The organism is Rhizobium ecuadorense (assembly GCF_001187535.1).
Taxonomy (GTDB): domain Bacteria; phylum Pseudomonadota; class Alphaproteobacteria; order Rhizobiales; family Rhizobiaceae; genus Rhizobium; species Rhizobium ecuadorense.
On sequence record NZ_LFIO01001065.1, the window covers coordinates 56,712 to 283,611 of the forward strand.

Here is a 226,900-nt window from a genome sequence, read left to right on the forward strand (position 1 = left end):
CGCGAGGAACCGCCAGCTTTTTTGTGTGCCATTGGAGTTCTCCTTCAAACCTTGTCCCGTTGATCTTACTTGGCAGCCACGATGTCCGTGATACGGACGACCGTGTGATGCTGACGATGGCCGCGCGAACGCTTCGAATTCTGACGGCGGCGCTTCTTGAAGGCGATGACCTTCTTGCCGCGGTTCTGTTCGACGACTTCTGCCTTGACAGAGGCGCCGGTAACGAAGGGCGCACCGATCGCAGCGTCGGCGCCTTCGCCGATCACGAGCACTTCGGTGAATTCAATGGAGTCGCCAGCGGTGGCTTCCAGCTTTTCGATGGTCAGCACGTCGTTGGCTGCCACACGGTACTGTTTACCGCCGGTCTTGATGACTGCGAACATTTTTTATCCTTTCATGTTCGTTCCAGCTCTCCCCGCTGATCAGCAGGGTGGCCGTCTTTTTATCAGTCTAGGTTAAGCAGGGATTTCAGAGGGCTGGCCTCGAGTTCTTCCTGCCGGTGAAGCCCCGCGCAAGCGCGAGACGGCTAAGGCACGGATTACTCCATACCTAGTGCGCAGCCGAAATACGCGAGTGACAAAAAAGTGTCAAGGCAAAAGGATGGAATGCTTCGACTTTTCGGCTTGCCAACCCGTCACAGGCTCGTTATGAGAACGCCCGCGCCGAACAAGCGCCGACCAGACCGCGGAGAGGTGGCAGAGTGGTCGAATGCACCGCACTCGAAATGCGGCATACCTGCAAGGGTATCGTGGGTTCAAATCCCACCCTCTCCGCCATAATGCTTCAAGCGCGCCAACGCTTGTGATTTCAGGAGTTGGTATAGCTAGGCGTCAGTGACCTAGCACCTTCTTCACCCAGGCCGCAATCTCGTCGCCGCTGCTCATATCCGCCTGCACCAGCCCATCGATCATGAAGGTCGGCGAGACGTGGATGCCGTTTTGGCGGGCATATTTGCAGTGCCATTTGATCTCCCGGTCGAGGTCCGGGATTGCGAAGGCGTCCTTCAGCTTGATGCCGCTAAAGCCCTCCAGGCGCTCGATGATCTGGTTCGGCGTCACGTCCATGTTCGGGCCGCCGGCATGGTGGTCGAACTCGAATTCTTCTCGATGCGTAGCGATGGCGGCCATGACCTTCTTTGCCGTCTCCTTGCCGCCTTCCAGCGTCGAGGCTGCGATGATGCAGCGGACGATCACGCCGGAATACATATGCCAGGGTTGCGACTGCAGGCGGATCTTCACTGTGATCCTATCCTCGCCGGCTTGATCGAGAAGGGCGTCCAGCTTGTTGAATGCTTTGGCCGAGTAGGGATCCGTCGGCTCGAGGAAGGCTTCGAATATGCGTGGGCCATTGCCCCAGCTCAAGGGATCTGCGTGCCACGAAGTATCGGTCATAGCGATGTCCTTTCCGTTCGTGAATCGGGTATGCGGCTTAATGTATTAGGCCCCAGAAGCCATGCTTGTTTCCATGTTGACGCTTCAGCTCGTCGACATAGGCGTCGTGAGGCCGGGCGTCGCCGAAATCGTCGATATGAGGCGCGAGCGCGGCGCATTCCGCCAGATGGCGCGCGGCATGCCGGTAACGACTGGATCGGCCGTTATCGAGGGCGAAGCCGATCATCGACCGCAACAGCATGGTTGCCGCGAGTGGGTGTTTCTCCCGCAGCATTTCGGCGCCCGACGTCATCAGTTCGTAGAGGTCGCCGTCCAGTTCCGCCTGGCGCCTGGAGAGGAGTTTCGCGGCCTCGGCCGCTGCCGGCCAGGCGAGGAAAAAGGCAAGGGCTCGATGAACATCAGGAAAGCCGTGCGCGAAGGCGAATGCCTTCTCTTCGGCCTCAATGTCGTCGAAGTCGGCGAGCTTTCGCAGGAAGGCGCGAAGATGCTCACCGTTCAGCGACTGCTCGAAGCATTGCCATCGATAGGCCTGGGCTTCCTCCCCCCGTCCGAGCGCTTCGAGCGTTTCGGCGCGGGCTTCCTGCCATTCAAAGGGCGTTTCGAACCGGTTGTCGACGCCGTCCAAAATCCTCAATGCTTCCTCGGCGCGTCCAGCCAGGAGCAAGCGGTCGGAAATCGCGATCGCGACCATCGGCATCCTTAAGGTCTCTTCCGGCTGCTGGGCGATGAAGGCATCGGCATCATTCTCAGCATCGGCAATGTCCTGCAGAGCGATACGCGCCGCCTGTTGCCGATGCCTGGCATAGATCTCGTTCAGGTAGCTCGCTTCGCTGCCGCCCCAGCCGAGAATTTTTCGGTCGGCGCCGGCAGGCTCCTCCTCCGCTTCGTTCAACCATTGCACCAGGAGGCTCTTCAAACGGTCGAGGCCGGCCTTGCCCAGCGCCGGAACCATCTCGGCGATCAGCGGGTCATATTGGCCGTGGTCGTTATCCTGCAACGCAGCGAAAACCTTGTCGGCAAGGACATCGATACCGATTCCCGCGGAGCTGGCGATGACGCCGGCATCGGCGCATGCCTGATGGAAGGTCTCGGTGAAGGCGATGTCGTTGCTGTTGGATCGGTGGAAGATCGAATCGGCAACGGCAAGGAATTGCCAGATGAGATCGAACGCTTCCTTCGGATCGTCGGCGGCCACGACGGTGACGATCGCGGACCGCTGCGTTTCGAGGTCCGCGTTGACGGCTTTTACTTTGTGCCATTCGATGACGCTCTGCGCTCGTGCGATGCTGCCGAGGCGCTTGCGGATCTCACGCGCGACCTCGATGCTGCCCTGATTGCCGGCCAGTTCCATGCGCAGCCGCCGTTTATGGGCGGCGCTGCCGGTGCTGATTTCGATCAGCAGTTCGGCGAGACGCTGCGCACCGAGCGCTTCCAGATTTTTTGCGTTGAGAGTGGTCTTTGCTGCCATGGATCACCGCTGTCGTTTCAGGCGGACAGTATCTCAGCGTTGAAGTCGGTCCAAGGTGCCGCGTGAGGCGGCGCCGGATAATTCCGGGTGCAGCCATGCCGCGAATTCGTATGTTTTTATCGGCGTTTAGTCTCGCCGAATCATGACCGTTAGCTAAAAAATAACGCTGCCTCGTAACGACTCCTAAAGCCGGTTTTGGCACCTTGTTACCTGTTTAACATTGCTTCCAAATTTTCCGCTGGGGTTTGTCATGAGTCATAATAAAGACGCCTGGGTCAGCCAGCGCGCTTATTCACTGTGGGAATCGGAAGGCAGGCCGGATGGGCGCGGGGAAAGCCATTGGGCTCAGGCGCTGAGGGAGTTCGAGCAGCTGGAGCTGACCAAAGCCTCGCCCGATGGAAACGATCTCATCGAGAAGCTGAAGGCAGCCGGGCGGCTGATGCGGGTCTATGACGAGGCGGTCCCTGCCGTCGAGACCGACCTGCAGCTGAAAGCGGCTCGTTAGGCCTTATTGCCACCTCTCGAATATTCAGCGGCATTCCAGGCGGACGATCGGTCTTGCCGGCAGGCGTCGCCACCTCAATGACATCAGCATCGGGGAATATCGAAAGCGTTCTCGGATAGAGTTCAGCCGCCCTCGAACGGTGCCCGATACAGCCAATCTACTGGCGGGCGGCCCAGCTCAGGCCGCGGCGCAGGATCAGCGGCATGTAGGGATGGTCGAATTCGGCGGCGACATGGCCGAGCGCCGAATAGAAGATGCGGCCGCCGCCGAAATGGCGCTTGAAGACAACAGGCATCACGACATTGCGGGCGGCAGGATCGTAGGCGCCGGTGAAGGTGGTGGTCGCCAGGATTTCGACGCTCGGGTCATAGTGCAGATAATATTGCTCCGACCGGTAGTCGAAGTCGGGAATGCCTTCCATGACCGGATCGTCCTGGCGGGTGACGGCGACGCGGAAGTCGATGATGTTGCCGGGATGGGCGACCCAGGTGACGCCGGAGACATAGCGGAAAGGGGCGCTTTCCTTGAAGGAGGTGGCGAGCGCGCCGTGATGGCCGGCAAGCCCCAGCCCGCCGCGCACGGCTTCGACCAGGGCGCTGGCGTGAGGCTTTTCCAGCTTTTCGCCGGTGATGATCGGCACCAGCAGATCGGCTTTGGCGAGCGTCGGCGATCCGAATATGCCGAGATCGGCGGTGACCTCCACCGCAAAATCGTCCTCGCGCAGCAGGTCGGCGACGATATGAGCGCATTGCTCCGGCTCATGGCCCTGCCAGCCGCCCCAAACGACCAATGCCTTCCTCATTCGCGCGCTCCCTGGCTGATTGCTGCGGTCCATGTTGTGAATGCCCCTTAAAACGGGCGGTTATGCAAATCACGCGAATAATTCCGACTGCCGCAGGGGCGGTTCGGCATTTGACCTATTGTCCGTTCACGCCTATCGCAATTCCTTCTTTTTATTGACGTGTATCTCGTCTAGGTTTCTTTTATCTCTCGCTAATAATAAGGGTGGTGCATGGCAGGTGAAACGGTTCTTGTCGTCGGCGGCGCCGGTTATATCGGCTCGCATACGTGTCTCGACCTGGCGAACAAGGGCTACAAGCCTGTCGTCTTCGATAATTTTTCCAACGGCCATCGCGAGTTCGTCAAATGGGGGCCGGCCGAGGAAGGCGATATTCGCGATCGCACCCGGCTGGACGAGGTGCTGGCCAAGCACAAACCGGCGGCGATCCTGCATTTTGCCGCGCTGATCGAGGTCGGCGAATCGGTCAAGGATCCGGTTTCCTTCTATGAGAACAATGTCATCGGCACTCTGACGCTGCTTTCGGCGGCGCAGGCGGCCGGCATCAATGCCTTCGTCTTCTCCTCTACCTGCGCCACCTACGGTTTGCCGCAGAGCGTGCCGCTCGACGAGACGCACCGGCAGGTGCCGATCAATCCCTACGGGCGGACGAAATATATCGTCGAACAGGCGCTTGCCGATTACGACCAGTACCGAAGCCTGCGCTCGGTGGTGCTGCGTTATTTCAATGCGGCGGGCGCCGATTTCGAAGGCCGGATCGGCGAATGGCACCAGCCGGAAACGCATGCGATACCGCTGGCGATCGACGCGGCACTCGGCCGCCGCCAGGGCTTCAAGGTATTCGGCAGCGATTACGAGACGCGCGACGGCACCTGCGTGCGCGACTATATCCATGTGCTGGATCTGGCCGATGCGCATGTGCGCGCCGTCGAATATCTCTTGAAGGGCGGGCAATCCGTCGCGCTCAACCTCGGCACCGGCACCGGCACCACGGTCAGGGAATTGCTCGGCGCGATCGAAGATGTGTCGAACCGGCCTTTCCCGGTGGAATATATCGGCCGGCGCGAAGGCGATTCGCATACGCTGGTCGCCAATAACGACAAGGCGCGCGACGTGCTCGGCTGGGTGCCGCAGTATGATCTCAGTCAGATCATCCGTTCCGCCTGGAACTGGCATGCAAAATCCAACCAGCACTGAGCCCGGAATTGAGCCAGCCGGAATTGAGAGCGACCGTCGGCCGAATATCCTGCTGATCACGGCGGACCAGTGGCGTGGCGATTGTCTGTCTTCTGCCGGTCATCCTTGCGTGAAAACGCCCAATGTCGATGCGCTGGCGCGCCGGGGAACGCTGTTCCGGCGGCACTATGCCGGGGCTGCACCCTGCTCACCGGCGCGGGCGACACTCTATACCGGCCTCTACCAGATGAACCACCGGGTCTGCCGCAATGGTTCGCCGCTCGATGCCCGCTTCGACAATCTGGCGCTGGCCGCCCGGCGGGCGGGTTATGACCCGACGCTGTTCGGCTATACCGACACGGCGCCCGATCCGCGCGGCATGGATGCCAATGACCCGCATCTGACCACTTATGAAGGCGTGCTGCCGGGCTTTACCGCACGCCAGCTGCTGCCGGAGCATGAAAGGCAGTGGCTCTCCTGGCTCCGGTCCCGCGGCCATCGGGACGCCGTCAGCCGCGACATTCATATTCCCGTCGGCGCGCGCGCCGGCGACATTTCTGATGCGGCGCCGGCCTATTCCAGCGACGAGACCCAGACGGCCTTCCTCGCCGGCGAGTTCATTCGCTGGCTGGGCGAACAGGACAGGCCGTGGTTTGCGCATGTGTCTTTCCTACGGCCGCATCCGCCGTTTTCCGTGCCGGCGCCGTTCAACCGGATGTTCAAGCCCGGTGAGGGGCCGGCTTTTGCGCGCGCGGCAAACGCCCAAACGGAACAGGCAAGTCATCCCTATCTCGCCTTTGCCATGCCGCGCACCGGCAAGGGCAGTTTCATCCACGGCGCGACGGGACCGCTCAGCGACTGGGATGGCGAGGATTTCGCGGCGATCCGAGCGATCTATTACGGCATGATCGCAGAGGTCGATGCGCAGCTCGGCCGGATCTGGCAGGCCCTGAAGGATGCGGGCGCCTGGGACGATACGCTTATTGTCTTCACCTCGGATCACGCCGAGATGGCAGGCGATCACTGGACGCTGGGGAAGGGCGGTTTCTTCGACGGCAGCTACCACATTCCGCTTGTCATTCGCGATCCCGCAAGCGGGGCGGCGGGCGGGGTCGTCGACGATTTCACCAGTGCCGCGGACATTTTTCCCACACTTTGCCAAAGGCTCGGCATCGAGGCGAAAAACGGGCTCGACGGCCGATCGCTGATGCCCTTTGTCGAGGGCGGGAGCGGAGCGGGCTGGCGGGACGCGGCATTCTGGGAATTCGATTTCCGCGATATTGCCGGGGGCGAGTCGGAGCGGCATTTCGGGCTCAGGTCGAATGAGTGCAATCTTGCGGTGATCCGCGACGCGCGGTTCAAATATGTGCATTTTACCGCACTGCCGCCGCTGCTCTTCAATCTCCGCGACGATCCGATGGAGCTCGACAATATTGCCGGCGATCCGGCCTATGCGGCAATCCGGCTCGGCTATGCCGAAAAGCTGCTGTCGCTGCGGGCGCGGCATCTCGATCAGACGCTTGCCTATACCGAGCTGACGGAAAAAGGGCCGGTGACGCACCGGCCCTGATGCCTTTTACCCGAGATAATCGCGCTTGCCGATCGGCGTACCCTGATTGCGCAGGATGGCGTGGGCCGTGGCAACGTGGAAATAGAAGTTCGGCAGGGCGAAAACGGTGACATACTCGTTTCCAGGAAGCACGATGCCGCTTTTGCCCGGCAAAGTGATGTCCCGGGCTTCCGTGCCCTCCAGCGCGTCCTCCGAGAAGCCGGCCAGATAGGCTTCGGTCTTGGCCAGCCGTTCGCGCAGTTCGTCGAACGTCTTCTCATTGTCCTCGAACTTCGGGGCGTCGGTGGCGGTCAGCCTGGAGAGGGTGAATTTGGCGCTGTCGCTGGCGCGCTGATATTGGCCGGAGAGCGGCAGCATGTCGGGCGCGAGACGCGCGGCGACCAAGACGGCGGGATCGATGTTCTTTTCCTTCGCATAGGCTTCCGCCTTGTCGAGATAGGTTTTCAGGCTGGCGAGGCCGCGCTGGAACATCGGAACGGTGAGGCGATAGATCGAAATGGACATTTGCCCTGTCTCCAAAATCCTTAAATGACCGGCCGCGTCGAGAGATCGAAGACGCCTGCGGCCGCGGCCTTGTCTTCGAGCCTCCCATAGATGGAGGCGGCTTTCGCCTTTCACAACAGAGGCAATGCAGGCGCCGATCGTAAAGTGCGCGGCCTTGCGCCTTCTTCCCGATCTCGTTGCCGCTAAAGAGGCTTGACGCCGTTCCCAGAAAATGGAATGAATATTCCGAAGAGCAAATTTTACGGTTTGTTTGTTCCGTTTTATGCGGAGCGCCGCAGGAGAGGCGGCGGGAAAATTCCGGCTCCAGGGCAAATGCCTGGAGCTCCGGCGTGAGGAGGGTGCAGCCGGGCACCGTTTGTGGAGGAAGTGAAAATGAAAAAGTTTATCCTGGGCACTGCGATGGCGCTCGTCATGTCGACGGCCGCTCACGCAGAAACCGTCGGCGTTTCGATGGCGAAATTCGACGACAACTTTCTGACCGTTCTGCGCAACGGCATGACCGATTATGCCAAGACGCTGAGCGGCGTGACGCTGCAGGTCGAAGACGCGCAGAATGACGTCTCCAAGCAGCAGAGCCAGATCCAGAATTTCATCGCCTCCAAGGTTGATGCCATCATCGTCAACCCTGTCGATACCGATGCGACCACGGCAATGTCGAAGCTTGCTGCCGATGCCGGCATTCCGCTTGTTTACGTCAACCGCCAGCCGGTCAATGTCGACACGCTGCCGGAGAAGCAGGCTTTCGTCGCATCCAACGAGCAGGAATCCGGCACGCTGGAGACCAAGGAAGTTTGCCGCATTCTCGGCGGCAAGGGCAAGGTCGTCGTCATCATGGGCGAGCTTTCCAACCAGGCTGCGCGCATGCGCACCCAGGACGTCCATGACGTCATCAAGACCGATGAATGCAAGGGTCTTGAGATCGTCGAAGAGCAGACGGCCAACTGGGATCGCACCCAGGGCGCCGACCTGATGACCAACTGGCTCTCCAGCGGCATCGAATTCGACGCGGTGATCTCCAACAACGACGAAATGGCGATCGGCGCCATCCAGGCGCTGAAGGCGGCCGGCAAGGATATGACCAAGGTCGTCGTCGGCGGTGTCGACGCCACGCAGGACGCGCTTGCCGCCATGCAGGCAGGCGATCTCGACGTCACGGTGTTCCAGGATGCCGCCGGCCAGGGCAAGGGCTCGCTCGACACGGCGCTCAAGCTCGCCAAGGGCGAAAAGACCGAGAAGAAGGTCTATATTCCCTTCCAGCTCGTGACGCCTGAAAACGTCAAGGACTTCGTCACCAAGAACTGAGGCGAACGCCAAACGGGATGCGGGCTTTGCCCGCATCCTTTTCGCCTGTCCGTATCCGGAGGAGATGATATGGCCGTCAGCCCGACAACCATGGCCGCCGTGCGTGCGAGCGGTGCAGTCCCGAATGCGGAATATCTGCTGAGCGCCGAGGGCGTTCGCAAGGAATTTCCCGGTGTCGTCGCCCTCGACGACGTGCAGTTCCGACTGAAGCGCGCCTCCGTGCATGCGCTGATGGGCGAAAACGGCGCCGGCAAATCGACGCTGATGAAGATCCTCGCCGGCATCTACATACCTGACAAAGGCGATATCCGCCTGAAGGGCATCGAGATCCAGCTGAAATCTCCGCTCGACGCGCTGGAGAACGGCATTGCCATGATCCATCAGGAACTGAACCTGATGCCGTTCATGACGGTCGCCGAAAATATCTGGATCCGCCGCGAGCCGAAGAACCGCTTCGGCTTCGTCGATCACGGCGTCATGCATCGCATGACCGAAGAGCTGTTTGCCCGACTGAATATCGACATCGATCCCGATATCGAGGTCCGGTACCTGTCGGTCGCCAACCGGCAGATGGTCGAGATCGCCAAGGCGGTTTCCTATAATTCCGACGTGCTGATCATGGACGAGCCGACTTCGGCGCTGACCGAGCGCGAGGTCGAGCATCTCTTTCGCATTATCCGCGACCTGAGGGCGCAGGGCATCGGCATCGTCTACATCACCCACAAGATGAACGAGTTGTTCGAGATCGCCGACGAGTTCTCGGTCTTCCGCGACGGCCGCTATATCGGCACGCATGCCTCGACCGAGGTGACCCGCGACGACATCATCCGCATGATGGTCGGGCGCGAGATCACCCAGATGTTCCCCAAGGAAGAGGTGCCGATCGGCGAGGTGATGCTCTCCGTCAAGGATCTTTGCCTCAACGGTGTCTTCAAGGACGTCTCCTTCGAGGTAAGGGCAGGCGAGATCCTTGGGGTGGCCGGCCTTGTCGGTTCGGGGCGATCGAATGTCGCCGAAACATTGTTCGGCGTGACGCCGGCAAGCTCCGGTTCGATCGAGCTCTACGGCAAGCCGGTGACGATTTCTTCGCCGACCGAGGCTATCCGTCACCAGATGGCGTTCCTGACCGAGGACCGCAAGGATACCGGCTGTCTGCTCATCCTCGATATTCTCGAGAACATGCAGATCGCCGTGCTCCAGGACAGATATGTCAAGGGCGGCTTCGTGCAGCAGGGCGCCATCGAGGCGACCTGCGAAGACATGGCAAAGAAGCTGCGGGTGAAGACGCCCAATCTTTACGAGCGGGTGGAAAATCTGTCGGGCGGCAATCAGCAGAAGGTGCTGATCGGGCGCTGGCTGCTCACCAATCCGCGCATCCTCATTCTCGACGAGCCGACGCGCGGCATCGATGTCGGCGCCAAGGCGGAAATCCACCGGCTGGTCACCGAAATGGCGCGAAACGGCGTCGCGGTCATCATGATCTCGTCCGAGATGCCCGAGGTTCTCGGGATGAGCGACCGCATCATGGTCATGCATGAGGGACGCGTGACCGGTTTCCTCAATCGCGATGAAGCAACGCAGATCAAGGTGATGGAGCTGGCTGCGCAGTGATGCGCCGTCCGTGATCGCCAAAGGGAGGTTTGACATGAGTACCAAGGCAGCAGAGGGCGCGGCTCCGCTCGCAACCCGGCAAAGGCGGCGGCGCTTGCCGACTGAGCTCAGCATTTTCCTCGTGCTCGTCGGCATCGCGCTCATCTATGAAGCGCTCGGCTGGATGTTCATCGGCCAAAGCTTCCTGATGAATTCGCAGCGTCTGACGATCATGATCCTGCAGGTCTCCGTCATCGGCATCATCGCCGTCGGCGTCACGCAGGTCATCATCACCGGCGGCATCGATCTTTCCTCGGGCTCGGTCGTCGGCATGACGGCGATGATCGCCACAAGCTTCGCCCAGTCGTCGACCTGGGGACGGGCGGTCTTCCCGTCGCTGACCGACCTTCCGGCTTTCGTGCCGATCATGATCGGGCTGCTGATCGGGGCCGCCGCCGGTCTCGCGAACGGCGCGCTCATCGCCTACACGAAAATCCCGCCGTTCATTGCAACGCTCGGCATGTTCGTTTCGGCTCGCGGTGTCGCGAAGTGGTATACGAAGGGACAGCCGGTTTCCGGGATCACCGAGCAGTTTCACTTCATCGGCACCAAAGCCTGGCCGGTCGTCGTCTTCCTGGTCGTTGCGCTGATCTTTCACATTGCGCTGCGCTACACCCGTTACGGCAAGTTCACCTATGCCATCGGCGCCAACCCGCAGGCGGCACGCGTTTCCGGCATCAACATCGAGGCGCACCTCGTCAAGGTCTATGTGATCGCCGGATTGCTGGCGGGTCTCGCCGGTATCGTCACGGCGGCACGCGCCGAAACCGCGCAGGCCAGCATGGGCGTCGGATATGAACTCGACGCGATCGCCGCGACCGTCATCGGCGGCACTTCGCTCACCGGCGGCGTCGGGCGCATTACCGGCACCGTCATCGGCACCATCATCCTCGGGGTCATGACTTCGGGCTTCACCTTCCTCAGGATCGACGCCTATTACCAGGAGATCGTCAAAGGTCTGATCATCGTCGCGGCTGTGGTCATCGACGTCTACCGGCAGAAGAAGCGCCGCAAGCACTGATCTCAGATGGTGCGATCCGATGGTTTTTGCGGGGGCTTCGGCCCCCGTTCCGTTTTTAGAGCGCCAGGGCGGAATTTATAAAAAAGAGGTGGCGAATTCCGCCAGCTTTTCTATTCTGGTCTTCCCGCTCGGGCAGCGCAGGAAGACAGATGCAATTCGTATTTGACGGTCACAACGACGTTCTCCTTCGACTCTGGACACATTCAAAAGACGGCAGCGACCCGATCGCGGAATTCGCAAACGGCACGACGCTCGGCCATATCGATGCGCGCCGGGCGAGAGAGGGCGGGCTTTCGGGCGGTCTCTGCGCGATCTACATTCCCTCGGGCGATCTGGTCTTTGCCGATCCGGATGCCGACGGCCGTTATGTCACGCCGATGGCGGCCCCTCTCGATCCACTGCCTTCCCTTGCCATTGCCACTGAAATGGCGGCGATCGCGCTGCGGCTCGACCAGGCCGGCGCCTGGCGGCTCTGCCGGACGGTGAAAGATATCCGCGGCGCCATGGCCGACAATATTTTCGCCGCCGTCCTGCATATGGAAGGCTGCGAGGCGATCGGCGCCGATCTTGCGGCGCTCGAGGTATTCTATGCAGCCGGGCTGCGGTCGCTCGGGCCGGTCTGGAGCCGGCACAATGTCTTCGGTTACGGCGTGCCCTTCGCCTTCCCGATGTCGCCGGACACGGCACCGGGCCTCACGGATGCCGGTTTCGAGCTGGTCAAGGAATGCAATCGTCTCGGCGTCGTGGTCGACCTTGCCCATATCACCGAAAAGGGCTTCTGGGACGTGGCGAAGACGACCGACCAGCCGCTGGTCTCCAGCCATTCCAATGCCCACGCATTGACGCCGGTCGCGCGCAATTTGACGGACAGGCAGCTCGATGCGATCCGCGAAAGCCGCGGGCTCGTCGGCATCAATTATGCCACCGCCATGCTGCGCCCCGACGGCCGCTCGGACAGCGACACCCCGCTTGCCGACATGATCCGCCATATCGACTATCTGGTGAACCGAATCGGCATCGACTGCGTGGGCCTCGGATCGGACTTCGACGGGGCAACCATTCCTGAAGAAATCGGCGATGCCAGCGGCAATCAGAAGCTGATTGCCGCTCTCAGGGAGGTTGGTTATGGTGAGGCCGATCTCACGAAACTTGCCCGTGAAAATTGGATTCGCATTCTGGCGCAAGCCTGGCGGGAGGACCGCGCCTAAAGCGCTGCGCGCCTCTGGACGCGGCAGGAGTGGACAATAGTTTTAATGAGGCATGACCGACAAAACGCTTCGTAATCAATCAAGAACAGGGGAACAGACAATGATGATCACCAAGCTCAGCCGCAATTTCCGCCTGCTTTCCGCAGGGGCCGCTCTTTCGCTGCTGATGATGGCGGCACCTTCCGCCTTCGCCGAGACACCCAAGGATACGCTGGTCGAAGGGTTCGCCATCGACGACATCATCACGATGGATCCGGGCGAGGCATTCGAGCTTTCGACGGCCGAAATCACCAGCAACAGCTACAGCCTGCTCGTCCGTCTCGACATGGACGATACCTCCAAGGTGAAGGGTGATATGGCGGAGAGCTGGAGCGTTTCCGATGACGGTCTCACCTATACGTTCAAGCTGAAATCGGGCTTGAAATTCGCCTCCGGCAATCCGGTCACCGCCGAAGACGTCGCCTGGTCATTCGAGCGCGCCGTCAAGCTCGACAAGAGCCCGGCCTTCATCCTCACCCAGTTTGGCCTGACCGGCGACAACGTCACGGAAAAAGCCAAGGCGGCCGATGCCGGCACCTTCGTCTTCACCGTCGACAAGGCCTATGCGCCGAGCTTCGTGCTGAACTGCCTGACGGCAACGGTCGCCTCTATCGTCGACAAGAAGCTGGTGATGGAGCATGTGAAGGCGGTGACGCCGGATGCCGAGCACAAATACGACAATGATTTCGGCAATGAATGGCTGAAAACCGGCTATGCCGGCTCCGGCGCCTACAAGCTGCGCGAATGGCGGGCCAATGAAGTCGTCGTTCTCGAGCGCAACGACAATTATTACGGCGACAAGGCGAAACTCAACCGCGTCATTTACCGCTATATGAAGGAAAGCGCTGCCCAGCGGCTGGCGCTCGAAGCCGGCGATATCGATATCGCCCGCAACCTCGAGCCTGGTGATATCGACGCCGTTTCCAAGAATGCCGATCTGGCGACGACGAGTGCGCCGAAGGGCACGATCTATTATGTCAGCCTCAACAACAAGAACGAGAACCTGAAGAAGCCCGAGGTGCAGGAAGCCTTCAAATATCTGGTCGACTACGATGCGATCGGCGCGACCTTGATCAAGGGGATCGGCGAAATCCACCAGACCTTCCTGCCGAAGGGCCAGCTCGGCGCGCTTGACGAAAATCCCTACAAGCTCGATGTCGCCAAGGCCAAGGAACTGCTCGCCAAGGCCGGCGTGCCCGATGGCTTCTCGATCACCATGGATGTGCGCAACAACCAGCCGGTGACCGGCATCGCCGAATCCATGCAGCAGACGCTGGCGCAGGCCGGCGTGAAGATGGAAATCATCCCGGGTGACGGCAAGCAGACGCTGACCAAGTACCGCGCCCGCACCCATGACATGTATATCGGCCAGTGGGGTTCGGACTATTTCGACCCGAATTCCAATGCCGATACCTTTACCGGCAATCCCGACAATTCCGATGCCGGCACGGTCAAGACGCTCGCCTGGCGCAACACCTGGGAAGCGCCGGAGCTCGACAAGCAGGCCAAGGCCGCGCTTCTCGAACGCGACGCCGCCAAGCGTGCCGCCATCTATCAGGATATCCAGAAGAAGTATCTGGCAAACAGCCCCTTCGTCTTCATCTTCCAGCAGACCGAAGTGGCCGGTTACCGCAAGAACCTGAAGGACTTCAAGCTGGGTCCGAGCTTCGACACCAATTTCGTCGGTCCGATCGCCAAGGAATAGTCCGGCAGGATCGATCGCTTGAGCACCGTCGAAACAACACAGCAGGCGCGGCCCCGAAAGGGCCGTGCCAGGGCCTTTGCAAAGGCGCTGGGGCGGTTCCTGTTTGCCGCCGTCACCACCTATCTCGGCCTGCTGGCCGTCACCTTCTTCATCGGCCGCGTCGTGCCGATCGATCCTGTGCTCGCCATTCTCGGCGACCGCGCGCCCAACCATGTCGTCGAGCGGGTGCGCCAGGAGATGGGCTTCAACCTGCCGCTCTATCAGCAGTTCTTCATCTATATCAAAGGCATACTGTCCGGTGATTTCGGCAATTCGGTGCTGACGACCAATCCCGTCATGGTCGATATCCGCCGTGTCCTGCCGGCAACCATCGAGCTTGCGACGCTCGGAACGCTGATCGGCGCTTTCGTCGGCGTGCCGCTCGGCGTACTCGCAGCCGTGCGCCGTGGCAGCATCGCCGACCAGGTCGTGCGCGTCGTCGGCCTCGTCGGTTATTCGGTGCCGATCTTCTGGCTGGCGCTGATTTCGCTGGTCATTTTCTATGCGCAGCTGCGCTGGGTGGCGTTTCCCGGCCGCATCGACATCGTCTTCGAATATACGTTCACGCCGATTACCGGCTTGTATCTGCTGGACAGTGCCTGGCAGGGGCAATGGGATGTCTTCTACGACGTCTTCCGCCACATCATCCTGCCTGCATCGCTGCTCGGCTATTTCTCTCTCGCCTATATCAGCCGCATGACGCGCAGCTTCATGCTGAACGAGCTTTCGCAGGAATATATCGTTGCCGCGCGCGCCAAGGGGCTTTCGGAAACGCGGGTGATCTGGGGTCATGCGCTGCGCAATGCCGCAGTGCCGCTGGTCACCGTCATCGCGCTTTCCTATGCCGGCCTGCTCGAAGGCTCGGTGCTGACCGAGACCGTCTTTTCCTGGCCGGGCATCGGGCTCTACATCACCAATTCGCTGCAGAACGCCGACATGAACGCCGTGCTCGGCGGCACCATCGTCATCGGCACTGTTTTCATCGGCATCAACCTTCTGTCCGACCTTCTCTACCGGACGCTCGACCCGAGGACGCGAAACCGATGACCGCTCCCGCCAGCCCATTTCCTGCGATGAGCCGCCGCGAATGGCTGCTGTCCGACCGGCCGCAATCGCGCCTGCAGGCCCGCCTCGGCCGCGCCTATGTCACCTGGCGGCAGTTCACCGCCAACCGGCTCGCCGTCGTCGGCCTGCTGATCATCGTGGCGCTACTTTTCATCGCCGCCTTCGCCAATCTCATCGCCACCCATGATCCCGTCGTCGGCGATCTGCGCAATGCCCGGCTGCTGCCACCGGGAACGGCTGAATACCTGCTCGGCACCGACGACCAGGGCCGCGATATCTATTCGCGGCTGATCTACGGATCGCGATTGACGCTGTTCGTCATCGTGCTGGTCGCCGTCATCTCGGCGCCGATCGGGCTGATCGTCGGCACGGTCTCCGGATATGCCGGTGGCTGGGTCGATGCGACGCTGATGCGTATCACCGATATCTTCCTCGCCTTTCCGAAGCTGGTGCTGGCGCTCGCCTTCGTCGCAGCCCTCGGTCCCGGCATCCAGAACGCGATCATCGCCATCGCCATCACCTCATGGCCGCCCTATGCCCGCATCGCCCGCGCCGAGACGCTGACAGTCCGGCGGTCCGATTATATCTCGGCGGTGAAGCTGATGGGCGCCTCGCCGTTCCGCATCATCCTGCGCCATGTGATGCCGCTCTGCATCTCCTCGCTGATCGTGCGCGTGACGCTCGACATGGCGGGCATCATCCTGACGGCGGCCGGTCTCGGCTTCCTCGGTCTCGGGGCACAGCCGCCGCTGCCGGAATGGGGGGCGATGATCGCCTCGGGACGGCGCTTCATCCTCGATCAATGGTGGGTCGCGGCGATGCCCGGCATCGCCATCCTCATCGTCAGCCTCGGTTTCAATCTGCTCGGCGACGGCCTGCGCGACGCGCTCGATCCGAAGGAGGCCGGCCAGTGACGACACTTCTGACGGTCGATAAGCTCAAGGTCAGCTATCCCACGCGCACCGGGGTGATCGAGGCCGTGCGCGGCGTCTCCTTCACGCTCGGCAAGGAACGGCTCGGCATCGTCGGCGAATCCGGCTCCGGCAAGTCGCAGACCGGCCGGGCGATCATGGGCCTGACGCCGAAACACGGCATCGTCACCGCCGACAGGCTTGAATTCAACGGCATCGACCTTCTCAAGGCGTCCGCCGGCGAAAGGCGCAGGCTGCGCGGGAAACGCATCGCCATGATCCTGCAGGATCCGAAATATTCGCTCGATCCTGTGATGACGATCGGCCGGCAGATCTGCGAAACCCTGCGCACGCACGAGAAGGTCGGCAAGGCGGAAGCGCGCGAGCGGGCGCTCGCCATGCTGGAGGCGGTGCAGATCCGCGATCCGAAACGTGTCTTCGACCTGCATCCGCATGAGGTTTCGGGCGGCATGGGGCAGCGCGCAATGATCGCCATGATGCTGATTGCCGGGCCTGAACTGCTGATCGCCGACGAGCCGACCTCGGCGCTCGACGTGACGGTGCAGCTCGATGTGCTCAGAATCATGGACAGGCTGGTGGCGGAGCGCGGCATGGGGCTGATCTTCGTCTCTCATGATCTGAGGCTGGTCTCCTCCTTCTGCGACCGGGTCATCGTCATGTATGCCGGAAAGATCGTCGAGGAGCTCGCGGCCGCCGATCTCAGACATGCGCAGCATCCCTATACGCAAGGCTTGCTGAACTGCATGCCCGAGATCGGCCAGAACCGTCATCCGCTGCCGGTGCTCGATCGCAGGCCGGAGTGGGCGGCATGAGCGCAGCTTTAGAGGCCGACGACCTCAGCGTCGTCTATGATCAATTTCATGCGCTGAAAGACGTCAGCATCACGGTCGAAGGCGGCGAATCCTTCGGCCTCGTCGGTGAGTCCGGCTCGGGAAAATCGACCTTGCTCAGGGCCGTGGCCGGGCTGGCGCCGATCAGCGGCGGGGCGATACGCATCGATGGCGAAGCGCTGAAGGGTTCGAAGCGCAGCAAAACCTTCTATCGGCGCGTGCAAATGGTCTTTCAGGACCCCTATGGTTCGCTGCATCCGCGCCAGACGATAGACCGGCTCCTGCTCGAACCGCTGGCGATTCACGGCATTGGCGACAGCGAGATGCGCATCGCCCGCGCGCTTGACGAGGTCGGCCTCGGCAACGGCTTCCGTTTCCGCTATCCGCACCAGCTCTCCGGCGGCCAGCGGCAGCGGGTGGCGATCGCCCGGGCGCTGATCGTCGAGCCGTCGATCCTGCTGCTCGACGAGCCGACATCGGCGCTCGACGCCTCGGTGCAGGCCGAGGTGCTGAACCTCTTGGAGCAGATCCGGCGCGACCGCAAGCTCACCTTCGTGATGGTGAGCCATGATCTCGGCGTCATCACCCATATGTGCGAAAGGCTGGCGGTCATGCGCAACGGCGCCGTTGTCGAACGCTTGAGTTCGAAAGATCTGGCAAGCGGTGCGGTTCATGAGGACTACACGAGAAATTTGATGATCGCGAGCAAGGGCTTCGTCAAAGCCTGAAGGGTAATCTTTTCAATTCCTTGAAAAGAAAAGACCGGCGGTGGCGTTAAGGATAAGACTTCCTTAAAAGACGACCATTCAACTAGACTATTGACAGCCGCCCCGCTTCTGTCATGATCCTGTTAACGATTGTTAGCTTTCGTGATCAATGGAGGTTGAGGCATGTTCTTTCTCGGTGGGATGACCATGGGCTACCTCGATCCTCCCGTGAAAGCCGATCGCCGGGACCAGGCTTCGGTCTCCATTCCTGCGGAAAAGGATCGTCGGCTGATCGAGATCCCCGCCAACCCGTCTCAGACCGAAGACGCCGTCGAGCGCTCGTGGATCTGGGCATGGCGCACAGTCTGCTAAAAAGCGGGCTGCTAAAAAGACGAACTGCTAAAAGGGCTGGTTGAATTTTCTCTTTCGTTCGCTCTGGACGGAAATTTATCTCTACCTACTTGATAGAGAAAATAAGAATATGACCGCGAGCCGCACAACCGGCCGCTTAAAAACAACGGAGGCGACATATGGCAGATCTGGGTATTTCGCATGCTCACGTGAACCAGTACGGTTCCGCAGCGACCAAGAAGCCGATCACCACGCGCCATAGGCTTCAGATGGCGGTCCATGGAGCAATCTTCACGGCGGCATTCCTGTTCGTCGTGGCCATGGTTTGCGGGATCGTCGGGTAATCGGCGAGTGATAGACGCGGCAGATGCCGGCGTTGCGGCGGTTATCGCCTTTTCTGGTTGATCGGAATCCGATCTTCCTCTTCGTTCTTCTGTACTTTTTCATGTCATCATGGGCGGCCGCATCGAACTTCTCGTGCGACGCATTTCGATCCCGTGTCTGCATGTCGCCGTTTTGAATCGGTGGTGCCACCCGTCCGGGATCGCATGTTTTTTCCTGAAATCGAAGAGTTCTTGCATTGCCGGAACCAGGATCCGGCATTGTGTCGTTCGCGCGGTCCCCAGCCCGCCAGCCGCGGCGCGCATGCCTCTTGACTTGAATTATCCCGATGATGTCCAATTTTCGACATGGCTTTCGCCGAGAGGGTATCGAGGGTCTTGATCACCCGTCGGGCCGCGCCCTGGATCGGGGTCTAGCCCGTTCGCATCGCTCGGCCCAAGCGTCATTTATCCCGGCTTCATCGATCTTCGAAGAATCGGGCTCCGTTCATGTAGCAGTCATGATAAGCAGTGCAAAAGGCTGGGCAAAACAGCCATAACTTCGTTTGGATCCAGAACCGAACCCATGTCTATTTCTAATCTTTCTCCGAGCCTTCCGCGCGAACCCGAGACCAAGCAGATCGATCACAACGATTCGATCCGCTCGACCTATCTTGCCATCGAGGACATCAAGGCGATGGGCGATGCGGTCGCCCGTGGCGGCGTCGACCGGCTGCCGGCTTTTGCCGCCTTCGATTTCTTCGCGCGCCACAAGGAAAACGAGAAGGAAATTCTGCGCGTCTACCGGACCACGGCGACCGACGTCGAAGCCGGCGAGACGATTACGCCGGCGGCGGAATGGCTGCTGGACAATCACTATATCGTCGAAGAGGCGATCCAGGAGGTGCGGCGCGACTTCCCCCGCCGCTTCTATCGCGAATTGCCGACCATGACTGTCGGCGGTGTCGAGGTGCCGCGCACCCTCGTGCTGGCCTGGCTCTATGTCGCCCACACCCACAGCACGATCTCGCAGGAAAGCCTGACGGCGCTGGTCGACGGCTTTCAGGCCAGCGAGACGCTGAGGATCGGCGAGCTCTGGGCCTTGCCTTCGCTTGTGCGTTACGTGCTCGTCGAAAACCTTCGCCGCATTTCCAGCCGTGTCGAAGCCAGCCGCCGGCTGCGCCGCCGCGCCAACGAGGCGGCCGACGAACTGGTGCGCCTGACCGATCCGGCCGCGGCCGCCAGCTATCTGAAGACGCTGGAACCGCTGGCCGAGGACAATACTTTCTCGACGCAGTTCCTCTATCGCATGCGTGACGGCTCGCAGACGTCGAGCCTGGCGATCACCTGGCTCGTGACGATGGGCAACATCATCCGCAGCCTTCGCGAGATCGACGATGCCGAATGGTCGGTCTGGGTCGAGCAGGTCAGCCATGTCGACAAGCTGCTTTGGGATCATTCGGACTACGGCATCCTCGATTCCGGCTCGCGCAACAAATATCGCAAACAGATCGAAAAGCTGGCCAAACGCTCGCCGCTGACGGAAATGGAAATCGCCCAGCTGGCGCTCGACATGACGGATGCCGCCAAGGCCTCCGACGAACCGCAGACGCATGAACCGAATGTCGGCGGCTTCCTGTCCGGCGCGCAGCGGCCGAAGCTCGAGGCGCGGGCGAATTATCGCCCGACGGTCACCCAGCATTTCGTGCGGGCGGTACGCCAGTTCAACTGGCTGGCCATTGCCGTGCCCGTCATGCTGCTGACGGTCATCGCCATGGCGATCGTCGGCCGGTTCATGGCCAATGCCGGCATGGGGGCGATCGAAATCGCCCTGCTGCTGATCATGTTCTCACTGCCGGCGTCGGAGGGGGCGACAGGGCTCTTCAACACGGTGCTATCCTTCTTCGTGACGCCGGCGCGCCTCGTCGGCTACGAGTTCAAGGAAGGCATTCCGGAGGATGCGCGCACCCTGCTCGTGGTGCCCTGCCTCATCTCGAACCGCGACAGTGTCGACGACCACGTGCGCAATCTCGAGGTTCATTACCTCGCCAATCCGCGCGGCGAACTCTATTTCGCGCTGCTCAGCGATTGGCCGGACAGCGAGGCCGAGGAAACGCCCGCCGATCTCGAGGTTCTCGACTATGCCAGGCGCGAGATCGCCAATCTTTCCGCCCGCTATGCCTATGACGGCAAGACGCGTTTCTATCTGCTGCATCGCCGCCGCCTCTACAATCCCTCCGAAGGCGTGTGGATGGGCTGGGAACGCAAGCGCGGCAAGCTGCACGAGCTGAACATGCTCTTGCGCGGCGACCGCGACACGACCTATCTGCCGGGCGCCAATACCGTGCCGGCCAACGTGCAATATGTCATGACGCTCGATGCCGATACGCGCCTGATGCGCGATGCCGTCACCAAGCTCGTCGGCAAGCTCTATCATCCGATCAACCGGCCGGTCATCAATCCGAAAACCGGCCGTGTCGAAAGCGGCTACGGCGTGCTGCAGCCGCGTGTCACCCCGTCGCTGACGACGGGCAAGGACGCCTCGGTCTTCCAGCGCGTCTTTTCGATCAACCGCGGCCTCGATCCTTACGTCTTCACCGTTTCCGACGTCTATCAGGATCTCGCCGGCGAAGGCACCTTCACCGGCAAGGGCCTCTATCATGTCGATGCCTTCGAAGCGTCGCTGAAGGGCCGGATCGACGAGAACTCGGTGCTCAGCCATGATCTTCTCGAAGGCTCGATGGCGCGCTGCGCCCTCGTCACCGATCTCGAACTGGTGGAGGATTTTCCGATCCGCTACGAGGTTGAGACCTCGCGCCAGCATCGCTGGGCGCGCGGCGACTGGCAGCTGCTGCCCTATATGTTCAATCCGAAATACGGCGTCACGGCACTCGGCCGCTGGAAGATGTTCGACAATCTGCGCCGCTCGCTGACGCCGATCGCCTGGTTCTTCGCCTCCGTACTCGGCTGGTATTTCATGGGTCCGCTCGGCGCGCTGATCTGGCAGATTCTGCTGATCTTCTGCCTGTTCGTCGCGCCGACGCTGTCGCTGATCAACGGCATCATTCCGCGCACCAGCGATATCATCGCCCGCGCCCATCTCTATACGGTCTGGTCCGATATTACCGCCGCCAATGCGCAGGTCGCACTGCGGATCGTCTTCATCGCCGATTCCGCGGCCATGATGGCCGATGCGATCGGCCGTTCGCTCTACCGCCTGTTCGTCAGCCGCAAGCTGATGCTGCAGTGGCGGACTGCCGCCAGCGTTCAGGCCGGCGGCCAGGGGACGCTGATCTCCTATTACAAAGGGATGTGGCATGCGCCGGTTCTGGCGCTGCTGGCACTCGGTTTTGCAGCCCTGCCCGGCGGCAGCGCCTTCGTCGTCGGCATTCCCTTCGCGCTGTTGTGGATCCTGTCGCCTGTCGTCGCCTGGTATGTCAGCCAGTCGGCCGAGACCGAGGACCGGCTCGAGGTCGCCGATTCAGTGTCGAGCGAGCTGCGCAAGATCGCCCGGCGCACCTGGCGTTATTTCGAGACCTTCACCACCGCCGAACAGAACTATCTGCCGCCTGATAATATCCAGGAAACGCCGCATGTGATCGTCGCGGCGCGCACCTCGCCGACCAATATCGGCGTCTATCTGCTCTCCGTCGTCTCCGGCCGGCAATTCGGCTGGTTCTCCTTCGAGGAGACGCTCGAGCGGCTGGAGCAGACGATTTCGACGATCGACCGCATGGAGAAATTCCGCGGCCATCTGTTCAACTGGTATCACACCGATACGCTGCAGACGCTGGGGCCGCGCTATGTCTCGGCCGTCGACAGCGGCAATCTCGCCGGCCATCTGATCGCCATTTCGTCGGCCTGCCGCAACTGGGCCGAGGCGCCGTCCGCCCATATGCAGGGCAATCTCGACGGTGTCGGCGACACGGCCGGCATTCTCGGCGAAGTGCTGGCGGATCTGCCCGATGACCGCAAGACCGTGCGGCCGCTGCGCCGGCGCCTGGAAGAGCGCATCGTCGGCTTCCAGAACGCGCTTGCCGCCGTCAAGCGCGAGCATGAATTCGCCTCGATCCGCATCATCAACCTTGCCGTTCTCGCCCGCGACATCGAAAAGCTCGCCGCCAATCTCGACCATGAGGTCAAGTCGAAGCAGAGCGAAGAGGTCACCCAATGGGCGGCATCCCTGGTGAAGGTCTGCGAGGCGCATATATCGGACAGCACCTTCGACCTGTCCAAGGTCGATGCGCTGAGGCCGCGCCTGGTGGCGCTGCGCGACAAGGCCCGCGATCTGGCCTTCTCGATGGATTTCGGCTTCCTGTTCCGGCCGGAGCGGCGCCTGCTGTCGATCGGCTACCGCGTCGAAAGCGGTGAACTCGACCAGGCCTGCTACGACCTTCTTGCCTCGGAATGCCGCCTGACCAGCCTGTTCGGCATTGCCAAGGGCGATCTGCCGACGGAGCACTGGTACCGCCTCGGCCGCCAGGTCGTGCCCGTGGGTTCGCGTGGCGCGCTGGTCTCCTGGTCCGGCTCGATGTTCGAATATCTGATGCCGCCGCTCGTCATGCAGGAGCGCGGCGGGGGCATTCTCAACCAGACCAACAATCTTGTTGTCGTCGAACAGATGAATTACGCCCGCAAGCTCGGCATTCCGTGGGGCATTTCGGAAGCGGCCTTCAATGCCCGCGACCATAACCTCAACTATCAGTACACGAATTTCGGCGTGCCGACGCTCGGTCTGAAGCGCGGCCTCGGCCACAATGCGGTCATTGCGCCTTATGCCTCGCTGCTCGCCAGCCAGTACGACCCGCCGGGGGCGCTCGAAAATCTGCAGCGGCTGCGCAAGGTCGGTGCACTCGGCAAGTTCGGCTTCCACGATGCCGTTGACTTCACGCCGACGCGCGTGCCGGAAGGCAAGAAATGCGCCGTGGTCTACAATTATTATGCCCACCATCACGGCATGTCGATCGCAGCCGTCGCCAATGTCGCCTTCAACGGCCATCTGCGCGAGCTCTTCCACTCCGATCCGGTCATCGAGGCAGCGGAGCTTCTGTTGCAGGAAAAGGCGCCGCGCGACATTCCGGTCATGAGCGGCAAGCATGAATCCGATACGCCGGCCAGCATCCAGGACGATCTGCTGCGGCCTGAGATCAGGAAGATCAGCGATCCGGCGTCGCGCGACCGCGAACTCGTGCTCCTGTCGAACGGCCATTATTCGCTGATGCTGACGGCGACAGGCGCCGGTTATTCCCGCTGGAACGGCCTTTCCGTTTCCCGCTGGAAAGCCGATCCGACCGAAGACCGCTGGGGCAGCTTCATCTTCCTGCGCGATACCGCCACGAATGAATGGTGGTCGACGACTTCCGAGCCGAAGGGTGTCGAGGGCGAAACGATCAAGGTCGAATTCGCCGACGAGAAGGCGCAGTTCACCAAGACGGTCGGCGACCTCACCAGCGAAGTGGAGTGCATCATCGCGACCGAGCATGATGCCGAGGCCCGCCGCGTCACCCTGCTCAACATGGGCACGGAAGACCGTTTCATCGAAGTCACCTCCTATCTCGAACCGGTGATCACCTCCGACGATACCGACAATGCGCATCCGGCATTCGCTCGGATGTTCGTCAAGACCGAGATCGGCAAGCGCGGCGACGTCATCCGCGCCGAACGTAACAAGCGCGATCCGAACGAGCCGAACATCAGCATCGCCCATCTGATCGTCGACAATGCCGGCGATACCCGTCATACGGAATTCGAGACCGACCGGCGCAAGTTCATCGGCCGTGGCCGCAGCCTTGCCGATGCGGCGGCCTTCGATCCGGGGGCGACGCTTTCCGGCAGCGACGGCTTCATGCTCGATGCGGTGATGTCGCTGCGCCGCACCGTCCGCGTGCCGGCCGGCAAGAAAGTCAGCGTGATCTTCTGGACGATCGCAGCACCGAGCCGCGACGAAGTCGACAAGGCGGTCAACCGCTACCGTCATCCCGACGCCTTCACCCACGAGCTGGTCCAGGCCTGGACGCGCACGCAGGTGCAGATGCGCCATGTCGGCGTCACCTCGCAGCAGGCGGCGGCCTTCCAGCATCTCGGCCGCTACCTCGTCTATCCCGACATGCAGCTGCGCAAGGACGAGGCGACCGTCGAGGCCGGCCTACAGTCGCAATCGGCGCTGTGGCCGCTGGCGATCTCCGGCGACTTCCCGATCTTCACGCTGCGCATCAACGACGACATGGATCTCGACATCGCCCGCGAGGCGCTGCTGGCGCAGGAATATCTGCGCTCGCGCGGCGTCACCGCCGATCTCGTCATCATGAACGAACGCGCCTCATCCTATGCGCAGGACATGCAGCACGCGCTCGACGCCATGTGCGAAAACGTCCGCCGCATGGGCCAGGCCGACGGGTTGCGCCAGCATATCTTCGCGGTTCGCAAGGACCTGATGGAGGAGAGCACCTATCATGCGCTGATCGCGGCTTCCCGCGTTACGCTGCATACGAAGAACGGCAAGGTGGTCGACCAGATCAACCGCGCCGTGGCGCGGTTTGCACCCTCCAAGGAGGAGCTGCAGGAGATGGAACGGGCCGAGCGCAACAAGGTCCCGGTCAAGCGTGTCGCGCCGGTGCTGCCGCCGGTCGTGCCCGCCGTCGTCATCGAGGAAGAAGGTGATCTCGACTTCTGGAACGGCATCGGCGGCTTTGCCCGCGACGGACGCGAATATGTCGTCCGCCTGCCTGGAGGTCACGCGACGCCGCAGCCCTGGATCAATGTCATCTCCAATGACAGGTTCGGCTTCCACGTGTCGGCCGAGGGTGCGGGCTTTACCTGGAGCGCCAATTCGCGCGACTATCAGCTGACCTCCTGGTCGAACGATGCGGTGATCAACCGTTCGGGTGAGGCCTTCTATCTCGCCGATCTCGACAGCGGTGCCGTCATGACGCCGTTTGCAGCGCTTTCGCGCCGGCCGGATATCCGTTTCGAAGCCCGCCACGGGCTCGGCTATTCGGTCTTTTCCAGCGTTCAGCACGATATCGCGCTGGAACTGACGCAAACGATCGACCGCGAACGGCCGGTGAAACTGCAGCGCCTGCGCCTGCGCAACACCGGTTCGACCAGCCGCAGGCTGCGTCTCTACGGTTATGTCGAGTGGATCCTCGGCAGCAATGCGGCACGCACCGCGCCCTTCATCCTGTCGAAACACGACGAGGAGACGGGGGCTTTGTTTGCCACCAATCCTTACAGCATCGATTATTCCAACCGCACCGCCTTCTTCGCGGCGAGCGAGGTGCTTTCGAGCTTCTCGGCAAGCCGGCGCGAATTCGTCGGCAAGGCGGGAACGATCCAGGCGCCGCAGGCCGTCATCTCCGCTGCCTCGCTTTCCGGCACCGCCGACCTCGACGGTGATCCGGCCGCAGCGCTTGCGATCGACGTCGAGCTTGGCGCCGGCGAAGAGCGCGACTTCACCTTCTTCCTCGGCGATACGCCGACGGAGGAAGAAGCGCGCAGCGTCATCGCCGATATCCGCAAGGCTTCGTTCGACGATGCCGTCGAGGCGAACCGGGCCTTCTGGCGGGATTTTACCGGCAGGCTGCAGATATCGACGCCGGATCGCGGGATGAACAATCTCGTCAACACATGGCTGCCCTATCAGAGCCTCGGCTGCCGCATCATGGCCCGCACCGCCTTCTACCAGGCAAGCGGCGCCTTCGGCTTCCGCGATCAGCTGCAGGACACGCTGGCCTTCGTGCTGCACGAACCCTCGCTTGCCCGCCGGCAGATCCTCAATGCCGCTTCGCGCCAATTCCGCGAAGGCGACGTGCAGCATTGGTGGCTGCCCGGAACGGGTGCCGGCGTGCGCACATTGATCTCGGACGACGTCGTCTGGCTCAGCCACGCGATTCATCATTATTGCAGCGTCACCGGCGATAAGAGCGTGCTCGACGAGGAGATCGCCTTCCTGGAAGGGCCGGCTCTGCTCGAAGGCCAGCACGACTCCTTCTACAGGCCGGAGATTTCCGAGGACAAGGCGAGCGTCTACGAGCACGCGGCGCTGGCGCTCGATCTCGCTATCGCCCGCAAGGGGGCAAACGGCCTGCCGCTGTTCCTCGGCGGCGACTGGAACGACGGCATGAACCGCGTCGGCATCGGCGGGCGCGGCACCAGCGTCTGGCTCGGCTGGTTCCTGGCGGGCGCCTTGCGCTCCTTCATTCCCTATGCCGAAGAGCGCGGCGACACGGCCCGCACAGAGCGCTGGTCGGCGCATCTGACCGAGCTGAAGAAGGCGCTCGAAACCACGGCCTGGGATGGCGGCTACTATCGCCGCGGCACGTTCGACGACGGTGCGCTGCTCGGCTCGAGGGAAAGCCCGGAATGCCGGATCGATTCGATTGCGCAGTCATGGAGCGTGCTGTCGGGCGAGGGGGATCCGGCCCGCGCCGTCACGGCGATGAATGCCGTGCTCGACCAACTGGTCGACGAGGATGCCCGCATCATCCGGCTGTTCACGCCGCCTTTCGTCAATTCCGCCAGGGATCCCGGCTATATCAAGGCCTATCCGCCGGGTGTGCGCGAAAATGGCGGGCAATATACCCATGCCGCGACCTGGGTGGTGATGGCGCTGGCGGAGCTGAAGCGGGGCGACGACGCGTTGCGCTGCTTCCAGATCCTCAACCCGATCACCCATGCGCTCGACAAGGCTTCGGCGGAGCAATACCGCGTCGAACCCTATGTCGTGGCGGCCGACGTCTACGGCCACGATCCCTACACGGCGCGGGGCGGCTGGACCTGGTACACCGGCTCAGCCGGCTGGCTCTACCGCGCCGCCGTCGAGGGGATCCTCGGCATCCGGCTGAAGGGCGACCGGCTCTACGTGCGGCCGTCGCTCCCTTCGGAATGGGACGGTTTTGCGGCAGAGGTGGAACAGGGCGGCGGCAAATACCGCATTTCTGTCTCAAAAGCGTCCAATGACAGCGGCTACACTCTCTCCATCAACGGCTGCGAAGTCACCGATCCCGAAGAGGGATATCCGCTCGGATAACAGCGTTCTCCACGCTGAAAAAACACGGCGATTCGCGACGGCCAAAAGGGAACCCTTTTGGCCGTCGTCGCGTTTGCAAATCGGATAATAAGGAGACAACCATGGCTAGCACGCCGACCGAAGCCGTCGTCACCGGGCGCAGTCCCCTATCCGCAGCTGCGCCGATGCGTGATACCAGGCTCGACGTCCTGCGCGGCGTGGCGCTGATCATGATCTTCATCAATCATGTTCCCGGACAGATCTTCGAATATGTGACGACGAAGAATTTCGGTTTCTCCGATGCCGCCGAGGCCTTCGTGCTGATCTCGGGCATCGCCGTCGGCCTCGCCTACGGTTCCGGCTTCCGGCCGGGTAATCGGCTGAAGATGGCGATCAAGGCGGCAAAACGCGCCTTCACGCTTTATCTCGCTCACATGATCACCACCTTCATGACGCTGGCGCTGTTCATCACAGGCGCGTGGCTGTTTCACCGGCCGGGCTTGCTTGTCGAAATCAATATCCTGGCGGTGCTGATGAACCTGAAGGAGGGTATTCCGGCGCTGCTGCTGCTCGGCCATCAGATCGGCTACAACAATATTCTGCCGATGTACGGCGCGTTGATGCTGATGGTGCCGATCATCCTGCTTTTGAATGCGCGCAGCCCGTTGCTGGCGCTCGGCGTCTCCGGCACGGTCTGGCTGCTGGCGGGCATCTACGAGGTGGCGCCGCACAATATGCTGATCGAGAGCTACTGGTTCCTCAATCCGCTTTCCTGGCAGTTCCTGTTTACGATCGGCATCGTTTCGATGCTGCATATCAAGCGCGGCGGCGCGATCCCGCGGCATCCGCTGCTGTTTGCGGCCGCGGCCGGCTACGTCGCGCTGTCCTTCGTCTGGGTGACCGGCCATCTCTGGGCCTTCGGCAATTCGCTGGCAGCGCTTGGCCTTCCGACGGTCATCACCGGTTTCGACAAGACCTTCCTGTCGCTGCCGCGGCTGCTGCATGTGCTTGCGCTGACCTATCTCGTCATCAGCATTCCGGCGTTCTCGCGCATCCTGCGCCGTCCGGCGGATCATCCGCTGACCATTCTCGGCCGCCATTCGCTGAACATCTTCGTCGCCGGCACGATCCTCGCCATGATCGGCCAGGTGGTGCTCTATATCACCAACAAGGACCCGCTGGTCGGCCCGCTCTTCGTGATCGCCGGCATCTCGACGCAATTCGCCTATGCCTATTATCTCGAACGCAAGCGCCAGCAGGGCAAGGTCAACGGCAAACTCGTCACCGAGCCCGCCACCGTCCCGGTGCCCGTCCGCATCGGCGGAACGGCCAACGCCTATCGCCGCAGCGATCGAAAATAAGCCTCGGATGCGCCTGTGAGATGACTGAGCCGGTGGCCGATGGCCGCCGGCTCAATTTTTGTGGACGAGGATGTTCACCAGCTTGCCGAGGGGATCGCGCACATAAAAGCGCCTGACACCCCAGGGCTCGTCGGCCGGCCCGTACTCGATCGGAAAACCGGCAGCCGACATCGCCTCGAAAGCCGTATCGAGATCATCGACCTCGATCGAAAAATCGGGCACCGGCGTTCCGGAACCGCCTTCCCTGGCGATGCTCAGCTGGACGTTCATCGGCCTCTCCGTGCCGAAGGTCGTGATCCAGCCATGATCCATGATAACGTCGAGACCGAGGATATCCTGATAAAACCGCCGGGCCGGCGTGATGTCAGGTGCCTCGATATTGGCGACGATGCGCATGACCTTCATGGTTTCTCTCTCCGGTAGTCGGTAACAAACCGAAAATTAGGAAGATCGGCAGGGTGGTCAATCGGTATTGGAATCGAGACGGTGCGGCGTGTGAGCCCCCCTCTGCCCTGCCGGGCTCGGGGCGAGCCGCGGGTCTCGCCCGTCCTTCGAAGCCCCCACAGGTGGGGAGATCGGCCAGTGGTTGGCCCTCAATCGCTCTCTACTGTCGTGCGGAACATCAGCTGGTCATTATTTGGGGAAGCCTCGCCGCCCAGCCAATCTCCCTCCTTATTGTGGGGGAGATGCCCGGCAGGGCAGAGGGGGTATCCACACGGCAGAGGGCCGATGCATATCGTCCACAGCTGTATTGGGGAAAGCAAAGTCTCAAAGCATGGCATATGAATGCAGTTCGACGCAGCCGCTTAAACCGGCCAAACAAAAAAGGCCGGAAGGGAGCTCCCCTTCCGGCCTTTGTCTTGAAACCCGAAGCGATCAGGCGGCTTCGGTGGCGTGGGCCTTGCGGACTTCTTCGTCCGTCAGGATGCCGCTGGCGCGCAGCAGGGCGGCGAAGCGGCCGTTGCTGTGGCTGAGGTCGTCGAAGCTGCCTTGTTCCACGACGCGGCCGTCATCCAGGAAGAGCACCATATCGGCTTCGCGGACCGTCGACAGGCGGTGGGCGATGATGAAGGTGGTGCGATTCTCACGCAGATTGTCGATCGCGGCCTTGACGCGGTTTTCTGTCTCGACGTCGAGTGCCGAGGTCGCCTCGTCGAGCACCAGGATCGGCGCGTCCTTGAGGATAGCGCGGGCAATGGCGATGCGCTGGCGTTCGCCGCCGGAGAGCTTGTTGCCGCGTTCGCCGACATGCGTATCGTAGCGATCCTCACGGGTCTCGATGAAGTCGGCGGCGGCGGCGGCCTCGGCCGCACGGCGCATGTCCTCTTCACTCGCACCTTCACGGCCCAGGCGGATATTGTCGCTGATCGAACGGTTCAGCAGGCCCGCATCCTGGAAGACGGTGGCGATGTGGCGACGCAGCGATTTGCGGGTCACCTTGGTGATATCGGTGCCGTCGACGAGGATCTGGCCGCCCTGGGGGTCGTAGACGCGCTGCAGCAGGTTGACGAGCGTCGTCTTGCCGGCACCGGTCGGGCCGACGATCGCGACCGTCTGGCCTGCCTTCACCGAGAAGGAGACATTGTGCAGGCCCTGCGAGCTGTTGCCGAAGCCGAAGGAGACATCGCGGAATTCGATCGCACCCTTGACGTCCTTGATCTCGCCGTTGCCGGCCGGTTCTTCGCGTTCACGCACCGAGTCTTCGAGCGCATAGAATTCCTCGAGCTTGGAACGGGCTTCGAAAATCTGCGTAGCGAACTGGCGCATCAGGTCGAGGCGGCCGATCAGCAGGTTGGCAAAGCCGATGAAGGCGATGACGTCGCCGACGCGCAGCTGGCCAGCCTGGACGAGCACGGTGCCGATGATCAGGACCACCATCATTGCAATGGTCGACGCCATGCGGTTCAGCGCGCTGGCGATCGCCCACCAGTCGAGCACCGGATACTGGGCCTCGAGCAGGCGGTCGGCAAAGGATTTCAGCGCCTTGGTTTCAGCCTCGATGCGGTTGTAGCTGTGCAGCACCGAAACGTTGCTGATCGAGTCGCTGACATGCGAAAAGACGGTGTGATAATGGTTTTCGACCGAAGCCTGGCCGTCTTTGGTGCGGCTCATGACGACGCGGCCGATCAGCCAGTAGGCGACGGCGAGCACCATGAGCACGGCGGAAAGGCGCAGGTCCATCGCCATTGCGGTCGGGATCAGAAGGGCAAGCGCGATGACCGTCGACAAATGGTTGCGCATGAATTCCAGCCAGAGGCCGAACAGCGTTTCGCAGGCGCGCAGCAATGTATGTAGCGCGTTGGAGGTGCCGCGCTGATGGTGCCAGCCAAGCGGCATGGAAATGATCCGGCCGAAGGCTTCCGTCAGCAGCGTCGCCCGCCGGCCATGGGCCAGCCGGTCGGCCTCGCGGGCGACCAGGACGAAGGCAATGGTGTTGAAAACGGCGAAAGTCGCCCACATGAAAAGGATAGGCTTGACCTCACCCTTGCCGGAAATCGCATCGATAATGCGACCGAACAGGATCGGCTCCGCGATGGTAATCGTCGCCAGAACGATGTTGGCCACCACGACCAGGGATACGCGCAGCTTGTAGGCGCCAAGATAGCGCAGAGCTCTTGCATAGACCTTGAATAGCGTCACGTCGAACCTCTTATGCATCTGCGAAAACGGGATGATGCGATGCTACAAAAGGCTACCTGAACCGGCGATTAACGGAGCATTCAGGGTTCAATCCAGGCGACGATTAACCCGATCGTACTATCGCAGGATGCGACGAGATTGGGTATAGCGTTGAAATTGCTGGTCGGCTATACCCGCAACAATTTGCGCTTGCATTTTAATAAATGTTTAGCGCAGCATTAAATTAGAGACTGCATTTTTTGAAGAAGACCGTTTCGCGACCAATTTGAAAGCCGCCGACGGCCTCGATGCGGGTATCACGTCCGGGCAAGGGGCATTTTGTGAATATTAATTTGTTAATTCAATTGCTTATAATTCTCGAAGAATCTCCAAACCCTCGGGCCGTGGTCACCGAGCTCGAACAGGTGATCAAAGATTGCGGCTTCGAATATTATGGCCTGCTGCGCCATTTGCCGCAAAATCCAGTGCAGCAGAATCCGGAACCCCGGGCCGCGGCGCTTGCCGGCCGCTGGCCCGAACAATGGCCGCAAATCTATACCGCGAAAAAATATGTCCTGGTCGATCCGATGGTGCGCTATCTCGTCCACGCGCAGCGGCCTTTCCGCTGGCGGGAGAGTTTGGCAGCCTTCGGCAAGGATGCGCAGCAGCGCCGTATGGAGCAGATGATGGTCGATGCCTTCGGTCATGGACTGGAAGACGGTTACATCTTTCCCGTTCACGGACGGAACGGCATTCTCGGCAGCCTCAGTCTCGCCGGCAAACCTGTCGAGCTGTCGCCGGTGGAGATCGCCCTGTTCGAGGCGGTGGCGCGCAAGAGCTTCTGGCGATTGCTCGAGCTGAAAGACGAGGCGCAGGCGCTGGAAACCGTGCTGCCGGCCGACACGCCGCTGACGCGACGCGAAATGGAGATCCTGCATTATCTCGCGGAAGGCATGACCTCGATGGAAATCAGCAAGATGCTGAAGATCTCAAACCACACCGTCGACTGGTATATGAACGGCTTGCAGAACAAGTTGAAGGCGAAAAACCGGCAGCAGGCGGTGGCGCTTGCCTTCCGTCACCGCCTGATAAGTTAAAACACGATACCGAAAGTGTAAGCGGCGTTCATGCTATCTCTCTGATTTCGATAGGGATTCGGATCTAGGCCGATCTGGCTTGACACCATCTGTCTCAAGAATGGCGAGAAATTGCATTTCGCAGTCGCAAGAGAAATTGAACTTCCTGTGACAAGAAGTTAAGAATTTCCTTCGCGGGTGCAGCATGCCCGCGTCTGAACGTCTGAGGAGACCGTTTTGCCCATTTCCAAGATTCTCGTTGCCAACCGCTCCGAAATTGCCATTCGCGTCTTCCGCGCGGCCAACGAGCTTGGAATAAAAACCGTGGCGATCTGGGCAGAAGAGGACAAGCTGGCTCTGCATCGCTTCAAGGCGGACGAAAGCTATCAGGTCGGCCGCGGGCCGCATCTTGCGCGTGATCTCGGGCCGATCGAGAGCTATCTGTCGATCGACGAGGTGATCCGCGTCGCCAAGCTTTCGGGCGCCGACGCGATCCATCCTGGTTATGGCCTCTTGTCGGAAAGCCCCGAATTCGTCGATGCCTGCGACAAGGCCGGCATCATCTTCATCGGTCCGAAGGCCGATACGATGCGCCAGCTCGGCAACAAGGTGGCGGCGCGCAATCTGGCGATCTCCGTCGGTGTGCCGGTCGTGCCGGCCACCGAACCGCTGCCGGACGATATGGCCGAAGTGGCGAAGATGGCGAAAGAAATCGGTTATCCCGTCATGCTGAAGGCTTCCTGGGGCGGCGGCGGGCGCGGCATGCGCGCCATCCGCGATCCGAAGGATCTCGCCCGCGAGGTGACCGAGGCCAAGCGCGAGGCGATGGCCGCCTTCGGCAAGGACGAGGTCTATCTGGAGAAGCTCGTCGAGCGCGCCCGCCATGTCGAAAGCCAGGTTCTCGGCGATACGCACGGCAATGTCGTGCATCTGTTCGAGCGTGACTGCTCCATCCAGCGCCGCAACCAGAAGGTCGTCGAGCGGGCGCCGGCGCCCTATCTTTCCGAGGCGCAGCGCCAGGAACTCGCCGCCTATTCGCTGAAGATTGCTGCGGCCACCAACTATATCGGCGCCGGCACCGTCGAATATCTGATGGATGCCGATACCGGCAAATTCTACTTCATCGAGGTCAATCCGCGCATCCAGGTCGAACATACGGTGACCGAAGTCGTCACCGGCATCGACATCGTCAAGGCGCAGATCCACATCCTCGACGGCGCTGCGATCGGCACGCCGGAATCCGGCGTTCCCGCGCAGGCCGATATCCGCCTCAACGGCCATGCGCTGCAGTGCCGTATCACCACCGAAGATCCCGAGCACAACTTCATTCCGGATTATGGCCGCATCACCGCCTATCGCTCGGCCTCGGGCTTCGGCATCCGGCTTGACGGCGGCACCTCCTATTCCGGCGCCATCATCACCCGCTTTTATGATCCGCTGCTCGTCAAGGTCACGGCCTGGGCGCCGAACCCGTCCGAGGCCATCAGCCGCATGGACCGGGCGCTGCGCGAGTTCCGTATTCGCGGCGTGGCCACCAACCTGACCTTTCTCGAAGCGATCATCGGTCATCCGAAATTCCGCGACAACAGCTACACCACACGCTTCATCGACACGACGCCGGAGCTCTTCCAGCAGGTCAAGCGCCAGGACCGGGCGACGAAGCTGCTGACCTATCTCGCCGACGTCACCGTCAACGGCCATCCCGAAGCCAAGGACCGGCCGCGGCCGCTGGAAAATGCCGCCCAGCCGGTGGTGCCCTACTCCAATGGCAACGGGGTGAAAGACGGCACCAAGCAGCTTCTCGACACGCTCGGCCCGAAAAAGTTCGGCGAGTGGATGCGCAATGAAAAGCGCGTGCTTCTGACCGATACGACGATGCGCGACGGCCACCAGTCGCTGCTCGCCACCCGCATGCGCACCTATGACATCGCCCGCATCGCCGGCACCTATGCGCATGCGCTGCCGAACCTGCTGTCGCTCGAATGCTGGGGCGGCGCGACCTTCGACGTCTCGATGCGCTTCCTGACCGAAGATCCATGGGAGCGGCTGGCGCTGATCCGCGAGGGCGCGCCGAACCTGCTGCTGCAGATGCTGCTGCGCGGCGCCAACGGCGTCGGCTACACCAATTATCCCGACAATGTCGTCAAATACTTCGTCCGCCAGGCGGCCCGCGGCGGCATCGATCTCTTCCGCGTCTTCGACTGCCTGAACTGGGTCGAGAACATGCGGGTGTCGATGGACGCCATCGCCGAGGAGAACAAGCTCTGCGAGGCGGCGATCTGCTATACAGGCGATATCCTCAATTCGGCCCGCCCGAAATACGACCTGAAATATTATACCGACCTTGCCGTCGAGCTGGAAAAGGCCGGTGCACACATCATCGCGCTCAAGGATATGGCGGGCCTGCTGAAGCCCGCGGCGGCGAAGGTGCTGTTCAAGGCGCTGCGCGAGGCGACCAGCCTGCCGATCCATTTCCACACGCATGATACGTCGGGCATTGCAGCGGCAACCGTGCTTGCCGCCGTCGAAGCCGGCGTCGATGCCGTCGATGCGGCGATGGATGCGCTCTCCGGCAATACCTCGCAGCCCTGTCTCGGCTCGATCGTCGAGGCGCTGCGCGGCTCGGAACGCGATCCGGGCCTCGATCCGGAATGGATCCGCCGCATCTCCTTCTACTGGGAAGCGGTGCGCAACCAGTATGCCGCCTTCGAAAGCGATCTGAAGGGGCCGGCATCGGAAGTCTATCTCCACGAAATGCCGGGCGGCCAGTTCACCAACCTCAAGGAACAGGCCCGTTCGCTGGGTCTGGAGACCCGCTGGCATCGGGTGGCGCAGGCCTATGCCGACGCCAACCAGATGTTCGGCGATATCGTCAAGGTGACGCCGTCTTCCAAGGTGGTCGGCGACATGGCGCTGATGATGGTCAGCCAGGACCTGACGGTTGCCGACGTCGTCAGCCCCGAGCGCGAAGTCTCCTTCCCGGAATCGGTGGTCTCGATGTTGAAGGGCGATCTCGGCCAGCCGCCGTCGGGGTGGCCGGAGGCGCTGCAGAAGAAGGCGCTGAAGGGCGACAAGCCCTATACCGTGCGTCCCGGCTCGCTGCTGAAGGAAGCCGATCTCGATGCCGAGCGTAAGGTGATCGAGACGAAGCTGGAGCGCGAGGTCAGCGACTTCGAATTCGCTTCCTACCTGATGTATCCGAAGGTCTTCACCGATTTCGCGCTCGCTTCCGATACCTACGGCCCGGTCTCGGTGCTGCCGACGCCCGCCTATTTCTATGGCCTCGGGGATGGCGAAGAGCTGTTTGCCGATATCGAACGCGGTAAGACACTCGTCATCGTCAACCAGGCGATGAGCGCCACCGACAGCCAGGGCATGGTCACCATCTTCTTCGAGCTCAACGGCCAGCCGCGCCGCATCAAGGTGCCGGACCGCGCCCATGGGGCGACGGGGGCAGCTGTGCGCCGCAAGGCCGAACCCGGCAATGCCGTCCATGTCGGTGCGCCGATGCCTGGTGTCATCTCACGCGTCTTCGTCTCTGCAGGCCAGGCGGTCAGCGCCGGCGACGTACTCGTCTCGATCGAAGCGATGAAGATGGAAACGGCGCTGCATGCGGAGAAGGACGGCACCATCGCCGAAGTACTGGTCAAGGCGGGCGATCAGATCGATGCCAAGGACCTGCTCGTCGTCTATGGCGGTTGAGCGAGGGGCGTTCTACTACCAGTGATCTGCAGCCAATCACCCGATTGTGTATTGATCGGGCTGCCAGAAAGCTGATTTTTTCGCAGCGTTAGCCGCCTCCTCGCCTTGCCCGGCGAGGAGGCTTTCTCATAGACTTGCGCTCCCACCATCCGTCCCCAAGACCAATCAGGAAATCATCCCCCATGAGCAAGCTGAAGATTGCCGTCATTGTCGGCAGCACGCGTATTGGCCGTTTTGCCGAACATCCGGCCAAGTGGATCGCCGAACTGGTCGGCGAGCGCTCCGACCTGGAAGTCGAGCTTCTCGATCTTCTCGACTACCCCATGCATTTCTTCGGCGAAGCGCGCGCCACGACGGCGGAAAGCGATGCCGCAGAGCGCTGGAAGAAGAAGCTGCGCGAATTCGACGGCTTCATATTCACCGTTGCCGAATACAACCATGCGCCGACGGCCGTGCTGAAGAACGCGATTGATCTCGGCGAATTCATCCAGAAGCCGGTCGGTTTCGTCGGTTACGGCGGCGTCGGCGGTGCCCGTGCGGTCGAGCAGCTGCGGCTGATCTTCGTGGAAATGAGCGCTGCTTCAGTCAAAACAGGCGTCCATATCGCATTCAGCGAATATCTTGCCGTTCTCAAGGAGGGCAAGAGACTTGGCGATTACGCCCATCTCAACGAAGCTGCCAAGAACCTGCTCGATCAGATCACATGGTGGGGCAATGCGCTGAAGGCAGCGCGCGCCGTCGCCACGGCCTCCTGATTGGCACTCCGGCAATGCCGGGATGGCCGCATCCCGGTATTGCCTCAGATATCGTAGGTATGGGCGGCGTTGATCGTCGAGATGAAGCGCTTGGTGCGTTCGCGTTCCGGCGCGGTGAAGATCGCCCTGGCGCTGCCGGTCTCGACCACGCTGCCGGCTTCCAGAAAGACGACGTCGTTGGCGATCTTCGAGGCAAGCCGGAGATCATGGGTCGCCATCACCATGGTCGTGCCTTCGCGGGCAAGCTGGCCGAGAACGTCGACCACTTCGGCCGAAAGTTCCGGATCGAGCGCAGAGGTCGGCTCGTCGCAGAGAAGCACGCGCGGCGACGGCGCCAAGGCGCGCGCGATCGCCACACGCTGCTGCTGACCGCCTGAGAGCGTCGACGGCCAGGCGTCGGCCTTGTGGGTCATGCCGACCTTGGTCAATAGCTCCATGGCGCGTTCGCGCGCCTTTTCCCTCGGCCATTTCAGCACCGTCACCAGGCCCTCCATGACATTCTCGATCGCGGTCTGATGCGGGAAAAGCTGAAAATTCTGGAAGACCATGCCGGTCTGGCGGCGGATTTTCTGGATCGCCTGCCAACTCGTTCGTTTGCCCGGTGCAAAGGACAGCGTTTCTTCGCTGAGGCGGATCGCGCCTGCTGTCGGGATTTCGAGCAGATTGATGCAGCGCAGCAGCGTGCTCTTGCCGCCGCCCGAGGGGCCGACCAGCGCGGTGACGCTGCCTTCGGGAATACGGATGCTGATATCCCTAAGGATGACGGCGTCGCCGAAGCGTTTTTCGATGTTGGAAAGCTCGATCATGCATTGGCCTCCAGCATGCCGCCGTACCGCGCGAAGCGGCGTTCCAGCCGTACCTGCAGCTGCGAGAGGACGGAGCTCAGCGCAAGATAGAGCAGCGCCGCCTCGATATAGAGGATCAGCGGCTCATAGGTGGTGGCAACGATGCGCTGCGCCGCCTGGAAAAGTTCCGGCACGGTGATGGCGGCGGCCAGCGATGTATCCTTGACCAGCGAGATGAAGGTGTTCGACAGCGGCGGCACGGCGACGCGGGCGGCCTGCGGCAGGATGGTGCGGCTCATTGCCTGCCGCCAGCTCATGCCGATCGAATAGGCGGCTTCCCACTGGCCCTTGGGCACCGAGGAGATGACGGCGCGGATGATCTCGGAGCTGTAGGCGCCGATATTCAGGGTAAAGCCGATGAGGGCGGCGGGAAAGGCATCGAGCAGGATGCCGATGCTCGGCAGGCCGTAGAAGATCACGAAGAGCTGGACAAGAAGCGGCGTGCCGCGGATGACCCAGACATAGAAACGGGCGATGGCCGCGACAGGCCCCGGACCGAAAAGCCGGGCAATCGCGGTGATCAGGCCGAGGATCAGGCCGAAGACGAAGGACAGAAGCGTGAGGGGGATGGTGAAGATCAATCCCGCCCAGAGGAGCGAGGGGAGCGATTCCGCCATCAATTGGAGCCAGTGCGGCAAGGGATGTTCCCTCTCGTGGGTTGGTGCGTTCGAGGTGTACCCCTCCCCAACCCCTCCCCACAAGGGGGAGGGGCTTGAATGCCGCTCCCGACGCTTTTCACTTCATCGTTTCATCCGCAGAGAGGCTGATATTTCTGCAGGCGGATGGGGACTTTTTCCGGAGCTTACTTCGAAACGTCCTGGCCGAAATACTTGTCGGCGATCTTCTTGTAGGTGCCGTCGGCCTTGATGTCGGCGAGCGCCTTGTTGATTTCGGCAAGAAGCTCCGGCTCGTTCTTGCGGATGATGACGCCGGAATAGTCGGCATTTTCCTGCTCGGCGGCGATCTTCACCGGCGCGTCCGGCTTGTGCTTCTTGAAATCGAGGAAGGACAGGCTGTCGTTGATCGTGGCGTCGGCGCGCTTGGTCAGTACCAGCTGGATCGACTGGTCGAAACCATCGGTGCCGACGAGTTCGGCGCCGGCTTCGGTTGCGATCTTGCCGAAATTGCTGGTCAGCGACTGGGCGGATTTCTTGCCCTTCAGGTCGGCGAAGGTCTTGATGCTGTCGTCGCCGTCGCGGACGATCAGCACGGCCTTGGAGGCGATATAGGGTTCGGAGAAATCATATTTCTGCTTGCGGGCTTCGGTGATGCCGACCTGGTTGATGACGGTGTCGTAGCGCTTGGCGTCGAGACCGGCGATCAGGCCATCCCACTTGCCTTCGACGAATTCGGCCTTGACGCCGAGCTTGGCGGCGATCGCTTCGCCGATCTCGACGTCGAAGCCGACGAGCTTGCCGCTTTCGTCATGATAGGTGAAGGGCGCATAGGTGCCCTCGGTGCCGATCTTGAAGACCCCGGCCGATTTGATCGCGGCAAGGTTTTCGCCGGCATGGGCAGGCAGGAGGGCAGCAGCCTGAATGAGGGCGGCGGCGGCAACGGTTTTCAACCAGTTCATTGTTTTATCCATCCTTGGGAGGTTGTCATCGGATGAGGGATAGTTCGCAGAAATTTAGGGCGCCGGAAGCGTAAAAAACTGCGAATAAAAGCAGCAACTGCAAATATTTTTCTCAAGCGGCCGGTTGAGCGGTGAATCTAGAAAGAAACAGGCATCACGCCGTGATGCGGCGGCGCAGTCTCTCGCTGACGATGATAATCAGTCCGGCAGCGAGGATCATGGCCGCGCCGAATACGACATTGGGCGTGGGGATATCGGCCCATTTCAGATAACCCAGGAGGAAAGCCCAGACGAGGGATGTATATTCGAATGGTGCAAGCACGGAGACCGGCGCCTGCCGCATGCCCTCGAAGAGAGCGAACTGCGCGCAGCCGGCGACGACGCCGGTGGCGATGAGAAGCGCCAGCTGCGTCGTATCGGGGGTCTTCCAGGTGTAGAGAACGGCAAGGCCGGTCATGACAAGGAAAAAGACGTTGGAGACAACAAGCTGGACGATGGTCTTCTCGTGCAGCGAGGTCTTGCGCAGCAGCACCATGGCGCTGGCCCAGAGGACGGCCGCCTGCAGGGCCAGATAGACCGGCCAGGAGATGGTGAGGCCGATAGGGTTGCAGGCAATGAGCACGCCGACGAAGCCGACGCCGACGGCAAGCCAGCGCGCCGGGGTGACGTCTTCCTTCAGGATGAACCATGCAAGCACGGTGCCGACGACGGGTGCCGCGTAATAGAGCGTGGTCACCTCGGCAAGCTGCAGCCGGCTTGCGGCGGAATAATAGGAAAGCCAGGCACAGAGAAGAAGGATGCTGCGGGCGATCATCGGCTTGATGATCGGCGATGTCATCGTCTGGCGGACAAGCTCGCCGCGGCCAAAGGCGAGACAGCCGACGAAGATGGTGAGACTGCGGAAAAACAGGATCTGCCAGACCGGAATGCTCGAGGTCAGGATCTTGATGATCGCGTCATGGAAGGTGAACGCCATATAGGCGGCGCTCGTGAGCAGGATGCCCAGGCTGACGGAGTTTTTCACGGGAACACCAGGTGGCGGAATGCCGACGGGAAGCGGGGAATGGTCGATCGATATTCCCGGCCTCTTGACCGGTCAATAGGTGATCTTTCGCTCTGGTGGTGGAGCTTTGTTTCAAAACGTCAGGAAACGTGTGTTTGTGCATATTGCGCGCCTGATCATAAGTGTTTATGCACGTTTCAGGTTTTGAGAGAGATGATCCGGTAGAAACATGCAGGATTTTTTGTTGCGCGAGCGCCAGGGCGTGATTTCCGAGAGGCTGCGGTTGAACGGCCGGGTGCTGGCGACGGAACTTGCACTCGAATTCGGCGTCTCCGAAGATACGGTGCGGCGCGATCTGCGCGAGATGGCCGCGGCAGGGCTCTGCGAGCGGGTCTATGGCGGCGCATTGCCGATCTCACCGGCGCATGGAAGCCTGACGCAGCGGATCGGTTTCGCCGTCGACCGGAAACAGGCGCTGGCGCGCGCTGCGACACAGCAGATTGCCGCCGGTTCGACGGTATTCTTCGATGCCGGCAGCACCAATCTGGCGATTGCCAACGCATTGCCGGCCGTACTTGCGCTGACGGCTGCAACGAATGCGCCGGCGATCGCCGCGGCGCTGATCGACAAGCCTGCCGTCAACGTCATCCTGATCGGCGGAATGGTGGACCGGCAGACGGGCGGTTCGCTCGGTGCCAAAGCCTTGCGGGATATGGAGCAGCTTTCGCCCGATCTCTGCATTCTCGGCGCCTGCGGCGTCGATCTTGAGGCCGGCATCACCGGATTCGGTTTCGAAGATGCCGAGTTCAAGCGGTATGCGGCGTCGAGAAGCAGAAAAGTCCTGGTGGCGGCAACTTCGGAGAAATTCGGCACCGCTGCCCCGCACAGCATTCTGCCGATTGCCCATTGCGAGTGTCTTGTCGTCGAGCACGATGCCGATCCGGCTGTTCTTGCCGATTACCGCGCGCGCGGATGCAGAACCGTTGTCGCCGAGAAAACGAACTAGGCAGTTGCCATCGAGTTTAGGGAAACCGGGCGCGTGCACCCGGCAATGAGGAAAGACCGAGAAATGGATAGTCATGTGAATGCGCCGCCGGCAGCGCGGAGCGGCTTCATTACCAGAAGCAGGGCGGCGGTTTCCCTGCTCTTTCTCATGAACGGCTTCGTCGTCGGCTGCTGGGCGCCGAAGATCCCCGATTTTGCCGAGCGGCTGGCGCTCTCCAAGTTCGAGCTTGGGCTGATGATCCTCGTCTTCGGCGTCGGCTCGCTGGTCATGATGCCGATCGCCGGGGCGCAGATCGCCAAACACGGCTCGCGTATCGTCGTTCAGGTGCTGGCTGTCTGCGTGCTGCCGCTGCTCCTGGCATTGACGCTTGCGCCGAACGTGATCACCGGGGCAATCTCGCTCTTCCTGTTCGGCGGGTTCATCGGCGCCATGGATGTGGCGATGAACGCCAATGCGGTGTCGGTCGAAAAATCCATGCGCCGCTCCATCATGTCGTCCTGCCACGCTTTCTGGAGCCTTGGCGGGCTGATCGGCTCGGGTCTCGGGGGTATCGTGATCTCCAAGCTCGGTATTCTCGGCCATGCCGAACTGGCGACGGTGCTGGCGGCGATCTTCCTCGCCGTTGCCTGGCCGATGATCCTGGCGGATCCGCCGCATCCCGATACCAAGAAGGAAAAGACCAGGCTGCCGATGGTGCCGCTGCCGTGGCTGCTCGGATTGATGGCCTTGTTCTCCATGGTGCCTGAGGGTGCGGTTCTGGATTGGGGGGCGCTTTATCTCCGCCAAGAAATGGATGCCTCCGTGGCGCTTTCCGGTCTGGGTTTCGCAGCCTTTTCGGCGACGATGGCGATTATGCGCTTTGCCGGCGACCTGGTGCGCGATCGCCTCGGTGGGGTCAAAACGCTGCGGATCTGCACCTTGTTTGCCATCGTCGGCATGCTGCTTGCAGGTCTGGCGCCCAATGCCGAGATCGCCATCCTGGGCTTTGCCTTTTGCGGCATCGGCATTTCCAACATGGTGCCGATCGCCTTCTCGGCGGCGGGCAACATTCCCGGCCTCAAGCCCGGCATCGGCATCTCGGTCGTCACGACCATGGGTTATTCCGGCATGCTGGTCGCGCCGTCCCTGATCGGCTTCGTCGCCGAGCATGTCGGCTTTGCGGCGGTCTTCATGGCGCTGCCGGTGCTGCTGCTGGTGGTTTTGCTGTTCTCCAAGCTCGCCCACTATGCCGATGGCGTGTCCGGTCACTGAGCCGCCTCCCAACAAAAGTGATATCAGGGGCGGTTGACAAGAAAGCGGTCATGATCCACCTGAAAGGCACTGTTTCTAAAGCGCGGGGCGATCTTTCGGGTTTGCTCCTCGCGCTTCCGGTCTTATTTTTACGCATGTCGTGATCGCAAAACCGCTGCAGATTTTTGCGCGACATGCTTTAGGGGTGCAAGAACTCTCCATGCCATCAGCCGCCGATTTTGATCCGAAACCGCGCCGCGCTTCCGTTGCCGTCGATGTCGGCGGCGTCATCGTCGGCGGCGGGGCGCCGGTGGTCGTGCAATCGATGACGAACACCGATACGGCCGATATCGATTCGACCGTCGCTCAGGTCGCCGCTCTCCACCGGGCGGGCTCGGAGCTGGTGCGCATCACCGTCGACCGTGACGAGAGCGCGGCTGCCGTGCCGAAGATCCGCGAGCGGCTGTTGCGGCTCGGCATGGACGTGCCATTGATCGGCGACTTCCATTATATCGGCCACAAACTGCTTGCCGATCATCCCGATTGTGCCGCAGCGCTGGCGAAATACCGCATCAATCCCGGCAATGTCGGCTTCAAGGACAAGAAGGACAAGCAGTTCGCCGAGATCATCGAGATGGCGATCCGCTACGACAAGCCGGTGCGCATCGGCGTCAACTGGGGCTCGCTCGATCAGGATCTCCTGACGGCGCTGATGGACCAGAATGCGGCAGCCGGTTCGCCGCTTTCGGCCCGGCAGGTGACGCGCGAGGCGATCGTGCAGTCGGCGCTGCTTTCGGCAGCCCTTGCCGAAGAGATCGGCCTGCCCCGCAACCGCATCATCCTCTCGGCCAAGGTCAGCCAGGTCCAGGACCTGATCGCCGTCAATTCCATGCTCGCCGAACGTTCCAATCACGCGCTTCATCTCGGCCTGACCGAAGCCGGGATGGGCACCAAGGGCATCGTCGCGTCGTCGGCGGCGATGGGTTTCGTGCTGCAGCAGGGCATCGGCGATACGATCCGCGTGTCGCTGACGCCCGAGCCGAACGGCGACCGTACACGGGAAGTCCAGGTGGCGCAGGAAATCCTTCAGGTCATGGGCTTCCGCCAGTTCATCCCCGTCGTTGCCGCCTGTCCCGGCTGCGGACGCACGACGTCGACGGTGTTCCAGGAACTGGCGCAGAACATCCAGAACGATATCCGTAAGAACATGCCGGTCTGGCGCGAGAAATATCCCGGCGTCGAGGCGCTGAACGTCGCCGTCATGGGCTGCATCGTTAACGGGCCCGGCGAGAGCAAACATGCCGATATCGGCATTTCGCTTCCCGGCACCGGCGAGACGCCGGCCGCCCCCGTTTTCATCGACGGCAAGAAGGCGCTGACGCTGCGTGGTCCCAATATCGCTGCCGACTTCGAGGCACTCGTCGTCGATTATATCGAGAAACGCTTCGGCCAGCGCACGGCGGCAGAATGAACGCCTGGAAACTTGCATGAGCCGGTACTGGTCGCCCATCGTCAGCAAGCTCCGGCCCTATGTGGCCGGGGAGCAGCCCCGCATCCCCGGTCTGGTCAAGCTTAACACCAACGAGAATCCCTATGGGCCGTCTCCCGCGGCGCTTGAGGCGATAGGCCAAGCGGCGGACGATCGTCTGCGGCTCTATCCCGATCCGGCGGCGACGGAACTGCGCGAGACGATTGCGGCCCGTCACGGGTTGACGGCGGATGAAATCTTCGTCGGCAACGGCTCGGATGAGGTCCTCGCCCATGCGTTTCAGGCGCTGCTGAAACACGAGTTGCCGCTTCTCTATCCCGATGTGAGCTATAGCTTCTATCCGACCTATAGCCTGCTATACGACATCGACGCGATCGAGATTCCCGCCGATGATCAGTTCCAGATCCGGCTGGCGGATTACGACCGGCCGTGCGGCGCGATCATCATCCCCAATCCGAATGCGCCGACCGGCATCGGCCTGCCGCTTGCCGACATAGAGGCGCTTGTCGCCGCCCATCCGGATGCGGTCGTGGTGATCGACGAGGCCTATGTCGATTTCGGCGGTGACAGCGCCATCCCGCTCATTTCCAAATATCCCAACCTGCTTGTCGTTCAGACTCTGTCGAAATCCCGCTCGTTTGCCGGCCTGCGCGTCGGCTTCGCGCTGGGGCAGCGGGAGCTGATCGAGGCGCTGGTGCGCGTCAAGGACAGCTTCAATTCCTATCCGCTCGATCGCCTGGCGCAGGTCGCCGCGACGGCGGCGCTCAAGGACGAGGCATGGTTCGAGACATGCCGGAAGAGACTCATCGCCAGCCGGGACGGTCTCGTCAGGGAACTCGAAGCGCTGGATTTCGAAGTGCTGCCGTCCCAGGCGAATTTCGTTTTCGCTAGAAATAAAGGCCGGTCGGGCGCCGCGCTGCAAGCGGCTCTGCGGGAGCGTGGTATTCTCGTCCGGCATTTCGCCAAGCCGCGTATTTCGGATTTCCTGCGCATCAGCATCGGCACCGACGAGGAATGTGCCCGTTTGGTTTCCGCTCTCAAGGAAATACTGGCAGCCTGAGTTGCCGTTCAGCTCTTCCGGTCGGCGATGAAATGCGCCGCGGCGATGAGGGTCGAGGCCCGGGCGCCGTAGGGGGCAAGCAATGCCTCGGCATCGCGGACGTGCCGGCGGAGCTCGGCCTCGGCCCATTCCATGCCATGCAGCGCCACGAGCGTTCCCTTGCCGCGGGCGGCATCCTTGCCGGTCGCCTTGCCCATGGTCGCGGCATCCGAGGTCAGGTCGAGAATGTCGTCGGCGAGCTGAAAGGCAAGGCCGATCTTTTCGCCGAAGGCGCGCAAGCGGCGGCGATCTTCCGGTGGGCTTGCCGAGATGAGGGCGCCGGCTTCGCAGGCGAAGCGGATCAGCGCGCCGGTTTTCATCGCCTGCAGGCGGATGATCCCCGCCTCATCGGGAGCCTGCTTCTCCGCCGCGAGATCGAGCGCCTGGCCACCGGCCATGCCGCCGAGACCGGCGGCGCGGGCAAGCGACAGCACCAGCGATGCCTTGTTCGTATCGGCAAGCGCCGTTTCCGGCGCGGCAATGATGTCGAAAGCGTAGGTCAGCAGGCTGTCGCCGGCAAGGATCGCGGTGGCTTCATCGAACTTGATATGAACCGTCGGTTTGCCGCGGCGGAGATCATCATCGTCCATCGCCGGCAGATCGTCATGCACGAGCGAATAGCAGTGGACGCATTCAAGGGCGGCACCGACGCGGAGTGCCGCCTGCCCGTCGCCGCCGAGAAGGGCGGCACTTTCGACCACCAGGAACGGGCGCAGCCGCTTGCCGCCGTTCAGCACGGCATAATGCATGGCGCTGCGCAGCGTCTCGGGCCTGGCGATCTCATCGGAGAGGGCGTTCGGCAAAAGCAATGCGTCGAGCAGCGCCTCGATCTCGCCGGCGTTGTTCTTCAGCCTCGTCTCGAAAGTGTCCCGGTTCGCGTCCATGGGCGCTGTTTGGCATGAGCGCCCCCGGGCTTGCAACGGAATTGTCGATGGTGCAGCAAGATTCGCCGCGCACTCTGGCATAAGCGGCCTACAGGCGTTATGAGAACGACAGGAGCGAAATCGGGCTGGGGACATTGGATATAGCGCCGGAGAGAGAGGACATCGCCGACATGCCGGTCCATCGGCAATGGTTCGGAGACCGGCATGTGCTGAAACGCATCGTACTTGCGGTGCTGGCGCTGGTGATCCTTCCCTATGCGCTGATCTTTTTTTATCTGCTGCCGTTCATTCACCCGGTCTCGACGCTGATGCTGCGCGATCTCGTGCTGTTGCGCGGTTATGACCGCAGATGGGTGTCGATTGACGAGATCGCCCCGGTTCTGGTGCAGTCGGTGATGATGTCCGAAGACGGGCAATATTGTTTTCACGGCGGCGTCGACTGGGCGGAAATGCGCATGCTGGTCGAAGATACGCTGAAAGGCCAGGCAACGCGCGGCGGCAGCACCATCCCGATGCAGACGGCGAAGAACCTCTTTCTCTGGAACAGCCGCTCCTTCGTGCGCAAGGCGATGGAGCTTCCGCTCGCCGTCTCCACCGATTTCGTCCTGTCGAAACGGCGGCTGATGGAAATCTATCTCAACATCGCCGAATGGGGTCCGGGCATTTACGGAATCGAGGCAGCGGCCCAGCATCATTTCAAGGTGCCGGCCTCGAAGCTGACACGGCGCCAGGCATCGCTGCTTGCGGTCTCGCTGCCGAACCCGATCGACCGCAACGCCGGCAAACCCGGCCGCGGCCTTCGCCGGCTTGCCGGCGTGATCGAGAGACGCGCCCAGGGTTCCGGCGATTACATCAAGTGCATCTATGATTGAGATCAGAACTTGTCGTTGGTAGCCTCAAGCGTCATCTGACATTCTTGGTTCTGCCATATGGGCGGTGCAGTCCAATCAGAACCCTTGAGTCGCCCATGACCGTTACGATGTTTTCTCCCGAGCTTCTCCTCTATTCGAAGACGCACAATCCGAACCCGCCCACCCATCTCGGCAGCCGCTATCGCAAGGTCGGCGGCTTTCTGCCGGAGGCCGGCAACACCATAGTCTGTCATACCGAAAAAGGCTCGCGGACGCAGAGGGTGCTGATCGAGGCGCGGGAAAAATATCTGGCGATGCCGGAGGCCCGGCAGTTCCTCTTCACGCCGATATCAAGCCTCCACATGACGCTTTTCGAAGGGACCATCGAGACCAGACGCCGGCAGGATTGCTGGCCGGTCGATCTTCCGCTCGAGACGCCGATCGCCGACATGACCGAACTGATGGCGGCGCGGCTCGAAGGTTTCTCGATGGCGGCCCCCTTCAAGGTCGCCGTCGTCGAAGCTCGCCCGTCGGGCCTGCTCGTCGACGGAGCGACGGAGAACGACCGCAAGGTCATGCGCGCCTGGCGCGACGCCTTTGCCGATCTCCTCGGTTATCGCCAGCCGAACCATGAAGACTACAAGTTCCATGTGACCTTCGCCTATCCGATCGAGCGGCTGGAGGACGAAGCCTTGCCGCGCTGGCAGGCGATGCTCGACGAGGTGGCCGAGGATATCCGTCGCAAGGCCCCTGTTTTCGAGCTGACGCCGCCGGCATTCTGCGTGTTCGAGGACATGAACCATTTCCACGAATTGCTGATCTTCGATTTCGAAGCCTGAACGGGAGATGCCCATGGACAGACCGACGCTCTATATCGCCAACAAGAACTATTCCTCCTGGTCGTTCCGGCCGTGGATGGCGTTGACGGGCGCCGGCATCGATTTCGAGGAGGTCCTGATCCCCTTCGACGACGCGGGCGGCAATCCCAATATCAAGGCCGTGTCGCCGACCGGGCGCGTGCCGCTTCTGCAACATGGCGCATTGAAGATCTGGGAATCGCTGGCGATCATCGAATATGCCGCCGAGCTTTATCCGGACGCCGGCCTTCTGCCTGCGGATCGCGCCCAGCGGGCGCTCGCCCGTTCGGTTTCGATGGAAATGCTCTCGAGCTTCCGGGCTATGCGGAGCGCCTGCCCGATGAATATCCGCCGGCCGAAAGCCAGGATCGCATTGCCGGATGGGGTCGATGCCGATATCCGCCGCATCGAGACGATCTGGCGGGATCTCCTGCAGCAATCCGGCGGGCCGTTTCTTTTCGGCGCGTTCGGGGCCGCGGATGCGATGTTTGCGCCGGTCGTCAACCGGTTCGAGATCTATGACCTCGTCAACCGAAGCGATACGCTCGCCTATATGCAGACCATCAAGGCGCATCCGGCCTGGCGGACATGGGAAGAGGCGGCGCGCGCCGAGCCTTGGATCGTGCCGGAAGACGAAGTCTGAACGGCGAATCGTCGGCGTGTCAAAAAATCTGCATGGGGACTGGTCAAGGCCGCCCCTTGCATGTATAAGCGCGCAAAATTTCCGAAATCGCGACATGTCCGTTTCGGCCGCCAGTCTGGCCGTGGGAATGTTTTGCCCGCAAGTGGAGTAAGAGAAATGGCTGTACCGAAGAGAAAAACAAGCCCGTCCAAGCGCGGTATGCGCCGTTCGGCTGACGCGCTGAAGGCTCCGACCTATGTCGAAGACAAGAACTCCGGCGAACTGCGCCGCCCGCATCATATCGACCTGAAGACCGGCATGTATCGCGGCCGCCAGGTTCTGACGCCGAAGGAAAGCGCATAATTTCCGATTCGGCTTGTCCGATCGACAAGTTTCAAGGCCGGCGTCACGCCGGCCTTTTTATATTCGGCGATATAATATTTGCGGTCACTTGCAGTGGGGCAAGGGTTTGCGGCAGTATTCCTCCAGCCGCCAAGGAGATTGCCGATGATAGCCGCAATGCCGCTGATGATTATCCCGTTTATTCTCTACAATCTGGCGATGCTCGGCCTGATGGGCGATGGCGGTATTCCGGCGCTGCAGCATGACATCATCGTATTGTCGATGATATCAGGCGCAATCTGGAGCATGGCGCTCGGCGATCTTTTCATCGTCATAGCGCTGGTCGTGCTGTTCTTCGAAATCCTCAAGGCAACCAGAACCGGCCCGGGCAACCTCCTCAACCACATCTTGTCGATGCTGGTGTTCATCGCCTTCCTGGTCGAGTTTCTGCTCGTCCGGGATGCTGCGACGCAGGTCTTCTTCATTTTGATGACGATCGCTCTGATCGATGTTATCGGCGGGTTTGCCGTGTCGATCCGGAGCGCCGGGCGGGATGTCTCGATCGGATTATAGATTGTCGAGTTTGTTCTGAAGGGCGCGGAGCTGTTCCTTCAGCTCGTCGATATCCTTGGCCTCGGCTTTGCGGCTTTCCTTGGCAGGCGGCGTCATGAAGGGCGAGAACATCTGCATCGCCTGCTGAAACAGCTCGGTGTTGCGGCGAACCTGGTCCTCGACCATCTGCATCGGCAGTTGCAGGTTCTTGCCGAGCGGTGTTTCGCCGAAGGCGCGGTTCACCTGCTCGCGCATCTGCGACTGCTGTTCGGTGAAGGCGCGCATCGAATGTTCGAGAAAGCTCGGCACGACCATCTGCATCTGGTCGCCGTAATAGGTGATAAGCTGGCGCAGGAAGGAGATCGGGAGAAGCGTGTTGCCGGTCTTCGATTCCTGTTCGAAGATGATCTGGGTCAGCACCGAATGGGTGATGTCATCTCCGCTTTTTGCATCCTGGACGGTAAATTCTTCGCCCTTCTTCACCATCTCCGCCAGGTCTTCCAGCGTGACGTAGGTGCTGGTGCCCGTATTGTATAGCCGGCGATTGGCGTATTTCTTGATGACTATCTGACCCTCATGCTTCGCCATATCAGTCTCCTGGACCCCCGTCTGAATTATGGATATTCCTCCACTTCAGACTGTAAACGCAAAAGAAGGCCGGTGACAATCTCTTTGTGCGATGCGGCAAACCTTTCACAGAGCAGATGAATCGGGCTTTCCAGGGCTACCGCCGAAAAATGACGGCGACCGGTCTTCGCGTTTGACTTGCGCTCCAAGCTTTGCCAGTTTCGTCTTATGTAAGTGAGACGAAAAACGAGGAGCGTCCCCATGAGCAATTCATCCATCGTCATCGCCAGCGCAGGCCGAACGGCAGTCGGCTCGTTCAACGGCGCTTTCGCAGCGGTTCCCGCGCATGAGCTCGGCGCGGTCGTCATCAAGGGTGCGCTCGCTCGCGCCGGCGTCGATGCCGGCGAGGTCGATGAGGTGATCCTCGGCCAGGTGCTCTCCGCCGGCGAGGGGCAGAACCCGGCCCGCCAGGCGGCGATAAAGGCCGGCGTTCCGAAAGAAGCGACGGCCTGGGGCGTCAACCAGCTCTGCGGTTCGGGGCTGCGCGCCGTCGCGCTCGGCATGCAGCAGATCGCCACCGGCGACGCCAAGATCATCGTTGCCGGCGGCCAGGAATCCATGTCGATGGCGCCGCATGCCATGCACCTGCGCGGCGGCGTCAAGATGGGCGACGCGAAGATGGTCGACACGATGATCAAGGACGGCCTGACGGACGCCTTCCACGGTTACCACATGGGTATCACCGCCGAGAATATCGCGCGTCAGTGGCAGCTTTCGCGCGACGAGCAGGATCAGTTCGCCGTCGCCTCGCAGAACAAGGCGGAAGCGGCGCAGAAGGCCGGCCGCTTTGCCGACGAGATCATCCCCTATGTCATCCAGACGCGTAAGGGCGACGTGACCGTCGATGCCGACGAATATATCCGCCACGGCGCCACGCTGGAGGCGATGGGCAAGCTGCGCCCGGCCTTCGACAAGGAGGGCACGGTGACGGCCGCGAATGCCTCCGGCCTCAACGACGGTGCCGCCGCAGCGGTGCTGATGAGCGAAGCGGAAGCGGTCCGGCGCGGCATCCAGCCGCTCGCCCGCATCGTTTCCTGGGCAACGGCGGGCGTCGATCCTTCCATCATGGGCACCGGCCCGATCCCGGCTTCCCGCAAGGCGCTCGAAAGAGCCGGCTGGTCGGTCGGCGATCTCGATCTCGTCGAAGCCAACGAGGCTTTTGCGGCGCAGGCCTGCGCCGTCACCAAGGATCTCGGATGGGATCCTGCGATCGTCAACGTCAACGGCGGGGCGATCGCCATCGGCCATCCGATCGGCGCTTCCGGCGCGCGTGTTCTCAACACGCTGTTGTTCGAAATGAAGCGCCGCGGCGCCAAGAAGGGCCTGGCCACGCTTTGCATCGGCGGCGGCATGGGTGTCGCCATGTGCTTCGAAGCACTTTAAACAGCATACGATCCGTCGTTGATTGAAAATCCCGCCACGGCGGGGCGAAAACAAAAAGGGAGCGGAACATGAGCAGAGTGGCTTTGGTCACCGGGGGGACACGCGGCATCGGCGCGGCCATATCCGTAGCGCTGAAAAACGCCGGATACAGGGTTGCCGCCAATTATGCCGGCAACGACGAGAAAGCCAGAGCCTTTCACGAGGCCACCGGCGTTCCGGTGTTCAAATGGGATGTTTCGGATTACGCCGCTTGCGGCGAAGGGATCGCCAGGATCGAAAGCGAGATCGGGCCGGTCGAAGTGCTTGTCAACAATGCCGGCATCACCCGCGACGCGATGTTCCATAAAATGACGCCGCAGCAGTGGCACGAGGTGATCAATACCAACCTCACCGGCCTGTTCAACATGACGCATCAGGTCTGGACCGGCATGCGCGACCGCAGCTTCGGCCGCATCGTCAATATCTCGTCGATCAATGGCCAGAAGGGCCAGATGGGTCAGGCGAATTATTCGGCGGCCAAGGCCGGCGATCTCGGCTTCACCAAGGCGCTGGCCCAGGAAGGGGCGGCCAAGAACATCACCGTCAACGCCATCTGCCCCGGTTACATCGGAACCGAGATGGTGCTCGCCGTGCCGGAGAAGGTGCTGAACGAACGCATCATTCCGCAGATCCCGGTCGGCCGTCTCGGCGAGCCTGAGGAGATCGCGCGCTGCGTCACCTTCCTCGCTTCCGACGATGCCGGCTTCATCACCGGTTCGACGCTGACGGCCAATGGTGGGCAGTTCTTCGTCTAAGCAAGCCTGAAAATCGGAATCGATTTGAAAGCGATAGCGTGTCCTGCCGGATGCGCTATCGCTTTTTGTATGGATGCGCCCCCTGAGGAGGTTCAGGAGCGGTCGCCGGCGTTCGGGTGACGCCGTGGCGGAATCTTGACCGGCACGCGCTGCGGCGAGCGATCCTGGCCGCGAAGAGCTGAGATTGCGGTTGTCAGGAAAGCCAAGGCGATGAGAATGGCGACGGTGGAATTCAGGAAAATCTGACCCATGGAAACGTTCCTTGCGGATGCGCCCGGCGGCTTCGCCTGCCCACTGCGCTCATGAAGGAAATATGCGCCTGCCTGACGGAGGTCGGTAGGTTTGGCTTTCGCGACCGATCGTCAACACCGTGTTGACAGGCGGGCAAAAAAGAACGGGCGCCGAAGCGCCCGTTGGGAAGTCCGATATGCTCTTGCCGGTCAGTAGCGGCAACGAGCCTCGTAGCGGCGGCCGTAGCGGTCGCGATAGACGCAGTAGCCGCGGCGTTCGACCGACTGGCCGATGAGGGCGCCGGTCAAACCGCCGGCAACGGCGCCGACGGCTGCACCACCCCAGCTGTTGGTGACGACACCACCGATGACCGCGCCCGTGCCGGCGCCGATCGCAGTGCCCTGCTCGGTCGCTGTGCAGGATGCCAGAGCGCCGACGAGCGCACCAATAAGAACAATCTTCTTCATCATGTCGTAACTCCCCAGGTTTGTTTGGCCTTTAGATGCGGCCCATGAGTACAAGGATAATGATAATCACGAGAACTAGCCCCAAACCGCCAGAAGGTCCATAGCCCCAGCCACGGCTATAACCCCAATTCGGTAAGGCTCCGATCAAGAGCAGAATGAGGATCACAAGAAGTATCGTGCCAAGCATGGTGTGTTTCCTTCATTTCATCCGCAATTTGAATGGACGAGAAACACACATTGGCGATTTTTGTTCCCGGTTGAGCCAGGAAATGTGACGCGCCTTGACCTGCGCCGCATCGAAATTTGCTTGTATGGTAAAAAAATTATTTGAATACAATATGTTGCGGTGAACAAAGCGGGAAGGTCCCGATGTCGCCGATTCGTCAGCGATTCGTTCCGTTTTTGATCGGGACGCCCTCGTCGACCATTCGATCTTAACGGAATCTGAATCCGCCTTCCTGGAGATTAATGCCGATGGATAAGGCGGACCGGGGAAAGCCATCGGCGATCCGCATCTAGCGCACGGACTGAATTTCGCCACCAGATGTGGCCGTGAACGAAAGGCGAAAACGGCAGGGTCAGCGATTCGTCGCCGATTCGTTCCGGCTTTGGTCGGGAGGTTAATTTCGGGCACAATTTTCGATTGTCCGCCGGCGGACGGAATCATTGTTCGCGACGACGAAAATGCGAAGAGGAGGGAGTCCGGCGATTCAGCATCTAGTGGGAAAAAGTGATTCAAAATCAATACTTAGCCGTGAACAAAAGCTGAATCAGCAGGAGTCAGCGATTCGTCGCTGATTCGTTCTCACGCTGTTCCGAATCGCAGATCCGGGCGCTCGGCGTGACTCGCAAAGGTCGTATTCCCCGATGCATTTTGAAATCTGCCCTTGCGTTTGTGGCGGCGGCTGTCCATGTGTTCTCTGGCTTCCCTCGCGGAAGCACTCTATTCCTGGGGGCTGCCTGCCTCATTTGCATGGACCATGACTCTGACTTCGCAGCCGATGATTTTGAGCGGACGCGGTGTAACCGCGGTGCTTGGGCCGACCAATACCGGTAAGACCCATTATGCCATCGAGCGCATGGTTGCGCACGGGACCGGCGTGATCGGCCTGCCGCTGAGGCTGCTGGCGCGCGAGGTCTATACGCGAGTGGTGGAGAAGGTCGGCGCGCAGAATGTGGCGCTGGTCACCGGTGAGGAAAAGATTTCGCCGCCCAATGCGCGTTTTTCGGTCTGCACCGTCGAGGCGATGCCGCGCGAAACCAAGGCCGCCTTCGTCGCGATCGACGAGGTGCAGCTCGCCGGCGATCTCGAGCGCGGCCATATCTTCACCGACCGCATCCTGCATCTTCGCGGCCGCGAGGAAACGCTGCTGCTTGGTGCTGCGACGATGCAGCCGATCCTGCAGCAGCTCCTGCCCGGCATCACGATCGTCGAGCGGCCGCGGCTTTCGCATCTCTTTTATGCCGGGCAGAAGAAGATCACCCGGCTGCCGCAGCGCTCGGCCATCGTCGCCTTCTCGGCCGACGAGGTCTATGCCATCGCCGAGCTCATCCGCCGGCAGCGCGGCGGCGCGGCCGTCGTGCTCGGCGCACTCAGCCCGCGCACCCGCAATGCGCAGGTGGCGCTTTATCAGGCCGGCGATGTCGAATATCTGGTGGCGACCGATGCGATCGGCATGGGCCTCAACCTCGATGTCGATCACGTCGCCTTCGCCCAGGACCGGAAATTCGACGGCTACCAGTTCCGCAATCTCAATCCGGGCGAACTCGGCCAGATCGCCGGGCGTGCCGGGCGGCACGTGCGCGACGGTACTTTCGGCGTCACCGGGCAGGTTTCGCCCTTCGACGAGGAACTGGTGCAGCGCATCGAGGGGCACGAATTCGACAACGTCAAGGTTTTGCAGTGGCGCACGACCGAGATGGACTTCTCCTCGATTCAATCCTTGCGGACAAGCCTTGAGGCGGGGCCGCGCGTGCCAGGGCTGACGCGGGCGCTGCCTGCGGTCGACCAGCAGGCGCTCGAACAGCTTTCGCGTTATCCCGAGGTCATCGACCTTGCCGACAGGCCGGCCCGCGTCGAAAAACTCTGGGAGGCTTGCGCGCTTCCCGACTATCGGCGTATCACCCCGGCACAACATGCCGATCTTATCTCGACCCTCTTTTCCGATCTCGTCCGCTATGGCACGGTGAATGAGCAATTTCTTGCGGAGCAGGTTCATCGTTCCGATCGGACAGATGGGGAAATTGACACGCTTTCGGCGCGAATCGCGCAGATAAGAACCTGGACTTATGTTTCGAATCGGCCTGGTTGGCTTGCCGATCCGACACACTGGCAGGAAAAGACGCGGGAAATCGAAGATCGATTGTCCGACGCGTTACATGAAAGGTTGACGAAACGCTTTGTTGATCGCAGGACATCTGTGCTCATGAAGCGCCTGAGAGAGAATGCGATGCTGGAAGCTGAAATCAGTGTGAATGGCGATGTCTTCGTTGAAGGACATCATGTAGGGCAATTGAGCGGATTCCGTTTCACGCCGGTGGCGGGAACGGACGGACCGGATGCCAAGGCGGTTCAGGCTGCGTCGCAGAAAGCGCTTGCGCTCGAATTCGAGGCCCGCGCGGCGCGAATCCATGCGGCCGGCAACAGCGACCTGGCGATCGGCTCGGATGGGTTGATCCGTTGGATCGGCGACCCGGTGGCGCGGCTTTCGGGTAGCGATCACGTCATGCGTCCACGCGTGATTCTGCTGGCCGACGAACAGTTGACGGGCAATGCCCGCGATCATGTCTCCGCCCGTGTCGAACGCTTCGTCAATCATCATATCAGCACGGTGCTGAAGCCGCTCGACGATCTGTCGCGCGCCGAGGACCTGCAGGGCCTGGCCAAGGGGCTGGCCTTCCAGCTCGTCGAGAATCTCGGCGTGCTGTTCCGCCGCGACGTGACCGAGGAAGTCAAGTCCCTCGACCAGGAGGCGCGCGCCTCGATGCGCCGCTACGGCGTGCGTTTCGGCGCTTATCATATTTTCGTGCCGGCGCTTCTGAAGCCGGCGCCGGCCGAGCTCATCACGCTGCTCTGGGCGCTGAAGAACGACGGTCTGGACAAGCCGGGCTACGGCGATCTCATTCCGGTGCTTGCGGCCGGGCGGACCTCCGTCGTCACCGATCCGAGCTTCGAGCGGATGTTCTACAAGCTCGCCGGCTTCCGCTTCCTCGGCAAGCGCGCCGTGCGCATCGACATCCTCGAACGGCTTGCCGATATCATCCGGCCGCTGCTGCAGTGGAAGCCAGGTCAGGCAAATCGCCCGGAGGGCGCCTATGACGGCCGCCGCTTCACGACGACGACGGCGATGCTGTCGATCCTCGGTGCGACGCTTGAGGACATGGAAGAAATCCTCAAGGGTCTCGGCTATCGCGCCGATGCCGTGAAGGCGGAAGAGGCATCGGCACATCTTGCGACGCAGGATGCGGCCTCAGTGCCGGCCGCCACCGCGGAAACGCCTGCCGACGAGACAGCCGAAAAGGCCGATCACGACGATGCCGACGGCGAGACTGCTGCCGAGCCATCCGCAACCGAGGCGGCTTCGGCTGATGTCGACACGCCCGTGGTGGACGCGGCCGAAACCACCGCTGCTGACGATGCGATCGAGACATCCGCTCCCGCGGAAACGGCATCCGCCCCTGAGGAAGCGGCATCCGCTTCCGGGGAAGCCGGCGAGCCGGTGGAACCGAAGCCGGTTCTTCTGTGGCGTCTCGGCGGCCGCAACGACAATCAGCGCCAGGCGCGCGGCGGGCATGGCGAACGCCGTGGCGGCCAGGGCCAGGAGCGCGGTCAGAACCAGGAACGCGGCGACCGCAATCGCCGGCCGGGCGGCGGTGAAGGCGGCGAGGGCAATCGCGGCGGCGAAGGCCGCGACAATAATCGTCACAACCGCGGCAAGGACGGCGGCGGCCGCGATAGCGGCCGGCCGCAGCAGGCAAGAGGCGACCGCAACAACCAGCCACGGGGCGACCAGCCGCGCGGCGACCGGCAGGACCGCAAGGATCGCGGCGAGCGCAATGACCGCAACGATCGCAACAACAACCGCGGCGGTTCGCAGCCGCTGCGCTTCGAGGCCAAGCCGCCGCGCAAGGAGAAACCGATCGATCCGGATTCACCTTTCGCCAAGCTCGCGGCTCTCAAGGAGCAGATGAAGAAGTAATCATGAGCGCGGAGACACAGCCGACAAGCGGTTCGCGCCAGCGCATCGACAAATGGCTGTTCTTCGCGCGCATGGTGAAGTCGCGCTCACTGGCGCAGAGCCATATCCAATCGGGGCATCTGCGCATCAACGGCGAGCGCTGCAATCATCCGAGCCAGATGGTCAAGCCGGGCGACCGGATCGAGCTGACGCTGGAGCGGCGCGATGTGGTTCTCGTCATGCGCCTTGCCGGCGAGCGGCGCGGCCCCTATGAGGAAGCCCGCCTGCTCTACGACGACCTGTCGCCGCCGCCCGATGAGGCAAAACGCCTCACCCCCTATGAGCAGGCGATCCGGGCGACCGGCACGGGGCGTCCGACCAAAAAGGAACGACGCGCAATCGACAGGCTGATGTCGGAGGAGGATTAGAAAACTCTGCCCGCGGTGGCGGCGTTTGCAGATCGTTTATCCTTGAAATCCGGCGTTAAAGCCGATAGGTGACTGACAACCTGCCGGAAGCGTGCTTGCCTCCCAAGCCAGCCCACGTTTTTCCTCCGGCACGGGGATAGGCGCGACGTTCCAGGTTGCCCGGCCCCCATCTGCATGGAATCCTGGAGTTCTTCATGACCTATGTCGTGACCGACAATTGCATCAAGTGCAAATACACCGATTGCGTGGAAGTCTGCCCCGTCGACTGCTTCTATGAGGGCGAGAATTTCCTCGTCATTCATCCCGACGAATGCATCGATTGCGGCGTCTGCGAACCCGAATGTCCCGCCGAGGCGATCAAGCCCGATACCGAGCCGGGCCTCGACAAATGGCTGAAGATCAACACCGAATACGCCTCCATCTGGCCGAATATCACGGTCAAGAAGGATCCGTTGCCGGAGGCCAAGGAGATGGATGGCGAGACCGGAAAGTTCGAGAAATATTTCTCCGAGAAACCCGGTTCCGGCGATTGAGACGGCGCCTGAATTCGGTTGCCGGATTTGGGCGGCTGCGGGGCAAAACGGTTTAAAAGCTGCATGAGGCATATGGGTGACATGTGTTGCCCGCATGACTCAAGTGAAGCAAATTATTGATTTCCTCATATTTTTATGATAGGTTTTGCATACTGTTCCATTTGTGGCATGACGCATGCCCAAAACCATCACGAAAGCAAAACAAATCCGTACGCGGTTTCCGTGACATATCAACGCTTTGAGCGCCGGGTCCCAAGATCGTGCGCAAGAAGTTCTTTGCTTTTGCCCGATGGGACCAGAGTGAAGTCACCCGACGGATACTACCGTCTCACCCGGGCCTGACTGACCCGGCTCCGGCCGCCGCCGGAAGCGTAACAGGGAGTTTTTGAATAGAATGACGACTCAGCAGAAAAAGCCTTCCACAGCTCGCCATGGCTTCAAGACCGGTGAATCGATCGTCTACCCCGCTCACGGCGTCGGTACCATCACCGCTATCGAAGAGCAAGAAGTTGCCGGCATGAAGCTCGAACTTTTCGTTATCGATTTCGAAAAGGACAAGATGCGCCTGAAGGTTCCGGTCGCCAAAGCGATGAGCATCGGCATGCGCAAGCTTTCGGAAACGGATTTCGTCGAGCGTGCATTGAAGGTCGTGCAGGGCAAGGCGCGCGTCAAGCGCACCATGTGGTCCCGCCGCGCCCAGGAATATGATGCCAAGATCAATTCCGGCGATCTGATTTCCATCGCTGAAGTCGTGCGCGATCTCTATCGTGCCGAGAACCAGCCCGAACAGTCCTATTCCGAGCGCCAGCTTTATGAGGCTGCACTCGACCGCATGGCGCGCGAAATCGCCGCCGTCAACAAGATGTCGGAAACCGAAGCCGTCCGCCTCGTCGAGACCAATCTCAACAAGGGTCCGAAGCGCGGCAAGGCGATCGAAGAAGACGATTCGCAGGACGAAGCCGCCTAAGACGCTTCAGTTTTCCCCATCAAAAAACCCGGCGCAAGCCGGGTTTTTTATTGGAACTTTTTCCCGACTGCCGCGTTTAACACACGTAATTGCGGACTGCTCGTGGGGCAAGGCCTCGACGGGCGAACTGCTATTCCGTCAATGTTCGATGAGGAGCGGATCATGCCTTTTCAATATTGCCCATCCGGCAAGGTGAAGAAACAGGTCCAGCCCGGCCGTCTTACCGGCACATGATGAAGAACTAGGGCCTCCCCCTGAAAAGTCCAGGGGCGAGGTCTTTATGCATTCAGAACCCCATTCAGTCCGGACAGCGATGTGCCGGAAGGTGCGTTTTATTGTTCATTTAGGGCGAGAGGCCTGTTTCAGGAGATCGAAATGAAGAACATGTCTGCAGACCGGCGCATGATCAAGATCGCGATGGCCGCCCCCTATCTCGCCCGTCAGGAAGAACACGATCTCGCCATCCGCTGGAAAGATCACGACGACCGCGGCGCGCGCAATCAGATTGCCATGGCCCATATGCGGCTCGTCATATCCATGGCGGGCAAGTTCCGCAATTTCGGCCTGCCAATGAGCGATCTCGTGCAGGAGGGTTATGTCGGCCTTCTGGAGGCTGCCGCCCGCTTCGAACCGGAACGCGACGTGCGCTTTTCCACCTATGCGAGCTGGTGGATCAGGGCGTCGATCCAGGATTATATCCTGCGCAACTGGTCGATCGTGCGCGGCGGCACGAGTTCGGCGCAGAAGGCACTGTTCTTCAATCTGCGCCGCCTGCGCGCCAAGCTCGCCAAGGGCGACACGCAGCTGACGCTGCAGTCCATTCACCAGGAGATTGCCGCGGCGCTCGGCGTCAGCCTCGCCGATGTGCAGACCATGGATGCCAGGCTTTCCGGCAACGACGCCTCGCTGCAGGCGCCTTCGGTCTCCGGCGATGCCGAGAGCGCGGAGAAGATGGACTTTCTCGTCAGCGATGATCCTCTGCCGGACGAGCAGGTTTCCAACATGATCGACGGCGAGCGCCGCCGCATCTGGCTCGCCTCGGCCCTGAAACATCTCAACGAACGCGAGATGAAGATCATCAGCGCCCGGCGTCTGGCCGAAGACGGCGCCACGCTCGAAGAACTCGGCGCCGATCTTGGTATTTCCAAGGAACGTGTGCGACAGATCGAAAGCCGGGCGATGGAGAAGCTCCGCAGCGCACTGGTCAGCGCTGATCCGCACATGGCGGCCTACGCTTAGACAAGCGCTACAGCGCCCGTAACGCCTCGAAAGACGCAGGGCGCGGTAAACCTCATTCTCCTCCAGCAGCACTGACTGGCCCGGCGCAAGCCGGGCTCAGACCGCTGACAAACCCGTCGATTTTTCGGCGGGTTTTGTTTTTTGCGGATTGCGGTTTTTGGGCGGGGTTATATTTGCGGGTCGAAGAAGGGCTTGTGCGCTCACGCCAGGCTCGGTTTGGGAGCCTTTGTGAGCGCCATTGCGATCTTCTTGATGTTTTGGGCGGCGGCGGCCAGCAGGCACTGGCATGCGACGCGGGTGAGACTTCGGAAGCGGGCATAGCGATGCCCGTGAAGCTGCTTGGCATCGGCAAATGATCGCTCGACCGTCTCCTTTCGCCGCTTGTAGATGGCCTTGCCCCAAGGCGTGAGGCGGTGGGCGTCGGTGCGCTGACGGGCCTCGGCCCAGACATGGCGGGTGATGGTGCGTTCCGCCTTGGCGTTATTGGTGCAGGAGGCCAGCAACGGGCAGGTGCGGCAGATGGCCGGATCCGAGCGGTAGTGGCGATAACCGTTGCGGTCAGTGGTGGCATAGGCGAGCAGTTGGCCTTCGGGGCAGCGGTAGCCGTCTGTCTCGGGCTCATAGTCGAACTTCGACTTGCGCATCATGCCGTCCTTGGGCGGTGTCGGATTGCGGTAGCCGGTGACACCGAGAATCGTGCGATCTTCAAGACCCTTGGCGATGCCGGATGTGGCATAGCCGGCATCCAGCCCGACAGCACCGACCTCGAAGCTGAAGCGCTGACGCTGGCGGTCCAGCCGGTCGAGATAGACGATGCTGTCATGCACATTGGCGGGCGTCACATGGGTGTCGGTGATGATCGCAAGCTTGCCATCCACCGTGCGGTGATCGAGGTAGAAGAAGCCCTTCGGCTTGCCGTCACGCACCATGTAGCCGCTGTCGGGATCGGTGCGCGACACCTTGGTTTCCTTCACCTCCGGCTCGCGCTCCTTTTGCTTCAAGGGCTTTTGGCCATGCAGTGTTCGCTCGGCCTCAATCGCCCGGTCGAGATCGGCCCAGTAGTCGGAGCGTGACTTGGCAATCATCGCCAGGTCGTATTTGCCCTTGTTGGCATTGGCCTTCAGGTGGGTCGAGTCCGTATAGAGCACCGTACCGTCGACCAGCCCATGGCCGATGGCCTGCTCGACGATATGGTCAAAAATGTCCTGGGCGACCGAGGTGTCGTTGAAACGCCGGCGGCGGTTTTGGGACAGCGTCGAGGCGTCAAACACACCATCCGTCAGCTTCATCTGCAAGAACCAGCGATAGGCGACGTTCACCTCGATCTCGCGCACCAACTGTCGCTCTGAGCGCACCCCGAACAGGTAGCCGATGAACAGAGCCTTGAACATCAAGGTCGGATCGAGCGGCGGCCGGCCGTTGTCGGCGCAATAAAGGCCGGCAACGCGGTCATGGATGAAGGACAAGTCGATCGCCGCGTCGATCTTGCGCAGCAGGTGATCCTTCGGAACCAGGCTGTCGAGCGTCACCATCTCAAGAGCCGTCTGGGAAGGGGAAGGTTTCTTCAACATGTCCCACAGAATCACAAAACCCCCAGCTATGCCAGGGGTTTGTCAGCAGTCTGGGCCCGGCGCAAGCCGGGCTATTTTTTATTCGGCGATGATCTTGACGCGATCGCCTGGCGAAACGGCTGCACCGGTGGGCAGGGCATTGATGAGTTTGAAGAGATCGAGCTTGCGGTCGGTGCCCATCATGCGGGCAGCGAGCGTCGAGATGTTTTCACCCGGCCGGACGGTGACAACGCGGATGCGCAGCGGCTTCAGCGAGGCTGCCTCTGCCGGCGTCATGCGCCGGAAACTCGCGCGCAGGACATTGGCCGTCGGCTCAAGGGCGTCGCTGCCCTTCGGCACGGCGGTCAGGAAACGGAAGATCTGCGAATTGTTGCGGATGACGGTGACATCGAAATCCCAGCGATCGGCGCTTGCGCGCGCGGTGGCCGCTTCCATGCCGTTGATGGTGACCGGCTGGATGGTCGACGGGTCGAGACCGGTCACCCAGCCGCTGGAGATATAGTTGGTGAGGCTCTGGTTCTGATTGTCGGCGACGCCGTCGAAGCGGACGGCGATGTCGTTCGGGCCGGTGGCCATCACCGCTTCGACCTTGTTGTCGATGTGGAAATCAGGCGGCACGTCGAAACGGATGCCGAGGCCGCCATGCAGGAAGGTCTGGCCGCGCACATAGCCTTCCTCGGGGCTGTCGCCGTAGAGCAGGCCGTCTATGCCGTCGAGATAATAGTCGCGACCCTTGTCGCCGACCGAACCTTCCTGGCCGAAGGCGCGCGCATGGGTGCGGGCAAGCTCGATGCGCTGCGCCGAATTCGGATGGCTGGACAGGAAGTCCAGGCTCTGGTCGGCTTCCGGATCGACCGACATGAAGCGGCTGTACGCGGCCATGGAATCGAGGAAGCGGGCGGCGGCATAGGGGTCGTAGCCGGCTTCGCCGAGCATGCGCACGCCGATGACATCGGCCTGCAGCTCCTGCTGGCGGGAGAAGGCGGCGAGCCGCAGCTTGCCGCGGGCCAGCGCCTGCTTGCCGGCGATATCGCTGGAGAGGACCTCGGCGACGACGCGGCTGGCGATGACCTCGGCCTCTTCGCGCTTCTGCCGCTCGATGCCGTGGTTCGCCGTCACGTGGCCCATCTCGTGCGACAGCACGGCGGCGACCTCGGAGGCGTCGTTGGCCAGCGCGAGCAGGCCGCGGGTGACGTAGAGATAACCGCCCGGCAGCGCAAAGGCGTTGATCGCCGGCGAATTCAGGATGGTGATGCGGTAGGACTGGCTCGGATTTTCCGACACCGCCGTCAGCGCGCCGGCGATACGGGCGACGAGGCGTTCGGTCTTGGCATCCTTGTATTCGCCGCCGTAGCTTGCCACGATGCGCGGATGTTCGCGGGCGCCCATCGCCGCGCGCGGGTCGTTCTTCTGCACCTCGTCGACGATCTGCGGATTGGAAGAAGGCGAGACGCTCGGTTGATAGGATTGCTCGATCAGCGTTTGACAGCCATTCAGCGCCATTGCGACGGCCGAAAGCAGCATCAGGCGACGCGCGATGCGCCGCGGCGCGGAGACGGCATCACTGGAAAGCGCGGGCGATTTCCACGTCGTCAAGCTGTCCAGTCTGGTTCTCCGCATCATGTCGCTATTTTGCCGGTTTGCCGCAGATTGGCACCGACCGTGGCAAGGGGATTCAACGGGTACGCACCCCTGATCTCGCACTGCACAATCGGCCGATACAAGTCCTTGCTGTAGCTGATTTACGCATCGGTTGCATAGCGAGACTCTGCTTAAATGTGGCGGCGTTGCATTTTGGCAAGCCTCGTGCGTCGAGGCCTTCCTTCGCTCGGATGAAATTATGGCGAAAGTTCCGTCACAAAGCCGAGATTCGTTGGCGGCGCAGAAAAAGAACGGGGTGATTGAAGCAACCGAGCCGACAGCGGCGGCAATGCGAGAAAATTGCAATCCTTGATAGCTGCTCTGTGGAAGCCAACGCCTTGGGATAAGGATCCGCGGCTCCGATTCGGTTATTCCGCGGCTTCCGCCGTCGTCGGTTGCGGCATCTTCACTTCACCGGCGCGAGGCAGCTGCACAGGTTTCAGCATGATGGCGGCGGTAAGGCCGATCAGCGCAATGGCGCAGGCGGTCATGAAGAGCGGCGAGAAGGCGGCGGCATAGATATCGGCGACGGCCTGGCGGCTCGCTTCGGGAAGGGAAGCCATCATCTTCGGCGTCAGCTGCTCGATATCGGCGACACCGGGGATTGAGACGCCGACCTTGCCGAGCCCGGAAGCGACGATGGCGCCATAGATGGAGATGGCGATCGACGCGCCTCCCATGCGCGACAGCGTCACCGAGCCGGTGGCGGCGCCGACGTCGCGGGCAGGCGCTGCATTCTGCACGCCGATGACCGGAACTTGCTGGGCAAGGCCGATGCCGATGCCATGCAGCATCATGATCGCGCCGATGAAAACGATCGGCGTTCCCGCATGGATCTGCGACATCAGTGCGAAGGCGATGGCGCTGCAGCTCAGGCTTGCAATGGCGAAGGGCTTGTAGCGCCCCGTCTTCGAGATGATCCGGCCCGCCGACAGCGATCCGCAGACCAGGCCGCCAGTAAGAAGGATGAAGAGAAGGCCGGCGGCAGAGGGCGAAAGGCCGGTGGTGGTCTGCAGAAAGAGCGCGAGATAGTTGACCATTCCGATGGCGATAGCGCCGCCCATGATCGAGATCAACAAGAGCAGGCTGAAGGTCGAATTGCGAAAGAGTTCCAGCGGCACGATCGGCTCCGGCGCGCGGCGCTCGACGAATACCCAGGTGACGGCGCAGACGACGCCGAAGGCGACGATGGCGATACTCTGCGGCGAGACCAATGCGCCGAACAATTCGCTGCTGTCGGTGGCGAGCACGATGCTGGTCGTCGTCAGGGCGAGCAGCAGCGCACCGGCATAATCGATCCTGGGGCGGCGATGCGGCTTGCGATAGGGCAGCATGAAGGCGAGACCGGTAAGGACGAGGACGCCGATCGGCACGTTGACGAGGAAGATCGAGCGCCAGCCGAAAAGATCGCTCATCGTGCCGCCGAGCACCGGACCGATCGCGCCCGACGCCATCAGCACCAGACTGGAATAACTCTGGTAACGCGCCCGCTCGCGCGGCTCGAACAGATCGGCGTTGACGGCGAAGATCGACACCATGATGCCGCCGCCGCCAAGACCCTGCAGCACGCGGGCGGCGATCAGCGTGTTCATCGAGACCGCGAGGCCGCAGACCGCCGAGCCGACGGTGAAGATCATGATCGCCGTCATCATCACATATTTGCGGCCGAAGAGATCGCCGAGCTTGCCATAAAGCGGCATGACGGCGCTCAGCGACAGGAGATAGGCCGAGCCGATCCAGCCGAAACGCTCGAGATGGCCGAATTCGCCGACGATCGTCGGCAGCGCCGTGGAAACGATCTGATTATCCAGCGTCGCCATGAACATGGCCGTCATCAGGAAGAAAAAGAGGATAAGCCGGCGACGGGGATCCGTCACGAGCGGCGCAGGCGCGAGTTGCATGTCCATGGGAGCATCATTCCGATCTGATGGATAATTTATGTGCTATCAGCATATAGTTGTCAATGGCACATTAATGACATCGGCATATTCAATTTCTGCTTCCGCTCTGTTATGCTGTCGTCATGAATGAAGCCCTGACCAGGATCCTGTCCAACAGCCCGGCCGAGCCGGACGACGAAAACGTGTCTCTCATCGGCCGGAGCATGGCGCGTATGCGGCTGATGACCGGGCGGCGGCTGATCGGCCGGCTGGCCATCCAGAGCGCCGCACCGGGTCTCGAGCTTTCGCATCTCGATGTGCTCGATGCCGTGCGCAGGGCGCAGCCTGCCGGCGAGGTGACGGTCGGCCTGATCGCGGAGATGCTGCGCATCGATCCGTCGCGGGCAAGCCGGGTGGTGGCCGAGATGGTGACCCGCAACGTGCTGCGCCGCGAGGCCTCGCAGGCCGATGCGCGGCGGATCGTCGTCGTCATGACGGCGACGGGCGAGGCGTTGCTTGCAGAAATCCGCGCACAGAAAATTGCGATCATCTCCGAGATCGTTTCCGATTGGCCCGAAGAGGATGTCGATCGCTTCGCGACCCTGTTCGATCGTTTCATCGGCGGTTACGAGGCGATCTTCCTGTCGCGCGATAAGGATACGCCGGGCTGAGGTGAACGCGGCGGATCGGTCGTCGCCCCTTCCCCTCCACCCCCCGTTTGCGCTAAGGGCAATGCCCATGAGCCAATCCACCTTCACCATTCTGCTCGGCGGCGAACTCAGCCTGACGGAACGCCTGCACCGTGCTGTCGGCGGCAGCCGCTTCATCGCGGCCGATGGCGGCATGCGGCATGCGGCGGCACTCGGTGTCACGCCGGAGCTCTGGGTCGGCGATTTCGATTCGACGCCTGATGATCTCGAGGGTGCCTTTCCCGATGTACCGAAACAGCCCTATCCCAAGGCAAAGGCGGCGACGGACGGCGAAATCGCCGTGTCGGAAGCAATCGCGCGGGGTGCGCGGCGGCTGATCCTGGCCGGAGCACTTGGCGGCGAACGCTCGGACCACGCGCTTCAGCATCTGCTGTCGGCGGTCAGCCTGGCGGAAGAGGGTTTCGATGTGCTGCTGACCTCGGGCAAGGAGGAGGCTGTGCCGCTGCTCGTCGGTGCAATCGAACTGGACCTGCCCAAGGACAGCCTGGTTTCCGTGCTCGGGTTCAGCGAGCTGACCGGGCTTTGCATCGACAATGCGCGTTATCCGCTGGCGGATTTCCATCTGCCTTTCGGCTCGTCGCGCACCATTTCCAATGTCGCGGAAGGCAAGGTTCGCTTTTCGCTCCGCAGCGGCCGGGCGATCGTGCTCGCCAGGCCCTATGATTTTTCCGGAGTCTGATTTTTGGCCCCTCCCATTCTGAAACTCGACGATATCTTCCTGAGCTTCGGCGGCGCACCGCTGCTGGCGGGTGCCAGCCTGCAGATCGAGCCGGGTGACAAAATCTGTCTCGTCGGCCGCAATGGCTCGGGAAAATCGACGCTTCTGAAGATCGCCGCCGGCCTGGTCGAGGCGCAGTCCGGAGAGGTCTTCCGCCATCCGTCCTCGACGGTGCGTTATCTCGAACAGGCGCCGGATTTTGCCGGCTTCAACACCGTTCAGGCCTATGCCGAGGCCGGCCTCGGGCCGGGCGACGACCCCTATCGCGTCACCTATCTGCTCTCCCATCTCGGGCTGACCGGCGAGGAAGATCCGAGAACCCTTTCCGGCGGCGAATCGCGCCGCGCCGCGCTCGCCCGCGTGCTGGCGCCCGAGCCCGATATTCTCCTGCTCGACGAGCCGACCAACCATCTCGACCTTCCCACCATCGAATGGCTGGAAGGCGAGCTGCAGAAGACGCGCAGCGCTTTGGTGCTGATCTCGCACGACCGGCGTTTCCTCGAAAAAGTCTCGACGGCAACCGTCTGGCTCGACCGCGGCACCTCGCGCCGGCTCGACAGGGGATTTTCGCATTTCGAGGCCTGGCGCGATCAAGTGCTGGAGGCCGAGGAGCTCGAGCAGCACAAGCTCGGCAAGGCGATCGAGCGCGAGGAGCACTGGCTGCGTTATGGCGTCACGGCGCGGCGCAAGCGCAACATGCGCCGCCTCGGCGAGTTGCAGACGATGCGCTCGCAATATCGCGGCCACAAGGGGCCGCAGGGCACGGTGCAGGCGACGGCTTCGGACGCGCAGGAATCCGGCAAGCTGGTGATCGAGGCCGACAAGATCACCAAGAGCTTCGGCGACCGGCCGATCGTCACGCCCTTTTCGATCCGGGTGCATCGCGGCGATTGCATCGGTCTGGTCGGCCCGAACGGCGCCGGCAAGACGACGCTGTTGAAGATGCTGACCGGGCAGCTTTCGCCGGATGGCGGCACGATAAAGCTCGGCACCAATCTGGAGATCGCGACCCTCGACCAGAAGCGCGAGGACCTCGATCCCGAGGACACGCTTGCCAATTATCTGACGGACGGGCGCGGCGAAAACCTGCTTGTCAACGGCGAACAGCGCCATGTCACCGGCTATATGAAGGAGTTCCTGTTCCAGCCGGAACAGGCGCGAACGCCAATCAGAAGCCTCTCCGGCGGCGAGCGCGCCCGGCTGATGCTGGCGCGTATTCTGTCGCGCCCTGCGAACCTGTTGATCCTCGACGAACCCACAAACGATCTCGACATCGAAACGCTCGACCTGCTGCAGGAGATCGTCGCCGGTTTTCCCGGCACCGTCATTCTCGTCAGCCATGACCGCGATTTCCTCGACCGCACCGTGACCTCGACGATCGCACCCGCCGTGCCGGACGCACCTGACGGCCGCTGGATCGAATATGCCGGCGGCTACTCCGACATGCTTGCCCAGCGCAAGGGCGCGCTGGAGGAGCGCAAGCGAGCCGAGAAGGCGGCGGAGAAGCCGAAGACGCAAGGTGCAGCGCCTTCCGGAGGAGGCTCGAAGAGCAAGCTCTCCTTCAAGCAGAAATTCGCGCTGGACAATTTGCCGAAGGAGATGGCGAAAGCCGAAGCCGAGATCGCCAAACGTGAACAGGTGATGGGCGACCCCAATCTCTTTACCCGTGATGCCGCTGCCTTCAACCGGCTTGCCGGCGAGATGGAGAAGCTGCGCGCCAGCCTTACCAAGATGGAAGAGGAGTGGCTGGAACTCGAAATGCTGCGGGAAGAGCTGGAAGGCTGAGCTTTTCCTCGCGGCTCACTTTTCATTGATTCGTCAGCCCGTCGCCAGGCGGCATAAGGTGCCGTCCGGCAGCCGGGGATATTGCCGATCGCAATGGCGACAAGGAAAAGTCAGATGTCTCGCACGCCTCGTTCCCGTTTTTTCACAGCACTTGCCGCCGGTGGCTTTGCCGCGCTCATCTTATCGCAGGCCGTGCAGGCGCAGGATGGCGACCGCGTTCGCGTCCGCGGCGCGATCGAAAGTCTGAACGGCGACACGCTCGTCGTCAAGACGCGCGAAGGCAGCGATGCGACGATCACGCTGAAAGCCGGCTGGAAGGTCGGCGGCATCAAAAAAGCCTCGGTCGAGGATATCAAGCCCGGCGATTTCGTCGGGGTTGCCTCGCTGCCGAAAGGCAGTGGCCCGGATGGGGCGATCGAGGTGCTGATCTTTCCGGCGTCGATGAAGGGCACCGGCGAGGGCAACCGTCCCTGGGATGCGCAGCCGAACAGCCAGATGACCAACGCGACGGTCAGCAATGCCGTCAAATCCGTCGACGGCCATACGATCACACTGACCTATCAGGGCAAGGAAAAGACCATCACCATATCAGACGGCACGCCGATCGTGACCTTGGCGCCGGCGACCAAGGACGATCTGAAGGCCGGCGCCGGTGTCATCGTCACCGGCGAGAAAGCGGCGGACGGCAGCATTTCGGCCAGCCAGGTCGCCGTCGGCCTCAATGGTATCACGCCGCCGATGTGACCATTCGTGAAATCAAAGGGATGTAGCGTCTGTCGGCGCGGCGCTCTATAGCGCCGGCGCAGGCATGGCGGCGGCACCCGTACCGGCGCTGGTGCCGGTCTGGGCGACCTGCTGTTGCGGCGGTTCCTCGGATTTTGACGGCAGCGCCTGCAGATGCAGCACGCGCGGCTTCAAGACCTCGAGATAGGCCTCGGAGCGGCCGATATAGATCATGCCGCTTTCGGGCATGGAGGTGAGCAGCCCGGCCATGGTTTCCTGCCATTCCGGCTCCATGCCCTCAAGCACTTCGTCGAAAATGATCCAGCGCGGGCGCACGAGAAGCAGGCGGGCGAAGCCGATTGCCTTCTGTTCGTCGCTGTCGAGCAGTTTGTCCCAGCGGGCGCGGGTATCGAGCCTTGAGATCAGCGAATGCAGGCCGGCCTTCTCGAGGGCTGCCTCGACGGCTGATTTCTCGTAGGCATCGGGGCTTTCGGGGAAGGCCAGCGCCTCACGCAGCGTGCCGCCGGGAATATAGGCGATCTGCGGGACGAACAGCATGTCGTCGACCGGCGGCAGGCCCATTGTGCCGCTGCCGCACGGCCAGAGGCCGGCCATCGCCTGGAAGAGCAGCTTGCGGTTGACGCTGTGATCGCCGTTGATCATGATCTTTTCGCCTGATTTGATCACCACATCGGTTTCGCGCAGGCGGAAGCCGCCGCATTCCTCGATGTCTTCGCCGATCTTGGCGACGATCACCACGTCTTTCAGCGTCAGCGTGTCGGCCGCGGTATTTTCATAGGTGATGCCGTCCTTCAGCTCGAAGTCCTCGTCGGTCTCGAGCAGCGCCTGGCGGAAATCGGTGACGCGCATCAGCGTGGCGCGCCATTCGGCGATCGGGCCGAAATTGGCGACATACCAGCGCAGCGCCGTATTGACCTGGTTGAAGGCGCCGACCGACATCATCAGCTGACCAAGCGTGAGGCCGCCGGAGAAATAGGCGGGCGCGGCGACGATGATCGGAATGACGATCACCAGCCAGCCGTAGCCGGCCGACACCCAGGTGAGGTTGGTATTGGCCATGGCGAGCCGCTTGACGACCCTCAGCACTGAACTGATGTCGGTGTTGATGCGTCGGCGCTCATTCTCCTCGCCGCGGGCGACGGTGATCGCCGGCATGTTCTCGTTGGCATGCATCAAGGTGAAGCGAAGCTCGGCCTCCTTCGAGAAGCGGTCGGCATTGAGCTTCACCAGCTTGCGGCCGACGACCTGGCTCAGCACCGAGGCGGAGGCGGCGTAGAAAATCGCCGCCCAGACCATGTAGCCGGGAATGGAGAAGCTGTGGCCGCTGATGTGGAAGATGAAGCCGCTGGAAAGCTCCCAGAGCACGCCGATGAAACTGACGAGAAGAATGGTCGCCTGCAGCAGGCCGAGAACGAGCCCCGTCGTGCTTTCGGCGAGGTTGCGGGAATCCTCATGCAGGCGCTGGTCCGGATTGACGCCGATCAAGCCGCTGGAGGCGAGCCGCAGAGCCCGCTTGCGCTTCAGCCACTGATCGACGAGATCGCGTGACAGGCCTTCGCGCATATAGAGCGCCGTCATCTGGTTCAGCCAGGCCTGCAGCACGTTGAGCAGCAGCAGCGTACCGGCGATCATCGCGAAGATTTCGAGCTGATGGAAGAATTCGCCGAGGTCGCGGCGCTCCAGCGAATCGTAGAAGGGGGCGTTCCACTCGTTGAGGATGACCTGGCCATAGGCCGTCGCCAGGATGACGAGGATCAGCACGGTCGCCAGGAACAGCACCTTGCCACGCACTTCAGAATTCCAGAATGCGGAGAACATCACTCCGAGGCGGTAAGTCAGGCTGAGATCATACCCTACCCTATCCTGCCTTCGGATGCCCGGCCTCCCCTCGGTCTTATCTGCCATTACGCTTTTCCAACATCGCCCATGCTTACCATTATTAACATGGTGGCGTTACCGGTCTATCAACAGATTCTATCAGTCATTAAACTGTGATGATGCTTGCATGGGTCGCTGCCGCATGCATTCGGCAGTTGATTCGCGGCTCGACTGGGTCTAATGAAGCATTCCGTGGTGATTTGGCCGGCCGGCTTGCAGCCACGTTAAAAAACTTGCTAAAGGGCCGCGTGCGGACCGGTAGCGATTTTTTTCGCCGCCGGTTTTTTGCTTTTTGATCGAGTGACCGCAATGCCCATCAAGATCCCCGATACGCTGCCCGCCTTTGAAACTCTCGTGCTAGAGGGTGTGCGGGTGATGACCGAGACGCTGGCGATCCGTCAGGATATAAGACCGCTGCAGATCGGGCTGCTCAACTTGATGCCGAACAAGATCAAGACTGAATTGCAGATGGCCCGCCTCGTCGGCGCCTCGCCGCTGCAGGTCGAGCTGTCGCTGATCCGCATCGGCGGTCACAAGGCGAAGAACACCTCCGAAGACCACCTGCTTGCCTTTTACCAGACCTGGGAGGAGGTGAAGCACCGCAAATTCGACGGCTTCATCATCACCGGGGCGCCGATCGAGCTTCTGCCCTATGAGGACGTTACCTATTGGGCGGAGATGCAGGAGATTCTCGACTGGACGGAAACGAATGTGCATTCGACGATGAACGTCTGCTGGGGCGCGATGGCGGCGATCTATCATTTCCACGGCGTTCCGAAATACGAGCTGAAGGAGAAGGCCTTCGGCGTCTACCGCCACCGCAATCTGAAGCCCTCGTCGATCTATCTCAACGGTTTTTCCGACAATTTCGAAGTGCCGGTGTCGCGCTGGACGGAGGTGCGCCGCGAGGATATCGAGAAATCCGACAAGCTGGAAATCCTGATGGAATCCAGCGAGATGGGCGTCTGCCTCGTACATGAGAAGCGGGGTCGGCGGCTCTACATGTTCAACCATGTCGAATATGATTCCACCTCGCTCTCGGACGAGTATTTCCGCGACGTCAATGCCGGCGTGCCGATCAAGATGCCGCACAATTATTTCCCGCATAATGATCCGGCGCTTGCGCCGCAGAACCGCTGGCGCAGCCATGCGCATCTTTTGTTCGGCAACTGGATCAACGAGATCTACCAGACGACGCCCTTTGATGTGGAGGAGATCGGCACGGATCTGTGAGCGATACCCCTTTCTGATCGCGGCTGGTTGCGGTTTGGAACAAATGCGGGCAGGTTCCGGTCGGATTGCTAGATATCAAATGGACGGTCGATCATGTCGGATAAGTTGGAGCGGGAAGTTTTCGGGCAGACGAAGGCGGGCGAGACCGTCTATCGCGTCGTCATCAAGGGCGGCGGGCTGACGGCCAAGGTCATCACCTGGGGCGCCGTCATCCAGGATCTGCGCCTGGAGGGGCATGACGCGCCGCTGCAGCTCGGCTTTGAGGATTTCGACAGCTACCCGCTTTATTCGGCCTATTTCGGCGCGACACCCGGCCGCTGCGCCAATCGTGTCGGCGGCGGCGCCTTCACGCTCGACGGCAAGGACCACCAGCTCGAGCTGAACGAAAACGGCGTGACGCATCTGCATGGCGGGAGCGACAATATCGCCAAACGCAGCTGGACGATCGTCGAGCATGACGTCGACCGGGTAGTGCTGAAGATCGTCGATCCCGACGGCCGCGCCGGTTATCCCGGCAATTGCACCATTCAGGCAACGTATTGGGTGCATGGCAACGGCGAATTGTCGGTGACCTATGAATCGACCAGCGACCAGCCGACGCTCGCCAATGTCTGCCAGCACGCCTATTTCAACCTCGACGGCCGTGAGGACGCGCTTGGCCACGACATCATGATCGCTGCCGACCATTATCTGCCGACCGACGAGAAACAGGTGCCGACCGGCGAGGTCCGTTCCGTCGCAGGCACGGAATTCGATTTCCGCGAGATGGCGCCGATGAAGCGTTTCGTCGGCAGCGAACAGGTGATGTACGACCATAATTTCTGCCTGTCCGGCGAGCGCACCGCCAAGCGCAGCGTCGCGCTCGCTCGTAGCCTCTATTCCGGTGTGTCGCTTGAGGTGCGCAGCACGGAGCCCGGTGTGCAGTTCTATGCCGGCTTCAAGCTCAATACCGGCGCTCCCGGCCTCGGCGGACGGAAATACGGCCCGTTCGCCGGCTTCTGCCTGGAGACGCAGGTCTGGCCTGATGCCATCAATCACCAGGGTTTCCCGAATGCGGTGCTGCGCCCCGGCGAAGTGCTGCGCCAGGAGACGGATTATATCTTCACCAAGAGCTGATCGTCTTTTTCAGACGCGGCGCTGCGGACGCAGGGCTGTCAAATTTTGTCGCTATGAAAACCTCTCCGGTACCCGGGGAGGTTTTTTCTTGCCTGCACGCGCGATTTCAGGCTTGCTGATTGGTTCTAAATAGGTTCTATTGTTTACCAATGGATAGAACCAGTCTGATAGCGGAACTGAACAGCCGCGGCCTGCGTGACCAGGCGCTGACCGGGCCGCTCTACAAGCGGCTGGCGCAGACGCTGATCGGCCTTATTCAGGAAGGCCTGCTCAAGCCCGGCACGGCGCTGCCGGGGGAGCGCGATCTTGCCGAGGCCTTGAAGCTTGGCCGCGTCACCGTGCGCACCGCCTATCGCGATCTGATGGCGTCGGGCGCACTGGAATCGCGCCACGGGAGCGGTACTTTCGTATCGAGCAGGGTGGAGCGCATGGAGCAGTCGCTCTGGCGGCTTTCCTCCTTCTCCGCCGACATGCGCTCGCGCGGGCGCCAACCGGCTGCAAAGATATTGTCGCGGGCCGTCAATACGCCGTCACCGGAGGAATCTTTCCTGCTCGGTCTCGGCGGCGACGAGCCGGTGCTGCGGCTCGACCGGCTGCGTCTCGCCGACGGCCTGCCGCTGGCGATCGAACGCGCCGTGGTGCCGATCAAGTTCCTGGGCGACCATGCCGGCGGCGAGGGGTCGCTTTACGATGCGCTGACGGCCAGCGGCCACAGGCCCGTGCGGGCGCTGCAGCGGCTGACCGCGGTCACGCTCGACCCGTCCTCTGCCGCGATCCTGAACGTCAAACCAGGCGCGCCGGCACTGCTGATCGAACGTGTTTCGCGGCTGGAAGACCAGCGCGTCGTTGAATACACCCGCTCGCACTACCGCGGCGATGCCTATGATTTCGTTGCCGAATTGAGAATCGGAGATGACCTATGAGTGAGAACCAGTCGCTGATGCTGCAGGAAGCCGGCCAATCGCCGGAGGTGGTGGCCACGCTGCTCGAAAAGGAGAAGCCGGTTTTTGCCGAGATCGCCCGGCTGTTTTCGTCCGCCCGCCCGAGCGTGGTGACGACGGCGGCGCGCGGCTCTTCGGACCACGCCGCCACCTTCTTCAAATATCTCTTCGAGATCACCTGCGGCGTTCCGGTCGCCTCGGTCGGTCCGTCGATCGCTTCCGTCTACGGTGCCGCGTTGCATCTCAAGGGCGGCGTGCATTTCACCGTTTCCCAGTCGGGCGCCAGCCCCGATATCGTGGCGCTGCAGGAGGCGGCGAAGAAGGGCGGAGCGACGACGATCGCCGTCGTCAACGTCACCGACAGTCCGCTTGCCAAACAGGCCGATATCGTTCTCGGTCTCAATGCCGGCGCTGAAAAGAGTGTTGCTGCGACGAAATCCTTCATCGCCTCGGTTGCCGCGCTTTCTGGGGTAACGGCTGCGATCGGCGGCGCGTCCGAGCTGCAGGCCGCCTTGGCCAAGCTCCCGGAGGCGCTTTCGGCCACCGCCGGGATCGATACGGCGGCAGCCGAGGAGGTGCTTTTCAATGCGACCTCGCTCTATACGGCCGGCCGCGGCCCGGCCTTCGCGATCGCGCTCGAAGCGGCGCTGAAGGCCAAGGAAACCTCCGGCCTGCATGCCGAGGCCTTCTCGCTGGCGGAACTGATGCACGGTCCGATGCGGCTGGTGCAGCCGGGCTTTCCGATTGTCGCCTTTGCGCCCGACGATGCGGCCTTCGCCAACAACGGCCAGGCGCTGGAGCGCCTGCAGAAGCTCGGCGCCACCACCGTCGGGTTCTCCACGCAGCCGCTTTCCGGCGTCAATCTGAGGGTGCCGACGACGGGCAACGGTCTCGTCGATCCGCTGGTATCGCTGCTCGTCTATTACCGGCTGATCGAGTCGGTGACGCGGCGCAAGGGCTTCGATCCCGACAGGCCGGCAAACCTGCTCAAGGTGACGGAGACGGTCTGATGGCCCGCAAGATCTTCACCGGCGCCCGCATCTTCGATGGCGAGCGCTTCCATGACGACAAGGCGCTCATCGTTGCCGACGGCCGGGTCGAAGCGATCGCTGCTGCAAACGATCTGCCGGATGTCGAGACGGTGACGCTTGCCGGCGGCGTGCTGTCGGCCGGCTTCATCGATGCGCAGGTGAATGGCGGCGGCGGACGCATGCTGAACGACGAACCCTCGGTCGCCTCGATGGAGATCATCGCCGGCGGCCACCGGCCCTATGGCACGACATCGCTGTTGCCGACCCTGATCACCGATACATCAGAGGCATCGGCTGCCGCCATCGAGGCCGCGATAGAAGCCGTGAAGGCGAACCGCGGCGTAGCCGGGCTGCATCTCGAAGGCCCGCATCTGGCGCCTGCGCGCAAGGGCGCGCATCTGGCCGAACTGATGCGGCCGGTCGAGGACCGCCACGTCAAGGCCTTCATCCTGGCGCGCGAGGCGATCGGCACGCTGCTCGTCACCATGGCCGCCGAGCAGGTGACGGTTGCCCAGGTGCGCGAGCTTGCGGAAGGCGGCGTCACCGTCAGCATCGGCCATTCCGATTGTTCGAGCGAGGCGGCGGAGGAACGTTTCGATGCCGGCGCGCGCGGCGTCACGCATCTCTTCAACGCCATGAGCCAGATGGGGCATCGCGCGCCGGGCCTCGTCGGCGCGGCGATCGATCATCCCTCGACCTGGTGCGGCATCATCGCCGACGGCCATCACGTCGATCCGAAGGCCTTGCGCACGGCGCTGCGTGCCAAACGCGGCGAAGGCAAGCTGTTCTTCGTCACCGATGCGATGTCGCTCGTCGGCTCCGAGAAGGATTCCTTCACGCTGAACGGCCGCACCGTCCGGCGCGAAAGGGGCGGCTTCTGCTCGAAGCTGGTACTGTCCGACGGGACGCTCGCCGGTTCCGACGTCGATATGATCTCGACGATCCGTTACGGCGTCACCTATCTCGACCTGACGCTCGCCGAAGCCTTGCGCATGGCGACCCTTTATCCGGCCCGCTTCCTCAGGCTTGCCGACCGCGGCCACCTTTCGCCGGGCGCGCGCGCCGATCTCGTCCATCTCACCGATGCACTCACGGTTACCGCCACCTGGCTTGCCGGCGAAGCGGCCTGACACCAAGAGCGGTTCAGCTTTCAACGAAGCGCAGAACCGCTCTAACCTTTTGCTTTTACGCAATTCCGGACGGAAAACCGCTTCGCACTTTTCCTGGAATTGCTTTAGGAGACGTGGCATGACTGATATCACCGATGCCTATTTTTCCAATCTGATCGGTCGGCTGGAGACGTTGAAGCAGGCACTTGCCGAGCCGATGGCGCAGGCAGCGTCGGTGATCCTCGATGCGGCCCGTGGCGACAAGCGCGTCTATGTCTTCGGCACCGGCCATTCGCACATGCTGGCGGAAGAGGCGCACTATCGCGCCGGCGGGCTGGCCTTCACCGTGCCGGTGCTCGTCGGCTCGGCGATGCTGCACGAGGGAGCGGTCATCAGCTCGGTCTATGAACGGACCCAGGGCCTGGTGCGGCCGATGCTGGAGCGCTACGGCATGCAGCCGGGTGATGTCATCATTATCGCCTCCAATTCTGGCGTGAACGCCGCGCCGATCGAGGCCGCCGACTTTGCGCATGAAATCGGCGCGAAAGTGATCGCCATCACCTCGATCGCCTATTCCTCGGCGATCGCCAATGGCCGCCGGCGGCTTTCCGAGGTCGCCGATATCGTGCTCGACAATGGGCTACCGCCGGGCGACGCTGTTGTCGAGCTTGAAGGCACCGGGCTTCGGGTTGGGCCGGTCTCGACGGCGGTCGGGGTGACGGTCATCAATGCGATCTTCGCCGAAGTCGCCTCGGAGCTGTCGAAATCCGGCGATGCGCCGGTCTATCTCAGCGCCAACATGCCGGGTGCCGCCGAGATCAACCAGAAGCTCGTCAAGAAATACCGGCCGCGCAACCCGCATCTCTGAGAGAGCGGATAAAAGGCCTGCCGCTGTCGCAAGCACGGTTCATGACGCGATCAAGCGGCGAGAATGGAGCTGACCATGCGGGCAGTCCGCGGTGCCAGCGTCAAACCGATATGCCCGTGTCCAAAAGCAAACACGACGTCCCTTCCTCCTTTTGAAGGCCGGATAACGGGAACGGAATCGGGCATGGAAGGGCGGAAGCCCATCCAGCTCCGACTTGGTTCACCAAGCGTTGGGAAAATCCTGCGCGCATTTGCGAGCAACAGTTCAAGGCGCCTTGGGTTCGACGGAGCGGTAATGCCTCCGAGCTCCACAGTACCGGCGACGCGCAAGCGGCCACGCATCGGGCAGAAGTAAAATCCATGATGCGTCGGGCATACCGGTCGTTCCACCGGCAGTGTTTCCATATCGAACTCGAGATGATAACCCCGCTCGGTGTCCAACAGTACCCGCTCACCCAGCTGCAGGGCCAGCCCGCGGGAATGTGCCCCGGCGGCGATCACCGCTGCTCGGGCATGAATGCTGTGGACCGAAGCCAGCATCCTCACTCCATTCCGCTCACGCGAAATAGTCGTCACGGAGTCTCGGACGAACTCGACCCCCGCTTGTCTGGCAGCGGCTTCCATCACGCTCATGAGCTCGCCGGGATCGGTGAAGTTTATCGCCTTCGGAAAGAAAAGCCCTCCGCCATGGACCTGCGGCAGCCGGGGCTCGAGGCTTTGCACCTCGTCAGGGGTGAGAAGCTGCTGCGCTATCCCGTAGTTTCGGCGAAGCTCGACATCCGAAGCGGCCGTCTTGAAGGCCTCAGGTGTTTGGTAGAGGTAGAGGCATCCCTTCGCACTTAAAAGATCGGATGCGCCGATCTCTGCTGCGAATTCGAGCCACTGTGATGAAGCGTCGGACAGAAGGTTGGCTATGCGGCTCGCATTGTCTCTGTATCTGTGCGGGAGGGATTCGTAGGCAAAACGCACCAGCCATGGAAACAACGTCGGCAAAGCGGCCTTGCGGATGGATAAGGGGCTGTCGGAATTGAGAAGCAGCGCGGCCAGGTTTTTAAGGACAGCGGGCGTGCCGACGGGAATGATCGCATAATCGGCGATCGTTCCGGCATTGCCGTAAGATGCGCCCGAACCGGGTTTGTTCGGTTCGATCAGCACGACATCTCGACCGTCGGCACGCAGCCGCAGAGCGGTCGCCACGCCGATCACACCGCCGCCGATGACGGCGATATCTGTTGTGAGCTTGTTCATCAGATATATGTTTACCTTAGAGAAGGAGGCCTGATGCCGACCGGACCCTGCCGCGGCGCCATGCGCTGCCGGAGCGGTTCTGGCCAATCAAGGCTAGCCTGGGGAAGCGTAGCGCGCGACATAGGCAGCCGTGCGTGCTTCCGTTGGACGGTCAAGCACATCTGCGGCAGTTCCCTGCTCGATGATAAGACCGCCATCGATGAACACGACCCAGTCCGACACCTCTTTCGCAAAGGGCAGCTCGTGGGTGACCAGGATCATCGTCATGCCGTCGGCAGCCAATTCCCGCATGACGCGGAGAACTTCACCGGTCGATTCAGGATCGAGCGCCGATGTCGGCTCGTCGAATAGCAACACCGTTGGTTCCAGCGCCAGAGCGCGTGCGATCGCCACACGCTGCTGCTCGCCGCCCGACATCTGTTCCGGATAAGCCATCGCCCGTTTGGCAAGCCCCACTCTGGTCAGAAGTTTCACGGCCCGTTCCACAGCCTGTCTCTCAGCAATCCCGGCCGCTTGCATCTGAGCGAGAATGACGTTTTCCACAGCAGTCAGGTGCGGGAACAGATTGAAACGCTGAAACACCATGCCGACGCGTTGCCGAAGCTTTGCAAGGTTGCAGCAGGTTACTTTGCCGTCAGTGAAGATCGTCTCATCGCCGACGGTGATCGTTCCCTGATCGGGACGCTCAAGCAAATTGACGCAGCGCATGAGGGTGGTCTTTCCTCCACCGCTCTGACCAATGATGCTGACGATTTTCCCGGCCGGAACATCGAGGTCGACGCGGTCAAGCACCAGGCGCCCATCAAAAGACTTGCGCAATCCGCTAATTTTAACGGCAGGGCGACCGACCGGCTGCTCTGACATGAAGGCAGTTTTGGCAGGAGTGGTGGTCATGGGTCAGACTTTCCCCTGGGCGAGATAGGTCCTGGCCAATTTGAGCCGACGCCGTCTGGCCAATGACAGTGGCACACCCGCGTGGATCTTGCGCTCGAGCAGAAGCAGACATTGTGACACCGGGTAGCAGATAACGAAATAAACGGCCGAGATCACGAGATACACTTCCAGCGCTCGGAACGTTTCCGAGGCTATCAGCTGTGCCTGCGTCATCAGCTCGGCAGCCGAGATTGTCACAAGCAGCGAGGTCGACTTGATCAGGTCGACGAACATGGTGTTCGTACCGGGAAGCGCCAGCCGCACCGCCTGCGGCAGAATGACATGGGTGAAAGTTTTGCCGCGCCCTAACCCGAGAGCTTGAGACGCCTCCTGCTGTCCCCGGTGTACGCCGGCGATGGCTGCCCGAAAGATCTCGGACAGGTAAGCCGCGTAGAAGAGTACCAAGCTCAACACGCCAGCCTCGAAAACCTCCAGCCTGATGCCTACGGAAGGCAGGCCGAAGTAGGTGAGGAAAATGATCGCAAGGAGCGGTACGTTTTTAAAAAGCTCCGTATAGAGCGCCGCGGGGACGCTAACCAGCCGGAGCCGGTTGAGCCGCATCAATGCAAGTACAAGACCAAGGATCGTCGCGCCGACGAAGCTCGCCATAGTGTAGCCGAGGGTCTTGAGCAGACCCCCGGCAATGTTTCCGATGTAGTCGGTCCAGGGAACCTGGAACATATCGGTGAAGGATGACAACGCCGTCATGCTTCGATCTCACTTCGCGATGGAAGGCGGGTTCCAGTCGGCGGGACGGTCAACGCCGCGCCGCTGTGCCGCCATCTCGGGCGATGGGACCAAGAACTGCTGGGGATCGCCGCCCCATTTCGTGATCAAAGCCGCAAGGGACCCATCCTTGTACATGCCGTCAATCTGATCGGAAACAGCCTTGGTCAGCTTCGGCGACTGTTTTGGAAGGTAGAATCCGGTCATATAGGCTTGAAAATATTTGTAATCGGGGTGCGCGGCGACCTGCTCGTCTGTCGGCGGCTGCAGATATTCGATGCGGACCTTCATGTCGGGGCGCTGCTGCTGTTGATAGGTGATCAGCAGCGGATCGAGAAAACCGACGTCGAGGCGCCCGGCAGAAATATCCTGGAACACACTGTCGGCGCTCGGGAATGTATGGGGTGATGCGTTCGGGACCTGCGCGATGGATTTCGCCCAGACATAGCCGGTGACGGTACCGAGGTTCTTGCCTTCCAGGCTCGCAACATCGGGAAAGCTCGCCGTGCCGCTTACGGCCATGGCCGGCGGCGAATAATATGGCGGGTCCGTGAACAGGCCGACTTTCTGGCGAGCGTCGGACCATGCGATTCCGCCGATGGTTATATCAGCCCGCTGTGTCTGGACGGAAGCCAGCATGCCTGGAAAATCGGTGACGTTGATTTCGATCTTGAGGCCGAGCTTATCGGCGATGGCTGTCAGGATGTCGCTGTCGAGGCCGACGAGCTTCCCATCCTTGACCGCCGTATAGGGCATGTAGGGCTGGACCGTAACGACGAGCGCGCCTGGTTTCATCAGCTCCAGATCGTCGGCATTGGCCGCGGACGGCACGGCCGTCGCGAACAGTCCCAAACCCAGGATCGCCAAGGCAACGATCCCATTCGCCTGCGATTTTTTCGTCAATTCAGCACGTTTCATTTGAACCCCTCTTTGTGGTTATATATTGCTGATATATTGAAGATATGCCGACACTATATGAAGTCAAGCAGATTCGTTGAGCGTTTTTTTAGGCGGAGCAGTGTTTGGCTATGCGGAAATGGACAGAGAGAGGAATGCGCTGAATATGTCGGTATTCGAGGCGGAGTACGAAGCGGCTGAATCAACGCTGGCGGAGCGGACATACATTCGGCTGCGCGACGACATCATTACGACACTGCTTCCTCCGGGCACGCTTCTGCGGGAGGCCGAGCTTATGAAACGCATGGAAGTCGGACGCACGCCGGTCCGGGAGGCGCTTCAGCGTCTGCAATATGACGGTTTCGTCGTCGTCAGCGCGCGGCGCGGCACATTTGTCAGCAAGATCGATATCAATGATCTTACTGCCGTTTATGAGGCACGAGCACGGATCGAATCCTGGGCGACGCGACTGGCTGCGGAAAGGCTGCGCGAGTTCGAGCGGCAAGAAGCGCGGCAACTGATCGATGAGCTCAAGCAGACAACCGGTCCGATGACGCTGGAAGACATCCTTGCCCTAGATCGCCGGGTTCACCGCTTCATCTACAAAGTGGCCAAGAACCCTTTCCTGTTCGATACGCTGGATCACTACCACAATCTGTCGCTGAGGATCCTTTACGTCGCCATGAAACGGTTTCCGACGCTGGTACCGCGTCTTGAGGACGTCTTGCATGATCAGGTCCTCATGCTTGAGGCCGTATGCAGAGGTGACGCAGATGAGGCTGAAAGGGTCGCAATGGCTCATGTCATGAGCTTCGAGAGCGAGGTCCGAAAGGTGATCTGAATTCGGATCTAAAGCGCGTCGCGATCTTTCAGATTCGCTTGTCGCGCTTTAGGTCTTTATTTTCTCGCATGTCGTTATCGCAAAACCGCTGCGCACTTTTGCGCGACATGCTCCAGGAATTGGGTGCAGCTTTAGCTGTACGAAGATATTTCCGGCAAAATGAGACGTCCGAAACAATCGCAGGGCCCGAGTTGATGCGACATCGACCGCTGCCCGAATTCTACATCTTGGTGAGGGGCCGGCGTGGGCCGGCCTCCCGAATGGAATGAACCCGGGATCAATCCTTGGCGCGCTCGACGTAAGAATTGTCTTCCGTTGCGATGACGACGCGGGTGCCGGCATTGATGTGCGGCGGCACCGATGTACGGATGCCGTTGGAGAGCATGGCCGGCTTGTAGGAAGAGGATGCCGTCTGGCCTTTGACGACCGGTTCTGTCTCGGTGATTTCGAGCGTGACGTGGCGCGGCAGTTCGAGCGCCAGCGGAATGCCTTCATGAATCGACAGGATGCAGGACATGCCTTCCTGCAGATAGGCCTTCTGATCGCCCATGGTTTCGACATCGACCACGACCTGATCGTAGTTACCCGGGTTCATGAAGTGGAAGCCTTCGCCGTCTTCATAGAGATACTGGAAGGAGACGTCCTCGACGAAGGCGCGTTCGACCTGTTCGGTGGTGCGCCAGCGTTCGGAGACCTTCACGCCGTCGACGATGCGGCGCATGTCGACCTGGGTGACCGGCGTGCCTTTGCCAGGGTGAAAGTTCTGGGCGGTGAGAACGACGTAGAGCTTGCCGTCGACATCGAGAACGTTGCCCTTGCGGACCGAAGAGGCGATGACCTTGACCATAAGACTTCCTTGTAACTCGGCTTTCGGCGTCGTAGATGACTGTCGAGACGCCTCTGAGACGCAAATATTTTTCTTTGGGGCGCAACTAACCTAAAATCCGGGAAATAGCCATCCCCATACCGGCTTCTCCGGCGAAGAAAGCTTGGAATGAACTCTTCGGCGAAAGCGTCCCCCTGGTGGACCCCGTCCGTGCATGCCGATCGCCGCCCGTTCCTGATCGGGCGCAATGCGATCCAGGCGGCATTGCGCGGGTTTTTCGCGCGCGAGGATTTCATCGAGGTGGATACGGCGGTGCTGCAGATCTCCCCCGGCAACGAGGCGCATCTGCATGCCTTCGCCACGGAAGCGCTGACGACGGATGGGCAAAAGGCGCCCTTCTATCTGCACACTTCGCCGGAATTCGCCTGCAAGAAGCTGCTTGCGGCGGGCGAAGAACGCATCTCGTGTTTCGCCCATGTCTATCGCAACCGCGAGCGCGGGCCGCTGCACCATCCCGAATTCACCATGCTCGAATGGTATCGGGCCGGCGAAAGCTACGAGAGCCTGATGATGGACTGCGTGCGGATCCTGGCGCTCGCGGCCGAGACGGCAAAGACCGAAAAGCTTGCCTATCGCGGCGGCGAGACCGATCCTTTCGCCGGCCCGGAGCGGGTCAGCGTTGCCGAAGCGTTCGAGCGCCATGCCGGCATCGATCTTCTCGCCTCGGTCGCCGCCAACGGTTCGACCGATCGCGATCATCTGGCCGCCGAGATGAAGCACGTCGGCATGCGTGTTGCCGATGACGATGGCTGGGCCGATCTGTTCAGCCGGGTGCTGGTCGAGAAGATCGAGCCGCATCTCGGCTTCGGCCGCATCACCATCCTTTACGAATACCCGGTCTCGGAGGCAGCGCTTGCGCGCCCCTCGATGCGCGACCCCAGGGTTGCCGAGCGTTTCGAACTCTATGCCTGCGGCGTCGAACTCGCCAACGGCTTCGGCGAACTCACCAATGCGGCCGAACAGCGCCGGCGGTTTGAGATCGAGATGGCCGAGAAGGCGCGTGTCTACGGCGAGACCTATCCGCTCGACGAGGATTTCCTGGCCGCACTGTCGCTGATGCCCGAGGCAAGCGGCATCGCGCTCGGTTTCGACCGGCTGGTGATGCTGGCGACGGGGGCCTCGCGCATCGATCAGGTGCTCTGGGCGCCGGTTGCGGAGTATGGACGATGAATGCCGTCAAACCGATCAAGAGCGTCGATGATCTGGTGATGGCAGGGCTGATTGCGCCGGCCGATCGCCTGGCGCTGGAGGAGGTTGCCGCGCGCTACGCGATCGCCCTGACGCCCGCGATGATCAAGCTGATCGATCGCGCCGATCCGGATGATCCGATCGCGCGGCAGTTCGTGCCCGATGCCGCCGAACTCACGGTCTTCAGCGAAGAACGCGCCGATCCGATCGGCGATCATGCCCACAGCCCGGTCGAAGGCATCGTTCACCGCTATCCCGATCGGGTTCTGCTGAAGGCCGTGCATGTCTGCCCGGTCTATTGCCGCTTCTGCTTCCGCCGCGAAATGGTCGGGCCGCAGGGTCTCGGCACGCTCGATGCCGCCGCGATGCAGGCGGCTTTCGACTATATCAGAGGTCACGAGGAAATCTGGGAGGTCATCCTCACCGGCGGCGATCCGCTGGTGCTGTCTCCGCGCCGTCTCCATGAGATCATGGAGGCGCTGGCGGACATCGCGCATGTGAAGATCGTGCGATTCCACACACGTGTACCCGTCGTCGATCCTGGGAAGATCGACGCGGCATTGATCGCCGCGCTGAAGGCGAGCGGCAAGACGGTCTATGTGGCGCTGCATGCCAATCATGTCAAAGAGTTGGGGCCGGAAGCGCGTGCCGCCTGCGCCCGTCTTGTCGATGCCGGCATTGCGATGGTCAGCCAGTCCGTATTGCTGAAGGGCGTCAACGACGATCCGGACGTGCTTGCGGCGCTGATGAAGGCTTTCGTCGAAATCCGCGTCAAGCCCTATTACCTGCATCATCCCGATCTGGCGCCCGGCACCGGCCATTTCCGATTGACGATCGAGGAGGGGCAGAGGATCGTCGCGGCGCTGCGCGGGCGGATTTCCGGGCTCTGCCAGCCGACCTACATTCTCGATATCCCGGGCGGTTACGGCAAGGCGGTCGTCAGCGGCAGCGCCGTCCGGTCCAAGGGGGAAGGATGTTATTCCGTCTCGGACTATCGCGGCGACGAGCATTCCTATCCGCCGGCCGGCTGAGGCAAAACGGTGCTTTCCCGTGTCATTTCTGTACTCGCTGTGCCGGAAAAGGCAACGAGCGTGGCGGTTAATTCAGCGGTAAGTAGCTGATATCAAATATATATTATTGTCTGCACTGGAATTGTCGATAAAATTCTAACTGTGAGCCTTAATCATCTTTAACGCTATAAATTAGCGGAATTTTCTGTTTTCCGCACTAAAAGAACGCTCATGACAAGGCGATGAACGCCGGTTCGGGATCATGAGAATCTTGGAGTGATGGGATGAATAAGACAATCCGCGACCTCGTAGCCAAATTCGGCAAGCTTCCTGCGTCGATCGACCAGGTCGCCGACGATGCCGATCTTTATGCGGCGGGTCTGACGTCCTTTGCCTCAGTGCAGCTGATGCTCGGCATCGAAGAGGCGTTCGACATCGAGTTTCCCGACAATCTCCTGAACCGCAAATCCTTCGCGAGCATCTCGGCCATCGCCAGGACGGTCGATCTCATCCGGGACAGCCGGAAGGTCGCCTGATGAATTTCCCCGTCAAGATCATGCAGGACGGTCTTGTCGCAAGGGTCGCCCGCGTCGCTGAAATCGCCGCCAAACACGCCGATGCCGTCGATGTCGAAGGCCGTTTCCCCCGGGAAGCCGTGGATGCGATGAAGGCCGAGAGGCTGCTCGGCATCCAGGTGCAGCGCCATCTCGGCGGCGAGTCCGCCTCGATCACCGAGATCGCCGAATTGTGCTCGATGCTCGGCCAGGCCTGCGCCGCAAGCGCCATGGTCTTCGCCATGCATCACATCAAGCTGTCGAGCCTCGTCGAACACGGCGCCGACAGCGAATGGCATCGCGACTTCATGCGCCGCATCGCCGCCGAACAGCTGCTGATCGCCTCCGCCACCACCGAGGGCGGCATCGGCGGAAACCTGCGCAACAGCATTTGCGCGGTCGACGTCGATGGCGATATCTGCCGGCTCGAAAAGGATGCGACCGTCATTTCCTACGGCTCGCATGCCGATGCCATTCTCATCACCTCGCGAGCCCACGCGCAGGCGGCTTCCTCCGATCAGGTGCTGACGGCCTTCCTCAAGGATCAGTACACGCTCGAGAAGACGCATGCCTGGAATACGCTCGGCATGCGCGGCACCTGTTCCGACGGCTTCCTCTTCAAAGCGCAGGCGCCGGCGCATCAGATCCTGCCGAAGCCTTTCGCCGAGATCGCGGCGCAATCCATGCTCGCCTCCTCGCACCTGTTGTGGAGCGGCGTCTGGTACGGCATCGCGGTCGACGCCGTGGCGCGCGCCCAGGCCTTCGTGCGCGCCGCCGCCCGCAAGGCGCCGGATGCCCCGCCGCCGGGCGCGCTGCGGCTGGCCGAAGTTTCGAACCTGCTGCAGATGGTCAAATCCAACGTGGTTGCCGGCCTGAAGGCCTATGAGGATGCCAAGATCGACGTCGACAGGCTGTCCTCGATGGGCTTTGCCGTGGCGATGAACAACGTCAAGATCGCCTCGTCCGAGACGATCCTGGAGATCGTCAACCATGCCATGCTGATCTGCGGCATCATGGGCTACAAGAACGGCACGCCCTTCAGCCTCGGACGCCATCTGCGCGACGCGCATTCCGCGCAGCTGATGATCTCGAACGACCGCATCCTCGGCAATACGTCGAGCATGCTTCTCGTCCACAAGCAGGACACTAGCCTACTGGGGTAAAGCCATGGATATGCAGACCTCGTTTCTCGACCGGCTCTTCGAGTCCGGCCTGCTGATCGATACCGGCGTTGACGGTCTTTACGGCCGCAGCGGCCAGTTCGAAGATGTCATTACTGCTTTCGAACGGCTGATCGACACGTTCGGCGGCGCCGACGGCGCCGAGGCGATGCGTTTCCCGCCCGGCATGAACGTCGCGCTCTTCGAAAAGAGCGGTTACATGAAGAGCTTCCCGCAGCTCGCCGGCACGGTGCATAGTTTCTGCGGCAGCGAGCTCGACCATATGAGCCTGCTGCAGTGCATGGAAGTCGGCGACGACTGGACCAAGGACCAGAAGGCGACCGATATCGTGCTGACGCCGGCCGCCTGCTACCCGCTCTATCCGACGGTCGCCAAGCGCGGCAACCTGCCGAAGACGGGCGGCCTCTTCGATCTGCAGTCCTATTGCTTCCGCCACGAGCCTTCGAAGGATCCCGCCCGCCAGCAGCTGTTCCGCATGCGTGAATATGTCTGCATGGGCACGGAGCAGCACGTCACCGATTTCCGTCAGACATGGATGGATCGCGGTGTCGAAATGATGAAGCAGCTCGGCCTCGATGTGACCATTGACGTTGCCAACGACCCGTTCTTCGGCCGTGCCGGCAAGATGATGGTCAACAATCAGCGCGACCAGAACCTGAAGTTCGAGCTGCTGATCCCGATCACCTCGACGGCCAATCCGACCGCCTGCATGAGCTTCAACTACCATCAGGATTCATTCGGCCTGAAGTGGGGTCTGAACCTCGAAGACGGCAGCGTGGCGCACACCGCCTGCGTCGGCTTCGGGCTAGAGCGCATCGCGCTTGCCCTCTTCCACCATCACGGCCTCGATGTGAAGCAGTGGCCAGCCAGCGTGCGGAAAACGCTGTGGGGGTGAGCCGGTCGATGACATCGGTATTTTCGGGAATCGACCCGGAAACGTATCGTCAGCATGCGCTGCATTCCGGCGAGCGCGCCTGGCCGGAAACCAATTGCTATGTCGATCTCTGGATCGAGGTGCTGGCGACCTCAGGCGTTGCGCCCGAGGCGATGCTCGGTTTCACCCTGAGCCAGGATTTCGAAGGCGACCAGTTCACCTTCTTCAAGGTGCCGCTCGAAGATCTCGAAGCCCTTTACGGTATTCGCGCCACCGAACTTGCGATCTATGACCGTGTCGAACGCCATGTCGGCGTGCAGATCGCGCGGGGCCGTCTCTGCCTGATCGAGATGGATTCCTTCTATATGCCGGATACGCGCGGCACGGCCTACCGGCAGGAGCACGGCAAGACGACGGTTGCGATCAACCGGCTGGACGTTGCGGCTAGGCGCGTCGATTATTTCCACAATGCCGGCTATTTCCGCCTCGAAGGCGAGGATTTCGACGGGCTGTTCCAGTCGCAGCTGACGGAGAACGAGCCGCCGTTCCTTCCCTATACGGAATTTGCGCGGTTTCCGGAAAAGCCCGCTGATGAAGCGCATCTGCGCGCGACCGCACGGCGGCTTGCCGGCTTTCATTTCACCAGGCGTCCCCGCGAAAATCCGATCCGCGCTTTCGCGGCGGTCTTTCCCCAGCAGGTGGAAGCGGTGGCGGAACGGCCGTTCGGCTTCTTCCACAAATATGCCTTCAACACGCTTCGCCAGGTGGGCGCCAATTTCGAGCTGGCGGCGGATTACCTTGTCTGGCTTTCGCCAGGTGAATTCGCCGCCGCCGCCGAGCATGCCAGGCGCATTTCGGACGCGGCGAAATCGGTGCAGTTCCAGCTTGCCCGCGCCATCGCCCGCAAGAAGTTCGAGCCGCTGCAGGCAGCCCTTGATCCGGCCGCCGATGCATGGGATTCCATGATGACATCGCTTGCGGAGCGAATCTGAGGCCGGAGATCTGACCATGCGGGGGCGTTTGGCAAGCATCGGTGCCGAGGAAAGCCTGCTTTCCGAAGGCTGGAACCTGATCCTGACGGAGCCGGGCGCCTGCGCCCTGCCGCATGATATTCATCTTTCCGCGCAATTCATTCCCGCACCCGTTCCCGGCACCGTTGCCGCCGCGCTCGAAAAAGCCGGGCTGTTCGATCGGGAAAACCCAGAGCCGCTGAACACCAGGGATGCCTGGTACCTCTGCCGGCTGTTCGATGCCGAGCCCGGTGAGGCGATCCTGCGTTTTTCAGGGCTGGCCACACTTTGCCATGTCTTCCTCAACGGCCAGGAAATCCTGTTTTCCGAGAGCATGTTCACGGCGCATGAAATCCCGGTGACGCTTACGGGCGGCGACGAGCTGGCGCTCTGCTTCCGGGCGCTCGGCCCCCGCCTGTCGGAGCCCGGCCCGCGTGCACGCTGGCGGCCGCAGATGATAACGCCGGCGGGGCTGAAGAATTTCCGCACGACGCTGCTCGGCCATATGCCGGGCTGGTGCCCTGATATCCATGCGGTCGGGCCATGGCGGCCGATTTCGCTGGTGCGGCGCAATCCCGTCTCCATCGACAGTGTCGCCATCCGCGCCGTGTTGGACGAGAATGGCGCCGGCCGTCTCAGCGTCTCCCTGCACAGCAATGCCGAGCATCCCGAGATGCTGCTGCGCTGCGGCGGCATGGAGCAGCCTTTCGAGAAGATCGGCGACAATCATTACTCTTCTATTCTCAAGCTTTCCGACATCGAACCCTGGTGGCCGCACACGCACGGCGCTCCGCGTCTCTATGAGCTGACGCTCGTTTCTGACGGCGTGGAGTATCCGCTCGGCACGACCGGCTTCCGGCGGATCGAGGTCGAGCGCGGCGCCGATGGCGACGATTTCGCGCTCACCGTCAACGGCGAACGCGTCTTCTGCCGCGGCGCGGTGTGGACGACGGCCGATATTGCGCGTCTGCCGGGCGGGCGGGCGGATTATGAGCCTTTCCTGCGGCTTGCCGCTCAAGCCGGCATGAACATGATCCGCATCGGCGGCACCATGGCCTATGAGACGCCTGATTTCTTTGCGCTCTGCGACGAACTCGGCCTGCTCGTGTGGCAGGATTTCATGTTCGCCAATTTCGATTATCCGCGCAACGACAAGGCGTTTCTCGGCCACGTGCATGCGGAGGTCGAGGAATTCCTGCACGGCGTCCAGGCCTCGCCATCGCTGGCGGTGCTCTGCGGCGGCAGCGAAATCCATCAGCAGGCGGCGATGCTGGGTCTGCCCGTGGAATTCTGGAGCGGGCCGGTCACCGACGAGATCATCCCGGCCATCGCTACGCGCATGCGTCCCGACGTGCCCTATGTCCCGAATTCGCCTCATGGCGGGGCGATGCCGTTTTCACCGAATGCCGGTATCGCCCATTATTACGGTGTTGGCGCCTATATGCGGCCGATTGCCGATGCGCGCCGCGCCGATGTGCGGTTTGCTTCCGAAAGCCTCGCCTTCGCGCATGTGCCGCAACAAAGGACATTGCACCGTCATCTCGACGTGCCGGCCGTCCACAGCCCGCTCTGGAAGGCCCGCGTGCCGCGCGACCGCAGCGCCTCGTGGGATTTCGAGGACGTCCGCGACTTCTACCTGCAGCTTCTCTACGACCTCGATCCGGCTCAGCTGCGCCGCGAAGATCCGGACCGCTATCTCGATCTCTCCCGCGCCGTCACCGGCGAGGTGATCGAAGAGACCTTTGCCGAATGGCGGCGCAAGGGCTCCGCCTGCAACGGTGCGCTCGTCTGGACATTGCAGGACCTGTTGCCCGGCCCCGGCTGGGGGGTGATCGATTCCACCGGCGAGCCGAAGCCGGTCTGGTATGCGATGCGCCGCGCTTTCCGGCCGGTGCAGACGGTGTTCACCGACGAGGGCACCAATGGTCTCGACGTGCATGTCGTCAACGAGACTGATGCAGCGCTCGACGTGGAGCTGGAGGTTGCCTGCCTGCGCGACGGAAAGCAGCAGGTCGTCAGCGGCAGCAGGGCCTTCAAGCTGGCGGCAAGGGATACCGAGCGTCTTGCCGCTACCGCGCTGTTCGGCGCCTTTTTCGATACCACCTATGCCTTCCGTTTCGGGCCGCCGGCGCATGATGTCAGCGTGGCACGCTTACGATCGCTCGCCGACGGCGCCATTTTGGCGGAAAGCTTCCACTTTCCCTGCGGACGGGGGAAGGCGTTGCATGATGCCGGCATCGAGGCATCGCTCGGCAGAGACGGCGACGACTGGTTCGTCGATCTCAGGACCGACCGGCTGGCGCAATCGGTGCATATCGATGTCGACGGCTATCGGCCCGCCGACGACTGGTTCCATCTCGCCCCCGGCGCGATGCGGCGCGTGAAACTCCAAGCGCTCCCAGGCACCGAGGGTGATCTTCCGCCCGCAGGCGAAATCAGAAGCCTGGGCAGTTCGCATCGTGTCGTGCTCTCGGGTTGACGTCCTCTCCCGGCGAAAAATGATGCCCATCCATTGAGAAAGACCGTGATTTGAGAACGACATACCGCTTTTTGCGTGCCCATGTCCTGCAGCGGCTGATTCCGCGGTCGCGTCTTGCCTTCAATCCGCGCAAACCGGTGGAAATCGCCGGCTATCTCTCGATGGCTGTCGGCGTCGGCGAATCGGCAAGGCTCTGCGCCGGTGCTTTGTCGGAGGCGGGCAGGGCGATTTCCCTCTCCGACGTCAGCACGCATCCGGACGAGAAGTCCTTTGCCGGATGGACGTCGTCGCGTCTCTCCACCGAGCTGCCGGGGAGCCGGATCTGGCACCTCAATCCACCGATGCTGCCGCGCGCCATCCTGAAGAAGGGTGTCGCGAATTTTACCCGCGCCTTCAATATCGGCTATTTCGCCTGGGAACTCGAAGTCGTGCCGGCGGAATGGCGCAATGCCATGCGCTATATGAACGCCATCTTCGTGCCATCGGAATTCACCCGGCGGACGATTGCGCCACTCACCAAGGCGCCGGTCATCGTCGTTCCGCATCCGGTGACCGAGGCCCCGGCGACGGACGGCATGCGGGAGAGGTTCGGCATCGAGAAGGATGCCTTTCTCGTCAGCTTCATCTTCAGCGCCGGCTCGTCGATCAACCGGAAGAATCCGCAGGCCGCGATCGAGGCTTTCAGGCTATTTGCCGCCGAAGCCCCAAGCGCCTTCCTGCTGATGAAGGCCAGCGGCGATGTGAACAAGGATGAAGCCCTCAGCGCGCTGGTCGCTTCGGTCGCAGGTGATGCCAGGATCCGGATCGTCACCGACAGGCTGTCGAATGCCGATATCAACGGCATCATCCGTTCTTCCGACGCCTATCTTTCGCTGCATCGTTCCGAGGGTTTCGGGCTGACGGTTGCCGAGGCGATCATGCAGGGCACGCCGGTTATCTCCACCGCCTGGTCAGGCACGGCGGATTTCTGCGACCCTGATAATACATGTCAGGTCGCCTCTTCCCTCATTCCGGTCGTCGATAACCATCCCGAATTTGCCGGGCTTGAGGGCGCGGTCTGGGCGGATCCTTCTCCGCAAGCTGCGGCGGCGCATCTGAGCGACATCTTCCGCGCGCCCGAGCTCGCGCAGGAGAAGGCGGAGAGGGCGCGCGCCTTCCTGCTGCGCTACCTCGCTGAGAACAGCTATGAGAAAGCGCTTCAGGCGCTGGCGGCGATGCAGGCGAGCTAAGGTGAGGTCGCCACTCCGCTTTATTTTAATATTTTTGCATTAGAGATGACGGGTATTTCGGCCTGACGGCCGATCTTGGCGGATGGACGGATGTCGAAGGGTATTATCGCAAATTCGGTGATGAATGCGGCGGCCGGCATGCTGCTGCTGCTGACGGGTTTCGTGTCATCGATCATAACCGCGCGGCTGCTCGGGCCGGAGGCCAACGGCATCGTCGCCTTCTCGCTCTGGCTGGTGGTCACGGGCGCCTCGATCGCCGAACTTGGCTCGAGCATCACGCTGTTGAAGACCTTGCCGCAGCTTTCGGCGGAAGGTTACGATATGCGCCGCCGGCGGGGCTTTGCCGCCATCCTCGTTAGCTTCATGATGTTTTCAACCGTCGTGCTGCTGGCGCTCTACGCCCTGTTCTTCCTGACGTCGGAGGAGATGCACTGGGCCGATACCGCGCCGTCCGTCGCTCTGGTCACCGGCGTGCTGTTCTTCGTCCAGGCGATCGGATCCTTCGTCAAATTCTACCTGATCGGCGAAAAGAAGCTCGGCGCCTTCTTCCGGCTGACGGTGGCCGTCTCGATTTTGCAGCTTGCCGGTGTTGCCGCCGGCGCCGTTTTCTACGGCGTCGAAGGCGTTCTCGTCGGTTATGCGCTCGGCCAGCTCGTGCTGTTCTTCGCCACGCTGCCGATCCTGCTTGCGCGGCGCGACTGGTGCGGGGTCTCGCTGAAAGCCCTCGCCTCCTCATCCGTCATCCTGTCGATCCAGTTCATCATCGATTCCATCTTCCTCAATCGGCTCGAGTTGCTCTTCCTGCAGCAGTTCTGGTCGGTGGAGATGGTCGGTTACTACGCCGTCGGCCTGTCGATCGCCAATATCGCATTGCAGCTTCCGATCCAGATGACCGGCAGCCTGCTGCCCTATTATTCCGAGCGGCGGCATAACAGCGATGATTCGACCTTGCCGGTCGAGGTCTTCGCCGCCGTCACCCGCAGCATGGCCTATATCGTCTTGCCGATGAGCCTCGGGCTTGCGGCGATCTCCAGCGAACTGGTGCTCGTGGTGTTCGGCGAAGCGTTTCGCCGCAGCGGCACGGTGGTGGCGCTGCTGGCGCTGGTGGCGCCAGCCTATACCTTCATGCAGATCCTCAGCCTCTACCTCCTGTCAATGGACAGGGCGCGCTCCCGCCTGAACATCAGTGTGATAGGTGGCCTTCTGATGGTAGTCGGTTGTTTACTGATCATACCTAGGCTTGCCGCCGAGGGTGCCGCACTCGTGCGCATCCTCGTCTTCGTTGCGATGTCGGTGATGATGATCAGGCAGACAGGATTCGGATCCCAGCTTTCGGGCCTCTATACGAGCCTGACGAAGGTGACGCTCGCCGCCGTGCTCTGTGCCTGCGGGGCGATTTCGGCGCTGGAATTCATCCGGGGTCCGGTCGGCCTCGTCGTTGCAATCCTTGCCGGCACATTCTGCTATTTCGCGGCACTTCGCGTGCTGCGCGTCATGCCGGCCGAAGATGTCGAGGTCATGCGTTCCATTCTCGATAAGATGCCGCGCGTGCTGCAGCGCCCAATGGGGTACGCGATCAATTTCATTGCGCCGCGGCTTCCTGGAGACCCCGACCGCGCCAAGGTCGCGCCCGGTGAATTCTCGCTCGAACCGGCCGAGGGTGCCGGCCGCAGCGCTGCCCTGCCTGTCGTCTTCGACGGCACGATCGGCCTGTTCATGCCTGAAAATCCCGCGGTCCGGAAACGTTCGGCCGCCGTGCTCTTCGTCAGCCCCTGGGGCTTCGAGGAGATGTGCAGCCGCAAATTCTTCCGCGTCGCCGCCGAGCATTTTTCGGATATCGGCGTGGCGAGCCTGCGCTTCGATTATCGCGGTACCGGCGATGCGCTTGATTTCGGCCCGCTGCCGGCAAGGCTGGAAACCTGGGAAAATTCGATCCGAGCGGCCGCCGACAAGCTGAAGTCGCTCTCCGGCTGCGACCGCATCATCCTCATCGGACAGGGCCTTGGCGCAACGCTTGCCCATCGCATCGGCGCCTCGATCGACGGCGTCGATAGCCTCGTCATGCTGGCGCCGGTGCTGAGCGGCCGGGCCTATCTGCGCGAACTCAACATGTGGTCCAAGATCATCGATGCCGATCTTGGCCTCGGCAAGGAACATCTCCAGACCGCGAAGGTGCAGATCGCCGGGCTCGTCATGCCCGAAGAGATCGCCGCCGAACTCGGCAAGCTCAACATCGCCGCGCCGCAGGGGCTTGCATCACCGCGTTATCTGATCCTCGAACGTCCCGCCAAGGCCGACGATACCGGCTTTGCCGATGCGCTGACGGCGCTCGGTGCCGACGTCGAGCAGACGGTTTTCGAAGGTTATGACGAGCTCGCCACCAATCCGCTGTTTGCCAAGACGCCAACTGGTGTCGTCGAGTTGCTGAAGACGTGGTTGGAGCGGGCGACGACGGAGACATCCGGCGCGCATTCGCCGACAACGGTCGAAAACGCGCTGCTTGCCGGCGAGGGTTTTGCGGAAACGCCGGTGCGTTTCGGCAGCCACGACCATCTGGTCGGCGTCGTCAGCCGGCCGCTCGGCGCGATCGAGGGCAATGCCGTGCTCTTCCTGTCGACCGCCTATGACCGGCATGCCGGCTGGGGACGCACGACGGTCGATATGGCGCGCGAGCTCGCTCGCCAGGGTGTCGTTTCGCTGCGCTTCGATTCCGCCAATGTCGGCGACAGCCCGCCGCGGCCGGATGCGCCGGAACAGGTGCTCTATTCCAGCACGCAGACCGAGGATGCGGTCGCCGCCCTCGATCTGCTCGAAAGCGTCGTCGCGGGCCCGATCATGGTGGCCGGCCGCTGCAGCGGCGGTTATGTCGCCTTCCGCGCCGGCGTTGCCGACGAGCGGTTGAAGGCCGTCGTTTCGATCAATCCCTTCGTCTATTACTGGGATCCGGAGATACCGGTGCGCCGAGAGCATGTCGTCTCCGTCCCCCGCAGCCTCGATGATTACGGTCAGCGTCTGGCACGGGTGGATACGCTGAAGCGGCTCATCAGCGGTCAGGTGGATGTGGTGGCGGCGCTGCAGAATATCGTCATCGCCGGCGGCCGGCGGCTGTCGCCGTGGATCGCGCCGCTACTCGAGCTGCTGCCCGACCGGCGCCATATCGCTCGCGAAGTCCGGCATTCCTTCGCGCTGTTCGGCAAGCGCAAGGTGCCGCTGACGCTGATCTACAGCGAGGGCGATGTCGGGCTCGACCACGTCTATTTCCATTTCGGGCCGCGCGGGGCCAAGCTTTCGCGCTATCCGAACGTGCGGCTGCTGATGCTGCCGGATGCCGACCACAATCTCACACCGCCGCAATCGCGCAAATTCGTACTCGACGAGATCATCCGGCTGGCGAGAGCGTGAGGGGGGCAGGCCGGCGGGATCAGGTCCTGTCGGCAGTGACGATATCAAGCGAACGATAGAGATCGATATAGCGCCCGGCGACGATATCCCAGGAATAACCGCGCGCGGCATCGAGAAGCTCGGCGCGAACGGCGTCCGGTTGGCGTGCGAGCGTTTCATAGGCCGCTTCGATCGCGGTCGCGGCAGTCTCGGGATTGGTGAAATCGGCAAGCGTGATGACGGGGTGTCGGTCGGCAAGCGTGGTAAAGGCATCATTGGCGTTCAGCACCGGCAGCAGGCCGGCGCTCATCGCCTCCAGCGCCACCAGGCCAAAACCTTCATATTCCGAGGCGGAGGAAAAGAGCGAAGCGTCAGTGATGATGCGCCGGATGGCGCCGTTGTCGGGCGAGACGTGCAGGGTGACGCGGCCGGAAAGGTTGCGGCCTTCGATCGCGGCTTCGACATCGGCCCGGTTCAGGTCGGATTCGGCCCCGATGACGTCGAGATGCCATTCCGCGTCACGGGTCTTCAGCACGGCCATCGCATCGAGCAGATGGTCCAGCCGCTTGTTCACCGAGAAGCGACCGATGGTGACGATGCGGCGCCTTGCCCGGCGCGAAGCGGTGTCGGCGAACTTGCCGATATCGGCGCCGTTTTCGATCAGTCGGCTGTCGGGTGCGATTTCGGAAAACTGCTTGAGGTCGGAGGCGCTGCAGCAGACGACGCGCCGATAAGCGAGTGCCGAAGCGCGGGTCAGCGTCCGGAACCAGATCTTCTTGATCGCGGCGTATTTCCTGGTGTGGAAGAAGCCGCCATGGGTGGTGACGATCATCGGCTTGCGATGCAGCAGCCGGCCCCAGGCGAGCGCGTCGAAGAAGAAGTCGATGGCGTGGACATGGACGAGATCGGCATCGGCAAGATGGCGGAAAACCTCGGGCGCCAGCGGATAGCGGCTGCTGCCGGACCAGGGAATGCGCACCACCTCGATGCCATCGATGTTTTCGCGCGGCGGCAGCTTGTCCTCAGGCGCGGTGAAGAGCGAATTGAGCGTGACCACACGAACGCGATAACCGCGCCGCAGGGTCTGGCGGCTGAGATTGGCGACCACGTCTTCCAGGCCGCCGCGGTTGGGCAGGAACTGGCGCACGACATGGACGACCAGCGGCGCCGTTTCCGGCTGCGACTTCCAGCGCACCCTGTCTGCCTCGACGATCGCCATTTTCCACCTATCGCTGCACGCGCCTCATGCCGAGGCGGGACTGTTATAGCAACGACCAGTTATCTCAGGCGTTAAGCCGCGGTTTCAGCGGCATCCCGAGACCCGATTCTTCGATAAAAGGGTTAATCGTATCTGACGGGTTCAGAACGCCTTGAAAGTGAGCGTCGTCAGCGAGCGGACGATACCGGGTATATTGGCGATGTTGTCGTTGATGAATTTGCCGATATCCTGGCCTTCCTCGATATAGACCTTCAGCAGCAGGTCGTAGTCGCCGCTGGTGGAATAGAGCTCCGAGACCAGTTCGGACTGATAGATGGCGTCGGCGACCTCATAGGTCTGGCCGGGGGCGCATTGGAGCTGGACGAAGATCGGCTTCATGGGATTTCCTGCGAAGGTTGTTTGGCTGATATAATGGTCGAAAGCGCCATGCCGATGCAAGCCGTTCGTCACGCGGCCGGGTCGGCGGCGGCCTCCGCGACGATCCAGTCGCGAAAGGCGGCAAGCGGCGCATAGTCGGCGCGCTCGGGCGGAAAAGCGAGATAATAGCGCTCGCGGCTTTCCATTTCGCGGTCGACGGCGGCGACGAGATCGCCGCGCCTGAGCTCTTCCTGCATGAGGAATGTCGGCAGGAGGGCGATGCCAAGGCCGGCGATGGCAGCCTGTGCGGCGGTGGCGAACTGGTCGAAGAGCATGCCATGCACGTTTTCGAAGGAAACGCCGTTGCTGGCGAACCATTGCTCCCAGGCGTCGGGCCGGGTGGTCAGATGCAGAAGCGGAACGGACAGCAGATCCTGCGGCTTGGCGATCGCGTATCGCTTGAGAAAATCGGAGCTGCAGGCCGGCACCGTGCGCTCCGACATCAGAAAGGTCAGTTCGGCGCCCGGCCAGTGCGGATGGCCGAAATGGATGGCGGCGTCGATCGAATCGAGGCGGAAATCGAAAGGTGAAAGCCGGGTCACCAGATTGATCGTCACGCCGGGATTGGCGGCGAGGAAGCGCCCGAGGCGCGGCGCCAGCCAGCGCGTGCCGAAGGTCGGCAGGATGGCGAGATTGAGCGTGCCGCCATGCGGATTGGCGCGCAGGTTGAGCGAAGCGCTCGATATGCGCCGCAGCGCCTCGCGGATCTCGCGGGCATAACTGTCGCCGGCAAGCGTCAGCCGCATGGTCTGGCGTTCGCGCAAGAAGAGCTCGACACCGAGCTGCTCCTCCAGTGCGCTCACCTGGCGGCTGACGGCGCTCTGCGTCAGATCGAGTTCACGCGCGGCCGCCGTGACGCTGCCGGTGCGGGCAACCGCCTCGAAAGCGGCGAGATGCGAAATTGACGGCAGAAAACGCCTTGAAGCGAACATGTTCATTCCATTTCAGAATGAGCTATTTCCAAAATGTCGATATTTCCGCCTTTATGGTAGTTGTAAAGAGCCTCATCCTGCAAAAACGGAATGAGCCGGAGTTCTGAGATGCCGCAAGCCTTCGTTTCCACAGACCGCATTCGCTCGCTTTTCACCGAAGCGATGTCGCAGATGTACCGGACGGAGGTGCCCCAATACGGCACGCTGATCGAACTCGTGGCGGAGGTTAATGCCGGCTGCCTGGAAAACGACCCCGAACTGCGTGAGCGGCTTGCCCGTGCCGGCGAGCTGGAGCGGATCGATGTTGAGCGCCACGGCGCCATCCGGCTCGGCACGGCGGATGAGCTTTTCACCATCCGGCGGCTGTTTGCCGTCATGGGCATGCAGGCGGTCGGCTATTACGATCTCTCGGTCGCCGGCGTGCCGGTTCATTCGACCTGCTTCCGGCCGATCGACGAGGCCGCACTCAACGTCAATCCGTTCCGTGTCTTCACCTCGCTGCTGCGATTGGAGCTGATCGAGGACGAAGGGCTGCGCGGCGAAGCCGAGGCCATCCTGGCAAAGCGGCGCATCTATACGCCGCGCGCCATCGCGCTGATTGAGCGTCACGAACAGAACGGCGGCCTGACGGAAGCGGAAGTGACGGAATTCGTCGCCGAGGCGCTCGAAACCTTCCGCTGGCACGGCGAGGCGACGGTCAGCGCCGAGACCTATAAGCGGCTGCATGATGCGCACCGGCTGATCGCCGACGTCGTCAGCTTCAAAGGGCCGCATATCAACCATCTGACGCCGCGCACGCTCGATATCGACGCGGTCCAGGCCCGCATGCCGGAGCGCGGCATCACGCCGAAGGCGGTCATCGAAGGGCCGCCGCGCCGTCATTGCGACATCCTGCTGCGGCAGACGAGTTTCAAGGCGCTTGAAGAAACGATCATCTTTGCCGGTGATGCGGCCGCGGTTCAGGGAACGCACACCGCCCGCTTCGGCGAGATCGAGCAGCGCGGCGTGGCGCTGACGGCCAAGGGCCGGGCGCTCTATGACCGGCTGCTCGCCTCGGTTCGCGGCGAAGTGCAGGTTGGCGCCGGCGGCGCCAAGGCCGGCGCCTACGACAACGAACTCGTCGAGCGCTTCAAGGCGCTGCCGGACAGCTGGGACGAGCTGCGCAGGCAGGATCTGGCCTTCTTCCGCTATTCCGCCACATCAGCTGGCATTGCCGCCGCGGTCAACACGCTGCCCGACGATCCGGAGGCGCTGATCGCCAAGGGTTACCTGGCCTTCTCACCGATCGTCTACGAAGACTTCCTGCCCGTCAGCGCGGCCGGCATCTTCCAGTCGAACCTCGGCACCGATCAGCAGCAGAATTATGCGACGCATTCGAACCGCGATGCCTTCGAGGTGGCGCTCGGCGCCAGCGTTCAGGATGAGCTGGCGCTTTATGCCGAGCGCCAGGCCGCCTCGCTCGATGCGGCGATGGAAGCGCTCGGCCTTGCGGGCCTGCAGTTGAAGACCGTTGCGTGAAATGGCCGCTTCAACACGTCATCATATGCGTTAGAGTAGCGCGATTTCGTTCCGATCGGACTGAGCCATGCTGAATGATCCGCGCTCCCACGGCCTCTGGGAAAAGACCGCAGCCGAACCGCCGGCCACTTCGCCGCTCGCAGGCGCGGTATCGGCCGACGTCGTCATCGTCGGCGGCGGTTACACCGGTCTCTCCTCCGCCCTGCATCTTGCCGAAGCCGGCTCGAAGGTGGTGCTGCTGGAGGGAAAGGAGATCGGGTTCGGCGGCGCGGGGCGCAATGTCGGCCTGATCAATGCCGGCATGTGGGTGATGCCCGACGATCTGCCCGGCGTGCTCGGGCCGGTGCATGGCGAACGCCTGCTCGAGCTGCTCGGCAATGCGCCGAAGCTCGTCATGGAACTGATCGACAGGCACGGGATTGCCTGCGAACTCGAACGCAACGGCACGCTGCATTGCGCGGTCGGCGCGGATGGGCTGAAGGAAATCGAGAGCCGCGCGGCGCAATGGGCCGCGCGCGGCGCGCCCGTGAAACTGCTCGATGCGGCGGAGACGGCCAGACGCATCGGCAGCGATGCCTATACCGGTTCGCTGCTCGACATGCGCGCCGGCACGCTGCAGCCGCTCGCCTATGCGCGCGGCCTTGCCCATGCCGCCGTCAAGGCGGGCGTCGCCATCCACACGTCGAGCCCCGTCATCGCAACGGAGCGCAACGGCAGCCGCTGGACCGTGAAGACGGAAAACGGCGCGGTCAGCGCGGACTGGATCGTCGTCGCCACCGATGCCTACAGCACCGGCCCCTTCGAACAAGTCCGCAACGAACAGGTCTATCTGCCCTATTTCAACTTCGCCACCGTGCCGCTCGGCCATAATCTGCGCCAGTCGATCCTGCCGGGACGGGAAGGCGCATGGGATACCAAGGACATTCTGTCCTCCTTCCGCATGGACCAGGCCGGACGTCTCGTCTTCGGCAGTGTCGGAGCGCTGCGTAATACCGGGCTTGCCGTGCACAAGGGCTGGGCCAAGCGCGCCTTGAAGCGGCTCTTCCCCATGATCGGCGATGTCGAATTCGAGTGCGAATGGTACGGCCAGATCGGCATGACCGACAATGCGCTGCCGCGTTTTCACAAATTCGCCCCCGGCGTGATCGGCTTTTCGGGTTATAATGGCCGCGGCATTGCCCCCGGCACGGTCTTCGGCCGGACGCTCGCCGAGCATATTCTCGGCCGGCTTTCGGAAGCCGATCTGCCGCTGCCGCTGACCTCGCCCACCGAGCCGAGCTTCCGGGCGTTCAAGGAACTATGGTACGAAGCCGGCGCTCAGGTCGCCCATTTCGCAGATGCCCGCTTCTGAGAACCGGTAAACGCTTCCGGGAAGCGAAACTCACTTCTGGAATAACAAGATTGGAAACACGACAATGAACATCGCCGTCCTCGATCTCGCCACCGAAACCGCCAAGCTGCTTGCCGAGCTCGGCGTCGATGCCGGCCGCTATCACGGCGGCACGCTTTCCGTCACCTCGCCGGTGACGGGCAAGGAAATCGGCAGGCTCCGGGAGCACACCGTCTCCGAGACGAAGACGGCGATCGAAGAGGCGCATAAGGCCTTCCTCGAATGGCGTTCCGTGCCGGCGCCGAAGCGTGGCGAGCTGGTCCGCCTGCTCGGCGAGGAGCTGCGGGCCGCCAAGACGGCGCTCGGTCGTCTCGTCTCGATCGAGGTCGGCAAGATCACCTCGGAAGGCCTCGGCGAGGTGCAGGAGATGATCGATATCTGCGATTTTGCGGTCGGCCTGTCCCGTCAGCTCTACGGCCTGACGATCGCCACCGAGCGCTCCGAGCACCGGATGATGGAAAGCTGGCATCCGCTCGGCGTGGTCGGCATCATCTCCGCCTTCAACTTCCCCGTCGCCGTCTGGTCGTGGAATGCAGCACTCGCGATGGTCTGCGGCAATTCCACCGTCTGGAAGCCTTCGGAAAAGACCCCGTTGACCGCACTTGCCGTGCAGGCGCTGTTCGAAAAGGCGCTGAAGCGCTTCGTCGCCGAGGGCGGCACGGCGCCCGCCAATCTGTCGACGCTGATCATCGGCGGCCGCGATGTCGGCGAAGTGCTGGTCGATCATCCGAAGATCCCGCTCGTCTCCGCCACCGGCTCGACCGCCATGGGCCGCGCCGTCGGCCCGCGCCTGTCGCAGCGTTTTGCCCGCGCCATTCTCGAACTCGGCGGCAACAATGCGGCGATCGTCTGCCCGAGCGCCGACCTCGACCTGACGCTGCGCGGCGTCGCCTTCTCCGCCATGGGCACGGCCGGCCAGCGCTGCACGACGCTGCGCCGTCTCTTCGTGCATGACAGCGTCTACGACCAGTTGGTGCCGCGCCTGCAGAAGGCTTACGGCTCCGTCACCATCGGCAATCCGCTCGAAACAGGCACGCTGGTCGGCCCGCTGATCGACGGCCAGGCTTTCGAGAAGATGCAGGCAGCACTCGGCGAGGCGGCTTCGGCCGGCGGCAAGGTGACCGGTGGCGAGCGTGTCGGCAACGGTTTGACCGACGCCTTCTACGTTCGCCCGGCGCTGGTCGAAATGCCCGCGCAGACCGGCCCGGTCGAGCACGAGACCTTCGCGCCGATCCTCTACGTGATGAAATACAGCGATTTCGACGCGGTGCTGGCCCTGCACAATGCCGTGCCGCAGGGACTGTCGTCGTCGATCTTCACCAACGACATGCGCGAGGCCGAAACCTTCGTCTCCGCCAGCGGTTCGGATTGCGGCATCGCCAACGTCAATCTCGGGCCGTCAGGTGCGGAAATCGGCGGCGCCTTCGGCGGCGAGAAGGAGACCGGCGGCGGCCGCGAGTCCGGCTCGGATGCCTGGAAGGCCTATATGCGCCGCTCCACCAACACGATCAATTACGGCAGAACCCTGCCGCTTGCGCAGGGCGTCAAGTTCGACGTCGAATAAGCGGCCCACAAAAAGGCGACGCTCAGGAGCGTCGCCTTTTTGGCCTAATCGAAACTTATTCCCTCGTAATATGAAATATTTGGTCAAGATATTGTGATGGCTTTTCCGGCGAAGCCAAACTTGAAATCTTCAGTCAGGAAAAATATACGCCTCTCATCGCCCTTGGAGACCTCGGGTGACATCGCCACGGAGGCCATCATGACCATTGCACTGAATCGTTTTTCCCTTGCGCTTGCGTTTACCGCTTCGCTTCTCTCCGCCACCGCGCTCGCAGGCAGCGCCAGTGCGCAGGACGAAGGTCTCGTCGTCTACAATGCCCAGCACGAAAGCCTGGGCCGCGAATGGATCGATGCCTTCACCAAGGAGACCGGCATCAAGGTCACCATGCGTCAGGGCAGCGACATGCAGTTCGCCAACCAGCTCATCCAGGAAGGCGATGCCTCTCCGGCCGATGTCTTCCTGACCGAGAATTCGCCGGCGATGACGCTGGTCGACGGCGCGGGCCTCTTCGCCCCCGTCGAAAAGGACACGCTGGATCAGGTGCCGGATCAGTATCGTCCGGCCGACGGCATGTGGACCGGCATTGCCGCCCGCACCACGGTTTTTGCCTATGACAAAACCAAGCTCAGCGAAGACAAGCTGCCGAAGTCGATGCTCGACCTCGCAGACCCGGCCTGGAAGGGCCGCTGGGGCGCGGCACCTGCCGGTGCCGACTTCCAGGCGATCGTCGCTGCGCTGCTGCAGCTGAAGGGCGAAGACGCCACCAAGACATGGCTGAAGGGCCTCAAGGACAACGCCACCCCCTATAAGGGCAACAGCGTCGCCATGAAGGCCGTCAATGCCGGCGAAGTCGAAGGCGCTGTTATCTACCACTATTATTGGTTCGGCGATCAGGCCAAAACAGGCGAGAACAGCAAGAATGTCGGTCTGCACTACTTCAAGAACCAGGATCCGGGCGCTTTCGTCAGCGTCTCGGGCGGCGGCGTCCTGAAGTCCACCCAGCATATGAAGGAAGCCCAGGCTTTCCTGAAGTTCATTACCGGCAAGGCCGGCCAGGCGGTTCTGAAGGACGGCACGTCCTACGAATATGCCATCGGCAAGGACGCAGCCTCCAACGACAAGCTCACGCCGCTTGCCGATCTCAACGCGCCGAAGGTCGAAGCTTCGACGCTGGACAGCAAGAAGGTCGTCGAGCTGATGACGGCCGCCGGCCTGATCTAACCTTTCTGCCGCAGGCTTGCGGCGGCCAAAACTATTGCTTTTGGCTCAAGAAAACCTTAGGGCATGACGATATCCGGCAACCGCCTTTGACAGGCGGTTGCCTTCCTTTTTCGGCGTATGAAGGCATCGGCCTTGCTGCAGGACAACAGATTGCTCGCATCCGGCAACGAGGCGCCGGTGACGCCGAGGGCCGCGCACAGAGTTTTGCCGCGCGGGCGCATGCCGCACGCTTCCGTGGTGCTGCTGGCCACCGTCGTCGCAATCTTCAGTCTCGTGCCGCTCGGCTTCATCGGCTGGGTCACCTATGACGTCGGCTGGGAAACGGTGAAGACCCTGGTCTTCAGGCCGCGCGTCGGCGAACTGCTCGTCAATACGGTCCTGCTGGAATCGATCACCATTCCGCTGTCGATCGCCCTTGCCGTGACCCTTGCCTGGCTGACCGAGCGGACGGACATTCCTTTCGCGCGGTTCTGGGCCTGGCTTGCCATCGCCCCACTCGCTGTGCCCGCCTTCGTGCACAGCTATGCCTGGGTCAGCCTCCTCCCCGGCATGCGCGGCCTGCAGAGCGGCGTCTTCATCTCGGTGATCGCCTATTATCCCTTCCTCTACCTGCCGGTCGCCGCCACCTTGCGCCGTCTCGATCCGGCGATCGAGGATGCAGCGGCCTCGCTTGGTCTCAATCCCTGGCGGGTCTTCTTTCGGGCAGTGCTGCCGCAGCTCCGGCTCGCCATTTGCGGCGGCTCGCTGCTGATCGGGCTGCACCTGCTTTCGGAATACGGCCTGTTCGTGATGATCCGCTTCGACACCTTCGCGACGGCGATCGTCGACCAGTTCCAGTCCTCCTACAACAGCCCTGCCTCCAACATGCTCGGTGGCGTGCTCGTCGCCTGCTGTCTTTTTCTGCTCGGCTTCGAGGTGCTGGTGCGCGGCAACGAACGTTATGCCCGCGTCGGCTCCGGCTCGCCCCGCCCGGCGGATCGCCGGCGGCTCGGCTGGTTCGTGGTGCCGGCCGTTCTGCTGCCCGTCCTCCTGGCGGTGCTGACGCTCGGCGTGCCGCTGGTGACGCTTGGCCGCTGGCTCTATCTCGGCGGCGCCGGGATCTGGCGCATCGAGGTCGGCAGCGCCTTCCTGCAGACGATCGTGCTTGCCATTGTCGGCGGCATATTGGCGACGATTGCCGCGGCACCGATGGCATGGCTTTCCGTCCGTGCGCCCGGCCGCTTCCAGCGCGTGCTCGAAGCCTGCCATTATTATGTCGGCTCGCTGCCTGGCGTCGTCGTGGCGCTGGCGCTGGTGACGATCACCGTGCGTCTCGTGCTGCCGCTCTACCAGACCTTCGCAACCCTGCTTGTCGCCTATGTGATGCTTTTCCTGCCGCGCGCCATGGTCGGGCTGCGCGCCAGCATCGCCCAGGCGCCGGTGGAGCTGGAGCGCGCCGCGATGGGCCTCGGCCGCACGCCCGGCCAGGCGGTGCGGCAGATCACCATGCGGCTTGCCGCACCCGGAGCGGCCGCCAGCGTCGCGCTGGCTGCCCTCGGCATCACCAATGAACTGACGGCGACACTGATGCTGTCGCCCAACGGCGTCGATACGCTGGCGACGAAATTCTGGTCGCTGACCAGCGAGATCGATTATGTCTCGGCCGCGCCCTATGCCTTCATGATGGTCGTGCTGTCGCTGCCGCTCACCCTTATGCTCTATACCCAATCGAAACGGACCGCCGGCCAATGACGCTGCTTACGATCGAGAACATCAGCAAGCGCTATGGCCCTGTGCAGGCGCTGAAGGATATTTCGCTCGACGTCCAGGCAGGCAGCCGCACGGCCGTCGTCGGCCCGTCCGGCTCGGGCAAGACGACGCTGCTGCGCATCATTGCCGGCTTCGAGCAACCCGATGTCGGCAAGGTGACACTCGATGGCGAAGTCCTTGCCGATGGGCCGGCGACGGTGCCGGCCCATAAGCGCGGCATCGGCATCGTTTCGCAGGACGGCGCGCTGTTTCCGCACTTGAGCGTCGCAGAGAATATCGGCTTCGGCTTCGAGCGAGGTGCCGTGGATCGCGAGAAGCGCATCGTCGAGCTGCTCGATATGGTCGAGCTCGACCGCGGCATGCTGGTGCGGCGCCCACACCAGCTGTCCGGCGGCCAGCAGCAGCGCGTGGCGCTCGCCCGTGCGCTCGGGCGCAAGCCGCGGCTGATGCTGCTCGACGAACCTTTCTCGGCACTCGATACCGGCTTGCGCGAGAACATGCGCAAGGCGGTGGCGCGCGTGCTGCAGGCAGCCGGCATCACCGCCGTTCTCGTCACGCATGATCAGGAAGAGGCGCTGACCTTTGCCGATCAGGTCGCGGTGCTCAGAGAGGGACGGCTGATCCAGGCCGGGTCGCCACAATCATTATATCTGCATCCCCGCGATCGCGAGACGGCGCTATTTCTCGGCGATGCCGTGCTGCTTCCGGCCATCATCCGCAACGGCCTTGCCGACTGTGCCCTCGGCCGCGTCGCCGTCGAAGGCAATCGTCAGGGCAAGGCGGAGATCATGCTGCGGCCCGAGCAGATCCGCGTCGTTGCCGATGAAAGCGATCGTCGCTATGGCGGGCGTGTCGTCGAGGTGGAGTTCGGCGGCGCGGTCTGCACCGTCGCCGTGTCGCTCGATGGCGTCGCCCTGCCGCCGATCCTGATCAAGACCTCGAGCGTCGCGCTTCCCTCACGAGGCGATCTCGTTCGCCTCGATATCGCGGGCAAGGCGCATATCTTCGAAAGTTAAATTCAGCCGAACTTGCGCACCACTTCTTCCGGCTCGATGCCTTCGAGCCAGCCGCCGGTGAAGCCGGCGCGCTCGAGCCCGAGGCGGATGGCCGGCGATTGCCGCATCAGCTTCCAGATGAAGTCGGAGCGCTCATTCTCGATGGTCATAACCACAAGACCCTGGTCGATGCCGACGGTACGGTCGTCGACCCAGCCTTCCGGCCGCTTGGTCTTGACAGTCGGGTTGAAGCCGCCGGGAAAGCCGCCTTCCAGGAGCAGGTTCGGATAGCTGGTCAGCAGCGCCTTGGTGCCGTCGAGAGCCGCCTGCCGGTCGTAGGGTAGGCAGGCAAGGGCTGCCCAGGGCGCGATCGTGCCGTCATCCGGGCCGAGCGGCGCGCCGCGGGCGGCATAACCCAGAACCTTCGGCTGGCGGCCGCCGCGCATGCGCCGTGTCGGCGGCGGACCGTCGCAGGCGGAAAAACCCCAGATATTCCTGTTGTAGCCGACGAACTGGCCGGGATTGCGCTCGGCATAATCCCGCTGGACGTTGATGACCACCTGGGTGTTGCGGAAATAATCCCAGTTCCGCTCGGCCATCGGTCTGTCCCGAATGCCGCGGAAATCGATCCAGGCATGGGAGAAAAGATGGATGAACAGCGGACCGGCATAGAGATAGGGCTTCTCGCCGTGCATCATCCAGGAATAGCTTGACGTGAAGGCGTCGTAGCACGATTGCGGGATCGGGTGCGTCGGCGAGGCAAGCGCCAGCGCATAGAGGATGATCGCCTCGTCGAAGCCGTGATAGCGCCAGCGCAGGAAGCCGGAAGATGGCTTCCAGCCCATGGCAATGGTGTCGCCCTTGTTCAGCGCCCAGCGCCAGTCGACGCGTTCGTAGATGAAGGTCGCGAGTTCGCGGATTTCAACTTCCGTCTCGTCGTCTTCGCGATCGAAATACTGCGCTGCCGTCAGGATGCCGGCGATGAGCAGCGCCGTGTCGATGGTCGAAAGCTCGCTGTTCCAGGCGCGATTGCCGGTATCCATGTGCAGGAAATGGTAGAAGAAGCCGCGGTGGCCTGTGGCGTGGCGTTCCTCGCCCTGACGCGCCTCGGCGAAGAAACGCAGCGTATTGACCGTGCGTTCGGCTGCTTCCCTGCGGGTGATCCAGCAACGCTCGACACCGACAGGATAGGAGGAAAGGGCAAAACCGACGGCTGCGATGCTTGCCGGCACGCCGCCGATCGAGGTATCGGCCACCAGGCCATTTTCGGGATTGGAATATTTCAGGAAGTATTTGAATGCCGAATGCTGCAGCCTGTCGACGAGTGCTGCATCAATGTCTTCAATCCGTTGCAGCATAGGCTCCTACCCAACTGTTGCATCGCCCCATGCTTGAACATGGCGACCATTCCCGGGCAAATCAAACCTTTTTGATTCGCAGGGATAAGAGAACACAAATGGGCGGAAGTGGTCGTTAATAATTATTGGTGAAATAATATCTAGCAGAAGTCATATAAGCAGCGCAGCAAAAAGCATGGGCCGCGCACCACCGGCCTGGGTTATTTTCCCGCAATACTTGTTTCACCCGCTCCTTTGGGAGCAGGCTGACGAAGCCTCGAGGCGAACTAACGTCCGATCGTATGGGCCTGTATCAGGCGCGGGGTGGCTACGGCGCGCAGCAGCCCGCCGCATCGCGCCGCGCTGCATTCAGCCGGCCCCTCGGTGACGGTATGAACGAAATCGGCGCCATCAATGCGGCCATTCGGGATGCAAAAGCCGGACGGCTCGAAGCTCACGGACGCGCCGAGCGCGCGGAGAGGAAGACCTGCGGCTCGAAGGCAAAATCCTGGTCGAACGGGTAGGTCGGATGCTGCTTGCGCAGCCGCGGCAGGCGCTCGACGAACTGGTCGACGACCCCTGTCGACAGCGCCATCAGGTTCGGATTGGCGATCGGCGCCAGCTCGGGCGAGAGATAGCCCGATTTGACGACAATGATGCTGGCGCCATGCGGATCAAGGCCGAGCCGGGTGAAATCGGCGATATTGTGATAGGGCCGGCGTTTGGCCGAGAGCACGAGATCGATGCCACCGGTCGAGACCACCGCCTGGCGGTCGGCCGGATCCGGCGTTTCGTGCAGGAATTTGACGGTGAAGCGGCCCGTAACCGGCCTGCTGCCCTTGGTATCGAGCGAGGCGCCGACGCTGAGATTGAGCGCCGCGCCGATGCCGACGGCATAACAGGCCTCGGTCGCCGCCTTGTCGGCGATGCCGGCGAAGACGACGCCCGTCGCACCCTTGGCGATCAGTTCCGCCAGCACGTCGGCCCGGTCGCCGACACCGCCACCGGTCGGGTTGTCGCCGGATTCGGCGAGCACGACAGGGCCGGTCGGGCTGGCGATGGCTCTTGCGACGCATTCTTCGAGCGAGCCGGTCTCGCAGCCGAAGACGAAATCTCCGCGTGCATCCCAATAGGCCTTGGCGACGCGTCTGGCCTCACGCTCCAATACGGCGCGGTCGGTGCCGGTCATGATGGCGGCGGCCGTGGCGCGCGGCTCGTCGGCCCAGACGTAACCGACCATCAGGGATGCGTCCCAGACGCCGTCGATCGCGTCGATTTCAGGCAGCATCGCGTAAAGGCCATTCGCCGGCTCATCGACGGTGCTGGTGCGCTCGCCGGGCAGCACGACCGGGATCGGCGCCCAGAGAACGACAGGCCTCACGCCGGTTTTCAGGCTCTTCACCAGCATGAAGACCGAGCGGCGCATCGTCTCCTCGACATCGATATGCGGTGCGGTGCGATAGGTGGAATAGATGTCGAGCGCATCGATGATGCGCTGGGTGACGTTGCCGTGCAGATCATAGCTTGCCGAAACCGTGCAATCCTCGCCGACCAGCGTCCGGGCCGCACCGATCCAGTCGCCTTCGGCATCTTCCATGCCCTCGACATACATGGCGCCGTGCATGGCGAGATAGAGACCGTCGAGCGGCAGCAGCGGCTTCAGCCGCTCGAGGAATTCGCTCTTGAAGGCTTCGTAGGTGGCGCGCGAAACCGGCCCGCCGGCAATGGCCCGGGCATGGATCGTCGGCAGAAACTCGGCATCGTAATCCTTGAGGAAGGCGAAGTAGGGGGCTTCCAGCAGCGCCTGCCCGCGCAACACGCGAAAATCCTTCTCCTCGTTCAGGACGGGATTGTATGTGCTGCATTCGATATGAATGCCACCGACGGCGATGCGCATGGGGAACCTCGGTTGATGTTGGGGCAATCAGGATGTTCGGGGCGGTACTGGCGGTTCGCCTTTCCGAGCGTAAGCCGTCGACAGAAGTTTCGATGGTCATCTGACACCAAGCACGCGCCGGCTGCAAGCGGCGCATGCGCAACTTCATCGCCAACGTCAGCACCTTGAGGCGGCCGGTATCGGCTGCCCGCGTCGGGTTCTATCTTCCAGCCGGTCTCGCGCCTCTGAAAAGCCGGCGCATCCCTCCGCACGTCGCTCTCCCTCATACAGTTTTCACGCTATAGTTCATCGCAAAGACATGGGGGCGAAGATGAGCAAGCAGCAAATTCCGCTCAAGTTGACGGCGACACGATTCATCCGCACGGTCAGACTGTTCATGACATCCGATGTCGGAGGACGAGCCGGATTCCTTCTCATCTCCCTGATCGCGCTTTTCGGCGGCATCAGCGCTCTGAATGTCGTCAACAGCTTCGTCGGCCGACACTTCATGACTGCGATTGCTGAACGGCAGACCGGCGAATTCGTCCGCCAGGCGATCCTTTACGCCGGCGCTTTCGGGGGGGCGACCATCGTGTCGGTCACAGCCCGATTCGCAGAGGAACGTCTGGCCTTGCTGTGGCGAGAATACCTGACCCGTCGCGCCATCGGCGTCTACATGACCGACGGCACGTTTTATCGGATGGTCGTTCGGGGCACACTGTCTCACCCGGACCAGCGGATCGCCGAGGACGTCAAAGCGTTCACGACGACAACGCTGTCCTTCCTGCTCATGCTGCTCAGCAGCATGTTGACGATCTTTACCTTTTCGAGCGTCTTGTGGCTGATCAGTCCGCTTCTTTTCTTTGCGGCCGTCATCTATGCGGCCTTCGGATCGTTTATGACGATCCTGTTGGGACGTCCTTTGATCAAATTGAACTACAACCAACTCGACAACGAAGCGACCTTCCGCTCCGGGCTGATCCGTGTGCGGGAAAACGCTGAATCGATCATGATCGAGGGCGCAGAGCAACGCCATGCAAATCGATTGTCGCAGCAGTTCGACGATCTCGCCGCGAACTTCAGGCGCATAATTGCCGTCAATCGCAATGTCGGCTTCTTTGCCACCGGCTACAACTGGATGATCCAGATCATACCGGTCGTCCTCATCGCCCCTGCTTTCATGCGCGGCGACATGGAATTTGGAGTGATCACCCAGTCTGCGGCAGCATTTGCGATGCTTGTCGGTGCGTTTTCCTTCATTGTCGCACAGTTCAATTCGATCTCGAACTTCGCGACCGTCGTGGCGCGCATCAGTTCCCTGTTGGAGGCGATCGAGGAAGCGCGCAGCGCGGCAGACACCCACATTGAACGCAGCGAGGTCGAGGGAATTTTCGCCTACGAACGCTTGACGCTGACGTCGCCGACCGGCGAGGTATTGCTGAAGGATCTGTCGGTGCGTGTCCCGCCAGGCACACGCGTCATCGTCACCGGAAAGGATGATGCCGCCGGCATCGCGTTATTCCGGGCGACTGTTGGACTTGGTACGCCGGGGAGTGGACGCATCGTCACCCCGCCTCGTCAATTAGTGCGCTTTCTCGGTCAGCGAACGTATTCGGGTCCAGGAACCCTGCGCCAGATCCTGGCGCCACCCAAACCATCGGCCGAGACAACGGATGCCCAACTCCTCGCTTTGCTGAAGAGCGTCGGGCTCGCACGCGATCTAACGCCCAGCGACCTGGATAGCGAGCAGGACTGGTCGGCCTTGCTGTCGCCACGCGAACAACAGCTCCTTGCGCTTGCGAGCGCGCTGGCAGCCGCTCCGTCATACATCGTGCTGGAAAAAGCCGATGCCATCTTCGGTCATGAGCTTCTTGTCGAAATCCTCAACCTGCTCGCGGAACGAAGGATTGCTTGCCTCAACTTCGCCGAATCGGGCGCGCCACGCGCAGTCTATGATGCAGTTCTCGAGTATGGTGCTGACGGTTCCTGGAGTTGGATCGATCCGAAACGCCATCAATGAAGGTGAAGCCCAGGCTCTTCGACGGTTTCCTCAAATGCCACCCGCGCGACGGGGCTGAAGCCAAACCATGTCGCGATAGCCGCCCAACCGGCGTCGCCATCATAACCAGCCGCCTGAAAACCCCGCTCGTCTCAAGCCCACCACGACCGGCTCGCACCGACGCATGATGTTCCACAGCAGGCCGGTTCGGTAGTTTTCGATCATCAGGACGACCGGCCCCTGGTCGATGCCGAAATGGTAGGGGCTGACCCACCATCCCTCGTCCTTGTCTTCCATCGCATATGTCTGGTTGAACGATGGCCTAAACCCATAGAGCCGTGTCATGCCAAGTTTCATGCGGGCAAAGTTCCTCACGGTCGGGATGACGATTTCCGGCGCGAACGGCAGCGAGGCAACCACTGCCCAGGGAGATACCGTGCCGTCATCCGGTCCGTAGGGCGCACCGCGAGCGATATAGTCGAAGAATTCCCTGTCGATGCCGTCTATGTTTCGTTTGATCCAACCTGGCCCGTCGCTTGCCGTGAAGCCCCAACAATGTTCGCCGTAGCCTGAAAAGTTCAGCGGATTGCGGATTGCATATTCCTGCTGGACGAACGTGGCATGTCGGCTGTTCTGGAAATAGTCGCTGCCGTGCGCGCGCATGAATTCGTCGCGAATGTCGCGAAAATCGATCCACATATGTGAAAGCTGATGCGTAAAGAGCGGTCCGGAATAGAGCAGTTCGCGGCCGAATATATTCCGCCACTCATAGCTCTGCGTATATGCCATATAGCTTTCCGGCGGGAGCGGGTGGGTCGGTGAGCCGAGTCCAAGAATGTAAAGAAGCAGACCTTCATCATAGCCGCGCCACCTATAGGGAATGAAGCCGTTTTCCGGCCGCCAGCCATGGGTGAGCGTCGCTCCGTGGTCGCAGGCCCAATTCCAGTCCGCCCGCTCGTATAGTGACGTCGCAAGCGCCCGAACCTTCGCTTCGTCCTCGGTGTCTGCGTCGAAATAGGTTGCGACGGTTAGAGCGCCGGCGAACAGGAAGGCCGAGTCGATTGTCGACAGCTCGCACTGCCAGACCCTTCGTCCTGTCCCGATGTCCAGGAAATGATAGAAGAACCCCTTGTAGCCGGACGAGTCAGGTTCCGGTCCCTGGTGGCAAGACAGCAGGAATTCCAGCCGCCGCCGGGCGATCTTGGCGGCAAATTCACGAATGACGATGCCGCGTTCCACTACGACAGGAATGGTAGCAAGCGCCATGCCGACGGCAGCGATGCTTGCCGGCGCACCCGCCTGGGTCTTGTCGCGAACCAGTCCGTTGTCCGGATTCGTGCATTGCAGATAATAGAGCAAGGTCGTGAACTGAAGGCGACCGAGATCTTCCTCCGTTGGCATTCGGTTGAGTTCGGGATCGGTGGACAGCAACTCCGACATGATGGGCTAACCGAGGAGATCAGGGGGGTTGTTCGAGCGTCCGCAGGCGGCCCTCGTCGGACGCCTGCCAGCATGATCGTTTGCGCGCAATACGTCGCCTAGAGCATGATGCCAAAAAGTGTGAGCGGTTTTCTCATGACATCATGCTCTAACTCTTTAATTTAGAACAGGATTCAGATTTCAGGCCGACCGGGCCTAAAATCATCCTGTTCTAGGCATTATCCCCCTCTGTGGAGGTCACAGCCTTCCCTTTCTCCGTGCTCTTGACGCCCCATGTCCAGCCGCTGATCTGCGGCATGTCATCACCGTGCGTCTCGATATATTGCCGGTGCTCAATCAGCTTTCCGTGGATTGCCTGCTTGAAGTAAGCCGCGCGCGCTCCAAGTTGCGGCAGCCGATCAATGACGTCTTCAACAAGATGAAAGCGATCGAGCTGGTTCAGAACGACCATATCGAACGGCGTTGTAGTCGTTCCCTCTTCCTTGTAGCCTCGAACGTGCAGATTTTTATGATTGGTTCGTCGATAAGTCAGTCGGTGGACCAACCAGGGATACCCGTGAAACGCGAAGATGATCGGCTTGTCCGTCGTGAAGAGTGCGTCGAAATCAGGATCGGAAAGCCCATGGGGATGTTCGCTCGCGGGTTGCAGCTTCATCAAGTTGACGACATTGATGACCCGCACTTTCAATTGCGGGAGGTGCTCGCGGATCAGCTGAACGGCAGCAAGCGTCTCCACGGTCGGCACATCACCGCAGCAGGCCATGACCACATCCGGTTCCGAGCCCTGGTCATTGCTGGCCCAGTCCCAAATGCCGAGCCCTTCGGCGCAGTGCTTGATGGCGTCATCCATCGTGAGCCATTGCGGAGCGGGTTGCTTGCCCGCCACCACCACGTTCACATAATTGCGGCTCCGCAGACAATGATCGGTAACGGACAAGAGCGTATTGGCATCTGGCGGGAGGTAGACGCGGATGACCTCTGCTTTCTTGTTGATCACGTGGTCGATGAAGCCTGGGTCCTGATGGCTGAAGCCATTGTGGTCCTGCCTCCATACATGCGAACTCAGGAAGTAGTTGAGCGATGCGATCGGTCGCCGCCAGGGAATATGGCTGCAAACCTTCAGCCACTTGGCGTGCTGGTTGAACATCGAGTCGATAATGTGAATGAACGCCTCGTAGCAGGAGAAGAAGCCGTGACGTCCCGTTAACAGGTAGCCTTCAAGCCAGCCCTGGCACTGATGCTCGCTTAAGACCTCCATGACGCGGCCGCCGGGCGAAAGGTGGTCATCTTCGGGATAGATCTCGGCCATGTAACAGCGATCCGTCACCTCCAGCACGTCCTGCCAGCGATTGGAATTGTTCTCGTCGGGGCTAAACAGCCGAAAGTTCTTGCTGCCTAGGTTCAGCTTCATCACGTCCCGCAGGAACTTGCCCATGATGCGAGCGGATTCCACGGTCACCGATCCGGGCTTGGGCACCGCCACGGCATAGTCGCGGAAGTCCGGCATCTTCAGATCCCGTAGCAGCAGGCCACCGTTTGCATGCGGATTGTCGCTCATCCGGCGATGACCGGTCGGCGCCAGTGAGGCCAGTTCAGCCCGCAACCGACCGTCGCCGTCGAAAAGCTCTTCGGGTCCGTAGGTCTTCATCCAGTGATGAAGGATCTTAATATGTTCCGGCTTGTCCATATCGCCCATCGGAACCTGGTGCGAACGCCAGTAGTCCTCGCATTTCTTGCCGTCGATTTCGGTTGGGCAGGTCCAGCCCTTCGGCGTGCGGAAGATGATCATCGGCCATGCCGGACGGTTGAGATTTCCCTTGTCCCGCGCTTCCGTCCAGATCGTCTTGATCGCCCCGATGGCTGTGTCCATAGCTGCGGCAAGCTGTTGCTGCACCTGATCTGGCTCATGGCCTTCCACGAAGAGGGGTGCATATCCCATGCCTTCAAAGAACTTCACCAATTCCGGCTTGGGAATACGAGCCAGGAAGCAGGGGTTGGCGATTTTGTAGCCATTGAGATGCAGGATCGGCAGAACGCATCCGTCGCGAGCGGGATTCAGAAACTTGTTCCCATGCCATCCCGTCGCCAGAGGTCCGGTTTCGGCCTCCCCGTCACCGACGACACAGGCGACAATCAGATCGGGATTGTCGAAGGCTGCGCCATAGGCGTGGCTGAGCGCATAACCGAGCTCGCCACCTTCATGGATGCTGCCGGGTGTTTCGGGAGCGACGTGGCTGGGAATGCCGCCTGGGAAACTGAACTGCTTGAACAGCCGTTTCATGCCCTCCTCGTCCTGGCTGATATTCGGATAGATTTCGCTATAGGTCCCCTCCAGATAGGCATGCGCAACAAGGGACGGTCCGCCGTGGCCAGGGCCGATCACGTAGATCATGTTGAGGTCGTCTCGTTTGATCACCCGGTTGAGATGAACATAGAGCATGTTCAGGCCTGGCGATGTTCCCCAATGGCCGAGCAGCCGCGGCTTGATGTGGTCGCGGACGAGTGGTTTTTTCAACAGCGGATTGTCGAGCAAATAGATCTGGCCGACCGACAGATAGTTCGATGCCCGCCAATAAGCATCCATCAGGCGGAGTTCCTCGGCCGAAAGCGTTGGTTTTCCCCGCGACGTTGCCGTGGCCGCTTTCGCCATGATTGCCGTTTCAGTTGAAGCCATCTGAGTCTCCCAATCAAAATGACATTGCTGAATCTTTCCGGCCGTCGCAGGTAGGGCCTGCGGGCGAACGAATTATTGAGGAGGAGATTCCGGGAAATGCTCCACCACTCCGCGGACGCCGTGGACGCCTTCCGCCAGAATCCGCGCTGCCCTGCGGCAGGCAGCCGTCTGAACGTTGCCCCAAAAGTGCACGGTCCCATCCGTGACCGTCACGGTCACATCCGAACCTTCCAGGCCGGTATTTTCGCCGAGCCGGACAAGAATGCTGCGTCGGATGGCTTCGTCGCCGGTTGCCGTATCGTCCGGTTTTACTGCGAAGATTACCGGCAGGAGGTCGGCGCGGCTGACGATGCCGACGAGTTCACCATCCCGCAGGACCGGAATGCGCTTGATGCCGCGGTCCTGCATGAGTCCGGCAACACGGGAAAGAGGTGCATCCTCGTCGATTGTGACAGGATCGGACGTCATGACGTCACCCACTCTCCACGCACATCGCTTTATAAAAGCGCTCGCTCTTTCATCAGGCCCAAGTTCCATGTCCGCTTTCAAAGGGGAAGCTCGACCGGACAGTTCCGTTCGGCGGATCAGATCGCCCTCGCTGATGATGCCCAAAAGCTGTCCGGCACCATTGACGACGGGAATACCGCTGACGTGCTGGTCGGACATCAGCTTTGCAGCCTGACGAACGCTGTTGTCAGGTGATAGTGCGACGACTGCTGTCGTCATTACATCTTTGACGAGCATGGCGATCCAGCTCCGGTTACATCCTCAAAATACCATTTTAGATGCGGCTCGATTTGGCTGTTGCGGTGATTCACAAGAGGTTCGGTATGCCTGCGCGTTCCTGCGCCTGACTTGCTCAGGACGTCGCAACGGCGCGCAAAGCAACTAACGGACAGCTATTTCCTCATGCCGACGTCTCCGAACAAAACCCGCAGAGCTTAATCGGATACCGCCACACTTTGCATTGAGTAGGATCAATCGGTGCCGCAATTTTGTTTACGGAAAAGGTGATCGAAGAAGCCGCGAGCGCTTTTTTGCGCTGCAAATGGCTCTCGATCGATGGCGTGCGCTGTCATGAGGAAGTCAGCGATGACGATTCGCCGAAGCCTGGCGGCGACGCGGCGTAGGGGCGCCTTAGGTTTGGCGAATAAATGGACCCGGCATGGACAAGAGAGAAACTGGAGCGGGCGAAGGGATTCGAACCCTCGACCCCAACCTTGGCAAGGTTGTGCTCTACCCCTGAGCTACACCCGCTCAATCCGCATCGGTCCGGGGTAGTTGTTGGACCGTGGGCGCCGCCTTGTGGCGACGGGCGCTATATGGCCTAACGGATTTTCAAATGCAACAGGGAAATGACGGAGAGGCGAAGAAAAATTCGCAAGGTCGCATGAGGCGGGCGGAAAGGCCGCAAATGCGGGGGTAGAGCGTCGGTGGCGAAGATTGCCAAATGATGGGGACGGATTTAATCAGGACGCCTCGACTTTGTCCCTCCTGCGCAATGGATTGCCCGATGCCCGAAAACGCCCCCAAGACAAGAGAAGATCTGTTCGCTTTCCTCGACGGCCTCGGCATCGCCCATAAGACGCTCGATCACGCGCCTGTTTTCACCGTGGCCGAATCGGTTGCGCTGCGCGACGAGATCCCCGGCGGCCACACCAAGAATCTCTTCATCAAGGACAAGAAGGACAGGTATTTTCTGCTCACCGTGGAGGAACATGCCGAGGTCGACCTCAAGCAGGTGCATAATATTATCGGCGGGTCCGGCCGGGTCTCCTTCGGCCGGGCGGAGAAGCTGATGGACTATCTCGGTGTCATTCCCGGCGCAGTGACCGCCTTCGGCGCGATCAACGATACGGCAGGAAATGTCACTTTCGTGCTCGATGCTGATCTGATGCGCGAGGAAATCGTCAACTGCCATCCGCTCTCCAACGACGCGACGACATCGATTGCGAGCGGCGACCTCATCCGTTTCATGGAGGCGACCGGACATAAGCCGCTTGTCTTGAAAGTGACGTCCTGACATACGATTTTAGCGCTACAATGATGCCGGCAGGATCGGCGCGGCGGGAGATATCTATGAGCGGCAGCGACAACCCCTATAACGGTTCCTTCGGAAATCAGATGACGGCGACGACAAGCTTCGGCGCGCAGCCGGCGCCCGCGGCTGGGGCAGGCGGCTACATCACCGACACGACGACCGCGAATTTCGGCAAGGACGTCATCGAGGAATCGCGCAAGCAGCCGGTTCTGGTCGATTTCTGGGCGCCCTGGTGCGGACCGTGCAAGCAGTTGACGCCGGTGTTGGAAAAGGTGGTCAACGAAGCCAAGGGCCGCGTCCGGCTGGTCAAGATGAACATCGACGACCATCCCTCGATTGCCGGCCAGCTCGGCATCCAGTCGATCCCCGCCGTCATCGCCTTCGTCAACGGCCGCCCCGCCGACGGCTTCATGGGCGCGGTGCCGGAAAGCCAGATCCAGCAGTTCATCGACCGCATCGCCGGCCCGGCCGGCGCCGACGAGGCGGCCGAGATCGAGGCCGTAGTCACCGAAGCGGCAGAATTGCTGGCCGCCGGCAATCTCAATGAGGCGGCCCAGCTCTACGCCGCCGTGATGCAGGCCGATCCCGAAAATGCCAAGGCGATTGCCGGGATGGCCGAATGCATGATCGCCGCCAACCAGCATGAGCGGGCGCGCCAAACCCTGACGGATCTGCCGGAGGAGCTCGCGAAAGACGCCGGCATCCAGGCGGTGCTGAAAAAGCTCGAACAGATCGAGGAAGCCCGCAAGCTCGGCGATCCCGTTGCGCTCGAACGCGACCTTGCCGCAAACCCCGACGACCACGAGGCACGGCTGAAGCTTGCCAAGATCCTCAATGTCGAAGGCCGGCGCGACGAAGCGGCCGAGCACCTGCTGCTGATCATGCGCAAGGACCGCGCCTTCGACGATGACGGCGCTCGCCGCCAACTGCTGCAGTTCTTCGAGGTCTGGGGCTTCAAGGATCCGGCGACGGTTTCGGCCCGGCGCAAGCTTTCGGCGATGCTGTTCTCGTAGCGCGTTGCGGCTCCAACAGGACGGCAAGGCGCCGGATCGCTTGAACCGGTGTCCAATCCTGTTGAAAGCCGATTCCGATTTTCCGGGCTATGGGCTAAGTTTCGAGCATCTGCCCTTGCGTTTTCGAGCGGGGGCACCACATTCTCGTCAGGACGGGCATGCCCGTTACAAGAATGCGGGACGGTTACATGCAAGTCGGGAATGCCAGATACCTGAAGCCGGGCGATCTGCCTGATACGATCGCCGTCTTCCCCCTGACCGGGGCCCTCCTTCTGCCGGCCGGGCAGCTTCCGCTCAACATTTTCGAACCGCGTTATCTGGCGATGCTGGATGCGGCACTGACGGGAAACCGGCTGATCGGCATGGTCCAGCCGGCGCTCGGCGAACACGAGGACAAGGGCGGCGATCCCAACCTTGCCGCTGTCGGCTGCCTCGGCCGCATCACCTCCTTCGCCGAGACCGGCGACGGGCGTTATATCGTCTCGCTGACCGGCGTCTGCCGCTTTCGGTTGCTGGAGGAGAAAGCGACCAGCGATCCCTTCCGCACCTTCCGTATCGCGCCTTTTATCGCCGATCTCTCGGCCGCCAACGAGGAGGAGGCGGTCGACCGCGCAGCCCTTCTGACCGCCTTCAAGGCCTATCTCGATGCCAACAAGCTGGAAGCCGATTGGGAGAGCGTCGAGCGGGCGAGCAATCTGACGCTCGTCAATTCGCTGGCGATGATGTCGCCGTTCGGGCCGGCGGAAAAACAGGCGCTGCTGGAGGCGCCCGATCTGAAGACGCGGGCCGAAACGCTGATCGCCATTACCGAGATCGTGCTGGCGCGTGTCTTCGGTGACTCCGACACGGTTCTGCAGTAGACTTCGGCCATGGACGAAAAACTCAGCCGCGTCGATCCCAAGCTGCTCGATCTCCTGGTCTGCCCGCTCTCCAAGGGCCGGCTTTCCTATGATCGCGAGCACAATGAGCTTGTCTCGGAAAAGGCGCGGCTTGCCTATCCGATCCGCGACGGCATTCCGATCATGCTGGTCTCCGAAGCCCGTCGCCTCGACGAATAACGCTCTTCAAATCAAGCTTAAATTGCCTGGCCGGCCAGCAGCCGCGGATTGTCCTTGGCCGTCGTTCCGGCCGCCTGGCCGATGAAGAAGGATTTGAGGCGCGGCAGCCGGTCGACGATGCCGAGGCCGACGTCGCGGGCGATGCGGATCGGCGTTGCGTCGTTGGAGAACAGCCGGTTCAGCACGTCGGTCGTCATGCCCATGCGGAAGGTGTCGAAGCGCCGCCAGGTCTGGTAGCGTTCGAGAATGTTGATCGAGCCGATATCGAGGCCGAGGCGATCGGCCTCGACGATCGTTTCGGCAAGGGCCGCCACATCCTTGAAGCCGAGGTTCAGGCCCTGTCCCGAAATCGGGTGAATGCCATGGGCGGCGTCGCCGGCCAGCGCAAAACGCGGCGCGACGAAGGCGCGGGCGAGTGTGAGGCCGAGCGGGAAGGCGCGTTTGTCGCCGATGACCTTCAGCGCCCCGAGTTTGTGGCCGAAGCGGCGTTCGAGTTCTTCCTCGAAAACCAGGTCGTCGGCGGCGACCAGCCGGTCGGCATCATGCGTCCGTTCCGTCCAGACCAGCGAGGAGCGGTTGTTCCTGAGCGGCAGGATGGCGAAGGGGCCGGCCGGCAGGAAATGCTCCTCGGCGCAGCCCTCATGCGGCCGCTCGTGTTCGACTGTGGCAACGATACCGGACTGGCCGTAATCCCAGGTGACGGTCTTGATGCCGGCGAGGTCGCGCAGTTTCGAGCGCACGCCGTCGCAGGCCACCAGCAGCCGGCTCTCCAGCGTGCTGCCGTCCGAAAGCGTGACGGTGACATGGCTATCGTGCGTTTTCAACTCCGTGGCGCCGAGGCCATGGCGGATGTCGATGCCGAGCCGCTCGCAGACGCCGCGCAGCGCTGCGACCATCGCCACATTCGGGATCATATGGGCGAAAGGCCGGCCTTCGGCCACTTCGCCGTCGAAGGTGAGAAACACCGGACGGACCGGATCGGAGGTTTTCGAGTCGGTGACGATCATCTTGGTGATCGGCTGGGCCTCCGGCTCGATCTCGTTCCAGATGCCGAAGATTTCGAGCATTTTCGCCGCCGCCGCGATGACGGCCGAAGCGCGTGTGTCGTTTTTCCAGACATGCTCCGGGGCCGCCTCGACGACCGCGACATTCAGATGCGGTGCTGCCTGCTTGACCGCGACAGCGGCGGAAAGGCCGACATAACCTCCGCCCACAACCAGCATATCCAGCATCGCGCCGCTCCCTTACCTTGTGCCTCAGATGTGACCTATATAGATCATCGCCACTTCACTTCCTACCGCCGGGAGGCATGCAAAATGACGCGCGAGACATCAGGGCCTTCGGCGATGGAGACGCTGCTTTCGACGCTCGACCTGGAGCCGATCGAAGTCGATATCTTCCGTGGGCGCAGCCCGCAAGCCGGCTGGCAGCGGGTCTTCGGCGGCCAGGTGATCGGCCAGGCGCTGATGGCGGCGCAGCGCACCATCGAGGGCGCGCGTTTCGTGCATTCGCTGCATGCTTATTTCATGCGCCCCGGCGATCCCTCGGTGCCGATCATCTATCAGGCGGAGCGGATCCGCGACGGATCGAGCTTCAATACGCGGCGCGTCGTCGCCATCCAGCACGGCAAGGCGATCTTGACGCTGTCGGCCTCCTTCCAGGTGGAGGAGCCGGGCTTCGACCACCAGATCGCCATGCCCGAGGTGCAGATGCCGGAGGCGCTGCTCGGCGAACAGCAGATCAAGGATCAGTATCTGACGCATGCGCCGGAGGCGATCCGAAAATACTGGCAGCGCGAGCGGCCGATCGAGATCCGTCCCGTCTCGCTGACGCATTATTTTTCCGACAAGAAGCTCGATCCCAGACAAGATGTCTGGGTGCGCGCCACCGGCCCGGTTCCCGACGACCGGCTTTATCAGGCGGCCGTCCTTGCCTATCTCTCGGATATGACGCTGCTCGATACGTCGCTCTATGCGCACGGCACCTCCATCTTTGACCAGAGCCTGCAGGTGGCGAGCCTCGATCATTCCATGTGGTTCCACAGACCCTGCAGGCTCGACGACTGGCTGCTCTACACGCAGGACAGCCCCTCGGCTTCGGGCGCCAGAGGGCTGACCCGGGGCAGCCTCTTTACCCGATCGGGTGAGCTGATCGCCTCCGTTGCGCAGGAAGGTCTGATTCGGAAAAAGGCAAATGAATAAATAATATGCATCTTTGAAAATTTGCGCATTATTTGTGCGCTTGTTGGGCGGTCATTTGCCGGTCATTTGCCTGTTTATTGGCGCCCTATATTATAGTTGTTGTTTTTCAATAAGTTATATCCCGCCTCGAATCTGGCACGTCCTTTGAATGTATATCGCCGGTCGCTGTCCAGGAATGTCAGCGGCAAGGAGAGTCGGCTCCGTGCCGAGGATAACGAAGGATGGGAAACCAGATGAAAATTGTGATGGCTATTATCAAGCCGTTCAAGCTCGATGAGGTCCGCGAAGCTCTTACGGCGATCGGTATTCAGGGGCTGACCGTCACCGAAGTGAAGGGCTACGGGCGCCAGAAGGGGCATACCGAAATCTATCGCGGCACCGAATATGCGGTCAGCTTCCTGCCGAAGCTCAAGATCGAAATCGCCGTTGCATCGGAACTCGTCGACAGGGCTGTCGAAGCCATCGCGGCGTCGGCCAAGACCGGCCAGATCGGCGACGGCAAGATTTTCGTCTATTCGATCGATCATGCCGTGCGCATCCGTACGGGCGAAACCGATTCAGAAGCGCTGTAAGCCGCAGATCAAGGAGCTTTTTTCAATGTCGACTTCGAAGTTTTCTTCCCCCTTTGCGCTGATCTGCGCAACAACAGCTGCGCTTCTAGCGCCGGTTGTCGCTTTCGCGCAGGAGGCTGCGCCCGCCGCCGCCACGACCGCTGCTGCCGCTCCGGCCTTCACCATGGACAAGGGTGACAATGCCTGGATGCTCATCTCCTCGGCGCTCGTTCTGCTGATGACCATCCCCGGTCTTGCGCTGTTCTACGGCGGCCTCGTGCGCGCCAAGAACATGCTCTCCGTGCTGATGCAGGTGTTCATGATCACCGCCGTCGTGGCGCTGCTTTGGGTGACCTACGGTTATTCGCTCGCCTTCACCGACGGCGGCTCGCTGAACAGCTTCGTCGGCGGCTTCTCGAAGGCGTTCCTGGCCGGCGTCAACACCTCGTCGCTCGCCGAAACCTTCTCGAAGGGCGTCGCCATTCCGGAATACACCTTCATCGTCTTCCAGATGACCTTCGCCTGCATCACGCCCGGCCTGATCGTCGGCGCCTTCGCCGAGCGCGTCAAGTTCTCGGCCGTCATGCTCTTCGTCGTGCTCTGGGTCACCTTCATCTACTTCCCGATGGCGCATATGGTCTGGTTCTGGGGCGGTCCGAGCTCCTACACCTCGCCGGCCGGCCTGATCTTCTCCTACGGCGCAATCGACTTTGCCGGCGGCACGGTCGTCCACATCAATGCCGGTATCGCCGGCCTTGTCGGCGCCATCATGCTCGGCAAGCGCACGGGCTATAAGAAGGAAATCATGGCTCCGCATTCGATGACCCTGACCATGGTCGGCGCATCGCTGCTCTGGGTCGGCTGGTTCGGCTTCAACGCCGGCTCCAACCTCGAAGCCAATGGCTATGCCTCGCTTGCCTTTATCAACACCTTCGTCGCGACGGCAGCTGCCGCCGTCTCCTGGTGCATCATCGAAAGCCTCGCCCGCGGCAAGGCCTCGATGCTCGGCGGTGCTTCCGGCGCGGTTGCCGGTCTCGTCGCCATCACGCCTGCGGCAGGTTTTGCCGGCCCGATGGGCTCGATCGTTCTAGGCCTGATCGTCTCGCCGGTCTGCTACTTCTTCGTCGACGTCGTGAAGAACAAGTTCAACTACGACGACAGCCTCGACGTCTTCGGCGTGCATTGCGTCGGCGGCATCATCGGCGCTCTCGGCACCGGCATCCTCGTCAACCCGGCGCTCGGCGGTGCAGGCATCGTCGATTATTCGACGGCCGATTTCGCAGCCTCCTATGCCGGCACGGCAACCCAGGTACTCGCCCAGGCCAAGGGTGTGCTGACGACGCTTCTGTGGTCGGGCATCGGTTCGGCGATCCTCTACAAGATCGTCGATGTCGTCATCGGCCTGCGTGTGACCGTCGAAGCCGAGCGCGAAGGTCTCGACCTTTCGACCCACGGTGAAGCCGCCTACCACTCCTCTTGATCGCAGCGTTTGCGGCGCCCGGCATAAGGGCGCCGCTTCACGGCCCGTCGCGGCCTATCCAGAGCTTTTCCGGGTTAGACCCGGAAAAGCTGTCATAGACCGCATTTGGCCCGAACCTTTCCAGGTTCGGGCTTTTTTAATTTCCCTGTCCGGAATGCGCGTCCATGCATGCATGGTTAACATCGCTTTAACCCGGCTCTGATTAGGTAGAGCGGACGCATTTTGGCATGGCGAAGCTTCGGTGATTCGCATGCCCTCAGGCATTGGACGGGTTAGACACATGGCAAGAAGCACGTCGCCGGCGATGGATGGCCGTCCGGATCGGTTCTCCTTCTCGGCATTCATGCTGCGGCAGATCCAGGCGCTCATCGGCTTTGCGATCTTTCTGCTGCTGGCGCTCTGCGTCGCGGCGCTGGCGACATGGAACGTCGCCGACCCGAGTTATTCCTATGCCACGGCCAACCTGCCGACGAATATCCTCGGCTACAGTGGTGCTGCCTTTGCCGATCTCGTCATGCAGTTCCTCGGCCTTGCCAGCGTCGTTTCGATGCTGCCGATCGTCGCCTGGGCGCTGGCGCTGATCTCGGGCCGCCGCTTCAGCCGCATCCCCGCCCGTGCCAGCGCCTGGCTTGCCGGTACGGTGCTGTCCTGCGCCGTGATCGGCTGCTTCCCGCCGCCGCTCACCTGGCCGATCCCGAACGGCATCGGCGGTGTCGTCGGCGATATGATCCTGCGTTTTCCCGCACTTTTCGTCGGCGCTTATCCCACCGGCACCTTTGCCATGGTCGTCGGCTGCATCTTTGCAGCACCCACCGCCTGGATGATGCTCTTTGCGTCGGGCCTCGTCGGCCGCAGCGAAGCCGAGGAAGAGATCGAGGAAGATTACGTCGGGACGACAAGCAAGGCCCGCGTCGTCGGAGACGAGGACGAGGAGGACGAGTCGCGCTGGGTCGCTCTCAGCGGTGCGGTGACGCATGCCTGGTACATGAGCCACGGGCGGCTGCGCCGCCTTCTCGGCATGGGGCCGCGCAAGCGCCGCCAGAGCGATTTCGAATCGCCCTATGATTTCAACGATGACGAGTTCGGCACGCTGAACGAACCGGTCCGCGCCAAGACGCCGACCGTCCGCGGCGAGCGCATGGAGCCGTCGATGGAGGCGCGGCCGGCTTCGCCGCGCCGTATTGTTTCTGCGCCGTCGCTTTCCATCGATGACGATGATGACGACGACGATCGGCCTTTCGATAGCGACATGCCGCCGCGCCCGGCCGATATCCTGCCTGACGATGATGACGATGACTGGATGATCCGCGCACCGGCAAAACCCGTCGGCAAGCCGGAACCGCGCGTCGTCCCCGTGGTGGCGCGTCCGAAGCCCAGCGCCCGCATCGAGCGGGAAGCGCAGGGCTCGTTCATCCGTCCCGAGGGTTTCCAGCTGCCCTCGATGCATCTGCTCGCCGAGCCGAAGAACGTCGTGCGCGACTCCACGCTTTCAGCCGATGCGCTGGAGCAGAACGCCCGCATGCTCGAAGGCGTGCTCGAGGATTTCGGCGTCAAGGGCGAGATCATCCATGTTCGTCCGGGCCCCGTCGTCACGCTTTACGAGCTCGAGCCGGCGCCTGGCATCAAGTCGTCGCGCGTCATCGGCCTTGCCGACGATATCGCCCGCTCGATGAGCGCCATTGCCGCCCGCGTCGCCGTCGTGCCCGGCCGCAATGCGATCGGCATCGAATTGCCGAACCAGACGCGCGAGACCGTATATCTGCGTGAACTCATCGCGTCTCGGGATTTCGAAGGCAGCAAGGCCAAGCTCGCCATGGCGCTCGGTAAGACGATCGGCGGCGAAGCCGTCATCGCCGACCTTGCCAAGATGCCGCATCTGCTCGTCGCCGGCACCACCGGCTCCGGCAAATCGGTCGCCATCAATACGATGATCCTGTCGCTGCTCTACCGGATGACGCCGGAACAGTGCCGGCTGATCATGATCGACCCGAAGATGCTCGAACTCTCGGTTTATGACGGCATCCCGCATCTGCTCTCGCCCGTCGTCACCGATCCGAAGAAGGCGGTCGTCGCGCTGAAATGGACCGTGCGGGAGATGGAAGAGCGCTACAAGAAGATGTCGAAGATCGGTGTGCGCAACATCGACGGCTTCAACAGCCGCGTCGAGCAGGCCTTGTCGAAGGGCGAGGCGATCTCGCGCACGGTGCAGACCGGTTTCGACCGCCATACCGGCGAGGCCATGTACGAGACCGAGGAATTCGATCTCAGGCCGATGCCCTATATCGTCGTCATCATCGACGAGATGGCCGATCTGATGATGGTCGCCGGCAAGGATATCGAAGGCGCCGTCCAGCGCCTCGCCCAGATGGCGCGCGCCGCCGGCATCCACGTGATCATGGCGACGCAGCGCCCCTCGGTCGACGTCATCACCGGCACGATCAAGGCGAACTTCCCGACCCGCATCTCCTTCCAGGTGACCTCGAAGATCGACAGCCGCACGATCCTTGGCGAACAGGGCGCCGAACAGCTGCTCGGCATGGGCGACATGCTCTACATGGCGGGCGGCGGGCGCATCCAGCGCGTGCACGGTCCGTTCGTTTCGGATGTCGAGGTGGAAGAGATCGTCTCCTACCTGAAAAGCCAGGGCTCGCCGCAATATCTCGATGCGATCACCGCCGATGACGACGAGGATGGTGACTACGGCGGCGGTGGCCCGGCCGGCACCTCAAACCTTTCGGAATCGGAAGATCCCTACGATCAGGCGGTCGCCATCGTGCTGCGTGACGGCAAGGCCTCGACCTCCTACGTCCAACGCCGGCTCGGCATCGGTTACAACCGCGCCGCCTCGCTCATCGAGCGGATGGAGAAGGAAGGCATCATCGGGCCGGCCAACCATGCGGGCAAACGCGAAATTCTCGTTCCCACAGAAGGCGACATCCTCGACCGCTGAAATAATCGGCATATATTTCCGATGAGGGCCGGTTTTGCGGAAACCTGACGGCAGCCAAGCCGTTACCTCTCGCGGCCGATGGCAACGCCTTGAAGACGCCGCCTTTCGGCAGCATGCAGATCGCATAAAGGAGATTTAGATGAGTAATTCCGACGCCTTCCTCTCCGGCCTGACGGTAACGCGGCGCGATCTCCTCGGTGCCTTTGCTATCGCGGCGACGGCGAGCGCCATTCCCTTCGGCGCTCACGCACAAGCGGCAGCTCCGGCCTCCGGCACCGCGCAGGCGATTGCCGATCATTTCTCCGGCGTCACGACGATGCAGGGCGAATTCGTGCAGTTCGGCCCGCGCGGCGAGCAGACCGGTGGCAAGTTCTTCATCCAGCGCCCCGGCAAACTGCGCTTCAACTATGACGACCCGTCGCCGATGCGGGTGATCGCCGACGGCAAGAACGTCGCCATCGGCAATACCAAGCTGAAAACCTGGGATCTCTATCCGCTCTCCAAGACGCCGCTCAGCCTGCTGCTCGCGCAGCATATCGACCTGTCGGCCGGCATGGTGAAGGGCGTCAAGGAAGAGTCGGATCTGACGACGATCGCGCTTGGCAACAATACGGTGTTCGGCAACTCGACCATCACCATGATGTTCGATCCGAAGACCTACGACCTGCGTCAGTGGACGATCACCGACAATCAGGGCAAGGACACGTCGGTGATGATCTTCAACGTCAAGACCGGCGTGCAGTTCGACGATCGCGTGTTCCGCGTGCCCTATGAGACCATTCCGGGCACACCGCAGTCTCGTGATTGAGGCGTTTTCGGTTGATCGCCGTATGCGGGCAGTTCCCTCCGGTCCGCCTTTGTTCTAAAGCCCTTTCATGAAAGCGTGAGAGGGCATGGGGCATGAGCTTTTCGATCACCACCTGGAATATCAACTCTGTGCGGCTGCGCATGCCGATCGTCGAGCAGCTGGTGCTCAAGCACAGGCCGGATATTCTCTGCCTGCAGGAGACCAAGGTGCCGAACGAGCTCTTTCCGGCCGCACCCTTGCGGGCGATGGGCTATGATCACATCATCATCCATGGCCAGAAGGGCTATCACGGTGTCGCGATCGCCTCGCGCATTCCGTTGACGGAGGATCACCGGCAGGATTATTGCGGCGTTGGCGATGCCCGCCACATCTCGGCGATCGTCGAGCGCGGCAATCGCCGCATCCGGCTGCATAATTTCTACGTTCCGGCCGGCGGCGACGAGCCCGATCGGACGATCAATCCGAAATTCGGCCACAAGCTCGATTTCATCGAAGAGATGAAGCAGCTGAAAGCCAATGGTGAGGCGAATACCTCGGCGATCCTTGTCGGCGACCTGAACATCGCACCGCTGGAGCATGATGTCTGGTCGCACAAGCAGCTCCTGAAGATCGTCAGCCATACGCCCGTCGAGACCGACGGGCTGCTCGAGGTGATGAAGCGCGGCGGCTGGCACGATCTGATGCGCCAGCATGTGCCCGAAAGCGAGAAGCTCTATACCTGGTGGAGCTACCGCGCCAAGGACTGGGAGGCTGCCGATCGCGGCCGCCGTCTCGACCACATCTGGTCGTCATCGGATCTCGGGCCGCATCTCAAACGCATCGAAATCCTCAAGGAAGCGCGCGGCTGGGATCGACCCTCTGACCACGTGCCGGTGACGGCGCATTTCGATTTGTGATGCAGTGGCTTCTCCAGGAGTTCGAAGACACTCATAAGCTGGCTGAGGCGCTGGACCGGCTCGGCATTTCGTACACCTGGCACAAGGTCGTTCCGTTCGTCGGCGAACTCATTCCCAAGCCGGTCGTCGCCGATCCAGGCTCGGTGGTCATGTTTGGCTCCTATTCGCTGTGGAGGAACGCCGAGGCGAACGGCTACCGGCCGGGTGTGTTCAAGCTGCGCCCTTTCGTCCAGGAGCAGGCGTGGCATCCGTATCTTCTCAATGGAGCCGACGCGCTGTTCCTCGCTCTGCGAGATGTCCCTGCCCGTCTGGCCGACGATGGAAGGGAATGGTTCCTGCGTCCTGTTGACGACAGCAAGGAGGAGCCCGGCAATGTCAAATCGACGGATGAGATCATCCGCATGGCGGAGCGGGTCCTCGCGCTCGACGAAGATGAAATCCCGACAGGATCGCTTCGCCACGACACACTGCTGATGTTCACCAAGCCTGTCCGCATTCTGCGCGAATGGCGTCTCTGGGCTGTCAACGATCGTATCGTCACCTACTCGCTCTACAAAGATGGATCACGTGTCATTCATCGCCACGAGATCGATGCAGATGTGCTGGAGTTCGGGCAGCGGATGGTGGACATCAATCCCGGCTACTCGCCGGCCTATGTCATCGATGTCTGTCGTACCGAAGAGGGATTGAAGCTGCTTGAGACGAACTGCCTCAACGCCGCAGGATTCTACGCCGCAGACCTGGTCAAGCTTGCCGCAGCAATCGACAGCTTGGCGCACGGCTGACGATTTGGCTGTATGGCTGCGGGCCACTGGGCTCAGCTGAAGCGATAGAACTGGCTTGCGGCCTTTGCCGCAAGTTCGGCGATATTGTCGCGGATACGGTTCTCGATCAGCCGGGCTGCGTCCGGATATTCTTCGATCAGCCGATGGAAAAGGGCGCGGGTGATGCGGATGATGCTGGTGTCCTCGCGGGCGACCGCGGTGAATTTGCGCTCCACCAGCGTGACCAGCGCCAGCTCGGAGATCAGCGTTCCGGGACCGGCGACCCCTTCTGTCCTCTGAATGCCGTCGCCGCCTGTTGCGCTCAGCTCCAGGCTGCCGCTGAGGATGACATAGGCGCTCTCGGCGGGCGAACCCTGGCGAAACAGCATCTGGCCGGACGCGATCAGGCGCCGGTCGGCGCCGAAGGCGATCAGGCGCAGCTGATCCTCGTTCATGTCCTTGAACAAGGGAAGCTGCGCGAGCATGCGGATGTCGTCAGTCAGCGCCATGCGGGCTTTTCGCCTTAGAGCAATTGCCAGGCAATGCGTGAAACGCTTTTGCCGGGAATTGCGTGAAAACAAAGAGATAGAGCATTTCCGTGATTCGGAGAAAATGGAAATGCTCTAGGGAATGATCTTGTAGCCACCGTTTTCCGTCACCAGGATTTCGGCATTGGAGGGATCGCGCTCGATCTTCTGGCGCAGACGGTAGACGTGAGTTTCCAGCGTATGCGTCGTCACGCCCGAGTTATAGCCCCAGACCTCTTCGAGCAGCACGTCACGGGTGACCACTTTCTGTTCGGCACGGTAGAGATAGCGGATGATCGCCGCCTCCTTTTCCGTCAGCCGGATTTTCTGGCCGTTGTCTGTAGTCAGCAGCTTCTGGCTCGGCTTGAACAGGTAGGGGCCGACGGTAAAGGTCGCATCCTCGCTCTGTTCATGCTGGCGCAGCTGCACGCGAATGCGCGCGAGCAGCACGGCGAAGCGGAAAGGCTTGGTGACATAGTCGTTGGCGCCGGCTTCGAGGCCGAGGATCGTATCCGAATCGGTATCGTGGCCGGTCAGCATGATGATCGGCGCCTTGAAGCCGCCCTTGCGCAGCAGCTTCACCGCCTCGCGGCCGTCCATATCAGGCAGGCCGACATCCATGATCAGCAGGTCGACCGGTGTCGAGCGGGCGGTCGCAACACCCTTGCCGGCGTTGGCTTCCTGCAGAACCGAAAATTCCTCATACAGCGACAATTGCTCCGTCAGCGTCTGACGAAGGTCGTCGTCGTCATCCACCAGAAGAATGGTGCGTGCGGTCATGCCGTTGCGTCCTCATGTTAAGTTCCCTAGTCCTACGCCAAATTCCTGGTTTGGCAAGGATCGGGCGGCGGACTGTTGCCGCGCAGGTTTTCATATGATTTCAATTGGAGTCCCAGACAATCCAAGACATGCGAGAAAAATGGAAAAAACAAGGCGGGGGCCGGGGATGAAGCCGTCGACGATGGTGGTTCGGCCGGCGCCGGGGAAGAGCAGCCGGGCCATCGTCCGGCTCGGCGCGATCACCGTGCCCGCGGCGATCGGCCGGTCCGGCCGCACCGTGATCAAACGCGAGGGCGACGGCGCCACGCCGATCGCCTCGATGAGGCTGATATCCGGCTTCCGGCGTGGCGAGCGGAACGGCCGGCTCGTCACTCCGCTTGCGTTGCGCCGCATTCGCGCCGACATGCTCTGGTGCGATCAGCCGGACAATGCCAGCTATAACCGCCTCGTCAGGGCACCGTTCGGGGCAAGCCATGAGGAACTCCAGCGCGGCGACGGGCTCTACGATATCTGCCTGGTGATGGACTGGAATATTTCCTCGCGGGCGCGTTATCGCGGCTCGGCGATCTTTTTTCACCTGATCAGGCCGGGCTACGAGCCGACGGCCGGCTGCGTGGCGGTCAGCCTGCGCGACATGCGCCGGCTTCTGCCGCATCTTCGGAAGGGGACGATTGTCCGGGTCCTCTGATTGTCTTCCGGATCCGGCCGCCTATATGTTTCCGGTGACCGAGCGCTCAGGCTGAAATGTGCTCCGGGACGCTCGAAAAGTGCGGGCGCAATTCATGCCTCGTCCAATTCTTCAAACTCCCGGAGATATCGTGTGACCGCTCAACCCATCATCACTTTCCATGACGGACATTCCATTCCCCAGGTCGGCCTCGGCGTCTGGCAGACGCCGCAGGAGATCGCCGCTCCGACGGTGCGCGCGGCGATCACGGCCGGCTATCGCCATATCGATACGGCGTCCGGCTATGACAACGAAGAGGGTGTCGGCGAAGGCATCCGTTCCTCCGGCCTCGACCGCAAGGAGATCTTCGTCACCACCAAGCTCAGAAACACCGACCAGGGCTACGACAATACGCTCAGCGCCTTCGACGGCAGCCTGAAGAAGCTTGGTTCCGACTATGTCGACCTCTATCTCGTTCACTGGCCGTCGCCGCATCGCGGCCTCTACACCGAAACCTGGAAGGCCTTCGTGCGCATCCGTGAAGAGGGCCGCGCCCGCTCGATCGGCGTGTCGAATTTCTGTCCCGAACATCTGGAGCGCATCATCGGCGAAACCGGCGTCGTTCCCGTCATCAACCAGATCGAGCTGCATCCCGACTTTCAGCAGAAGGCGGCGCAGGAGGCACACAAGAAACTTGGTATCGCCACCGAATCCTGGAGCCCGCTCGGCCAGGGCCGGTTCATCTCGAACCCTGTGATCGGTGAGATCGCTGGGAGATATCGGAAGACGCCGGCCCAGGTCATCATCCGCTGGCACCTCGATACCGGCCTCGTCGTCATCCCGAAATCGGTGACGCCGTCGCGCATCGAGGAGAATTTCCAGGTGTTCGACTTCAAGCTCGATGCCGACGATATGGCGGCGATCGCCAGGCTCGACAGCGCCGGCGCCCGCATGGGACCGGACCCGATGACGGCAACCTTCTGATCAGAGCAGAGATGATGGCCGCCCCGGCGAAATCGCTTGCGGGCGGCCATTGCATGCCGGACATTGCATGCCGGAGAACATGGCGGCTCTTGTCCGGCGTAACGCCGCCGTCAATAATTACATCTCGAGGACCCATTGGTCGGCGTAAAGCCGTAATCGCAGGCATCGTTCAGGCGCTGCTGACGACCGATGGATCCGGTATAATCGCCCGGGTTGCTGAAGGCGCGCGCGGGATACCAGTAGCCGTTCGCACTCTTGATATAGCCGGGCCGGCGGTTTTCGTAGCCGCGATAGCCGTTGAGCGCCGGCACCTTGGCTTGCGCGACCTGCTGCGCCAGATCGGAAGCCGCTGCGATGGGCGGTGCCGTCGGATGGAGCGGCGCGGCCGTGGCGACGTCGATGTTCGCCAGGAATGCAAATACGCCCAGGATCGTCAGTGGCAGACGTGCCGCCGTTTTCTGTCTCATGACTATTCTCCCAATCACAACGCGGCGCTTTGCTGGCGTAGCCAGGCCCGTTGCACCGAGATCGGAGCGAACGCCCGAAAACGTGCCTGTCGACGTCGCGCGAAATGCGCCTGAAAGCGCCATCTCGATGAAGCCACAGGCATTTCCCGATGTCGATTGCTCGAACGGGTGAAATCGGGACATGCAGGCCATGCCCGGATGAGCCGATGGGATCATCGCCCATCGAGGTGTCGAAGACCTCAGTGGCATAAAATGCAAAGCCCACCGATGCGCTTGAGGCGCATCGGTGGGCTTTAGTTCTCACCCGTTTAGTGGATCAGTTCCACTCGCGGATATCGACAAAGTGACCGGCGATCGCGGCGGCCGCCGCCATTGCCGGCGAGACGAGGTGCGTGCGGCCCTTGAAGCCCTGACGGCCTTCGAAGTTGCGGTTCGAGGTGGAGGCGCAACGCTCGCCCGGCTTCAGGCGGTCGTCGTTCATGGCAAGGCACATAGAGCAGCCCGGCTCGCGCCAGTCGAAACCGGCGGCCTTGAAGATCTTGTCGAGGCCTTCGGCTTCCGCCTGTTCCTTGACGAGGCCGGAGCCCGGAACAATCATCGCATCGACGGTTGCGGCAACCGTCTTGCCCTCGACCACCTTGGCGACTTCGCGCAGATCCTCGATGCGGCCGTTCGTGCAGGAGCCGATGAAGACGCGGTCAAGCGTGATGTCGGTCATCTTGGTGCCGGGCTTCAGGCCCATATAGTCGAGCGCGCGCCATTTGGAGGTGCGCTTGGTCTCGTCCTGGATGTCGTCGGGGTTCGGGACGATTCCCTGAACGGAGATGACGTCCTCGGGCGAGGAGCCCCAGGAGACGATCGGCGGCAGGCTGGCGGCATCGAGCACGACGACGCGGTCGTAATGCGCGCCCTCGTCGGTCTGCAGCGTCTTCCAGTAGGCGATCGCCTGTTCCAGCGCCTCGCCCTTCGGCGCGCGCGGCTTGCCCTTGATGTATTCGAAGGTCTTTTCGTCAGGGGCGATCAGGCCGGCGCGGGCGCCGCCTTCGATCGTCATGTTGCAGATGGTCATACGGCCTTCCATCGACAGCGAGCGGATCGCTTCGCCGGCAAATTCGATGACGTGGCCGGTGCCGCCGGCAGTACCGATTTCGCCGATGATGGCGAGGATGATGTCCTTGGCGGTGACGTGCGGCGGCAGCAGGCCGTCGACCCGCACCAGCATGTTCTTGGCCTTCTTCTGGATCAGCGTCTGGGTCGCCAGCACATGCTCGACCTCGGAGGTGCCGATGCCGTGCGCCAGCGCGCCGAAGGCGCCGTGCGTCGAGGTGTGGCTGTCGCCGCAGACGATGGTCATGCCGGGCAGGGTGAAGCCCTGTTCCGGGCCGACGATGTGGACGATGCCCTGGCGCTTGTCGCTTGCCGAATAATATTCGACGCCGAATTCGGCGGCGTTGGTCGCCAGTGCTTCCACCTGGATGCGGCTTTCCTCGTTCTTGATGCCGAGATGGCGGTCGGGCGAGGTCGGAACGTTATGGTCGACGACGGCGAGCGTCTTTTCCGGGGCGCGAACCTTGCGGCCGGTCATGCGCAGGCCTTCGAACGCCTGCGGCGAGGTGACTTCGTGGACCAGATGGCGGTCGATGTAGAGAAGACAGGTGCCGTCTTTCTGTTCGTCGACCAGATGATCGTCCCAGATCTTGTCGTAGAGGGTACGCGGTGCGCTCATGGCGTTAAGTCCGTTTTTTGGATGCTTTTGGGAAATCGAGAAAAAGCGGATCAAGCTCCGCCGGCCGTCATTCGATCAACGAAGTCGGCTGTTGAGCGCACCGGATACGCATGCAAAGAACCGCGCCGGCAGGCGATAATGGTCCTGCAGCACGAAAATATGCGCGCCAGTGCATCTGAACTTGGATTCCATCGCCTGCATATACCGATTTTTCGCGGCGGCTTCAATTTGAATCATCAAGACCGCGTTCGCAGACCCCCCGAGCCGTGTCACGGCTGTCGATCATTCACCGCGACTTCATCCATTTCTCCGTCCGCCGCAGCGCCAGCGACAGGCCGATCGTCAGGATCAGGTAGATATAGGTGACGATCGAATAGGTCTCGAAGAAGCGGAAGGAGCCGGCGGCATAGACCTTGCCCATCTGGGTGATGTCGGCGACGCCGAGTACGGAGACGAGCGATGAATCCTTCACCATCGAGACGAAATCGTTGGACAGCGGCGGGAAGATCACCCGGATCGCCTGCGGGAAGACGACGGAGCGGAAGCGCCGGTAGCGGGAAAGGCCGAGCGCCTTGGCCGCCTCGATCTGGCCGAGATCGACCGATTGGAAGCCGGCTCGGAAGATTTCGGCAATGAAGGAGGAATAGCCGATCGTCAGCGCGATGATCGCCCGCCACATCAGCGACAGATCGCGCACCAGAATGGGTTCGGCCATGCCTGAACTCACCAGCGGCGAAATCAGAAAATTATAGCCTGCGACCAGAGCCGGGGCGCCGACGAAGGCGACGTAGAACAGGAGCACGAGGATCGGGATGCCGCGGATGATCTCGATGTAGAAGCGCGCGATCTGGCGCAGCACCCGGCTGTCGGCCATGCCGAGCAGGCAGATGCCGAGGCCGAGCACGGTGGCAAGCACGAAGGCAACCAGCGTGACGAAGACGGTGATGCCGACACCGTTGACGACGGTGCGGAAAACCTGGGCGTAGATATCGTTGGTGACGATGACGACGGCAAGGACGACGCCGATCGCGACGAGCGCGACCAACCACCAGGGATAGTCGTCCTTGACGTGTCTGTCGGGAGATGGTCGCAAAGCCATCAGCAATGGCTCGGCGTCATTCGCCCATCTTGTAGTCGAGGAACCACTTCTTGTTCAGCGCATCCAGCGTGCCGTCGGCCTTGAGGGCTGAAATGGCGGCGTTGACGGGAGCGACGAGATCGGAGCCCTTCGGGAAGATGAAGCCGAAATCCTCGGTGCCGAGCGGCTCGCCGATCAGCTTCAGGGCGCCGTTCGAGGCGTCGACATAACCCTTGCCGGCGGTGCCGTCGGTCAGCACCACATCGACGTCGCCGGCCTTCAGCGCCTGAACGGTGGCGCCGAAGGTTTCGAAGAGCTTGATGCGCGGGTTCTGCTCATTGCCGTCGAGCACCTCGTAGACGGCGGTGTAGAAGGGCGTGGTGCCGGGCTGGGCGCCGACCAGGCCATCCTTGAATTGCGCGAAGGACTTTCCATCGGTGAAACGTTTCTCGTCGCCGCGCACCAGCATGAACTGCTGCGAACGCATATAGGGATCGGAGAAATCCACCTTCTGCTTGCGATCGTCCTTGATGGTGATGCCGGTCATGCCGATGTTGTACTGGCCGTCGGACACCGCTTGGATCATCGCGTCCCAGCTGGTGTTCTGGTATTCGACCTTGAAATTCAGCCGCTTGGCGATCTCGTTCATCGCATCATATTCCCAGCCGATCGCCTTGCCGGATTTCGGATCGACGAACTGCAGCGGCGGATAGGCATTCTCGGTGACGACGACGACGCTCTTGCCGCCGAGATCGGGCAGCTCGGCTGCCGATGCGGCCAAGGGTGCGAGCGCAAGGGCAGCGAAGCTCGCAAGGACAGTACGACGAAACAGCATGGAACGGCTCTCCGGGATTGAACGGCGAAAATTGTCACGGAAAGCTTGCCGAAGGCAAGGCCGCCGGCTGCGTGCCCAAACAAAAAAGAGAAAAGGCGACCCGAAGGCCGCCTTTCCAAGCAAAAGAATTTTGCTCCAAGCAAAAGAGTTTTGCGTGGCGCAGATCTTATTCTGCAGCCGGTTCCGCTGCTGCGGCTGCTGCTTCTGCGGCGGCCTTTTCAGCGGCTGCCTTGGCTTCCGCAGCTTCTGCTGCTGCCTTCTCAGCGGCGAGCGCCTGAGCGGCTGCAATCTTTTCAGCTTCGATGCGTGCCTTTTCCTCGGCAATGGCAGCGCGCTCGGCATCGTTGAGCTTGCGGGCGCGGACGCCGGTGTCTTCAACGATACGGGCAGACTTGCCGCGACGATCACGGAGGTAATAGAGCTTGGCGCGACGGACCTTACCGCGGCGAACGACGTCGACGCTTTCGATCATCGGCGAGTAGACCGGGAATACGCGCTCGACGCCTTCGCCGTAGGAGATCTTGCGGACCGTGAAGTTTTCCTGCAGGCCGCCGCCGGAGCGGGCGATGCAGACGCCTTCATAGGCCTGAACGCGGGTACGGTTGCCTTCCGTGACCTTGACGTTGACGCGGACGGTGTCGCCCGGGGAAAATTCGGGAAGCGTACGCTTGGCTTCGATCTTGGCGGCCTGTTCGGCCTCAAGCTGCTGAATGATGTTCATCGTCTTAACCTTTGGTTCTTCTGAAACAGCCAGAGCGCTCGACACTGATCCTTTGGAACTGGCCTCAGGACTTTGCCCTTCAGGGCGGGAGCGGGTTCGCCATTCTTTGTTTGCTGGCAGACGGGGATAACCCCATTTCCGCGTGCGCCAATACACGAAAGGCCGGGGCTTGTCATCCCTCGCACGACATTTTTGTGAAGAGGAGGCTGGAATCAGCCGTTTTTCTCGGTTTTCGCCCTTTCCAGGAGGTCCGGCCGCCGCTCCCGCGTCAGCCGCACCGCCTCCTGGTGCCGCCATTTCTCGATGGCGCCGTGATTGCCCGATGTCAGAATCGCGGGGATTTCCCGGCCTTCCCACGCCTGCGGCCTGGTGTAATGCGGATGTTCCAGCAGCCCGCCTTCGAAGCTTTCGTGCAGGCCGGAAAGATCGTTGCCCATGACGCCGGGCAGGATGCGGATGATCGCGTCGAGCACGATCAGCGCCGCCGGCTCGCCGCCTGACAGAACGTAGTCGCCGATCGAGACCTCCTCCAGTCCGCGCGCCTCGATCACCCGCTGGTCGACGCCCTCGAAGCGGCCGCAGACGATGATGACGCCATCGCCTGAAGCAAGCGCGCGCACACGCTCCTGCGTCAGCGGCCGGCCGCGCGGGCTCATCAGCAGGCGCGGGCGGGTATCGTTATCAGGGGTGCTGTCGATCGCGCGGGCGAGAACGTCGGGTTTCAGCACCATGCCGGCGCCGCCGCCGGCCGGGGTGTCGTCGACGGTGCGGTGCTTGTCGGTCGCGAAATCGCGGATCTGCACCGCATCCAGCGACCATTGCCCGCGCTCCATCGCCTTGCCGGCGAGCGAGAAGCCCAGATGCCCCGGAAACATTTCCGGATAGAGTGTCAGCACGCTCGCCCGGAAGGCCATCACTTCTTCTTTTTCGGCTTGTCCGCGGTGAATTTCGAAAGCTCTTCGGGATCGTCGACCAGCCCCGCCGCCAGCGGGTCGATCAGCAATGTGCCGGCCTCGAGGTCGATCTCCAGCACCGAGGCTTCGGAGAAGGGGATCAGCACCGGGCGCTTGCCCGGACCCTTGAGTTCCAGCAAATCGCCGGCGCCGAAATCGAAGACGCCAGTGACGGTGCCATAGCTGGCACCCTTGTCGTCGCGTGCTTCGAGACCTTCGAGATCGGCATAGTAGAACTCGTCATCTTCAAGCTCCTCGTCCGGCAGGTTGTCGCGCTCGATATAGAGTTCGAGCCCGTTCAGCGCCTCGGCGGCATTGCGGTCGTTGACGCCGCGGAAACGGACGACGACCACATTCTTCGTCTCGCGGATTTCGAGGACTTCGAAGCTGCGGCCGTCCATGCTGTGCAGGTGGCCGTAGTCGCCAAGGGCGCTCGGATCGGCCGTGTAGGCCTTGGCGCGCACCTCTCCCCGGAGGCCTTGCGCGCCGCCGATCGTCGCCATCAGAACGGGGTTTTCAAGCTTTGTCATGGGTTCCTTCATGTGAAGCCGAAAGACAGGTTTCTCATAAACGAAGTGCGGGTAATTGGAAACGAAAACGGGCGGCATGTCGCCATGCCGCCCGTTAGACAGGGGATTGTCCCGATTATTCCGCGGCGTCGGCAGCAGCAGCGGCGGCGTCAGCCACCTTCTGAGCCTTTTCGGCGGCGCGCTCCTGGGCGCGCTTGCCCGGCTTTGCCTTGACCGGGTTGTTCTTGGCTTCGCGCTTGGCAACGCCGGCTTCATCGAGGAAGCGCAGAACGCGGTCGGTCGGCTGGGCGCCGTTTTCGATCCAGTGCTTGATGCGCTCGGCGTTCAGCTGAACGCGCTTCTCGTCGTCCTTGGCGAGCATCGGGTTCCAGGAACCGAGGTTTTCGAGGAAGCGGCCGTCACGCGGGCTGCGCGCATCGGCGAGAACGACGTGGTAGTACGGGCGCTTCTTGGAGCCACCGCGGGCGAGACGAATTTTCAGTGCCATGTTCTTTACTCCTTAGGCTTTTCTTGATCGCCTGATCAGGCGGGTTATCGGGCTGCGGCGCTTTGTTCAGCGTGATCCGCAGCGATCTGCTCATGATGCCGGATGACTTCCTTGATGACGAAGTTCAGGAACTTCTCGGCGAAATCCGGGTCCAGATTGGCGGCTTTCGCCAGCTGGCGAAGGCGTTCGATCTGGTATTCCTCGCGCGCCGGATCGGCCGGCGGCAGATTGTATTTGGCCTTCAGCACGCCGACCTCTTTGGTGCAGCGGAAGCGTTCGGCCAGCATGTGCACGAGAGCGGCGTCGATATTGTCGATCGACTGACGATAGCTCGCGAGCTGGGCTTTGACGTTTGGATCAATCATGGGGCAAGCGATCCTTTCACTTCTTCTTCGGCAATCCGGGCAATCCCGGGAAACCACCGCCCAGACCCGGCAGCTTGGCGCCGCCGAGGCCAGGCAAACCACCCGGCAGACCGCCGAGACCGGGCATACCCCCACCCGGCTTTCCAAGTCCCGCTGCTTCGGCCTGCTTCTGCAGGGCCTCGAGCTGGCGGGGATCGATATTCGAGAGATCGGGCATGCCACCCATGCCGCCGCCAAGCCCCATCTTGCCGGCAAGGCCGCCCATCATCTGCTTCATCATGCCGCCTTTGCCCTTGCCGCCCATCATCTTCATCATGTCGGCCATCTGGCGGTGCATCTTCAGAAGCTTGTTGATGGCGGCGGCATCGGTGCCGGAGCCGGCGGCGATGCGCTTCTTGCGCGAATGCTTGAGCAGGTCGGGATTGGCGCGCTCGGCCCTGGTCATCGACTGGATGATGGCGATCTGGCGGCCGAAAAGCCTGTCGTCGAGGCCGGCGGCGGCCATCTTGTCCTTCATGCCGGCCATGCCGGGCATCATTCCCATGATGCCGCCCATGCCGCCCATCTTCTGCATCTGGCGCAGCTGGTCGGCGAGGTCGTCGAGGTCGAACTTGCCCTTGGCCATCTTGGCAGCCATGGCGGCCGCCTTCTCGGCGTCGATATTCTCGGCGGCGCGCTCGACGAGCGAGACGATGTCGCCCATGCCAAGGATGCGGTCGGCGATGCGGCGGGGATGGAACTCCTCGAGCTCGCTCATCTTCTCGCCGACGCCGATCAGCTTGATCGGTTTGCCGGTGACGGCGCGCATCGAAAGGGCGGCACCGCCGCGGCCGTCGCCGTCCATGCGGGTCAGCACCAGACCGGTGATGCCGACGCGTTCGTCGAAGTTGCGGGCGAGGTTGACGGCGTCCTGACCGGTCAAGCTGTCGGCGACCAGCAGGATTTCATGCGGGTTCGAGCGCTTCTTGATGTCGGCCATCTCGACCATCAAGGGCTCGTCGATATGGGTGCGGCCGGCGGTGTCGAGGATGACGACGTCATGGCCGCCAAGTCTTGCCGCCTGCACGGCGCGGGCGGCGATATCGGTCGGCGACTGGCCGGATATGATGGGCAGCGTATCGATGCTGGCCTGGGCGCCGAGCTGGCGAAGCTGCTCCTGGGCTGCCGGACGGCGCGTGTCGAGCGACGCCATCAGCACTTTCTTCTTATCGCGCGTCGACAGGCGATGGGCGATCTTGGCTGACGTCGTCGTCTTGCCGGAGCCCTGCAGGCCGACCATCATGACGACGACGGGGGCGGGCGCATGCAGGTCGATGCCGACGCCTTCGCCGCCCAGCATTTCGATCAGCTCGTCATGGACGATCTTGACGACCATCTGGCCGGGTTTGATCGACTTCAGGATCTCGGCGCCGACGGCCTTTTCACGCACGCGGTCGGTGAAGGAACGCACGACGTCGAGCGCGACGTCGGCCTCCAGCAACGCACGGCGAACCTCGCGCAGCGCTGCGGAAACATCGGCTTCCGAAAGCGCGCCACGGCCTGTCAGTCCATTCAGAATGGATCCAAGACGGTCCTGGAGGTTTTCAAACATCGGCTCTTCCTTGATACGTTTCGGGCGGGTTCTGTATGCCCGGAAACGTCGTGCTTTTCCTTGACGAAAACAAGACGCAAAGCCAAAAAGCACCCGAGGGCGCATCGCGCTGTCGGGTGTTGACCTCCGGGATCTCAGGTCCCGGTCGGCGGCTCGGAGTCATGCGGCTCGTCGCGGATTGGGCGCGATAAACAGGAAAGCCGGGCGAAAGTCAAGCGAATGCGGACTGAAGACCGCAGAGCGGGCGTTTCGCGAGACTGCGCGGTCCTGATGCGACCGGTTAAATTTCCCGCGGACAGTCCAAACGCCATAGAGGCCAGTTGCAAAATATCCCAGTTGTGATTCTACTTTCTACTTAAGTGCATCTTGTAATGATTCGTGAATATCCTTGATGCCGGATGATCCGGCGGAGATATCGAATGATAAGTCCTGATATTGAGAGCTGGGCACTGGCACGAGCCCATCATATTGTCCTGAACGAAGGCCTTAGTCTTGCAAAAGCGGCACAGGATCTGGACCGCAAGCGGTCCCGCTCGCTGGTCTACGAGCTGAGAAAGGTCATCACCGCCGCCATCGTCGAAGCGCATACGGCGTCTTTTGCTTCCGATGGTGTTGAGCGGTAAAGCCGGACTGTCCCTAAGCGGCGGCCGGCGGCATAGGTGCGCGGCACTCACCCACTGGTAATTCCTTCGCATTTCCGCCATATACAGCGGAAACACGGACGGAAGATATTATGAGCGCAACGGTCGAATTCGCCAGGATGAACGGGCTTGGCAACAAGATCCTGGTCGTCGACATGCGCGGTCGGCCCGACAAGGTGATGCCCGCGGCGGCGGTGGCACTCAATGCCGACCCGCAGACCGAGTTCGACCAGATCATGGCGATCCATGATCCGAAGGCCGACGGCACCGATGCCTTCATCGATATCCTGAATTCCGACGGCTCGAAGGCGCAGGCCTGCGGCAACGGCACGCGTTGCGTCGTGCAGGCGCTGGCCGCCGAAACCGGCCGCAGGGCCTTCACCTTCCAGACGGTCGCCGGCATCCTCAACGCCGTCGAACACGAGGACGGGACGATCTCCGTCGATATGGGCCGGCCGGTCTTCGATTGGAACAAGATCCCGCTGGCGGAAGAATTCCACGATACCAGCCGCATCGAACTGCAGATCGGCCCGATCGACAATCCGGTGCTGCATTCGCCGTCTGTCATGTCGATGGGCAATCCGCATGCGATCTTCTGGGTGGACCGGGACGTGATGTCCTACGATCTCGCCCGTTTCGGGCCGTTGCTGGAAAACCATCCGATGTTTCCCGAGCGCGCCAATATCACGCTGGCGCAGGTGACCTCGCCGACATCGATGACGACGCGCACCTGGGAGCGCGGTGCGGGGCTGACGCTTGCCTGCGGCTCGGCAGCCTGTTCCGCCGCCGTCAGCGCTGCGCGCACCGGGCGCACCGGCCGCAAGGTGACGATCAACGTGGCGAGCGCCAAGCCGCCGGCTGTGCTGTCGATCGAATGGCGCGAGCGCGACGATCACGTCATCATGACCGGCCCGGCCGAATGGGAATGGTCGGGCAGGCTCGATCCCTCGACCGGCCTGTGGTCACGGGACGCGGACCGGGGAGCCGAGGCGCAGTGAGCGGCATCGAGGTCATTACCTTCGGCTGCCGCCTCAACACATATGAATCCGAAGTGATGAAGGCGCAGGCCGAGAAGGCCGGGCTCAACAATGCCATCCTGGTCAACACCTGTGCGGTGACCGGCGAGGCCGTGCGCCAGGCCCGCCAGGCGATCCGCCGGGCACGGCGCGACAATCCGCATGCCCGCATCATCGTCACCGGCTGTGCCGCGCAGACTGAGAAACAGACCTTCGCTGAAATGGCGGAAGTCGATGCCGTGCTCGGCAACGAGGAGAAGCTTTCGAGCGCTTCCTATCGCAGCCTGCCGGATTTCGGCGTTTCGGCCGAGGAGAAGCTGCGCGTCAACGACATCATGAGCGTCAAGGCGACGGCGCCGCAGATGGTGAGGCACATCGACGGCCACGTGCGCGCCTTCATCCAGGTGCAGAACGGCTGCGACCACCGCTGCACCTTCTGCATCATCCCCTATGGCCGCGGCAACTCCCGCTCGGTGCCGATGGGAGCGGTCGTCGACCAGGCCCGTAAGCTCGCCGACAGCGGCTACCGCGAAATCGTGCTGACCGGGGTCGATGCCACCAGTTATGGCGGCGATCTGCCGGGCGCGCCGACGCTCGGGCTTCTGGCCAAGACGCTCCTGAAGCAGATTCCCGATATTCGTCGCCTCAGGCTTTCCTCGATCGACAGCATCGAGGCCGACGCCCATCTGATGGACCTCATCGCCGATGAGCCGCGCTTCATGCCGCATCTGCATCTATCGTTGCAGCATGGTGACGACATGATCCTGAAGCGGATGAAGCGCCGGCATTCGCGCGCCGATGCGCTGCGTTTCATCGAAGAGGCGCGCCGCCTCCGCCCCGAAATGAGCTTCGGCGCCGATATGATCGCCGGCTTCCCGACGGAGACGGAAGAGATGTTCGGCAATGCTGTGCGGCTGGCCGAAGAGGCCGACATCGCGCATCTGCATGTCTTCCCCTACAGCCCGCGCCCCGGCACGCCAGCCGCCCGCATGCCGCAGCTCGACCGGTCGCTGGTCAAGAAGCGCGCCGCCAGGCTGCGCGCCGCTGGACATAGGCTGCATCTATCCCATCTCGACGGCATGGTCGGAACCCGGCAATGGCTGCTTGTCGAAAACAACGGCCTGGCGCATACGGAGAACTTTACGCTGGTCGCAGCACCCGGCCTTCGCCCCGGCGACCTTGTGCCGGCCACGATCACCGGCCACAATGGCAAACATCTCGACATGCAATTGACGGCCGCCGCCGCGGCCTGACTTTTCACGGAATCCCCATGGCGCTCAGTTTCATCAAAAAGGTCTTCACCTTCGGCAAGGACAAGCCGGCGGAAGAGCCCGTGCCCGATGCCGTGGTAAGGGAGCTCGAGCCGCGCTCGCGCGCGGAGGATCTGCCGGTCGCGGATGATCCGGTTCTTCCCGAGGAGATGGATACGGCGGGCGGACCGGCGGGGGATATTGATGAAGCGTCAGTAGAGCCGGAACCTGTCGACGCTGAAACGGAAGTGCTGCCGCCGGCCGATCATCTGGCCGACATGGGCGTCGTGCCATTGTCGCTGCTGGAGGCCGAGGCGGAGGCGGAGGAAAATACCCCCCCTACCCTGCCGGGCGTCCCCCCCACAGGTGGAGGGACTGAGCAATTGGATGCCGCTCGCCAGACGATGGATGCGCAGAGTGAGCCGGCCGCTTCGGATGATGCCGTCAATACGGCGGAAAACATTGCCGCGAGTTTCCCCCCACCTGTGGGGGGGATGCCCGGCAGGGTAGGGGGGGAGGCTACGGACGGCGACATCTCAGCCGAAGCGCCTCTGCCACCATCGGAGCCGATGGAATCGGCGCCAGCCGTTGAGCCGATCCTCCCCAAAGGCTTCGCCACCGGCCCGGCAATCGTCGAATCGCAGCCCATCACCCCACAGCCGAAACCCAGCTGGTTCCAGCGCCTGCGCAACGGTCTCGCGCGCACCTCCTCGCAGCTGACCGGCCAGATCACCGCGCTTTTTACCAAGCGCAAGCTGGATGACGAGACGCTGCAGGATCTCGAAGACCTGCTGATCCAGGCTGATCTCGGCGTCGAGACCGCGCTGCGGGTCACCGATACGCTCGCTTCCGAGCGCTACGGCAAGGACGTCACCGGCGAGGATGTCAGCCGGATCATGGCGTCCGAAATCGCCAAGGTTCTGAAGCCGGTCGCCAAGCCGCTGCAGCTCGACCTCTCGCACAAGCCGCATGTCATCCTCGTCGTCGGCGTCAACGGCACCGGCAAGACGACGACGATCGGCAAGCTGGCGGCAAAACTTTCCGGCGCCGGGCTGAAGGTGATGCTGGCCGCTGGCGACACCTTCCGTGCCGCGGCGATCGAGCAGCTGAAGATCTGGGCCGAGCGAACGAATTCCGAATTCATCGGCACCAAGCTTGGCGCCGACGCCGCCGGCCTTGCTTATGACGCCTTCGAACAGGCGAAAGCCCGGAAATGCGACGTGCTGATCGTCGATACCGCCGGCCGCCTGCAGAACAAGGCCGAGCTGATGGCCGAGCTCGAGAAGATCGTGCGTGTGCTCGGCAAGCTCGATCCCGATGCGCCGCACACCGTGCTGCAGACGCTCGACGCGACGACGGGGCAGAATGCGCTGAGCCAGGTCGAGATCTTCCGCAACGTCGCCGGCGTCAACGGGCTGATCATGACCAAGCTCGACGGCACGGCACGCGGCGGCATCCTCGTCGCCATTTCCGCCAAGCACAAGCTGCCGGTCTACTTCATCGGCGTCGGTGAGGGTGTCGACGATCTGGAGCCGTTCGAAGCCGAGGATTTCGCGCATGCCATTGCCGGACTTCCCCAATGATGCCACAGATATGCCGCCGAAAGCCTGCAAGGCACGACCGGCAACCAGATTGTCAGGAATAGCAGGTTTGACGAACGCATGAGCACCGAAAGCGATATCACCCCCACCCCGGCCGACCGGCATCATCCGCTGCTGAAGCTGGCGCTGGAACTCGGGCCGCTGATGATCTTCTTCTTCGCCAATCTGCGCGGCCAGTGGCTGGTGGAGAAATTTCCTGCGCTTTCGGAGCTCGGTGGGCCGCTGTTCGTCGCAACCGGCCTCTTCATGGCGGCGACGATCCTTTCGCTTGTCGTTTCGAAGATCGTGCTCGGTCATCTGCCGATCATGCCCTTTGTCTCCGGCATCGTCGTCGTTATCTTCGGCTCGCTGTCGATCTGGCTGCAGAACGAGACCTTCATCAAGATGAAGCCGACCATCGTCAACGCGCTCTTCGGGGTGGCGCTGCTCGGCGGGCTCGCCTTCGGCCGATCGCTGCTCGGCTACGTCTTCAACGCCGCCTTCCAGCTCGATGCCGAAGGCTGGCGCAAGCTCACCATTCGCTGGGGCATCTTCTTTCTGTTCCTCGCCGTGCTGAACGAAGTTGTCTGGCGCAATTTTTCGGACGATACCTGGGTCGCCTTCAAGGTCTGGGGCACGATGCCGATCACCATCATCTTCACGCTGGCGCAGATGCCGCTGGTGCTCAAGCATAGCATCAACCTGGAAACGGACGGCGAAACGTGAGCGCTGCAGAGGCGGAAGATCGTGTGAGACACCAGAGCTTCTGGTTCGTCGCCTGCCTTGCGGTGCTGGTCGCCCAGATCGTCACCGAATATCTGATGGGCCGCGTGCCGATCTGCGCCTGCGGTTATGTCAAGCTGTGGGAGGGCGGGGTCAATACCAGCGGCAATTCGCAGCATCTGTCGGATTGGTACACGCCGTCGCATATCATCCACGGCTTCCTGTTCTACGGGCTCGGCCATCTCGTCCTGCGCCGCAAGCCGCTGGCGGCACGGCTGCTGCTGGCGCTGGTGATCGAATCCGGCTGGGAGCTGCTGGAAAATTCCCCGCTCATCATCGACCGCTACCGCACGGCGACGATCGCGCTCGACTATTACGGCGACAGCATCCTGAATTCGGCAATGGACACCGTCTTCATGTGCCTCGGTTTCTTCTTCGCGTCGCGCGCGCCGGTGGCGCTGACGGTGGCAATCGCCCTCTTCTTCGAAATTTTCACCGGCTATGTGATCCGCGATAATCTGACGCTGAACGTGGTGATGCTGATCTGGCCGGTGGAGGCGATCAAGGTCTGGCAGGGCGGGGTTTAGGCCCAGGTCTTCACCCGGATGAAACTTACGAAGCCGGCTTCCCCAGCGCCTTTTCCATCGCCGGAAACAGCCCTTCCTTCAGGCTGATATTGTCGAAGGGGCCGACGCGTTTGTAGAGGATCGTGCCGTCGGGAGCGACCAGATAACTTTCCGGAATGCCGTAGACACCCCAGTCGATCGCCGCCTTGCCGTTCGGGTCGATGCCGATCGCCTGATAAGGATTGCCGAGTTCGCCGAGGAAACGCAGGGCGTTGTCGTTCTGGTCCTTGTAATTGATGGCGACGATGTTCAGCCGTCCGTCTTTCGCCAGTTCCTTCAACACGGGATGTTCGTCGCGGCAGGGCACGCACCAGGAGGCGAAGACGTTGACGAGGGTCAGCTTGCCCTTGATGGCAGCATCGGTCAGCGCCGGCAGATTGGCGCCCTCGAGCGGCGGCAGGTTCAGTGCCGGTGCCTTGGTGCCGATCAGGGCGGAGGGGATTTCGGTGATGTTCTTGCCGTGGAAATCCTGGTCGTAGAGCATCTTTGCCGCCGTTGCCGCGATGCCGCCGAAGACGATCAGCGGCAGAAGCGCCAGCGCAGAACGGCCAAGTCCGCGCGGTTTGGCGGTCGTGGTTTCAGGCGCTTCGCTCATTCGCCGTCCTTTGCACGCGCCGAGCGGCGGCGAATGCCGGCGGCCTCGAGGGCTGCGAGCTCACGGCGACGCGCCTGACCGTCGGCCCAGGTCCAGAGGGTGACGGCGGCCGTCACGAGGGCGGCAAAACCGTAGGATGCGTAGACATAGAAGGCGTGCGTCAAATTTGTTCCTCGCGGCTGGCCATGCGGGCGGCGAGACGGCGCTGGGCGGCGATGCGGCGGCGCCAGATCTCGTTCCTCATCGCCATGATATGCAGCGTGAAGAAGAGCAGGGTGAAGGCGATCGCCATGACGAAGAGCGGCCGCAGGAACTCCGGATCGATCGCCGGGCCGTCAAGGCGCATCACGCTTGCCGACTGATGCAGCGTGTTCCACCACTCGACCGAGAATTTGATGATCGGGATGTTGACGAAGCCGACGAGGATGAGCACGGCGGAAACGCGCGCGGCCTTCGACGGATCGTCGATGGCGCGGCTAAGCGCGATCAGGCCGAGATACATCAGGAAAAGCACGAAAACGGAGGTCAGCCGCGCATCCCACACCCACCAGGTGCCCCACATCGGCTTGCCCCAGAGCGAGCCGGTGACGAGGGCGAGCAAAGTGAAGGCGGCGCCAAGCGGGGCGGCGGCCTTGGCGGAGACGTCGGCGAGAGGATGCCGCCAGACGAGCGTGCCGATCGCCGAGACGCTCATCACCGTATAGCACATCATCGAAAGCCAGGCCGCGGGCACGTGGACATACATGATGCGCACGGTCTCGCCCTGCTGGTAATCGCCTTCCGTGGAGAAGCTGAGATAGAGGCCGACTGCGAAACAGAGGGTAGTAATGCCTGCCAGCCACGGAATGATGCGCGCCGCCAGCGCCAGAAACCGCGTCGGGTTGGCGAGGTCGCTGAATTTGCTGATGGCAAGGCTCGTTTCGCTCATGTCCGCTTCCTTACCTTGATCCGGCTTTTCCCGCAATCGAATGGCTGGTCAATCCTGGTCAATCCGCCGTGTTTCGCAGCGCGAGAGCGGCGGCGGCCGGGCCGATGACCGCGAAAAACAGGGTCAGGGCGATGAGGATGAGGAAGGGTGGCAGGAACGGGGCGGGATCCTCGACGGCGGCATAGGTGGCGCTGACGCCGAAGATCAGCACCGGGATGGCCAGCGGCAACACCAGGATCGAAACCAGTAGACCGCCGCGGGGCAGGGCGACGGCGACGGCAGCGCCGACGGCGCCGATGAAGGTGATGGCGGGCGATCCGACGAGCAGCGTCAGCATGGTGGCGGCAATTGCCGTCTCGTCCATATTCATGAACAGGCCGAGCAGCGGTGAGGCGATCACCAGCGGCAGGCTGGTCGCCGTCCAGTGGGCGAAGCATTTGACCAGCACGGTAAGGACCAGCGGCGTGTCCTGCATCAGCATAAGGTCGAGCGATCCGTCGTCGCGTTCGGCCTGGAACAGCCGGTCGAGGCCGAGAAGGGCGGCAAGCAGGGCGCCGATCCAGACGATGGCGGGGCCGATGCGGGAGAGAAGCTTGAGATCGGGGCCGACGCCGAAGGGGATGACGGCGACGATCGTGAGGAAGAACAGCACGCCGATCAGCGCACCGCCGCCGGCGCGGATCGAGAGTTTGAGATCGCGGAGGAAGAGGGCGGTCATGCGGGGCGGCTCTGTGCGGTTGATGGGGCGGCACCCCCCTCTGCCCTGCCGGGCATCTCCCCCACAAGGGGGGAGATTGGCAAGATGCACCGGTTTCGCGAAACCTTGATCGTGCGCCGAGCGGCTGCGGCTATCTGCGGCGTTTCATTGGGGCAAGAGGGCGCCCCTGGCCGATCTCCCCCCTTGTGGGGGAGATGCCCGGCAGGGCAGAGGGAGGTAGCGACACGGCAAACCATCATCCCCATACCCCCGCATCCACACCTGAAAAACCCGTCATCTTCAACTCCTGCGCATTCTTCAATCCCAGCGGCTGGTGCGTCGCCGCCAGCACGATGCCGCCTTCGGCCAGATGCGCTTCGATCAAGCCGGCGAACAGCCGGTCGGCGCTGGCATCGAGTGCCGCCGTGGGTTCGTCGAGGATCCAGACGGGGCGGTGGGCGACGAGCAGTTTGGCGAAAGCTATCCGGCGTTGCTGGCCGGCGGAGAGGTAGCCGAAGGGAAGATGGGTTATCCCCGGTAGGCCGACGGCGTCAGCGGCGTCCTGGACGGAGAGGCCGGTGCTTCCGAGGAAACTGCGCCAGAAGTCGAGATTTTCTGCAACTGTAAGTTCATTCTTCATCGCATTCCGATGGCCAAGATAGTGGCTGGCCTCGCCGGGATACCTGTCTTCCCGGCCCTCTCCGCCGCGGAAGATCACAGTGCCCTTGTCCGGCCTCAGGAGACCGGCGACGACGCGCAGTAAAGTGGACTTTCCCGATCCATTTCTGCCCGTCAGAATGAGCGCCTCACCGGCTGCCAAGTGAAAGGAAATGTTAACAAAAATGAGATCCTCACCGCGCCTTGCAGCCAGATTTTCGGCGGTGAGATGCATGCGTCGGCTCTTTCTTGGTTTCGGCTTCCGAAGAGGTCAAAAAATCTCGGATTTTGACGGTGCTCGGGTATGGCAAGTTTTTAGGAAATTATCTATAAGACCGGCAACCACGCCAGCGGTCGGCGTGAATTTCATCCTTGCGCCGAACTTGGAGCGTCTGTTCCACGTGCGGACAGCGGAAATGGCCGTACCCGCATCCTGATGTGCATTAAGTGCATAGGCGTCCGCACGACTGTGTTGGCTATCAGAAACGGGGTCTCTCGTGTCTAAATCTCTTGACAGTTTCAATTGTCGTTCCACGCTTTCCGTTGGTGGAAAGGACTATGTCTATTATAGCCTGCCCAAGGCTGAGGCAAACGGTCTGCCCGGCGTCTCGAAGCTTCCCTACTCGATGAAGGTGCTGCTCGAAAACCTGCTGCGCTTCGAAGATGGCCAGTCGGTCACCAAGGAGCACATCCTGGCCGTTGCCGAATGGCTCAACAACAAGGGCGCGGTCGAAAACGAGATCGCCTATCGCCCGGCGCGCGTGCTGATGCAGGACTTCACCGGCGTTCCCGCCGTCGTCGATCTTGCCGCGATGCGCGACGCGATGGTGTCGCTCGGCGGCGACCCCGAAAAGATCAACCCGCTCGTTCCCGTCGACCTCGTCATCGACCACTCGGTCATCGTCGACGAATTCGGCACGCCGCAGGCCTTCGCCAAAAACGTCGAGCTGGAATACCAGCGCAACGGCGAGCGCTACCGCTTCCTGAAGTGGGGCCAGCAGGCCTTCAAGAATTTCCGCGTCGTGCCTCCCGGCACCGGCATCTGTCATCAGGTCAATCTCGAATATCTCGGCCAGACCGTCTGGACCAAGGAAGAGGACGGCGAGACGATCGCCTATCCGGATACCTGCGTCGGCACCGACAGCCACACGACAATGATCAACGGTCTCGGCGTGCTCGGCTGGGGTGTGGGCGGTATTGAAGCTGAGGCTGCGATGCTCGGCCAGCCGGTTTCGATGTTGCTGCCGGAAGTCATCGGCTTCAAGCTGACCGGCAAGCTCAAGGAAGGCGTCACCGCGACCGACCTCGTTCTGACCGTCGTGCAGATGCTGCGCAAGAAGGGCGTCGTTTCGAAGTTCGTCGAATTCTTCGGCCCCGGCATGGACAACATGCCGCTCGCCGACCGCGCAACGATCGGCAATATGGGTCCGGAGTATGGCGCCACCTGCGGCTTCTTCCCGGTCGACGGCGAAACCATCAACTACCTCACCATGTCCGGCCGCACGCATGACCGGATCGCCCTCGTCGAAGCCTATTCGAAGGCCCAGGGCATGTGGCGTGACGGCGACGGTTCCGACCTCGTCTTCACCGACACGCTGGAACTCGACCTCGGCGACGTCGTCCCGTCGATGGCCGGCCCGAAGCGTCCGGAAGGCCGCATCGCGCTCGAAAACATCGCTTCCGGCTTCGCCGGTTCGATGGACGCCGACTATAAGAAGCCCGGCCAGCTCAACAACCGCTACGCCGTCGACGGCACGGATTTCGATCTCGGCCATGGTGACGTGGCGATTGCCGCCATCACCTCGTGCACCAACACGTCCAACCCGTCGGTGCTGATCGCGGCCGGACTTCTTGCCCGCAACGCCGTTGCCAAGGGCCTGAAGACCAAGCCGTGGGTCAAGACCTCGCTTGCTCCGGGATCGCAGGTCGTCGGCGAATATCTCGCCAAGTCAGGTCTGCAGGCCGATCTCGACAAGCTCGGCTTCAATCTGGTCGGTTTCGGCTGCACCACCTGCATCGGCAATTCCGGCCCGCTGCCGGCGCCGATCTCGAAGACGATCAACGACAAGGGCCTGATCGTATCCGGCGTTCTCTCCGGCAACCGCAACTTCGAAGGCCGCATTTCGCCCGACGTGCAGGCGAATTACCTCGCTTCGCCGCCGCTCGTCGTCGCCTATGCGCTCGCCGGCACGGTGCAGAAGGATCTGACCAAGGAGCCGATCGGCGAGGACCAGAACGGCAACCCTGTCTACCTCAAGGACATCTGGCCGACCTCGCACGAGGTGCAGGAATTCATCCAGAAATACGTCACCCGCGAACTGTACGAAAGCAAGTATGCCGACGTCTTCAAGGGCGACGTCAACTGGCAGGCTGTTCAGGTTCCTCCGGGCCAGACCTACGCCTGGGACGACGATTCGACCTATGTCCAGAACCCGCCCTACTTCGTCGGTATGGGCAAGAAGGGCACCGGCGTTGCGGATATCAAGGGCGCCCGCGTCCTCGGCCTGTTCGGCGACAAGATCACCACCGACCACATTTCGCCGGCCGGTTCGATCAAGGCGGCATCGCCGGCCGGTGCTTACCTCATCGACCACGAGGTCGCGGTTGCCGACTTCAACCAGTACGGCACGCGCCGCGGTAACCATGAAGTGATGATGCGCGGCACCTTCGCCAATATCCGCATCCGCAACCACATGCTCGGCCCGAACGGCAAGGAAGGTGGCTACACCATCCACTACCCGTCGAAGGAAGAGACGTCGATCTACGACGGCGCGATGCAGTACAAGGCCGAAGGCGTGCCGCTCGTCATCTTCGCCGGTGTCGAATACGGCAACGGCTCCTCGCGCGACTGGGCTGCCAAGGGCACCAACCTGCTCGGCGTCAAGGCCGTGATCGCCCAGTCCTTCGAGCGCATCCATCGCTCGAACCTGGTCGGCATGGGCGTCATCCCCTTCGTCTTCGAAGAGGGCACGACCTGGCAAAGCCTCGGCCTCAAGGGCGACGAACTCGTCACCATCGAAGGTCTCGACAAGATCAAGCCGCGCGAGAAGAAGATCGCCAGGATCACCTATGGCGACGGCACCGTGAAGGAAGTTCCGCTGCTGTCGCGCGTCGACACGCTCGACGAGGTGGTCTACCTCAACAATGGCGGTATCCTGCAGACGGTTCTGCGCGATCTGGCTGCCTGATTGTTAATAGCCTCGTATGATAGTGGCCGCCGGAGAGCAGTTTCCGGCGGCTTTTCTTTGCGGCGGCGGTATTTGAGGGGGCTCACAATGATTTGTTTTCTGCGGGTTCCGGTTGCGCTGCGTCTCACCCGTTCGTGACTTTTCGTTTGGACCCGGAAGGATTATTCGTACGTTCATATGTCAGGGCCTTCGGTTCGAGCCCGCCGTCGGCGCTGAAAAAGAGGTGCAGGTGAATGTCCCCCCGTTTCTTGATTCCGCTGATCGCCGGCGTTGTTCTCTCAGGCCCGCTGCAGGCCGAAGACGGCACGCCGAAAGGTGTCGTCGAACTCTTCACCGCGCAGGGCTGCTCTTCCTGTCCGCCGGCTGACGCGGCTTTCCGCAAGCTGGTGAGCCAGGGTGACGTCATCGCGCTTGCCTATCATGTCGATTACTGGAACTACCTCGGCTGGGCCGATACGCTGAGCTCCAAGGAAAATACCGAGCGGCAGTATGGCTATGCCAGGACGATGGGTCGCAGCAACGTCTATACGCCACAGGCGATCGTCAACGGGCGCGGCCATCTGGCCGGCGCCGATCTCAACGGCATCAATAGCAAGATCGACACCTATAGCAGCGAAGGTAACGGGCTGACCGTTCCCATCAGCGCGTCGATGCGCGGCGACGAGCTGGAGATCAAGATCGGCGCGGGACAGGGCAAAGCCAATGTCGTGATGGTCTATTTCGACAAGGAAAAGACGATCGAGGTCGAAAAAGGCGAGAACAGCGGCAAGAAGCTCTCCTATCTGCACAGCGTCACCAATGTCGAAACGGTCGGCATGTGGGACGGCAAGGCGACCAGTCTGACGCTGCCGGCCAGCGTCCTGCAGCGGCCGCAGCTCGAGGGCTGCGCGATCCTGCTGCAATCGGCGAGCGACAATGGCGATCCGGCGGCGATCCTTGGCGCGACCGTGGTGATGGCGGGAAAAAACATCTGAGATTTCATCCGCTTGCGGATGAAGTACCGGGCGGCCCGGCTGAGCGTATTCGGGGCTGGGGTTAAGGTCGATACGCTCCGCCGGGCCCTTTGGCGCGCTGGCGCCAAACCGGGCTTCATAAATCTCCTGCAAATGAGGCGCTGTTTTGACTGAAATGCGGCGCTGCCGAGAAAGCCACAGCGCTGTCACCCGCATCGGACGACGCGCCGATTCAAAGTGCTGCAGCGTCCATGCGCGCTGACGCGCGGCGCTGTAGTGCGGCCGAATGTGACGGCCGGCGCTCTTGCAATTTGCGGCGGCTCGGGCACACTGTCACTCTCCTGTCACATGCAGAGGCCTTGGAGACTGAATGACAGATCAGCCGGATTTGCGACACGGCGAAAGCCGTTCCGTCGACAATAGTTCCTCAGTCGTCGTCGATCTCAGGGAATACAAGCAGAGCAAGGACCCGCTTCCGGTGACCTTTCATCGGCGTGAACTGGATGCGATCCTGTGGATCTACGGCCGTATGGTCGGCGACGGCGAATGGCGCGACTACGCCATCGATCACCTGAAGGACAGGGCGGTATTTTCCGTCTTCAAGCGCTCCGGTGAAATGCCGCTCTTCCGCATCGAGAAAAATCCCAAGCTCGCCGCCAAGCAGGGTGCCTATTCCGTGATCAACGTCCACGGCACCATCCTGAAGCGCGGTCACGAGCTGCACCAGGTGCTGAGGGTGTTCGACAAGGCACTGAAGCTGGTCGATAAGTAAGCCGAATCAGCCTGCAAACAGCGTGCCGGGATAGGTCGACGGATCCGGATCGGTCGTCATGCCCTCGCCGAGGACGCGCTGCATGAGCATCGTATCCAGCCAGCGGCCGTGTTTGTAGCCGGCGCCCCTCATCAGGCCGACCTCCACGAAGCCCGCCTTGAGATGAAGTGCGATCGAGGCGGGGCTGGCGCCGCCGATGACGGCGATCATCTGACGAAAACCGAGACTGGTGCAGCGGTCGATCAGCTCGGCCATCAGTACTTTGCCGATGCCGCGGCCGCGGGCTTCGGGCGCCAGATAGATCGAGTCCTCGACCATCCATCGATAGGCCGGGCGGACGCGAAAGGCCGAGGCATAGGCATAGCCGAGCAGGCTTCCATCCGCACCGGCTGCGGCGATATAGGGATATTGCTGGCCGACAATCGCCGCCAAGCGCTGCGCCATCTCGGCCTCTGACGGCGGCGTGATCTCGTAGCTCGACGTGCCGTTCAGCACGGATTCGCGGTAGATTTCGGCAATGGCGGGGATATCGGCTTCGGAAGCATTGCGCAGGAGGAAGGACATTTCGGCGGCGGGTCCATCAGGAGGGCAAGGCTCTTCTAAAATCATCCCAGGAAAATCAGCGCAACAAAAAAGGCGGCCGAAGCCGCCTTTTCGATTTCAGTGTGTCTGCTTATTTGCGGTTGCCCATGAACTGCAGCAGGAACATGAAGAGGTTGATGAAGTCGAGATAGAGCGTCAGTGCGCCCATGATCGCCTTGCGGCCGGCCACGGCAACGTCATCGGCTTCCAGGTACAGTTCCTTGATCCGCTGCGTGTCGTAGGCGGTCAGGCCTGCGAAGATCAGAACGCCGATCACCGAGATCGCGAACTGCATGGCCGACGAAGCCAGGAAGATGTTGACGATCGACGCGATGATCAGGCCGAAAAGACCCATGATCAGGAACGAGCCCATCGCCGACAGATCACGCTTCGTCGTGTAGCCGTAAAGCGACAGCGCGCCGAAGGAGGCGGCGGTGACGAAGAAGGTCTGAACGACGCTCTGGCCGGTGTAGACCAGGAAGATCGACGAGAGCGACAGGCCGACCAGGCCGGCATAGACCCAAAAGGTCGTCTGTGCGGCGGCCACGCTCATGCTATTGATGCGGAAGCTCAGGAAGAAGACGGCCGCGAGCGGCGCGAGGATGACGACCCAGCGCAAGGGCGACTGGAACAGCAGTACGCCGAACTGGGTGAGTTGTCCGTCCTGAACAGCGAAGTTGAATCCGAGATATGCGGCCACACCGGTGATCGCCAGACCCAGCGCCATCAGGTTGTAAACCTTGAGCATATAAGCGCGCAGGCCTTGATCAATCATCTCGCCGGTCTGAGCGCGGCTTTGATAGTTACGAAGGTCAGCCATAGTTTCCTCTTAAAAGCTCCGATGGAGATACGGTGTCGGGTTTTCGACCCGGGCGCCGCTGCGGAGCTCCAGCATGCCTGCCGACAATATGAGGCTTTCGTTCATCGCAAACAAGAGGGTTGCAACGGCCCGGCCGGTTAAATCGCCGTAAGGTGAAGGGTTTGGCTGCCGCTGCCCGGTCAAAGCTCGCGCAGGACGGGCGCCGCCTTCTGGCCGAGGATGCGCCATGTGCCGATCAGGCCGATGCCGACCGTCAGGACGAGGGCGGTGACGAGTGTCAGCCCCGCCACATCGGGCAGGAAGGTTGAGGGCAGGCGCATGATGCGGGCGACGATGAACCAGGCGGCAACGCCGCCGGCCATCAGCGCGAAGATTGCGGTCGCCAGCCCAAGGATCAGGTATTCGTAGCTGAAGGCGCGAATCAGCATGGCGCGGGTGGCGCCGAGCGTCTTCAGCACCACCGCGTCGTGGGTGCGCGCCCGATTTCCGGCGGCAAGCGCCCCGGCAAGGACGAGGATCGAGGCGATGAGGGCGACGGAGGCGGCGGCGCGGATCGCGGTCGCAAGCTGCGCCACCAGCTGGTTGACGATGTCTATCGCGTCCTTGACGCGGACGCTGGTGATCGTTGGATAGGTGTTGGTGACGGATTTCAGGATTGCCGCATCTTCGGCTGGCGTCGAGGAGGGATCGGTCAGGGTCGCGAGCCACGCATGCGGCGCGCCGCGAAAAGTGTTCGGCGAGAACACCATGACGAAATTGATCGACAGCGATTCCCATTGGACGCGGCGCAGATTGGCGATCTTGGCGGTGATGTTGCGGCCGAGCACGTTGACCGTGACCTTGTCGCCGATCTTCAGGCCGAGTTCATGCGCCTCTTCCGAGGAGAAGGAGACGAGCGGCTCGCCGCTGTAATCCTTGTCCCACCAGCTGCCTTCGGTCAGCGTGGCATTTTCCGGCAGGGTGTCGGCATAGGTGATGCCGCGATCACCGTTCAGCACCCAGCGGCCGGCGGCCGGCACGGTCATCTTGCTGACGTCCTCGCCGTTGAAGGCGACGATCCGGCCGCGCAGCATCGGCACCTCCATGAGCTTGCCCTTCGGTGCCTGCGCCTGGACGAGATCGCGGAAAGCATCGACCTCGGCGCTCTGGATATCGACGAAGAAGAAGTTCGGCGCGCCCTCGTTCATCCGGCCGGTCAGCTGCTGGCGCAGATTGCCGTCGATCAGGGTCAGCGTCACCAGCAATGCCAGGCCGAGGCCGAGGGAGAGCACCACCGACGGCGTCAGCGCGCCGGGACGGTGGATGTTGCCGATCGCAAGCCTGAGCGCCGGCGAATTGACGCGCGGGCTGCGGCGCGCAAGCCAGGCAATCGCTGCTGCGACGAGACGCAGCACGACGAAGGCGAAGACGATCGCGCCGACGAAGACGACGGCGATGAAGCGGTCATAGGCCGTCAGGACGGCAAGGCCGGCAAGGGCGGCCATGAACAGGGCGGCCAGCAGGATATAGGGCCAGGAGGGCAGGTGGCGAGCTTCGAAGCCCTGCTCGCGGAAGAGTGCGGTTGCCGGCACTTCGCGGGCATGGCCGAGCGGCAGGATGGCGAAAGCGAGCGTCGTCAGGATGCCGAACAGCGTCGCCAGCAGCAGGGCGCCGGGATAAAGGGTCGGGGTTGTGGAGACCGGCAGGAATTGCGCCAGGAACTGGGCGGCGAAGATCGGCGACAGGGCGCCGATGACGAGACCGATCAGAATGCCGCCAAGGGCGATGATGGCGATCTGGAAGAGATAGATCAGAACGACGACCTGGGCCGGCGCGCCCAGGCATTTGAAGGTGGCGATGGTGGTGCGCTTGGAATCGAGGAAGGCGCGCACGGCATTGGCGACACCGACGCCGCCGACGATCAGCGCGGTGAGGCCGACCAGCGTCAGGAACTGCGAGAAGCGGGTGATGTTTTCGGTGAGTGAGGGCGCGGCGCGGTCGCTGGTGCGGACAGCCCAGCCGGCGGAGGGAAATTCCTTGGCGGCGCGCGCCTGGATGCCCGACATTGCGCCCTTGTCTTCCAGCCGGATCTTATAGGCATGTTCGACCAGGCTTCCCGTCTGGATCAGCCCGGAGGCTTCGAGAGCTCGGCGGCTGACGAGCAGACGCGGCGCAAAGCCGAAACCTTCCGACAGCGCATCCGGCTCGGTTTTGACAGTGCCGGTGATGCTGAGCTTGACGTTGCCGAGCAGCAATTCGTCGCCGACCGCAAGCCCGAGCCGATCGAGAAGGAGGGGCGCTGCTACCGCGCCATAGGTGCCGCCCTGGCCCGAAAGCAGGGCTGCGAGCGGATAGTCCGGCTCGGCCTTGAAGGCGCCGTAAAGCGGGTAGGCGTCGTCGACGGCCTTGACCTCGACCAGTGCCTGATCGGAACCGTCAGGCTTGCGGGCCATCGAGCGCAGACCAGTCGACACCGAAATGGTGCCCAGGCCCTCGAGGAAACCCATTTCCTCAGGCGTGGCCTCGCGGTTGTTGAGTTCGAAACGGACGTCGCCGGCCAGCAATTCCTGCCCCTGCGAGGCGATCGTATCGGTGATCGATTGGGAAACGGAATTGACGGCGGCGATGGCGCCGGTGCCGAGTGCTATGCAGGCGAGGAAGATGTAGAAGCCGGCAATGCCGCCGCGCAGCTCGCGCAGCGCCAGGCGAAAAGCAAGCGCGACGCGCGGCGTGACGATGCTCATGCGATTGCCGCCTCGCTGTGGCGGGCGGCGCTGTCGCCTTCGATCCTGCCGGAACGGACGCGGATCTGGCGCGAACAGCGGTTTGCCAGCGAGACGTCATGGGTGACGAGAAGCAGGGTCATGCCGCGTTCGGCCTGCTTTGAAAACAGCAGATCGGCGATCTGGCGGCCGGTCTCTGTATCGAGATTGCCTGTCGGCTCGTCGGCGATCAGCAAAGCGGGCGAAGGGGCGAGCGCCCTGGCGATCGCCACGCGCTGCTGTTCGCCGCCGGAAAGCTGGCCGGGATAGTGGTTCAGCCGCTCGCCGAGGCCGACCGATTTCAGCTCGCGATGGGCAATCTCGAAGGCGTTGCCGACATTGGCGAGCTCCAGCGGCACGGCAACGTTTTCCAGCGCCGTCATGTTGGCGATCAGGTGGAAGGACTGAAAGACGATGCCGATGTTGCGGCCGCGGAAATCGGCGACCTGATCCTCGCTCAGCGCGTGGAGCGGCGTGTCGTTGATGTTGATTTCGCCGCTGTCGAGCTTTTCCAGCCCGGCAAGCACCATCAGCAGGGTCGACTTGCCGGAACCGGATGGACCGACGATGCCGACGGATTCACCCGCCGCGATATCGAGATCGATACCCTTCAGCACATGCACGGAAGCCGCCGCACTGCCAAGCGTCAGATCGGCGCCCTTCAACTCGATGATGGTTTTTGCCAACAGAAATCGCCCTATATAAATCCATAACGAAACAGCCGCATAACGGCACTTCGCCAATCTAGGGAAGCCAGAATGAGATTTAAAGTTGCCGCGCTTCAATTCACCGTCATTGCCGCCTCGCTGATCTTTGCCGCCGCAGCCAATGCCCGGACGATCAATCTCGTCGGTTTTGGGGACAGCTTGATGGCGGGCTACCAATTGCCACCCGGCGACGGTTTTCCGGAAAAGCTGCAGGTGGTCCTGAAGGCGAAGGGGCTCGACGTCACCATTGCCAATGCCGGGGTTTCCGGCGACACGACGACAGGGGGGCTTGCACGGATCGACTGGTCGATACCCGACGGCACCGACGGCGTCATTCTGGAGCTCGGCGCCAATGATGCGCTGCGCGGCATCCCGCCTGAGGAAAGCGAGAAGAACCTCGATCAGATGATTGCCCGGCTAAAGCAGCGCGGCATCGCCATACTGCTCGTCGGCATGATGGCGCCGCCGAACATGGGCGCGGATTATGCCGCACGCTTCAATCCGATCTACCGGAAGCTTTCGGAAAAACACGGGGTTCCGCTTTACGGCTTCTTCCTCGACGGTGTGGCGCTCGATGCGGGGCTGAAACTCGACGACGGGATGCATCCGAATGCGAAGGGCGTCGATGTCATGGTTCAGAAGATGGAAACCGATGTCACAAATTTCGTCGGGACGATTTCTTCTGTGAAGAAATAGGGGCTTGCGCGGTCATTGATTGCATGATTCCGTGTAAGCACCTGCAAAAGATTCGGGGAGTGCTCGTTATGCCGAGACTGTTTACCGCCCTCGAAATTCCGCGCAATGCGGCGATGAGCCTTTCATTGCTGCGCGGTGGCCTCCCCGGAGCACGATGGATCGATGTGGAGAATTACCACATCACCCTGCGCTTCATCGGTGATGTCGACGGCCGCACGGCCGATGAAATCGTAGAACGCCTCGACCGGATCGACCGGCCGGAATTCCAGTTCCGGCTCGAAGGCATTGGTTCCTTCGGCTCGAAGAAACCGCATTCGGTCTGGGCCGGCGTCTCGCAATCGCCGGAGATGTACGCTCTGCAGGGCGAGATCGAGCGCATCTGCCAGCGCATCGGCCTGCCGCCGGATCCGCGCAAATTCACGCCGCATGTGACGCTGGCGCGGCTCAAATCGTCGCGGCTCGACGATGTCGTGCAATATCTGGCCGGACGCGGCAACTTCCACACATCAACCTTCACGGCGCCGCGTTTCGTGCTGCTGTCGTCACGCGAATCGGTCGGCGGCGGGCCCTACCTCACCGAGGAAGTGTTCCCGTTGCACGAGGCGCGCTCGGCGCCCAGCGCTTCGAGCAGGGTGCTGCAGCCGGTCAAGAGCCTGGTATAGACCAGCTCGAAACCTGCCGGGCCGCCATTATAGGGATCGGGAATATCCTCTCCGGTTCCAAGCGCGATATCGCCGAAGAGGTGGAGGGTCGCCTCAGGCGGCGCGATCATTTCGAGCGCCGCCACATTGTCGCGGTCCATGGCCACGATCAGATCGAAATCCCTGAAATCGCTGGAGCGGATTCGGCGGGCGCGTTGCCCGGATATATCGATACCGTGGCTTTTCGCGGTGGCGATCGACCGCCGGTCAGGCTGCTCGCCTTCATGCCAGCCGCCGGTGCCGGCGGAATCGATCGCGAAACGGCCGGTCAAACCTGCCTCGGCGACGAGATGGTTGAAAATTCCCTCCGCGAGCGGAGAGCGGCATATATTGCCCATACAGACGAAGAGGATATTGATAGGCGTCATCGGCGACCTGTCGACAGATGAGAGGAGCATGGCATGAAAATGGAAAGACTGGAACGGACGGCGGTCGAGGCTGAAATGGCCGGGCTTGCGGGCTGGGCACTCAATGACGCGGCCTCTGCGATATCGAGGACGTTCAAGTTTGCAAACTTTGTCGAGGCTTTCGGCTTCATGACCGAGGCAGCGATTAGGGCGGAAAAGCTCAACCACCATCCCGAATGGTTCAACGTCTATTCCAGGGTGGATGTGACGCTGAATACGCATGATGCCGGCGGGCTGACGGAGCTGGATTTCAAGCTCGCCAAGGCGATGGACAAGGCCGCGGCCCGACGCGGCGTTTGAAAGCCAGGCCGATTGAAAGGGGCCGATTGAAAGAGTGGGCGCCATCACCATATGTTCGCAGGGACGAAAGGATGGAAGGGATGGACGAGGTCAAGTTCGGGGAAATCCTGTTGCCAGGTGACGAGGACACCCAGAGCCGGCGGGAGAAGACGGTGCGGCAGAAATTCTGGCCGACCTTCCGCCGCGCCGTGCGGCAGATTCCGTTCTCACGCGATGTCGTCGCCGGCTTCTACTGCGCGCTCGATCCGCAGACGCCGACGAAGGTGCGCGGCGTGCTGCTTGCGGCACTTGCCTACTTCGTCATGCCGATCGACATGATCCCGGATGTTTTCGCCGTCATCGGCTTTTCCGACGACATCGCCGTGCTCTCGGCCGCCTTCGCCATGGTGCGCGGCCATATCCGCCCGGGTCACTATGAGGCGGCCGACCGCGTTCTGGCCGACCGGACCGAAGAAGCCATGAAAACTATTTAAGCGCTTTCGCGCTCCAGCACCTTGCGGAGCTTGCCGAAGGCAAGCCGGATGCGCGATTTCACCGTGCCGAGCGGTAGCCCGGTCGCTTCGGCGATCTCCGAATGTGATTGACCGAGGAAGAAGGCGGCGCGCAGCATCTCGCGCTGCTCTTCCGGCAACTGGCCGACGGCGGCGCGTATCCTGGCGTCGCGATCGTCATTGGCGACGATTTCTTCGGCGCCGATCTCGGCCGGCGGCTGCAAGGCCGGGTCGGTCTCGTCGAAGATGCGGGTGTTGATGCGGCGCTGCTGGTCGATGCGGCGGTTGCGGGCAATGCGGAAAAGCCAGGTCGAGAGTGACGATCGTGTCGCATCGTAGAGATCCGCCTTGTGCCAGAGCACGATCATGATCTCCTGAACCAGCTCCTCGGCCTCGGCATTCGTCATCTTCTGGCGCATCAGCCAGGCTTTCAGCCGGGGTGCGAAATAGTCGAACAGGATGGAAAAGGCCTGCTGGTCGCGATCTCTGGCGACGGCCTTCGCGAGGGCAGCGAAACGCTGTCTTTCCTCGGCATCCATGTCCCCTCACGAGCCCCCTGCGGCAATAATTTCGTACCGGATTTCCAAGTCTTACTGAGGTACAACGGATTTGGGAAAGGTCAAACTCTTGCCTGAATCTTTGTGTCTTAAATTCAGCCGAACGGACGGCCAGTGCCATCGGGGCACGGTGTCACGGCCGATACCGTCAAAGGGGCGAAAATTGATACCCGAGCTCAAATGACACAGGCAGATACAAATCGCAGCCATTGTTGACCATTTGGTAACCTGAATTAAGTCAAAATAAAGCAGATCGTGATTATGCGGCGCCCGCTATGATCGCTTCGGGCCTTGATCGCAAGAACCGGCAGGAATCCATGTTTGTAAAAAGTATCGTATCCGCTCTCGCACTCACCCTTGTCACGGCCGGAGTTGCGGCAGCGCAGCAGGCCGCCGCGCCGAACCGCATCCAGCAGTTCCAGGCATGGGGCGCCTACTCCTACAAGTCGGGCGCCAGCACCGTCTGCTACGTGCTGTCCGTTCCGACAGCAAAGCAGCCGGCAAGCGTCGACCATGGCGATAACTTCTTCATCGTCTCGCAGCGTCCGGGCCAGAACATCTCCTACGAACCGCAGGCGATGATGGGCTACACGGTGAAGGAAAATTCGAAGATCAACGTCGTCATAGACAACAAGACCTTCGTGATGTTCACCAAGGACAAGGCCGGCTGGGTCGAAAATGCGGCGCAGGAGCCCGCTCTCGTCGCGGCAATGAAAACCGGTCATTCGATGACGGTGAACGCCGTTTCGCGCAAGGGCACCGGCACTTCCTACAGCTATTCGCTCTCGGGCATCTCGGCTGCGCTGAAGCAGATCGAAAGCTGCAAGTAAGCGCTCTCCAGCCGCAGAGTTTCAGGGGGCCGGCCTTGCGCCGGCCTTCGTCATTTCTATCTCTAGTGACGCGCGGGCAAAATGATGCTAAAGGGCGCGCCAACAGCGGACAGATCGCGATATCAGTCGCCGTTCCGCCATTCAATTTCTGCCAATGTGCCGTCATGCGCCTCACCTCTTCCGGCTTGCTCCTGAAGTCCGCGGGCTTGCGGGGCGGTTACGTGTTTGAATTCGGGATCTGAAGACTATGTCCGTCATGGATGCGATTGACGTCACCAAGCCGCAGGCGCCGCACGCCTCTCCCGGCACCGAAAAGCCTTCTTTGATCGGGCTTTCGCGCGAGGAAATGGGGGCGGCGCTCCGGGAAAAGGGCGTGGCCGAGAAGCAGATCAAGATGCGCGTCGCGCAGCTCTGGAACTGGATCTATGTGCGCGGGGTTTCCGATTTCGACCATATGACGAATGTCGCCAAGGACATGCGCGAGATGCTGAAGCAGCATTTCACCATCGCGCGTCCTGAGATCGTCGAGGAGCAGGTCTCGAACGACGGCACACGCAAATGGCTGCTGCGTTTTCCCCCGCGGGGCGCCGGCCGCCCGGTCGAGATCGAAGCCGTCTATATCCCGGAAGAGGGTCGCGGCACGCTGTGCATCTCCAGCCAGGTCGGCTGCACGCTCACCTGTTCTTTCTGTCACACCGGGACACAGCGGCTGGTGCGCAACCTGACGGCTGAGGAAATTCTGTCGCAGCTGCTGCTTGCCCGCGACCGGCTCGGCGACTTCCCGGATCGTGAAGCGCCGCAGGGTACGATCATGCCTGCCGAGGGCCGCAAGGTCAGCAACATCGTGATGATGGGCATGGGCGAGCCGCTCTATAATTTCGACGCCGTCAAGCAGGCTTTGCTGATCGCCACCGATGGCGACGGCCTGTCGCTGTCCAGGCGCCGGGTAACGCTGTCCACCTCCGGTGTCGTGCCGGAGATTTTTCGCACCGGCGAGGAGATCGGCGTCATGCTGGCGATCTCGCTGCATGCGGTGCGCGACGACCTGCGCGACATTCTGGTGCCGATCAACAAGAAGTATCCGCTGAAGGAACTGATCGAGGCGTGCAAGGCCTATCCCGGCCTTTCCAATGCGCGGCGCATCACCTTCGAATATGTGATGCTGAAGGATGTCAACGACAGCCTTGAGGACGCCAAAGGGCTGATCAAGCTCTTGAAGGGCGTGCCGGCGAAGATCAACCTCATTCCGTTTAACCCCTGGCCGGGCACCAACTACCAATGTTCCGACTGGGAGCAGATCGAGAAGTTCGCCGATTTCATCAATTCGGCAGGTTACGCCTCGCCGATCCGCACGCCGCGCGGCCGCGACATTCTTGCCGCCTGCGGCCAGCTGAAATCGGAGTCTGAGCGCATGCGCAAGACCGAGCGCCTGGCCTTCGAGGCGATGATGATTGCCAATCATGGCGCCGACGACTGATCAGCAAGTTTGATCCTCGCTACAATTCTCCTGCATTGATTTAAGCATGCGCTTTTCCTAATAGTGCCGCCAAAATCAATCAGGAGGATACAAATGCGCCCGATTCTGCTCGCTCTTGCCGCCAGTCTGGCCCTTTCCCTGCCCGCAAAGGCTGACAACGTCACGGTCGCCGTGACGGCAATCGTCGAGCATCCGGCGCTGGATGCGGCCCGCAAGGGCGTTCTCGATGCGCTGACGGCGGCCGGCTACAAGGAAGGCGAGAACCTGAAATTCGTGTTCGAGTCGGCGCAGGGCAATCCGGCGACAGCAGCCCAGATCGCCCGGCAGTTCGCCGGCGACGAGCCGAATGTCATCGTGCCGATCTCCACGCCCTCGGCCCAGGCGGTCGTCTCCTCGACGCGTGACATTCCGGTCGTCTTCACCGCGGTCTCCGATCCGCTCGGCGCCCAGCTTGTCAAGAACATGGACAAGCCTGGCGGCAACGTCACCGGCCTTTCCGACATGTCGCCGGTCGCCGAACATCTGGCGCTGATCAAGGAAATCCTGCCCGACGTGAAAACCATCGGCTATCTCTACAATTCAGGCGAGGCGAATTCCGTTTCGCTGCTCGCCGTCTTGAAGGCCGAAGCCGAAAAGGCCGGCCTGAAGGTTGTGGAATCAGCCGCCACCAAATCGGCCGAGGTCCAGGGTGCGGCCCGCGCCCTCGTCGGCCGCGCCGATGCGATCTATATCCCGACCGACAATACGATCATCTCGGCGCTCGAAGGCGCCGTCGCGGTTGCCGAAGAGAGCAAACTGCCGCTCTTCACTGCCGATACGGATTCGGTTTCGCGCGGTTCGGTTGCCGCCCTCGGCTTCAACTATTATGATGTCGGCAAGCAGACGGGCGACATCGTCGTACGGGTGCTGAAGGGCGAAAACCCCGGCGATATCGCGGTCAAGACCGCTGCCGGCAGCGATCTGGTCGTCAACAAGGCAGCCGCGGCCAAGATGGGCGTCACCCTGCCGGAAAGCGTGCTTTCGCGCGCCAACAAGGTCATCGAATAATCGGCTGTAATGCCATCGACCATTCACATTCAGCCGCTCCCGTTTGCACGGGGGCGGCTGAAGTACTAAAAGGCTGCGGTTTCGCGACGGGCGGAACGGTAACAAAAAGGGGCTGAAAGCCTTGAGCCAAATCGCATTCTGGGGGGCCGTCGAGCTCGGCCTGGTCTATTCCTTCGTCGCCCTTGGCGTCTATCTCGCCTTCCGCATTCTCGACTTTCCCGATCTGACGGTCGACGGCTCGTTTCCGCTCGGCGCGGCAGTGACCGCCGTGCTGATCATTGCCGGCGTCAATGCCTGGCTTGCGGCGGTGGTCGCGATGGCCGCCGGCGCGGCCGCGGGCATGGTGACGGCGCTGCTCAACGTGCGCTTCAAGATCCTCAACCTGCTCGCCTCGATCCTGACGATGATCGCGCTGTTTTCCGTCAATCTCAGGGTGATGGGCAAACCCAACGTCGCTCTGATCAATGCCGATACGATGATCAGCCCGTTCTTCGGCCACGGCCTTCGCGATTTCTATGTACGGCCGCTCTTCGTCGGCGTTCTCGTGATCGTCGCCCTCGTCCTGGTCTGGCGCTTCCTCGAAAGCGATGCCGGGCTGGCGATGCGCGCGACCGGCGCCAATGCGCGGATGGCGCGGGCCCAGGGTGTCGATACCAGCCGGCAGATCTATCTCGGCATGGCAATCTCGAATGCGCTGGTGGCGTTCGGCGGTGCGCTGTTTGCCCAGACGAACGGCTTTGCCGATGTCACCTCGGGCGTCGGCACGATTGTCGTCGGTCTGGCCGCCGTCATCATCGGCGAGACATTGCTTGGTCGTCGCGGCCTGTTGATCGCGTTGATCGGCTGCGTGCTCGGCTCGATCCTCTATCGCATCGCGATCCAGCTGGCGCTGTCCAGCGACATCATCGGCCTGCAGGCCTCCGACCTCAACTTCGTCACCGCGGTACTGGTGACCGTGGCGCTCATCCTTCCCCGTCTTCGCGGAGGGGCCGCATCATGATCAGCGTCAAGGACATCAAGGTCGTTTTCGGACGCGGTACGCCGCTGCAGAAACAGGCGCTGAACGGCGTCAGCCTGACCATCGAGCAGGGCTCCTTCGTTACCGTCATCGGCTCCAACGGCGCCGGCAAATCGACATTGCTCGGCGTGCTCGCCGGCGACGTCCTGCCGAGTGAGGGGCAGGTGCTGATCGGCAAGAACGAGGTTACGCGCAAGTCTACCGCATCACGCGCCGGTCTGGTTGCCCGCGTCTTCCAGGATCCGCTGACGGGAAGCTGTGGCGCGCTGTCGATCGAGGAAAACCTTGCTTTGGCCGCCCGGCGCGGCGAGAAGCGCGGGCTTGCGCCAGCGCTTGGCGGCAAACGCCGGGACTATTTCAAGGAGCGGATTGCCGAACTGAACCTCGGGCTGGAAAACCGGCTGAAGGACCGCATGGATCTGCTCTCCGGCGGGCAGCGCCAGGCCGTGTCGCTCGTCATGGCAACGCTTGCGGGGTCCGAGGTGCTGCTGCTCGACGAACATACGGCAGCCCTCGATCCTGGGATGGCCGAGTTCGTGATGAACCTTACGCAGAAGATCGTTGCCGAGCGCAAGCTGACGACGATGATGGTGACGCACTCGATGCGCCAGGCGCTGGACTACGGCCACCGCACGATCATGCTGCATGGCGGCGAGATCGTTCTCGATGTCGCCGGCGACAACAGGAAGAACCTGCAGGTCGAGGATCTGATCGCCATGTTCCGCAAGATGCGCGGCCAGACGCTCGATGACGACGCTTTGCTGATCGGCTAAGGCCGACAGCGTGCTGATCGGATAAACCGACAGCGTGATCGGCTAGGCCGACCGTGCGCGGATCGCTTCGCGACCGCGGGATCGGCTGATCATCTTGTCTGCGTGAGCAGGATCTTCGCGGCGAAGATCGAGAAGACGCCGGCGAAGGTATAGTCGATGCCGCGCAGCACCTTCCTGTTGTTCTGCAGCCAGCAGGCCAGCCGGTCGGCGGCAAGGACCACGGCGGCATTGACCGGCATGGCGAACAGGATGAAACAAAGCCCAAGGAAAAGCAGCTTCTGCGTGACGGCGGGATCGCCGGCGCTGACGAATTGCGGCAGGAAGGTCATGAAGAAGATGATGACCTTGGGGTTCAGAAGATTGACCCAGAAGCCCGACGAGATGTTCGAAAGGGCGGTGCCTTTCTGCGCCTCGACCTTGGCGACGGTCAGCTTCGAGCCGAAGCGGATCGCCTGCATCGCGAGCCAGAGCAGATAAGCGGCGCCGCCGGTCTTCAGGATCAGGAAGGCGGTCGGCGAGGCGGTGATCAGCGCCGAAATGCCGAAGGCGACCAGCATGGTGTGAACAACGATGCCGAGGCTGGTGCCGACGACGACGAAGAGCGCGGCATTCTTGCCCTGGGCGAGCGAGCGGCTGATCGACAGCGTCATATCGGGACCGGGGGTCGCCGCGAGCAACAGCGTGGCGGCGGCAAAGCCGAGAAGCGTCGGCAGGCTGGGCAGGAAATCCATGGCACACTCCGAAAGCCGGAAAGACCTGACGATCTCTTATCCGGCTTTCGGAAAATTACCAATCAAAGCTTCTGATGCCAGCGATTACTTCTGTTCAAGGAAGGCCTTGAACTTGTCGGCATAGTCCTTGTGCCAGCGCGACAGCGGCGGACGATTCTCGATGATGTCGCCGGCCGCCCAGGCCATACGGCGTTCGTCGACCGGCCGGGCAACGTCGTTATCGGGGCAAAGGATATAGAAATCGCCGCGCCCGAGGCTTTCGACCATGAAGTCGACCGTCTGTTCCGGCGTCCAGGCGGCGGCCGGTTTTTCCGTGCGGTCGCCCTGGGTGAGGCTGGTGAAGACGAAGCCGGGGATCAGAAGATGGGCGGAAATCTTGCCGCCGTCGATGTTGCGAAGCTCATGCTCGAGCGCTTCGGTAAAGACCTTCACGCCCGATTTGGAGATATTGTAGGCGGGATTGCCGGGCGGCGTGGTGATACCCTGCTTGGAGCCGGTGTTGATGATCAGGCCGGGTTCGCCGTGCGACAGCATCTTCGGGCCGAAGGTGCGCGTGCCGTTGATGACGCCCATCAGATTGACCGCGAGGATATGGTCCCAGTTGGCCTGAGGGCTGAAGATCGAGGTTTCCGGGCCGATGCCGGCATTGTTCATCAGCACGTGCACGCGGCCGAAACGCTGGAGCACGGCGCGTTCGAGCGCTTCCAGCGAGTCCCTGGCTGCGACGTCGGTTTCGACCGCCATCACATCTTCCTCGCCGGCAATGGCCTTGAGCTGGTCGGCGGCCTCGGCCAGCCGATCGCCGCCGAGATCGGCGATGGCGACGCTCATGCCGCGCCCGGCGAAATATTTCGCTGCCGCCAGGCCGATGCCGGACGCGCCGCCGGTGATGACGGCAACATTGGATTTCTTGAAAATGTCTTGAATATTGGTCACGGGGAGCCTCTCCTCGATCATTGCTAGGACGTTGGCGAATATGGGCTCCGCTTTGCCGCTGTCAAACGCTATCGCCGCCGGTGGCGTCGCACTTGCCCTTGCGTCACGCGCCAATCTCGCTAAAAGTGCCGCGACACCGGGTTTTCGCCGGCCTTTTATGCAACGGACCTCATCACCATGGCATCATACAAAGACGTGAAGAAAGTCGTTCTCGCCTATTCCGGCGGCCTCGACACCTCGATCATCCTGAAGTGGCTGCAGACTGAACTCGGCGCCGAAGTCGTCACCTTCACCGCCGATCTCGGCCAGGGCGAAGAGCTGGAGCCGGCGCGCAAGAAGGCCGAGATGCTCGGCATCAAGGAGATCTACATCGAGGATGTGCGCGAGGAATTCGTGCGCGATTTCGTCTTCCCGATGTTCCGTGCCAATGCCGTTTACGAAGGCGTCTATCTGCTCGGCACTTCGATCGCCCGTCCGCTGATTTCCAAGCACCTGATCGATATCGCCCGCAAGACGGGCGCCGATGCGATCGCCCACGGCGCCACCGGCAAGGGCAACGACCAGGTTCGTTTCGAACTCTCAGCCTATGCTTTGAACCCCGACATCAAGATCATCGCCCCGTGGCGTGATTGGTCCTTCAAGAGCCGCACCGACCTGCTCGCCTTCGCCGAGCAGCATCAGATCCCGGTTGCCAAGGACAAGAAGGGCGAGGCGCCGTTCTCCGTCGACGCCAACCTTCTGCATTCCTCCTCCGAGGGCAAGGTTCTCGAGGACCCCGCCCAGGAGGCGCCGGAATATGTGCATATGCGCACGATCTCGCCTGAGGCCGCGCCCGACAAGGCTGAAGTGATCAAGGTCGGCTTCCGCAAGGGCGATGCCGTCTCGATCAACGGCGTCGAGATGTCGCCGGCGACGCTCTTGGCGACGCTCAATAATTACGGCCGCGACAACGGCATCGGCCGTCTCGATCTCGTCGAGAACCGCTTCGTCGGCATGAAGTCGCGCGGCGTCTACGAAACGCCCGGCGGCACGATCCTGCTCTCGGCGCACCGGGCGATCGAATCGATCACGCTCGACCGCGGTGCTGCCCATCTCAAGGACGAGATCATGCCGCGCTACGCCGAGCTGATCTATTACGGCTTCTGGTTCTCGCCGGAGCGCGAGATGCTGCAGGCGCTGATCGACAAGAGCCAGGAGCATGTCGAGGGTGAAGTGACGCTGAAGCTCTACAAGGGCAATGTCATGGTCATTGGCCGTGAAAGCGAAAAGTCGCTCTATTCCGACAAGCTCGTCACCTTCGAGGACGATCAGGGCGCCTACGACCAGAAGGACGCGGCCGGCTTCATCAAGCTCAACGCGCTGCGCCTGCGCACGCTCGGCAAGCGCAATCTCAAGAAGTAGTCACCGGTTCGCTTTCGCACCGGATATGAGCCCGCCGGCATTGCCGCGCGGGCTCTTTTTTAAGCGGCGGCGGCATCGACACGTCGTCTGACGTCACCGCGACGCGGTCCCCAGCTTTCGGCCCACAGCGGCAGGCCAACCAGATCGGCTATCTCGGGCGCCGCCTTGGCAGGATCAAGCGGCATCACCTCTCCGCAATCCGTCACCGCAAAACCATCCTCCGCCTGATCGAGGCAGGTCACCGCCAGTCCGGCTCTGACGGCGATACCGCCGCGGTCCAAGCTCAGGTCGCGTGTTATGGCTTCACGCAACAGGCCGAGATCGAGCGGCGCGAGCCTCAGGCACCCCTGCCACTCGTTCGGTGCATTGGTGGGGTCGACGACAATGATGCCGGGCAGTGCGGCAACTTCCCCCTTGAGGGGGCCTGCGCCGTGCCGGGTGGTGTAGCAGCGCGTCGCATAAGTTACGTCGAGCGCGGTGATGCCGGCCTCGGCGGCGATAGCGAGCATGTTGGCAAGCCCGGTATTGGAACGGGTGACGTGGGGAAACACGCCACGGTCCTGATCGAGCCCGAGGCCCTGGGCAGCTTCGAAGATGACGGTGCCGCGTTCGCACAGCCGCCGGTCGGGCCAGAGCGTGACGCGGTCGAGATAGGCGGCGCAATCGGCCTCGAAGCGGGCGATGGTGGTGTCGTCGGCCAGCGCGGCAGCCAGTTCCGCGGGCAGGGCGGTGATGCCGAGCGCGGCCAGCCGGAGAGGTACCCAGGCGTCGCGGATCGAAACAAGGCGGGTGTGCAGATCGGGGCGGAACAGATCCTTGGTCGAGAGGGCGAATTCCGGGCGCAGATTGCGCTCGATGGTCTCGCCGAAGCCGAGGCCGCAGCTGCCATGACGGGCAGCGCCGCGCGCCAGCTCCAAGGCCTGGTTGATGATGACGTCGAACGGCGTGGTGACCGGCGCCCGCGGGTCGCTGCTGATCGCGGGCTTCACCCCGAGCTGGCCGAGATCAGCCAGCTCGTCGAGCAGCAGCATCGGATGGGCGACAAAAAAGCGGCTGAAATGCGTGGCGGCCCCGGCAAAGCTGCCCGAGCCGATATGGTGGAAGACATGACGGCGGCCGGCGGGATCGACCACGGTGTGGCCGGCCTGAGCGCCGCCATTGCTGCGAACCACCAGGGCCCCCGGCGTGGCTGCGGCAAGGCGGTCGACCATCAGCCCCTTGCCTTCGTCGCCATAAAGCGCGCCGATCACGGCCTGTGCTTGGATACTCATCATTCTGCTCCTCAATGGCCCCGGAGCGATCGCGCCGGGGCAGTTAGAGTATCTGGCTTAGAAGAATGGCAGCAGGCGCCGCTTCGGGCGTTCGCCGATTGCCTTGGCGACGACCGCCGCCGCCGCACCCGGCCAGCTGGCGGCCACGTCGCCGGCATCCCGGCCTTCGGTGATCTCGATGATCGACACCACCAGTTCGGCGATGCGCCTGTGATCATCGAGCACGAAGGTCCGGCCTGGCAGCAACGGCTGCCAGCTCGCCAGCACCCGGTCGAGCCGCGCGGCTGCATAACCCTCGCGGATGACGATGTGGAAGACCTCATAGGATCTCTGCGCCATCGCAAGGCATTCCCGGGCGCTCAGACCGCGCGGCGGTTCGATGCCGAAGATGCGGGCGATCTGGTCGGCGGTCAGGCCATTGTGAACCGGCTCGTCGCCGATGGTGAAGAGATAGCCTTTGCGGCCACGCCTTTCGAAGGCATCGGTCGATGTTTTGAGGGCTGCCAGAAGGTGGGCGGCGCTGTAGCTCTCGCCGTCATTGCCACCGCCATTGCCTTCCAGCCACAAGGCGCGGATCTGGCTGGCAAGCGAGATGTCGGCTTCGAACTGGGTGGCCTGCAGCGGTGCGGTATCGGTATAGGCATCTCCGATCGCCGCCACCATGATATGCGGATCGGATACCGGCCGGCGGTCATAGATCTCCGATGTCAGGGTGATGAGCCCGCCGCGCATCAGCTCGTGGGCGATCATGCCCATCGAGCCGGTCACATCCGAGGCGAGAATAATCGGCGTCGACTGCGGATTGTAGGCGCTGTCGCGGCTCTCGCGGGTGGCAAAGCGCGCCGGATCGAACCGGGGATCGATGCCGGTGGCGCCGAATACTTCGGACCGGCTGCGGCCATCCACATGGCGTGCATTGTAGGCCGCCCAGTCGCTTGTGCTGAAACGTCCCATACCCATGGCATCACTCCTTTGCTCGTGCCTTGGCGATAGGCTCGGGCGTCCTGCCCGCTGCCTTCGTTATCAACCATATAGACTTGCAAATTGCATTTTGCAAGTTGCTATTTGCAAATTGTCATTTTTATGATGGGCCGTTATGAGAGCCCGGAACGCTCACCAGGAAAATGCCAATGGCAGAGGCTGAATTCGCCCGGCCGATCGTGACGGTCGACATCGTCTTGCTGACGCTGCACGAAGGACGACTATGCGTGGCCTTGCTGGAACGGTCCGCCCAGCCGTTTGCCGGTGTTGCGGCGCTGATCGGCGGCTATCTGCACACGGATGAGGACGCCGATGCGGAGGCGGCAGTGCGGCGCATCCTCAAGGCCAAGACAGGGCTCGAGGGCATCTTTTTCGAACAGCTTGCGACCTTTGCTTCGGCGCGGCGCGATCCCCGCGACTGGTCGGTATCGATCGCCTATTTTGCGCTGGTCCCGCAGGGAGCGTTGGAGGGCGGCGCCGGCCTGCTGGAATTGCGGCCTGTCGAGGCTGCAGGCGAGCTGCCCTTCGACCATCATAAGATCGTCGCTGCCGCGCTGGCGCGGCTGCGCGGCAAGGGCGCCTACTCGACCATCCCGGCAAGGCTGCTTCCCGAGGTCTTCACGATGTCGGAACTGCAGGCAATCTATGAAACGGTGATGGGGGAGCGGCTGGACCAGAGCGCCTTTCGCCGCAAGATCAACGATCTCGATTTGCTCGAAGTGGTCGAGGGCGAAAAACGACAGACCGAGCGGGCCCGGCGACCGACGACGCTCTATCGTCTGAAGACGCCGGTCGCTGTGTTCGATCGAAGAATTTGAGCGCATCGGTTGCCCCGTCTCGCCAGAACGCAATGCGCTGCACCCGGGAGGTCACTCGTGCGCAAGCGACATTTTTCCCGATGCAAATTGGCGATCGTAGAAAATCCGCACCGATAGAACAACGCCGGCGATCAGGACGACCACCCCGGCGATTTCGATCGGGGTCGGCCAGCGAGCATGCACGACCAGTCCGCCGATGACACCGAAGGCTGTTTCCGAAACGATCAATTGCGCAGCCAAGGCGACGGGCAGGCTCCGTGATGCAATGTTCCAGGCCCAGACGCCGCCTACCGTTGCCATCAGCGCGAAGGATGCACCCCAAATAAATAGGTTGCCGGCGGCACTCCAGCCGAATCCCAATGCTGGAAGCTGGAACAAGTCCATCGCGGCGCCGACGGGATAGAAGACAAGCATCAAGACGCCACCTCCGACCAATATCAGGGCCGACCACACGCCGGAGGGCATTTCTGGTCGGGCAGCGAGTGCAGCCTGATTGGCGAGAGCGAACCAGACCCAAAGCCCCACGGCAGCCAGCGCCAGCGGCACGCCAACCCACAGGGATTCGACGGAGTTCAATCCTTCAGCCGTGAATGCCGTGCCATTGACGAGGATAAGGCCGACCAGCACCAGCGCCAAGGGCATCACAAGGGATCGCCACGGCAATGATCCCTGACGCTGATTGCCAATGACCATCAACACGATCGGCACCAGACCGAGAAAGGCCGGAGCGATGACGGGGCCGGCAAAGACGGCCGCTCCGGTCACCGTCAGGAAGTAGCCGACATATCCGACGAAGGCGAGCCAGATGGCCTGCAGACAGTTCCGAAGCGTGAGATGGCGCATTGCGCCTTTCTGCGAAAACAGAATGTAAAGCCCGACGAGAGCCGAGACGACATGACGGATGAGGGCAAAATCAAAGGTGGAATAGTCACCGATGATGAATGGCACGATAAAATTGAGCGAGAAGGCAAAGGCCGCAAAGAGTGCGGCCGACACGCCGACATAGAAGAGTCTGTCCATAATCTTCACCCTTTTGAAGTTGCGTCCTGGACCTTTGATCGTCGTGACGCCCGGCAGATTCGATTGACATTCAGGCAAGACACTCGATCGAATGGGTGAAAATTTACCGGCTACGGGCCTGGGCCGGTACCCGGTGAAAATGAGAGCCACCCTCTCGATGCGCCTGGGATCGTCATCGGGTCGTCATCGGGTCGTCTGGCGATCTGCGTCGTCGAGGCCCGAGGTGAACGGTGGAACCGCCTATTCAGCAGAACCGATTTCTCCTATCCTGAACAGAGAGGCTTCTAACCATCGGGGCATTATGGATCGGCTTGATGCAATGCGGGTTCTGCTTGCGGTGGTTGACGCCGGGAGCTTGTCGGCGGGTAGCCGGAAGCTCAACGCACCGCTGCCGAGCGTCAGCCGCAAGGTCGCCGATCTGGAGCGATATCTCGGCACAAACCTCATCATCCGAACAAGCCGCAACCTGCAGCTCACCGATGCCGGTCGCGACTATGTCGACGCGGCGCGCAAGATTATCGCCGATCTGGAGGAGGTCGAACGCAGGGCGTCAGGCGAGTATCAGACGCCGCGGGGACTGCTGACCATCACGATGCCGATCGAGTTTGGCCACCGGTATGTCCTGCCGATTGCACTCGACTTCATGAACAAGCATCCGCAAGTGATATTGAACGTTCTTTCACTCGACCGCTCTGTTCATCTGGTCAATGAGCAGGTCGATGTCGCCATCCGACTTGGTGAGTTGGAAGACAGTTCGCTCTACGCCGTCAAGGCCGGTGAGTTCCGTCTGTTGACCTGCGCAAGCCCCGCCTATCTGGAACGGCATGGCCTTCCTCAACATCCGACCGAACTTGCCAATCACGATGGGATCATGTTCCACAAGCGGTCGTTCTTTTGGAGTTTCGAGATCGACGGGAAGCCCGTCGAAATCCTGCCGCGGAGCCGGATCGAGGTGAACACGGCGGCCAATTGCGTCGCCGCCGCGCTCGGGGGAGCCGGGATCGCCCGCCTCTTCGACTATCAAGTTCCGGAGGAAGTATCCTCGGGCGCGCTTGTGCAGATCTTGAAGGACTATGACGGCGGGCCCAAGCCGGTCAACATCGTCTATTCGCGCCAGGGCTTGCTCGCCCTCAAGGTGCGTGCCTTCATCGATTGGGCGCTCCCCCGGCTTCGCGCGGTTTGCAGCAACTATGGTGATGTGCCTTCACCCGAATGAAGCTCGCACTTCCTCGACCGTCTTCCGCGTCAACGAACGACGCGGTCGACCTGTGCCTGAAGGCGAGGGCCGATCAGCAGGATGGCGGGGATGACGATGAGATAGGCAATGCTCCACGAGCGGAGCCATGTCAGGGCGAATCCCTTCGAGAAGCCCAGATTGAGCGCGAGCAGTGTAAAAGAGATCAGCCCTGTCGTTACGATGCCCATCGATAGAGCGAAGACGATCTTGCGTTTGAAATCCGTGTTCATGTCGGTCTCCCGGCTGGATGTGAAAGCGGGATCGCTTCAACGGTTACGATCCCCGATTAGCGTTTTGAAGGTCGCGCAATTCCGGCGCCGGCGGTAGCGAGAGAAGCCGAGAGGCAGCCTCTTGAACCCTGCAAGTTCTCAACGGCCGGGGAGCCGTTACACCGATCGTGAAAGGACAAACCGTCGTGTTGCGCGCGTGCGCCTTACGCTCTCGTCACTGACGCATTCAGTGCGATAACACGCTGCTTTTCGACATCGTCAACAGCGATCCCGCTTCTCGCTTCCCTGCAGCGCGGCTGATCGAAAACGAGAGGCTCACTCTCGTTTCTGCTCGCTACCGGACCGGACTTGCGGAGCTCATCTTCCCGTCATCGCAGCCCAAACCTTGATCCAGGGCGGCGTCCACCAGGCCAACAAGGAGTATCTGAATGTCGACAGTGATCTACACTGGCACCACCAACACCATCGGCGGCCGTGACGGTGCGTCTCGCAGTTCCGATGGGCGCCTCGATGTGAAACTATCCCCGCCCGGTTCCTCGGGCCGGGGCACCAATCCCGAGCAGCTCTTCGCTGCGGGCTGGTCCGCCTGTTTCCTCGGCGCGATCGGAAGGGCTGCTGCCGAGCGCCAGCTCCGTGTGCCCGCCGACGCCGCCGTCGATGCCGAGATCGACCTGGTCTCGAGCGACGACGGCTATGTGCTGCAGGCGCGGCTGAATGCGAAGCTGCCGGGTATTGAGGCGGTCCTCGCCAAGTCCCTGGTCGAGCGTGCTCACCAGCTCTGCCCTTATTCCAAGGCCACTCGCGGCAACATTGCCGTCGAACTCAACGTCGCTTGATCGGGCCCCGAAGCGCCCTCCAACCCAACATCGCGCCAGCGTCCCGACATCTGTCGGTGATCTCCGGCGCGGCTACCAAAGGATTTTGTCATGACCACGATCGCAAGAGCCCTCGCAACGGCAGTTTTACTGCTTGCCGCCGTCACACCCATCCATGCGCAAACGCCGCATCAAGCAGCCACGCAGTTTCTTCCCATCCAGAACGAGCCTGCGCCCAAGCTCTTCGTGGATCAGCCGCTTCCGGGACCGCTCGCGAAGAGAGCGGTGGCCATCATTCCCTATCGAACCGAAAACTTCCGCATCCTGCCAATCTTCGGCGCCAGCGCCAGCGACGTCTCGCCGAGGGCCGGTCACCTTCATGTCAGCATTGACGACCTGCCTTGGCGCTGGGCCGATGCCGGCGGTACCGGCGCTATCGTCCTGACCGGCCTGCCGACTGGCGAACACAAGGTGTTCATCGAAATCGCCACGCCGGAACACGAAGTGCTGGGCGGAGAGGTCGTGAAGTTCACCGTACCGGCGATCGACAGCGCGCATCCTTAGAGGTCTATTCTATGTAGGGGCGAATGAGAGACCTCCGCGTTGAGCCGGAAGCTGCTGGCAATGGCGTTTGCTGCTTGATCCCGTTTTCTCACAGCCCTTGACGGGTGCCTGCCATCGCTTACTCTGCCAAATCATCCTCCGGAGCATTTCCATGACGCAGTCCCTGGTCTTCGGCGCTTTCCTAGCGGCGCTCTTCTACGTGCTCATCCCCGGACCCGCCTTCCTGCAGTTGCTCGGCATCGGCGCCGGGCAGGGCCGCAAGGCCGGCGCTTTGTTCATGATGGGGCATCTGGTCGGGGATCTCATCTGGTCGTCGCTGGCGCTGATCGCGATCGTCGGCGCGAAGACGATCGGGACCTTCGTCTTCGACCTGCTCGGGCTTGCCTGCGGTTTCTATCTCGCCTGGATCGGCTGGAGCGCCGTCAATGCCAAGCCGAAAGCGGAAGGGCAGGCACTGGTCGTGGTCGAGCGGCCGTTTCGCCGTGGGCTGATCTTCGGCGTCACCAATCCGAAGGGCTATCCGGTGGCGCTCGCCACCTTCACCGCGCTGGTCGCGGGTTCGGCTGGGGCGCTTGATTTCGAGGCGCTGCCGATGCTTCTCGGCGTGTCCTTCGTCGGTTTCGTGACGGCCGACATCATCCTGATCGGTGTCATCGGCGCCGGCGCGGTTCGCCGCTTCTATCGCGCGCAGGAGCGGCTGATCGTGCGCTGCTCCGGCGTCCTCTTCATGGGTTTTGCCGCTCAGGCACTCTGGCACGCAACGCCGGGCCTCATCAGCTGGCGCAAGGCGTAATTTAGCTAGCTATCCAGGAAATTGACGATTGATTTGAGCGTCTGGACCTCATCGGGATCGCCGATCGACGTGGCGATCTGCAGCTGATTTTTGTAATAATCGAGAAAATTGAAGCTGGTGCCGTCGGTGACGCTGGAGAGATCGATGACGTTGCCGAGCGGATCGATGGCGTGCATCGGCAGCGGCTCGGAGATCGCAGCGTAGGTGCTCTGATCGATCAGGCCGCTGTCGAAACCCTGACGCGCGTAATTGCGCAATTCACCAGGGCTGACCGCGGTGAAATCCGGCCCTTCGTCACTATCGTCTTTGATCTGGAACGAGGCCGAGGCCGGAGCTCTGGTCTCGATTTCAATATCAGAGGTCTTCGAAGCTTTTGCGTTATTGGGATTGTTTTTAAATAGCAAACTCTGAGAAGACCGCACAGAAAAAATTTCCATGGCGCATGTCCCCTTACAGGAAGAATATGGGGAAACTAGCGCTTGCGCGTGATTCGCGTCAATCGTTAACAAATGGTTAATTCTCGCGCGTCAATTTTTGTCCACCAGATTTGGCGGGTGGGGCGAAAGGCGCTTGCCTGCAACATACCAATTCCCGGGTGGCTCTCCTATATTGACGATCCACCTGCATGCCAAAAAGGAATTTCTCCGATGTCTTCTCCCCGTGATTTCAATCCGGCGCTGGTCAACTGGGACGGTCTTCACGGCCTGCCGCGTTTCGATGCTCTCGACGACGGCGATTTTGCCGCCGCCTTCGAAGCGGCGCTGGCCGCCCATGAAAGCGAGATCGACGAGATCGCCGGAAATAGTGAGGCGCCGACATTCGACAATACGGTCACGGCGCTGGAGATTGCCGGCGATGCGCTGTCGCGCGTTTCGGCGCTGTTCTGGAACAAGGCCGGCGCGCATACCAATGATGTGATCCAGGCGCTGGAGCGGGAAATCTCGCCGAAGATGTCGCGCCATTATTCGAAGATCGGCATGAATGCCGCGCTTTTTGCCCGCATCGATACGCTCTGGGAAAAACGCGAGAGCCTCGGCCTGACGCTCGAACAGACACGCGTGCTGGAGCGCCACTGGAAAGGCTTCGTCAAATCGGGCGCCAAGCTCGGGAAGGCCGAGCAGGAGAAGCTCGCCGGGATCAATGAAAAGCTTGCCGGCCTCGCCACGCAATTCGGCCAGAACGTGCTGGCCGACGAGAAGGCCTGGGCGCTTACGCTTTCCGACGGAGCCGAGCTCGACGGGCTGCCGGAATTTCTGCGCGACGCAATGGCGGCGGCTGCGCGCGAACGCGGCGACGAGGACAAATATGCGGTGACGCTGTCGCGCTCGATCATCGAGCCGTTCCTGACCTTTTCGGAGCGCCGCGATCTGCGCGAGCAGGCTTTCAAGGCGTGGGTGGCGCGCGGCGAAAATGACGGCGAGACGGATAATCGCGCCGTCATCGGCCAGACGCTGGCGCTGCGCCATCAAGTGGCGAGCCTGCTCGGTTACGGCAATTTCGCCGAGCTGAAGCTCGACAACACGATGGCGAAGACCGCCGAGGCGGTGAACGATCTGCTCAAGGCCGTCTGGGCGCGGGCGGTGAAACGCGCCGGCGAGGAGGAGGTCGATATATCAGCGCTGATCGCCGAGGAGGGGCGTAACCACGAGGTGATGCCCTGGGACTGGCGCCACTACGCCGAAAAGATCCGGGCGCGGAAATTCGATTTCTCCGAGGCCGAGCTCAAGCCCTATCTGCAGCTGGAGAAGATCATCGAGGCCTGCTTCGACGTGGCCGGGCGGCTGTTCGGTATCCGCGCCGTCGAGAAGAAGGGCGTGGCCGCCTATCACCCGGATGTCCGGGTCTTTGAAATCCGGGACCGCGAAGACCGGTTGGTCGCGCTGTTCCTCGGCGATTATTTCGCCCGCGGCTCGAAACGATCCGGCGCCTGGATGAGCTCGCTGCAATCGCAGCACAAGCTCGAACTGAAGACGGGCCGCCATGGCGAGCTGCCGATCATCTATAATATCTGCAACTTCGCCAAACCGGCGGAGGGCAAGCCGGCGCTGCTGTCGCTCGATGATGCCCGCACGCTGTTCCACGAATTCGGCCACGCGCTGCACGGCATGCTGTCGAATGTCACCTACCCTTCCGTCTCCGGCACTGGCGTCTCGCGCGATTTCGTCGAGCTGCCGTCGCAGCTCTACGAACACTGGCTGACGGTGCCCGCTATTCTGAAGCGTTATGCCGTGCATGTCGAAACCGGCGAGCCGATGCCGCAGGCGCTGCTCGACAAGGTGCTGGCGGCGCGCACCTTCAATGCCGGCTTCAACACCGTCGAGTTCACCTCGTCGGCGCTTGTTGATATGGCGTTTCACACGCGGGAAGCGGTTGCGGATCCGATGGCGGTGCAGGCGGAGGTGCTGGCCGAGATCGGCATGCCGAAATCGATCGTCATGCGCCACGCGACGCCGCACTTCCAGCACATCTTTTCCGGCGGCTATTCGGCCGGCTATTACTCCTACATGTGGTCGGAGGTGCTCGATGCCGACGCCTTTGCCGCCTTCGAGGAGACGGGAGACGCCTTCAACGGCGAGATGGCGCGCAAGCTCAAGGAAAACATCTATTCCGTCGGCGGCTCGGTCGATCCGGAAGATGCCTACAAGGCCTTCCGCGGCAAGCTGCCGAGCCCGGATGCGATGCTGGTCAAAAAGGGACTTTCGACCTTCGAGGAATTGACAGGCAGCGACGCCTAAGACAATTTGATGACACGCTTCGATGCGGCATGGCGGCAGCCATGCCGCAGCTTTTGCGCGTTCCCCTCTTTCGCAAACGCAAAAAAAACTGTATGGACGCCCCAAACCAATAGGCGCGTCCTCAAGAGCGTGCGCCGCAGCCTCAGAGATTTCACATATGGCACTTCGCAATATCGCGATCATCGCGCACGTTGACCATGGCAAGACGACCCTGGTGGATGAGCTTCTCAAGCAGTCCGGCTCGTTCCGCGAAAATCAGCGCGTAGCCGAACGCGTGATGGACTCGAACGATCTCGAAAAAGAACGCGGCATCACCATTCTCGCCAAGGCGACCTCGGTCGAGTGGAAAGGTGTCCGCATCAACATCGTCGATACTCCCGGCCACGCCGACTTCGGCGGTGAGGTCGAGCGTATTCTCTCGATGGTGGATGGCGCGATCGTTCTCGTCGATTCCTCCGAAGGTCCGATGCCGCAGACCAAGTTCGTCGTCTCCAAGGCGCTGAAGGTCGGCCTCCGCCCGATCGTCGCGATCAACAAGATCGACCGTCCGGACGGCCGCCACGAAGAAGTCATCAACGAAGTCTTCGATCTTTTCGCCAATCTCGACGCGACCGACGAGCAGCTCGACTTCCCGATTCTCTACGGTTCAGGCCGCGACGGCTGGATGAACGTCAACCCGGAAGGGCCGAAGGATGAGGGCCTTGCGCCGCTTCTCGACCTGGTGCTCAAGCATGTTCCGGAGCCGACGGTCGAAGAAGGCCCGTTCCGCATGATCGGCACGATCCTCGAAGCCAACCCCTTCCTCGGCCGTATCATCACCGGCCGCATCGCATCCGGCTCGATCAAGCCGAACCAGGCCGTCAAGGTTCTCGGCCAGGACGGCAAGCTGATCGAAACCGGCCGAATCTCCAAGATTCTCGCCTTCCGCGGCATCGAGCGCACGGCGATCGACGAAGCGCATGCGGGCGACATCGTCGCAATCGCCGGCCTCTCCAAGGGGACCGTCGCCGACACCTTCTGCGATCCGTCCGTCTCTGAAGCCATGAAGGCGCAGCCGATCGACCCGCCGACGGTTACCATGTCCTTCATCGTCAACGACAGCCCGCTGGCGGGTACCGAAGGCGACAAGGTGACCTCGCGCGTCATCCGCGACCGTCTGTTCAAGGAAGCGGAAGGCAACGTCGCCCTGAAGATCGAAGAAGCCGAAGGCAAGGATTCGTTCTACGTGTCCGGCCGCGGCGAACTTCAGCTCGCCGTTCTGATCGAAACCATGCGCCGCGAAGGCTTCGAGCTTGCTGTGTCGCGTCCGCGCGTCGTGATGCACAAGGATGAAAGCGGCCAGCTTCTGGAGCCGATCGAAGAAGTCGTCGTCGACGTCGACGAAGAACATTCCGGTGTCGTCGTCCAGAAGATGTCCGAGCGCAAGGCCGAAATGGTCGAGCTGCGTCCTTCGGGTGGCAACCGTCTTCGCCTGCGTTTCTACGCACCGACCCGTGGCCTGATCGGCTACCAGTCGGAGCTGCTGACGGATACGCGCGGCACGGCGATCATGAACCGCCTGTTCCACGACTACCAGCCCTACAAGGGTGTGATTGGTGGCCGCGTCAACGGCGTGCTGCTCGCCAATGCTGCCGGCGAAGCCGTCGCCTATGCGATGTTCAACCTGGAAGACCGCGGCCCGATGATCATCGAGCCGGGTGAAAAGGTCTATGCCGGCATGATCATCGGCATCCATACGCGCGACAACGACCTGGAAGTGAATGTCCTGAAGGGCAAGCAGCTCACCAACATCCGCGCCGCCGGTAAGGACGAAGCCGTCAAGCTGACGCCGCCGATCCGCATGACGCTCGATCGTGCGCTTTCCTGGATCCAGGAAGACGAACTGATGGAAGTGACGCCGAAGAATATTCGTCTGCGCAAGATGTATCTCGACGCAAACGATCGTAAGCGTTTCGAAAAGTCGAAAGCGGCTCTCTAAAAGCTTTAGAAAGATGCCTTGAGACCCCGGCCTTCGTGCCGGGGTTTTTTATTGTGCGCTGCGCTGATTCCGACTTGTGACAATCGTTAAAAAAGCGTTAAATTTTATCTGTCGTCCACATATCAAGTCTGTGGGCAATCGATCACGATGCGCTGGCTGCATATGGTTAATTGCCTTCGGCGGGACCAGAGTAAACGTTATGAAGACGTTGTCGATCGATGTTCGGCGGGCCGAACCGCACGATGCCCGAGCCATATCGGAAACGCACAGGCTTGCCTGGCAGCACACATATGCAGGCATCATTCCGCATCGCGCCTTGACGCAGATGATCGAGCGGCGCGGTGAAAACTGGTGGCGCAAGGCGACGCGCGGACCGGCGACGCTCCTGGTTCTCGACGTCGCCGGAACGGTTGCCGGCTACGCGACGCTCGGCCTCAACCGCGCCCGCGCTTTACCGCAGGAAGGCGAAATCTACGAGCTCTATCTTCGGCCGGAATATCAGGGCATCGGTCTCGGCCGGATGCTGTTCGGCGAGGCGCGCCGGCTGCTGAAGTCACTCGGCTGCAACGGGCTGGTCGTCTGGTGCCTCGAGGAAAACGAGAACGCCGGCCGCTTCTACCGCCACCACGGCGGTGTCGATTTCTGTGAAGGCATGGAAAATTTCGACCACAAGCAGCTGAAGAAAATCGGTTTCATCTGGAACTGACCGGCTTGGCCGGTAATCGCCCGTCTCTCTTCGAACGTTTCGACCTGTTTGCGCCGGTGCCATCACGCATTGGTGATGTCAAATGTTGCGTTGCCGCATGAAACTGATTATCTGGCTGCGAGCAATTCAACCTCGCGGGAGTTCCTATGCGCATCGACGCCATTTCCATCGGTAATAATCCACCTGAGGACGTCAACGTTATCGTCGAGGTTCCTGTCGGCGGCCATCCCATCAAGTATGAAATGGACAAGGAAGCTGGCACGCTGGTCGTCGATCGTTTCCTCTACACGCCGATGACCTATCCGGGCAATTATGGTTTCGTGCCGCACACGCTGTCTGAGGATGGCGACCCGATCGACGTGCTGATCGCCAGCACCCGCCCGCTGGTTCCGGGCTGCGTCATCAATGTGCGCCCGATCGGCGTCCTGAAGATGGAAGACAATTCCGGCAAGGACGAGAAGATCATCGCCGTGCCGTCGCCGAAGCTGACGCTGCGCTATGAGAAGGTGAAGGACTATACCGACCTTCCCGAGATCACGCTGAAGCAGATCGAGCACTTTTTCGAGCACTACAAGGATCTGGAGCCCGGCAAGTGGGTGAAGATCTTCGGCTGGGGCGATTCCAAGGAAGCCGGCCAGCTTATCCTCGAAGCCGTCGAGCGCGCCAAGAAGACCAAAGGCTGATCATTCAGCCTAAAAGCGTTTCGAGCTTTTTTGCCAAATCCTCCGGGTCGCCGTCGATCCGGAGGATTTTTTTACGCGCGGTGTCGCCGGAGATGAGGCTGATGCTGGATTTGGGGATGCGCAGCGATTGGGCGACCAGAAGAATCAAGGCCTTGTTGGCCTTGCCCTTTTCCGGGACCGAGGTGACGCGCGCCTTCAGGAAAGTCTCGCCCTCGCCGTCGGCCTCGATGCCGTCGATCGCGTCACGCCCGCCATTCGGCGTCAGCCGGACGGCGAGGCGGAGATGATCGTCGAATTGCTTCCAGGGACGGCTCAAGCGACCAACGGATAGAGCGTTGTCCAAAGCAAGGTGCGCAGGAAGAAGATAATCAGCAGCAGGATGATCGGCGAAATGTCGATGCCGCCAAGGTTCGGCAACCGGCTGCGGATCGGCTTCAGCACCGGTTCGGTGACGTTATAAAGGAATGTGCCGACCGAATTGACGAACTGATTGCTGGAGTTGATGACGTTAAAGGCATAGAGCCATGAAAAAATGGCACTGGCAATCAGGATCCAGGTGTAAATATTCAAAGCCAAATCAATGGTTTGAAACAGCGCAAACATCGTCTTCTCCAATTCGTTGTTGACAGACATGTAGACATTGGCGACTAAACGAGCAAGTGCCGTGTGGGAACGCGCGGTGAATCATGTTTAACGGGCGGCCTTGCAGCACTTCCGGCGCCCGTCTCCTCGGAAAACACCCAATGTCGTTTTCGCCCACCGGAGACCGTTTTGCCGCGTTCCGGCACTCGTCCTACACACGGTTCTTCTTTGCGCGCTTCCTGCTGTCCTTTTCGCAGCAGATCGTCAGCGTCGCCGTGGGATGGCAGATGTACGACCAGACGGGCAAGGCGATCTATCTCGGCCTGATCGGTCTCGTGCAGTTCCTGCCGTCGCTGCTGCTCATGCTGGTCACCGGTTCGGTGGCCGACCGGTACAATCGCCGGGCGATCGCGGCACTCTGCTCGCTGGTCAGCGCGCTCTGCACGCTGGCGCTGCTGGTCATGACTGTCATCGGGACCTTCACGCCGCTGCCGGTTTTCGCCGTGCTTCTGATCTTCGGCATCGAGCGCGCCTTCATGTCGCCGGCGGTGCAGTCGCTGGCGCCCAATCTGGTGCCGGAGCAGGATCTTTCCAATGCGATCGCCTGGAATTCGTCGTCCTGGCAGCTCGCCGCGATCACCGGCCCGGTGATCGGCGGTCTGCTCTACGGCGTCAGCGCGACAACGGCCTATATGGTGGCGGTGATCTTTTCCGTGCTTGGCGCGGCTCTTCTCTACATGATCCCGAAACCGGAGCAGAAGACGACGGGCGAGGCCAAGAGCTGGGCGATGATCCTCGGCGGCTTCAGTTTCATCCGTGCCGAGAGAGTGGTGCTCGGGGCGATCTCGCTCGATCTCTTCGCCGTGCTGCTCGGCGGCGCGACCGCACTGATGCCGATCTTCGCCCGCGATATCCTGACGCTCGGCCCATGGGGGCTCGGCCTGCTGCGCGCCGCACCGGGGCTCGGCGCCATCGTCATGGCGATCTTCCTCGCCGCCTATCCGCTGAAGCACCGCGCCGGCATCTACATGTTCACAGGCGTTGCGCTGTTCGGTCTGGGAACAATCATCTTCGGCATGTCGACCAACACCGAAGTCTCGATCGCGGCGCTGGCGCTGATGGGGGCGGCCGACATGGTGTCGGTCTATGTGCGTGAAAGCCTGATTGCGCTCTGGACGCCGGATCAGCTGCGCGGCCGCGTCAATGCGGTCAACATGGTGTTCGTCGGCGCTTCGAACGAACTCGGCGAGTTCAGGGCGGGCACGATGGCATCGATCTTCGGCGCGGTGCCGGCGGTCGTTATCGGCGGAATCGGGACTTTGGCGGTCGCGGCGATCTGGGCTTCGAGTTTCCCCAAATTGCGGCGGATCGATACGCTCGACGCGCCCAGCACGTGAGATAACGCGTGCTCCCGGATACGCAGCCCTCTATGCGGGAAGTGTGATCGGAGAGGCGGCTTTCGCCGTCTTGCCTTCGAAAACGATATCGAGGAATTCGGTCAGCCAGGCTTTCAGCGGCGCGTCGAACAGCATGCGGCCTTCAAGGTGTTCGCGGCCCTGCTGGGCGTTCGGCAGGATGAAGCGATGGGCGCCGTGCACCACCCAGCGATGCATCATCACCCGGGTCAGTTCGGCATGGAACTGCAGGCCCCAGGCGTTGCCGTCATAGCGGAAGGCCTGGTTCGGATAGGCGTCGCCTTCAGCGAGCAGCTCGGCGCCGTGCGGCAGCTCGAAGCCTTCGCGGTGGAAATGATAGACCATCTTCGGCCAATGCATCAGCAGGCGGCCCCGCTCTGTCGGCCTTAATGGATACCATCCGATCTCCGTCGAGCCGTCGGCATTCGGCTGCACCTTGCCGCCGAGGTGACGCACCAGCATCTGCGCGCCGAGGCAGATGCCGAGATAGGGGCGTTTTTCCCGCAGCGGCACATCGATCCAGCCGATCTCCTTCTTGACGAAGTCCTCGGGATCATTGGCACTCATCGGCCCGCCGAAGACGACGGCGCCGGCATGCTCTTCGAGCGTCGTCGGCAGCGGCTCGCCGAGAACCGGGCGGCGGATATCGAGGCGGTAGCCCTTTTCGACGAGCAATTGGCCGACACGGCCGGGGCTCGACCGTTCCTGATGCAGGACGACGAGGATCGGGCGCCCGTCGCGGTTCGGCTTTTGCTCAGTCGCTGTCATCTTGCGCAACCCGAACATCCGTCACCCTGGCGGCGGCCTCCTGCCGCTTCTGGATGCGCTCGCGCGAGGAGACACCGAGCAGATCGGCGATCCGCCAGATCACATGGTCTTCCATCTCGCTGCGTTCGCCATCGGCATAGACGATGTCCCAGAGAATGCCGATCAGCTCCAGCCGCTGCTCGGTGTTGAGATGGCGCTTCAGGTCGGCGGTGAAGCGATAATAATCAACGGCGGTGCTTTCGGCCTCGAGGCCGGCGGCCATCAGGGCATCGAGCTGCTTGCCGTCGAGCGCATATTGCTCCTTCAAGAGCTTGCGCAGCCGTTTCTTCTCGCTGGCCTTGATCTGACCGTCGGCCTCCATGACCTGCATGCAGAGCGCTGCCACCGTGATGCGTGGATCATCAGGGGCGAAACCTTTTTTCGGGTGGTCGGCGGTAAGCTTCTGGAAGAATGCCTGAAAGCGTTCGAACATGCGGTTTTCGTTCCATTTCAGAAAAGGCGGAGCCGTGTCTTGGGTTCCGGTTCCACCCTGGTATCGCGAACGCCGGGATCATCCGGCCGGCCGCCAAAGAAAGGTTTCGCTTCGCTCGGTGCCGGCGCTTTATCGCTGACGGGTTCGGCGGGCTTCGGTTTTGCCGGGGCCGGCGTCGGGCGCACAGCCTCGGCGATCGTCGCGGCGCGTTCCAGTTCGATGATGCGATGGTCGTTTACCGGGCTTTCCGGCCTGATGTCGCGCAGCGGCGGCAAGGTCTTCAAAGCGGTTTCGATCGAGGGCGGCACTGAGCCGTCTTCGAGCGGCCCCTCGATCTGGCCGAAGGGCGCCTTCCATTCGAAGGCGTCGAGGCGGCCGGTCACCGGCGATACCGGCAGCCATTTGTCCGACACGAAACCGTCCGCCACCCAGGCCGGATCACGCGGGGCTTTCAGCGCCTGGGCCAGCCAGTGGCGCACGCGGCCCTGGTCTCCGGTCTCTGCTTCCTCGATATCGGCCAAAAGCAGGAAAGCCGCTTCGCGCGGCTGCATGCGCGCTGCGGCTTCCGCCTTGGTGCGGGCCTTGGCGAATTCCTGCGCGTCGAGTGCGGCCTGGGCGACGACGAGAAGGGATTCGACATTGTTCGGCCGCAGTCCTTCCAGCCGTTCGGCGCGCTTCAGCCGGTCGAGGGTGGAATCGCCGCTGCGGGCCCTGACATAGGCCTGGCCGATCTCGGGATGCGGTGCCGATTTCCATGCCTGTTCGAGGATCGAGGCGGCCTTGCGCACGCCGCCTTCGCGAAACAGCGCCTTTGCGGCAATGAGGGCGGCCGGAATGAAATCGGCGGCAAGCTTCAGCGCCTGTTGCGCATCGTCGCGGGCACCCGTCGGGTTACCTTCCAGCTTCTCGCCGGCGCGCGCCGTCAGGAGGACGGCGTGCAGACGGTTGGCGTCGGCCTTTTCGACGACGCGGGCGGCCTTCTGCTGTTCGAGCAGCCGGATTGCATCGTCCCAGCGGCCGGCCTGGCTGCGGTATTCGAGCGTCGCCTGCGCGGCCCAGGGCAGATAGGGCGCGGTGTCGGCGGCTTTCTCGGCATATTGGCGGGCGGCCTCGTTGGCGCCGAGGCGGCGGGCCTCGAGATAGAGGCCGCGCAGACCGAGTTCGCGTGTCTCGGGATCGTTGGCCATGGCCTCGAACTTGGCGCGCGCCTCGTCATGGCGGCCTTCGATCAGGGCGGCCTGGGCCTCGAGCAGGTTGATCAGTGGCTCCTGATCGGCGCGGATGAGGCCGCGCGAGCGGGCGGCCATCTTGCGGGCGAGCAGCGCGTTGCCGGCGCCGGCGGCGATCAGGCCGGTCGACAGCGCCTGATAACCGCGGTCGCGCTTGCGGGCGCGGAAATAACGCGTCACCGAATGCGGCGAGGTCCAGATCAGCCGGATGAACCACCAGACGATCATCACGGCGGCAACGAGAGCGATGATCGCGCTGGCGGCGACGATCAGCTTCGTCTGGTAGATCTGGCCTTCCCAGATAAGCGAGAGGTCGCCGGGACGATCGGCGAGCCAGGAGAAGCCATAGGCGAGAAGCAGCACGAAGAGGGCGAAGGCGACAAGGCGGATCAGCATGCTCTCATCCCTCCTTGCCGGTGCCGGACACCGCTTTCGACAGCGCCCCGCCGACCAGTTCCTCGACGCGGATCCGCGCTTCGAGCGATTGCTTGAAGGCGGCGGAAGCCTGCTTACCGGGAGCCGGCAGGCTGTTCCATTCGGCGGAAGCGCCGGGCAGATCACCGCTCTTCACCTTGTCCTCCATGCGGGCGGCGATGGCTTCGACGCTGTCGCCCTCGATATTGCCGACGGGGCGGACTGACACCAGCGACTTGGCGCTCGACATTAGCCGGTCCGACCAGCTCTCGTTCGGATCCGGCTGGTTGACGGCTTCGACGATCGCGGTGGCGACATCGGGAACCTGACGCATGAGTTCGGCGCGCGATGGAATGCCGGTTTCGGCAAAGGCGCGGAGGTCGGCGACAGCCGGATCGTCGGGTGCGACGCCGGCGAAAGTATCGAGTTCGGCCAGGAACGGCCCGCCGCGATCGATCGCCGCCTTGAGAGCGGCCGCCGCGATCGCCCGGGCGACGGCGACATCCTCGCGCGGCGCGTTCAGTTTCTTCTCAGCCTCGTCGAGACGCTTGGCGATATCGGCGCCGCTCGTCGTCTGCTGCTCGGAAGACTGGGCGAGTGTCGCGCGCAGCTGGTCGACCTGACCGGTCAGCTCGGCAATCTTCTGGTTGAGTGCCTCGACATTTGCCGAATCGGCCGGTGCGGCGGCTGCGGGCGCCTTGGCCGTCGCTTCCAGCGCGGCGATGCGCTTTTCAAGCGCACCGTCATCCGCGCTCGCCGGATTGGCGGCAAGATTGGCGACAGTCTGTTTCAGGCCATCGATCTCGCCGGACAGATCGGCGATGTCAGGCGATGTCGTCTGCGGCGCTGAGGAACCCGGGAGATAGCCGGCATATTGAATGGCGCCGGCGCCAAGCAGCGCCACGAGGCCGCCGAAGATGCCGGCGGCGATGAGACCGGAGGTGCCGGCACGGCGCGGCTGTTCGGGAGGAGGCGTGAAGGCAGGCTCGGGGGCGGGCTGCTCCTCGCGCGCATCCGTTCCGGGCTGGTCCTCGTCTTCGGCTTTGTCCGGCTCGACCCGTTCCTCTTCGATCTGCGGCGCAGTCTCGGTTTCTGATGTCACGCCGGCATCGGCGGGGCTGTTGTCGGCATCGCCGACATCATTCTCGACCGGCTTTTCGGTATCGGCTGCAGAGGCGAAATCCTGTGCTTCGAGGTCGATCGTGACCGGCTCGTCGGCGCTCTTCGAATGGCGTGGCGGGTTTCCCGATACCATGAGATCCTCTTTATCCTGCATTGCAACGAAACTAGACAGTGATGCCAATTAAGGGAAGAGGTTAGATCAAATTTGGGCGGCTAAAGCATTCAAAGCAGCGACAAAAGACTTTTCTCATCCGGCATCGGCGCAATCGCCGCATTTTTTTTCAGCGCCGCCGGAATGGCTTGCGCGACCGCCTCGCTGAGGCAGAGAAGGCGGATTCCGCTTTCCTCCGGCAGCGCCGAGCGAAGTTCCGTCACGCTGAAAAAATCCTCGGCCGTCTGCCGGGAATAGAAGAGAACCGCCTCCGGCAGGCCGCCCGCAAAAATCGCTTCGATCTCGGCCGGGCAGGGGGCAACCGGCTGCATGCGATAACATTCAGCGACGGAAAAGCGGATGCCGAGCTCACGCAATCTTCCTTCGAACGTTTCCGCACGCGGCGTGCCGGCAAGATAGAGCAAATCCTCTGCGGCCCGCGCGGCAACGAGATCGGCGAGATCGCCGCCATTGCCCGAGGATGAGAAAACCGATCGGAAGCCGAGGCTTTTGGCTTCTTCGGCTGTCGCCTCCCCGACCGCGAAAAGCGGCCGGGCAAGATGCGGATGAAGTTGCTCACCGAGAGCGGAAAACACCCTGACGGCTTCGGCGCTGGTCACGGCGATCGGGCCGCTGCTGGCTGCAAGCGCACGTGCGGCGGCGGTGCTGTCATGCAGTGGCTGGCGCAGCGGTAGCAGTAAGGGCTCGTGGCCCATATCGCGCAAACGTTGTGCGGTTTTCTCAGCCGAATGCGCGGGGCGGGTGACGAGCACGCGCATGGCCGCGTCAGTGCCAGTCGTCGAAGAAGGCACTGCCGGCTCTTGCGCGCACGTCCTGGCCGGCGCGGGTGCCGAGGGCTGCCGCATCGCGGCGGTGGCCGTCGGTCGTCACCGCATGCTGGCTGCGGCCGTCCGGCGTAATGATCAGGCCGGAGAAGCGGATCAGGTCGCCTTCGCAGACGGCATAACCGCCGATCGGCGTGCGGCAGGAGCCGTCGAGGGCGGCGAGGAAGGCGCGTTCGCAGGAGACGGTGTCGAAAGTCGTGGTATCGTTGACCGGCGCCAGCAGATCGTCGATCCGGGTGTCGCCGATGCGGCTTTCGATGCAGATCGCCCCCTGCGCCGGCGCCGGCGGAAAACTGTCGGGATCGAGGATATCTGTGATAACCTCGACCTTCCCCAGCCGTTTCAGGCCGGCGAGCGCCAACAACGTCGCGTCGACCTGGCCCTCTTCGAGCTTGCGCAGGCGCGTTTCCACCAGGCCGCGGAAGGTCACGACATTGATATCGGGCCGCATGCGGCGGATCAGCGCCTGGCGGCGCAGCGACGAGGAGCCGACGGTGGCGCCATGCGGCAGGTCGATCAGTTTGGGCGCGGTGCGGCCGATGACGGCGTCGCGGATATCTTCGCGCGGCAGATAGGCGGAGAGATGAAGGCCGTCCGGCAGGTGGGTCGGCATGTCCTTGGCGGAGTGCACGGCGAAATCCAGCTCGCCTGACACAAGCTGCTGTTCGAGTTCCTCGGTGAACAGGCCCTTGCCGCCGATCTCGGCCAGTGAGCGGTCGGTGATGCGGTCGCCCTTGGTCGTCAGCACGACGATCTCGAACATCTCTTCGGGCAGATGATGCGCCGCCATCAGCCTGTCGCGGGCCTCATGCGCCTGGGCAAGCGCCAGCGGGCTGCCCCGCGTGCCGATCCGGAAAGGTTTTGTTTGCATCCGCTCAGTTCCGTTGTTACCGGAGTTCTCGTAAACGGGTTTCCATCCCATCGCAATCAACGAACAGGCCTCATGATTCCCTTTCTGCGTATCCTTGGCATCGAAACGAGCTGCGACGAGACCGCCGCGGCGGTCGTCGAGCGCGATGCGGAAGGGCATTCCAGGATACTCTCCGACGTGGTGCTTTCCCAGCTCGATGAGCACAGCGCCTATGGCGGCGTGGTGCCGGAGATCGCCGCACGCGCCCATGTCGAGGCGCTGGACGAGCTGATCGAGCAGGCGCTGAAGCGCGCCAATGTGTCGCTTGATGAAGTCGACGCCATCGCCGCCACATCGGGGCCGGGGCTGATCGGCGGGCTGATTGTGGGGTTGATGACCGGCAAGGCGATCGCCAAGGCCGCCGGCAAGCCGCTCTACGCGGTCAACCATCTCGAGGGCCATGCGCTGACGGCGCGGCTGACGGATGGGCTTTCCTTTCCCTATCTGATGCTGCTCGTCTCCGGCGGCCATACCCAGCTCATCCTGGTGCGCGGCGTCGGAGAGTATGAGCGCTGGGGTACGACGATCGACGATGCGCTCGGCGAGGCCTTCGACAAGACGGCAAAGCTGCTCGGCCTGCCCTATCCGGGCGGCCCGGCGGTGGAACGGATGGCGCGGGACGGCAATCCCAATCGCTTCGCTTTTCCGCGGCCGCTGGTCGGCGAGGCGCGGCTCGATTTCTCCTTCTCCGGCCTGAAGACGGCGGTGCGGCAGGCGGCACAGGATATCGCGCCGCTCAGCGATCAGGACGTTGCGGATATCTGCGCCTCGTTCCAGAAGGCGATTTCGCGCACGTTGAAGGACCGCATCGGCCGCGGCCTGCAGCGGTTCAAGACGGAATTTCCAGAGGCGACCGGCCCATCGACCGGTGAGAAGCCGGCGCTGGTCGTTGCCGGTGGTGTGGCCGCCAATCTCGAATTGCGCGCCACATTGCAGGCGCTTTGCGACAAGAACGGCTTCCGCTTCATCGCGCCGCCACTCAGCCTCTGCACCGACAATGCGGTGATGATCGCCTGGGCGGGGCTGGAGCGCATGGCGACCGGTGCCGCGCCGGATCCGCTCGACGTCCAGCCGCGCTCGCGCTGGCCGCTCGATTCCAATGCGGAAACGCTGATCGGTTTCGGAAAAAGAGGGGCCAAGGCATGAGCGAACACATCGCCGTCGTCGGATCGGGGGCTTTCGGAACGGCGCTGGCCGCCGTCATCGCCCTTGCCGGCCGCAGCGCGGTGACGCTTGTCGGGCGCGATCCGTCGCTGATTTCAGATCTGAAGGCCGAACGGCTGCATGATGCGGCGCTGCCCGGTATTTACTTGCCCGATACGCTGGAATTTTCCGCCGAGGCGGAGGCGATCGCCGGCGCCTCCATCGTGCTTTTTGCGATGCCGTCGCAGGCGCAGGCCGATGCGGCGCGGCAGTACGGACCCTATCTCTCCAAGGATGCCATCGTCGTCACCTGCGCCAAGGGCATCGAGCGGGCGACCGGCAACCTTCTGACGGACGTGCTGGAACGGGAACTGCCCGACCATCCCATCGCCGTGCTCTCCGGCCCGGGTTTCGCCGCCGATATCGCCAAGGGGCTGCCGACGGCAATGGCGATCGCGGCCGAGGATATGGAAGTCGCCGAGCGGCTCGCCCAGGCGATATCCGGTCGCACCTTCCGGCTCTATGCCTCCAGCGACCGCATCGGCGTGCAGCTCGGCGGCGCGCTGAAGAATGTGCTGGCGATTGCCTGCGGCATCGTCGAAGGCGCCGGCATCGGCGATTCCGCCCGTGCGGCGCTGATTGCGCGCGGGCTTGCGGAAATGTCGCGCTTCGTCGTCGCCAAGGGCGGGCAGGCCGATACGGTGCGCGGGCTTTCCGGTCTCGGCGATCTGGTGCTGACGGCAACCAGCCATCAATCGCGAAACCTGCGCTTCGGCATCGCGCTCGGGCGCGGCGAAAAGGTCGATCCGCTGCAGGGCGCGCTGGTGGAAGGCGCGCTTGCCGCCTCCGTCGCCTCGCGGCTTGCCGCCGAACTTGCGGTCAGCATGCCGATCACCGACGCCGTTTCCGCCATCATCGACGGCAGGCTCGATATAGCAGAAGCGATCGAGCAACTGATGACGCGCCCAATCACCACCGAATAGGAGACAGACATGCTTTTCGCCCTTCTCTGCAAGGACAAGCCGGGCCATTTGAACGTGCGCATGGAGACACGTCCGACGCATCTCGACTATCTGAACGGGCTGAATGCCGCGGGCACGCTGAAGATCGCCGGCCCGTTTCTCGATGACGAGGGCAAAGCTTGCGGCAGCCTGATTATCGTCGAAGCGGAGACGAAGGAGGCGGCGCAGGCGCTTGCCGATGCCGATCCCTATGCCAAGGCCGAGCTGTTCGAAAGTGTCGAGGTGAAGGCCTACAACTGGGTCTTCAACAAGCCGGAGGCGTGAGCATGGCGCACTGGCTCTACAAATCCGAACCCGCCTCCTGGTCCTGGGAGCAGCAGAAGGCTGCCGGCGAAAAGGGCACGGAATGGACCGGCGTGCGCAATTATCTAGCGCGCAACAACATGCGGGCGATGCAGATCGGCGACAAAGGCTTCTTCTATCATTCCAATGACGGGCTGGAGATCGTCGGGATTGTCGAAGTTTCCGCCCTGTCGCAGCCTGATTCCACCGCCAAGGGCGACCCGAAGTGGGATTGCGTCCACATTCGCGCCGTCATGGACATGCCGAAGCCGGTGACGCTGAAGGATGTCAAGGCCAGCGAAAAACTCGCCAAGATGTCGCTCGTCACCTCCATGCGCCTTTCCGTGCAGCCGGTAACGGATGACGAATGGGCCGAAGTCTGCCGCATGGGCGGGCTGGACAATCCGCCGCGTTGAAAACCGATCCTGAGGCCTTCATCCGCGCCAATACCAGCGTGACGGCGCCGCCGCATGTGCCGGAGATTTCGCTGCATCTGGCAAGCGAAGCCCATGATCTCTGGCTGAAAACGGAGGAGGAGCTGGAGGCGATCGGCCTGCCGCCGCCCTTCTGGGCTTTTGCCTGGGCGGGCGGCCAGGGACTGGCGCGCTACGTCATCGATCATCCTGAGATGGTGCGCGGCAAGCGCGTGCTGGATTTCGCCAGCGGCTCCGGCCTCGTCGGCATTGCGGCCGTCATGGCCGGCGCCCTTGAGGTCACGGCCTGTGATATTGATCCCTGGGCGGAGGCCGCAGTCCGGCTGAATGCGCAGGTCAATCACGTTTCGCTCGGGTTTACCGGCGCCGACCTGATCGGCCAGGCCGTCGATGCGGATATCGTGCTTGCCGGCGACGTCTTCTACGACAGCGCTTTCGCCGCTGCGCTCGTTCCCTGGCTCGCGACGCTGGCGGCCGACTGCAAATTGGTGCTGGTCGGCGATCCCGGCCGCAGTTATCTGCCGCGAGACCGGTTGGAATTCTGCGCGGTTTACGAGGTGCCGGTGACGCGTGCGCTTGAGGACAGCGAAATCAAGAAGACGACGGTGTGGCGGTTCGCTCCCTAAATCGGATCGACATTCAGGATTCGATCTTTCGCGATCGCCCGGACCAAAAGAAATCAGCCGGCGATCAAAGCGGCTTCATACACCATCGTCGCGGCGGCAAGATCAGCCAACGCCGTTCCGACTGCCTTGTAGAGAGTGATTTCATCGTTGGACGCCCGTGCTGGAATATCCCGACGACACAGCTCGTCAAGTGTCGCAAGCACCGCATCCGTAGAAATGACGCCGGCCCTGATCGGCTGAACCAGATCGCCTGCTTCGTGAAGGGCTTCGTGAGTGTCGATGTAGACCGATGAGCGTCGAAGAGCCTCGTCATCGGCCTCGCGCATCGCCGGGGTGAAGCCGCCGATCAGATCGACATGGGTGCCCGGCCGCAGCCATTCGCCCCGGATAAGCGGTGCCGTCGCCAGCGTCGCTGCGCTGACGATATCGGCTTGCCGCGCCGCGATTTCCAGATTCGTGACGGCAGTGGCCTGGAGCCCCTTTTGCCGGAGGTTCTGCGCCAGCCGTTCCGCATTGGCGGGATCGATATCCCAAACATCGACATGCGCGATCGGCCGGACGGCGCGGTAGGCATCGGGTATGAGGCTCGCGACGCGGCCTGCTCCGATCACCAGCAGACGGCGTGCGTCTTGCCGGGCAAGATAGTCCGCAGCAAGGGCCGATGCCGCTACCGTGCGGCGCGTGGTGATCGTGTTGCCGTCAAGTAGCGCAAGCTGCGTCCCGGTCCGGCCGTCATAGAGTATGTAAGTCGAGGTCAAACCGGGAATGCCGTATACCGTGTTGCCGGGAAAGACGGTAACGATCTTGATGCCAAGGTAGCGTTCCGACCGGTGCGTTTCATGCCAGGCCGGCATCAGAAGCAGCGTCGCATCCGGCTCGCCGCTATTGGCTAGCGTGTGGTGATGCCGCACCGGCACAACACAGCCTTCGACAAATGCTTGCCGCAGGGTCGCGACCAGCGCGCTGAATGGCAGGAACTCGCCCGTTGTCTGGGCATCGAGAATACGGATTTTTGTGTCGGTCATTGAAGCGATCTCTCAGTAGGTTTTGACTGCTGGATAAAGCGAGTTCTGTTTGACTGAACCAGAGTAGCGCCTGAGCTGCGTCGCTGCTGCGCGGCGCGCTATCTTTTCAACCGGCATCGGCTCTTTGGACACTCCGTTGCGATCGGAATGCGGAGAAACTCGGCACCGCTCAGCCAAACGCAGCTTTCTTCTCCAGAATTCTGGCGTATTGCGTAAGCGGATAGCACAGGGCGAAGAAGATCACCGCGACGAGGCCGTAGACCTTGAAAGGTTCGAAGGTCGCGTTGTTGATGGCGTTCGCGGTTTTCAGCAGTTCTTCGAAGCCGAGGATCGAAGCCAGTGCGGTGCTCTTGATCAACTGGACCAAGAACCCGACAGTCGGCGCGCGCGTGATCCGGAAAGCCTGCGGCAGGATGACAAGGCGAAGTTCGAGGAGACGATGCAAGCCCAGGCTGGCTGCGGCGTCCCATTGCCCGCGTGGCACCGCTTCGACGCCGCTCCGCCAGATTTCCGCAAGATAAGCGCTAGCATAGAACGTCAGGCCGCAGACGGCGGCGGTCCATGACTCGATCCGGAAGCCGAGCATCGGCAGGCCGAAGAACATCAAAAAGAGCTGCATGAGGAGCGGCGTTCCCTGAAACAGGGCAATGTAGCCGGAGGCGAAGCTGCGCGACCAGCGCGTTTTCGATATCCGTGCCGACAGGATCGCCAAGCCAATGATGGCGCCGCCGGCAAAGGCTGCGAGCGAAAGCAGCAGGGTCCAGCGTGTCGCGAAGACAAGATTGCGCAGAATGTCCCAGAAGGTGAACTCAATCATGCCAGACCGGCTCCCAGAAAACGGCGTTTCCCGGCGAAAAGGAGCCGGCGAAGTGCGGCGGACATCGAAAGGTAGATCAACGTCGCCACCAGATAGGTCTCGAAGGAGCGGAAGGTGCGCGATTGAAGCAGATCGGCCTCCTGCGCCAGCTCGCGGACGGATATTTGCGAAACCACCGCCGATTCCAGCATCATGATGATGATCTGGCTCGTCAGCGCCGGGAAAATGATGGCAATCGCTTGCGGCAGGATGATTTTGAAGAACACCAGCCGGGGCCTCAGGCCGAGTGCCTGCGCCGCCTCCTTCTGGCCTCTCGGTATGGCATCGAGCCCGGCCCCGACCACCTCGATCGTGTAGGCGGCCATGTTGAGGGTCATGGCAAGAACTGCGGCAGAGATCGGATCGAGGCGAATGCCGAGGCTAGGCAAGCCAAAAAAGATGAAGAACAGCTGTACCAGGAATGGCGTATTACGCATGACTTCCACATACAGGCCGACGACCTTGCGCAACCATGGATAAGGTCCCCGGCGCGCGGCCGCGCCGAGAATGCTGAGAACGATCCCAAGGACCGATGTGGAGGCCGTCAATGCAAGCGTCGTGCCTGCACCATAAGCCAGAGCTCCCATTCCGTCCCAAAGCCAATTGAAATCGAGGCTGTATCTCATCGGTTGTCCTTTGGGGCCGAATGATCTGGGCCGGGTCGGCCCGAAATCTCGATCCGTCTCTCAATCAAAGAATTGGAGCATGACGCCACCGGAATCGCTTACAGCTTTCGGCATCACGCTCTGGTGAGTGGGAGGCCGTCTTCGTCAGTCCTTCAGGTTTTCAGGGTTGAGCGGCGCTTTCAGCCAGCTCTTCGAGCTTGCGTCGAGAGAACCATCGGAGATCATTGCGGCGACGCTGTCGTTGACAGCCTTCTTTAGGCCTTCCTCGCCCTTTCGGAGCGCGATGTGCGAGGGGGAGCTAAGGAGCTGGAACTTCTGCTCCGGCTTCAGCTCGTCCTGTCGTGCCAGAACCTGCGCACCGACATCGTTGCCGACGACCATCAATTGGGTCTGGCCGGATATGAAAGCCTGGATGACCGAATTGTAGTTCTCGAAGCGCTGGATCGCAGCGGAGGCAGGGGCGGCGGCCGTCAGCGAGGTGTCTTCGAGCGTCCCACGATTGACGGCAACGGTCTTGTCGACAAGGTCTTCCTTACCGCTCACCTTCAGCGCAGCCGGACCGATGACGGCGATATAGTAGGGGGCGTATGGGGCGGCAAAATCGATAACCTCGGCACGCTCCTTCGAATAACCGACGCTCATCAGCAGGTCGACACGGTCGTCGTTCAGGTAGGCGATCCTGTTCTGGCCAGTAACGCTCACGAGATTAAGTTTCACGCCGAGCCCGTCGGCGATCTTCTGGGCGACGTCGACGTCATAGCCCTTGATGCTCATATCGGCGCTTGCCGAAGAGAAGGGCGGGAAATCGGAGAAGATGCCGATGTTAATCTCGCCTGCGGCTTTTATATCAGCAAGTTCGTCGGCCTGCGCGGCCCCTGCCAGGATGCCGAATACGGCAATTGCCGTGGTGGCGGTGTAGCGCAATTTCGTAAGAGCAGTCATGTCGTTCCCCTTTTTGAGATGTGTTGTGCGACAGGTGATGGATGGCAGCGGGCACGAAGCACGCTGCCGTTGCGGAGTTGGTTCTCAGGTCGCCTTTGTCCTGACCGCAGGACTGAACATCGCGAGGCACAGGAGTTCGAACAGGACCTGCGCGGCGATCTGCGCGGTGTTGGTGGTGTTGTCGTATTGCGGCGCGATTTCCACGACGTCGCCGCCGATGAGGTTGATGCCTTTGAAACCGCGCAGTAGGGTCAGGACCTCCCTCGGCTGAAGCCCGCCGACTTCTGGCGTGCCGGTTCCCGGAGCGAAGGCCGGATCGAGGCTGTCCACGTCGAAACTGAGATAGGTTGGACCAGCGCCGACAACCTCCAGAGCCTTTGCGATCACAGCCTTGAGGCCCATCTCCGCCACCTCTTCCGCGTGGATGACGGTCATGCCGGAGGCAAAGGAGAACTCCCAGAGATATTCGCCGCCGCCGCGGATGCCGATCTGGATCGTACGCTTCGGATCTAGCACGCCCGCCAGGACCGCCTCGCGGAAGGGCGCGCCGTGGTGGAACTTAGAGCCCTCATAGGGACCGGCGGTGTCGCAATGAGCGTCGATGTGGATCATGCCAACCGGCTGGCTGGCCGCCAGGCCCTTGAGAATGGCGCCGGAGATCGAATGGTCGCCGCCGACCGACAGTGGGATAACCCCGGTTGCCGCGATCATCCGGTAGCAGGCCTCGATGTCGACATGGCACTCGGCCAGGCCGAACCGGCTGCGCATCGGCACGTCGCCGACATCGGCGACCTTTAGCCCTCCCATTGGCGCGACACGCAGAACATGCTCGTAGGGGCCTACACGCTCGATCGCCCGGACGGCCCGCGGCCCCAGCCGCGCGCCGGCGCGATTGGTGACGCCGAGATCCATCGGCACGCCGATCAGAGCTACCTCAAGCGCCTCAAGGACCTCGGGCCGCAAGCCGTTCTCGATGAAACGGGCGTCCAGAAAGGTCGCAGGATCGGCGAAGGGCCATTTGCGGCTGTCGCCGTCCTTGAATACGCTCGCCGCCACGGCGCGGAAGTGTGGATCTTCCATCTCACCGCCTGCAGCGCTGCCGAAGCGCTTTCTCAAGTCTTCCAGAAAATCCCGGTCAATGGTCAAGGCAGGCTCCCACGGTATTGATGCTGCCATCATCATCGGCGCCACCCGCTTTTCTTGGAACCGCGAAAATTCGAGAGGGGATATAACGATTCTTGATAGCTCGGATCCGCCAGGGCTCCGCGATGCGGGTAATGCGTTCATCGGGATATTCAGAAAACTTTATAACCCGGCGAGAATTTTCCCACTACCGCGGTTGGCAACCTCCAAGCAGTCTCCGACGCGAACGGTCCAGCAGAGGGCCGACAACAAAGGGGACCTACGATGTTGCACGATATGACACGCCGCCGCTTCCTCGGATCCGCCGCTGCCGCGGGGATTGCCGGCACAATGAGCGGGTTTGCGAGATCCGCCGCAGCCGGCAGCGGCAATCTCACCGCCGTTGAATGGGGCGGCGATGTCGTCGAAGCCATGAAGCAGATCGCCGCCGACCAGAATGCGGCGACGTTCAACTGGGTTCTTCATCAGGGTGGCGCGGGCGCGATCCTGCCAAAGATCAAGGCCGTCTGGCCGAATGTCGACTACGACTATGTCGCCGGCTGGGAAGGCTCATTCAACAGTATGGTGAAGGAAGATTGGCTCGAGACCATTAATCCCGCCGATGTTCCCAACCTTGCGAACATTCCCGAGAAAATCATCATTCGTGATGGCAAGGGCAATATCAAAGCGGTCCCACGCGCAGTTGGCGGCATGTATTTCGGTGCCCGAACCGATACGGCTCCGATCGCTGTGAAGACCATCGATGATCTGCTCAGCCCCGATCTTAAGGGCGCGATCTGCTGGCCGGGCCCGACACAGAGCATGATGCTCCAGATTGTCGCGCTCGCCCTTCACGCTGGCGGCAGCGAAACGAATATGGAACCCGGATGGAAGCTCATGACGGAATTGGCGAAATCCGGCAATATCGGCCGCGTCGCCATCACTGATATCGATTTCACCAATTCGCTGACGTCGGGCGAGACATCCGTCGGCTTCTTCGCTGAGCCCGGCTGGGCGGCCGTGGCGAAAACCTTCCCGGTTACTCGTTTCACCAAGGACAGCAACTTCAGGGCCTTCCTCTACCAGAGCGGTTTCGGCGTACTGAAGAATAGACCGAACACCAAGGCAACGCTCGACTTCGTCAACTTCGCAATCAGCCCGGACATGAATTCACTCTACGCCAAGGTGGCGGGCGAAGCGCCGTTGAACAGCAAGGCGGTCACGCCCGACAATCTCAAGCATCTGTCCTTCACGTCGGACGAGTTTTCGAGCTTCGTTTATGTGCCGGACTACAATGTCGTTCTCGAACAGCAGGATGCCTGGTCCAAACGCTGGGAACAGGACATCGCCCCGTTGCTCTAAGGCACCTCGCGGCAGGTTATCGAGGGCGCGCATGGGCTTCGATAACCTCCCTTTCTCGTGGCCCGTAAGGGCGAGGAAAAGGCTGTTCCACCATGATCAAAGTAAGGCGGCAACCCGTTGCCATTTCTCTTCCTGATCGCCGAGATGCGGCCCTGACACTCGGGCCAGCCCTGCTGGTGTTCGCATTCGGTTTTCTGTCACCGTTAATCAATCTGGCAATCGAAAGCTTGAAGGAGTTTACGCCGGGGCGCGTCGGCTCCGTTGAAAATGCCGCGGCAACGGTCCAAAATTATTACGAGCTTGCAAACCAGGCGTTTGCGAGCGTCCTGCTGACGACTTTCTGGATCGGTGGAGTTGCCGCGATCATCGGTCAGCTTGTGGCATTCCCGCTGGCCTACTTTGTCGTGCGGCGCATTTCCCCGCGGATGCGCGCGCTCACCCTCGGCTTTTTGATTACGCTTGTTCTATCCAGCGTCCTGATCAAGACATACGCGATCGAACTGACCTTCGGGTCGGTTGGCATCTTCCGACCCCTCCTCTTGACACTTGGCCTTTCGCCCAACAGCCGCGAATATATCAATATCGTCGTTACTGCGGGTCTGGTTCACTCGATCATACCGGTCGCAACGCTAACGCTGATTGGCGCGATGCAATCGATCGATCCGCGTCTGCTCGATGCAGCCCAGTCGCTCGGCGCGCCGGGATGGAAAGCCCATCTGTCGATCACGCTTCCCCTGAGCTTCCCGGCTCTGATCTCAAGTACGCTTGTCTCGCTGACTTTCGCGATCAGCGCCTTCGTCATTCCCATGGTGCTCGGGAGGGGCCGGGTGCTTTTCATATCGAACGTCATCTACACCCGGTTCAGCGATATCGCCAACTATCCGAGCGGCGCGGCGATCTCGCTCGTCATGCTTGCCGCGGCCTTGGCGGTCGTCGCTGTCATAACGTTTGCGCAGGCCTGGAAGGTTTCCCGATGAGCAGACAATCTTTTGCAGCGCGAACCGCAGACCGGATCGCCGTTTCCCTCGCCGACGGTGTCATCGGCCTTGGATTGGCGTTCCTCGCCATCCCGTTGGTGATAACATGCCTCATGGCTTTCGACGCCAGGACCTACCTCGGTCCACTGCCGCCACCTGCCTTGTCGCTTCACTGGTTCGAACGGCTCGTCTCCCAGGCGGATATCCTTACCAGCCTACGCACCAGCCTCATCTTGGCGGTACTCACGACGGTTCTGTCCGTCACGATCGGAACTGCAGCGGCTGTCGGCCTTGCCCGTGGCAATTTTCCAGGAAAGGCAGCGCTGACTTCGGCCTTTCTCTCGCCACTCATCGTTCCTCCGGTCGTCATCGGATTCGGCCTGCTGCTTTTCCTTTCCAAGGCCGGTATTACAAATGGTATGGCGCGCCTGCTCCTCGGCCACGTGATCGTGACGTTGCCCTATTGCATAAGGACCAGTCTCGCCAGCCTTCTCGGCAGCGACCAACGATTGACGGAAGCCGCGATGGTTCTCGGCGCCACCGAGCGCCAGGCCTTCTGGACCATTACCCTACCGCTCATGCGGACGGGCGTTGTCACCGGTGCGATCTTCGCCTTCGCAATTTCTATAGATGACGTATCGATCAGTCTCTTTCTGAGCGATCCGTCCGCAACGACCTTGCCTGTTACGCTGGTCAGCAACATGCGCGCGGCTTTCGATCTGACGATCGCTGCGGCGGCCGTGGTCCTGATTGCCGTCACCGCGTTGCTGATCGTTGTGCTGGACCGTGTCGTCGGCTTCGACACCGTCGTCGGTCAGGGTTTGTTTCGTTCATGAGGACAATACGATGATTTCTGCCGTGGAATTTCAAGGGGTCAGCAAGCGCTTCGGTGAAACGATCGCCCTCGGTAATATCTCCTTCTCGGTGAACCCAGGTGAAACAATCGCACTGCTTGGACCGAGCGGCTGCGGCAAGACCACTATTCTTCGGCTCATTGCCGGATTCGAGCGGCCCGACAAAGGCTCGATCTTGATCGACGGCGAGCCGATGGCCGGATTGAAACCCTATGAGCGCAATGTCGGGCTGCTGTTCCAGCACTACGCTCTTTTCCCGCATATGACCGTCGAACAGAACATCGGCTACGGACTTCGCCATCGCAACCACCCGCCGGGGCAAATACCTCGCCGCATTGCCGAGATGCTTGAGCTCGTCCGGCTCGTCGGTTTCGGGCAGCGGCGGCCGCATCAGTTGAGCGGCGGCCAGCAGCAGCGTGTTGCGCTTGCGCGGGCGCTCGCCACCCATCCAAGCCTTGTTCTTCTGGATGAGCCTCTGTCGGCCCTCGACGCCAAACTTCGCCATGAGCTGCGCACCGAATTGAAAGATGTGCTCGCCGCGGTCGGCTCGACCGCGATCGTGGTAACCCACGACCAGGAGGAGGCGATGAGCCTGGGAGAGCGCATATTCGTGATGAACCGTGGAGAAATCATGCAATCCGGCAGGCCGGATGATGTGTATTGGCGTCCAGACTCGCGTTTCGTCGCGGATTTCATGGGGCGGACGAATTGGATTCATGGTTCGATTTCGGCCGCGGGCGGAACGGCTCGCAAATTTCGCTCCGAATCCGGCTGGGAGTTTCCGGTCGCGTCCACCGGAAGCCTTTCAGGTGCCGCCGAGATTTGCGTGAGGCCGGAAAGCGTCGAGATATCATCTGGTGCTCCGGGTGCCGGGGCCATGCCCGGACGCGTTGCCGACGTTGTGACACTCGGTGCCTTCAGGCATATCGTTCTGGACCTCGTCAGTGGCGACCGCATAATCTCGGCTTGCCCGAACCGTCCAGACATAGCCTTCGCGCGAGGGCAGGAGATCAGCGTTTCCATTCCCCCCACGGCATGCGTTCTCTTCGCGCGATAAGTTGGTATTGACGGGGCGCAGCTTGCACTGCGCCCCGTCTAAGGATCGCCAGTTGCCGGAAGAACATGGTTCGTCCAATATCCGCTTGTCGGCAGAGAGGCCCTCAGCACTCGAACGCCCCAAACTATGGAATGCGGCTTCTGATGCTTGATCTCGATTCCTATCTGCTTCGTGCATTTCTGACCGTCGCGGAGATCGGCACCGTCAATGGCGCTGCCGTCAAGCTGAATAGAACGCAGGCGGCGGTGAGCATGCAGATTCGCAAGCTGGAGGAGCTTGTCGGTGTTACGCTGTTTTCGCGTTCGTCAAAAGGCCTCGAACTCACGAGCCATGGGCAGATCATGCTGGCTTATGCCCGCGAAATGGTCGCCCTCAGCGACGAGGTCGAGAAAAGGCTGACAGGCAAGATGATCGAGGACCGCATTCGCCTCGGCGTCGTTGAGGACTTCGCAGCCGGCCACCTGATCGACATTCTTAGTGACTTCAGAGCCCAGAACCCGAAGGTCGAGATCGACATCATTGTCGAGCCGAATCGCCGCCTCGCCAGCCTGTTTGAAGACAGGAAGCTGGATCTGGTGGTTTGCGACATCACCTGTCTGTCGCGAAAACCGACCCTGATCTGGACCGAATATTTGATGTGGACGGTCAGATCCGACTTCGTGGTGGATGCGGAAAAACCGCTTCCCATCATTATGTTCGAGGAGGAGTGTCCCTGGACGCTTCCGACGCTTGCGGCTCTGTCTCAGCGGAACATCAAGTGGAAGACGGCGTGCGTCGCATCGACTCTCGTGGCCATGGCGACTGCGGTTCGCGTCGGTATTGGTATCGCGCCAATGATGCTCACGACAAAACCGGAGGGCTGCCGGACACTTGACCGATCGGCGGATCTGCCCGGTCCGGTGCGCATCGAGATCGGTCTGTATTCTCAGTCCGAGACGGCCGAAGGCGCGCGCTACCTTGTGGACTTCATTTCGCGGCATACGGCCATATTGTCCAGCTAGGAGCGTTCAGCTTCCATTATATCGGGTCAATTTAATTCCCTCTACCGCGATGGCGAGCGAAGCACCACAGTGACCGGATGAAGGGTCGACGACCCAATCTCAAGCATTCATGGAAGTCTGCGAATACGATGATGGGGCAAGCCAAAGTTGACGAAACTCTCCTCGCAGATGCCGCCTATCTGCCCGGCCAGGTCGCAAACCTCACGAGGGGAGCGAGCGTGACGGCGCAAACCAACGAAATACTGGAGCGCATCAATGACATGCTGCTACGCGAAGGTACCGACAAGTCAGAGATCATTCTCGCCAACATTTGGCTCAGGGACCTTGCCTCATTCGAGGAAATGAACAGAGCCTGGGATGCTTGGATGCCGGATAGCGGAACGCCACGGCGGGCAACGTTTGAGGACAAGAATCTCCCGCCGATGTGCGCCATCCGTATTGACGTAGCCGCGTCGCGAAAGAGTGAGGCCGGGCAAATTTGAGCCGCGGCATTCGTCATCTTCATACCTTGTCAGCGAAGCCGGACCGGAAGTGCTCTTGAAGCCGGATGGCCCACATTTCGTCGAAGAAAGATATGTCTTGCTAGGGGCAAAGATTGCGGATGCGTTACGACCTTTTGTGGCTCAAGAAATCACATAAGCGGTAAGGGCGAAAGCTGCTCTCTGGCGGCATTGCTACAGAATTCCGCACTTTCGGCATCACGCTTTAAGGCCGGATGACGCAAACATTGGCCTCGTAGGTGCAGGGGTCGTCCTGGACGGCGACGTCGATGATCTTTGCCGTCGAGGCCGTCGAGGCCGTCGGTTCGGGCCGTGCCGCCGGATAATATCCGTATCCATTGCCGCCGACATAAATCCCGCCATCGACCTGATAGGCATAAGAGCCGGCATAGGTGTCGCCGCTGTCGCCACCCGGCGGCTGGGGTGCGATGATGACCAGCCCGCTGCGAGCGACACGATTGGTCGCTGCCGACGAAAACTGCTTCAAGAACGGCATCCGCTCTCTGTGGTGCCCGCGGCCATAGGCGCTGTCGAAACGGATGCCGCGATCGCGCCAGCCCATATGTCGGCCGAGAAACAACCCGTTGTGAAAGGCGTGGCGATGGCCAACGACGCGTTGATCGGCGAAGCGATGATCAAAACGGCGCTCGCCGGCGGTGGCGGGGAAGACGGCAAGTGCAGACAGGGCAAGCAGAGTGACTGCGGATAGACTGCGAAACATGGGCGCCGGCCTCCGGAATTCCGATCGTTAACAAATCGTTAACGCCAGATTGCGCCAAAAGCAGCAGTTTGTCCATGCGGCTCGGGAGAAGGGCAAAATTATTGAGCCGAAAACACCAGTTTCGTTAGCCTGCAAATTTCGTGGTAACCCCAATCGATTAAATTAAGGCAAGACAGCGATTGTGCTTGTCGTCGGCGTTTCCGGTGATTAAACGTCGCAATTGATGCAACGCACACAGAGAATTCGTCATTCGTGTGGTTGACTGAGCATGCTCCGAAATCCGGGAGCGCAGAGAAGCCGCCGCGAGGTTCTGATGGCGAACGTGACAAATAACCGGCCCCTGTCGCCGCATTTGCAAATTTACAAACCTATTCCCACCATGGTCATGTCCATCGTCCACCGCATTACCGGCGGTGCGCTCTATGTCGGCACGCTGCTGGTTGCCTGGTGGCTGATCGCGGCGGCAAGCGGCCAGGGCTCCTATGACTGGGCCAACTGGGTGCTGGGCAGCCTTCTCGGCAAGCTCGTGCTGCTCGGCTATACCTGGGCGCTGCTGCACCACATGCTCGGCGGCTTCCGCCACTTCATGTGGGATCTCGGCTACGGCTTCGGGAAGGAATTCTCGACCAAGCTCGCCATCGCCAACATCATCGGGTCGCTCTGTCTGACCGTGCTGGTCTGGGTGATCGGCTTCCTCATTCGCTTCTGAAGGTCCTCTCATGGATATGCGCACCCCCCTCGGCAAGGTTCGCGGGCTCGGCTCCGCCAAGGACGGCACGGATCATTTCTGGCGCCAGCGTCTGACGGCCGTCGCCAACGTTCCGCTCATCCTGTTCTTCCTCTTCTTCATGATCGCCTATGCCGGCGCCCCCTATGCGGATGTGGTCCGCGCGCTGTCGAACCCGTTCGTCGCGGTCGTCATGGGGCTGATGGTAATCTCAGGCGTCATCCACATGAAGCTCGGCATGCAGGTCATCATCGAGGATTACGTGCATGGCGAGTTCGGCAAGATCGCTCTCCTAATGCTGAACACCTTCTTTGCGATCCTGATCGCCGGCCTCTGTCTCTTCGCCATTCTGAAAATCGCATTCGTAGGATAAGCGCGCTATGGCACCGACTTCACCCGCCCAGAACGGCAAGGCCTACAAATATGTCGATCACTCCTACGACGTGATCGTCGTCGGCGCCGGCGGCGCCGGCTTGCGCGCCACGCTGGGGATGGCCGAGCAGGGTTTCCGCACGGCCTGCATCACCAAGGTATTCCCGACCCGCTCGCACACGGTCGCGGCGCAGGGCGGCATTGCCGCCTCGCTACGCAACATGACGCCCGACAGCTGGCAGTGGCACCTTTACGACACCGTCAAGGGGTCCGACTGGCTCGGCGACGTCGACGCCATGCAATATCTGACCATGGAAGCGCCGAAGGCGGTCTATGAGCTCGAGCATTACGGCGTGCCGTTCTCGCGCAACGAGGAAGGCAAGATCTATCAGCGCCCGTTTGGCGGTCACATGCAGAATTACGGCGAGGGCCCGCCGGTGCAGCGCACCTGCGCCGTCGCCGACCGCACCGGCCACGCCATCCTGCATACGCTCTACGGCCAGTCGCTGCGCCACAACGCCGAATTCTTCATCGAGTATTTCGCGCTCGACCTGATCATGTCGGAAGACGGCAGCCGCTGCACCGGCGTCGTCGCCTGGTGCCTCGACGACGGCACGATCCATCGCTTCGCCGCCAAGATGGTGGTGCTGGCGACCGGCGGCTACGGCCGCGCCTATTTCTCGGCGACCTCGGCCCATACCTGTACCGGCGACGGCGGCGGCATGGTGGCGCGCGCCGGCCTGCCGCTGCAGGACATGGAATTCGTCCAGTTCCATCCGACCGGCATCTATGGTTCGGGCTGTCTGATCACCGAGGGCGCACGCGGCGAAGGCGGTTACCTCGTCAATTCGGAAGGCGAGCGCTTCATGGAGCGTTATGCGCCGTCGGCCAAGGACCTTGCCTCGCGCGACGTCGTTTCGCGCTGCATGACGCTGGAGATCCGCGAAGGCCGCGGCGTCGGCAAGAACAAGGACCATATCTTCCTGCATCTTGACCATCTCGATCCGGCCGTGCTGCATGAGCGGCTGCCGGGCATTTCCGAGAGCGCCAAGATTTTCGCCGGCGTCGATGTCACCCGTGAGCCGATCCCGGTCCTGCCGACCGTTCATTACAATATGGGCGGCATTCCCACCAATTATTGGGGCGAAGTGCTGAACGCCGACAGCGCCAATCCGGAGCGGATCATCCCCGGGCTGATGGCCGTCGGCGAAGCCGGCTGCGCCTCGGTGCACGGCGCCAACCGCCTCGGCTCGAACTCGCTGATCGACCTCGTGGTCTTCGGCCGTGCGGCGGCGATCCGCGCCGGCGAGGTGATCGACCGCGCAGCGCCGATCCCGCATCTCAATGTCGCTGCCTGCGATAAGATCATGGACCGTTTCGACGGTCTGCGTCACGCCAGCGGCGGCACGCCGACGGCGGAACTGCGCGAGAAGATGCAGCGCGCCATGCAGGAAGACGCAGCGGTTTTCCGCACGCAGGAATCGCTGGAATCCGGTTGCCGGCGCATCTCGGCGATCTGGCAGGAAATGCGCGATATCAAGGTCACCGACCGCTCGATGATCTGGAACTCGGATCTTGTGGAGACGCTGGAGCTGCAGAACCTGATGGCCAACGCCATCACCACGATCTACGGCGCCGAAGCCCGCAAGGAGAGCCGCGGTTCACATGCCCGCGAGGATTATACCGAGGGTGCATTCGCCGGCCGCGACGACGTCAACTGGCGCAAGCACACGCTCGCCTGGGTCGGCGAAGCAGGCGACGTCAAGCTCGACTATCGCCCGGTTCACACCCAGCTGATCGCCGAAGGCATCGATCCGTACAAGATCGAGCCGAAGGCTCGCGTGTACTGATCTCAAGAGGAACCGGATATGGTTGAACTCGCTCTCCCCAAGAATTCTCAGATGCGCGAAGGCAAGGTCTGGCCGAAGCCGGCGGGTGCGACGAACACCCGCGAATTCCGCGTCTATCGCTGGAGCCCGGATGACGGGCAGAACCCGTCGATCGATACCTTCTATATCGATGTCGACGATTGCGGCCCGATGGTGCTCGACGGCCTACTCTACATCAAGAACAAGATCGACCCGACGCTGACGCTGCGCCGTTCCTGTCGCGAGGGCATCTGCGGCTCCTGCGCGATGAATATCGACGGCACCAACACGCTCGCCTGCACCAAGGGACTCGACGATATCACCGGCGCGGTGAAGATCTATCCGCTGCCGCATTTGCCTGTCGTCAAGGATCTGGTGCCGGATCTCACCAACTTCTACGCCCAGCATCGTTCGATCGAACCCTGGCTGAAGACGGTGTCGCCGGCGCCCGCCAAGGAGTGGAAGCAAAGCCATGAGGACCGGCAGAAGCTCGACGGCCTCTATGAATGCATCCTCTGCGCCTGCTGCTCGACTTCCTGTCCCAGCTACTGGTGGAACGGCGACCGCTATCTCGGTCCGGCCGTGCTGCTGCAGGCCTATCGCTGGCTGATCGATTCCAGAGACGAGGCGACCGGCGAACGGCTCGACAATCTCGAGGACCCGTTCCGCCTTTATCGCTGCCACACGATCATGAACTGCGCTCAGACTTGCCCGAAGGGTCTCAATCCGGCCAAGGCAATCGCCGAAATCAAGAAGATGATGGTCGAGCGCCGGGTCTGATCAGCATGCATGCCGATGACGGAATAGGCGGCTTCGATCCCGAAGCCGTCAAAGAGATCAGGTCACGGCTCGCCTCGGTGCGTGAGCAGGGTATCCGCATCGGTTTTGCGATCGAAAGCGGCAGCCGCGCCTGGGGTTTTCCGTCTCCCGACAGCGATTATGATTGCCGTTTCGTCTATATCCGCCCTGTTGAGCATCATCTCGCGCTCGCTTCGGCGCGCGATGTCATCGAGTTTCCGATCGTCGGCGATATCGATACCGGTGGCTGGGATCTGCGAAAGGCGTTGCTGCTCGCCCTCAAGGGAAACGCGGTGGTGGTCGAATGGCTGAAATCGCCGATCGCTTATGAAGAGGAAGCGGGTTTTCGCTCGCGACTCGGCGCGCTGCTCGATCTCATCATGGTGCCGGAAAAGGTCGCTGGCCATTATGTCGGGCTCATGCGGCAGCATTTTCAGAGCCAGGGCGAAGGGCCGATCAAGCTGAAGAAGCTGCTTTATACCGTGCGTCCGGCCATCGCGCTCGAATGGATGCGGCAGCGTTCGTTTCGTGTGCTGCCACCGATGAATATGCTGGAATGCCTGGAGGCCATCTCGATCGCCCCCGACCTTCGAACGGCGATACTCGATCTCGTGCATGTCAAGAAACAGACACGCGAAATGGGGGAAGGTCAGCCGCCGCCGCTGGTGCGATCCTTTCTGGAGAGCGCGTTCGAACGGTATTCCGGGATATTGCGGGAGTTCGACAGGGATCCGGACAGAGATCAACGCGCGCAACACCTTGCTGACAAATTCTATGTGCAGGAAGTTTTGCAGCGGGACAGTTGAACTGTATCGTTTTTCGGTTAGTTGTTGTCACGGGCAATTTATGCCGTCCGACTTGATTAACCAAAGCGAGTTACGATAATCGGACTTGTCTCACGCCGGTTTCTCTGCGGCGCTAGCCGAACTCAGGAGTATGATGATGCAGTTGCGATATGCGATGACAGGTCTGGTGGTGGCTCTCGCGCTAGCCGGTTGTCAGCGTACGGCATATGATTACAACTCCAGTCCGAATGCCGGGCCGGCGCCGTTGACGGCGCAGCCGGTTCCCTCGGTGCAGGGCGGGCAGCTTCCGCCGGTCAACAATTCGCAGTTCCCGGCGGCGCCGGCGTCGACGGCACCGATGCCCGGTGCGCAGTCTGGCGCAATGGCCGCGAATGCACTCGATGTCACCAAGGAATCGATGGTCGGAAGCTGGCGCGTCAACGGCAGCTGCGACATGTTCCTGACGCTGACCAATCTCGGCAGCGGTTCGCGCGGCGGTACGCGCGGCTGCGTCGGCGAACTGACGGCGATGGGCTCCTGGGAGGTTGCCGGCAAGCAGGTGCTGCTCAAGGACCGCTCGGGCAATCAGCTCGGTAGCGTCTACAAGACGGCCGACAACCGCTTTGAGGGCCAGACCAGCACAGGCCAGCAGATCAGCCTCAGCCGGTAAAAGAACCGGCGCGGTAAACCAACCGGCGCGGTAAACGATCCGGCGGGCCTCCGCCGATGACTGACAGGCGGATATGCCCTCATGCAACCGATGCCGGACTACGCGCTCAGCGTCTGCGAACAGCTTAAAGCGCTGACCGCCTCGGGCGCGCTTCAGGTCGATTCTGCCCAGATGGACGTGGCAAAGAGCCTTGACCGGGTGCTGGCCGGGCTGAAGCAGCGGCGGCCGGCGGCAAAATCGAGCGCACTCGGCTGGCTGTTTGCCGCCAAGAAGAAATCGGCCGTTGGCATCAAGGGGCTTTATATCCACGGCAGCGTCGGGCGCGGCAAGACCATGCTGATGGACATGTTCTTCTCGATGGCGCCGTGCCGGAAGAAGCGCCGGGCGCATTTCCACGAATTCATGGCGGATGTGCACAATCGCATTGCGGCGCACCGGCTGAAGCTGAAGAATGGCGAGACGAAGCAGGCCGATCCGATGCCGCCGGTTGCTGCAGCCCTTTACGAGGAAGCGGAGCTGCTCTGCTTCGACGAATTCACGGTCACCGACATCGCCGATGCGATGATCCTGTCGCGGCTGTTCTCCGAGCTTTTTGCGCGCGGATGCGTGCTGGTCGCGACGTCGAATGTCGAGCCCGACAATCTCTACACGGAGGGTCTCAATCGCGGCCTGTTCCTGCCCTTCGTCGCTCTTCTCAAACAGCATGTCGACGTCGTCACCCTGGATTCACCGACCGATTACCGGATGGAGAAGCTGAGCAGCCAGCCGGTCTATCTGGTGCCGATCAGCGATCACAACGACATGGCGATGGATGCGTCCTGGACGCAAGCGCTGCACGGGCGAAAGGCGCAGCCGCTCGATATTCCGATGAAGGGGCGCCACATCCACGTGCCGCTCGCCGTCGAGCGCATGGCGCGGTTTTCCTTCGCCGATCTTTGCGACAAGCCGCTGGGTGCTGCCGATTTTCTCGCCATCGCCGAGCGCTTCGATATGGTCTTTCTCGATCACGTTCCCTTGCTGGGGCCGGAAAAGCGCAACCAGATCAAGCGCTTCATCATCATGGTCGATACCTTCTACGATCATGCGGTGCGTCTTTATATTTCGGCGGCGGCGATGCCGGAGGAGCTTTTGGTGCACCGCCGGGGCACCGAAGGCTTCGAATTCGACCGCACCGCATCGCGGCTGTTTGAGATGCGCAGCGCCGAATATCTTGCGCTGCACCATGAGAAGCGCGCCGCAGAGTAACAATCCGGTGACACAGTGTCTTACGTTTACGTAAGAATTTTTGTATCTAAACGATTGAAAATGCTGCATCAAAATTAATGCATTGCCATTTTTAGGCTTTGGGTCTATGCGATTGCGTCATTGGGCGGTGCCTTGCTCGGCGTCGCTCGACGAATTTGATCGCAAAGGAAACAGCGAAATGGCGCGTAACAAGATCGCACTCATTGGTTCTGGCATGATTGGTGGCACGCTGGCGCACCTCGCCGGCCTGAAGGAACTGGGCGACATCGTCCTCTTCGACATTGCCGACGGCATCCCCCAGGGCAAGGGTCTCGATATTTCCCAGTCCTCGCCGGTCGAAGGCTTCGACGTCAACCTGACGGGCGCCAGCGACTATTCCGCGATCGAAGGCGCTGACGTCTGCATCGTCACCGCAGGCGTTGCCCGCAAGCCGGGCATGAGCCGCGACGATCTTCTCGGCATCAACCTCAAGGTCATGGAACAGGTCGGCGCCGGCATCAAGAAATATGCCCCGAACGCCTTCGTGATCTGCATCACCAACCCGCTCGACGCCATGGTCTGGGCGCTGCAGAAGTTTTCGGGCCTCCCGGCCAACAAGGTCGTCGGCATGGCCGGCGTTCTCGACTCCTCGCGCTTCCGGCTTTTCCTCGCCAAGGAGTTCAACGTCTCCGTCCAGGACGTGACGGCCTTCGTGCTCGGCGGCCATGGCGATACGATGGTGCCGCTCGCCCGCTACTCGACCGTTGGCGGCATTCCGCTCACCGACCTCGTCACAATGGGCTGGGTCACCAAGGAGCGCCTCGAAGAGATCATTCAGCGCACCCGTGACGGCGGCGCCGAAATCGTCGGCCTGCTGAAGACCGGCTCGGCCTACTACGCCCCGGCCGCCTCGGCGATCGAGATGGCCGAATCCTACCTCAAGGACAAGAAGCGCGTTCTGCCCTGCGCGGCTCACCTTAGCGGCCAGTACGGGGTCAAGGACATGTATGTCGGCGTTCCCACCGTCATCGGCGCCGGCGGCGTCGAGCGCATCATCGAGATCGATCTCAACAAGACCGAGAAGGAAGCCTTCGACAAGTCCGTCGGCGCCGTCGCCGGTCTCTGCGAAGCCTGCATCAACATCGCGCCTTCGCTGAAGTAGTCGACGCGCTGAAGTCATAAAACAGGGATAGACCCATGAACATTCATGAATATCAGGCCAAGGCTCTGCTGAAGGGCTATGGCGCGCCGGTTGCCGAGGGTGTGGCTATTCTCAAGGTCGAAGAGGCCGAGGCTGCCGCCAAGTCGCTTCCCGGCCCGCTTTACGTGGTCAAGAGCCAGATCCACGCCGGCGGCCGCGGCAAGGGCAAGTTCAAGGAACTGGGCCCGGAGGCCAAGGGCGGCGTGCGTCTCGCCAAGTCGATCGACGAAGTGGTCGCCCATGCCAAGGATATGCTCGGCAACACGCTGGTGACGGCGCAGACCGGCGAAGCCGGCAAGCAGGTCAACCGCCTCTACATCGAAGATGGTGCCGACATCGCTCGCGAGCTCTATTGCTCGCTGCTGGTCGACCGTTCGGTCGGCCGCGTTGCCTTCGTCGTATCGACCGAAGGCGGCATGGACATCGAAGCTGTCGCCCATGACACGCCGGAGAAAATCCAGACGATCGCCATCGATCCGGAAGCCGGCGTGACGGCTGCCGACGTTGCTGCGATCGTCAAGGCGCTCGCACTCGAGGGTGCGGCCGCTGAAGATGCCAAGTCGCTCTTCCCGGCGCTCTACAAGGCCTTCAACGAGAAGGACATGGCGCTGCTCGAGGTCAATCCGCTGATCGTCATGAAAGACGGCCGCCTGCGCGTTCTCGACGCGAAGATGTCCTTCGACGGCAATGCGCTCTTCCGTCACGACGACGTCAAGACGTTGCGCGACGAAACCGAAGAGGATGCCAAGGAAATCGAGGCCTCGAAGTGGGACCTGGCCTATGTCGCGCTCGACGGCAATATCGGCTGCATGGTCAACGGCGCGGGCCTTGCCATGGCGACGATGGATATCATCAAGCTTTACGGCAAGGAGCCGGCCAATTTCTGCGACGTCGGCGGCGGCGCCGGCAAGGAGAAGGTTGCTGCGGCTTTCAAGATCATCACCGCAGATCCAAAGGTCGAAGGCATTCTCGTCAACATCTTCGGCGGCATCATGAAGTGCGATGTCATCGCCGAGGGCGTCATTGCCGCGGTCAAGGAAGTCGGCCTCAAGGTTCCGCTGGTCGTGCGTCTTGAAGGCACGAATGTCGAGCTCGGCAAAAAGATCCTGAACGAGTCGGGTCTGGCCATCACGGCGGCTGACGACTTGGACGATGCGGCCAAGAAGATCGTCGCGGCGATCAACGGCTAATTTTGAAGGATCTGAAAGAATGTCTATTCTCGTCAATAAAGACACCAAGATCCTCGTTCAGGGTCTGACCGGCAAGACCGGTACGTTCCATACCGAACAGGCACTTGCCTATTACGGCACGCAGATGGTCGGCGGCATCCACCCGAAGAAGGGCGGCGAAACCTGGACCGGCGCCAAGGGCGAAAGCCTGCCGATCTTCGCAACCGTTGCCGAGGGCAAGGAAAAGACCGGCGCCGACGCGACCGTCATCTATGTTCCGCCGGCCGGTGCTGCCGATGCGATCATCGAGGCGATCGACGCCGAGATCCCGTTCATCACCTGCATCACCGAAGGCATCCCGGTCATGGACATGGTGCGCGTCAAGGCTCGCCTCGACCGCTCCAAGTCGCGACTGCTTGGGCCCAACTGCCCGGGCATCATGACGCCAGAAGAATGCAAGATCGGCATCATGCCGGGCTCGATCTTCCGCAAGGGTTCGGTCGGGATCGTCTCCCGCTCGGGCACGCTGACCTATGAAGCCGTGTTCCAGACCTCCAACGAAGGCCTCGGCCAGACGACGGCCGTCGGCATCGGCGGCGACCCGGTCAAGGGCACCGAGTTCATCGACGTGCTGGAAATGTTCCTGGCCGACGCAGCCACCCAGTCGATCATCATGATCGGCGAAATCGGCGGCTCGGCAGAGGAAGACGCAGCGCAGTTCCTCAAGGACGAAGCCAAGAAGGGCCGCAGCAAGCCGATGGCCGGCTTCATTGCCGGCCGCACGGCGCCGAAGGGTCGCACCATGGGCCATGCCGGCGCCGTGGTTTCCGGCGGCAAGGGCGATGCGGAATCGAAGATCGCGGCGATGGAATCGGCAGGCATCAAGGTGTCGCCGTCTCCGGCCCGCCTCGGCAAGACGCTGGTTGAAGTCCTCAAGGGCTAAACCAACTTATACCCCGGGCGGAGGAGCGGCATCTGCGCTTCCGCCCGGTCTTGACGGCACGAGACATGCAGATGCGCCGCGGACAGGCGGCAATGGGAATGCGGCAGCCGGCGATCAAGCCGGCAAATTCATCAAAGTCAGGAGGCGGACGGAAGCGTCCGCATATCACCATGGCACGGCAAGAAGCCAACGAGCAGTTCCAGATCACCTCGTTTCTGGATGGCGCCAACGCTGCCTATATCGAGCAGCTTCACGCGCGCTACGAAGAGGACCCGGCATCGGTCGACGATCAGTGGCGCGCCTTCTTCAAGGCGCTGGAGGAAGATCCCAGCGATGTGAAGAGGGCGGCCAAGGGGGCTTCCTGGCGCAAGAAGAACTGGCCGCTTCAGGCCGGCGGCGACCTGGTGTCGGCTCTCGACGGCGATTGGGGCATCGTCGAGAAGGTCATCGAAACCAAGGTCAAGGCCAAGGCCGAAGCGCAGGGCAAGCCCGCCGACGGCGCCGATGTGCTGCAGGCGACGCGCGATTCCGTGCGCGCCATCATGATGATCCGCGCCTATCGCATGCGCGGCCACCTGCATGCCAAGCTCGACCCGCTCGGCATCGCCGCTTCGGTCGACGACTATCGCGAATTGTCGCCGGAGAATTACGGCTTCACATCCGCCGATTACGACCGCAGGATCTTCATCGACAACGTGCTCGGCCTGGAATACGCGACCATCCGCGAGATGATCGATATCCTCGAGCGCACCTATTGCTCGACGCTCGGCGTCGAATTCATGCACATCTCCAATCCGGAAGAGAAGGCCTGGATCCAGGAGCGTATCGAAGGACCGGACAAGGGTGTCGCCTTCTCGGCGGAAGGCAAGAAGGCAATCCTCGCCAAGCTGGTCGAAGCCGAAGGCTACGAGCAGTTCCTCGACGTCAAGTTCAAGGGCACCAAGCGTTTCGGCCTCGACGGCGGCGAGTCGCTGATCCCGGCTTTGGAGCAGATCCTCAAGCGCGGCGGTCATCTCGGCCTCAAGGAAGCCGTGTTCGGCATGGCCCATCGCGGCCGCCTCAACGTGCTGTCCCAGGTCATGGGCAAGCCGCACCGGGCGATCTTTCACGAGTTCAAGGGCGGCTCCTACGCGCCTGACGAAGTCGAAGGCTCGGGTGACGTGAAGTACCATCTGGGTGCTTCCTCCGACCGTGAATTCGACGGCAACAAAGTGCATGTCTCGCTGACGGCAAACCCGTCGCACCTCGAAATCGTCGACCCTGTCGTCATGGGCAAGGTGCGCGCCAAGCAGGACATGAGCGCCACGGTATGGGATGGCGACATCATTCCGCTGTCCGAACGCGCCAAGGTTCTGCCGCTCTTGATCCATGGCGATGCCGCCTTCGCCGGCCAGGGCGTCATTGCTGAAATCCTCGGCCTTTCCGGCCTGCGCGGCCACCGCGTCGCCGGCACCATGCACGTCATCATCAACAACCAGATCGGCTTCACCACGAACCCGGCCTTCTCGCGTTCGTCGCCCTATCCGTCCGACGTCGCCAAGATGATCGAGGCGCCGATCTTCCACGTCAACGGCGACGATCCGGAAGCGGTGGTCTATGCGGCCAAGGTCGCGACCGAATTCCGCATGAAGTTCCACAAGCCTGTGGTGGTCGACCTGTTCTGCTACCGCCGCTACGGCCACAATGAAGGCGACGAACCGTCCTTCACCCAGCCGAAGATGTACAAGGTGATCCGCGGCCACAAGACCGTGCTGCAGCTCTATGCGGCGCGCCTCGTCGCCGAGGGCCTGCTCACCGAAGGCGAAGTCGAGAAGATGAAGGCCGATTGGCGCGCCCATCTCGAGCAGGAGTTCGAGGCCGGCCAGCACTACAAGCCGAATAAGGCCGACTGGCTGGACGGCGAGTGGTCGGGCCTGCGCGCCGCCGACAATGCCGACGAGCAGCGCCGCGGCAAGACCGCCGTGCCGATGAAGACGCTGAAGGATATCGGCCGCAAGCTGTCCGAGATTCCGGCGGGCTTCACCGCACACCGGACGATCCAGCGCTTCATGGAAAACCGCGCCAATATGATCGCCACCGGCGAGGGTATCGACTGGGCGATGGCCGAAGCGCTCTCCTTCGGCGCGCTCTGCGTCGAAGGCAGCAAGATCCGCCTGTCCGGCCAGGATTGCGAACGCGGCACCTTTTCGCAGCGCCACTCGGTTCTCTACGATCAGGAAACCGAGGAGCGCTACATCCCGCTCGCCAATCTTTCGCCGACGCAGGGGCGCTACGAAGTCATCAATTCGATGCTTTCGGAAGAGGCCGTGCTCGGTTTCGAATATGGCTACTCGCTGGCCCGCCCGAATGCGCTGACGCTCTGGGAAGCGCAGTTCGGCGATTTCGCCAACGGCGCGCAGGTGGTCTTCGACCAGTTCATCTCGTCGGGCGAACGCAAGTGGCTGCGCATGTCGGGCCTCGTCTGCCTGCTGCCGCATGGCTATGAGGGCCAGGGTCCGGAACACTCCTCGGCCCGCCTCGAGCGTTTCCTGCAGCTCTGCGCTGAGGATAACATGCAGGTCGCCAACGTCACGACGCCGGCGAACTACTTCCACATCCTGCGACGGCAGCTGAAGCGCGACTTCCGCAAGCCGCTGATCCTGATGACGCCGAAGTCGCTGCTGCGCCACAAGCGGGCGGTCTCGACGCTTGCTGAAATGGCCGGTGAATCCGCCTTCCACCGCCTGCTCTGGGACGATGCCGAGGTGATCAAGGACGGCCCGATCAAGCTGCAGAAGGACAACAAGATCCGCCGCGTCGTCATGTGCTCCGGCAAGGTCTATTACGATCTTCTCGAAGAGCGTGAAAAGCGCGGCATAGACGACGTCTATCTGCTGCGTGTCGAACAGCTCTATCCGTTCCCGGCAAAGGCGCTGATCAACGAGCTGTCGCGCTTCCGCAATGCGGAGATGGTCTGGTGCCAGGAAGAGCCGAAGAACATGGGCGCATGGTCGTTCATCGACCCCTTCCTCGAATGGGTGCTCGCCCATATCGATGCAAAGTACCAGCGCGTCCGCTATACCGGCCGTCCGGCCGCCGCCTCGCCGGCGACGGGCCTGATGTCCAAGCATCTGTCGCAGCTCGCCGCATTCCTCGAGGATGCATTGGGCGGCTAATACAAGGGGGGGCGCAATGGCTTATTTCTTTCTGAGACTGCTGCCGCCGCGCCCCACTTTCCCGCATGACGGGACCGGAGAGGAAATGGCGGCGATGAAACGCCATGTCGAGTACTGGCACCGGCACGCCCTTGCGGGATCGGCGATCGTCGTCGGCCCCGTCTTCGAGGGTGAAGGCGCCTTCGGCATGGCGATCGTCGAAGTCGAGGATCAGGCAGCGGCACAGGGTCTTGCCGATGGCGACCCGATCATCGCTTCCGGTTTCGGTTTCCGTTTCGACGTCCTGCCGATGCCCTCGATCATCTTGCGGCCGCCGGCCGTCTGAAACGCTTAAAACGAACACACACGAAATCAGGATCTGAACAATGGCCACAGAAATCCGCGTTCCAACTCTCGGTGAATCCGTCAGCGAGGCAACCGTCGGCACCTGGTTCAAGAAGGTCGGCGACGCCATCAAGGCCGACGAGCCGATTCTCGAGCTTGAAACCGACAAGGTGACCATCGAAGTTCCGGCGCCTGTCTCCGGCACGCTTTCGGAAATCGTCGTCGCAGCCGGCGAGACCGTCGGCCTCGGCGCGCTGCTCGGCCAGATCGCCGAAGGTGCTGGCGCTGCCGCCGCGCCCGCTGCTGCCGCACCGGCCGCCGCTCCCGCCCAGCCAGTCGCGGCTGCTCCCGCTCAGCCGGCTCCGGTTGCCGCTGCTGCCGCATCGTCGTCGAGCGCCTCCGTCTCCACCATGCCGCCGGCGCCGGCGGCTTCGAAGATGCTGGCCGAAAGCAATCTTTCCGCCGATCAGATCGACGGCAGCGGCAAGCGTGGCCAGGTGCTGAAGGGCGATGTCATCGCCGCCGTCGCCAAGGGTATTTCCGCTCCGGCTGCCGCACCGGCGGCAGCGCCCGCTGCTGCGCGCGGCCCATCGACGGTCGAGGATGCCTCGCGCGAAGAGCGCGTGAAGATGACGCGCCTGCGCCAGACGATCGCCAAGCGCCTCAAGGACGCGCAGAACACCGCCGCCATGCTCACCACCTACAATGAGGTGGACATGAAGGCGGTCATGGACCTGCGCAACAAGTACAAGGACATTTTCGAGAAGAAGCACGGCGTCAAGCTCGGCTTCATGGGCTTCTTCACCAAGGCGGTGACGCATGCGCTGAAGGAACTGCCGGCGGTCAATGCCGAGATCGACGGCACCGACGTCATCTACAAGAACTACTGCCATGTCGGCATGGCTGTCGGCACCGACAAGGGTCTCGTCGTTCCCGTCATCCGCGATGCCGACCAGATGTCGATCGCCGAAGTCGAGAAGGAACTCGGCCGTCTTGCCAAGGCGGCCCGTGACGGCTCGCTCTCCATGGCCGACATGCAGGGCGGCACCTTCACCATCACCAATGGCGGCGTTTACGGCTCGCTGATGTCGTCGCCGATCCTCAACGCACCGCAGTCCGGCATTCTCGGCATGCACAAGATCCAGGAGCGGCCGGTGGCGATCGGCGGCCAGGTGGTCATCCGTCCGATGATGTATCTGGCGCTGTCCTACGATCACCGCATTGTCGACGGCAAGGAAGCGGTCACCTTCCTCGTGCGCGTCAAGGAAAGCCTGGAAGATCCGGAACGCCTGGTTCTGGATCTCTAGAGTATTTGTTTTCACGCAATTCCGGACGCAAAAACCGCTGCACACTTTTGCTGGAATTGCTTTAAGGGGAGCGCTTTCGATGCGGAACCGGATCATGCGAGCGGCGCGCCTTCTTCTCTGCGCTGCCGCCGCGCATGTCCCGGTCTCCGCAGCGGCCGCCGGCTTCGATATCGGCAAGGCAAGCAGCAATTTCGAGCTGGTGACGCTCAGCGATGCCGAACTCACCGGCCGGTCGATCGGCGTGATCCATATGGGCAATGTCGAGCTGACCTCGGGGCGCATCGTCGCGGCCGATCCGCTCGCGCAGCCCGATCGTCCGGCGCTGGCAAGAACGGTTGCGCCGGGCGACTATCCGGTAACGCTTTACAAGGCCTTCGGCCGCATCGCCGCCGCCGGCATGCGGTTTGCCGAGGGCGAGCCGGATCACTGGGAGCTTGCGGTCCTGCCCGGGCAGGACGTAGCGACGCTGACGGACGGCGAGATCTTCGGCTATCCCGTCGATGCCGGCCTCGGCTGTTACATGGATGCCGATACGCTCGGTCTGATGGGAGAGCGGGAAGCGCAGATGCAGGCGCAAAAGCCTGACGCCGATATCAATTATTACGACGATGTGCTGGCCGCGGATCTCGATGCCAACAAGGGCGCTTACGCGCTGCACCGGCCGGTCGCCGGCAAGAAGGGCAATATCGCGGTATTCTGGAGCGGCTGGGGCGACGGTTTCTATCCCGTCTTTTGGGGGCTGGATAAGGACGGACGGGCGCTGGTGCTGCTGACGGATTTCAGTGTCGTCGAGAATGCCGACGGGCGGAAGGAGCCGAAGCTGCAATGAGCGGAAGGATCGGGATCACGGCTGGGAAAGGCGTGGCTGCGATCGCAGCCGCCGCGTTTTTCGCCGTTCCGGCGTCCTCGCTCGGCGCAGCATGCAAGCAGGAGCGGGCCGTCTATATCGATCGCGACGGCGCCTATGAATTGCGTTTTACGCCATTGAATTCTGCATCGGCCGCCGCCAGCAACCAGTTCAAGGTCAGCGCCCTCAAGACATCAGTGGTGATGGAAGGCTATGTCATGCCGTCGGAGGATCCGGTGCGCGCCATCGGCATTCTGATGTTCAATTGCCCGGAGGGTGATGCGACCGGCGCCGATCTTAATGCCTGCACGGTCTGGCAGGGCGCCGTCTACGGCATGGATGCCAGGGGCGAGTTGGACAACCTGCAGCCGGAGGGTTCTGCGGCGGCCGAAAGGCTCGTGCTCCCTGGTCTTGGTCCTGCCATCCGCGAATCCAGCGCCTGGGGCGAAGGCAAGGCGTCCGTGGCGCCATGGGACGTGCTTGTTTTCAAGGAGTGTGCGACATGAGCGATAGCCCTGTTGTTCTCGTGACCGGCGGAAGCCGGGGCATCGGCGCTGCCGTCTGCCGCCTCGCCGCGCGCCGGGGCTGGCGCGTCGCGGTGAATTACGCCGCCAACCGCCAAGCCGCGGAAGCCGTCGTTGCGGCGATTGCCGAAGCTGGCGGCGAGGCCGTGGCGATTAAGGGCGATGTCGGCAAGGCCGCCGATATCGCCGCGATGTTTGCGGCGGTCGACCGCCATTTCGGCCGGCTCGACGGCCTCGTCAACAATGCCGGCATCGTCGACTATCCGCAGCGGGTCGATGAGATGTCGGCAGAGCGGATCGAGCGCATGCTGCGCGTCAATGTCACCGGCTCCATCCTCTGCGCCGCAGAGGCTATACGCCGCATGTCGAGCCGGCATGGCGGCCAGGGCGGAGCGATCGTCAACATCTCGTCGATGGCGGCGATCCTGGGCTCGCCGACGCAGTATGTCGATTATGCCGCCTCGAAGGCGGCGATCGATACGTTCACGGTCGGGCTTTCGCGCGAGGTCGCCGCAGAGGGCATTCGCGTGAATGCCATCAGGCCCGGCGTCATCGAAACCGATCTCCATGCATCCGGCGGGCTGCCGGAGCGGGCGCGCGAAATGGCGCCGTCGATCCCGCTGCAGCGGGCCGGCACGGCCGAGGAGGTGGCGGATGCGGTCCTCTATCTTCTGTCACCCTCGGCTTCCTATATCACCGGCGCGATCCTCAATGTGAGCGGCGGCCGCTAAGAGACAGGGCGAAAACAGCATGCAGTATATTTTCGAATTCCTCGGCCTGATGGCGGTTTTCTCGATCTTCATCGTCGTTCCGGGCGCTGATTTCGCCGTCATTCTGCGCCAGAGCATCGTGCATGGGCGGCGCGCCGCCATCATGACCGGGCTCGGCATGGGTTTCTCGCTGCTCTTTCATATCAGCTACACGATCCTCGGCCTCGGCCTGATCGTCTCCAAATCGCTGATGCTGTTTGCGATGATCAAATGGGCGGGTGTCGCCTATCTCGTCTATCTCGGCATCAAGTCGTTCCGCGAACCAGGCTTCAGCGTGCAGGAGATCGAGGTGACGGCCGAGGACCGCAAGCCGGTCTCGATGCTGACATGCCTCGGCATGGGCTTCATCACCAATGCACTGAACCCGAAGCCGGTGCTGTTTTTCCTGTCCTTGTTTTCGACGCTCGTCCATCACGACACGCCAGCGCTGATCCAGTTCTCCTACGGCATCGGCATGGCGACGGCGCTGGTCGCATGGTTTGCCGGCGTCTCCTATTTCTTCACGGTCAAGGCGATCCGTGACCGCTTCATTGCCAGCGGCAAATGGTTCAACCGCATTACCGGAGCAGCACTCGTCGGCTTCGGCTTCCGCCTCGCGCTGTCGCGCGCGGCCGACTAAACGAAAAATCCAAAGGGAAAGAAGCAATGTCCTACGATGTGATCATTATCGGCACCGGCCCGGGCGGCTATGTCTGCGCCGTCAAAGCAGCCCAGCTCGGCCTCAAGGTCGCCGTCGTCGAAAAGCGCGCGACCTATGGCGGCACCTGCCTGAACGTCGGCTGCATTCCGTCGAAGGCGCTGCTGCATGCCTCCGAAATGTTCCATCAGGCCGGCCACGGCATGGGCGCGCTCGGGATCGACATTCCGGCGCCGACGCTCAACCTCGGCAATATGATGGCCCACAAGGACGCGACGGTGAAGTCGAATGTCGACGGCGTCGCCTTCCTGTTCAAGAAGAACAAGATCGATGCCTTCCAGGGCAGCGGCAAGATCGTCTCGGCCGGCAAGGTCGCTGTCACCGCCGCGGACGGCGCCGTGCAGGAGATCGAAGGCAGGAACATCGTCATCGCCACCGGCTCCGACGTCGCCGGCATTCCCGGCGTGCAGGTCGAGATCGATGAGAAGACCATCATCTCCTCCACCGGCGGCATCGCGCTGGAAAAGGTGCCGGAAACGCTGATCGTCGTCGGCGGCGGTGTCATCGGGCTCGAGCTCGGCTCTGTCTGGTCGCGGCTCGGCGCCAAGGTCACCGTCGTCGAATATCTCGACACCATCCTCGGCGGCATGGACGGCGAAGTCTCCAAGCAGTTTCAGCGCATGCTCGCCAAGCAGGGCATCGATTTCCATCTCGGCGCCAAGGTCACCGGCGTCGAAAAGGGCGACAGGGGCGCCAAGGTCACCTTCGAGCCGGTCAAGGGCGGTGACAAGGTGGTGCTCGATGCCGAAGTCGTGCTGATCGCCACCGGCCGCAAGCCCTATACGGCGGGGCTCGGCCTCGAAGAAGCGGGTGTTGTGCTCGACAATCGCGGCCGCGTCGAGATCGACGGTCACTTCAAGACCAATGTCGCCGGCATCTATGCGATCGGTGATGTGGTCAAGGGGCCGATGTTGGCGCACAAGGCGGAAGACGAGGGCGTGGCGCTTGCCGAAATCCTCGCCGGCCAGCATGGCCACGTCAACTATGAGGTCATTCCGAGCGTCGTCTATACCCAGCCGGAGATCGCTTCGGTCGGCAAGACCGAGGAAGAGCTGAAGGCGGCCGGTATCGCCTATAAGGTCGGCAAGTTCCCGTTCACGGCGAACGGTCGCGCCCGCGCGATGCTGGCGACCGATGGCTTCGTCAAAATTCTCGCCGACAAGGAAACCGACCGGGTGCTCGGCGGCCATATCGTCGGCTTCGGCGCCGGCGAGATGATCCACGAGATCGCTGTGCTGATGGAATTCGGCGGCTCGTCGGAAGATCTCGGCCGCACCTGCCACGCGCATCCGACGATGTCGGAAGCGGTCAAGGAGGCAGCGCTCGCGACCTTCTTCAAGCCGATCCATATGTAACTTACATATTCGTAACAAAGCATTCAGCCGCTTGCCGTGAGGCAGGCGGCTGTTTTATTTGTTGCGCATCGCGGAATTCAGCATTTGAAGAAGGGTAGGAAATGCAGCGGCCGCCCGCCAAAGGATACAGCCTCAGCCAGCGCTTTCTTCATTGGACGGTGGCGCTGCTGATCTTCTTCAATCTGCTGTTTCCCGACGGCATGAATGTCTGGCACCGGCTGATGCGCAGGGGCGGGGTGCCGACGCCGGAGCAGGTTGCGTCGG

At 61.9% G+C, this 226,900-nt stretch carries 215 protein-coding genes, 2 tRNA genes and 1 riboswitch (2 of these 218 only partly in view); of the genes, 135 read left to right on the forward strand and 82 right to left on the reverse strand.

The genetic code is table 11. The features are described 5' to 3' along the window. Together rpmA and rplU are read right to left on the reverse strand one after the other, a co-directional pair. Positions 1 to 32, reverse strand: partial view of a 50S ribosomal protein L27 gene (gene rpmA, locus AF337_RS19145; protein WP_003567620.1) — the beginning only. It extends 238 nt beyond the left edge of the window; the window shows 32 of its 270 coding nt (coding positions 1-32); it begins with the start codon at positions 30 to 32; its stop codon lies beyond the left edge, outside the window. 33 nt (positions 33 to 65) lie between these two features. Continuing rightward, positions 66 to 383, reverse strand: a complete 318-nt coding sequence (gene rplU, locus AF337_RS19150; RefSeq protein WP_003543907.1) for a 50S ribosomal protein L21 — start codon at positions 381 to 383, stop codon at positions 66 to 68. 303 nt (positions 384 to 686) lie between these two features. On the opposite strand from rplU, the gene AF337_RS19155 reads away from it, so the two are divergent. Continuing rightward, positions 687 to 776, forward strand: a tRNA-Ser gene (locus AF337_RS19155). A 54-nt stretch (positions 777 to 830) separates the two neighbouring features. Here AF337_RS19155 and AF337_RS19160 read toward each other — a convergent pair. Both AF337_RS19160 and AF337_RS19165 read right to left on the reverse strand, forming a co-directional pair. Next, positions 831 to 1,391, reverse strand: coding sequence for a DsbA family protein (locus tag AF337_RS19160; protein WP_049733290.1), 561 nt, complete (start codon positions 1,389 to 1,391; stop codon positions 831 to 833). A 37-nt stretch (positions 1,392 to 1,428) separates the two neighbouring features. Then, positions 1,429 to 2,859 carry a DUF6880 family protein gene (locus AF337_RS19165; protein ID WP_049733291.1) on the reverse strand — a complete coding sequence of 477 codons (1,431 nt, stop codon included), beginning with the start codon at positions 2,857 to 2,859 and terminating at the stop codon, positions 1,429 to 1,431. A 250-nt stretch (positions 2,860 to 3,109) separates the two neighbouring features. Here AF337_RS19165 and AF337_RS19170 point away from each other — a divergent pair, with 250 nt between their 5' ends. Further along, complete coding sequence (locus tag AF337_RS19170; protein ID WP_049733292.1) at positions 3,110 to 3,364, forward strand: DUF2934 domain-containing protein; 255 nt, start codon at positions 3,110 to 3,112, stop codon at positions 3,362 to 3,364. Between the two features lie 157 nt (positions 3,365 to 3,521). On the opposite strand, the gene AF337_RS19175 is transcribed toward AF337_RS19170, so the two are convergent. Then, positions 3,522 to 4,166, reverse strand: a complete 645-nt coding sequence (locus tag AF337_RS19175; RefSeq protein ID WP_049733293.1) for a ThuA domain-containing protein — start codon at positions 4,164 to 4,166, stop codon at positions 3,522 to 3,524. A gap of 210 nt (positions 4,167 to 4,376) precedes the next feature. Between AF337_RS19175 and galE the strand changes: the two genes are divergently transcribed. Further along, a complete protein-coding gene (gene galE / locus AF337_RS19180) occupies positions 4,377 to 5,360 on the forward strand; it encodes a UDP-glucose 4-epimerase GalE (RefSeq protein ID WP_049733294.1) in 984 nt (327 codons plus the stop codon). After that, positions 5,338 to 6,909 carry an alkaline phosphatase family protein gene (locus AF337_RS19185; protein WP_049733295.1) on the forward strand — a complete coding sequence of 524 codons (1,572 nt, stop codon included), beginning with the start codon at positions 5,338 to 5,340 and terminating at the stop codon, positions 6,907 to 6,909. The genes galE and AF337_RS19185 overlap by 23 nt, the downstream gene beginning before the upstream one ends. A 6-nt stretch (positions 6,910 to 6,915) precedes the next feature. On the opposite strand, the gene AF337_RS19190 is transcribed toward AF337_RS19185, so the two are convergent. After that, entirely contained in the window at positions 6,916 to 7,413 is a 498-nt protein-coding gene (locus AF337_RS19190) for a DUF1993 domain-containing protein (protein ID WP_049733296.1), read from the reverse strand. 372 nt (positions 7,414 to 7,785) lie between these two features. On the opposite strand from AF337_RS19190, the gene AF337_RS19195 reads away from it, so the two are divergent. From AF337_RS19195 to AF337_RS19250, 13 genes are all read left to right on the forward strand, one after another. Then, complete coding sequence (locus AF337_RS19195; protein WP_049733297.1) at positions 7,786 to 8,715, forward strand: sugar ABC transporter substrate-binding protein; 930 nt, start codon at positions 7,786 to 7,788, stop codon at positions 8,713 to 8,715. Positions 8,716 to 8,784: 69 nt separating this feature from the next. After that, the gene (locus AF337_RS19200; protein ID WP_049733298.1) at positions 8,785 to 10,326 is read left to right on the forward strand and encodes a sugar ABC transporter ATP-binding protein; all 1,542 of its coding nucleotides are present in this window, start codon (positions 8,785 to 8,787) and stop codon (positions 10,324 to 10,326) included. A gap of 34 nt (positions 10,327 to 10,360) precedes the next feature. Beyond that, positions 10,361 to 11,386 (forward strand): ABC transporter permease, encoded by a 1,026-nt coding sequence (locus tag AF337_RS19205; RefSeq protein ID WP_049733299.1) that lies wholly within the window; start codon positions 10,361 to 10,363, stop codon positions 11,384 to 11,386. 149 nt (positions 11,387 to 11,535) lie between these two features. Next, on the forward strand, positions 11,536 to 12,594 hold the full coding sequence (locus AF337_RS19210; RefSeq protein WP_049733300.1) for a dipeptidase: 1,059 nt from the start codon (positions 11,536 to 11,538) through the stop codon (positions 12,592 to 12,594). A 100-nt stretch (positions 12,595 to 12,694) separates the two neighbouring features. Beyond that, positions 12,695 to 14,338 (forward strand): ABC transporter substrate-binding protein, encoded by a 1,644-nt coding sequence (locus tag AF337_RS19215; protein ID WP_049733301.1) that lies wholly within the window; start codon positions 12,695 to 12,697, stop codon positions 14,336 to 14,338. Positions 14,339 to 14,356: 18 nt separating this feature from the next. Further along, positions 14,357 to 15,424, forward strand: a complete 1,068-nt coding sequence (locus tag AF337_RS19220; RefSeq protein WP_049733302.1) for an ABC transporter permease — start codon at positions 14,357 to 14,359, stop codon at positions 15,422 to 15,424. Further along, a complete protein-coding gene (locus AF337_RS19225) occupies positions 15,421 to 16,356 on the forward strand; it encodes an ABC transporter permease (protein ID WP_049733303.1) in 936 nt (311 codons plus the stop codon). The genes AF337_RS19220 and AF337_RS19225 overlap by 4 nt, the downstream gene beginning before the upstream one ends. Continuing rightward, positions 16,353 to 17,186 carry an ABC transporter ATP-binding protein gene (locus AF337_RS19230; protein ID WP_049733304.1) on the forward strand — a complete coding sequence of 278 codons (834 nt, stop codon included), beginning with the start codon at positions 16,353 to 16,355 and terminating at the stop codon, positions 17,184 to 17,186. The genes AF337_RS19225 and AF337_RS19230 overlap by 4 nt, the downstream gene beginning before the upstream one ends. Continuing rightward, positions 17,183 to 17,932, forward strand: coding sequence for an ABC transporter ATP-binding protein (locus AF337_RS19235; RefSeq protein ID WP_049733305.1), 750 nt, complete (start codon positions 17,183 to 17,185; stop codon positions 17,930 to 17,932). Before AF337_RS19230 ends, AF337_RS19235 begins: the two co-directional genes overlap by 4 nt. 162 nt (positions 17,933 to 18,094) lie before the next feature. Further along, a complete protein-coding gene (locus tag AF337_RS19240) occupies positions 18,095 to 18,283 on the forward strand; it encodes a hypothetical protein (RefSeq protein ID WP_049733306.1) in 189 nt (62 codons plus the stop codon). Between the two features lie 158 nt (positions 18,284 to 18,441). After that, on the forward strand, positions 18,442 to 18,606 hold the full coding sequence (locus AF337_RS43730; RefSeq protein ID WP_167347777.1) for a hypothetical protein: 165 nt from the start codon (positions 18,442 to 18,444) through the stop codon (positions 18,604 to 18,606). A 562-nt stretch (positions 18,607 to 19,168) separates the two neighbouring features. Continuing rightward, positions 19,169 to 27,610, forward strand: coding sequence for a glycoside hydrolase family 94 protein (locus AF337_RS19245; protein WP_049733307.1), 8,442 nt, complete (start codon positions 19,169 to 19,171; stop codon positions 27,608 to 27,610). A 101-nt stretch (positions 27,611 to 27,711) separates the two neighbouring features. After that, positions 27,712 to 28,950: an OpgC family protein gene (locus tag AF337_RS19250; protein ID WP_049733308.1), complete on the forward strand. Its 1,239-nt coding sequence runs from the start codon at positions 27,712 to 27,714 to the stop codon at positions 28,948 to 28,950. Between the two features lie 51 nt (positions 28,951 to 29,001). On the opposite strand, the gene AF337_RS19255 is transcribed toward AF337_RS19250, so the two are convergent. Together AF337_RS19255 and AF337_RS19260 are read right to left on the reverse strand one after the other, a co-directional pair. Further along, positions 29,002 to 29,355 (reverse strand): VOC family protein, encoded by a 354-nt coding sequence (locus tag AF337_RS19255; RefSeq protein ID WP_049733309.1) that lies wholly within the window; start codon positions 29,353 to 29,355, stop codon positions 29,002 to 29,004. A gap of 471 nt (positions 29,356 to 29,826) precedes the next feature. Continuing rightward, the gene (locus AF337_RS19260) at positions 29,827 to 31,590 is read right to left on the reverse strand and encodes a glucan ABC transporter ATP-binding protein/ permease (protein ID WP_049733499.1); all 1,764 of its coding nucleotides are present in this window, start codon (positions 31,588 to 31,590) and stop codon (positions 29,827 to 29,829) included. A 320-nt stretch (positions 31,591 to 31,910) separates the two neighbouring features. Between AF337_RS19260 and AF337_RS19265 the strand changes: the two genes are divergently transcribed. The 3 genes from AF337_RS19265 (at position 31,911) to AF337_RS19275 (ending at position 37,102) form a co-directional block, all read left to right on the forward strand. Then, a complete protein-coding gene (locus AF337_RS19265; RefSeq protein WP_049733500.1) occupies positions 31,911 to 32,666 on the forward strand; it encodes a LuxR family transcriptional regulator in 756 nt (251 codons plus the stop codon). 216 nt (positions 32,667 to 32,882) lie between these two features. Next, positions 32,883 to 36,347 (forward strand): pyruvate carboxylase, encoded by a 3,465-nt coding sequence (gene pyc / locus AF337_RS19270; RefSeq protein WP_049733310.1) that lies wholly within the window; start codon positions 32,883 to 32,885, stop codon positions 36,345 to 36,347. Between the two features lie 182 nt (positions 36,348 to 36,529). Beyond that, a complete protein-coding gene (locus AF337_RS19275; protein ID WP_049733311.1) occupies positions 36,530 to 37,102 on the forward strand; it encodes an NADPH-dependent FMN reductase in 573 nt (190 codons plus the stop codon). A 44-nt stretch (positions 37,103 to 37,146) separates the two neighbouring features. Here the strand turns inward: AF337_RS19275 and AF337_RS19280 are convergent, their stop codons facing one another. From AF337_RS19280 to AF337_RS19295, 4 genes are all read right to left on the reverse strand, one after another. Then, positions 37,147 to 37,908 carry an amino acid ABC transporter ATP-binding protein gene (locus tag AF337_RS19280; protein ID WP_049733312.1) on the reverse strand — a complete coding sequence of 254 codons (762 nt, stop codon included), beginning with the start codon at positions 37,906 to 37,908 and terminating at the stop codon, positions 37,147 to 37,149. Further along, positions 37,905 to 38,585: an amino acid ABC transporter permease gene (locus AF337_RS19285; protein WP_049733313.1), complete on the reverse strand. Its 681-nt coding sequence runs from the start codon at positions 38,583 to 38,585 to the stop codon at positions 37,905 to 37,907. Before AF337_RS19285 ends, AF337_RS19280 begins: the two co-directional genes overlap by 4 nt. Positions 38,586 to 38,749: 164 nt before the next feature. Beyond that, positions 38,750 to 39,523, reverse strand: a complete 774-nt coding sequence (locus tag AF337_RS19290) for an amino acid ABC transporter substrate-binding protein (RefSeq protein ID WP_003589640.1) — start codon at positions 39,521 to 39,523, stop codon at positions 38,750 to 38,752. 154 nt (positions 39,524 to 39,677) lie between these two features. Then, a complete protein-coding gene (locus tag AF337_RS19295) occupies positions 39,678 to 40,547 on the reverse strand; it encodes a DMT family transporter (RefSeq protein ID WP_049733314.1) in 870 nt (289 codons plus the stop codon). 208 nt (positions 40,548 to 40,755) lie between these two features. Here AF337_RS19295 and AF337_RS19300 point away from each other — a divergent pair, with 208 nt between their 5' ends. From AF337_RS19300 to hisC, 4 genes are all read left to right on the forward strand, one after another. Continuing rightward, the gene (locus AF337_RS19300; protein WP_049733315.1) at positions 40,756 to 41,532 is read left to right on the forward strand and encodes a DeoR/GlpR family DNA-binding transcription regulator; all 777 of its coding nucleotides are present in this window, start codon (positions 40,756 to 40,758) and stop codon (positions 41,530 to 41,532) included. A 63-nt stretch (positions 41,533 to 41,595) separates the two neighbouring features. After that, the gene (locus AF337_RS19305; protein ID WP_049733316.1) at positions 41,596 to 42,783 is read left to right on the forward strand and encodes an MFS transporter; all 1,188 of its coding nucleotides are present in this window, start codon (positions 41,596 to 41,598) and stop codon (positions 42,781 to 42,783) included. Positions 42,784 to 42,982: 199 nt separating this feature from the next. Continuing rightward, a complete protein-coding gene (gene ispG / locus AF337_RS19310) occupies positions 42,983 to 44,233 on the forward strand; it encodes a flavodoxin-dependent (E)-4-hydroxy-3-methylbut-2-enyl-diphosphate synthase (protein ID WP_049733317.1) in 1,251 nt (416 codons plus the stop codon). Between the two features lie 16 nt (positions 44,234 to 44,249). Further along, entirely contained in the window at positions 44,250 to 45,311 is a 1,062-nt protein-coding gene (hisC, locus tag AF337_RS19315; RefSeq protein ID WP_049733318.1) for a histidinol-phosphate transaminase, read from the forward strand. A gap of 8 nt (positions 45,312 to 45,319) precedes the next feature. On the opposite strand, the gene AF337_RS19320 is transcribed toward hisC, so the two are convergent. Beyond that, on the reverse strand, positions 45,320 to 46,234 hold the full coding sequence (locus tag AF337_RS19320) for a polyprenyl synthetase family protein (protein WP_049733319.1): 915 nt from the start codon (positions 46,232 to 46,234) through the stop codon (positions 45,320 to 45,322). A 134-nt stretch (positions 46,235 to 46,368) separates the two neighbouring features. Between AF337_RS19320 and mtgA the strand changes: the two genes are divergently transcribed. From mtgA to AF337_RS19345, 5 genes are all read left to right on the forward strand, one after another. Beyond that, a complete protein-coding gene (mtgA, locus tag AF337_RS19325; RefSeq protein ID WP_049733320.1) occupies positions 46,369 to 47,106 on the forward strand; it encodes a monofunctional biosynthetic peptidoglycan transglycosylase in 738 nt (245 codons plus the stop codon). A gap of 95 nt (positions 47,107 to 47,201) precedes the next feature. Further along, entirely contained in the window at positions 47,202 to 47,924 is a 723-nt protein-coding gene (locus AF337_RS19330) for a DUF1868 domain-containing protein (RefSeq protein ID WP_049733321.1), read from the forward strand. A 13-nt stretch (positions 47,925 to 47,937) separates the two neighbouring features. Then, positions 47,938 to 48,585 carry a glutathione S-transferase family protein gene (locus tag AF337_RS19335; RefSeq protein ID WP_049733322.1) on the forward strand — a complete coding sequence of 216 codons (648 nt, stop codon included), beginning with the start codon at positions 47,938 to 47,940 and terminating at the stop codon, positions 48,583 to 48,585. Positions 48,586 to 48,741: 156 nt separating this feature from the next. Next, positions 48,742 to 48,927: a 50S ribosomal protein L32 gene (gene rpmF / locus AF337_RS19340; RefSeq protein WP_003543812.1), complete on the forward strand. Its 186-nt coding sequence runs from the start codon at positions 48,742 to 48,744 to the stop codon at positions 48,925 to 48,927. A gap of 144 nt (positions 48,928 to 49,071) precedes the next feature. After that, the gene (locus AF337_RS19345) at positions 49,072 to 49,479 is read left to right on the forward strand and encodes a hypothetical protein (RefSeq protein ID WP_049733323.1); all 408 of its coding nucleotides are present in this window, start codon (positions 49,072 to 49,074) and stop codon (positions 49,477 to 49,479) included. Here AF337_RS19345 and phaR read toward each other — a convergent pair. Further along, positions 49,474 to 50,046 carry a polyhydroxyalkanoate synthesis repressor PhaR gene (gene phaR / locus AF337_RS19350; protein ID WP_003567563.1) on the reverse strand — a complete coding sequence of 191 codons (573 nt, stop codon included), beginning with the start codon at positions 50,044 to 50,046 and terminating at the stop codon, positions 49,474 to 49,476. The two genes, AF337_RS19345 and phaR, sit on opposite strands and share 6 nt — an antisense overlap. 26 nt (positions 50,047 to 50,072) lie before the next feature. Continuing rightward, positions 50,073 to 50,303 carry a hypothetical protein gene (locus AF337_RS42420; RefSeq protein ID WP_128146155.1) on the reverse strand — a complete coding sequence of 77 codons (231 nt, stop codon included), beginning with the start codon at positions 50,301 to 50,303 and terminating at the stop codon, positions 50,073 to 50,075. Between AF337_RS42420 and AF337_RS19355 the strand changes: the two genes are divergently transcribed. Then, entirely contained in the window at positions 50,287 to 51,468 is a 1,182-nt protein-coding gene (locus tag AF337_RS19355) for an acetyl-CoA C-acetyltransferase (RefSeq protein ID WP_049733324.1), read from the forward strand. The genes AF337_RS42420 and AF337_RS19355 overlap by 17 nt on opposite strands. A gap of 68 nt (positions 51,469 to 51,536) precedes the next feature. Further along, entirely contained in the window at positions 51,537 to 52,262 is a 726-nt protein-coding gene (gene phbB / locus AF337_RS19360) for a beta-ketoacyl-ACP reductase (protein WP_049733325.1), read from the forward strand. A 92-nt stretch (positions 52,263 to 52,354) separates the two neighbouring features. Here the strand turns inward: phbB and AF337_RS43735 are convergent, their stop codons facing one another. The 3 genes from AF337_RS43735 to AF337_RS40670 all read right to left on the reverse strand — a co-directional run bounded on the left by AF337_RS43735 (position 52,355) and on the right by AF337_RS40670 (position 53,147). Beyond that, positions 52,355 to 52,513, reverse strand: coding sequence for a hypothetical protein (locus tag AF337_RS43735; RefSeq protein WP_167347779.1), 159 nt, complete (start codon positions 52,511 to 52,513; stop codon positions 52,355 to 52,357). A gap of 189 nt (positions 52,514 to 52,702) precedes the next feature. Beyond that, entirely contained in the window at positions 52,703 to 52,963 is a 261-nt protein-coding gene (locus AF337_RS19365) for a YMGG-like glycine zipper-containing protein (protein ID WP_011653968.1), read from the reverse strand. Positions 52,964 to 52,991: 28 nt separating this feature from the next. After that, the gene (locus tag AF337_RS40670) at positions 52,992 to 53,147 is read right to left on the reverse strand and encodes a DUF3309 family protein (protein ID WP_003543790.1); all 156 of its coding nucleotides are present in this window, start codon (positions 53,145 to 53,147) and stop codon (positions 52,992 to 52,994) included. 793 nt (positions 53,148 to 53,940) lie between these two features. On the opposite strand from AF337_RS40670, the gene AF337_RS19370 reads away from it, so the two are divergent. From AF337_RS19370 to AF337_RS19390, 5 genes are all read left to right on the forward strand, one after another. Continuing rightward, entirely contained in the window at positions 53,941 to 57,159 is a 3,219-nt protein-coding gene (locus AF337_RS19370) for a helicase-related protein (RefSeq protein ID WP_049733501.1), read from the forward strand. A gap of 2 nt (positions 57,160 to 57,161) precedes the next feature. Continuing rightward, positions 57,162 to 57,566: an RNA-binding S4 domain-containing protein gene (locus AF337_RS19375; protein WP_049733326.1), complete on the forward strand. Its 405-nt coding sequence runs from the start codon at positions 57,162 to 57,164 to the stop codon at positions 57,564 to 57,566. Positions 57,567 to 57,760: 194 nt separating this feature from the next. After that, positions 57,761 to 58,099 (forward strand): ferredoxin FdxA, encoded by a 339-nt coding sequence (fdxA, locus tag AF337_RS19380; RefSeq protein WP_049733327.1) that lies wholly within the window; start codon positions 57,761 to 57,763, stop codon positions 58,097 to 58,099. A gap of 394 nt (positions 58,100 to 58,493) precedes the next feature. After that, on the forward strand, positions 58,494 to 59,066 hold the full coding sequence (locus tag AF337_RS19385; RefSeq protein WP_003543775.1) for a CarD family transcriptional regulator: 573 nt from the start codon (positions 58,494 to 58,496) through the stop codon (positions 59,064 to 59,066). 375 nt (positions 59,067 to 59,441) lie between these two features. Then, complete coding sequence (locus tag AF337_RS19390; protein ID WP_003567549.1) at positions 59,442 to 60,305, forward strand: RNA polymerase factor sigma-32; 864 nt, start codon at positions 59,442 to 59,444, stop codon at positions 60,303 to 60,305. A 200-nt stretch (positions 60,306 to 60,505) separates the two neighbouring features. Here the strand turns inward: AF337_RS19390 and AF337_RS19395 are convergent, their stop codons facing one another. The 3 genes from AF337_RS19395 to AF337_RS19405 all read right to left on the reverse strand — a co-directional run bounded on the left by AF337_RS19395 (position 60,506) and on the right by AF337_RS19405 (position 65,424). Further along, positions 60,506 to 61,876 (reverse strand): IS1182 family transposase, encoded by a 1,371-nt coding sequence (locus tag AF337_RS19395; RefSeq protein WP_049733268.1) that lies wholly within the window; start codon positions 61,874 to 61,876, stop codon positions 60,506 to 60,508. 78 nt (positions 61,877 to 61,954) lie between these two features. Then, entirely contained in the window at positions 61,955 to 63,499 is a 1,545-nt protein-coding gene (locus AF337_RS19400; protein WP_049733328.1) for a M48 family metalloprotease, read from the reverse strand. 386 nt (positions 63,500 to 63,885) lie between these two features. Further along, the gene (locus AF337_RS19405; RefSeq protein ID WP_049733329.1) at positions 63,886 to 65,424 is read right to left on the reverse strand and encodes an MDR family MFS transporter; all 1,539 of its coding nucleotides are present in this window, start codon (positions 65,422 to 65,424) and stop codon (positions 63,886 to 63,888) included. A 116-nt stretch (positions 65,425 to 65,540) separates the two neighbouring features. Between AF337_RS19405 and AF337_RS19410 the strand changes: the two genes are divergently transcribed. From AF337_RS19410 to AF337_RS19425, 4 genes are all read left to right on the forward strand, one after another. Next, positions 65,541 to 66,068: a MarR family winged helix-turn-helix transcriptional regulator gene (locus tag AF337_RS19410; protein WP_049733330.1), complete on the forward strand. Its 528-nt coding sequence runs from the start codon at positions 65,541 to 65,543 to the stop codon at positions 66,066 to 66,068. Positions 66,069 to 66,129: 61 nt separating this feature from the next. Beyond that, entirely contained in the window at positions 66,130 to 66,786 is a 657-nt protein-coding gene (locus tag AF337_RS19415) for a thiamine diphosphokinase (RefSeq protein ID WP_193393643.1), read from the forward strand. Positions 66,787 to 66,789: 3 nt separating this feature from the next. Continuing rightward, a complete protein-coding gene (locus AF337_RS19420; RefSeq protein ID WP_049733332.1) occupies positions 66,790 to 68,610 on the forward strand; it encodes an ABC-F family ATP-binding cassette domain-containing protein in 1,821 nt (606 codons plus the stop codon). Between the two features lie 114 nt (positions 68,611 to 68,724). Continuing rightward, entirely contained in the window at positions 68,725 to 69,354 is a 630-nt protein-coding gene (locus AF337_RS19425; RefSeq protein ID WP_049733333.1) for a DUF5666 domain-containing protein, read from the forward strand. 45 nt (positions 69,355 to 69,399) lie between these two features. Here the strand turns inward: AF337_RS19425 and AF337_RS19430 are convergent, their stop codons facing one another. Continuing rightward, positions 69,400 to 71,259: an ABC transporter ATP-binding protein/permease gene (locus tag AF337_RS19430; RefSeq protein WP_049733334.1), complete on the reverse strand. Its 1,860-nt coding sequence runs from the start codon at positions 71,257 to 71,259 to the stop codon at positions 69,400 to 69,402. 155 nt (positions 71,260 to 71,414) lie between these two features. Further along, positions 71,415 to 71,492: riboswitch (SAM riboswitch) on the forward strand. Between the two features lie 49 nt (positions 71,493 to 71,541). Here AF337_RS19430 and metA point away from each other — a divergent pair. The 6 genes from metA (at position 71,542) to AF337_RS19460 (ending at position 77,530) form a co-directional block, all read left to right on the forward strand. Beyond that, positions 71,542 to 72,465 carry a homoserine O-acetyltransferase MetA gene (metA, locus tag AF337_RS19435; protein WP_049733335.1) on the forward strand — a complete coding sequence of 308 codons (924 nt, stop codon included), beginning with the start codon at positions 71,542 to 71,544 and terminating at the stop codon, positions 72,463 to 72,465. Between the two features lie 93 nt (positions 72,466 to 72,558). Then, entirely contained in the window at positions 72,559 to 73,581 is a 1,023-nt protein-coding gene (locus AF337_RS19440) for an aldose epimerase family protein (protein ID WP_049733336.1), read from the forward strand. 149 nt (positions 73,582 to 73,730) lie between these two features. Continuing rightward, the gene (locus AF337_RS19445; RefSeq protein ID WP_049733337.1) at positions 73,731 to 74,504 is read left to right on the forward strand and encodes a GntR family transcriptional regulator; all 774 of its coding nucleotides are present in this window, start codon (positions 73,731 to 73,733) and stop codon (positions 74,502 to 74,504) included. Continuing rightward, complete coding sequence (locus AF337_RS19450) at positions 74,501 to 75,532, forward strand: SIS domain-containing protein (protein ID WP_049733338.1); 1,032 nt, start codon at positions 74,501 to 74,503, stop codon at positions 75,530 to 75,532. Before AF337_RS19445 ends, AF337_RS19450 begins: the two co-directional genes overlap by 4 nt. Then, the gene (nagA, locus tag AF337_RS19455) at positions 75,532 to 76,683 is read left to right on the forward strand and encodes an N-acetylglucosamine-6-phosphate deacetylase (RefSeq protein WP_049733339.1); all 1,152 of its coding nucleotides are present in this window, start codon (positions 75,532 to 75,534) and stop codon (positions 76,681 to 76,683) included. Before AF337_RS19450 ends, nagA begins: the two co-directional genes overlap by 1 nt. A 118-nt stretch (positions 76,684 to 76,801) precedes the next feature. Beyond that, positions 76,802 to 77,530, forward strand: a complete 729-nt coding sequence (locus AF337_RS19460) for an SIS domain-containing protein (protein ID WP_049733340.1) — start codon at positions 76,802 to 76,804, stop codon at positions 77,528 to 77,530. 50 nt (positions 77,531 to 77,580) lie between these two features. On the opposite strand, the gene AF337_RS19465 is transcribed toward AF337_RS19460, so the two are convergent. The 4 genes from AF337_RS19465 to AF337_RS19480 form a co-directional block, all read right to left on the reverse strand. Further along, positions 77,581 to 78,777 (reverse strand): NAD(P)/FAD-dependent oxidoreductase, encoded by a 1,197-nt coding sequence (locus AF337_RS19465; RefSeq protein WP_049733341.1) that lies wholly within the window; start codon positions 78,775 to 78,777, stop codon positions 77,581 to 77,583. A gap of 93 nt (positions 78,778 to 78,870) precedes the next feature. Then, entirely contained in the window at positions 78,871 to 79,671 is an 801-nt protein-coding gene (locus AF337_RS19470; RefSeq protein WP_049733342.1) for an amino acid ABC transporter ATP-binding protein, read from the reverse strand. A gap of 3 nt (positions 79,672 to 79,674) precedes the next feature. Continuing rightward, positions 79,675 to 80,418, reverse strand: a complete 744-nt coding sequence (locus AF337_RS19475) for an amino acid ABC transporter permease (protein ID WP_049733343.1) — start codon at positions 80,416 to 80,418, stop codon at positions 79,675 to 79,677. A gap of 9 nt (positions 80,419 to 80,427) precedes the next feature. Then, entirely contained in the window at positions 80,428 to 81,354 is a 927-nt protein-coding gene (locus AF337_RS19480) for a substrate-binding periplasmic protein (RefSeq protein WP_049733344.1), read from the reverse strand. Between the two features lie 145 nt (positions 81,355 to 81,499). Between AF337_RS19480 and AF337_RS19485 the strand changes: the two genes are divergently transcribed. Further along, positions 81,500 to 82,174 (forward strand): FCD domain-containing protein, encoded by a 675-nt coding sequence (locus tag AF337_RS19485; RefSeq protein ID WP_049733345.1) that lies wholly within the window; start codon positions 81,500 to 81,502, stop codon positions 82,172 to 82,174. 277 nt (positions 82,175 to 82,451) lie between these two features. Here AF337_RS19485 and efp read toward each other — a convergent pair whose 3' ends face one another. Beyond that, positions 82,452 to 83,021, reverse strand: a complete 570-nt coding sequence (efp, locus tag AF337_RS19490) for an elongation factor P (RefSeq protein WP_049733346.1) — start codon at positions 83,019 to 83,021, stop codon at positions 82,452 to 82,454. Positions 83,022 to 83,168: 147 nt separating this feature from the next. On the opposite strand from efp, the gene epmA reads away from it, so the two are divergent. From epmA to AF337_RS19535, 9 genes are all read left to right on the forward strand, one after another. Continuing rightward, on the forward strand, positions 83,169 to 84,230 hold the full coding sequence (epmA, locus tag AF337_RS19495) for an EF-P lysine aminoacylase EpmA (protein ID WP_049733347.1): 1,062 nt from the start codon (positions 83,169 to 83,171) through the stop codon (positions 84,228 to 84,230). Then, positions 84,227 to 85,279: a lysine-2,3-aminomutase-like protein gene (locus tag AF337_RS19500; RefSeq protein ID WP_049733348.1), complete on the forward strand. Its 1,053-nt coding sequence runs from the start codon at positions 84,227 to 84,229 to the stop codon at positions 85,277 to 85,279. The genes epmA and AF337_RS19500 overlap by 4 nt, the downstream gene beginning before the upstream one ends. Positions 85,280 to 85,542: 263 nt before the next feature. Continuing rightward, positions 85,543 to 85,794, forward strand: a complete 252-nt coding sequence (locus AF337_RS19505) for an acyl carrier protein (RefSeq protein ID WP_012559298.1) — start codon at positions 85,543 to 85,545, stop codon at positions 85,792 to 85,794. Then, the gene (locus AF337_RS19510; RefSeq protein ID WP_049733349.1) at positions 85,794 to 86,975 is read left to right on the forward strand and encodes an acyl-CoA dehydrogenase family protein; all 1,182 of its coding nucleotides are present in this window, start codon (positions 85,794 to 85,796) and stop codon (positions 86,973 to 86,975) included. The genes AF337_RS19505 and AF337_RS19510 overlap by 1 nt, the downstream gene beginning before the upstream one ends. 4 nt (positions 86,976 to 86,979) lie before the next feature. Then, on the forward strand, positions 86,980 to 87,888 hold the full coding sequence (locus tag AF337_RS19515) for an amino acid--[acyl-carrier-protein] ligase (RefSeq protein ID WP_049733350.1): 909 nt from the start codon (positions 86,980 to 86,982) through the stop codon (positions 87,886 to 87,888). Continuing rightward, positions 87,879 to 88,859 (forward strand): DUF1839 family protein, encoded by a 981-nt coding sequence (locus tag AF337_RS19520; protein WP_193393646.1) that lies wholly within the window; start codon positions 87,879 to 87,881, stop codon positions 88,857 to 88,859. Before AF337_RS19515 ends, AF337_RS19520 begins: the two co-directional genes overlap by 10 nt. A 16-nt stretch (positions 88,860 to 88,875) precedes the next feature. Further along, positions 88,876 to 91,356, forward strand: a complete 2,481-nt coding sequence (locus tag AF337_RS19525) for a glycoside hydrolase family 2 protein (RefSeq protein WP_049733352.1) — start codon at positions 88,876 to 88,878, stop codon at positions 91,354 to 91,356. A 50-nt stretch (positions 91,357 to 91,406) separates the two neighbouring features. Continuing rightward, entirely contained in the window at positions 91,407 to 92,585 is a 1,179-nt protein-coding gene (locus AF337_RS19530) for a glycosyltransferase family 4 protein (protein ID WP_049733353.1), read from the forward strand. A gap of 90 nt (positions 92,586 to 92,675) precedes the next feature. Next, a complete protein-coding gene (locus AF337_RS19535) occupies positions 92,676 to 95,987 on the forward strand; it encodes an oligosaccharide flippase family protein (RefSeq protein ID WP_049733354.1) in 3,312 nt (1,103 codons plus the stop codon). 19 nt (positions 95,988 to 96,006) lie between these two features. On the opposite strand, the gene AF337_RS19540 is transcribed toward AF337_RS19535, so the two are convergent. From AF337_RS19540 to AF337_RS19550, 3 genes are all read right to left on the reverse strand, one after another. Beyond that, the gene (locus AF337_RS19540) at positions 96,007 to 97,185 is read right to left on the reverse strand and encodes a glycosyltransferase family 4 protein (protein ID WP_049733355.1); all 1,179 of its coding nucleotides are present in this window, start codon (positions 97,183 to 97,185) and stop codon (positions 96,007 to 96,009) included. Between the two features lie 141 nt (positions 97,186 to 97,326). Continuing rightward, positions 97,327 to 97,563, reverse strand: a complete 237-nt coding sequence (locus tag AF337_RS19545; protein WP_049733502.1) for an Lrp/AsnC ligand binding domain-containing protein — start codon at positions 97,561 to 97,563, stop codon at positions 97,327 to 97,329. A 68-nt stretch (positions 97,564 to 97,631) separates the two neighbouring features. Then, positions 97,632 to 98,540, reverse strand: coding sequence for a LysR family transcriptional regulator (locus AF337_RS19550; RefSeq protein ID WP_049733356.1), 909 nt, complete (start codon positions 98,538 to 98,540; stop codon positions 97,632 to 97,634). 84 nt (positions 98,541 to 98,624) lie between these two features. Between AF337_RS19550 and hglS the strand changes: the two genes are divergently transcribed. From hglS to AF337_RS19580, 6 genes are all read left to right on the forward strand, one after another. Continuing rightward, on the forward strand, positions 98,625 to 100,052 hold the full coding sequence (gene hglS / locus AF337_RS19555; RefSeq protein ID WP_049733357.1) for a 2-oxoadipate dioxygenase/decarboxylase HglS: 1,428 nt from the start codon (positions 98,625 to 98,627) through the stop codon (positions 100,050 to 100,052). Between the two features lie 67 nt (positions 100,053 to 100,119). Then, entirely contained in the window at positions 100,120 to 101,403 is a 1,284-nt protein-coding gene (locus tag AF337_RS19560) for an NAD(P)/FAD-dependent oxidoreductase (RefSeq protein ID WP_049733358.1), read from the forward strand. A gap of 64 nt (positions 101,404 to 101,467) precedes the next feature. Then, positions 101,468 to 103,006, forward strand: coding sequence for an L-piperidine-6-carboxylate dehydrogenase (gene amaB / locus AF337_RS19565; protein WP_049733359.1), 1,539 nt, complete (start codon positions 101,468 to 101,470; stop codon positions 103,004 to 103,006). 198 nt (positions 103,007 to 103,204) lie between these two features. Further along, positions 103,205 to 104,227 carry an iron ABC transporter substrate-binding protein gene (locus tag AF337_RS19570; RefSeq protein WP_049733360.1) on the forward strand — a complete coding sequence of 341 codons (1,023 nt, stop codon included), beginning with the start codon at positions 103,205 to 103,207 and terminating at the stop codon, positions 104,225 to 104,227. Positions 104,228 to 104,344: 117 nt separating this feature from the next. Further along, positions 104,345 to 105,958, forward strand: a complete 1,614-nt coding sequence (locus AF337_RS19575; protein ID WP_049733361.1) for an ABC transporter permease — start codon at positions 104,345 to 104,347, stop codon at positions 105,956 to 105,958. Beyond that, complete coding sequence (locus tag AF337_RS19580; RefSeq protein WP_049733362.1) at positions 105,955 to 106,992, forward strand: ABC transporter ATP-binding protein; 1,038 nt, start codon at positions 105,955 to 105,957, stop codon at positions 106,990 to 106,992. The genes AF337_RS19575 and AF337_RS19580 overlap by 4 nt, the downstream gene beginning before the upstream one ends. 2 nt (positions 106,993 to 106,994) lie before the next feature. Here AF337_RS19580 and AF337_RS19585 read toward each other — a convergent pair whose 3' ends face one another. Then, positions 106,995 to 108,329, reverse strand: coding sequence for a glucoamylase family protein (locus AF337_RS19585; protein WP_049733363.1), 1,335 nt, complete (start codon positions 108,327 to 108,329; stop codon positions 106,995 to 106,997). Between the two features lie 433 nt (positions 108,330 to 108,762). Further along, positions 108,763 to 110,205: a M81 family metallopeptidase gene (locus AF337_RS19590; protein WP_049733364.1), complete on the reverse strand. Its 1,443-nt coding sequence runs from the start codon at positions 110,203 to 110,205 to the stop codon at positions 108,763 to 108,765. A 310-nt stretch (positions 110,206 to 110,515) separates the two neighbouring features. Here AF337_RS19590 and AF337_RS19595 point away from each other — a divergent pair, with 310 nt between their 5' ends. Further along, positions 110,516 to 112,204, forward strand: a complete 1,689-nt coding sequence (locus tag AF337_RS19595) for an ABC transporter ATP-binding protein/permease (RefSeq protein ID WP_049733503.1) — start codon at positions 110,516 to 110,518, stop codon at positions 112,202 to 112,204. Positions 112,205 to 112,303: 99 nt separating this feature from the next. Here AF337_RS19595 and AF337_RS19600 read toward each other — a convergent pair whose 3' ends face one another. The 4 genes from AF337_RS19600 to AF337_RS19615 form a co-directional block, all read right to left on the reverse strand. Next, positions 112,304 to 113,623 carry a glucoamylase family protein gene (locus tag AF337_RS19600; protein WP_049733365.1) on the reverse strand — a complete coding sequence of 440 codons (1,320 nt, stop codon included), beginning with the start codon at positions 113,621 to 113,623 and terminating at the stop codon, positions 112,304 to 112,306. A gap of 211 nt (positions 113,624 to 113,834) precedes the next feature. Further along, the gene (locus AF337_RS19605; protein WP_082336837.1) at positions 113,835 to 116,297 is read right to left on the reverse strand and encodes a phosphoketolase family protein; all 2,463 of its coding nucleotides are present in this window, start codon (positions 116,295 to 116,297) and stop codon (positions 113,835 to 113,837) included. Positions 116,298 to 116,369: 72 nt separating this feature from the next. Continuing rightward, on the reverse strand, positions 116,370 to 117,041 hold the full coding sequence (locus AF337_RS19610) for a CBS domain-containing protein (protein ID WP_049733366.1): 672 nt from the start codon (positions 117,039 to 117,041) through the stop codon (positions 116,370 to 116,372). Positions 117,042 to 117,479: 438 nt separating this feature from the next. Beyond that, positions 117,480 to 117,554 (reverse strand) — tRNA-Gly (locus tag AF337_RS19615). Between the two features lie 256 nt (positions 117,555 to 117,810). Here AF337_RS19615 and AF337_RS19620 point away from each other — a divergent pair. From AF337_RS19620 to AF337_RS19635, 4 genes are all read left to right on the forward strand, one after another. Continuing rightward, the gene (locus tag AF337_RS19620; RefSeq protein WP_049733367.1) at positions 117,811 to 118,320 is read left to right on the forward strand and encodes a prolyl-tRNA synthetase associated domain-containing protein; all 510 of its coding nucleotides are present in this window, start codon (positions 117,811 to 117,813) and stop codon (positions 118,318 to 118,320) included. 56 nt (positions 118,321 to 118,376) lie between these two features. After that, positions 118,377 to 119,351 carry a thioredoxin gene (gene trxA / locus AF337_RS19625; protein WP_049733368.1) on the forward strand — a complete coding sequence of 325 codons (975 nt, stop codon included), beginning with the start codon at positions 118,377 to 118,379 and terminating at the stop codon, positions 119,349 to 119,351. Positions 119,352 to 119,524: 173 nt separating this feature from the next. After that, positions 119,525 to 120,211 carry an LON peptidase substrate-binding domain-containing protein gene (locus tag AF337_RS19630; RefSeq protein ID WP_193393647.1) on the forward strand — a complete coding sequence of 229 codons (687 nt, stop codon included), beginning with the start codon at positions 119,525 to 119,527 and terminating at the stop codon, positions 120,209 to 120,211. Between the two features lie 9 nt (positions 120,212 to 120,220). Then, entirely contained in the window at positions 120,221 to 120,409 is a 189-nt protein-coding gene (locus AF337_RS19635) for a Trm112 family protein (RefSeq protein ID WP_003589705.1), read from the forward strand. A gap of 17 nt (positions 120,410 to 120,426) precedes the next feature. On the opposite strand, the gene AF337_RS19640 is transcribed toward AF337_RS19635, so the two are convergent. Next, positions 120,427 to 121,641 carry a ubiquinone biosynthesis hydroxylase gene (locus AF337_RS19640; protein WP_049733369.1) on the reverse strand — a complete coding sequence of 405 codons (1,215 nt, stop codon included), beginning with the start codon at positions 121,639 to 121,641 and terminating at the stop codon, positions 120,427 to 120,429. Between the two features lie 84 nt (positions 121,642 to 121,725). On the opposite strand from AF337_RS19640, the gene tesB reads away from it, so the two are divergent. From tesB to AF337_RS19675, 7 genes are all read left to right on the forward strand, one after another. After that, positions 121,726 to 122,610: an acyl-CoA thioesterase II gene (gene tesB, locus AF337_RS19645; RefSeq protein ID WP_049733370.1), complete on the forward strand. Its 885-nt coding sequence runs from the start codon at positions 121,726 to 121,728 to the stop codon at positions 122,608 to 122,610. Positions 122,611 to 122,831: 221 nt separating this feature from the next. Next, a complete protein-coding gene (locus AF337_RS19650; RefSeq protein ID WP_003543684.1) occupies positions 122,832 to 123,182 on the forward strand; it encodes a P-II family nitrogen regulator in 351 nt (116 codons plus the stop codon). Between the two features lie 25 nt (positions 123,183 to 123,207). After that, positions 123,208 to 124,641 carry an ammonium transporter gene (locus tag AF337_RS19655; RefSeq protein ID WP_049733371.1) on the forward strand — a complete coding sequence of 478 codons (1,434 nt, stop codon included), beginning with the start codon at positions 123,208 to 123,210 and terminating at the stop codon, positions 124,639 to 124,641. A 280-nt stretch (positions 124,642 to 124,921) separates the two neighbouring features. Further along, positions 124,922 to 127,591, forward strand: coding sequence for an FtsK/SpoIIIE family DNA translocase (locus tag AF337_RS19660; protein WP_049733372.1), 2,670 nt, complete (start codon positions 124,922 to 124,924; stop codon positions 127,589 to 127,591). Between the two features lie 139 nt (positions 127,592 to 127,730). After that, complete coding sequence (locus AF337_RS19665; RefSeq protein ID WP_049733373.1) at positions 127,731 to 128,399, forward strand: outer membrane lipoprotein carrier protein LolA; 669 nt, start codon at positions 127,731 to 127,733, stop codon at positions 128,397 to 128,399. Positions 128,400 to 128,491: 92 nt separating this feature from the next. Next, positions 128,492 to 129,295, forward strand: a complete 804-nt coding sequence (locus AF337_RS19670; RefSeq protein ID WP_049733374.1) for an exodeoxyribonuclease III — start codon at positions 128,492 to 128,494, stop codon at positions 129,293 to 129,295. Beyond that, positions 129,295 to 130,080 carry an ATP-grasp domain-containing protein gene (locus AF337_RS19675; RefSeq protein ID WP_049733375.1) on the forward strand — a complete coding sequence of 262 codons (786 nt, stop codon included), beginning with the start codon at positions 129,295 to 129,297 and terminating at the stop codon, positions 130,078 to 130,080. The genes AF337_RS19670 and AF337_RS19675 overlap by 1 nt, the downstream gene beginning before the upstream one ends. Positions 130,081 to 130,112: 32 nt before the next feature. Here the strand turns inward: AF337_RS19675 and AF337_RS19680 are convergent, their stop codons facing one another. Together AF337_RS19680 and AF337_RS19685 are read right to left on the reverse strand one after the other, a co-directional pair. Then, entirely contained in the window at positions 130,113 to 130,568 is a 456-nt protein-coding gene (locus AF337_RS19680; RefSeq protein ID WP_049733376.1) for a cyclic nucleotide-binding domain-containing protein, read from the reverse strand. A gap of 114 nt (positions 130,569 to 130,682) precedes the next feature. Next, positions 130,683 to 131,366 carry a response regulator transcription factor gene (locus AF337_RS19685; RefSeq protein WP_003582964.1) on the reverse strand — a complete coding sequence of 228 codons (684 nt, stop codon included), beginning with the start codon at positions 131,364 to 131,366 and terminating at the stop codon, positions 130,683 to 130,685. A gap of 166 nt (positions 131,367 to 131,532) precedes the next feature. On the opposite strand from AF337_RS19685, the gene AF337_RS19690 reads away from it, so the two are divergent. Beyond that, positions 131,533 to 132,054: a L,D-transpeptidase family protein gene (locus tag AF337_RS19690; RefSeq protein WP_049733377.1), complete on the forward strand. Its 522-nt coding sequence runs from the start codon at positions 131,533 to 131,535 to the stop codon at positions 132,052 to 132,054. 132 nt (positions 132,055 to 132,186) lie between these two features. Next, positions 132,187 to 133,017 (forward strand): aldo/keto reductase, encoded by an 831-nt coding sequence (locus AF337_RS19695; RefSeq protein ID WP_049733378.1) that lies wholly within the window; start codon positions 132,187 to 132,189, stop codon positions 133,015 to 133,017. A 110-nt stretch (positions 133,018 to 133,127) separates the two neighbouring features. Here AF337_RS19695 and AF337_RS19700 read toward each other — a convergent pair whose 3' ends face one another. The 11 genes from AF337_RS19700 to ffh all read right to left on the reverse strand — a co-directional run bounded on the left by AF337_RS19700 (position 133,128) and on the right by ffh (position 141,770). Then, entirely contained in the window at positions 133,128 to 133,484 is a 357-nt protein-coding gene (locus AF337_RS19700; RefSeq protein ID WP_049733379.1) for a hypothetical protein, read from the reverse strand. A gap of 316 nt (positions 133,485 to 133,800) precedes the next feature. Continuing rightward, positions 133,801 to 135,210 (reverse strand): 3-isopropylmalate dehydratase large subunit, encoded by a 1,410-nt coding sequence (leuC, locus tag AF337_RS19705; protein ID WP_049733380.1) that lies wholly within the window; start codon positions 135,208 to 135,210, stop codon positions 133,801 to 133,803. A gap of 75 nt (positions 135,211 to 135,285) precedes the next feature. Beyond that, entirely contained in the window at positions 135,286 to 135,447 is a 162-nt protein-coding gene (locus tag AF337_RS42425) for a hypothetical protein (protein ID WP_003589725.1), read from the reverse strand. 49 nt (positions 135,448 to 135,496) lie between these two features. After that, positions 135,497 to 136,309, reverse strand: coding sequence for an amino acid ABC transporter permease (locus tag AF337_RS19710; protein WP_049733381.1), 813 nt, complete (start codon positions 136,307 to 136,309; stop codon positions 135,497 to 135,499). A gap of 16 nt (positions 136,310 to 136,325) precedes the next feature. After that, positions 136,326 to 137,123, reverse strand: coding sequence for a basic amino acid ABC transporter substrate-binding protein (locus AF337_RS19715; protein WP_049733382.1), 798 nt, complete (start codon positions 137,121 to 137,123; stop codon positions 136,326 to 136,328). Between the two features lie 166 nt (positions 137,124 to 137,289). Further along, the gene (rplS, locus tag AF337_RS19720; RefSeq protein ID WP_049733383.1) at positions 137,290 to 137,844 is read right to left on the reverse strand and encodes a 50S ribosomal protein L19; all 555 of its coding nucleotides are present in this window, start codon (positions 137,842 to 137,844) and stop codon (positions 137,290 to 137,292) included. A 212-nt stretch (positions 137,845 to 138,056) separates the two neighbouring features. Next, complete coding sequence (trmD, locus tag AF337_RS19725; RefSeq protein ID WP_049733384.1) at positions 138,057 to 138,758, reverse strand: tRNA (guanosine(37)-N1)-methyltransferase TrmD; 702 nt, start codon at positions 138,756 to 138,758, stop codon at positions 138,057 to 138,059. Further along, the gene (rimM, locus tag AF337_RS19730; RefSeq protein ID WP_049733506.1) at positions 138,758 to 139,327 is read right to left on the reverse strand and encodes a ribosome maturation factor RimM; all 570 of its coding nucleotides are present in this window, start codon (positions 139,325 to 139,327) and stop codon (positions 138,758 to 138,760) included. The genes trmD and rimM overlap by 1 nt, the downstream gene beginning before the upstream one ends. 115 nt (positions 139,328 to 139,442) lie before the next feature. Continuing rightward, complete coding sequence (gene rpsP, locus AF337_RS19735; protein WP_003589731.1) at positions 139,443 to 139,814, reverse strand: 30S ribosomal protein S16; 372 nt, start codon at positions 139,812 to 139,814, stop codon at positions 139,443 to 139,445. 44 nt (positions 139,815 to 139,858) lie between these two features. After that, positions 139,859 to 140,179 carry a chorismate mutase gene (locus AF337_RS19740; protein WP_003543666.1) on the reverse strand — a complete coding sequence of 107 codons (321 nt, stop codon included), beginning with the start codon at positions 140,177 to 140,179 and terminating at the stop codon, positions 139,859 to 139,861. Positions 140,180 to 140,195: 16 nt separating this feature from the next. After that, a complete protein-coding gene (ffh, locus tag AF337_RS19745; protein WP_049733385.1) occupies positions 140,196 to 141,770 on the reverse strand; it encodes a signal recognition particle protein in 1,575 nt (524 codons plus the stop codon). A 398-nt stretch (positions 141,771 to 142,168) separates the two neighbouring features. On the opposite strand from ffh, the gene AF337_RS19750 reads away from it, so the two are divergent. From AF337_RS19750 to AF337_RS19775, 6 genes are all read left to right on the forward strand, one after another. Next, positions 142,169 to 142,393 carry a hypothetical protein gene (locus AF337_RS19750; protein ID WP_190238067.1) on the forward strand — a complete coding sequence of 75 codons (225 nt, stop codon included), beginning with the start codon at positions 142,169 to 142,171 and terminating at the stop codon, positions 142,391 to 142,393. A 110-nt stretch (positions 142,394 to 142,503) separates the two neighbouring features. Beyond that, on the forward strand, positions 142,504 to 143,409 hold the full coding sequence (dapF, locus tag AF337_RS19755; protein ID WP_049733387.1) for a diaminopimelate epimerase: 906 nt from the start codon (positions 142,504 to 142,506) through the stop codon (positions 143,407 to 143,409). After that, a complete protein-coding gene (gene mtaB, locus AF337_RS19760) occupies positions 143,406 to 144,680 on the forward strand; it encodes a tRNA (N(6)-L-threonylcarbamoyladenosine(37)-C(2))-methylthiotransferase MtaB (RefSeq protein WP_049733388.1) in 1,275 nt (424 codons plus the stop codon). The genes dapF and mtaB overlap by 4 nt, the downstream gene beginning before the upstream one ends. A 17-nt stretch (positions 144,681 to 144,697) precedes the next feature. Beyond that, positions 144,698 to 146,260, forward strand: a complete 1,563-nt coding sequence (ftsY, locus tag AF337_RS19765; RefSeq protein WP_049733389.1) for a signal recognition particle-docking protein FtsY — start codon at positions 144,698 to 144,700, stop codon at positions 146,258 to 146,260. A 78-nt stretch (positions 146,261 to 146,338) separates the two neighbouring features. Then, on the forward strand, positions 146,339 to 146,983 hold the full coding sequence (locus tag AF337_RS19770) for a septation protein A (RefSeq protein WP_049733390.1): 645 nt from the start codon (positions 146,339 to 146,341) through the stop codon (positions 146,981 to 146,983). Then, a complete protein-coding gene (locus tag AF337_RS19775) occupies positions 146,980 to 147,567 on the forward strand; it encodes a DUF2585 domain-containing protein (RefSeq protein ID WP_049733391.1) in 588 nt (195 codons plus the stop codon). The genes AF337_RS19770 and AF337_RS19775 overlap by 4 nt, the downstream gene beginning before the upstream one ends. Before the next feature lie 25 nt (positions 147,568 to 147,592). On the opposite strand, the gene AF337_RS19780 is transcribed toward AF337_RS19775, so the two are convergent. The 5 genes from AF337_RS19780 to ccmA all read right to left on the reverse strand — a co-directional run bounded on the left by AF337_RS19780 (position 147,593) and on the right by ccmA (position 150,718). Beyond that, positions 147,593 to 148,201 carry a DsbE family thiol:disulfide interchange protein gene (locus AF337_RS19780; RefSeq protein WP_049733392.1) on the reverse strand — a complete coding sequence of 203 codons (609 nt, stop codon included), beginning with the start codon at positions 148,199 to 148,201 and terminating at the stop codon, positions 147,593 to 147,595. Continuing rightward, positions 148,198 to 148,365 carry a heme exporter protein CcmD gene (ccmD, locus tag AF337_RS19785; protein WP_049733393.1) on the reverse strand — a complete coding sequence of 56 codons (168 nt, stop codon included), beginning with the start codon at positions 148,363 to 148,365 and terminating at the stop codon, positions 148,198 to 148,200. The genes AF337_RS19780 and ccmD overlap by 4 nt, the downstream gene beginning before the upstream one ends. Further along, complete coding sequence (locus AF337_RS19790) at positions 148,362 to 149,129, reverse strand: heme ABC transporter permease (protein WP_049733394.1); 768 nt, start codon at positions 149,127 to 149,129, stop codon at positions 148,362 to 148,364. The genes ccmD and AF337_RS19790 overlap by 4 nt, the downstream gene beginning before the upstream one ends. A gap of 58 nt (positions 149,130 to 149,187) precedes the next feature. Next, positions 149,188 to 149,847 (reverse strand): heme exporter protein CcmB, encoded by a 660-nt coding sequence (gene ccmB, locus AF337_RS19795; protein WP_049733395.1) that lies wholly within the window; start codon positions 149,845 to 149,847, stop codon positions 149,188 to 149,190. A 235-nt stretch (positions 149,848 to 150,082) separates the two neighbouring features. Beyond that, positions 150,083 to 150,718: a heme ABC exporter ATP-binding protein CcmA gene (ccmA, locus tag AF337_RS19800; RefSeq protein ID WP_049733396.1), complete on the reverse strand. Its 636-nt coding sequence runs from the start codon at positions 150,716 to 150,718 to the stop codon at positions 150,083 to 150,085. A 262-nt stretch (positions 150,719 to 150,980) separates the two neighbouring features. On the opposite strand from ccmA, the gene acnA reads away from it, so the two are divergent. From acnA to AF337_RS19815, 3 genes are all read left to right on the forward strand, one after another. Next, the gene (gene acnA / locus AF337_RS19805; RefSeq protein ID WP_049733397.1) at positions 150,981 to 153,671 is read left to right on the forward strand and encodes an aconitate hydratase AcnA; all 2,691 of its coding nucleotides are present in this window, start codon (positions 150,981 to 150,983) and stop codon (positions 153,669 to 153,671) included. Positions 153,672 to 153,904: 233 nt separating this feature from the next. Beyond that, complete coding sequence (locus AF337_RS19810) at positions 153,905 to 154,645, forward strand: DUF1223 domain-containing protein (protein WP_049733398.1); 741 nt, start codon at positions 153,905 to 153,907, stop codon at positions 154,643 to 154,645. 349 nt (positions 154,646 to 154,994) lie between these two features. Continuing rightward, positions 154,995 to 155,396: a DUF2794 domain-containing protein gene (locus AF337_RS19815; RefSeq protein WP_049733399.1), complete on the forward strand. Its 402-nt coding sequence runs from the start codon at positions 154,995 to 154,997 to the stop codon at positions 155,394 to 155,396. Between the two features lie 6 nt (positions 155,397 to 155,402). On the opposite strand, the gene AF337_RS19820 is transcribed toward AF337_RS19815, so the two are convergent. From AF337_RS19820 to AF337_RS19835, 4 genes are all read right to left on the reverse strand, one after another. Further along, complete coding sequence (locus tag AF337_RS19820; protein ID WP_049733400.1) at positions 155,403 to 155,960, reverse strand: GNAT family N-acetyltransferase; 558 nt, start codon at positions 155,958 to 155,960, stop codon at positions 155,403 to 155,405. Between the two features lie 109 nt (positions 155,961 to 156,069). Next, entirely contained in the window at positions 156,070 to 156,798 is a 729-nt protein-coding gene (locus AF337_RS19825; protein ID WP_012559249.1) for a Bax inhibitor-1/YccA family protein, read from the reverse strand. Between the two features lie 179 nt (positions 156,799 to 156,977). Further along, complete coding sequence (locus AF337_RS19830) at positions 156,978 to 159,521, reverse strand: ABC transporter permease (RefSeq protein WP_049733401.1); 2,544 nt, start codon at positions 159,519 to 159,521, stop codon at positions 156,978 to 156,980. Then, positions 159,518 to 160,225 (reverse strand): ABC transporter ATP-binding protein, encoded by a 708-nt coding sequence (locus AF337_RS19835; RefSeq protein WP_049733402.1) that lies wholly within the window; start codon positions 160,223 to 160,225, stop codon positions 159,518 to 159,520. Before AF337_RS19835 ends, AF337_RS19830 begins: the two co-directional genes overlap by 4 nt. A 72-nt stretch (positions 160,226 to 160,297) precedes the next feature. Here AF337_RS19835 and AF337_RS19840 point away from each other — a divergent pair, with 72 nt between their 5' ends. Together AF337_RS19840 and thpR are read left to right on the forward strand one after the other, a co-directional pair. Continuing rightward, positions 160,298 to 160,942, forward strand: coding sequence for an arylesterase (locus tag AF337_RS19840; protein ID WP_049733403.1), 645 nt, complete (start codon positions 160,298 to 160,300; stop codon positions 160,940 to 160,942). A 68-nt stretch (positions 160,943 to 161,010) separates the two neighbouring features. Next, positions 161,011 to 161,604, forward strand: a complete 594-nt coding sequence (gene thpR / locus AF337_RS19845) for an RNA 2',3'-cyclic phosphodiesterase (protein WP_049733404.1) — start codon at positions 161,011 to 161,013, stop codon at positions 161,602 to 161,604. Here thpR and AF337_RS40680 read toward each other — a convergent pair. After that, the gene (locus AF337_RS40680) at positions 161,511 to 162,011 is read right to left on the reverse strand and encodes a low molecular weight protein-tyrosine-phosphatase (RefSeq protein WP_082336838.1); all 501 of its coding nucleotides are present in this window, start codon (positions 162,009 to 162,011) and stop codon (positions 161,511 to 161,513) included. The two genes, thpR and AF337_RS40680, sit on opposite strands and share 94 nt — an antisense overlap. Positions 162,012 to 162,044: 33 nt before the next feature. Between AF337_RS40680 and AF337_RS19855 the strand changes: the two genes are divergently transcribed. Both AF337_RS19855 and AF337_RS19860 read left to right on the forward strand, forming a co-directional pair. Next, positions 162,045 to 162,350: a 4a-hydroxytetrahydrobiopterin dehydratase gene (locus AF337_RS19855; RefSeq protein ID WP_049733406.1), complete on the forward strand. Its 306-nt coding sequence runs from the start codon at positions 162,045 to 162,047 to the stop codon at positions 162,348 to 162,350. Positions 162,351 to 162,430: 80 nt separating this feature from the next. Next, entirely contained in the window at positions 162,431 to 162,823 is a 393-nt protein-coding gene (locus AF337_RS19860; RefSeq protein ID WP_003589762.1) for a YkvA family protein, read from the forward strand. On the opposite strand, the gene AF337_RS19865 is transcribed toward AF337_RS19860, so the two are convergent. Continuing rightward, positions 162,820 to 163,380: a sigma-70 family RNA polymerase sigma factor gene (locus AF337_RS19865; RefSeq protein ID WP_049733407.1), complete on the reverse strand. Its 561-nt coding sequence runs from the start codon at positions 163,378 to 163,380 to the stop codon at positions 162,820 to 162,822. The two genes, AF337_RS19860 and AF337_RS19865, sit on opposite strands and share 4 nt — an antisense overlap. Positions 163,381 to 163,715: 335 nt before the next feature. On the opposite strand from AF337_RS19865, the gene AF337_RS19870 reads away from it, so the two are divergent. From AF337_RS19870 to AF337_RS19890, 5 genes are all read left to right on the forward strand, one after another. Further along, entirely contained in the window at positions 163,716 to 164,228 is a 513-nt protein-coding gene (locus AF337_RS19870) for an invasion associated locus B family protein (protein WP_049733507.1), read from the forward strand. Between the two features lie 247 nt (positions 164,229 to 164,475). Then, positions 164,476 to 165,705: a dual-specificity RNA methyltransferase RlmN gene (gene rlmN / locus AF337_RS19875; RefSeq protein ID WP_049733408.1), complete on the forward strand. Its 1,230-nt coding sequence runs from the start codon at positions 164,476 to 164,478 to the stop codon at positions 165,703 to 165,705. A 93-nt stretch (positions 165,706 to 165,798) separates the two neighbouring features. Continuing rightward, the gene (locus AF337_RS19880) at positions 165,799 to 166,752 is read left to right on the forward strand and encodes an ABC transporter substrate-binding protein (RefSeq protein WP_049733409.1); all 954 of its coding nucleotides are present in this window, start codon (positions 165,799 to 165,801) and stop codon (positions 166,750 to 166,752) included. 121 nt (positions 166,753 to 166,873) lie between these two features. Further along, a complete protein-coding gene (locus AF337_RS19885; protein WP_049733410.1) occupies positions 166,874 to 167,752 on the forward strand; it encodes an ABC transporter permease in 879 nt (292 codons plus the stop codon). Next, on the forward strand, positions 167,749 to 168,543 hold the full coding sequence (locus AF337_RS19890; protein ID WP_049733411.1) for an ABC transporter ATP-binding protein: 795 nt from the start codon (positions 167,749 to 167,751) through the stop codon (positions 168,541 to 168,543). Before AF337_RS19885 ends, AF337_RS19890 begins: the two co-directional genes overlap by 4 nt. 89 nt (positions 168,544 to 168,632) lie before the next feature. On the opposite strand, the gene AF337_RS19895 is transcribed toward AF337_RS19890, so the two are convergent. Beyond that, entirely contained in the window at positions 168,633 to 169,274 is a 642-nt protein-coding gene (locus tag AF337_RS19895) for a LysE family translocator (RefSeq protein ID WP_049733412.1), read from the reverse strand. 84 nt (positions 169,275 to 169,358) lie between these two features. Then, complete coding sequence (locus AF337_RS19900) at positions 169,359 to 170,210, reverse strand: SDR family NAD(P)-dependent oxidoreductase (RefSeq protein ID WP_049733508.1); 852 nt, start codon at positions 170,208 to 170,210, stop codon at positions 169,359 to 169,361. A 177-nt stretch (positions 170,211 to 170,387) separates the two neighbouring features. Between AF337_RS19900 and AF337_RS19905 the strand changes: the two genes are divergently transcribed. Further along, positions 170,388 to 171,611, forward strand: a complete 1,224-nt coding sequence (locus AF337_RS19905; protein WP_049733413.1) for an argininosuccinate synthase — start codon at positions 170,388 to 170,390, stop codon at positions 171,609 to 171,611. A gap of 59 nt (positions 171,612 to 171,670) precedes the next feature. Here the strand turns inward: AF337_RS19905 and AF337_RS19910 are convergent, their stop codons facing one another. Continuing rightward, on the reverse strand, positions 171,671 to 172,882 hold the full coding sequence (locus tag AF337_RS19910) for an adenylosuccinate synthetase (RefSeq protein WP_049733509.1): 1,212 nt from the start codon (positions 172,880 to 172,882) through the stop codon (positions 171,671 to 171,673). Between the two features lie 57 nt (positions 172,883 to 172,939). Then, positions 172,940 to 173,842 (reverse strand): hypothetical protein, encoded by a 903-nt coding sequence (locus AF337_RS19915; RefSeq protein WP_049733414.1) that lies wholly within the window; start codon positions 173,840 to 173,842, stop codon positions 172,940 to 172,942. 170 nt (positions 173,843 to 174,012) lie between these two features. Between AF337_RS19915 and AF337_RS19920 the strand changes: the two genes are divergently transcribed. Further along, complete coding sequence (locus tag AF337_RS19920) at positions 174,013 to 174,681, forward strand: NUDIX hydrolase (RefSeq protein ID WP_049733415.1); 669 nt, start codon at positions 174,013 to 174,015, stop codon at positions 174,679 to 174,681. A 51-nt stretch (positions 174,682 to 174,732) separates the two neighbouring features. On the opposite strand, the gene AF337_RS19925 is transcribed toward AF337_RS19920, so the two are convergent. Next, positions 174,733 to 175,701, reverse strand: coding sequence for a DMT family transporter (locus tag AF337_RS19925; RefSeq protein ID WP_049733416.1), 969 nt, complete (start codon positions 175,699 to 175,701; stop codon positions 174,733 to 174,735). Positions 175,702 to 176,002: 301 nt separating this feature from the next. On the opposite strand from AF337_RS19925, the gene AF337_RS19930 reads away from it, so the two are divergent. Next, complete coding sequence (locus tag AF337_RS19930; RefSeq protein ID WP_049733417.1) at positions 176,003 to 176,917, forward strand: LysR family transcriptional regulator; 915 nt, start codon at positions 176,003 to 176,005, stop codon at positions 176,915 to 176,917. Positions 176,918 to 176,946: 29 nt separating this feature from the next. On the opposite strand, the gene AF337_RS19935 is transcribed toward AF337_RS19930, so the two are convergent. Next, positions 176,947 to 177,168 (reverse strand): DUF2798 domain-containing protein, encoded by a 222-nt coding sequence (locus tag AF337_RS19935; RefSeq protein WP_049733418.1) that lies wholly within the window; start codon positions 177,166 to 177,168, stop codon positions 176,947 to 176,949. Positions 177,169 to 177,596: 428 nt separating this feature from the next. Between AF337_RS19935 and AF337_RS19940 the strand changes: the two genes are divergently transcribed. From AF337_RS19940 to AF337_RS19950, 3 genes are all read left to right on the forward strand, one after another. After that, on the forward strand, positions 177,597 to 178,004 hold the full coding sequence (locus AF337_RS19940) for an organic hydroperoxide resistance protein (protein WP_049733419.1): 408 nt from the start codon (positions 177,597 to 177,599) through the stop codon (positions 178,002 to 178,004). Between the two features lie 90 nt (positions 178,005 to 178,094). Then, positions 178,095 to 178,547 (forward strand): DUF6130 family protein, encoded by a 453-nt coding sequence (locus tag AF337_RS19945; protein ID WP_049733420.1) that lies wholly within the window; start codon positions 178,095 to 178,097, stop codon positions 178,545 to 178,547. A 151-nt stretch (positions 178,548 to 178,698) separates the two neighbouring features. Continuing rightward, complete coding sequence (locus AF337_RS19950; protein ID WP_049733421.1) at positions 178,699 to 179,340, forward strand: LysE family translocator; 642 nt, start codon at positions 178,699 to 178,701, stop codon at positions 179,338 to 179,340. Between the two features lie 5 nt (positions 179,341 to 179,345). Here the strand turns inward: AF337_RS19950 and AF337_RS19955 are convergent, their stop codons facing one another. After that, positions 179,346 to 179,777 carry a hypothetical protein gene (locus tag AF337_RS19955; RefSeq protein WP_049733422.1) on the reverse strand — a complete coding sequence of 144 codons (432 nt, stop codon included), beginning with the start codon at positions 179,775 to 179,777 and terminating at the stop codon, positions 179,346 to 179,348. A 210-nt stretch (positions 179,778 to 179,987) separates the two neighbouring features. On the opposite strand from AF337_RS19955, the gene AF337_RS19960 reads away from it, so the two are divergent. From AF337_RS19960 to ppa, 4 genes are all read left to right on the forward strand, one after another. Then, the gene (locus tag AF337_RS19960) at positions 179,988 to 182,075 is read left to right on the forward strand and encodes a M3 family metallopeptidase (protein WP_049733423.1); all 2,088 of its coding nucleotides are present in this window, start codon (positions 179,988 to 179,990) and stop codon (positions 182,073 to 182,075) included. 157 nt (positions 182,076 to 182,232) lie between these two features. Further along, entirely contained in the window at positions 182,233 to 184,053 is a 1,821-nt protein-coding gene (gene typA / locus AF337_RS19965; protein WP_049733424.1) for a translational GTPase TypA, read from the forward strand. 199 nt (positions 184,054 to 184,252) lie between these two features. Next, positions 184,253 to 184,759 carry a GNAT family N-acetyltransferase gene (locus tag AF337_RS19970; RefSeq protein ID WP_049733425.1) on the forward strand — a complete coding sequence of 169 codons (507 nt, stop codon included), beginning with the start codon at positions 184,253 to 184,255 and terminating at the stop codon, positions 184,757 to 184,759. Positions 184,760 to 184,905: 146 nt separating this feature from the next. Further along, the gene (gene ppa, locus AF337_RS19975; protein ID WP_012559229.1) at positions 184,906 to 185,442 is read left to right on the forward strand and encodes an inorganic diphosphatase; all 537 of its coding nucleotides are present in this window, start codon (positions 184,906 to 184,908) and stop codon (positions 185,440 to 185,442) included. Between the two features lie 4 nt (positions 185,443 to 185,446). On the opposite strand, the gene AF337_RS19980 is transcribed toward ppa, so the two are convergent. Both AF337_RS19980 and AF337_RS19985 read right to left on the reverse strand, forming a co-directional pair. Continuing rightward, positions 185,447 to 185,758: a DUF167 domain-containing protein gene (locus tag AF337_RS19980; protein ID WP_049733426.1), complete on the reverse strand. Its 312-nt coding sequence runs from the start codon at positions 185,756 to 185,758 to the stop codon at positions 185,447 to 185,449. Continuing rightward, the gene (locus AF337_RS19985; protein ID WP_003543619.1) at positions 185,755 to 186,045 is read right to left on the reverse strand and encodes a YggT family protein; all 291 of its coding nucleotides are present in this window, start codon (positions 186,043 to 186,045) and stop codon (positions 185,755 to 185,757) included. The genes AF337_RS19980 and AF337_RS19985 overlap by 4 nt, the downstream gene beginning before the upstream one ends. 140 nt (positions 186,046 to 186,185) lie before the next feature. On the opposite strand from AF337_RS19985, the gene AF337_RS19990 reads away from it, so the two are divergent. Beyond that, the gene (locus tag AF337_RS19990) at positions 186,186 to 187,421 is read left to right on the forward strand and encodes an MFS transporter (RefSeq protein WP_049733427.1); all 1,236 of its coding nucleotides are present in this window, start codon (positions 186,186 to 186,188) and stop codon (positions 187,419 to 187,421) included. A gap of 30 nt (positions 187,422 to 187,451) precedes the next feature. On the opposite strand, the gene AF337_RS19995 is transcribed toward AF337_RS19990, so the two are convergent. The 6 genes from AF337_RS19995 to hemC all read right to left on the reverse strand — a co-directional run bounded on the left by AF337_RS19995 (position 187,452) and on the right by hemC (position 193,311). Then, the gene (locus tag AF337_RS19995; protein ID WP_049733428.1) at positions 187,452 to 188,225 is read right to left on the reverse strand and encodes a glutamine amidotransferase; all 774 of its coding nucleotides are present in this window, start codon (positions 188,223 to 188,225) and stop codon (positions 187,452 to 187,454) included. Beyond that, entirely contained in the window at positions 188,194 to 188,679 is a 486-nt protein-coding gene (locus tag AF337_RS20000; protein WP_049733429.1) for a tellurite resistance TerB family protein, read from the reverse strand. Before AF337_RS20000 ends, AF337_RS19995 begins: the two co-directional genes overlap by 32 nt. Before the next feature lie 17 nt (positions 188,680 to 188,696). Beyond that, the gene (locus AF337_RS20005; protein ID WP_049733430.1) at positions 188,697 to 190,304 is read right to left on the reverse strand and encodes a heme biosynthesis protein HemY; all 1,608 of its coding nucleotides are present in this window, start codon (positions 190,302 to 190,304) and stop codon (positions 188,697 to 188,699) included. Between the two features lie 4 nt (positions 190,305 to 190,308). After that, the gene (locus AF337_RS20010) at positions 190,309 to 191,598 is read right to left on the reverse strand and encodes a COG4223 family protein (protein WP_193393644.1); all 1,290 of its coding nucleotides are present in this window, start codon (positions 191,596 to 191,598) and stop codon (positions 190,309 to 190,311) included. A 68-nt stretch (positions 191,599 to 191,666) separates the two neighbouring features. Continuing rightward, a complete protein-coding gene (locus AF337_RS20015; protein ID WP_049733432.1) occupies positions 191,667 to 192,374 on the reverse strand; it encodes a uroporphyrinogen-III synthase in 708 nt (235 codons plus the stop codon). Positions 192,375 to 192,381: 7 nt separating this feature from the next. Next, positions 192,382 to 193,311, reverse strand: a complete 930-nt coding sequence (gene hemC / locus AF337_RS20020; RefSeq protein WP_049733433.1) for a hydroxymethylbilane synthase — start codon at positions 193,309 to 193,311, stop codon at positions 192,382 to 192,384. 72 nt (positions 193,312 to 193,383) lie between these two features. Here hemC and tsaD point away from each other — a divergent pair, with 72 nt between their 5' ends. Genes tsaD through AF337_RS20045 form a run of 5 tightly spaced genes read left to right on the forward strand, consistent with a single transcriptional unit; the run spans position 193,384 to position 196,857 of the window. After that, positions 193,384 to 194,496, forward strand: a complete 1,113-nt coding sequence (gene tsaD / locus AF337_RS20025; protein ID WP_049733434.1) for a tRNA (adenosine(37)-N6)-threonylcarbamoyltransferase complex transferase subunit TsaD — start codon at positions 193,384 to 193,386, stop codon at positions 194,494 to 194,496. Then, positions 194,493 to 195,476: an NAD(P)H-dependent glycerol-3-phosphate dehydrogenase gene (locus tag AF337_RS20030; RefSeq protein ID WP_049733435.1), complete on the forward strand. Its 984-nt coding sequence runs from the start codon at positions 194,493 to 194,495 to the stop codon at positions 195,474 to 195,476. Before tsaD ends, AF337_RS20030 begins: the two co-directional genes overlap by 4 nt. 9 nt (positions 195,477 to 195,485) lie before the next feature. Continuing rightward, complete coding sequence (locus AF337_RS20035; protein ID WP_049733436.1) at positions 195,486 to 195,779, forward strand: YciI-like protein; 294 nt, start codon at positions 195,486 to 195,488, stop codon at positions 195,777 to 195,779. A gap of 2 nt (positions 195,780 to 195,781) precedes the next feature. After that, on the forward strand, positions 195,782 to 196,213 hold the full coding sequence (locus tag AF337_RS20040; RefSeq protein ID WP_049733437.1) for an EVE domain-containing protein: 432 nt from the start codon (positions 195,782 to 195,784) through the stop codon (positions 196,211 to 196,213). Further along, positions 196,210 to 196,857, forward strand: coding sequence for a class I SAM-dependent methyltransferase (locus AF337_RS20045; RefSeq protein ID WP_049733438.1), 648 nt, complete (start codon positions 196,210 to 196,212; stop codon positions 196,855 to 196,857). Before AF337_RS20040 ends, AF337_RS20045 begins: the two co-directional genes overlap by 4 nt. Before the next feature lie 53 nt (positions 196,858 to 196,910). Here AF337_RS20045 and lhpI read toward each other — a convergent pair whose 3' ends face one another. From lhpI to speB, 5 genes are all read right to left on the reverse strand, one after another. Further along, a complete protein-coding gene (lhpI, locus tag AF337_RS20050; RefSeq protein WP_049733439.1) occupies positions 196,911 to 197,882 on the reverse strand; it encodes a bifunctional Delta(1)-pyrroline-2-carboxylate/Delta(1)-piperideine-2-carboxylate reductase in 972 nt (323 codons plus the stop codon). A gap of 169 nt (positions 197,883 to 198,051) precedes the next feature. Beyond that, on the reverse strand, positions 198,052 to 198,699 hold the full coding sequence (locus AF337_RS20055) for an amino acid ABC transporter permease (RefSeq protein WP_049733440.1): 648 nt from the start codon (positions 198,697 to 198,699) through the stop codon (positions 198,052 to 198,054). Beyond that, positions 198,696 to 199,364 carry an amino acid ABC transporter permease gene (locus AF337_RS20060; protein ID WP_049733441.1) on the reverse strand — a complete coding sequence of 223 codons (669 nt, stop codon included), beginning with the start codon at positions 199,362 to 199,364 and terminating at the stop codon, positions 198,696 to 198,698. Before AF337_RS20060 ends, AF337_RS20055 begins: the two co-directional genes overlap by 4 nt. Positions 199,365 to 199,508: 144 nt before the next feature. Beyond that, complete coding sequence (locus AF337_RS20065) at positions 199,509 to 200,306, reverse strand: transporter substrate-binding domain-containing protein (RefSeq protein ID WP_049733442.1); 798 nt, start codon at positions 200,304 to 200,306, stop codon at positions 199,509 to 199,511. Between the two features lie 84 nt (positions 200,307 to 200,390). Continuing rightward, entirely contained in the window at positions 200,391 to 201,452 is a 1,062-nt protein-coding gene (speB, locus tag AF337_RS20070; RefSeq protein ID WP_171899812.1) for an agmatinase, read from the reverse strand. Positions 201,453 to 201,713: 261 nt separating this feature from the next. Between speB and AF337_RS20075 the strand changes: the two genes are divergently transcribed. From AF337_RS20075 to AF337_RS20100, 6 genes are all read left to right on the forward strand, one after another. Further along, the gene (locus AF337_RS20075; RefSeq protein WP_049733443.1) at positions 201,714 to 202,790 is read left to right on the forward strand and encodes an extracellular solute-binding protein; all 1,077 of its coding nucleotides are present in this window, start codon (positions 201,714 to 201,716) and stop codon (positions 202,788 to 202,790) included. A 92-nt stretch (positions 202,791 to 202,882) separates the two neighbouring features. Beyond that, positions 202,883 to 203,767, forward strand: coding sequence for an ABC transporter permease (locus AF337_RS20080; RefSeq protein WP_049733444.1), 885 nt, complete (start codon positions 202,883 to 202,885; stop codon positions 203,765 to 203,767). Beyond that, positions 203,764 to 204,603 (forward strand): ABC transporter permease, encoded by an 840-nt coding sequence (locus AF337_RS20085; RefSeq protein WP_049733445.1) that lies wholly within the window; start codon positions 203,764 to 203,766, stop codon positions 204,601 to 204,603. The genes AF337_RS20080 and AF337_RS20085 overlap by 4 nt, the downstream gene beginning before the upstream one ends. A gap of 10 nt (positions 204,604 to 204,613) precedes the next feature. Beyond that, a complete protein-coding gene (locus tag AF337_RS20090) occupies positions 204,614 to 205,678 on the forward strand; it encodes an ABC transporter ATP-binding protein (protein WP_049733446.1) in 1,065 nt (354 codons plus the stop codon). A 131-nt stretch (positions 205,679 to 205,809) separates the two neighbouring features. Then, positions 205,810 to 206,679: a LysR family transcriptional regulator gene (locus tag AF337_RS20095; protein WP_171899838.1), complete on the forward strand. Its 870-nt coding sequence runs from the start codon at positions 205,810 to 205,812 to the stop codon at positions 206,677 to 206,679. A gap of 128 nt (positions 206,680 to 206,807) precedes the next feature. Further along, positions 206,808 to 207,161, forward strand: coding sequence for a RidA family protein (locus AF337_RS20100; RefSeq protein ID WP_049733447.1), 354 nt, complete (start codon positions 206,808 to 206,810; stop codon positions 207,159 to 207,161). Between the two features lie 223 nt (positions 207,162 to 207,384). On the opposite strand, the gene AF337_RS20105 is transcribed toward AF337_RS20100, so the two are convergent. Continuing rightward, positions 207,385 to 207,900: a hypothetical protein gene (locus AF337_RS20105; RefSeq protein ID WP_049733448.1), complete on the reverse strand. Its 516-nt coding sequence runs from the start codon at positions 207,898 to 207,900 to the stop codon at positions 207,385 to 207,387. A gap of 313 nt (positions 207,901 to 208,213) precedes the next feature. On the opposite strand from AF337_RS20105, the gene sdhC reads away from it, so the two are divergent. The 19 genes from sdhC to AF337_RS20200 form a co-directional block, all read left to right on the forward strand. Continuing rightward, the gene (sdhC, locus tag AF337_RS20110) at positions 208,214 to 208,609 is read left to right on the forward strand and encodes a succinate dehydrogenase, cytochrome b556 subunit (protein ID WP_012559217.1); all 396 of its coding nucleotides are present in this window, start codon (positions 208,214 to 208,216) and stop codon (positions 208,607 to 208,609) included. Positions 208,610 to 208,619: 10 nt separating this feature from the next. After that, positions 208,620 to 209,000 (forward strand): succinate dehydrogenase, hydrophobic membrane anchor protein, encoded by a 381-nt coding sequence (gene sdhD, locus AF337_RS20115; protein WP_003567272.1) that lies wholly within the window; start codon positions 208,620 to 208,622, stop codon positions 208,998 to 209,000. A 7-nt stretch (positions 209,001 to 209,007) separates the two neighbouring features. Beyond that, complete coding sequence (gene sdhA, locus AF337_RS20120) at positions 209,008 to 210,849, forward strand: succinate dehydrogenase flavoprotein subunit (RefSeq protein ID WP_049733449.1); 1,842 nt, start codon at positions 209,008 to 209,010, stop codon at positions 210,847 to 210,849. An 18-nt stretch (positions 210,850 to 210,867) separates the two neighbouring features. After that, the gene (locus AF337_RS20125) at positions 210,868 to 211,647 is read left to right on the forward strand and encodes a succinate dehydrogenase iron-sulfur subunit (protein WP_049733450.1); all 780 of its coding nucleotides are present in this window, start codon (positions 210,868 to 210,870) and stop codon (positions 211,645 to 211,647) included. A gap of 5 nt (positions 211,648 to 211,652) precedes the next feature. After that, on the forward strand, positions 211,653 to 212,471 hold the full coding sequence (locus tag AF337_RS20130; RefSeq protein WP_049733451.1) for a nucleotidyltransferase domain-containing protein: 819 nt from the start codon (positions 211,653 to 211,655) through the stop codon (positions 212,469 to 212,471). A gap of 136 nt (positions 212,472 to 212,607) precedes the next feature. Next, positions 212,608 to 213,120 (forward strand): protease inhibitor Inh/omp19 family protein, encoded by a 513-nt coding sequence (locus tag AF337_RS20135; protein ID WP_012559213.1) that lies wholly within the window; start codon positions 212,608 to 212,610, stop codon positions 213,118 to 213,120. 81 nt (positions 213,121 to 213,201) lie between these two features. Next, positions 213,202 to 214,365 (forward strand): cell division protein ZapE, encoded by a 1,164-nt coding sequence (gene zapE, locus AF337_RS20140; protein ID WP_049733452.1) that lies wholly within the window; start codon positions 213,202 to 213,204, stop codon positions 214,363 to 214,365. Positions 214,366 to 214,543: 178 nt separating this feature from the next. After that, positions 214,544 to 215,506 (forward strand): malate dehydrogenase, encoded by a 963-nt coding sequence (gene mdh, locus AF337_RS20145; protein ID WP_049733453.1) that lies wholly within the window; start codon positions 214,544 to 214,546, stop codon positions 215,504 to 215,506. 35 nt (positions 215,507 to 215,541) lie between these two features. Continuing rightward, positions 215,542 to 216,735 carry an ADP-forming succinate--CoA ligase subunit beta gene (gene sucC, locus AF337_RS20150; RefSeq protein ID WP_049733454.1) on the forward strand — a complete coding sequence of 398 codons (1,194 nt, stop codon included), beginning with the start codon at positions 215,542 to 215,544 and terminating at the stop codon, positions 216,733 to 216,735. 19 nt (positions 216,736 to 216,754) lie between these two features. Further along, a complete protein-coding gene (sucD, locus tag AF337_RS20155) occupies positions 216,755 to 217,657 on the forward strand; it encodes a succinate--CoA ligase subunit alpha (protein WP_049733455.1) in 903 nt (300 codons plus the stop codon). Between the two features lie 170 nt (positions 217,658 to 217,827). Then, positions 217,828 to 220,812, forward strand: a complete 2,985-nt coding sequence (locus AF337_RS20160) for a 2-oxoglutarate dehydrogenase E1 component (protein WP_049733512.1) — start codon at positions 217,828 to 217,830, stop codon at positions 220,810 to 220,812. Between the two features lie 16 nt (positions 220,813 to 220,828). Next, a complete protein-coding gene (locus tag AF337_RS20165; RefSeq protein ID WP_049733456.1) occupies positions 220,829 to 221,137 on the forward strand; it encodes a YciI family protein in 309 nt (102 codons plus the stop codon). A gap of 40 nt (positions 221,138 to 221,177) precedes the next feature. Then, positions 221,178 to 222,443, forward strand: a complete 1,266-nt coding sequence (odhB, locus tag AF337_RS20170; protein WP_049733457.1) for a 2-oxoglutarate dehydrogenase complex dihydrolipoyllysine-residue succinyltransferase — start codon at positions 221,178 to 221,180, stop codon at positions 222,441 to 222,443. Between the two features lie 79 nt (positions 222,444 to 222,522). Further along, positions 222,523 to 223,272, forward strand: a complete 750-nt coding sequence (locus tag AF337_RS20175) for a DUF4241 domain-containing protein (protein ID WP_049733458.1) — start codon at positions 222,523 to 222,525, stop codon at positions 223,270 to 223,272. Continuing rightward, positions 223,269 to 223,796, forward strand: coding sequence for a hypothetical protein (locus tag AF337_RS20180; protein WP_049733459.1), 528 nt, complete (start codon positions 223,269 to 223,271; stop codon positions 223,794 to 223,796). Before AF337_RS20175 ends, AF337_RS20180 begins: the two co-directional genes overlap by 4 nt. Continuing rightward, positions 223,793 to 224,545, forward strand: a complete 753-nt coding sequence (locus AF337_RS20185) for a glucose 1-dehydrogenase (protein WP_049733460.1) — start codon at positions 223,793 to 223,795, stop codon at positions 224,543 to 224,545. Before AF337_RS20180 ends, AF337_RS20185 begins: the two co-directional genes overlap by 4 nt. Positions 224,546 to 224,564: 19 nt before the next feature. Further along, complete coding sequence (locus AF337_RS20190) at positions 224,565 to 225,203, forward strand: LysE family translocator (protein ID WP_049733461.1); 639 nt, start codon at positions 224,565 to 224,567, stop codon at positions 225,201 to 225,203. Between the two features lie 26 nt (positions 225,204 to 225,229). Continuing rightward, on the forward strand, positions 225,230 to 226,636 hold the full coding sequence (lpdA, locus tag AF337_RS20195; RefSeq protein WP_049733462.1) for a dihydrolipoyl dehydrogenase: 1,407 nt from the start codon (positions 225,230 to 225,232) through the stop codon (positions 226,634 to 226,636). A 101-nt stretch (positions 226,637 to 226,737) separates the two neighbouring features. Then, positions 226,738 to 226,900, forward strand: the beginning of a protein-coding gene (locus AF337_RS20200) for a cytochrome b (RefSeq protein ID WP_049733463.1). The gene runs 338 nt beyond the window's last position; 163 of the gene's 501 nt are visible here — the first part of the coding sequence; the start codon lies at positions 226,738 to 226,740; the stop codon falls past the right edge of the window.

Bases quoted from the DNA above. Each gene is read 5' to 3' on its own strand.
- AF337_RS20100 (WP_049733447.1), top strand. From the start codon at position 206,808: ATGATGGGGCAAGCCAAAGTTGACGAAACTCTCCTCGCAGATGCCGCC.
- AF337_RS19855 (WP_049733406.1), top strand. From the start codon at position 162,045: ATGAAAATGGAAAGACTGGAACGGACGGCGGTCGAGGCTGAAATGGCC.
- AF337_RS19670 (WP_049733374.1), top strand. From the start codon at position 128,492: ATGAGCTTTTCGATCACCACCTGGAATATCAACTCTGTGCGGCTGCGC.
- hisC (WP_049733318.1), top strand. From the start codon at position 44,250: ATGAGCCGGTACTGGTCGCCCATCGTCAGCAAGCTCCGGCCCTATGTG.
- AF337_RS19685 (WP_003582964.1), bottom strand. From the start codon at position 131,366: ATGACCGCACGCACCATTCTTCTGGTGGATGACGACGACGACCTTCGT.
- AF337_RS19635 (WP_003589705.1), top strand. From the start codon at position 120,221: ATGGACGAAAAACTCAGCCGCGTCGATCCCAAGCTGCTCGATCTCCTG.
- ccmB (WP_049733395.1), bottom strand. From the start codon at position 149,847: ATGACCGCCCTCTTCCTCCGCGATCTCAAACTCTCGATCCGCGCCGGC.
- AF337_RS19510 (WP_049733349.1), top strand. From the start codon at position 85,794: ATGAATTTCCCCGTCAAGATCATGCAGGACGGTCTTGTCGCAAGGGTC.
- AF337_RS19535 (WP_049733354.1), top strand. From the start codon at position 92,676: ATGTCGAAGGGTATTATCGCAAATTCGGTGATGAATGCGGCGGCCGGC.
- AF337_RS19905 (WP_049733413.1), top strand. From the start codon at position 170,388: ATGGCATCATACAAAGACGTGAAGAAAGTCGTTCTCGCCTATTCCGGC.
- AF337_RS19460 (WP_049733340.1), top strand. From the start codon at position 76,802: ATGACTGATATCACCGATGCCTATTTTTCCAATCTGATCGGTCGGCTG.
- AF337_RS19700 (WP_049733379.1), bottom strand. From the start codon at position 133,484: ATGAGACAGAAAACGGCGGCACGTCTGCCACTGACGATCCTGGGCGTA.
- AF337_RS19590 (WP_049733364.1), bottom strand. From the start codon at position 110,205: ATGCGCATCGCCGTCGGTGGCATTCATATCGAATGCAGCACATACAAT.
- odhB (WP_049733457.1), top strand. From the start codon at position 221,178: ATGGCCACAGAAATCCGCGTTCCAACTCTCGGTGAATCCGTCAGCGAG.
- AF337_RS19365 (WP_011653968.1), bottom strand. From the start codon at position 52,963: ATGATGAAGAAGATTGTTCTTATTGGTGCGCTCGTCGGCGCTCTGGCA.
- AF337_RS40670 (WP_003543790.1), bottom strand. From the start codon at position 53,147: ATGCTTGGCACGATACTTCTTGTGATCCTCATTCTGCTCTTGATCGGA.
- AF337_RS19600 (WP_049733365.1), bottom strand. From the start codon at position 113,623: ATGTCGGAGTTGCTGTCCACCGATCCCGAACTCAACCGAATGCCAACG.
- AF337_RS20185 (WP_049733460.1), top strand. From the start codon at position 223,793: ATGAGCGATAGCCCTGTTGTTCTCGTGACCGGCGGAAGCCGGGGCATC.
- AF337_RS20130 (WP_049733451.1), top strand. From the start codon at position 211,653: ATGCATGCCGATGACGGAATAGGCGGCTTCGATCCCGAAGCCGTCAAA.
- AF337_RS19770 (WP_049733390.1), top strand. From the start codon at position 146,339: ATGAGCACCGAAAGCGATATCACCCCCACCCCGGCCGACCGGCATCAT.
- AF337_RS19200 (WP_049733298.1), top strand. From the start codon at position 8,785: ATGGCCGTCAGCCCGACAACCATGGCCGCCGTGCGTGCGAGCGGTGCA.
- trmD (WP_049733384.1), bottom strand. From the start codon at position 138,758: ATGGCCTTCCGGGCGAGCGTGCTGACACTCTATCCGGAAATGTTTCCG.
- AF337_RS20175 (WP_049733458.1), top strand. From the start codon at position 222,523: ATGCGGAACCGGATCATGCGAGCGGCGCGCCTTCTTCTCTGCGCTGCC.
- typA (WP_049733424.1), top strand. From the start codon at position 182,233: ATGGCACTTCGCAATATCGCGATCATCGCGCACGTTGACCATGGCAAG.
- AF337_RS19640 (WP_049733369.1), bottom strand. From the start codon at position 121,641: ATGCTGGATATGCTGGTTGTGGGCGGAGGTTATGTCGGCCTTTCCGCC.
- AF337_RS20190 (WP_049733461.1), top strand. From the start codon at position 224,565: ATGCAGTATATTTTCGAATTCCTCGGCCTGATGGCGGTTTTCTCGATC.
- AF337_RS19750 (WP_190238067.1), top strand. From the start codon at position 142,169: ATGATCCGGCGGAGATATCGAATGATAAGTCCTGATATTGAGAGCTGG.
- AF337_RS19930 (WP_049733417.1), top strand. From the start codon at position 176,003: ATGGATCGGCTTGATGCAATGCGGGTTCTGCTTGCGGTGGTTGACGCC.
- AF337_RS19165 (WP_049733291.1), bottom strand. From the start codon at position 2,859: ATGGCAGCAAAGACCACTCTCAACGCAAAAAATCTGGAAGCGCTCGGT.
- AF337_RS19985 (WP_003543619.1), bottom strand. From the start codon at position 186,045: ATGTTTGCGCTGTTTCAAACCATTGATTTGGCTTTGAATATTTACACC.
- AF337_RS19665 (WP_049733373.1), top strand. From the start codon at position 127,731: ATGAGTAATTCCGACGCCTTCCTCTCCGGCCTGACGGTAACGCGGCGC.
- AF337_RS19395 (WP_049733268.1), bottom strand. From the start codon at position 61,876: ATGTTGAAGAAACCTTCCCCTTCCCAGACGGCTCTTGAGATGGTGACG.
- AF337_RS19710 (WP_049733381.1), bottom strand. From the start codon at position 136,309: ATGGCTTTGCGACCATCTCCCGACAGACACGTCAAGGACGACTATCCC.
- AF337_RS20030 (WP_049733435.1), top strand. From the start codon at position 194,493: ATGAGCGAACACATCGCCGTCGTCGGATCGGGGGCTTTCGGAACGGCG.
- AF337_RS19575 (WP_049733361.1), top strand. From the start codon at position 104,345: ATGAAGGCATCGGCCTTGCTGCAGGACAACAGATTGCTCGCATCCGGC.
- AF337_RS20035 (WP_049733436.1), top strand. From the start codon at position 195,486: ATGCTTTTCGCCCTTCTCTGCAAGGACAAGCCGGGCCATTTGAACGTG.
- AF337_RS19585 (WP_049733363.1), bottom strand. From the start codon at position 108,329: ATGCTGCAACGGATTGAAGACATTGATGCAGCACTCGTCGACAGGCTG.
- AF337_RS20165 (WP_049733456.1), top strand. From the start codon at position 220,829: ATGGCTTATTTCTTTCTGAGACTGCTGCCGCCGCGCCCCACTTTCCCG.
- AF337_RS19870 (WP_049733507.1), top strand. From the start codon at position 163,716: ATGTTTGTAAAAAGTATCGTATCCGCTCTCGCACTCACCCTTGTCACG.
- AF337_RS19210 (WP_049733300.1), top strand. From the start codon at position 11,536: ATGCAATTCGTATTTGACGGTCACAACGACGTTCTCCTTCGACTCTGG.
- AF337_RS19505 (WP_012559298.1), top strand. From the start codon at position 85,543: ATGAATAAGACAATCCGCGACCTCGTAGCCAAATTCGGCAAGCTTCCT.
- AF337_RS19215 (WP_049733301.1), top strand. From the start codon at position 12,695: ATGATGATCACCAAGCTCAGCCGCAATTTCCGCCTGCTTTCCGCAGGG.
- AF337_RS19895 (WP_049733412.1), bottom strand. From the start codon at position 169,274: ATGGATTTCCTGCCCAGCCTGCCGACGCTTCTCGGCTTTGCCGCCGCC.
- AF337_RS20125 (WP_049733450.1), top strand. From the start codon at position 210,868: ATGGTTGAACTCGCTCTCCCCAAGAATTCTCAGATGCGCGAAGGCAAG.
- AF337_RS19650 (WP_003543684.1), top strand. From the start codon at position 122,832: ATGGGAAACCAGATGAAAATTGTGATGGCTATTATCAAGCCGTTCAAG.
- AF337_RS19605 (WP_082336837.1), bottom strand. From the start codon at position 116,297: ATGGCTTCAACTGAAACGGCAATCATGGCGAAAGCGGCCACGGCAACG.
- AF337_RS42420 (WP_128146155.1), bottom strand. From the start codon at position 50,303: ATGGATGAATTGCTCATGGGGACGCTCCTCGTTTTTCGTCTCACTTAC.
- AF337_RS19175 (WP_049733293.1), bottom strand. From the start codon at position 4,166: ATGAGGAAGGCATTGGTCGTTTGGGGCGGCTGGCAGGGCCATGAGCCG.
- AF337_RS19790 (WP_049733394.1), bottom strand. From the start codon at position 149,129: ATGAGCGAAACGAGCCTTGCCATCAGCAAATTCAGCGACCTCGCCAAC.
- AF337_RS19815 (WP_049733399.1), top strand. From the start codon at position 154,995: ATGACAGATCAGCCGGATTTGCGACACGGCGAAAGCCGTTCCGTCGAC.
- tesB (WP_049733370.1), top strand. From the start codon at position 121,726: ATGACGCGCGAGACATCAGGGCCTTCGGCGATGGAGACGCTGCTTTCG.
- AF337_RS20005 (WP_049733430.1), bottom strand. From the start codon at position 190,304: ATGCTGATCCGCCTTGTCGCCTTCGCCCTCTTCGTGCTGCTTCTCGCC.
- AF337_RS19955 (WP_049733422.1), bottom strand. From the start codon at position 179,777: ATGGAAATTTTTTCTGTGCGGTCTTCTCAGAGTTTGCTATTTAAAAAC.
- AF337_RS19240 (WP_049733306.1), top strand. From the start codon at position 18,095: ATGTTCTTTCTCGGTGGGATGACCATGGGCTACCTCGATCCTCCCGTG.
- AF337_RS19880 (WP_049733409.1), top strand. From the start codon at position 165,799: ATGCGCCCGATTCTGCTCGCTCTTGCCGCCAGTCTGGCCCTTTCCCTG.
- AF337_RS19595 (WP_049733503.1), top strand. From the start codon at position 110,516: ATGAGCAAGCAGCAAATTCCGCTCAAGTTGACGGCGACACGATTCATC.
- AF337_RS19920 (WP_049733415.1), top strand. From the start codon at position 174,013: ATGGCAGAGGCTGAATTCGCCCGGCCGATCGTGACGGTCGACATCGTC.
- AF337_RS19190 (WP_049733296.1), bottom strand. From the start codon at position 7,413: ATGTCCATTTCGATCTATCGCCTCACCGTTCCGATGTTCCAGCGCGGC.
- AF337_RS19915 (WP_049733414.1), bottom strand. From the start codon at position 173,842: ATGGGTATGGGACGTTTCAGCACAAGCGACTGGGCGGCCTACAATGCA.
- AF337_RS19160 (WP_049733290.1), bottom strand. From the start codon at position 1,391: ATGACCGATACTTCGTGGCACGCAGATCCCTTGAGCTGGGGCAATGGC.
- AF337_RS19300 (WP_049733315.1), top strand. From the start codon at position 40,756: ATGCAGGATTTTTTGTTGCGCGAGCGCCAGGGCGTGATTTCCGAGAGG.
- lhpI (WP_049733439.1), bottom strand. From the start codon at position 197,882: ATGACCGACACAAAAATCCGTATTCTCGATGCCCAGACAACGGGCGAG.
- lpdA (WP_049733462.1), top strand. From the start codon at position 225,230: ATGTCCTACGATGTGATCATTATCGGCACCGGCCCGGGCGGCTATGTC.
- AF337_RS19355 (WP_049733324.1), top strand. From the start codon at position 50,287: ATGAGCAATTCATCCATCGTCATCGCCAGCGCAGGCCGAACGGCAGTC.
- AF337_RS19780 (WP_049733392.1), bottom strand. From the start codon at position 148,201: ATGAGCGAAGCGCCTGAAACCACGACCGCCAAACCGCGCGGACTTGGC.
- galE (WP_049733294.1), top strand. From the start codon at position 4,377: ATGGCAGGTGAAACGGTTCTTGTCGTCGGCGGCGCCGGTTATATCGGC.
- hemC (WP_049733433.1), bottom strand. From the start codon at position 193,311: ATGCAAACAAAACCTTTCCGGATCGGCACGCGGGGCAGCCCGCTGGCG.
- AF337_RS19660 (WP_049733372.1), top strand. From the start codon at position 124,922: ATGGCAAGAAGCACGTCGCCGGCGATGGATGGCCGTCCGGATCGGTTC.
- AF337_RS19185 (WP_049733295.1), top strand. From the start codon at position 5,338: ATGCAAAATCCAACCAGCACTGAGCCCGGAATTGAGCCAGCCGGAATT.
- AF337_RS19170 (WP_049733292.1), top strand. From the start codon at position 3,110: ATGAGTCATAATAAAGACGCCTGGGTCAGCCAGCGCGCTTATTCACTG.
- AF337_RS20015 (WP_049733432.1), bottom strand. From the start codon at position 192,374: ATGCGCGTGCTCGTCACCCGCCCCGCGCATTCGGCTGAGAAAACCGCA.
- AF337_RS19410 (WP_049733330.1), top strand. From the start codon at position 65,541: ATGAATGAAGCCCTGACCAGGATCCTGTCCAACAGCCCGGCCGAGCCG.
- AF337_RS19480 (WP_049733344.1), bottom strand. From the start codon at position 81,354: ATGAAACGTGCTGAATTGACGAAAAAATCGCAGGCGAATGGGATCGTT.
- AF337_RS20135 (WP_012559213.1), top strand. From the start codon at position 212,608: ATGCAGTTGCGATATGCGATGACAGGTCTGGTGGTGGCTCTCGCGCTA.
- AF337_RS19810 (WP_049733398.1), top strand. From the start codon at position 153,905: ATGTCCCCCCGTTTCTTGATTCCGCTGATCGCCGGCGTTGTTCTCTCA.
- AF337_RS19820 (WP_049733400.1), bottom strand. From the start codon at position 155,960: ATGTCCTTCCTCCTGCGCAATGCTTCCGAAGCCGATATCCCCGCCATT.
- AF337_RS19205 (WP_049733299.1), top strand. From the start codon at position 10,361: ATGAGTACCAAGGCAGCAGAGGGCGCGGCTCCGCTCGCAACCCGGCAA.
- AF337_RS19995 (WP_049733428.1), bottom strand. From the start codon at position 188,225: ATGTTCGGGTTGCGCAAGATGACAGCGACTGAGCAAAAGCCGAACCGC.
- phaR (WP_003567563.1), bottom strand. From the start codon at position 50,046: ATGGCGAAGCATGAGGGTCAGATAGTCATCAAGAAATACGCCAATCGC.
- AF337_RS19925 (WP_049733416.1), bottom strand. From the start codon at position 175,701: ATGGACAGACTCTTCTATGTCGGCGTGTCGGCCGCACTCTTTGCGGCC.
- AF337_RS40680 (WP_082336838.1), bottom strand. From the start codon at position 162,011: ATGACGCCTATCAATATCCTCTTCGTCTGTATGGGCAATATATGCCGC.
- sdhA (WP_049733449.1), top strand. From the start codon at position 209,008: ATGGCACCGACTTCACCCGCCCAGAACGGCAAGGCCTACAAATATGTC.
- thpR (WP_049733404.1), top strand. From the start codon at position 161,011: ATGCCGAGACTGTTTACCGCCCTCGAAATTCCGCGCAATGCGGCGATG.
- AF337_RS20055 (WP_049733440.1), bottom strand. From the start codon at position 198,699: ATGATTGAGTTCACCTTCTGGGACATTCTGCGCAATCTTGTCTTCGCG.
- metA (WP_049733335.1), top strand. From the start codon at position 71,542: ATGCCCATCAAGATCCCCGATACGCTGCCCGCCTTTGAAACTCTCGTG.
- AF337_RS19865 (WP_049733407.1), bottom strand. From the start codon at position 163,380: ATGGATGCCGAGGAAAGACAGCGTTTCGCTGCCCTCGCGAAGGCCGTC.
- leuC (WP_049733380.1), bottom strand. From the start codon at position 135,210: ATGAGCGCACCGCGTACCCTCTACGACAAGATCTGGGACGATCATCTG.
- AF337_RS19345 (WP_049733323.1), top strand. From the start codon at position 49,072: ATGATAGCCGCAATGCCGCTGATGATTATCCCGTTTATTCTCTACAAT.
- AF337_RS19250 (WP_049733308.1), top strand. From the start codon at position 27,712: ATGGCTAGCACGCCGACCGAAGCCGTCGTCACCGGGCGCAGTCCCCTA.
- AF337_RS19545 (WP_049733502.1), bottom strand. From the start codon at position 97,563: ATGAAGCCGATCTTCGTCCAGCTCCAATGCGCCCCCGGCCAGACCTAT.
- AF337_RS19385 (WP_003543775.1), top strand. From the start codon at position 58,494: ATGACGACTCAGCAGAAAAAGCCTTCCACAGCTCGCCATGGCTTCAAG.
- fdxA (WP_049733327.1), top strand. From the start codon at position 57,761: ATGACCTATGTCGTGACCGACAATTGCATCAAGTGCAAATACACCGAT.
- AF337_RS20065 (WP_049733442.1), bottom strand. From the start codon at position 200,306: ATGACTGCTCTTACGAAATTGCGCTACACCGCCACCACGGCAATTGCC.
- AF337_RS19960 (WP_049733423.1), top strand. From the start codon at position 179,988: ATGTCTTCTCCCCGTGATTTCAATCCGGCGCTGGTCAACTGGGACGGT.
- AF337_RS20080 (WP_049733444.1), top strand. From the start codon at position 202,883: ATGATCAAAGTAAGGCGGCAACCCGTTGCCATTTCTCTTCCTGATCGC.
- ppa (WP_012559229.1), top strand. From the start codon at position 184,906: ATGCGCATCGACGCCATTTCCATCGGTAATAATCCACCTGAGGACGTC.
- hglS (WP_049733357.1), top strand. From the start codon at position 98,625: ATGAGCCGGAGTTCTGAGATGCCGCAAGCCTTCGTTTCCACAGACCGC.
- epmA (WP_049733347.1), top strand. From the start codon at position 83,169: ATGAACTCTTCGGCGAAAGCGTCCCCCTGGTGGACCCCGTCCGTGCAT.
- AF337_RS19560 (WP_049733358.1), top strand. From the start codon at position 100,120: ATGCTGAATGATCCGCGCTCCCACGGCCTCTGGGAAAAGACCGCAGCC.
- AF337_RS19225 (WP_049733303.1), top strand. From the start codon at position 15,421: ATGACCGCTCCCGCCAGCCCATTTCCTGCGATGAGCCGCCGCGAATGG.
- AF337_RS20085 (WP_049733445.1), top strand. From the start codon at position 203,764: ATGAGCAGACAATCTTTTGCAGCGCGAACCGCAGACCGGATCGCCGTT.
- rplU (WP_003543907.1), bottom strand. From the start codon at position 383: ATGTTCGCAGTCATCAAGACCGGCGGTAAACAGTACCGTGTGGCAGCC.
- rpmF (WP_003543812.1), top strand. From the start codon at position 48,742: ATGGCTGTACCGAAGAGAAAAACAAGCCCGTCCAAGCGCGGTATGCGC.
- AF337_RS19440 (WP_049733336.1), top strand. From the start codon at position 72,559: ATGTCGGATAAGTTGGAGCGGGAAGTTTTCGGGCAGACGAAGGCGGGC.
- sdhD (WP_003567272.1), top strand. From the start codon at position 208,620: ATGGATATGCGCACCCCCCTCGGCAAGGTTCGCGGGCTCGGCTCCGCC.
- AF337_RS19825 (WP_012559249.1), bottom strand. From the start codon at position 156,798: ATGGCTGACCTTCGTAACTATCAAAGCCGCGCTCAGACCGGCGAGATG.
- mdh (WP_049733453.1), top strand. From the start codon at position 214,544: ATGGCGCGTAACAAGATCGCACTCATTGGTTCTGGCATGATTGGTGGC.
- AF337_RS19550 (WP_049733356.1), bottom strand. From the start codon at position 98,540: ATGAACATGTTCGCTTCAAGGCGTTTTCTGCCGTCAATTTCGCATCTC.
- rpsP (WP_003589731.1), bottom strand. From the start codon at position 139,814: ATGGCACTGAAAATTCGTCTCGCCCGCGGTGGCTCCAAGAAGCGCCCG.
- efp (WP_049733346.1), bottom strand. From the start codon at position 83,021: ATGGTCAAGGTCATCGCCTCTTCGGTCCGCAAGGGCAACGTTCTCGAT.
- AF337_RS19415 (WP_193393643.1), top strand. From the start codon at position 66,130: ATGCCCATGAGCCAATCCACCTTCACCATTCTGCTCGGCGGCGAACTC.
- AF337_RS19970 (WP_049733425.1), top strand. From the start codon at position 184,253: ATGAAGACGTTGTCGATCGATGTTCGGCGGGCCGAACCGCACGATGCC.
- AF337_RS19475 (WP_049733343.1), bottom strand. From the start codon at position 80,418: ATGACGGCGTTGTCATCCTTCACCGATATGTTCCAGGTTCCCTGGACC.
- AF337_RS19990 (WP_049733427.1), top strand. From the start codon at position 186,186: ATGTCGTTTTCGCCCACCGGAGACCGTTTTGCCGCGTTCCGGCACTCG.
- AF337_RS19675 (WP_049733375.1), top strand. From the start codon at position 129,295: ATGCAGTGGCTTCTCCAGGAGTTCGAAGACACTCATAAGCTGGCTGAG.
- AF337_RS19280 (WP_049733312.1), bottom strand. From the start codon at position 37,908: ATGATCGAGCTTTCCAACATCGAAAAACGCTTCGGCGACGCCGTCATC.
- AF337_RS19690 (WP_049733377.1), top strand. From the start codon at position 131,533: ATGAAGCCGTCGACGATGGTGGTTCGGCCGGCGCCGGGGAAGAGCAGC.
- rimM (WP_049733506.1), bottom strand. From the start codon at position 139,327: ATGACAAAGCTTGAAAACCCCGTTCTGATGGCGACGATCGGCGGCGCG.
- AF337_RS19400 (WP_049733328.1), bottom strand. From the start codon at position 63,499: ATGATGCGGAGAACCAGACTGGACAGCTTGACGACGTGGAAATCGCCC.
- AF337_RS19740 (WP_003543666.1), bottom strand. From the start codon at position 140,179: ATGATTGATCCAAACGTCAAAGCCCAGCTCGCGAGCTATCGTCAGTCG.
- AF337_RS19525 (WP_049733352.1), top strand. From the start codon at position 88,876: ATGCGGGGGCGTTTGGCAAGCATCGGTGCCGAGGAAAGCCTGCTTTCC.
- AF337_RS19330 (WP_049733321.1), top strand. From the start codon at position 47,202: ATGACCGTTACGATGTTTTCTCCCGAGCTTCTCCTCTATTCGAAGACG.
- AF337_RS19570 (WP_049733360.1), top strand. From the start codon at position 103,205: ATGACCATTGCACTGAATCGTTTTTCCCTTGCGCTTGCGTTTACCGCT.
- AF337_RS19305 (WP_049733316.1), top strand. From the start codon at position 41,596: ATGGATAGTCATGTGAATGCGCCGCCGGCAGCGCGGAGCGGCTTCATT.
- AF337_RS19290 (WP_003589640.1), bottom strand. From the start codon at position 39,523: ATGAACTGGTTGAAAACCGTTGCCGCCGCCGCCCTCATTCAGGCTGCT.
- tsaD (WP_049733434.1), top strand. From the start codon at position 193,384: ATGATTCCCTTTCTGCGTATCCTTGGCATCGAAACGAGCTGCGACGAG.
- ffh (WP_049733385.1), bottom strand. From the start codon at position 141,770: ATGTTTGAAAACCTCCAGGACCGTCTTGGATCCATTCTGAATGGACTG.
- AF337_RS20010 (WP_193393644.1), bottom strand. From the start codon at position 191,598: ATGCAGGATAAAGAGGATCTCATGGTATCGGGAAACCCGCCACGCCAT.
- AF337_RS19390 (WP_003567549.1), top strand. From the start codon at position 59,442: ATGAAGAACATGTCTGCAGACCGGCGCATGATCAAGATCGCGATGGCC.
- AF337_RS19335 (WP_049733322.1), top strand. From the start codon at position 47,938: ATGGACAGACCGACGCTCTATATCGCCAACAAGAACTATTCCTCCTGG.
- AF337_RS19935 (WP_049733418.1), bottom strand. From the start codon at position 177,168: ATGAACACGGATTTCAAACGCAAGATCGTCTTCGCTCTATCGATGGGC.
- ispG (WP_049733317.1), top strand. From the start codon at position 42,983: ATGCCATCAGCCGCCGATTTTGATCCGAAACCGCGCCGCGCTTCCGTT.
- AF337_RS19830 (WP_049733401.1), bottom strand. From the start codon at position 159,521: ATGAGCATCGTCACGCCGCGCGTCGCGCTTGCTTTTCGCCTGGCGCTG.
- AF337_RS19910 (WP_049733509.1), bottom strand. From the start codon at position 172,882: ATGAGTATCCAAGCACAGGCCGTGATCGGCGCGCTTTATGGCGACGAA.
- sucC (WP_049733454.1), top strand. From the start codon at position 215,542: ATGAACATTCATGAATATCAGGCCAAGGCTCTGCTGAAGGGCTATGGC.
- AF337_RS19840 (WP_049733403.1), top strand. From the start codon at position 160,298: ATGAGATTTAAAGTTGCCGCGCTTCAATTCACCGTCATTGCCGCCTCG.
- AF337_RS20095 (WP_171899838.1), top strand. From the start codon at position 205,810: ATGCGGCTTCTGATGCTTGATCTCGATTCCTATCTGCTTCGTGCATTT.
- AF337_RS20160 (WP_049733512.1), top strand. From the start codon at position 217,828: ATGGCACGGCAAGAAGCCAACGAGCAGTTCCAGATCACCTCGTTTCTG.
- sucD (WP_049733455.1), top strand. From the start codon at position 216,755: ATGTCTATTCTCGTCAATAAAGACACCAAGATCCTCGTTCAGGGTCTG.
- AF337_RS19630 (WP_193393647.1), top strand. From the start codon at position 119,525: ATGCGGGACGGTTACATGCAAGTCGGGAATGCCAGATACCTGAAGCCG.
- AF337_RS42425 (WP_003589725.1), bottom strand. From the start codon at position 135,447: ATGATTCAAATTGAAGCCGCCGCGAAAAATCGGTATATGCAGGCGATG.
- AF337_RS19940 (WP_049733419.1), top strand. From the start codon at position 177,597: ATGTCGACAGTGATCTACACTGGCACCACCAACACCATCGGCGGCCGT.
- AF337_RS19375 (WP_049733326.1), top strand. From the start codon at position 57,162: ATGAGCGCGGAGACACAGCCGACAAGCGGTTCGCGCCAGCGCATCGAC.
- AF337_RS19445 (WP_049733337.1), top strand. From the start codon at position 73,731: ATGGATAGAACCAGTCTGATAGCGGAACTGAACAGCCGCGGCCTGCGT.
- sdhC (WP_012559217.1), top strand. From the start codon at position 208,214: ATGGCGAACGTGACAAATAACCGGCCCCTGTCGCCGCATTTGCAAATT.
- AF337_RS43730 (WP_167347777.1), top strand. From the start codon at position 18,442: ATGGCAGATCTGGGTATTTCGCATGCTCACGTGAACCAGTACGGTTCC.
- AF337_RS19500 (WP_049733348.1), top strand. From the start codon at position 84,227: ATGAATGCCGTCAAACCGATCAAGAGCGTCGATGATCTGGTGATGGCA.
- AF337_RS19320 (WP_049733319.1), bottom strand. From the start codon at position 46,234: ATGGACGCGAACCGGGACACTTTCGAGACGAGGCTGAAGAACAACGCC.
- AF337_RS19890 (WP_049733411.1), top strand. From the start codon at position 167,749: ATGATCAGCGTCAAGGACATCAAGGTCGTTTTCGGACGCGGTACGCCG.
- AF337_RS19245 (WP_049733307.1), top strand. From the start codon at position 19,169: ATGTCTATTTCTAATCTTTCTCCGAGCCTTCCGCGCGAACCCGAGACC.
- AF337_RS19610 (WP_049733366.1), bottom strand. From the start codon at position 117,041: ATGCTCGTCAAAGATGTAATGACGACAGCAGTCGTCGCACTATCACCT.
- AF337_RS19470 (WP_049733342.1), bottom strand. From the start codon at position 79,671: ATGACCACCACTCCTGCCAAAACTGCCTTCATGTCAGAGCAGCCGGTC.
- AF337_RS19370 (WP_049733501.1), top strand. From the start codon at position 53,941: ATGACTCTGACTTCGCAGCCGATGATTTTGAGCGGACGCGGTGTAACC.
- dapF (WP_049733387.1), top strand. From the start codon at position 142,504: ATGAGCGCAACGGTCGAATTCGCCAGGATGAACGGGCTTGGCAACAAG.
- AF337_RS19450 (WP_049733338.1), top strand. From the start codon at position 74,501: ATGAGTGAGAACCAGTCGCTGATGCTGCAGGAAGCCGGCCAATCGCCG.
- AF337_RS19430 (WP_049733334.1), bottom strand. From the start codon at position 71,259: ATGGCAGATAAGACCGAGGGGAGGCCGGGCATCCGAAGGCAGGATAGG.
- AF337_RS19465 (WP_049733341.1), bottom strand. From the start codon at position 78,777: ATGAACAAGCTCACAACAGATATCGCCGTCATCGGCGGCGGTGTGATC.
- AF337_RS43735 (WP_167347779.1), bottom strand. From the start codon at position 52,513: ATGGGTCAGATTTTCCTGAATTCCACCGTCGCCATTCTCATCGCCTTG.
- AF337_RS19485 (WP_049733345.1), top strand. From the start codon at position 81,500: ATGTCGGTATTCGAGGCGGAGTACGAAGCGGCTGAATCAACGCTGGCG.
- ftsY (WP_049733389.1), top strand. From the start codon at position 144,698: ATGGCGCTCAGTTTCATCAAAAAGGTCTTCACCTTCGGCAAGGACAAG.
- AF337_RS20060 (WP_049733441.1), bottom strand. From the start codon at position 199,364: ATGAGATACAGCCTCGATTTCAATTGGCTTTGGGACGGAATGGGAGCT.
- AF337_RS19275 (WP_049733311.1), top strand. From the start codon at position 36,530: ATGAGCAAGCTGAAGATTGCCGTCATTGTCGGCAGCACGCGTATTGGC.
- AF337_RS19405 (WP_049733329.1), bottom strand. From the start codon at position 65,424: ATGGACATGCAACTCGCGCCTGCGCCGCTCGTGACGGATCCCCGTCGC.
- AF337_RS19195 (WP_049733297.1), top strand. From the start codon at position 7,786: ATGAAAAAGTTTATCCTGGGCACTGCGATGGCGCTCGTCATGTCGACG.
- AF337_RS20090 (WP_049733446.1), top strand. From the start codon at position 204,614: ATGATTTCTGCCGTGGAATTTCAAGGGGTCAGCAAGCGCTTCGGTGAA.
- AF337_RS20040 (WP_049733437.1), top strand. From the start codon at position 195,782: ATGGCGCACTGGCTCTACAAATCCGAACCCGCCTCCTGGTCCTGGGAG.
- AF337_RS19860 (WP_003589762.1), top strand. From the start codon at position 162,431: ATGGACGAGGTCAAGTTCGGGGAAATCCTGTTGCCAGGTGACGAGGAC.
- AF337_RS20105 (WP_049733448.1), bottom strand. From the start codon at position 207,900: ATGTTTCGCAGTCTATCCGCAGTCACTCTGCTTGCCCTGTCTGCACTT.
- AF337_RS20075 (WP_049733443.1), top strand. From the start codon at position 201,714: ATGTTGCACGATATGACACGCCGCCGCTTCCTCGGATCCGCCGCTGCC.
- nagA (WP_049733339.1), top strand. From the start codon at position 75,532: ATGGCCCGCAAGATCTTCACCGGCGCCCGCATCTTCGATGGCGAGCGC.
- AF337_RS19515 (WP_049733350.1), top strand. From the start codon at position 86,980: ATGGATATGCAGACCTCGTTTCTCGACCGGCTCTTCGAGTCCGGCCTG.
- AF337_RS19950 (WP_049733421.1), top strand. From the start codon at position 178,699: ATGACGCAGTCCCTGGTCTTCGGCGCTTTCCTAGCGGCGCTCTTCTAC.
- AF337_RS19715 (WP_049733382.1), bottom strand. From the start codon at position 137,123: ATGCTGTTTCGTCGTACTGTCCTTGCGAGCTTCGCTGCCCTTGCGCTC.
- AF337_RS20000 (WP_049733429.1), bottom strand. From the start codon at position 188,679: ATGTTCGAACGCTTTCAGGCATTCTTCCAGAAGCTTACCGCCGACCAC.
- AF337_RS19235 (WP_049733305.1), top strand. From the start codon at position 17,183: ATGAGCGCAGCTTTAGAGGCCGACGACCTCAGCGTCGTCTATGATCAA.
- rlmN (WP_049733408.1), top strand. From the start codon at position 164,476: ATGTCCGTCATGGATGCGATTGACGTCACCAAGCCGCAGGCGCCGCAC.
- AF337_RS19620 (WP_049733367.1), top strand. From the start codon at position 117,811: ATGCCCGAAAACGCCCCCAAGACAAGAGAAGATCTGTTCGCTTTCCTC.
- AF337_RS19540 (WP_049733355.1), bottom strand. From the start codon at position 97,185: ATGGCGATCGTCGAGGCAGACAGGGTGCGCTGGAAGTCGCAGCCGGAA.
- rplS (WP_049733383.1), bottom strand. From the start codon at position 137,844: ATGAACATCATTCAGCAGCTTGAGGCCGAACAGGCCGCCAAGATCGAA.
- AF337_RS19255 (WP_049733309.1), bottom strand. From the start codon at position 29,355: ATGAAGGTCATGCGCATCGTCGCCAATATCGAGGCACCTGACATCACG.
- AF337_RS20180 (WP_049733459.1), top strand. From the start codon at position 223,269: ATGAGCGGAAGGATCGGGATCACGGCTGGGAAAGGCGTGGCTGCGATC.
- AF337_RS19680 (WP_049733376.1), bottom strand. From the start codon at position 130,568: ATGGCGCTGACTGACGACATCCGCATGCTCGCGCAGCTTCCCTTGTTC.
- phbB (WP_049733325.1), top strand. From the start codon at position 51,537: ATGAGCAGAGTGGCTTTGGTCACCGGGGGGACACGCGGCATCGGCGCG.
- trxA (WP_049733368.1), top strand. From the start codon at position 118,377: ATGAGCGGCAGCGACAACCCCTATAACGGTTCCTTCGGAAATCAGATG.
- ccmA (WP_049733396.1), bottom strand. From the start codon at position 150,718: ATGCATCTCACCGCCGAAAATCTGGCTGCAAGGCGCGGTGAGGATCTC.
- zapE (WP_049733452.1), top strand. From the start codon at position 213,202: ATGCAACCGATGCCGGACTACGCGCTCAGCGTCTGCGAACAGCTTAAA.
- amaB (WP_049733359.1), top strand. From the start codon at position 101,468: ATGAACATCGCCGTCCTCGATCTCGCCACCGAAACCGCCAAGCTGCTT.
- AF337_RS19655 (WP_049733371.1), top strand. From the start codon at position 123,208: ATGTCGACTTCGAAGTTTTCTTCCCCCTTTGCGCTGATCTGCGCAACA.
- AF337_RS19580 (WP_049733362.1), top strand. From the start codon at position 105,955: ATGACGCTGCTTACGATCGAGAACATCAGCAAGCGCTATGGCCCTGTG.
- AF337_RS19945 (WP_049733420.1), top strand. From the start codon at position 178,095: ATGACCACGATCGCAAGAGCCCTCGCAACGGCAGTTTTACTGCTTGCC.
- AF337_RS19425 (WP_049733333.1), top strand. From the start codon at position 68,725: ATGTCTCGCACGCCTCGTTCCCGTTTTTTCACAGCACTTGCCGCCGGT.